The organism is Martinezella sp. CNPSo 3964 (genome assembly GCF_057784375.1).
Map to the genome: position 1 here is coordinate 966,213 of NZ_JBXSOW010000001.1, position 226,275 is coordinate 1,192,487.

Annotated in this window: 220 protein-coding genes, 2 tRNA genes and 1 riboswitch (2 of these 223 running past the window's edge); of the genes, 90 read left to right on the forward strand and 132 right to left on the reverse strand. The window is 60.7% G+C overall.

From position 1 onward, the window contains the following. Positions 1-287 carry the 3' portion of a MarR family winged helix-turn-helix transcriptional regulator gene (locus tag AC13Q5_RS04745; RefSeq protein ID WP_488500969.1) on the forward strand. Its footprint begins 178 nt before the window's first position, so the window shows 287 of its 465 coding nt (coding positions 179-465); the start codon falls outside the window, past its left edge; its stop codon occupies positions 285-287. Between the two features lie 87 nt (positions 288-374). Here AC13Q5_RS04745 and AC13Q5_RS04750 read toward each other — a convergent pair whose 3' ends face one another. Next, positions 375-1,106: a L,D-transpeptidase family protein gene (locus AC13Q5_RS04750; RefSeq protein WP_075851989.1), complete on the reverse strand. Its 732-nt coding sequence runs from the start codon at positions 1,104-1,106 to the stop codon at positions 375-377. Between the two features lie 161 nt (positions 1,107-1,267). Further along, the gene (locus AC13Q5_RS04755; protein WP_488501166.1) at positions 1,268-2,071 is read right to left on the reverse strand and encodes a L,D-transpeptidase; all 804 of its coding nucleotides are present in this window, start codon (positions 2,069-2,071) and stop codon (positions 1,268-1,270) included. Positions 2,072-2,242: 171 nt separating this feature from the next. Between AC13Q5_RS04755 and AC13Q5_RS04760 the strand changes: the two genes are divergently transcribed. Beyond that, complete coding sequence (locus AC13Q5_RS04760) at positions 2,243-3,589, forward strand: methylmalonyl-CoA mutase family protein (protein WP_488500970.1); 1,347 nt, start codon at positions 2,243-2,245, stop codon at positions 3,587-3,589. A gap of 253 nt (positions 3,590-3,842) precedes the next feature. Continuing rightward, the gene (gene scpA / locus AC13Q5_RS04765; protein ID WP_488500971.1) at positions 3,843-5,975 is read left to right on the forward strand and encodes a methylmalonyl-CoA mutase; all 2,133 of its coding nucleotides are present in this window, start codon (positions 3,843-3,845) and stop codon (positions 5,973-5,975) included. Positions 5,976-6,019: 44 nt separating this feature from the next. Here scpA and AC13Q5_RS04770 read toward each other — a convergent pair whose 3' ends face one another. The 4 genes from AC13Q5_RS04770 to AC13Q5_RS04785 form a co-directional block, all read right to left on the reverse strand. Next, positions 6,020-7,003, reverse strand: a complete 984-nt coding sequence (locus tag AC13Q5_RS04770; RefSeq protein ID WP_075851986.1) for an alpha/beta hydrolase family protein — start codon at positions 7,001-7,003, stop codon at positions 6,020-6,022. Positions 7,004-7,092: 89 nt separating this feature from the next. Continuing rightward, positions 7,093-8,730, reverse strand: a complete 1,638-nt coding sequence (locus AC13Q5_RS04775) for a cisplatin damage response ATP-dependent DNA ligase (protein WP_488500972.1) — start codon at positions 8,728-8,730, stop codon at positions 7,093-7,095. After that, complete coding sequence (locus tag AC13Q5_RS04780) at positions 8,730-9,740, reverse strand: ligase-associated DNA damage response exonuclease (RefSeq protein ID WP_488500973.1); 1,011 nt, start codon at positions 9,738-9,740, stop codon at positions 8,730-8,732. Before AC13Q5_RS04780 ends, AC13Q5_RS04775 begins: the two co-directional genes overlap by 1 nt. A gap of 29 nt (positions 9,741-9,769) precedes the next feature. Further along, the gene (locus tag AC13Q5_RS04785; RefSeq protein ID WP_488500974.1) at positions 9,770-10,540 is read right to left on the reverse strand and encodes a carbon-nitrogen hydrolase family protein; all 771 of its coding nucleotides are present in this window, start codon (positions 10,538-10,540) and stop codon (positions 9,770-9,772) included. A gap of 207 nt (positions 10,541-10,747) precedes the next feature. Here AC13Q5_RS04785 and AC13Q5_RS04790 point away from each other — a divergent pair, with 207 nt between their 5' ends. Continuing rightward, positions 10,748-12,118: a TIGR03808 family TAT-translocated repetitive protein gene (locus AC13Q5_RS04790; protein WP_488500975.1), complete on the forward strand. Its 1,371-nt coding sequence runs from the start codon at positions 10,748-10,750 to the stop codon at positions 12,116-12,118. 49 nt (positions 12,119-12,167) lie between these two features. Here the strand turns inward: AC13Q5_RS04790 and AC13Q5_RS04795 are convergent, their stop codons facing one another. The 7 genes from AC13Q5_RS04795 to AC13Q5_RS04825 all read right to left on the reverse strand — a co-directional run bounded on the left by AC13Q5_RS04795 (position 12,168) and on the right by AC13Q5_RS04825 (position 22,576). Beyond that, positions 12,168-12,956, reverse strand: coding sequence for a crotonase/enoyl-CoA hydratase family protein (locus AC13Q5_RS04795; RefSeq protein ID WP_488500976.1), 789 nt, complete (start codon positions 12,954-12,956; stop codon positions 12,168-12,170). Then, on the reverse strand, positions 12,953-13,822 hold the full coding sequence (locus AC13Q5_RS04800) for a hydroxymethylglutaryl-CoA lyase (RefSeq protein WP_488500977.1): 870 nt from the start codon (positions 13,820-13,822) through the stop codon (positions 12,953-12,955). Before AC13Q5_RS04800 ends, AC13Q5_RS04795 begins: the two co-directional genes overlap by 4 nt. After that, positions 13,819-15,807 (reverse strand): acetyl/propionyl/methylcrotonyl-CoA carboxylase subunit alpha, encoded by a 1,989-nt coding sequence (locus AC13Q5_RS04805; RefSeq protein WP_488500978.1) that lies wholly within the window; start codon positions 15,805-15,807, stop codon positions 13,819-13,821. The genes AC13Q5_RS04800 and AC13Q5_RS04805 overlap by 4 nt, the downstream gene beginning before the upstream one ends. A 9-nt stretch (positions 15,808-15,816) precedes the next feature. Then, on the reverse strand, positions 15,817-16,200 hold the full coding sequence (locus AC13Q5_RS04810; protein WP_037153079.1) for a RidA family protein: 384 nt from the start codon (positions 16,198-16,200) through the stop codon (positions 15,817-15,819). Positions 16,201-16,210: 10 nt separating this feature from the next. Continuing rightward, positions 16,211-17,818, reverse strand: coding sequence for a carboxyl transferase domain-containing protein (locus tag AC13Q5_RS04815; RefSeq protein WP_075851977.1), 1,608 nt, complete (start codon positions 17,816-17,818; stop codon positions 16,211-16,213). Between the two features lie 35 nt (positions 17,819-17,853). Continuing rightward, positions 17,854-19,017 carry an isovaleryl-CoA dehydrogenase gene (locus AC13Q5_RS04820; RefSeq protein WP_075851976.1) on the reverse strand — a complete coding sequence of 388 codons (1,164 nt, stop codon included), beginning with the start codon at positions 19,015-19,017 and terminating at the stop codon, positions 17,854-17,856. A gap of 85 nt (positions 19,018-19,102) precedes the next feature. Next, positions 19,103-22,576: an indolepyruvate ferredoxin oxidoreductase family protein gene (locus AC13Q5_RS04825; protein WP_488500979.1), complete on the reverse strand. Its 3,474-nt coding sequence runs from the start codon at positions 22,574-22,576 to the stop codon at positions 19,103-19,105. 506 nt (positions 22,577-23,082) lie between these two features. Between AC13Q5_RS04825 and AC13Q5_RS04830 the strand changes: the two genes are divergently transcribed. Beyond that, entirely contained in the window at positions 23,083-23,742 is a 660-nt protein-coding gene (locus AC13Q5_RS04830; RefSeq protein WP_488500980.1) for a glutathione S-transferase family protein, read from the forward strand. 6 nt (positions 23,743-23,748) lie between these two features. Here AC13Q5_RS04830 and AC13Q5_RS04835 read toward each other — a convergent pair whose 3' ends face one another. Continuing rightward, complete coding sequence (locus tag AC13Q5_RS04835) at positions 23,749-24,645, reverse strand: LysR substrate-binding domain-containing protein (RefSeq protein WP_075851973.1); 897 nt, start codon at positions 24,643-24,645, stop codon at positions 23,749-23,751. A 150-nt stretch (positions 24,646-24,795) separates the two neighbouring features. Between AC13Q5_RS04835 and AC13Q5_RS04840 the strand changes: the two genes are divergently transcribed. Together AC13Q5_RS04840 and AC13Q5_RS04845 are read left to right on the forward strand one after the other, a co-directional pair. Then, on the forward strand, positions 24,796-24,981 hold the full coding sequence (locus AC13Q5_RS04840; RefSeq protein ID WP_075851972.1) for a hypothetical protein: 186 nt from the start codon (positions 24,796-24,798) through the stop codon (positions 24,979-24,981). Between the two features lie 26 nt (positions 24,982-25,007). Beyond that, positions 25,008-25,364 (forward strand): MmcQ/YjbR family DNA-binding protein, encoded by a 357-nt coding sequence (locus AC13Q5_RS04845; RefSeq protein WP_488500981.1) that lies wholly within the window; start codon positions 25,008-25,010, stop codon positions 25,362-25,364. A 5-nt stretch (positions 25,365-25,369) separates the two neighbouring features. On the opposite strand, the gene AC13Q5_RS04850 is transcribed toward AC13Q5_RS04845, so the two are convergent. Together AC13Q5_RS04850 and AC13Q5_RS04855 are read right to left on the reverse strand one after the other, a co-directional pair. Continuing rightward, positions 25,370-25,990 (reverse strand): glutathione S-transferase family protein, encoded by a 621-nt coding sequence (locus tag AC13Q5_RS04850; RefSeq protein WP_457879776.1) that lies wholly within the window; start codon positions 25,988-25,990, stop codon positions 25,370-25,372. A 178-nt stretch (positions 25,991-26,168) separates the two neighbouring features. After that, a complete protein-coding gene (locus tag AC13Q5_RS04855) occupies positions 26,169-26,525 on the reverse strand; it encodes a DUF4406 domain-containing protein (RefSeq protein WP_488500982.1) in 357 nt (118 codons plus the stop codon). Positions 26,526-26,653: 128 nt separating this feature from the next. Here AC13Q5_RS04855 and AC13Q5_RS04860 point away from each other — a divergent pair, with 128 nt between their 5' ends. Further along, positions 26,654-27,409, forward strand: a complete 756-nt coding sequence (locus AC13Q5_RS04860; protein ID WP_457879775.1) for a DeoR/GlpR family DNA-binding transcription regulator — start codon at positions 26,654-26,656, stop codon at positions 27,407-27,409. A gap of 163 nt (positions 27,410-27,572) precedes the next feature. Further along, on the forward strand, positions 27,573-28,055 hold the full coding sequence (locus AC13Q5_RS04865) for a DUF2127 domain-containing protein (protein ID WP_488500983.1): 483 nt from the start codon (positions 27,573-27,575) through the stop codon (positions 28,053-28,055). A 20-nt stretch (positions 28,056-28,075) separates the two neighbouring features. Here AC13Q5_RS04865 and AC13Q5_RS04870 read toward each other — a convergent pair whose 3' ends face one another. Continuing rightward, positions 28,076-29,083 (reverse strand): asparaginase, encoded by a 1,008-nt coding sequence (locus AC13Q5_RS04870; RefSeq protein ID WP_488501167.1) that lies wholly within the window; start codon positions 29,081-29,083, stop codon positions 28,076-28,078. Between the two features lie 98 nt (positions 29,084-29,181). Next, positions 29,182-29,808 carry a helix-turn-helix transcriptional regulator gene (locus AC13Q5_RS04875; protein WP_488500984.1) on the reverse strand — a complete coding sequence of 209 codons (627 nt, stop codon included), beginning with the start codon at positions 29,806-29,808 and terminating at the stop codon, positions 29,182-29,184. Positions 29,809-29,909: 101 nt separating this feature from the next. Here AC13Q5_RS04875 and AC13Q5_RS04880 point away from each other — a divergent pair, with 101 nt between their 5' ends. Further along, on the forward strand, positions 29,910-31,334 hold the full coding sequence (locus AC13Q5_RS04880) for an MFS transporter (RefSeq protein ID WP_488500985.1): 1,425 nt from the start codon (positions 29,910-29,912) through the stop codon (positions 31,332-31,334). Here AC13Q5_RS04880 and AC13Q5_RS04885 read toward each other — a convergent pair. The 4 genes from AC13Q5_RS04885 to AC13Q5_RS04900 form a co-directional block, all read right to left on the reverse strand. Next, positions 31,315-32,313 (reverse strand): NAD(P)H-quinone oxidoreductase, encoded by a 999-nt coding sequence (locus tag AC13Q5_RS04885; RefSeq protein WP_488500986.1) that lies wholly within the window; start codon positions 32,311-32,313, stop codon positions 31,315-31,317. The genes AC13Q5_RS04880 and AC13Q5_RS04885 overlap by 20 nt on opposite strands. 79 nt (positions 32,314-32,392) lie before the next feature. After that, positions 32,393-34,198: a GGDEF domain-containing protein gene (locus tag AC13Q5_RS04890; RefSeq protein ID WP_075851963.1), complete on the reverse strand. Its 1,806-nt coding sequence runs from the start codon at positions 34,196-34,198 to the stop codon at positions 32,393-32,395. 211 nt (positions 34,199-34,409) lie between these two features. Then, on the reverse strand, positions 34,410-34,661 hold the full coding sequence (locus AC13Q5_RS04895; RefSeq protein WP_075851962.1) for a ribbon-helix-helix domain-containing protein: 252 nt from the start codon (positions 34,659-34,661) through the stop codon (positions 34,410-34,412). A gap of 228 nt (positions 34,662-34,889) precedes the next feature. Continuing rightward, positions 34,890-35,438, reverse strand: coding sequence for an HdeD family acid-resistance protein (locus AC13Q5_RS04900; RefSeq protein WP_488500987.1), 549 nt, complete (start codon positions 35,436-35,438; stop codon positions 34,890-34,892). Positions 35,439-35,591: 153 nt separating this feature from the next. Here AC13Q5_RS04900 and betI point away from each other — a divergent pair, with 153 nt between their 5' ends. The 4 genes from betI (at position 35,592) to betA (ending at position 40,109) form a co-directional block, all read left to right on the forward strand. Next, positions 35,592-36,179, forward strand: a complete 588-nt coding sequence (gene betI / locus AC13Q5_RS04905; protein WP_488500988.1) for a transcriptional regulator BetI — start codon at positions 35,592-35,594, stop codon at positions 36,177-36,179. 5 nt (positions 36,180-36,184) lie between these two features. Beyond that, on the forward strand, positions 36,185-36,826 hold the full coding sequence (locus AC13Q5_RS04910; protein ID WP_488500989.1) for a glutathione S-transferase family protein: 642 nt from the start codon (positions 36,185-36,187) through the stop codon (positions 36,824-36,826). Next, entirely contained in the window at positions 36,826-38,289 is a 1,464-nt protein-coding gene (gene betB, locus AC13Q5_RS04915; RefSeq protein WP_488500990.1) for a betaine-aldehyde dehydrogenase, read from the forward strand. The genes AC13Q5_RS04910 and betB overlap by 1 nt, the downstream gene beginning before the upstream one ends. A 170-nt stretch (positions 38,290-38,459) precedes the next feature. Then, positions 38,460-40,109 carry a choline dehydrogenase gene (gene betA, locus AC13Q5_RS04920; protein WP_488500991.1) on the forward strand — a complete coding sequence of 550 codons (1,650 nt, stop codon included), beginning with the start codon at positions 38,460-38,462 and terminating at the stop codon, positions 40,107-40,109. A 14-nt stretch (positions 40,110-40,123) separates the two neighbouring features. Here the strand turns inward: betA and AC13Q5_RS04925 are convergent, their stop codons facing one another. Further along, positions 40,124-40,423: a type II toxin-antitoxin system RelE/ParE family toxin gene (locus tag AC13Q5_RS04925; protein WP_488500992.1), complete on the reverse strand. Its 300-nt coding sequence runs from the start codon at positions 40,421-40,423 to the stop codon at positions 40,124-40,126. Then, entirely contained in the window at positions 40,420-40,692 is a 273-nt protein-coding gene (locus tag AC13Q5_RS04930) for a YlcI/YnfO family protein (RefSeq protein ID WP_488500993.1), read from the reverse strand. Before AC13Q5_RS04930 ends, AC13Q5_RS04925 begins: the two co-directional genes overlap by 4 nt. A 193-nt stretch (positions 40,693-40,885) precedes the next feature. On the opposite strand from AC13Q5_RS04930, the gene AC13Q5_RS04935 reads away from it, so the two are divergent. Next, positions 40,886-42,247: a chloride channel protein gene (locus AC13Q5_RS04935; protein WP_488500994.1), complete on the forward strand. Its 1,362-nt coding sequence runs from the start codon at positions 40,886-40,888 to the stop codon at positions 42,245-42,247. A gap of 60 nt (positions 42,248-42,307) precedes the next feature. On the opposite strand, the gene AC13Q5_RS04940 is transcribed toward AC13Q5_RS04935, so the two are convergent. After that, on the reverse strand, positions 42,308-42,754 hold the full coding sequence (locus AC13Q5_RS04940; protein ID WP_075852604.1) for an RrF2 family transcriptional regulator: 447 nt from the start codon (positions 42,752-42,754) through the stop codon (positions 42,308-42,310). Positions 42,755-43,244: 490 nt separating this feature from the next. Between AC13Q5_RS04940 and AC13Q5_RS04945 the strand changes: the two genes are divergently transcribed. From AC13Q5_RS04945 to cysN, 3 genes are all read left to right on the forward strand, one after another. Continuing rightward, positions 43,245-43,982, forward strand: coding sequence for a phosphoadenylyl-sulfate reductase (locus tag AC13Q5_RS04945; RefSeq protein ID WP_075851956.1), 738 nt, complete (start codon positions 43,245-43,247; stop codon positions 43,980-43,982). Between the two features lie 125 nt (positions 43,983-44,107). Continuing rightward, positions 44,108-45,061, forward strand: coding sequence for a sulfate adenylyltransferase subunit CysD (gene cysD, locus AC13Q5_RS04950; protein ID WP_488500995.1), 954 nt, complete (start codon positions 44,108-44,110; stop codon positions 45,059-45,061). A 1-nt stretch (position 45,062) separates the two neighbouring features. Then, positions 45,063-46,553: a sulfate adenylyltransferase subunit CysN gene (gene cysN / locus AC13Q5_RS04955; protein ID WP_075851954.1), complete on the forward strand. Its 1,491-nt coding sequence runs from the start codon at positions 45,063-45,065 to the stop codon at positions 46,551-46,553. 175 nt (positions 46,554-46,728) lie between these two features. Here cysN and AC13Q5_RS04960 read toward each other — a convergent pair whose 3' ends face one another. Next, the gene (locus AC13Q5_RS04960; protein ID WP_075851953.1) at positions 46,729-47,028 is read right to left on the reverse strand and encodes an ArsR/SmtB family transcription factor; all 300 of its coding nucleotides are present in this window, start codon (positions 47,026-47,028) and stop codon (positions 46,729-46,731) included. 55 nt (positions 47,029-47,083) lie between these two features. On the opposite strand from AC13Q5_RS04960, the gene AC13Q5_RS04965 reads away from it, so the two are divergent. After that, positions 47,084-48,028, forward strand: a complete 945-nt coding sequence (locus AC13Q5_RS04965) for a threonine/serine dehydratase (protein ID WP_488500996.1) — start codon at positions 47,084-47,086, stop codon at positions 48,026-48,028. A gap of 54 nt (positions 48,029-48,082) precedes the next feature. Here AC13Q5_RS04965 and hisC read toward each other — a convergent pair whose 3' ends face one another. The 3 genes from hisC to AC13Q5_RS04980 form a co-directional block, all read right to left on the reverse strand. Further along, entirely contained in the window at positions 48,083-49,141 is a 1,059-nt protein-coding gene (hisC, locus tag AC13Q5_RS04970) for a histidinol-phosphate transaminase (RefSeq protein ID WP_488500997.1), read from the reverse strand. A 129-nt stretch (positions 49,142-49,270) separates the two neighbouring features. After that, positions 49,271-49,720 carry an NUDIX domain-containing protein gene (locus tag AC13Q5_RS04975; protein WP_488500998.1) on the reverse strand — a complete coding sequence of 150 codons (450 nt, stop codon included), beginning with the start codon at positions 49,718-49,720 and terminating at the stop codon, positions 49,271-49,273. 113 nt (positions 49,721-49,833) lie between these two features. After that, a complete protein-coding gene (locus AC13Q5_RS04980) occupies positions 49,834-50,757 on the reverse strand; it encodes a LysR family transcriptional regulator (protein WP_488500999.1) in 924 nt (307 codons plus the stop codon). A 180-nt stretch (positions 50,758-50,937) separates the two neighbouring features. Here AC13Q5_RS04980 and AC13Q5_RS04985 point away from each other — a divergent pair, with 180 nt between their 5' ends. From AC13Q5_RS04985 to AC13Q5_RS05000, 4 genes are all read left to right on the forward strand, one after another. After that, a complete protein-coding gene (locus AC13Q5_RS04985; RefSeq protein WP_488501000.1) occupies positions 50,938-52,500 on the forward strand; it encodes an MFS transporter in 1,563 nt (520 codons plus the stop codon). A 239-nt stretch (positions 52,501-52,739) separates the two neighbouring features. Continuing rightward, on the forward strand, positions 52,740-53,087 hold the full coding sequence (locus tag AC13Q5_RS04990) for a hypothetical protein (RefSeq protein WP_075851947.1): 348 nt from the start codon (positions 52,740-52,742) through the stop codon (positions 53,085-53,087). 421 nt (positions 53,088-53,508) lie between these two features. After that, complete coding sequence (locus AC13Q5_RS04995) at positions 53,509-54,570, forward strand: porin (RefSeq protein ID WP_075851946.1); 1,062 nt, start codon at positions 53,509-53,511, stop codon at positions 54,568-54,570. Between the two features lie 432 nt (positions 54,571-55,002). Beyond that, entirely contained in the window at positions 55,003-56,085 is a 1,083-nt protein-coding gene (locus AC13Q5_RS05000; RefSeq protein WP_167459815.1) for a 3-deoxy-7-phosphoheptulonate synthase, read from the forward strand. A gap of 31 nt (positions 56,086-56,116) precedes the next feature. Here the strand turns inward: AC13Q5_RS05000 and AC13Q5_RS05005 are convergent, their stop codons facing one another. From AC13Q5_RS05005 to AC13Q5_RS05030, 6 genes are all read right to left on the reverse strand, one after another. Next, a complete protein-coding gene (locus AC13Q5_RS05005) occupies positions 56,117-56,530 on the reverse strand; it encodes a DUF6314 family protein (RefSeq protein ID WP_488501001.1) in 414 nt (137 codons plus the stop codon). Continuing rightward, complete coding sequence (gene msrA, locus AC13Q5_RS05010; protein ID WP_112335537.1) at positions 56,530-57,057, reverse strand: peptide-methionine (S)-S-oxide reductase MsrA; 528 nt, start codon at positions 57,055-57,057, stop codon at positions 56,530-56,532. Before msrA ends, AC13Q5_RS05005 begins: the two co-directional genes overlap by 1 nt. After that, positions 57,054-57,503, reverse strand: a complete 450-nt coding sequence (gene msrB, locus AC13Q5_RS05015; protein ID WP_047627622.1) for a peptide-methionine (R)-S-oxide reductase MsrB — start codon at positions 57,501-57,503, stop codon at positions 57,054-57,056. Before msrB ends, msrA begins: the two co-directional genes overlap by 4 nt. A 181-nt stretch (positions 57,504-57,684) precedes the next feature. Beyond that, positions 57,685-58,182 carry a GAF domain-containing protein gene (locus tag AC13Q5_RS05020; RefSeq protein ID WP_488501002.1) on the reverse strand — a complete coding sequence of 166 codons (498 nt, stop codon included), beginning with the start codon at positions 58,180-58,182 and terminating at the stop codon, positions 57,685-57,687. Positions 58,183-58,220: 38 nt separating this feature from the next. Continuing rightward, positions 58,221-58,907 (reverse strand): pentapeptide repeat-containing protein, encoded by a 687-nt coding sequence (locus tag AC13Q5_RS05025; RefSeq protein WP_488501168.1) that lies wholly within the window; start codon positions 58,905-58,907, stop codon positions 58,221-58,223. 458 nt (positions 58,908-59,365) lie between these two features. Then, positions 59,366-59,442, reverse strand: a tRNA-Pro gene (locus tag AC13Q5_RS05030). 305 nt (positions 59,443-59,747) lie between these two features. On the opposite strand from AC13Q5_RS05030, the gene AC13Q5_RS05035 reads away from it, so the two are divergent. Then, on the forward strand, positions 59,748-60,155 hold the full coding sequence (locus AC13Q5_RS05035; RefSeq protein ID WP_075851941.1) for a hypothetical protein: 408 nt from the start codon (positions 59,748-59,750) through the stop codon (positions 60,153-60,155). Between the two features lie 69 nt (positions 60,156-60,224). Here the strand turns inward: AC13Q5_RS05035 and AC13Q5_RS05040 are convergent, their stop codons facing one another. The 3 genes from AC13Q5_RS05040 to AC13Q5_RS05050 all read right to left on the reverse strand — a co-directional run bounded on the left by AC13Q5_RS05040 (position 60,225) and on the right by AC13Q5_RS05050 (position 63,260). Beyond that, on the reverse strand, positions 60,225-61,937 hold the full coding sequence (locus AC13Q5_RS05040) for a hypothetical protein (RefSeq protein WP_488501003.1): 1,713 nt from the start codon (positions 61,935-61,937) through the stop codon (positions 60,225-60,227). Between the two features lie 14 nt (positions 61,938-61,951). Further along, on the reverse strand, positions 61,952-63,025 hold the full coding sequence (locus tag AC13Q5_RS05045) for a glycosyltransferase family 2 protein (protein ID WP_488501004.1): 1,074 nt from the start codon (positions 63,023-63,025) through the stop codon (positions 61,952-61,954). 160 nt (positions 63,026-63,185) lie between these two features. Next, positions 63,186-63,260 (reverse strand) — tRNA-Gln (locus AC13Q5_RS05050). Between the two features lie 158 nt (positions 63,261-63,418). On the opposite strand from AC13Q5_RS05050, the gene AC13Q5_RS05055 reads away from it, so the two are divergent. Together AC13Q5_RS05055 and AC13Q5_RS05060 are read left to right on the forward strand one after the other, a co-directional pair. Next, the gene (locus AC13Q5_RS05055) at positions 63,419-63,721 is read left to right on the forward strand and encodes a cupin domain-containing protein (protein WP_075851939.1); all 303 of its coding nucleotides are present in this window, start codon (positions 63,419-63,421) and stop codon (positions 63,719-63,721) included. Further along, a complete protein-coding gene (locus tag AC13Q5_RS05060) occupies positions 63,718-64,626 on the forward strand; it encodes an MBL fold metallo-hydrolase (protein WP_075851938.1) in 909 nt (302 codons plus the stop codon). Before AC13Q5_RS05055 ends, AC13Q5_RS05060 begins: the two co-directional genes overlap by 4 nt. 6 nt (positions 64,627-64,632) lie before the next feature. Here the strand turns inward: AC13Q5_RS05060 and AC13Q5_RS05065 are convergent, their stop codons facing one another. Next, a complete protein-coding gene (locus tag AC13Q5_RS05065; RefSeq protein WP_457879754.1) occupies positions 64,633-65,565 on the reverse strand; it encodes a DUF1499 domain-containing protein in 933 nt (310 codons plus the stop codon). A 343-nt stretch (positions 65,566-65,908) separates the two neighbouring features. Here AC13Q5_RS05065 and AC13Q5_RS05070 point away from each other — a divergent pair, with 343 nt between their 5' ends. Together AC13Q5_RS05070 and AC13Q5_RS05075 are read left to right on the forward strand one after the other, a co-directional pair. Next, positions 65,909-66,325, forward strand: a complete 417-nt coding sequence (locus AC13Q5_RS05070; protein WP_488501005.1) for a hypothetical protein — start codon at positions 65,909-65,911, stop codon at positions 66,323-66,325. A gap of 92 nt (positions 66,326-66,417) precedes the next feature. Then, the gene (locus AC13Q5_RS05075; protein WP_075851936.1) at positions 66,418-66,699 is read left to right on the forward strand and encodes a hypothetical protein; all 282 of its coding nucleotides are present in this window, start codon (positions 66,418-66,420) and stop codon (positions 66,697-66,699) included. A gap of 23 nt (positions 66,700-66,722) precedes the next feature. Here AC13Q5_RS05075 and ppdK read toward each other — a convergent pair whose 3' ends face one another. From ppdK to AC13Q5_RS05100, 5 genes are all read right to left on the reverse strand, one after another. Next, positions 66,723-69,389: a pyruvate, phosphate dikinase gene (gene ppdK, locus AC13Q5_RS05080; protein ID WP_488501006.1), complete on the reverse strand. Its 2,667-nt coding sequence runs from the start codon at positions 69,387-69,389 to the stop codon at positions 66,723-66,725. 271 nt (positions 69,390-69,660) lie between these two features. Then, a complete protein-coding gene (locus tag AC13Q5_RS05085; RefSeq protein ID WP_075851934.1) occupies positions 69,661-70,986 on the reverse strand; it encodes a hemolysin family protein in 1,326 nt (441 codons plus the stop codon). A 137-nt stretch (positions 70,987-71,123) separates the two neighbouring features. Beyond that, positions 71,124-74,585, reverse strand: a complete 3,462-nt coding sequence (locus AC13Q5_RS05090) for a chromosome segregation SMC family protein (RefSeq protein WP_488501007.1) — start codon at positions 74,583-74,585, stop codon at positions 71,124-71,126. 144 nt (positions 74,586-74,729) lie between these two features. Then, positions 74,730-75,419 carry a DsbA family protein gene (locus AC13Q5_RS05095; RefSeq protein ID WP_075855500.1) on the reverse strand — a complete coding sequence of 230 codons (690 nt, stop codon included), beginning with the start codon at positions 75,417-75,419 and terminating at the stop codon, positions 74,730-74,732. A gap of 168 nt (positions 75,420-75,587) precedes the next feature. Beyond that, the gene (locus tag AC13Q5_RS05100) at positions 75,588-76,082 is read right to left on the reverse strand and encodes a DUF721 domain-containing protein (RefSeq protein ID WP_095434185.1); all 495 of its coding nucleotides are present in this window, start codon (positions 76,080-76,082) and stop codon (positions 75,588-75,590) included. A 95-nt stretch (positions 76,083-76,177) separates the two neighbouring features. Here AC13Q5_RS05100 and mutY point away from each other — a divergent pair, with 95 nt between their 5' ends. Genes mutY through AC13Q5_RS05115 form a run of 3 tightly spaced genes read left to right on the forward strand, consistent with a single transcriptional unit; the run spans position 76,178 to position 78,274 of the window. Next, positions 76,178-77,293: an A/G-specific adenine glycosylase gene (mutY, locus tag AC13Q5_RS05105; protein ID WP_457879847.1), complete on the forward strand. Its 1,116-nt coding sequence runs from the start codon at positions 76,178-76,180 to the stop codon at positions 77,291-77,293. After that, on the forward strand, positions 77,290-77,904 hold the full coding sequence (locus tag AC13Q5_RS05110) for an HAD family hydrolase (RefSeq protein ID WP_075855502.1): 615 nt from the start codon (positions 77,290-77,292) through the stop codon (positions 77,902-77,904). The genes mutY and AC13Q5_RS05110 overlap by 4 nt, the downstream gene beginning before the upstream one ends. A gap of 4 nt (positions 77,905-77,908) precedes the next feature. Beyond that, positions 77,909-78,274: a nuclear transport factor 2 family protein gene (locus AC13Q5_RS05115; RefSeq protein WP_457879750.1), complete on the forward strand. Its 366-nt coding sequence runs from the start codon at positions 77,909-77,911 to the stop codon at positions 78,272-78,274. 175 nt (positions 78,275-78,449) lie between these two features. Here AC13Q5_RS05115 and AC13Q5_RS05120 read toward each other — a convergent pair whose 3' ends face one another. The 3 genes from AC13Q5_RS05120 to AC13Q5_RS05130 all read right to left on the reverse strand — a co-directional run bounded on the left by AC13Q5_RS05120 (position 78,450) and on the right by AC13Q5_RS05130 (position 80,366). Continuing rightward, positions 78,450-79,580, reverse strand: coding sequence for a site-specific DNA-methyltransferase (locus AC13Q5_RS05120; protein ID WP_075855504.1), 1,131 nt, complete (start codon positions 79,578-79,580; stop codon positions 78,450-78,452). Between the two features lie 112 nt (positions 79,581-79,692). Further along, positions 79,693-80,040 carry an antibiotic biosynthesis monooxygenase family protein gene (locus AC13Q5_RS05125; RefSeq protein ID WP_075855505.1) on the reverse strand — a complete coding sequence of 116 codons (348 nt, stop codon included), beginning with the start codon at positions 80,038-80,040 and terminating at the stop codon, positions 79,693-79,695. Further along, entirely contained in the window at positions 80,037-80,366 is a 330-nt protein-coding gene (locus AC13Q5_RS05130; protein ID WP_488501008.1) for an NIPSNAP family protein, read from the reverse strand. The genes AC13Q5_RS05125 and AC13Q5_RS05130 overlap by 4 nt, the downstream gene beginning before the upstream one ends. A 72-nt stretch (positions 80,367-80,438) precedes the next feature. On the opposite strand from AC13Q5_RS05130, the gene AC13Q5_RS05135 reads away from it, so the two are divergent. Then, positions 80,439-81,164 carry an ArsR/SmtB family transcription factor gene (locus tag AC13Q5_RS05135; protein WP_488501009.1) on the forward strand — a complete coding sequence of 242 codons (726 nt, stop codon included), beginning with the start codon at positions 80,439-80,441 and terminating at the stop codon, positions 81,162-81,164. 98 nt (positions 81,165-81,262) lie between these two features. Here the strand turns inward: AC13Q5_RS05135 and AC13Q5_RS05140 are convergent, their stop codons facing one another. The 3 genes from AC13Q5_RS05140 to AC13Q5_RS05150 form a co-directional block, all read right to left on the reverse strand. Continuing rightward, a complete protein-coding gene (locus tag AC13Q5_RS05140; protein ID WP_488501010.1) occupies positions 81,263-81,688 on the reverse strand; it encodes a DUF1284 domain-containing protein in 426 nt (141 codons plus the stop codon). Next, positions 81,685-82,275: a biotin transporter BioY gene (locus AC13Q5_RS05145; protein WP_457879747.1), complete on the reverse strand. Its 591-nt coding sequence runs from the start codon at positions 82,273-82,275 to the stop codon at positions 81,685-81,687. Before AC13Q5_RS05145 ends, AC13Q5_RS05140 begins: the two co-directional genes overlap by 4 nt. Positions 82,276-82,538: 263 nt before the next feature. Next, positions 82,539-83,207 carry a GntR family transcriptional regulator gene (locus AC13Q5_RS05150; protein WP_488501011.1) on the reverse strand — a complete coding sequence of 223 codons (669 nt, stop codon included), beginning with the start codon at positions 83,205-83,207 and terminating at the stop codon, positions 82,539-82,541. A 243-nt stretch (positions 83,208-83,450) separates the two neighbouring features. Between AC13Q5_RS05150 and AC13Q5_RS05155 the strand changes: the two genes are divergently transcribed. Continuing rightward, the gene (locus AC13Q5_RS05155) at positions 83,451-84,143 is read left to right on the forward strand and encodes an HAD family hydrolase (protein WP_488501169.1); all 693 of its coding nucleotides are present in this window, start codon (positions 83,451-83,453) and stop codon (positions 84,141-84,143) included. Positions 84,144-84,252: 109 nt separating this feature from the next. On the opposite strand, the gene AC13Q5_RS05160 is transcribed toward AC13Q5_RS05155, so the two are convergent. Next, on the reverse strand, positions 84,253-84,873 hold the full coding sequence (locus AC13Q5_RS05160; protein ID WP_075855511.1) for a hypothetical protein: 621 nt from the start codon (positions 84,871-84,873) through the stop codon (positions 84,253-84,255). A 313-nt stretch (positions 84,874-85,186) separates the two neighbouring features. Between AC13Q5_RS05160 and thrC the strand changes: the two genes are divergently transcribed. From thrC to AC13Q5_RS05180, 4 genes are read left to right on the forward strand one after another with little or no spacing between them, the layout of a single operon-like run. Continuing rightward, on the forward strand, positions 85,187-86,584 hold the full coding sequence (gene thrC, locus AC13Q5_RS05165) for a threonine synthase (RefSeq protein ID WP_488501012.1): 1,398 nt from the start codon (positions 85,187-85,189) through the stop codon (positions 86,582-86,584). 20 nt (positions 86,585-86,604) lie between these two features. Then, entirely contained in the window at positions 86,605-87,903 is a 1,299-nt protein-coding gene (locus tag AC13Q5_RS05170; protein WP_075855513.1) for a M16 family metallopeptidase, read from the forward strand. A 50-nt stretch (positions 87,904-87,953) separates the two neighbouring features. Continuing rightward, the gene (locus AC13Q5_RS05175) at positions 87,954-88,568 is read left to right on the forward strand and encodes a GNAT family N-acetyltransferase (protein WP_075855514.1); all 615 of its coding nucleotides are present in this window, start codon (positions 87,954-87,956) and stop codon (positions 88,566-88,568) included. Then, positions 88,565-91,477: an EAL domain-containing protein gene (locus tag AC13Q5_RS05180; protein ID WP_075855515.1), complete on the forward strand. Its 2,913-nt coding sequence runs from the start codon at positions 88,565-88,567 to the stop codon at positions 91,475-91,477. Before AC13Q5_RS05175 ends, AC13Q5_RS05180 begins: the two co-directional genes overlap by 4 nt. 108 nt (positions 91,478-91,585) lie before the next feature. Here the strand turns inward: AC13Q5_RS05180 and AC13Q5_RS05185 are convergent, their stop codons facing one another. From AC13Q5_RS05185 to AC13Q5_RS05195, 3 genes are all read right to left on the reverse strand, one after another. After that, complete coding sequence (locus AC13Q5_RS05185) at positions 91,586-92,659, reverse strand: zinc-binding metallopeptidase family protein (protein ID WP_488501013.1); 1,074 nt, start codon at positions 92,657-92,659, stop codon at positions 91,586-91,588. A 142-nt stretch (positions 92,660-92,801) separates the two neighbouring features. Continuing rightward, positions 92,802-92,993, reverse strand: coding sequence for a CsbD family protein (locus AC13Q5_RS05190; protein WP_457879744.1), 192 nt, complete (start codon positions 92,991-92,993; stop codon positions 92,802-92,804). Positions 92,994-93,088: 95 nt separating this feature from the next. Continuing rightward, positions 93,089-93,694: a YqgE/AlgH family protein gene (locus tag AC13Q5_RS05195; RefSeq protein WP_075855518.1), complete on the reverse strand. Its 606-nt coding sequence runs from the start codon at positions 93,692-93,694 to the stop codon at positions 93,089-93,091. A 140-nt stretch (positions 93,695-93,834) separates the two neighbouring features. Between AC13Q5_RS05195 and AC13Q5_RS05200 the strand changes: the two genes are divergently transcribed. After that, positions 93,835-94,662 (forward strand): protein-disulfide reductase DsbD domain-containing protein, encoded by an 828-nt coding sequence (locus tag AC13Q5_RS05200; RefSeq protein WP_488501014.1) that lies wholly within the window; start codon positions 93,835-93,837, stop codon positions 94,660-94,662. An 84-nt stretch (positions 94,663-94,746) separates the two neighbouring features. Next, positions 94,747-95,232 carry a peroxiredoxin gene (locus AC13Q5_RS05205; RefSeq protein ID WP_075855520.1) on the forward strand — a complete coding sequence of 162 codons (486 nt, stop codon included), beginning with the start codon at positions 94,747-94,749 and terminating at the stop codon, positions 95,230-95,232. Positions 95,233-95,314: 82 nt separating this feature from the next. Here the strand turns inward: AC13Q5_RS05205 and AC13Q5_RS05210 are convergent, their stop codons facing one another. Continuing rightward, positions 95,315-95,692 carry a VOC family protein gene (locus tag AC13Q5_RS05210; protein WP_488501015.1) on the reverse strand — a complete coding sequence of 126 codons (378 nt, stop codon included), beginning with the start codon at positions 95,690-95,692 and terminating at the stop codon, positions 95,315-95,317. Positions 95,693-95,908: 216 nt separating this feature from the next. Between AC13Q5_RS05210 and AC13Q5_RS05215 the strand changes: the two genes are divergently transcribed. The 4 genes from AC13Q5_RS05215 to AC13Q5_RS05230 are packed head-to-tail and all read left to right on the forward strand — an operon-like array spanning position 95,909 to position 98,607. Then, positions 95,909-96,037 carry a hypothetical protein gene (locus AC13Q5_RS05215; protein ID WP_488501016.1) on the forward strand — a complete coding sequence of 43 codons (129 nt, stop codon included), beginning with the start codon at positions 95,909-95,911 and terminating at the stop codon, positions 96,035-96,037. Then, positions 96,034-96,816: a metal ABC transporter ATP-binding protein gene (locus AC13Q5_RS05220; protein WP_488501017.1), complete on the forward strand. Its 783-nt coding sequence runs from the start codon at positions 96,034-96,036 to the stop codon at positions 96,814-96,816. The genes AC13Q5_RS05215 and AC13Q5_RS05220 overlap by 4 nt, the downstream gene beginning before the upstream one ends. Beyond that, the gene (locus tag AC13Q5_RS05225) at positions 96,813-97,685 is read left to right on the forward strand and encodes a metal ABC transporter permease (protein ID WP_488501018.1); all 873 of its coding nucleotides are present in this window, start codon (positions 96,813-96,815) and stop codon (positions 97,683-97,685) included. Before AC13Q5_RS05220 ends, AC13Q5_RS05225 begins: the two co-directional genes overlap by 4 nt. A gap of 19 nt (positions 97,686-97,704) precedes the next feature. Then, positions 97,705-98,607 (forward strand): metal ABC transporter solute-binding protein, Zn/Mn family, encoded by a 903-nt coding sequence (locus tag AC13Q5_RS05230; RefSeq protein WP_488501019.1) that lies wholly within the window; start codon positions 97,705-97,707, stop codon positions 98,605-98,607. 154 nt (positions 98,608-98,761) lie between these two features. Here AC13Q5_RS05230 and AC13Q5_RS05235 read toward each other — a convergent pair whose 3' ends face one another. Both AC13Q5_RS05235 and AC13Q5_RS05240 read right to left on the reverse strand, forming a co-directional pair. Beyond that, on the reverse strand, positions 98,762-99,070 hold the full coding sequence (locus AC13Q5_RS05235; RefSeq protein ID WP_075855525.1) for a Dabb family protein: 309 nt from the start codon (positions 99,068-99,070) through the stop codon (positions 98,762-98,764). 125 nt (positions 99,071-99,195) lie between these two features. Beyond that, a complete protein-coding gene (locus AC13Q5_RS05240; RefSeq protein WP_488501020.1) occupies positions 99,196-100,095 on the reverse strand; it encodes a LysR family transcriptional regulator ArgP in 900 nt (299 codons plus the stop codon). 100 nt (positions 100,096-100,195) lie between these two features. Between AC13Q5_RS05240 and AC13Q5_RS05245 the strand changes: the two genes are divergently transcribed. After that, positions 100,196-100,804: a LysE/ArgO family amino acid transporter gene (locus tag AC13Q5_RS05245; RefSeq protein ID WP_488501021.1), complete on the forward strand. Its 609-nt coding sequence runs from the start codon at positions 100,196-100,198 to the stop codon at positions 100,802-100,804. Positions 100,805-100,997: 193 nt separating this feature from the next. Beyond that, the gene (locus AC13Q5_RS05250; RefSeq protein WP_457879845.1) at positions 100,998-101,888 is read left to right on the forward strand and encodes a dihydrodipicolinate synthase family protein; all 891 of its coding nucleotides are present in this window, start codon (positions 100,998-101,000) and stop codon (positions 101,886-101,888) included. 46 nt (positions 101,889-101,934) lie between these two features. Here AC13Q5_RS05250 and rnhA read toward each other — a convergent pair whose 3' ends face one another. The 5 genes from rnhA to AC13Q5_RS05275 all read right to left on the reverse strand — a co-directional run bounded on the left by rnhA (position 101,935) and on the right by AC13Q5_RS05275 (position 105,887). Further along, entirely contained in the window at positions 101,935-102,375 is a 441-nt protein-coding gene (rnhA, locus tag AC13Q5_RS05255) for a ribonuclease HI (RefSeq protein ID WP_047627706.1), read from the reverse strand. After that, entirely contained in the window at positions 102,372-103,337 is a 966-nt protein-coding gene (locus AC13Q5_RS05260) for a homoserine kinase (RefSeq protein WP_488501022.1), read from the reverse strand. The genes rnhA and AC13Q5_RS05260 overlap by 4 nt, the downstream gene beginning before the upstream one ends. Before the next feature lie 206 nt (positions 103,338-103,543). Next, positions 103,544-104,551 (reverse strand): 4-hydroxy-3-methylbut-2-enyl diphosphate reductase, encoded by a 1,008-nt coding sequence (gene ispH, locus AC13Q5_RS05265; RefSeq protein WP_075855533.1) that lies wholly within the window; start codon positions 104,549-104,551, stop codon positions 103,544-103,546. Between the two features lie 162 nt (positions 104,552-104,713). Further along, positions 104,714-105,475 (reverse strand): SURF1 family protein, encoded by a 762-nt coding sequence (locus tag AC13Q5_RS05270; protein WP_488501023.1) that lies wholly within the window; start codon positions 105,473-105,475, stop codon positions 104,714-104,716. Beyond that, the gene (locus AC13Q5_RS05275; protein WP_075855535.1) at positions 105,468-105,887 is read right to left on the reverse strand and encodes a DUF983 domain-containing protein; all 420 of its coding nucleotides are present in this window, start codon (positions 105,885-105,887) and stop codon (positions 105,468-105,470) included. The genes AC13Q5_RS05270 and AC13Q5_RS05275 overlap by 8 nt, the downstream gene beginning before the upstream one ends. A gap of 151 nt (positions 105,888-106,038) precedes the next feature. On the opposite strand from AC13Q5_RS05275, the gene AC13Q5_RS05280 reads away from it, so the two are divergent. After that, positions 106,039-106,689, forward strand: coding sequence for a chloramphenicol phosphotransferase CPT family protein (locus AC13Q5_RS05280; RefSeq protein ID WP_075855739.1), 651 nt, complete (start codon positions 106,039-106,041; stop codon positions 106,687-106,689). Between the two features lie 62 nt (positions 106,690-106,751). Here AC13Q5_RS05280 and AC13Q5_RS05285 read toward each other — a convergent pair whose 3' ends face one another. From AC13Q5_RS05285 to coxB, 6 genes are all read right to left on the reverse strand, one after another. After that, entirely contained in the window at positions 106,752-107,630 is an 879-nt protein-coding gene (locus tag AC13Q5_RS05285) for a cytochrome c oxidase subunit 3 (RefSeq protein ID WP_457879733.1), read from the reverse strand. Positions 107,631-107,692: 62 nt separating this feature from the next. Further along, complete coding sequence (locus AC13Q5_RS05290) at positions 107,693-108,304, reverse strand: cytochrome c oxidase assembly protein (protein ID WP_457879732.1); 612 nt, start codon at positions 108,302-108,304, stop codon at positions 107,693-107,695. A gap of 9 nt (positions 108,305-108,313) precedes the next feature. Then, a complete protein-coding gene (locus AC13Q5_RS05295) occupies positions 108,314-108,451 on the reverse strand; it encodes a hypothetical protein (RefSeq protein WP_085999192.1) in 138 nt (45 codons plus the stop codon). After that, positions 108,451-109,410 carry a heme o synthase gene (locus AC13Q5_RS05300; protein WP_457879731.1) on the reverse strand — a complete coding sequence of 320 codons (960 nt, stop codon included), beginning with the start codon at positions 109,408-109,410 and terminating at the stop codon, positions 108,451-108,453. Before AC13Q5_RS05300 ends, AC13Q5_RS05295 begins: the two co-directional genes overlap by 1 nt. A 59-nt stretch (positions 109,411-109,469) precedes the next feature. Next, positions 109,470-111,164 carry a cytochrome c oxidase subunit I gene (ctaD, locus tag AC13Q5_RS05305; RefSeq protein WP_457879730.1) on the reverse strand — a complete coding sequence of 565 codons (1,695 nt, stop codon included), beginning with the start codon at positions 111,162-111,164 and terminating at the stop codon, positions 109,470-109,472. A gap of 15 nt (positions 111,165-111,179) precedes the next feature. Beyond that, a complete protein-coding gene (coxB, locus tag AC13Q5_RS05310) occupies positions 111,180-112,067 on the reverse strand; it encodes a cytochrome c oxidase subunit II (protein ID WP_457879729.1) in 888 nt (295 codons plus the stop codon). A gap of 340 nt (positions 112,068-112,407) precedes the next feature. Between coxB and AC13Q5_RS05315 the strand changes: the two genes are divergently transcribed. Next, positions 112,408-113,031, forward strand: a complete 624-nt coding sequence (locus AC13Q5_RS05315) for an invasion associated locus B family protein (RefSeq protein ID WP_075855741.1) — start codon at positions 112,408-112,410, stop codon at positions 113,029-113,031. A 64-nt stretch (positions 113,032-113,095) separates the two neighbouring features. After that, positions 113,096-114,511: a metalloprotease TldD gene (tldD, locus tag AC13Q5_RS05320; protein WP_488501024.1), complete on the forward strand. Its 1,416-nt coding sequence runs from the start codon at positions 113,096-113,098 to the stop codon at positions 114,509-114,511. Positions 114,512-114,547: 36 nt separating this feature from the next. On the opposite strand, the gene AC13Q5_RS05325 is transcribed toward tldD, so the two are convergent. Next, on the reverse strand, positions 114,548-114,853 hold the full coding sequence (locus AC13Q5_RS05325; RefSeq protein WP_075855541.1) for a nucleoside triphosphate pyrophosphohydrolase family protein: 306 nt from the start codon (positions 114,851-114,853) through the stop codon (positions 114,548-114,550). Between the two features lie 122 nt (positions 114,854-114,975). Then, positions 114,976-116,274: a D-alanyl-D-alanine carboxypeptidase family protein gene (locus AC13Q5_RS05330; protein WP_075855542.1), complete on the reverse strand. Its 1,299-nt coding sequence runs from the start codon at positions 116,272-116,274 to the stop codon at positions 114,976-114,978. A 227-nt stretch (positions 116,275-116,501) separates the two neighbouring features. Here AC13Q5_RS05330 and AC13Q5_RS05335 point away from each other — a divergent pair, with 227 nt between their 5' ends. Next, positions 116,502-117,560 (forward strand): polysaccharide deacetylase family protein, encoded by a 1,059-nt coding sequence (locus tag AC13Q5_RS05335; protein WP_488501025.1) that lies wholly within the window; start codon positions 116,502-116,504, stop codon positions 117,558-117,560. Positions 117,561-117,563: 3 nt separating this feature from the next. Here AC13Q5_RS05335 and pdxH read toward each other — a convergent pair whose 3' ends face one another. After that, complete coding sequence (gene pdxH, locus AC13Q5_RS05340; RefSeq protein WP_457878634.1) at positions 117,564-118,184, reverse strand: pyridoxamine 5'-phosphate oxidase; 621 nt, start codon at positions 118,182-118,184, stop codon at positions 117,564-117,566. A 64-nt stretch (positions 118,185-118,248) separates the two neighbouring features. Here pdxH and AC13Q5_RS05345 point away from each other — a divergent pair, with 64 nt between their 5' ends. The 4 genes from AC13Q5_RS05345 (at position 118,249) to AC13Q5_RS05360 (ending at position 121,731) form a co-directional block, all read left to right on the forward strand. Next, a complete protein-coding gene (locus AC13Q5_RS05345; protein WP_075855545.1) occupies positions 118,249-118,707 on the forward strand; it encodes an RT0821/Lpp0805 family surface protein in 459 nt (152 codons plus the stop codon). Positions 118,708-119,018: 311 nt separating this feature from the next. Further along, a complete protein-coding gene (locus tag AC13Q5_RS05350) occupies positions 119,019-120,176 on the forward strand; it encodes a DnaJ domain-containing protein (RefSeq protein WP_488501026.1) in 1,158 nt (385 codons plus the stop codon). Positions 120,177-120,298: 122 nt separating this feature from the next. Then, on the forward strand, positions 120,299-121,117 hold the full coding sequence (gene fabI, locus AC13Q5_RS05355) for an enoyl-ACP reductase FabI (RefSeq protein WP_075855547.1): 819 nt from the start codon (positions 120,299-120,301) through the stop codon (positions 121,115-121,117). A 17-nt stretch (positions 121,118-121,134) separates the two neighbouring features. Continuing rightward, entirely contained in the window at positions 121,135-121,731 is a 597-nt protein-coding gene (locus AC13Q5_RS05360; protein ID WP_488501027.1) for a histidine phosphatase family protein, read from the forward strand. 116 nt (positions 121,732-121,847) lie between these two features. Here AC13Q5_RS05360 and AC13Q5_RS05365 read toward each other — a convergent pair whose 3' ends face one another. Beyond that, entirely contained in the window at positions 121,848-122,108 is a 261-nt protein-coding gene (locus tag AC13Q5_RS05365) for a DUF1344 domain-containing protein (RefSeq protein WP_075855549.1), read from the reverse strand. Positions 122,109-122,483: 375 nt separating this feature from the next. Between AC13Q5_RS05365 and aroC the strand changes: the two genes are divergently transcribed. Next, positions 122,484-123,581: a chorismate synthase gene (gene aroC / locus AC13Q5_RS05370; protein ID WP_457878638.1), complete on the forward strand. Its 1,098-nt coding sequence runs from the start codon at positions 122,484-122,486 to the stop codon at positions 123,579-123,581. Between the two features lie 10 nt (positions 123,582-123,591). Continuing rightward, positions 123,592-124,695 (forward strand): 3,4-dihydroxy-2-butanone-4-phosphate synthase, encoded by a 1,104-nt coding sequence (gene ribB, locus AC13Q5_RS05375; RefSeq protein ID WP_075855551.1) that lies wholly within the window; start codon positions 123,592-123,594, stop codon positions 124,693-124,695. 159 nt (positions 124,696-124,854) lie between these two features. On the opposite strand, the gene AC13Q5_RS05380 is transcribed toward ribB, so the two are convergent. From AC13Q5_RS05380 to AC13Q5_RS05390, 3 genes are all read right to left on the reverse strand, one after another. Continuing rightward, on the reverse strand, positions 124,855-125,400 hold the full coding sequence (locus AC13Q5_RS05380; RefSeq protein ID WP_488501170.1) for a GNAT family N-acetyltransferase: 546 nt from the start codon (positions 125,398-125,400) through the stop codon (positions 124,855-124,857). 301 nt (positions 125,401-125,701) lie between these two features. Then, a complete protein-coding gene (locus AC13Q5_RS05385; protein ID WP_488501028.1) occupies positions 125,702-126,781 on the reverse strand; it encodes a dipeptidase in 1,080 nt (359 codons plus the stop codon). 86 nt (positions 126,782-126,867) lie between these two features. Further along, positions 126,868-128,058 carry a winged helix-turn-helix domain-containing protein gene (locus tag AC13Q5_RS05390; RefSeq protein WP_488501029.1) on the reverse strand — a complete coding sequence of 397 codons (1,191 nt, stop codon included), beginning with the start codon at positions 128,056-128,058 and terminating at the stop codon, positions 126,868-126,870. Between the two features lie 107 nt (positions 128,059-128,165). Between AC13Q5_RS05390 and AC13Q5_RS05395 the strand changes: the two genes are divergently transcribed. Genes AC13Q5_RS05395 through AC13Q5_RS05405 form a run of 3 tightly spaced genes read left to right on the forward strand, consistent with a single transcriptional unit; the run spans position 128,166 to position 130,031 of the window. Then, complete coding sequence (locus tag AC13Q5_RS05395; protein ID WP_488501030.1) at positions 128,166-128,843, forward strand: energy-coupling factor ABC transporter ATP-binding protein; 678 nt, start codon at positions 128,166-128,168, stop codon at positions 128,841-128,843. Then, complete coding sequence (locus AC13Q5_RS05400; RefSeq protein WP_457878642.1) at positions 128,843-129,445, forward strand: energy-coupling factor transporter transmembrane component T family protein; 603 nt, start codon at positions 128,843-128,845, stop codon at positions 129,443-129,445. The genes AC13Q5_RS05395 and AC13Q5_RS05400 overlap by 1 nt, the downstream gene beginning before the upstream one ends. A gap of 28 nt (positions 129,446-129,473) precedes the next feature. Next, positions 129,474-130,031 carry a biotin transporter BioY gene (locus AC13Q5_RS05405; RefSeq protein WP_488501031.1) on the forward strand — a complete coding sequence of 186 codons (558 nt, stop codon included), beginning with the start codon at positions 129,474-129,476 and terminating at the stop codon, positions 130,029-130,031. 39 nt (positions 130,032-130,070) lie between these two features. Here AC13Q5_RS05405 and AC13Q5_RS05410 read toward each other — a convergent pair whose 3' ends face one another. Next, positions 130,071-130,472, reverse strand: a complete 402-nt coding sequence (locus AC13Q5_RS05410) for an acyl-CoA thioesterase (RefSeq protein ID WP_488501032.1) — start codon at positions 130,470-130,472, stop codon at positions 130,071-130,073. Positions 130,473-130,640: 168 nt separating this feature from the next. Here AC13Q5_RS05410 and AC13Q5_RS05415 point away from each other — a divergent pair, with 168 nt between their 5' ends. The 4 genes from AC13Q5_RS05415 to dxs all read left to right on the forward strand — a co-directional run bounded on the left by AC13Q5_RS05415 (position 130,641) and on the right by dxs (position 134,873). After that, complete coding sequence (locus AC13Q5_RS05415; protein ID WP_488501033.1) at positions 130,641-131,582, forward strand: histone deacetylase family protein; 942 nt, start codon at positions 130,641-130,643, stop codon at positions 131,580-131,582. A 2-nt stretch (positions 131,583-131,584) separates the two neighbouring features. After that, complete coding sequence (locus AC13Q5_RS05420; protein WP_075855559.1) at positions 131,585-131,836, forward strand: exodeoxyribonuclease VII small subunit; 252 nt, start codon at positions 131,585-131,587, stop codon at positions 131,834-131,836. A gap of 71 nt (positions 131,837-131,907) precedes the next feature. Further along, positions 131,908-132,831, forward strand: coding sequence for a pirin family protein (locus AC13Q5_RS05425; RefSeq protein ID WP_075855560.1), 924 nt, complete (start codon positions 131,908-131,910; stop codon positions 132,829-132,831). 125 nt (positions 132,832-132,956) lie between these two features. Continuing rightward, positions 132,957-134,873 carry a 1-deoxy-D-xylulose-5-phosphate synthase gene (gene dxs, locus AC13Q5_RS05430; protein ID WP_488501034.1) on the forward strand — a complete coding sequence of 639 codons (1,917 nt, stop codon included), beginning with the start codon at positions 132,957-132,959 and terminating at the stop codon, positions 134,871-134,873. A gap of 54 nt (positions 134,874-134,927) precedes the next feature. Here dxs and AC13Q5_RS05435 read toward each other — a convergent pair whose 3' ends face one another. The 3 genes from AC13Q5_RS05435 to AC13Q5_RS05445 form a co-directional block, all read right to left on the reverse strand. Next, positions 134,928-135,965 carry a diguanylate cyclase domain-containing protein gene (locus tag AC13Q5_RS05435; RefSeq protein ID WP_457878645.1) on the reverse strand — a complete coding sequence of 346 codons (1,038 nt, stop codon included), beginning with the start codon at positions 135,963-135,965 and terminating at the stop codon, positions 134,928-134,930. 333 nt (positions 135,966-136,298) lie between these two features. Beyond that, positions 136,299-138,245 (reverse strand): methyl-accepting chemotaxis protein, encoded by a 1,947-nt coding sequence (locus tag AC13Q5_RS05440; protein ID WP_075855563.1) that lies wholly within the window; start codon positions 138,243-138,245, stop codon positions 136,299-136,301. A gap of 225 nt (positions 138,246-138,470) precedes the next feature. Continuing rightward, positions 138,471-139,478: a DUF4424 domain-containing protein gene (locus AC13Q5_RS05445; protein WP_488501035.1), complete on the reverse strand. Its 1,008-nt coding sequence runs from the start codon at positions 139,476-139,478 to the stop codon at positions 138,471-138,473. Positions 139,479-139,589: 111 nt separating this feature from the next. On the opposite strand from AC13Q5_RS05445, the gene AC13Q5_RS05450 reads away from it, so the two are divergent. Beyond that, a complete protein-coding gene (locus AC13Q5_RS05450) occupies positions 139,590-140,330 on the forward strand; it encodes a TlyA family RNA methyltransferase (protein ID WP_488501036.1) in 741 nt (246 codons plus the stop codon). Then, complete coding sequence (locus AC13Q5_RS05455) at positions 140,327-141,577, forward strand: class I SAM-dependent RNA methyltransferase (RefSeq protein WP_488501037.1); 1,251 nt, start codon at positions 140,327-140,329, stop codon at positions 141,575-141,577. The genes AC13Q5_RS05450 and AC13Q5_RS05455 overlap by 4 nt, the downstream gene beginning before the upstream one ends. A gap of 95 nt (positions 141,578-141,672) precedes the next feature. On the opposite strand, the gene AC13Q5_RS05460 is transcribed toward AC13Q5_RS05455, so the two are convergent. Both AC13Q5_RS05460 and AC13Q5_RS05465 read right to left on the reverse strand, forming a co-directional pair. After that, on the reverse strand, positions 141,673-142,425 hold the full coding sequence (locus AC13Q5_RS05460) for a crotonase/enoyl-CoA hydratase family protein (protein ID WP_488501038.1): 753 nt from the start codon (positions 142,423-142,425) through the stop codon (positions 141,673-141,675). A 9-nt stretch (positions 142,426-142,434) separates the two neighbouring features. Continuing rightward, complete coding sequence (locus AC13Q5_RS05465) at positions 142,435-144,213, reverse strand: acyl-CoA dehydrogenase family protein (protein WP_488501039.1); 1,779 nt, start codon at positions 144,211-144,213, stop codon at positions 142,435-142,437. 288 nt (positions 144,214-144,501) lie between these two features. Between AC13Q5_RS05465 and AC13Q5_RS05470 the strand changes: the two genes are divergently transcribed. Next, positions 144,502-145,503 (forward strand): transporter, encoded by a 1,002-nt coding sequence (locus tag AC13Q5_RS05470; protein WP_488501040.1) that lies wholly within the window; start codon positions 144,502-144,504, stop codon positions 145,501-145,503. Positions 145,504-145,571: 68 nt separating this feature from the next. On the opposite strand, the gene AC13Q5_RS05475 is transcribed toward AC13Q5_RS05470, so the two are convergent. Further along, positions 145,572-146,042 (reverse strand): BA14K family protein, encoded by a 471-nt coding sequence (locus tag AC13Q5_RS05475; protein WP_488501041.1) that lies wholly within the window; start codon positions 146,040-146,042, stop codon positions 145,572-145,574. A 307-nt stretch (positions 146,043-146,349) separates the two neighbouring features. On the opposite strand from AC13Q5_RS05475, the gene AC13Q5_RS05480 reads away from it, so the two are divergent. Then, on the forward strand, positions 146,350-147,300 hold the full coding sequence (locus tag AC13Q5_RS05480; protein ID WP_488501042.1) for a glycoside hydrolase family 25 protein: 951 nt from the start codon (positions 146,350-146,352) through the stop codon (positions 147,298-147,300). Positions 147,301-147,426: 126 nt separating this feature from the next. On the opposite strand, the gene AC13Q5_RS05485 is transcribed toward AC13Q5_RS05480, so the two are convergent. The 3 genes from AC13Q5_RS05485 to AC13Q5_RS05495 form a co-directional block, all read right to left on the reverse strand. Next, positions 147,427-148,515, reverse strand: a complete 1,089-nt coding sequence (locus AC13Q5_RS05485; RefSeq protein WP_488501043.1) for an FAD-binding oxidoreductase — start codon at positions 148,513-148,515, stop codon at positions 147,427-147,429. Positions 148,516-148,517: 2 nt separating this feature from the next. After that, the gene (locus AC13Q5_RS05490) at positions 148,518-149,762 is read right to left on the reverse strand and encodes an aromatic ring-hydroxylating oxygenase subunit alpha (protein WP_488501044.1); all 1,245 of its coding nucleotides are present in this window, start codon (positions 149,760-149,762) and stop codon (positions 148,518-148,520) included. 97 nt (positions 149,763-149,859) lie between these two features. Continuing rightward, positions 149,860-150,063, reverse strand: a riboswitch (cobalamin riboswitch). 203 nt (positions 150,064-150,266) lie between these two features. Then, positions 150,267-150,683 (reverse strand): ACT domain-containing protein, encoded by a 417-nt coding sequence (locus AC13Q5_RS05495; protein ID WP_488501045.1) that lies wholly within the window; start codon positions 150,681-150,683, stop codon positions 150,267-150,269. Between the two features lie 102 nt (positions 150,684-150,785). On the opposite strand from AC13Q5_RS05495, the gene AC13Q5_RS05500 reads away from it, so the two are divergent. The 3 genes from AC13Q5_RS05500 to AC13Q5_RS05510 are packed head-to-tail and all read left to right on the forward strand — an operon-like array spanning position 150,786 to position 153,899. Beyond that, complete coding sequence (locus AC13Q5_RS05500) at positions 150,786-151,403, forward strand: DUF6656 family protein (RefSeq protein WP_075855575.1); 618 nt, start codon at positions 150,786-150,788, stop codon at positions 151,401-151,403. Positions 151,404-151,461: 58 nt separating this feature from the next. Beyond that, entirely contained in the window at positions 151,462-152,436 is a 975-nt protein-coding gene (locus AC13Q5_RS05505) for an L-threonylcarbamoyladenylate synthase (protein ID WP_488501046.1), read from the forward strand. 32 nt (positions 152,437-152,468) lie between these two features. Beyond that, positions 152,469-153,899: an FAD-binding oxidoreductase gene (locus AC13Q5_RS05510; protein ID WP_075855577.1), complete on the forward strand. Its 1,431-nt coding sequence runs from the start codon at positions 152,469-152,471 to the stop codon at positions 153,897-153,899. 4 nt (positions 153,900-153,903) lie between these two features. Here AC13Q5_RS05510 and phnF read toward each other — a convergent pair whose 3' ends face one another. Then, positions 153,904-154,638, reverse strand: a complete 735-nt coding sequence (phnF, locus tag AC13Q5_RS05515; RefSeq protein WP_488501047.1) for a phosphonate metabolism transcriptional regulator PhnF — start codon at positions 154,636-154,638, stop codon at positions 153,904-153,906. A 72-nt stretch (positions 154,639-154,710) separates the two neighbouring features. On the opposite strand from phnF, the gene AC13Q5_RS05520 reads away from it, so the two are divergent. Further along, complete coding sequence (locus AC13Q5_RS05520; protein ID WP_488501048.1) at positions 154,711-155,262, forward strand: MOSC domain-containing protein; 552 nt, start codon at positions 154,711-154,713, stop codon at positions 155,260-155,262. A gap of 76 nt (positions 155,263-155,338) precedes the next feature. Here AC13Q5_RS05520 and AC13Q5_RS05525 read toward each other — a convergent pair whose 3' ends face one another. Together AC13Q5_RS05525 and AC13Q5_RS05530 are read right to left on the reverse strand one after the other, a co-directional pair. After that, the gene (locus tag AC13Q5_RS05525; RefSeq protein WP_488501049.1) at positions 155,339-158,323 is read right to left on the reverse strand and encodes a DNA translocase FtsK; all 2,985 of its coding nucleotides are present in this window, start codon (positions 158,321-158,323) and stop codon (positions 155,339-155,341) included. A 219-nt stretch (positions 158,324-158,542) separates the two neighbouring features. After that, positions 158,543-161,059: a DUF1217 domain-containing protein gene (locus AC13Q5_RS05530; RefSeq protein WP_488501050.1), complete on the reverse strand. Its 2,517-nt coding sequence runs from the start codon at positions 161,057-161,059 to the stop codon at positions 158,543-158,545. A gap of 318 nt (positions 161,060-161,377) precedes the next feature. Between AC13Q5_RS05530 and AC13Q5_RS05535 the strand changes: the two genes are divergently transcribed. Continuing rightward, complete coding sequence (locus AC13Q5_RS05535) at positions 161,378-161,944, forward strand: DUF6101 family protein (protein ID WP_075855582.1); 567 nt, start codon at positions 161,378-161,380, stop codon at positions 161,942-161,944. Between the two features lie 70 nt (positions 161,945-162,014). On the opposite strand, the gene AC13Q5_RS05540 is transcribed toward AC13Q5_RS05535, so the two are convergent. From AC13Q5_RS05540 to AC13Q5_RS05550, 3 genes are all read right to left on the reverse strand, one after another. Next, a complete protein-coding gene (locus AC13Q5_RS05540) occupies positions 162,015-162,470 on the reverse strand; it encodes a GNAT family N-acetyltransferase (RefSeq protein ID WP_075855583.1) in 456 nt (151 codons plus the stop codon). Between the two features lie 40 nt (positions 162,471-162,510). Beyond that, a complete protein-coding gene (gene ubiA / locus AC13Q5_RS05545; protein ID WP_457878152.1) occupies positions 162,511-163,473 on the reverse strand; it encodes a 4-hydroxybenzoate octaprenyltransferase in 963 nt (320 codons plus the stop codon). Positions 163,474-163,537: 64 nt separating this feature from the next. Next, entirely contained in the window at positions 163,538-164,347 is an 810-nt protein-coding gene (locus tag AC13Q5_RS05550) for a MipA/OmpV family protein (RefSeq protein WP_488501051.1), read from the reverse strand. A 267-nt stretch (positions 164,348-164,614) separates the two neighbouring features. Here AC13Q5_RS05550 and AC13Q5_RS05555 point away from each other — a divergent pair, with 267 nt between their 5' ends. Continuing rightward, entirely contained in the window at positions 164,615-165,049 is a 435-nt protein-coding gene (locus AC13Q5_RS05555; RefSeq protein ID WP_488501052.1) for a hypothetical protein, read from the forward strand. 91 nt (positions 165,050-165,140) lie between these two features. Here AC13Q5_RS05555 and AC13Q5_RS05560 read toward each other — a convergent pair whose 3' ends face one another. After that, a complete protein-coding gene (locus tag AC13Q5_RS05560) occupies positions 165,141-166,400 on the reverse strand; it encodes a cyclopropane fatty acid synthase (RefSeq protein ID WP_488501053.1) in 1,260 nt (419 codons plus the stop codon). A 144-nt stretch (positions 166,401-166,544) separates the two neighbouring features. Further along, positions 166,545-168,854: a Tex family protein gene (locus tag AC13Q5_RS05565; RefSeq protein WP_488501054.1), complete on the reverse strand. Its 2,310-nt coding sequence runs from the start codon at positions 168,852-168,854 to the stop codon at positions 166,545-166,547. Between the two features lie 248 nt (positions 168,855-169,102). Here AC13Q5_RS05565 and purD point away from each other — a divergent pair, with 248 nt between their 5' ends. The 3 genes from purD (at position 169,103) to AC13Q5_RS05580 (ending at position 173,094) form a co-directional block, all read left to right on the forward strand. Further along, a complete protein-coding gene (gene purD / locus AC13Q5_RS05570) occupies positions 169,103-170,371 on the forward strand; it encodes a phosphoribosylamine--glycine ligase (RefSeq protein ID WP_488501055.1) in 1,269 nt (422 codons plus the stop codon). Between the two features lie 112 nt (positions 170,372-170,483). Continuing rightward, positions 170,484-170,912, forward strand: a complete 429-nt coding sequence (locus AC13Q5_RS05575) for a plant virulence effector HPE1-like domain-containing protein (protein WP_075855590.1) — start codon at positions 170,484-170,486, stop codon at positions 170,910-170,912. 364 nt (positions 170,913-171,276) lie between these two features. Next, positions 171,277-173,094: a methyl-accepting chemotaxis protein gene (locus AC13Q5_RS05580; RefSeq protein ID WP_488501056.1), complete on the forward strand. Its 1,818-nt coding sequence runs from the start codon at positions 171,277-171,279 to the stop codon at positions 173,092-173,094. A 73-nt stretch (positions 173,095-173,167) separates the two neighbouring features. Here AC13Q5_RS05580 and AC13Q5_RS05585 read toward each other — a convergent pair whose 3' ends face one another. The 13 genes from AC13Q5_RS05585 to AC13Q5_RS05645 form a co-directional block, all read right to left on the reverse strand. Continuing rightward, on the reverse strand, positions 173,168-173,662 hold the full coding sequence (locus tag AC13Q5_RS05585; RefSeq protein WP_075855592.1) for a 2-thiouracil desulfurase family protein: 495 nt from the start codon (positions 173,660-173,662) through the stop codon (positions 173,168-173,170). Positions 173,663-173,676: 14 nt separating this feature from the next. Further along, positions 173,677-175,905 carry a glycine--tRNA ligase subunit beta gene (glyS, locus tag AC13Q5_RS05590; RefSeq protein ID WP_488501057.1) on the reverse strand — a complete coding sequence of 743 codons (2,229 nt, stop codon included), beginning with the start codon at positions 175,903-175,905 and terminating at the stop codon, positions 173,677-173,679. A gap of 1 nt (position 175,906) precedes the next feature. Next, a complete protein-coding gene (locus tag AC13Q5_RS05595; protein ID WP_457878161.1) occupies positions 175,907-176,362 on the reverse strand; it encodes an endonuclease domain-containing protein in 456 nt (151 codons plus the stop codon). A 180-nt stretch (positions 176,363-176,542) separates the two neighbouring features. Next, positions 176,543-178,483, reverse strand: a complete 1,941-nt coding sequence (locus tag AC13Q5_RS05600; RefSeq protein WP_488501058.1) for a DUF2207 domain-containing protein — start codon at positions 178,481-178,483, stop codon at positions 176,543-176,545. 89 nt (positions 178,484-178,572) lie between these two features. Beyond that, on the reverse strand, positions 178,573-179,829 hold the full coding sequence (locus AC13Q5_RS05605) for a 3-phosphoshikimate 1-carboxyvinyltransferase (protein WP_488501171.1): 1,257 nt from the start codon (positions 179,827-179,829) through the stop codon (positions 178,573-178,575). Positions 179,830-179,916: 87 nt separating this feature from the next. Then, the gene (locus tag AC13Q5_RS05610; RefSeq protein ID WP_488501059.1) at positions 179,917-180,468 is read right to left on the reverse strand and encodes a LemA family protein; all 552 of its coding nucleotides are present in this window, start codon (positions 180,466-180,468) and stop codon (positions 179,917-179,919) included. A 206-nt stretch (positions 180,469-180,674) separates the two neighbouring features. After that, positions 180,675-181,634: a glycine--tRNA ligase subunit alpha gene (locus tag AC13Q5_RS05615; RefSeq protein WP_015338989.1), complete on the reverse strand. Its 960-nt coding sequence runs from the start codon at positions 181,632-181,634 to the stop codon at positions 180,675-180,677. Positions 181,635-181,753: 119 nt separating this feature from the next. Then, positions 181,754-182,158, reverse strand: a complete 405-nt coding sequence (locus AC13Q5_RS05620; protein ID WP_075855598.1) for a PIN domain-containing protein — start codon at positions 182,156-182,158, stop codon at positions 181,754-181,756. Continuing rightward, positions 182,158-182,388: an AbrB/MazE/SpoVT family DNA-binding domain-containing protein gene (locus AC13Q5_RS05625; RefSeq protein ID WP_075855599.1), complete on the reverse strand. Its 231-nt coding sequence runs from the start codon at positions 182,386-182,388 to the stop codon at positions 182,158-182,160. The genes AC13Q5_RS05620 and AC13Q5_RS05625 overlap by 1 nt, the downstream gene beginning before the upstream one ends. Before the next feature lie 64 nt (positions 182,389-182,452). Continuing rightward, entirely contained in the window at positions 182,453-182,644 is a 192-nt protein-coding gene (locus AC13Q5_RS05630; RefSeq protein WP_075855600.1) for a hypothetical protein, read from the reverse strand. A gap of 16 nt (positions 182,645-182,660) precedes the next feature. Beyond that, complete coding sequence (locus tag AC13Q5_RS05635; RefSeq protein ID WP_488501060.1) at positions 182,661-183,521, reverse strand: S49 family peptidase; 861 nt, start codon at positions 183,519-183,521, stop codon at positions 182,661-182,663. Between the two features lie 107 nt (positions 183,522-183,628). Then, a complete protein-coding gene (locus AC13Q5_RS05640; protein ID WP_488501061.1) occupies positions 183,629-184,405 on the reverse strand; it encodes a tRNA1(Val) (adenine(37)-N6)-methyltransferase in 777 nt (258 codons plus the stop codon). A gap of 8 nt (positions 184,406-184,413) precedes the next feature. Continuing rightward, positions 184,414-184,644 (reverse strand): putative signal transducing protein, encoded by a 231-nt coding sequence (locus AC13Q5_RS05645; protein ID WP_075855603.1) that lies wholly within the window; start codon positions 184,642-184,644, stop codon positions 184,414-184,416. Positions 184,645-184,752: 108 nt separating this feature from the next. Here AC13Q5_RS05645 and AC13Q5_RS05650 point away from each other — a divergent pair, with 108 nt between their 5' ends. From AC13Q5_RS05650 to moaB, 4 genes are all read left to right on the forward strand, one after another. Next, positions 184,753-185,769 carry a polyprenyl synthetase family protein gene (locus AC13Q5_RS05650; protein WP_457878166.1) on the forward strand — a complete coding sequence of 339 codons (1,017 nt, stop codon included), beginning with the start codon at positions 184,753-184,755 and terminating at the stop codon, positions 185,767-185,769. A 124-nt stretch (positions 185,770-185,893) separates the two neighbouring features. Beyond that, positions 185,894-187,750, forward strand: a complete 1,857-nt coding sequence (locus tag AC13Q5_RS05655; RefSeq protein WP_488501062.1) for a tetratricopeptide repeat protein — start codon at positions 185,894-185,896, stop codon at positions 187,748-187,750. A gap of 6 nt (positions 187,751-187,756) precedes the next feature. After that, positions 187,757-188,671: a 4-(cytidine 5'-diphospho)-2-C-methyl-D-erythritol kinase gene (locus AC13Q5_RS05660; protein ID WP_075855606.1), complete on the forward strand. Its 915-nt coding sequence runs from the start codon at positions 187,757-187,759 to the stop codon at positions 188,669-188,671. Next, complete coding sequence (gene moaB, locus AC13Q5_RS05665; RefSeq protein WP_075855607.1) at positions 188,671-189,225, forward strand: molybdenum cofactor biosynthesis protein B; 555 nt, start codon at positions 188,671-188,673, stop codon at positions 189,223-189,225. The genes AC13Q5_RS05660 and moaB overlap by 1 nt, the downstream gene beginning before the upstream one ends. Positions 189,226-189,257: 32 nt before the next feature. Here the strand turns inward: moaB and AC13Q5_RS05670 are convergent, their stop codons facing one another. Further along, complete coding sequence (locus AC13Q5_RS05670) at positions 189,258-189,572, reverse strand: hypothetical protein (protein WP_075855608.1); 315 nt, start codon at positions 189,570-189,572, stop codon at positions 189,258-189,260. A gap of 180 nt (positions 189,573-189,752) precedes the next feature. After that, positions 189,753-190,271, reverse strand: coding sequence for a glycosyltransferase family 2 protein (locus AC13Q5_RS05675; RefSeq protein WP_075855609.1), 519 nt, complete (start codon positions 190,269-190,271; stop codon positions 189,753-189,755). Between the two features lie 240 nt (positions 190,272-190,511). Between AC13Q5_RS05675 and AC13Q5_RS05680 the strand changes: the two genes are divergently transcribed. Both AC13Q5_RS05680 and rnhB read left to right on the forward strand, forming a co-directional pair. Next, positions 190,512-191,669, forward strand: coding sequence for a PA0069 family radical SAM protein (locus AC13Q5_RS05680; protein WP_075855610.1), 1,158 nt, complete (start codon positions 190,512-190,514; stop codon positions 191,667-191,669). Positions 191,670-191,787: 118 nt separating this feature from the next. Next, positions 191,788-192,447, forward strand: a complete 660-nt coding sequence (gene rnhB, locus AC13Q5_RS05685) for a ribonuclease HII (protein ID WP_488501172.1) — start codon at positions 191,788-191,790, stop codon at positions 192,445-192,447. A 4-nt stretch (positions 192,448-192,451) separates the two neighbouring features. Here the strand turns inward: rnhB and AC13Q5_RS05690 are convergent, their stop codons facing one another. The 11 genes from AC13Q5_RS05690 to apbC form a co-directional block, all read right to left on the reverse strand. Further along, a complete protein-coding gene (locus tag AC13Q5_RS05690) occupies positions 192,452-193,216 on the reverse strand; it encodes an aminoglycoside phosphotransferase family protein (protein WP_488501063.1) in 765 nt (254 codons plus the stop codon). A 120-nt stretch (positions 193,217-193,336) separates the two neighbouring features. Further along, positions 193,337-193,828 (reverse strand): F0F1 ATP synthase subunit B, encoded by a 492-nt coding sequence (locus AC13Q5_RS05695; protein WP_075855613.1) that lies wholly within the window; start codon positions 193,826-193,828, stop codon positions 193,337-193,339. 3 nt (positions 193,829-193,831) lie between these two features. Then, a complete protein-coding gene (locus AC13Q5_RS05700) occupies positions 193,832-194,425 on the reverse strand; it encodes a F0F1 ATP synthase subunit B (protein ID WP_075855614.1) in 594 nt (197 codons plus the stop codon). Between the two features lie 78 nt (positions 194,426-194,503). Then, positions 194,504-194,731 carry a F0F1 ATP synthase subunit C gene (locus AC13Q5_RS05705; protein WP_015338972.1) on the reverse strand — a complete coding sequence of 76 codons (228 nt, stop codon included), beginning with the start codon at positions 194,729-194,731 and terminating at the stop codon, positions 194,504-194,506. Between the two features lie 66 nt (positions 194,732-194,797). Next, the gene (locus tag AC13Q5_RS05710) at positions 194,798-195,550 is read right to left on the reverse strand and encodes a F0F1 ATP synthase subunit A (RefSeq protein WP_069612427.1); all 753 of its coding nucleotides are present in this window, start codon (positions 195,548-195,550) and stop codon (positions 194,798-194,800) included. Positions 195,551-195,628: 78 nt separating this feature from the next. After that, positions 195,629-195,973, reverse strand: a complete 345-nt coding sequence (locus AC13Q5_RS05715; protein ID WP_075855615.1) for an AtpZ/AtpI family protein — start codon at positions 195,971-195,973, stop codon at positions 195,629-195,631. A gap of 312 nt (positions 195,974-196,285) precedes the next feature. After that, positions 196,286-197,467 carry a cell wall hydrolase gene (locus tag AC13Q5_RS05720; protein WP_425298711.1) on the reverse strand — a complete coding sequence of 394 codons (1,182 nt, stop codon included), beginning with the start codon at positions 197,465-197,467 and terminating at the stop codon, positions 196,286-196,288. Positions 197,468-197,584: 117 nt separating this feature from the next. Further along, on the reverse strand, positions 197,585-198,316 hold the full coding sequence (locus AC13Q5_RS05725) for a hypothetical protein (protein WP_457877718.1): 732 nt from the start codon (positions 198,314-198,316) through the stop codon (positions 197,585-197,587). 140 nt (positions 198,317-198,456) lie between these two features. Continuing rightward, complete coding sequence (locus AC13Q5_RS05730; protein WP_425298712.1) at positions 198,457-200,322, reverse strand: potassium transporter Kup; 1,866 nt, start codon at positions 200,320-200,322, stop codon at positions 198,457-198,459. A 53-nt stretch (positions 200,323-200,375) separates the two neighbouring features. Beyond that, on the reverse strand, positions 200,376-201,353 hold the full coding sequence (locus AC13Q5_RS05735) for a magnesium transporter CorA family protein (RefSeq protein ID WP_075855619.1): 978 nt from the start codon (positions 201,351-201,353) through the stop codon (positions 200,376-200,378). A 414-nt stretch (positions 201,354-201,767) separates the two neighbouring features. Further along, a complete protein-coding gene (gene apbC / locus AC13Q5_RS05740) occupies positions 201,768-202,922 on the reverse strand; it encodes an iron-sulfur cluster carrier protein ApbC (RefSeq protein WP_488501064.1) in 1,155 nt (384 codons plus the stop codon). Between the two features lie 345 nt (positions 202,923-203,267). On the opposite strand from apbC, the gene AC13Q5_RS05745 reads away from it, so the two are divergent. Beyond that, positions 203,268-203,417: a hypothetical protein gene (locus tag AC13Q5_RS05745; RefSeq protein WP_488501065.1), complete on the forward strand. Its 150-nt coding sequence runs from the start codon at positions 203,268-203,270 to the stop codon at positions 203,415-203,417. A 126-nt stretch (positions 203,418-203,543) separates the two neighbouring features. Here the strand turns inward: AC13Q5_RS05745 and AC13Q5_RS05750 are convergent, their stop codons facing one another. Next, the gene (locus AC13Q5_RS05750) at positions 203,544-204,284 is read right to left on the reverse strand and encodes a helix-turn-helix transcriptional regulator (protein ID WP_488501066.1); all 741 of its coding nucleotides are present in this window, start codon (positions 204,282-204,284) and stop codon (positions 203,544-203,546) included. Between the two features lie 321 nt (positions 204,285-204,605). Continuing rightward, positions 204,606-205,415 carry an IclR family transcriptional regulator gene (locus tag AC13Q5_RS05755; RefSeq protein ID WP_488501173.1) on the reverse strand — a complete coding sequence of 270 codons (810 nt, stop codon included), beginning with the start codon at positions 205,413-205,415 and terminating at the stop codon, positions 204,606-204,608. A 120-nt stretch (positions 205,416-205,535) separates the two neighbouring features. On the opposite strand from AC13Q5_RS05755, the gene AC13Q5_RS05760 reads away from it, so the two are divergent. The 5 genes from AC13Q5_RS05760 to AC13Q5_RS05780 all read left to right on the forward strand — a co-directional run bounded on the left by AC13Q5_RS05760 (position 205,536) and on the right by AC13Q5_RS05780 (position 209,787). Beyond that, positions 205,536-206,309, forward strand: a complete 774-nt coding sequence (locus tag AC13Q5_RS05760) for an SDR family NAD(P)-dependent oxidoreductase (RefSeq protein WP_075855622.1) — start codon at positions 205,536-205,538, stop codon at positions 206,307-206,309. A gap of 36 nt (positions 206,310-206,345) precedes the next feature. Next, complete coding sequence (locus AC13Q5_RS05765; protein ID WP_488501067.1) at positions 206,346-207,278, forward strand: 2-dehydro-3-deoxygalactonokinase; 933 nt, start codon at positions 206,346-206,348, stop codon at positions 207,276-207,278. Next, on the forward strand, positions 207,278-207,913 hold the full coding sequence (locus AC13Q5_RS05770; protein ID WP_488501068.1) for a 2-dehydro-3-deoxy-6-phosphogalactonate aldolase: 636 nt from the start codon (positions 207,278-207,280) through the stop codon (positions 207,911-207,913). Before AC13Q5_RS05765 ends, AC13Q5_RS05770 begins: the two co-directional genes overlap by 1 nt. 3 nt (positions 207,914-207,916) lie before the next feature. Then, positions 207,917-208,804 carry an SMP-30/gluconolactonase/LRE family protein gene (locus AC13Q5_RS05775; protein WP_075855625.1) on the forward strand — a complete coding sequence of 296 codons (888 nt, stop codon included), beginning with the start codon at positions 207,917-207,919 and terminating at the stop codon, positions 208,802-208,804. A 356-nt stretch (positions 208,805-209,160) separates the two neighbouring features. Further along, the gene (locus tag AC13Q5_RS05780; RefSeq protein WP_488501069.1) at positions 209,161-209,787 is read left to right on the forward strand and encodes a PRC-barrel domain-containing protein; all 627 of its coding nucleotides are present in this window, start codon (positions 209,161-209,163) and stop codon (positions 209,785-209,787) included. A 101-nt stretch (positions 209,788-209,888) separates the two neighbouring features. Here AC13Q5_RS05780 and AC13Q5_RS05785 read toward each other — a convergent pair whose 3' ends face one another. Further along, the gene (locus AC13Q5_RS05785; protein WP_075855627.1) at positions 209,889-211,244 is read right to left on the reverse strand and encodes a putative bifunctional diguanylate cyclase/phosphodiesterase; all 1,356 of its coding nucleotides are present in this window, start codon (positions 211,242-211,244) and stop codon (positions 209,889-209,891) included. A 127-nt stretch (positions 211,245-211,371) separates the two neighbouring features. After that, positions 211,372-213,105, reverse strand: a complete 1,734-nt coding sequence (locus tag AC13Q5_RS05790) for a response regulator (RefSeq protein ID WP_488501070.1) — start codon at positions 213,103-213,105, stop codon at positions 211,372-211,374. Positions 213,106-213,449: 344 nt separating this feature from the next. Here AC13Q5_RS05790 and mutL point away from each other — a divergent pair, with 344 nt between their 5' ends. Further along, positions 213,450-215,282: a DNA mismatch repair endonuclease MutL gene (mutL, locus tag AC13Q5_RS05795; protein ID WP_488501071.1), complete on the forward strand. Its 1,833-nt coding sequence runs from the start codon at positions 213,450-213,452 to the stop codon at positions 215,280-215,282. A 155-nt stretch (positions 215,283-215,437) separates the two neighbouring features. Further along, complete coding sequence (locus AC13Q5_RS05800) at positions 215,438-215,668, forward strand: DUF2093 domain-containing protein (RefSeq protein WP_075855629.1); 231 nt, start codon at positions 215,438-215,440, stop codon at positions 215,666-215,668. Positions 215,669-215,697: 29 nt separating this feature from the next. Here AC13Q5_RS05800 and lpxK read toward each other — a convergent pair whose 3' ends face one another. The 6 genes from lpxK to AC13Q5_RS05830 form a co-directional block, all read right to left on the reverse strand. After that, positions 215,698-216,747: a tetraacyldisaccharide 4'-kinase gene (lpxK, locus tag AC13Q5_RS05805; RefSeq protein WP_488501072.1), complete on the reverse strand. Its 1,050-nt coding sequence runs from the start codon at positions 216,745-216,747 to the stop codon at positions 215,698-215,700. An 84-nt stretch (positions 216,748-216,831) separates the two neighbouring features. Further along, positions 216,832-217,563 carry an HAD family hydrolase gene (locus AC13Q5_RS05810; RefSeq protein WP_488501073.1) on the reverse strand — a complete coding sequence of 244 codons (732 nt, stop codon included), beginning with the start codon at positions 217,561-217,563 and terminating at the stop codon, positions 216,832-216,834. Positions 217,564-217,575: 12 nt separating this feature from the next. Further along, entirely contained in the window at positions 217,576-218,895 is a 1,320-nt protein-coding gene (gene waaA / locus AC13Q5_RS05815; RefSeq protein WP_075855632.1) for a lipid IV(A) 3-deoxy-D-manno-octulosonic acid transferase, read from the reverse strand. Between the two features lie 180 nt (positions 218,896-219,075). Next, complete coding sequence (locus tag AC13Q5_RS05820) at positions 219,076-219,321, reverse strand: DUF4170 domain-containing protein (RefSeq protein ID WP_034508466.1); 246 nt, start codon at positions 219,319-219,321, stop codon at positions 219,076-219,078. A 61-nt stretch (positions 219,322-219,382) separates the two neighbouring features. Continuing rightward, the gene (locus AC13Q5_RS05825; protein ID WP_075855633.1) at positions 219,383-220,192 is read right to left on the reverse strand and encodes a 3'(2'),5'-bisphosphate nucleotidase CysQ; all 810 of its coding nucleotides are present in this window, start codon (positions 220,190-220,192) and stop codon (positions 219,383-219,385) included. 27 nt (positions 220,193-220,219) lie between these two features. Further along, positions 220,220-221,572 carry a TldD/PmbA family protein gene (locus AC13Q5_RS05830; RefSeq protein WP_075855634.1) on the reverse strand — a complete coding sequence of 451 codons (1,353 nt, stop codon included), beginning with the start codon at positions 221,570-221,572 and terminating at the stop codon, positions 220,220-220,222. Positions 221,573-221,723: 151 nt separating this feature from the next. Here AC13Q5_RS05830 and AC13Q5_RS05835 point away from each other — a divergent pair, with 151 nt between their 5' ends. Beyond that, entirely contained in the window at positions 221,724-223,544 is a 1,821-nt protein-coding gene (locus tag AC13Q5_RS05835) for a monovalent cation:proton antiporter-2 (CPA2) family protein (protein ID WP_488501074.1), read from the forward strand. Positions 223,545-223,596: 52 nt separating this feature from the next. On the opposite strand, the gene AC13Q5_RS05840 is transcribed toward AC13Q5_RS05835, so the two are convergent. The 3 genes in view from AC13Q5_RS05840 to AC13Q5_RS05850 are tightly spaced (at most 18 nt apart) and all read right to left on the reverse strand, a layout consistent with a single transcriptional unit that may run on beyond the window. Next, positions 223,597-224,463 carry a patatin-like phospholipase family protein gene (locus AC13Q5_RS05840; RefSeq protein WP_075855636.1) on the reverse strand — a complete coding sequence of 289 codons (867 nt, stop codon included), beginning with the start codon at positions 224,461-224,463 and terminating at the stop codon, positions 223,597-223,599. 18 nt (positions 224,464-224,481) lie between these two features. After that, positions 224,482-225,048 carry a 16S rRNA (guanine(966)-N(2))-methyltransferase RsmD gene (gene rsmD, locus AC13Q5_RS05845; protein ID WP_075855637.1) on the reverse strand — a complete coding sequence of 189 codons (567 nt, stop codon included), beginning with the start codon at positions 225,046-225,048 and terminating at the stop codon, positions 224,482-224,484. Between the two features lie 6 nt (positions 225,049-225,054). Continuing rightward, positions 225,055-226,275 carry the 3' portion of a pseudouridine synthase gene (locus AC13Q5_RS05850; RefSeq protein ID WP_488501075.1) on the reverse strand. Its footprint extends 795 nt past the window's final position, so the window shows 1,221 of its 2,016 coding nt (coding positions 796-2,016); its start codon lies beyond the right edge, outside the window; the stop codon is at positions 225,055-225,057.

Consider the following 226,275-nt stretch of genomic DNA (forward strand, 5'->3'; position numbering starts at 1 on the left):
AGGGCGACCTGCCGGTCAAGACCATCGGCGAGAAGCTCGATCTGGATTCCGGCACGCTGTCGCCTCTTCTGAAGCGGCTCGAACAGACCGGCCTGATCAGCCGCGCCCGCGATCCGAAAGACGAGCGCCAGGTCATCATTTCGCTGACGGAGAAGGGCACCGGCATGAAATGTCAGCTCGGCACGATCATGGATGCCATTGGTCAGGCGACGGGCTGCGACATGACGGAAATAGCCAATCTGCGCGACCGGTTGCAGCAGCTGAAGGTTAATTTGACAACGGCTTGAAACCGGCTTCAGGACATCGGACACTCCCGGCCAGAACTACAAACAAAAAGGGCGCCGTCGGCGCCCTCTTTTTGCGATGGTGCGATATCAGGCCGTAACCAGGATAGGCGCACGCTCCGGCACGCGATCGTAGAGGTCGATGACGTCCTGGTTCAGCAGGCGGACGCAGCCAGAGGATACGGCCTTGCCGATGGAGCGCCAGTCGGGATTGCCGTGCAGGCGATAGAGCGAGTCCTGCTTGTCCTCGAAAATGTAAAGCGCGCGCGCACCGAGCGGATTCTTCAGACCCGGATCCATACCGCCGTTGGCGATGGAAAATTTGACGAGCTCCGGCTGGCGGGCGACCATTTCATCCGGCGGGTTCCAGCGTGGCCATTTCTTGCGCCACTGGATGACGCCGCGGCCCTGCCAGGCAAATCCTTCGCGGCCGACACCGATGCCATAGCGCATGGCAGTGCCGCCCTGCTCGGTCACATAGAGCATGCGCTGGGTGGTGTTGACGATTACGCTGCCGGGTGCCTCGCCCGTCGGGTCGACCACCCGCTGACGATAGAAGCGCGGGTCGATCTGCTTATAGGGAACCGCCGGAATGACGAAACCGCCGTCTTCGACAGAAGCATAGATTTCGGCCGGGTCGGGTTGCTCGCCATCATAGCTGGAGAACCAAGTACGGAACGGCCGCGGCGAACCGGTATATTGAACCGGGCTGACAACGGGGCCGTTGTCGATGGTGGAGGCGCAGCTGGCAAGGGTCGAAACAGCACCGAGACCAGCTAGAGCGAGGAAATTACGTCGGGATAGGGATGAAGGAAGGCTCATGTCGACAGCATAGTTCCTTTTGTGGAGGAAGCGAAAACCCGCAGCAACAGGCTGATTCGGCTCCCCGAGAGGTTCGCAGAGACAGACGCAAAACTAAAGAGCGCAAACCACCCCGACTATCGCACTTATGCAACATCACGAAAATTTGTGGTAAAATACTGCTACAGAACGACGATTTCCGCCTTATCAGGCACCCGGTTGTAAAGATCTATCACGTCCTGGTTGAGCATACGTACACAGCCGGAAGACGCGGCCTTGCCGATCGACTGCCAATCCGGCGTGCCGTGCACCCGGTAAAGCGTATCCCGGCCACCCTGATAGATATAGAGCGCGCGTGCGCCGAGCGGGTTCGTCGGCCCCGGGTTCATGCCGCCACGCTCGGCCGATAGCGGCTTGATCTGCGGGTCGCGCGCGACCATTTCGGCGGGCGGCGTCCAGCGCGGCCATTTCTGCTTCCATTGGATCAGGCCTCGGCCGTGCCAGGCATATCCTGCCGCACCGAGACCGACGCCATAGCGCATGGCCTTGCCGCCCGGCTCGATGAAATAGAGGAAGTGGTCGCGCGTATCGACGACGATGGTGCCGGGGCGCTCCTTGGTCTGATAATCCACCTCCTGCCGCAGGAAGCGCGGATCGATGCGCTTGTAGGGAATAGCCGGCAAAGTGAAGTCGTCTTCGCTGCGCTGCGCATACATGGCCTGATGCACTGGATTGAAGGTCGGCAAACCATAGGTCTGATGGAATTGTGTCTGGAAGAGATCGCGCGCCTGCGGCACGGGCTGCACCGGCAGGCGCTTTACCCGGTTCGGCTCGATACCTTCCGGACGATAGAAAACCGGCGTGGTCTCCTGCACAAACCGGTCCGGATCGGTGGCGCCCGTATCAGGAATGATGCTGCAGGCGGACAATGTCGCCAGCGCAGCAGCGGCAAGCAGGTGGCGGGAAGCAGGCATCAGGTCGGCCATCATCGGAAACCAGTTGGAAGAGATCGGATCGGCCACATAATGACTACCGCGGCTGGAGCGAGGCTGGCGTCGATCGCCAGACAGCTCCAACGAAGATATTGCACCGATTGGCCAAACTCCTGTTTTCCCGTGTCGCATCATGGGCTAGACCAGTACGGTACGGAGGAGCGCATGAATATCGACAGTCTCGACCCGGGCATCTTCGGCCAGAGCGACCACAAGACTTGGCTGAAGCTTGTCGAGCGGGCGTTGAAAGGCAAGGATTTCCAGGAAACGCTGGTGTCGCGAACCGATGATGGCATCGCGATAGAGCCGCTTTACGAACGGCGCCACGATTGTGCACCGCTTTCCCGCCAGCGGGCCGACCTTCCCTGGACCTTGACCCAGCGCATGGACGATCCGGACCTTGAGCGGGCAATGGCGCAGCTCGGCGACGATCTTGCCAATGGGGCAAGCGGCATCTCGCTCGTCTCCATCGATTCCGGTTCGGCTTTTGGCATCGGCATGGATGCGCCGCACCCGCCACTTTTCGAAGCGCTGGCAGCCACAGCGAGTAAGACTGCGACATTGCGCCTGGACGGCTTTTCACCCGGTGTTGCTAAAACGGTAGCAGCCTTAATCGCGGATGACGGTGCCCGAAGATTACACCTTGGCCTCGACGCTTTCTTGTCAGCTGTACATTTTTCGAATTTTTCTATCGATATCAAATACTTCAAAGAATTGAAACCGGTTGGCACGATCGTCAATGCAGACGGTCGTGTGGTGCATAACGCCGGCGGAACCGAAGCCCAGGAACTTGCAGTGATGGCGGCAAGTCTCGTCGGCCATTTGCGATTGCTTGAAGGGGCCGGCCTTTCGCCGGAAGCAGCGCTTGCGGCAACCAGCCTCTGCCTTTCAGCCGATCAGAACCAGTTCACGACGATCGCTAAGATGCGCGCGGCACGGCTGATCTTTACCCGGATCGCCGAAGCTTGCGGCGTCGCCGATCCGCAGCCGGCGCATCTTTTTGTCGAGACGAGCTATCGCATGCTGACCCGCCTCGATCCCGAGACGAATGTTCTCCGCAACACCATTGCGGTCTTTTCAGCCGGCGTCGGCGGCGCCGACGAGATCTGCGTTCTGCCGCACAGCCTGACGCATGGCATTCCCGATCCGCTGGCGCGGCGGCTGGCGCGCAACACGCAGACGGTCCTGATCGCCGAAAGCCACCTCGATCACGTCACCGATCCCGCCGCCGGCTCCGGCGGCATCGAGGCGCTGACCGACGCGCTGGCCGGGCGGGCATGGGATATCTTTGTCGAGATCGAAGACAAGGGCGGACTGGCAAAGGTGATCGGAAGCGGTGAGCTGGCTATGATGATCGCGGAGGCGCGCGCAAAGCGTGTCGCAAAACCGATCGTCGGAACGACCCTGTTTGCGATGAAAGCGGAGCGGCCGGTGGCTGTCTTGGGACCTTTGGGCTCGCTTGCTGGCGGGATGGGACTGATGCCGGTGCGGTTGGATGAGGTGACGTCATGATCGTGATTGCTGAATTCGCTGACAGTGCGCACCCCCCTCTGTCGCTTTCGCGACATCTACCCCACAAGGGGGGAGATTGGAGCTCCGTGGCACACTTCACCCTCGAATGGATATCAAACTCGCACCGGCCTCGCGTTTCACTTCCGTTACGTGACGCAGCGGGCTCAAAACGATCTCCCCCCCTGTGGGGGAGATGTCACGAAGTGACAGAGGGGGGTATCGCACGTCCCGTATCCACGGAGGTATCGGCTCGATGACCCGCATCCCGAACTTCAGCAATACTTCCTGGACAAGACCACAAGCATCATCATCAGCGACCAATGCCGCTGCCTGGGAAACCCCCGAAGGCATTGCGGTCAAGCGTGCCTACAGCGAAAGCGATCTCGCCGGACTGAACTTTTTGGACACCTATCCCGGCGCAGCGCCGTTCGTGCGCGGCCCCTACCCGACAATGTATGTCCAGCAGCCGTGGACTATCCGCCAATATGCCGGCTTCTCGACAGCCGAAGAATCCAATGCCTTCTATCGACGCAACCTTGCGGCCGGGCAGAAGGGTCTTTCCGTCGCCTTCGATCTTGCCACCCACCGCGGCTACGACAGCGATCATCCGCGCGTTGCGGGCGATGTCGGCATGGCGGGTGTAGCGATCGATTCCATTCTCGACATGCGCCAGCTCTTCGACGGTATACCGCTCGACGAGATGAGCGTGTCGATGACCATGAACGGCGCGGTGCTGCCGGTCATGGCGCTCTATATCGTCGCAGCGGAGGAACAGGGCGTCTCCGAGGACAAGCTGTCGGGCACGATCCAGAACGACATCCTCAAGGAGTTCATGGTTCGCAACACCTATATCTATCCGCCGCAACCGTCGATGCGGATCGTTTCGGACATTTTCAGCTATACCAGCCAGAGGATGCCGAAATTCAACTCCATCTCGATCTCCGGCTACCACATGCAGGAAGCCGGCGCCACGGCGGATCTGGAGCTCGCCTACACGATCGCCGACGGCATCGAATATGCGCGGGCGGGCGTCGCCGCAGGGCTCGATATCGACAGCTTTGCGCCTCGCCTTTCCTTCTTCTGGGCCGTCGGCATGAACTTCTTCATGGAAGTCGCCAAGATGCGCGCGGGACGGCTGATCTGGGCGGCGCTGATGCAGAAGAATTTCGCGCCGAAGGACCAGAAATCCCTGGCACTCAGGACCCACAGCCAGACCTCCGGCTGGTCGCTGACGGCGCAAGACCCGATGAACAACATCATCCGCACCATGGTCGAGGCGATGGCGGCGACGCAGGGGCATACGCAGTCACTCCACACCAATTCTTTCGACGAGGCGCTGGCGCTGCCGACTGACCATTCGGCCCGTATTGCCCGCAACACGCAGATCCTGCTGCAGAAGGAATCCGGCACGACTGATATCATCGATCCGTGGGGCGGCTCGGCCTATGTCGAGCGGCTAACCCATGATCTTGCCGCGCGCGCGATGGCCCATATCGAGGAGGTCGAGGCGCTCGGCGGCATGGCGAAGGCGATCGAGAAAGGTATCCCCAAGCTTCGCATCGAGGAAGCAGCCGCCCGCACGCAAGCGCGTATCGACAGCGGCCATCAGACCCTCGTCGGCATCAATTTCTCCAAGCCCGAAAAAGACATCGAAGTCGACGTCTTGAAGGTCGACAATTCAGAAGTGCGGGCACGCCAGCTTTCCAAGCTACAGCAGTTGAAGGGCACGCGCGAAACCACAGCAGTGGAAAGCGCGCTGGATGCGCTGACGGATGCTGCACGCAACGGCACCGGCAATCTGCTCGATTTTGCCGTGAAGGCAGCGAGAGCAAGAGCCACGGTCGGTGAAATTTCGTTAGCTCTGGAAAAAGCCTATGGCCGGCACGTTGCAGAGATCCGCACCATCTCCGGCGTCTATCGTCGGGAAGTGGGCGACGCCGATCCCATCTTCAACAGGGCGGTCGCCAAGGTCGAAGCTTTCCGCAATGCACGCGGCGAAAAACCCCGCATCCTCGTTGCCAAGATGGGTCAGGATGGTCACGACCGCGGCCAGAAGGTCATCGCAACGGCTTTCGCCGATCTCGGTTTCGATGTCGTCGTCGGCGCCATGTTTCAGACACCAGAGGAAGTGGCCGATGTCGCCGTTCGCGAAGGCGTCGATATCCTCGGCGCCTCGTCTCTTGCTGCGGGCCATCTGACGCTCGTGCCGGAATTGAAGGCGGCGCTCACCCGCCGCCATGCCCGTAATATTCTGATCGCGGTCGGCGGCGTCATCCCACCGCAGGATTTCGCAGCGCTCGAGGCAGCTGGCGCCGATGCGATCTTCCCGCCTGGAACCGTGATCGCCGAAGCGGCGACGGCGTTGATAGAGAAGCTGATGGCGTAAGCATCGGCAGGTAAGGCGGTCCGAACCGCGCTTACCCGGACGGTCTAGACAGCAACGCTCCTGAAGAATTCGATGCTCTGCGCGATCTCGCCCGGCAGCGCCGAATTATGGCTGCCCGTTACAGTCGCCATTTCCATCTTCACGCCTGCGGCCGTCGCCCGCTTTGTGAGCAGGGCCAGCCGGGAGTCGAAATGCGCTTCCTCGGTGCCGTGGAACAGCTTGACCGGGCTTTTGAAGCTGTGCGCATAGCAGAGCGGCGACCGCATCTGGTATTCGCGCGGGTTCCTGGTGTTGAAGCGGATATCCTGCGGATAGCGGCCGAAGAAGGCATAGGCGTCCGGATTGCCTGATATCGGCGCAACCGCCCGGAAGCGCCGGGTCGACATGGCAGCCAGCATCGCAAGCGTGCCGCCGATGCTGTGTCCGGCCAGGAACATGCGGTGCGGATCGACACCCGGCAGATGCCGCAGCCGGTTGGATGCGGCCAGCACATCGGCAACTTCATCATAAAAGCCCGAGAAATTGCCCTTCTGGCCATTTTCCCCGCGCATCGAGGGAATCATGACGACATAACCGGCCTCGACATAGGGCTTCATCAGCTGCCAATGTCCCTGGCCGATGGCGTTGCCGCCATGCAGGAACAGCACCGCCGGCTTCGGCTTGTCGGAGCGAGTATAGCGGGAAACCCACGCAACAAGCTCCAGCTCTTCGCCAACGCCGCTGCGATAGAACAGCCGCTCTGCCGTCGACGGCGTCACCAGAGGTTCATAGATATCGGGAGCCGGCCCCTTGCTCAGGAGATCGGTGCGAAAAAGATGGCGCTCCTTGGCATAGTCGCCAGCGAGCTGCGGTGGCGCGTCTTCGGCCTTCTCCTCATTCCGGGCGGCGGCCTTGTTATCGGCAGGCTTGGTTCCGGTCGTACTGTCGTCGGCAGCTCTGACGATGTTGGGGGCAAAAAGCGTGAAGGCGATACCAGCTAGAAGGCTGCGGCGATTGGGACGAAATGCTTGGTCGTCGGACATGGTCATGTGCTCTGTCGAAATATCCCGGCGCAGCTCAAATCTGCACGGGTTGAAAGGCAAGGCCAACTCACATTGTGGTGAGGAATCGCCCTCACCTATTCATCGACAACAGGAGCCTTGGCGTCAATCATCGCGATCAAAGTTTCCAGCCTGTCGGCTTCGTAAGGCGGCTTGTCCGGCCGCAGCCGGGCGATGCGCGGGAAACGCATGGCAACACCCGACTTATGACGGGTGGAGCGGTTGATACCCTCGAAGGCCACCTCGAGCACGAAACCGAAATCGCGATCGGCGCGCACGGCCCGCACGGGGCCGAAGCGATCGACCGTATTGTTACGCACGAACTTGTCGAGCACTTCCAACTCTGCATCGGTGAAGCCGAAATAGGCCTTGCCGACGGGCACGAGCTGTTCGCCCTCCGGCGTCATCGCCCAGACGCCGAAGGTGAAATCGGAATAGTAGCTGGATCGCTTGCCGTGGCCGCGCTGTGCATACATCAGCACCGCATCGACATTGTAGGGATCGCGCTTCCACTTGAACCATGGACCCTTGGCCCGGCCGGCAAGATAGGCGCTATCACGGCGCTTGATCATCACCCCTTCGATCACCGGATCGGGCGGCGAAGAGCGCAGCCGATCGAGTTCTTCCCATGAGGAAAAGTCGACCAGCGGCGAAAGGTCGAACCGGTCGTGCGGCGCTGCCTCGACAATCTCCGTCAGCCGCTCGCGCCGATCGAGGAATCCACGGGCACGGACATCTTCCGCGCCATCGAAGAGAAGATCATAGGCGCGGATGAAGGCGGGGAATTCGTCCAGCATCTTCGAGGTGACAGTCTTGCGGTTGAGGCGCTGCTGCAGATCGGAAAAGCTGCGCGTCGGGCTGTTGGAGCGAACGGTGCCGCCAACCAGCAGCTCGCCATCCATGACGCCTTCGAAGCTCATCGCGTCGACGATATCGGGGAAGGCGCCTGAAATATCGTCGCCGGAACGCGAATAGAGCTTGCTCGTCGAGCCCGAACGCGAGAGCTGCACGCGAATGCCGTCCCATTTCCATTCGGCCGCGAAATCACTGGGATTGAGCCCATCAAGATCGCCCGGCTCGACGGGATTTGCGAGCATGACGGAATGGAAGATCGCCGGCGTCGCCAATATCGGCCGTTCGCCCTTGCCCTCCAGCCAGCGGAACAGGCTTTCATAGGGTGGCTGCAGGCCATGCCACAGCGTTTCGATTTCAGTCACGTCCTTGCCGCTCAGCTCCGCCAGCGCCTGCTTGGCAAGCCGCGCCGAGACGCCGATGCGCATCGCGCCGGTCGCAAGCTTCAGGAAGGCGAAACGGCCCGACGTATCCAACCGGTCGAGGAGATCACGGACGAAGCTGCGCACCTCGGTCCGCCCGAGCGCATTCATGCTGCGAACGACTTCGCCAAGCTTCGGCTGCTCCCCGGCGGGACGTTCGATGTCGCTCTCCTTGTCCCAGACCAGCGAGATCGTTTCGGCGAGATCGCCGACATAATCATAGGAATAGCGGAACAGCACCTCGTCCATGCGCTCGAGAACAAGTTCGCGCAGCATGGCGGGCTTGACGTTGCGCACTTCAAGCGTGGCGGCGATGGCGGCCAGGCCATAGCCGCGGTCGGGATCGGGCGTATCGCGGAAATAATCGGTCAGCAGCTTCAGCTTGCCGTTGCGGCTCGGCGTCAGCACCAGGCGGTCGAGAAGGTCGGCAAAGGCTTTCATCAATCGCCCTCGTCTTCATAGCCGATGAGATGCAGCGGCTTGGCGGCGATGCCCTGCAGCTCGCACCAGCGTACCAGGGCCTCCTCGCGTCCATGCGTGACCCAGACCTCGCTCGGCTTGAGATCGGAGATCGTCTCGGTGAGTTCCGGCCAGTCGCAGTGATCCGAAATGACCAGCGGCAGCTCGACGCCGAGCTGCTTGGCGCGCTGGCGCACCATCATCCAGCCGGAGGCGAAAGCCGGCAGCGGATCGTGAAAGCGCCTTGCCCAGCGATCCTGGAATGCCGAGGGCGGGCCGACGACGACGGCACCGTGGAAGATCGACTGATCGCGGTTTTCGATGGTGGCCGGCTTGAGCTCGCCAAGCGCGATGCCCTGGCTGACATAATAGTCGCACAGGGTCTCGAGCGCGCCGTGAATGTAGATCGGCTTGTCATAGCCGGCATCGCGCAAGAGCCGAATGACGCGCTGCGCCTTGCCGAGCGCGTAGGCGCCGACCAGATGCGTTCGCTCCGGAAACTGGCGAAGCGAAGCCAGCAGCTTGCGTGTCTCGGCCATGGGATCGGGATGGTGAAAGACCGGCAGACCGAAGGTAGCCTCGGTGATGAAGACATCGCAGGGAACCGGCACATAGGCTTCACAGGTCGGGTCCGGCCGGCGTTTGTAATCGCCGGAAACGACGATCCGCAGCCCATCCTTTTCCACGGCGATCTGCGCCGAGCCGAGGACATGGCCCGCCGGATGGAACTGCACCCTGACGCCGTTGATCGTCACCTCCTCGCCGAAGGCAACCGCCTGCTCCGAACCGGCAAAATCATCGCCGTAGCGGATGCGCATGATATCGAGCGTCTGGCGCGTGGCGAGCACATGGGCGTGGCCGGAGCGGGCATGGTCGGAATGGCCATGTGTGACGAGCGCGCGCTCTACCGGCTGTACGGGATCGATATAAAAGCCGCCGATCGGGCAGAACAATCCCTGAGGCGCTGGATAGAGCAGTTGTTCCGGTCTCATGATTCAGGAGGATAGCGCGATTTGCACGATTAGGTAGCGATGACAGCAGCTTTTTGAACGAATCCGCGTTCGGGTTGCCGATCCGGCAGGTCGAAGACGAGAACATCTTCGCAATAGGGCTTGGCCTTGGCGACGACGACGCCGTTTGGATCGACGATCGCGCTGCTGCCATAGCTGACCCAGCCATCACCGTTGCTGCCAACGACATCCGATGCCATGACCCAACAGCCTGTATGCCTTGCGCAAATCTGCAGCCCCGAAATGCCGGGCCTATGCCACATCTCGGCCTTGTGCGGACGCAGCATGAGATTGACGGGATTGCAGATGAGGCCTGCTCCCTTTCGGGCCAGACGGTGCGCGGTATAGGGATATCTGAGATCGGCGCAGATATTGATGCCGAAGCGCCAATCGCTCTCTTCCCAAACGGGGAAATCCCTTCCGGGCATGCAACCCTTCTCAAGCGGATGAGCCTTGGCATAGACTCCGTTAATCCGGCTCGATTTGGCAACAATGGCGCTGTTGTAGAGCTCATCGCCCCTCTTCTCGAAAAGACCGACGATAGCGGTCGTTCTCCCCGCTGCGAAGCGAGCGATAAGCGCGTTCAGACCCGGGTCGTCGAGGGAAAGCGCACGGCGTCTGGCGATGGCTTCGTTGTAGCTATGTCCCTGCAGATAGCACTCGGGGAAGAGGGCAAGGTCGATGCCTTGCGCTTCCGCCCAGGCCAGATCGCGCGCCAAAACCTCGGCCGCCTGCTCGACGGCGTCGAAAAGTGCCAGACGTTGAAAAGCCGCGATCCGCATGTGGCAGGGGTAACATGCGCTGTGAGTCGCCCCTAGGACAGATCGATCGTTGGCTGAGCTTCCTATGGATCAGACTGGTAAATGAAATGGCAGGGTGTCCGCGCTTTCTGCAGTCCGAACGCCTTTCGAGACCCACTTCTGTATCAAAACGACACAGATGGTCTTGGCATGATTTCTGCTTCGTAGGCGTCATCTACGGAGTTCACAATGATCCAGCGCCGCGCTCTCATCGCTTCTCTTGCCGCTTCGGCAGCGGCCGGCCTGCTTGCGCCCCGCGTTTTCGCCGCGCCGCTTGCCAAGATGGCAGGCGCCGAGCTGCGGGGGCCAATCGATGCCGTTGCGCTGAAAACCACGCCGGGAGCGAGCGATTTCAAGAGCGGCAAGCTGCAGGCGATGATCGACAATGCGGCGCGCACCAACATGCCGCTGTTCCTGCCGCCGGGCACATACGACATCTCCAACCTGACATTGCCCGATAATACGCGCATCACCGGCGTTCCCGGCGCTTCGCGGCTGGTCTATAGCGGCGACGGCCATCTGATGAATTCGGATAGGGCAAAGCGCATCGAGCTTTCCGGCCTCGTGCTCGACGGCGGCAATCGCTGGCTTGCCGATTATGCCGGCGGCCTCCTGCAATTTACCGGCGTCGACGAAGTTCTGATCGACAATTGCGAGATATCGGGCAGCCGCAAGCATGCGCTTCAACTGGAGCGCTGCGGCGGCCGGATCGAACGCAGCCGCATCTCCGGCGCCGCCGAGGCCGGTATCTACTCAGTCCAGTCGACGGGATTGGCGGTTGCCAGCAACCGCGTCGAGGATTGCGGCAATGGCGGCATCCTCATCCATCGCTGGGACAAAGCCGAAGATGGCAGCACCGTCACCAACAACCGCATTGCCCGCATCCGCGCCAATGGCGGCGGCACCGGCCAGAACGGCAACGGCATCAATGTCTTCCGCGCCGATGGCGTCACGGTTTCGGGCAACCAGGTTACCGATTGCGCCTTCACCGCCATCCGCGCCAACTCAGCATCGAATGTGCAGATCTCGAACAATCAGTGCCTGCGCTCGGGCGAAACCGCCATCTATTGCGAATTCGAGTTCGTCGGCGCCGCGATCAACAACAATCTGGTCGACGGAGCCGCGAACGGCATCTCGGTCACTAATTTCGACAGGGGCGGCAGGCTCGCCTCGGTGACGGGCAATGTCATCCGCAACCTGTCGCTGACGGCACCCTACGCGCAGGATGGCGGCTTTGGCATCGGCATCTCCGCGGAAGCCGATACGCTTGTTGCCGATAATGTCATCGAGAATGCGCCACTCTGGGGCATGCGGCTCGGCTGGGGGCAATATCTCCGCAACGTCGTCGCGACCGGCAATATCGTCAGGCACGCCGGCATCGGCTGCGTCGTTTCGGTCGCCGACGGGGCCGGCTCGGCCGTGATTGCGGGCAATCTCTTCCAGGAGATGCAGCAAGCCGCGATCGTGGGCTTTCGCTGGGACAAGCCGGCATCCGGCGATCTCATCAAGGGAAGCACGCAGTTCCCGCAGCTGACGATCGAAAACAACAGATCGGCTTAACGCATGCCGCGCAAAGGTGCGCAGCGGTTTTGCGATAACGGCATGCGCTTCAAACCGGTCGCCAGCTTGGCTGCCGCTTTTCGAAGAAGGCGGTAATGCCCTCTCTCGCCTCCTCGGTCTCCCACGCATCCGCCAATTGCTTGACGACATGATCGATCATGTCGTCGGTGATCGGCCTGCCGACGGAGCGTGCCAGGGCCTTGGCGCGGGCAGCCGCCTGTGGAGACGCCACCAGGAAATGGCGGACCTCGGCCTCCACGGCCTCATCCAGCGCCTCTTCCGCCACGACACGGGACAGGAGACCTGTGGCATGTGCCTGCCACGCATCGATGATCTTGCCGGAGAGGAAAAGCGGGCGGGCATTCGTTTCGCCGATGCGGGCGACGACGTAAGGGCTGATGGTGGCGGGAATGATACCGAGGCGTACCTCCGTCAGGCCAAAGCGGGCTGTCGATGCCGAGATCACCATGTCGCAAACGCTGAGGATGCCGATACCACCGCCAAAAGCGTTACCCTGGACGCGGGCGATCAGAGGCTTCGGCAACTCGTTCAACGCCTTGAAGAGCATGGCAAGCCGTCGCGCCTCGGCCATGCGCCCGTCCCGCGTGGCGTCGAACTGGGCACGCATCCAGCCGAGATCGCCGCCCGCGCAGAAGCTGGCGCCCTCGCCGCTCAGCACGACGACCCGGACCGACCCGTCGTGAGCAACATCGTCCGTTGCCGCGGTCAAATCATCGATCATCTCCGCCGACAGCGCATTGTGCTTTTCCGGGCGTGCCAGCGTCAGACGGGCAACACCGCGCTCATCGGTGGCGATGCGGATCGTTTGCGATATCATGAGGCACTCCTGAGGCTGCGGGCAAAGGCGGCGGCGCGGGTAAGCTTGTCCTTGTCGAGACCGGTTTCGTAATCCCTCGCCGTCAGATAGTCGTCGACCGAGACAGTATCGACATTGCCCTTGGCACCGGGAGCGAAGGGGCAACCGCCAAGGCCACCCGCTGCCGCATCGAAGACCCGAAGGCCACGCTCCAGGGCGACGCCGATATTCTCGAGCGCCCGTCCGGACGTATCATGAAAATGGCCTGCCAGCGCGGCGGCGGGCAGCTCGCCCAGAACCGCGGCGAGCATCCGGTCGACGGCCTCTGGCGAACCCTTGCCGATCGTGTCGCCGAGGCTGATCTCATAGCAGCCCAGCGCCCGGAGCTGCCAGGCAACGCTGACGACATTCTGCGGCGGCACCGCGCCTTCGTAAGGGCATTCGACGACGCAGCTGACATAGCCGCGCAATGGAACGCCACGATCCCTGCTGGCAGCGGCCACCGGCCGGAAGCGCTCGATGCTCTCGGCGATCGAGCAATTGATGTTGCGCATCGAAAAAGTTTCGGACGCGGAAGCAAAGATCGCCACCTCATCGGCGCCGGCAGCAAGCGCTGCCTCGAAACCCTGCATGTTGGGTGCGAGCGCCGCGTAGCTGACACCGGGACGCCGATTTATTCCAGCCATGACAGCGGCGGCATCGGCAAGCTGCGGCACCCATTTCGGGCTGACGAAGCTCGTGACTTCGATGCGCTCGAAGCCGCAATCCGACAGCAGGTCGACCAGCTCGATCTTGCGTGCGGTATCGACCGGCTGTTTCTCATTCTGCAGGCCGTCGCGCGGCGCCATTTCGACGATGGTGACGTGGTTGGAAGGCTGGTCGGTCATGCCGCATCCTCCGGTCGAAGCGACAGAAGCACAGCGCTTTCGCTGGTTTGATCGCCCTCGCCGACATGCAGACTTTCGACGATGCCGTCGCGCGCCGCCGTCAGCGTCAGCTCCATCTTCATGGCCTCCATGACGATCAGCGCCTGCCCCTTCGCCACTGTGTCGCCCTCGCGCACGCGGACGATCTTCACGAGGCCCGGCATCGGCGCGATCACGCGATCGCCGCCGGCCACGGTCTCCTCGCCACCATCGAGCGGATCGAGGCGATGGAAATGATACGCATGCCCGTCGAGGAACAACGTCATGCCTGATGTCGTCTCGAAGATATCGACATGGGATTGCCGGCCGTCGATCTCGGCGCGCCGGGCAAGGCCCTTCCCATCGAAGAGGCGAACGAGGACGGTGCGATCATCAAAGGCAACGCCAAAAAGCGTCCGGCCCTTTGCGGTCACGCGGCAAGTCCGATGACCACCGGCAAAATGCAGCGTGACGGGACGGCTCGCTTCGCCCCAAAGCTGCCAGGCGCCGAGCGAATGCGAGAGGTCGTTGCCAGCAGCCTGAACAAACCCGCCCGCCTCGACAATGGCGGCTAGGGCAATGGCCGCATCGTCGGGCTGCTGGGCTGAGGTCAGCGCCTCCGTGTCCCGGTCGATCAATCCCGTATCCGGATGGCCGGCGGCGAAATCCGGCTGGCGGCTAAGACGAATGAGGAAATCGAGATTGGTCGTGGTTCCAGCAACCTGCATCTGCTCCAACCCGCGCGTGACCTTGGCAAGAGCGGCCGCGCGATCCGGCGCATGCACCGTCAGTTTGGCGATCAGCGGATCGTAATGCGGGGTGACGGTATCGCCCTCCCGCACGCCAGCATCGATGCGAACATCGCCTTCGGGAAAGCCTAAGCGCGAAAGCGTGCCGGTTGCCGGCAGGAAGCCCCGCGAGGGGTCTTCGGCGTAGATGCGGGCTTCGAAAGCCCAGCCGGTTATGGTGAGTTCGTCCTGGGATTTCGGCAGCGGTTCGCCGCTCGCGACCCGCAACTGCCACTCCACCAGATCGACGCCGGCAATCGCCTCGGTGACGGGATGCTCGACCTGCAAGCGGGTGTTCATTTCCATGAAGAAGAAGCGATCCGGCGACAGGCCGTCGGAGACATCGGCGATGAATTCGACGGTGCCGGCGCCACGATAGTCGATGGCACGGGCGGCGCGAACGGCCGCTTCGCCCATGGCGCTGCGCATTTCCGCAGTCATGCCCGGTGCGGGCGCCTCCTCGATCACCTTCTGGTGCCGGCGCTGCAGCGAGCAATCGCGCTCGAAGAGATGCACGGCGTTGCCAAAGCTGTCGCCGAAGACCTGGATCTCGATATGCCGCGGCTTGATCAGATATTTTTCGATCAGCACGGCATCGTCGCCGAAAGCCGATTTCGCCTCGCGCTTTGCCGCTTCCAGCGAGGCCTCGAACTCCTCCGGCCTGTCGACGCGGCGCATGCCCTTGCCGCCGCCGCCGGCCCGCGCCTTGATGAGAACGGGAAAGCCGATGCCATCGGCCTGCTCGGCAAGAAAGTCGGGCTCCTGACGATCGCCGTGATAGCCGGGTACGACAGGCACCCCTGCCCGCTCCATCAGCGCCTTGGCGGCGTCCTTGAGCCCCATGGCACGGATCGAGGCCGGAGACGGGCCGATGAAGATGAGGCCTGCAACCTCGACGGCTTCGGCAAAGTCCGCGTTTTCCGAAAGAAAGCCGTAGCCGGGATGGATGGCTTCAGCTTGGGTGTGCTGAGCCGCGCCAATGATCTTCTCTTTCGAAAGATAGCTTTCGCTCGCCGCCGCCGGGCCGATATGAACGGCCTCGTCGGCCAGCGCCACATGCAGGGCATCCCGATCGGCGTCGGAATAGACGGCGACCGTGCGGATGCCCAGGCGCCTTGCCGTGCGGATGACACGGCAGGCGATTTCGCCGCGATTGGCGATCAGTATCTTCGAAAACATCGGCAGACCCTATTGCGCGGCAATGACTTCGACTTCGAGCAGCCAGGCGGTATCGAAAATGCCAGCGATTACGACAGTCATCGCCGGCGTGAGGGGGCCTAGATATTCGGCGCGGATCTCGCGGTTCTCCATCGTATGGTGTCGATCAGCAAGAAAAGTGGTGACCTTGACGATATCGTCCTTGGTCATGCCTGCCGCCTTCAGCTGCGCATCGACATTCAGCCAGGCCTGGCGAGCCTGCGCCTTGAACCCCTCTGGAAGCGTATCGTCCGACGTCATCGGGATCTGGCCGCTGACGAAAAGCAATCGCTCGAAGTTCTCGAGTTTTACGGCCTGCGCATAACCGCCGCGGGGCTGCGGCGCATTCTTGGCATTGATGGCATCGCGTTTCATCTCCGTCTCCTCACATCCTGAACAGACCGAAGCGTGTGTCTTCGATCGGCGCGTTGAGTGCTGCTGAAAGCGAGAGAGCCAGCACATCGCGGCTCTTGCGCGGGTCGATAATACCATCGTCCCAGAGGCGGGCCGAGGCATAGAGGGGATGGCTCTGGGTTTCGAACATCTTGAGCGTCGGCGCCTTGAAGGCGGCCTCTTCTTCTGTCGTCCAGGGCTTGCCGGCACGCGCCAGCGCCTCGCCGCGCACCGTGGCGAGCACACCGGCCGCCTGCTCCCCGCCCATCACCGAAATGCGGCTGTTGGGCCAGGTCCAGAGGAACCGCGGCGAATAGGCCCGGCCGGCCATGCCGTAATTGCCGGCACCAAAGGAGCCGCCGATCAACATGGTGACCTTAGGGACCTTGGTGGTGGCCACAGCTGTCACCAGCTTGGCGCCGTTCTTGGCGATGCCCTCGGTCTCGTATTTGCGACCGACCATGAAGCCGGTGATATTCTGCAGGAAGACCAGCGGGATCTTGCGCTGCGAGCAAAGCTCGACGAAATGCGTGCCCTTCAGCGCCGATTCCGAGAAGAGCACGCCGTTGTTGGCGATAATCCCAACGGGGATACCGTGAATATGGGCGAAGCCGCAGACCAGCGTCGTACCATAGCGCGCCTTGAACTCATCGAGGCGAGAGCCATCCACCATGCGGGCGATGACCTCGCGCACATCATAGGGCGTGCGCAGATCCGAGGGGACGATGCCCAGGATCTCTTCGGGATCGTAGAGCGGCGCTTCCGGCGTGCGAAGCTCGACACCCTCGGGCTTGCGGCGATTGAGGTTGGCGACTGCCTGCCGGGCAAGCGCAAGCGCATGCGCATCGTCGCGCGCCAGATGATCGGCAACGCCGGAAAGGCGCGTGTGAACGTCACCGCCGCCGAGATCCTCGGCAGAGACCACCTCCCCCGTCGCTGCCTTGACCAACGGCGGGCCGGCGAGAAAGATCGTTCCCTGCTTCTCGACGATGATCGTTTCGTCCGACATGGCCGGCACATAGGCGCCACCCGCCGTGCAGGAACCCATGACGACGGCGATCTGCGGAATGCCGGCGGCCGACATATTGGCCTGATTGTAAAAGATGCGGCCGAAGTGATCGCGATCCGGAAACACCTCGTCCTGGTTCGGCAGGTTGGCGCCGCCGGAATCGACGAGATAGATGCAGGGGAGATTGTTCTCCGCTGCAATCTCCTGCGCCCGCAGATGCTTCTTCACCGTAATCGGATAGTAGGTGCCACCTTTGACCGTGGCATCGTTGCAGACGATCATGCAATCGCGGCCGGAAACGCGGCCGATACCGGCGATCAGACCGGCACCCGGCGCATCGCCGCCATAGAGACCATGCGCGGCTGTCGTCCCGATCTCCAGAAAGGGCGTGGCGGGATCGATCAGGCCGGCAACGCGATCGCGCGGCAGCATCTTGCCGCGGCTGACGTGACGCTCGCGCGCCTGGGCGCCGCCGCCTTCCGCCGCCTGCGTCGCAGCCGCCTCAGCGACACCGATCGCCTCCAGCATGGCGGCGCGATTATCGCGGAAGCGATCGCTATGCGTGGATATCTCTGATTTCAGGACGGTCATGCGGCCTCACCAGTCAAGTAAGATGGAATTCAAAATCAACCCGTTTCGCCGAACAGCTCGCGACCGATCAGCATGCGTCGGATTTCGGATGTGCCGGCGCCGATCTCGTAGAGCTTGGCGTCGCGCAGCAGCCTTCCGGCGGGATAATCATTGGTATAGCCATTGCCGCCGAGCGCCTGGATGCATTCGAGCGCCAGCGCCGTCGCCTTCTCGGCGGAATAGAGAATACAGCCGGCGGCATCCTTGCGGGTCGTCTCGCCGCGATCGCAGGCGGCGGCCACCGCATAGACATAGGCGCGCGACGCATTCATCGTCACATACATGTCGGCAAGCTTGCCCTGCATCAGCTGGAATTCGCCGATCGACTGGCCGAACTGCTTGCGCTCATGCATGTAAGGCAGCACCACGTCCATGCAGGCGGCCATGATGCCGACGGGGCCACCGGAGAGCACGACGCGCTCATAGTCGAGACCCGACATCAGCACGCGGACGCCGCCATCGACCTGACCCAGAACATTCTCCTCGGGGACCTCGCAATCCATGAAGATCAGTTCGGAGGTGTTCGAGCCGCGCATGCCGAGCTTGTCGAGCTTCTGTCCGACGGAAAACCCTTTGAAGCCCTTTTCGACGAGGAAGGCAGTGATCCCGCGCGGGCCGGCATCCGGCGAGGTCTTCGCGTAGACGACGAGGACATCTGCATCGGGACCGTTTGTGATCCACATCTTGCTGCCGTTGAGTACATAGTGCGAGCCGCGTTTTGTGGCATGCAGTTTCATGGAGACAACATCGGAACCGGCTCCGGGTTCCGACATGGCCAGAGCGCCGACATGCTCGCCTGAAATCAGCTTCGGCAGGTAGCGCTCCTTCTGCGCCGTCGTGCCGTTGCGATGGATCTGGTTGACGCAGAGATTGGAATGAGCGCCGTAGCTGAGGCCGACAGAAGCCGAAGCGCGGCTGATTTCTTCCATGGCAACGGTGTGGGCGAGATAGCCAAGCCCGGCGCCGCCGAAATCCTCGGCAACGGTGATCCCGAGCAGGCCTAGATCGCCCATCTCCCGCCACAGATGCATCGGGAAGCTGTTGTTGCGATCGATCTCGTCGGCAAATGGCGCAATGCGGTTGGTGGCAAAACGGCGCACCTGCTCACGCAGCGCGTCGATGTCCTCTCCGAGCGCGAAGTTCAATCCCCCTTCAAACATCCAGCTTCTCCTCCCGGCCTTCCCGATCAACCGATCCTTGTGAATTATATCTCTTTATACTCGCTTCAAGCATCCGCCGCAGCCGTTATGCGGCGTTGGCCGGCACATGCTGCTTTACCTGCGCTGCCTCATACGTCTTGAGCTTGTCTGCGATCCTCGCCATGATTTTCCGGGCAGCCTCCTCCTTGACCGGGCCGAAGCCTCTTATCTCATCAAACAGCGAGAGGATGGCAAGAGCTTCAGCCTCGTTGTCGTGGCGCAGGCCGGCAAGCACGCGCTTGGCGATCCCTTCGTAGTCGGCAATCAGGCGGCGTTCCATCCGGCGTTCCGCCATATAGCCGAAGGGATCGAGGGCGGTGCCGCGCAGCCGCTTCATCGACGCAAGAATGCGCAGCAGCGGCAGAATCCAGGCGCCGAATTCGCGCTTCTTCGGCCGGCCATTCGGGTCCTTGCCGCCGAGTACGGGCGGAGCGAGATTGAAGGCCAGCTTGAAGTCGCCTTCCATCTCCTCGCGCAGTTGCGCCTCGAAGGCGGGATCGGTCAGAAGACGAGCGACCTCATATTCATCCTTGTAGGCCAGAACCCGCGCATAGGTGACGGCGACGGCAAAAGGCACCTTGTCCGAAAGCCGCTCCCTTGTCACCAAGGCGTTGGCATGGGCGACGAAGGCGGCATAGCGCTCGGCAAGAGCCGGATTCTGGTAGGCTGTCAGATGCGCCTTGCGGTGCCTGACAAGCTCCTCAAGGCTCATCTCCGCCAACGTCTTGCCCGCTTCCGGCTCAGCCATCATGGCGTAGACGGCCCGCGGATCATGCGCCAGAAGCCTGCCCCAATGGAAGGCGGAGAGGCTTGGCTTGACGGCGACGCCGTTGAGTTCGATCGCCCTTTCGATCGCCTCCAGCGACAGCGGTAGCAGGCCGCGTTGCCAGGCAAAGCCGGTCAGCAGAATATTGGTCGATATGGCATCGCCGGTTACTTCGGTCGCGACATGGCCGAAATCGAGGAAGACGGAGCTGTGGCTCACGGTCTTGGCGATCGTGTGCTGGATCGATCCGGTCTTGAAATCGAAATCGCGGTTGCGGACAAAATCGGCAACCGGCATCAGACCGGTATTGACGATGGCTGTCGTGCGCGCCGACGAGCAGAGCGTGATCGCATCCTTGGAGGCACCGACCACTTCGTCTGCCGCAAACAAGAGATCGGCGCCGCCATTGACGATGCGCGAGGAGGTGACGTCGGCTTGTTCGAGACCGATGCGCAAGTGGCTCATGACCGCGCCGCCCTTCTGCGCGAGGCCGGCCATATCGAGGATCATCGGCACCTTGCCATCGAGATGCGCGGCCATGCCGAGGATGGCGCCGATGGTCAGGATGCCGGTGCCGCCGACGCCAGCAATGGCGATATTCCAAGGCCGTTCACCGATGACGGGGATTTCGGGCATGGGCACTTCTATATCCGCATAATCCAAAGCCTTACGCTTGCGGCGCTTGCCGCCATGAACGGTCACGAAGGATGGGCAGAAGCCTTTGACGCAGGAAAAGTCCTTGTTGCAGCTCGACTGGTTGATCTGGCGCTTGCGGCCAAATTCCGTCTCCAGTGGCTCGATGGAGATGCAGTTGGATTGCACCGAGCAATCGCCGCAGCCCTCGCAGACAGCCTTGTTGATGAAGACTCGCTTGGCCGGATCTTCCATCAGGCCACGGCTGCGGCGACGGCGTTTCTCGGCCGCACAGGTCTGGACATAGACGATCGCCGAACAGCCTTCGGTTTCGCGCAGCGTCAGCATCACCTGATCGATGTGGTCGCGATGCAGAACCTTGACACCAGGCACCAGTTCGGATGCGCGATAGGCATCGGGATTGTCAGACAGAAGATAGATCGGCCTGACGCCCTCATCATGCAGTTGCTTCGTCACCAACTGCGGCGTGAGATGGCCGTCGATCTGCTGGCCGCCGGTCATGGCCACCGCATCGTTGTAGAGCAGCTTGTAGGTGACATTGACCTTGGCGGCGACGGACTGACGGACGGCGAGAATGCCGGAATGGAAATAGGTGCCGTCGCCGAGGTTGACGAACATGTGCTTCTCGTCGGTGTAACGGGCGATCGCCGTCCAAGGTACGCCTTCCCCACCCATCTGCGTGAAGGTCTCCGTGCTGCGGTCCATCCAGGTGGCCATATAGTGGCAGCCGATGCCGGCGCTGGCGCGGCTGCCTTCCGGAACGCGGGTAGAGGTATTGTGCGGACAGCCGGAACAGAAGAAGGGCGTGCGGTTCAGCGGCGCCACATGGCTTCGGCTGATCTGGCCGCGCTCGGCGAGATAGGCGAGCTTGGCGGCGATGCGATCATGCAAGCCCTGATCGAGGTCGAGCTTGACGATGCGTCCCGCAATCGCTCTCGCGACCGCGCCGACGGTCAATGCCGAAGACAGGCTGAGATAGGGCTTGTCGTGCTCGTCGAACTTGCCGACGATGCGCGGGCGAACATCGGCGCGCCAGTTGAACAGCTGCTGCTTGATCTGGTTTTCGATGATCTCGCGCCGTTCTTCGACGACAAGCACCTCGTCCAGTCCTTCGGAGAAATGCCGCACGGCTTCCGGCTCCAGCGGCCAGGGCATGCGCACCTTCAGGATGCGCAGGCCGATCGCGGCCATTTCCCTAGGTCCGATCTCGAGCTCGCGCAGCGCCTGCAACACATCCTCATAGGCCTTGCCCGAGGAGATGATACCGAAGCGGGCATTGGGCACGTCGTGGGTGATTTCATCGACACGATTGGCGCGGGCAAAGGCGATGGCGGCATAGGCCTTGTAATTCTGCAGGCGATCGTCCTGCATCAGCGGCGGATCGGGCCAGCGCAGGTTGAGACCACCGGGAGGCATCTCGAAATCACCTGGCAGGACGAATTGACGCCCTTCCCCCGAGAGGTCGACGGCCGCCGTCGTCTCGACCGTATCGGCGATGAATTTCATGCCGACCCAGCAGCCGGAGTAGCGCGACATGGCAATGCCGAGCAGGCCGTATTCGAGGAATTCATGGATGGATGAGGGATAGATGACCGGCATGACCGCCGACATGAATTCGTGGTCGGTCTGATGCGGCATGGTCGAGGATTTGGCGGAGTGATCGTCGCCGGCAAAGCAGAGGACGCCACCATGCTTGGAGGTGCCGGCGGCATTGCCGTGCTTCAGCACGTCGCCGGAGCGATCGACGCCGGGGCCTTTGCCGTACCAGATGCCGAGCACGCCATCCTTACGGGCGCCCGGGGAAAGGCCGACCTGCTGCGAGCCCCAGACGGCCGTTGCGGCAAGATCTTCATTGGTACCGGGCTGGAAGGTGACGTCATGCGCGTCGAGGTAAGTCCGCGCTTTCAGAAGCTGCTGGTCGTAGCCACCCAGCGGCGAACCGCGATAACCGGAAATGAAGGCTGCCGTGTTGAGCCCCGCTGCGCGGTCGCGGCGCATCTGCGTCATGGGCAGCCGTACCAGCGCCTGCAGGCCGGTCATGAAAACGCGGCCTTCTTCAGCGGTGTATTTGTCGTCCAGCGATACACTGGTTGCAAGCATCTGCTCTCCTCCCGAGATCGCAGTCACCGATTGCGCATGTATCTTCGCCGGATGTCTCCTACCGCATCCGATGAAAACCGTGATCGAACCCTAACATGCGGCCACGCTAATTTCCGAACGAAGGCTGGGCATCGGCCGCATGTTTTGCAAAAAATTCGGGAGGTGCCCGATATTTTCGTGCTTGCAACGTGCCTATCATCCGCCCTCGTGGTTCGAGGCTCCGGCTCCTTCGACAAGCTCAGGAGTCTGCGCACCTCACCATGAGGGCTGACCTTTCGCGCCCAGCCGCCGCAACGTCGACATTTCGCGGCAAATCGCGTGGCCTGCTCCGCCTCATCCTGAGAAGCGTAGCGCCCTGAGCTTGCCGAAGGGTCGAAGCCTCGAAGGACGAGGCGGCCCGGATGCCCGCATCCATCACAAGCTTTCATCAATATATCAGCGGCAGGGCCTTTGACTCCTGTCGTGAGCCTCATAATGTCGCGCCGACCCGAATATAGGAGGCATTCATGCTGACGATCTATGGCGTCTATCGCTCGCGCGCTTCGCGCAATTACTGGATGGCGAAGGAGCTCGGCATCGAGTTCGAATCCGTGCCGGTGATCCAGGCGAGCCGGCTTGCCAATCCACTCGCCGCCGATGCGCCGATCAACACCCTGTCGCCGGAGTTTCTGGCCGTCAATCCGATGGGCATGATCCCCTGTATCAAGGACGGCGATCTCGCCATGCACGAGTCGCTTGCCATCAATCTCTACCTCGCGCGCAAATATGGCGGGCCGCTGGCCGGCAAGACCGCCGAGGAGGAAGGGCTGATGGCGATGTGGACCATGTGGGCCGCGACCGAAGTCGAGCCCTACAGCGTCGCACTCGTCCGCATCTATGACAATGCCCAGGAAAACAGTGAGCAGGGCAAGGCCGGAATTGCGGTCGCCTGCCGATCGCTGAAGAAGCCGCTCGACGTACTGGAGAAGCACCTGCAAAATCAGGATTATCTCATCGGCAATCGCTTCACCGTCGCTGACTTGAATCTCGCTGAAGTGATGCGCTACGCCCAGACCGAACAGGAGTTGTTCGATATCCGCCCGAAGATGAAAGCCTGGATCGAGCGCTGCCAGTCACGCGACGCCTACAAGGCCATGCAGGCGACCCGCGGCAAGGAGCCGGCGTGACAGATCCTATTGGAAGAGACGCATGCTCTCTTCCATCTCCTCGCGTATCCAGGCCTTGAAGGCGGAAACCTTCTTCGGCTCGCGCACACCTGCGGCCGTGACGAAATAATGGCCGAAGCCCGTTTTTGCGCGGATGCCGAAGGGATCGACCAGACATTTCTGCTGAAGGGCATAGGCCGCCAGCGTCTGCCAGGCGAGCATCACCCCCTGCCCGGCTATGGCCGCATCCAGACAGAGCGACGCATCGTTGAAGATGTGCCGCTCTTCCATGCAATGGCCCGAGATCCCAGCCTTGCGCAGCCAGACTTCCCAACCGAACATCGCATGCCCGTCGATGACCGCAGGAACTTTCAGGAGATCGGCGGGCTCCCGGAGCGTGGCGGCGATCCTCGGCGTGACGACCGGGAACACCTCCTGCGCCAGTAGCAGCTCGGACTTGACGCCTGGCCACTGCCCGCCGCCGACCCGAATGCCGATATCAACATCCGAGCTCGCCGGGTTGACCAGCCGTGTGGTGGCATCGATGCGCAGGCGAATATCCGGATGACGGCTGGCAAAGCGATCGAGCCGATACACCAGCCAGCGGGCCGCAAAGACCGGTGCAACCGAAATGGTGAGGATATTCTCATCCTCGTGCTGGGCAAGTGCGATTGCCGCCGAAAGCGCCTGAAAACCTTCGCCAAGCCTCGTCAACACCGTCAGTCCCGATGCCGTCACCATCATGCCCTTGGGCGTGCGTTCGAACAGCGGGCGCCCGAGCTGCGCCTCCGCCTTGATGACCTGCTGGCTGACCGCTCCAACCGTTACACCAAGTTCGTCGGCTGCCGCCTGCAGCGAGCCGAGCCGGCCAACAGCCTCAACGGCGCGAAGACCGTTCAGATGAACATTGTTGAGGTTTCTCATTATAGAATATCTATATCAGTATCCCGTCATTCTCAATTGCATAAAAGGAGGATACGCGCGATTATTGCAGCATGGAATTGAAAGACGCCGCCACTCTGCCGGCTGATGCCCCTATGGTTGCATCAATGCGGAGATCCAAGGAGGCATCACATGTCGATCCTGAAGCTTTTCTTTAGTCATCTGCTGGAAGACGATCGCGAACGGGAAAGCGATCCGCTGCAGCACCCTACGCTCGCCGCGATGTCGCTTGAAGAACTGGCCGACCTGCCGCTGATGCCGGAAAATCTGGGGCGGCCCATGGACAAACGGACCGTTCAGCCGGAAGAATGCGCGTAAGAGAGACATGCTCCACACGCGCAAACATGACACCGACCATCGATATGGACGTCATCGCCGAACGATTGAAGCGGCTTATAGCTCAAGCTCGGCTGCCGGCGATTGAACCTGGCCTGCATTACGGCCTGCCCGCCTTCAAGGTCGGCGGCAAAGCCTTTGTTACAGTAAAGAACAACGAAACCATCGTGCTGTCGCTGCCGATCGATCGCAAGGAGCAGCTGATGGAAATGGCGCCAGAAATCTATTTCCAGACGGATCACTATGTCGGCTGGCCTTCGCTACCCCTGCGCATCGCTGCGATCAGCGACGAGGAGTTGGAGCGGCGCTTGATCGAGGCGTGGCGATACCGCGCCCCGAAAAAGCTTCTGCCAACCTTTGGCTGATTCGATCAGCCTTCTGCGACGGCAAGCGCCTTATTGACGGCGGGGCGCTCGAGCATGCGCGCATAGTGGGCACTCACCTTCGCGAACTGGTCGCGATCGACGCCGTCTCCCGGCAGCCACTTCGCGATGGTGAAGAGATAACCGTCTGCAACCGTATACTGATCGCCCATCACCCAAGGTCCCTTTAGCATATTGTCTTCGATAAGCGCGAAGCTCTCGGTCATGGTCTGCGGCACCTTGGCTTTCATCGTCTCGATGGCCGCGGCATCGTCGGTCCAGCGATAGCCGCGTCCCTTGTGCGAATGGTTTACATGAACTGTCGATGACAGATAGCTGTTGAAGGCCTGCATCTGGGCAAATTCGAAGGGATCATCGAGCGGCGCCAGCTTTGCGGCTGGCGCGATCTGGGCGATGTAGGCGAGAATAGCGACATTCTCGGTAACGACGCCCTTGTCGGTGACCAATGTCGGCACGCGACCCTTCGGGTTGATTGCAAGATAATCCGGCTGGCGCTGATCGCCATTGGCGAGGTTGAGGCGTCGGTGTTCGTAAGCAAGACCCGACTCTTCCAGGGCGATGAGACTGGCGAGCGCGCAGCTTCCGGGCGCAAAATAGAATGTCAGCATGTTCCGTTCCTCGATTGAATTCCCCCAGGAAGCTAAAGCGAACCCAGCCAATACGGAAGTGGCTGATGCTGATGGGCGCTACAAAAGGTTTTGATCGGTCGCGCCGATATGCCCATCCCCCGATGCCGCATGCTCCTTCCACGAGGGGAGAAGGAGCATGCGGCAACGATCTGCGCGTCTAGGCGCAGCCGGGCACGTCTTCCAGTCTGTACCAGACCGGAATGCCGCGCTCGCGGGCGATGCGGACATCATTGTCGGCGCCCTTGGAATCGCCAGGCAATCTCAGGACACCTTCGCAAAGCTGCAGCAAACGGCCGGCCGTCGGATGAAAGATCTCCTCATAGAGATCATCGCCGATGCTCCTGCCGCCGGCGGCGTGCCAGACCGGCAAGGCAACCCATTCGCCGATCATTGGAAGATGCCCGGCCTTGAACAGTGCGTAGGACGGCTCTTCGAGGCGCTTGAGGTTCTCGGCCATCTTCTTCGGATCATCGCCGGTGCCGGAGCGATAGGGTCCGGCAATCAGGATCAACATGTCATGTCTCCATTTTTCTAACTCCTGCTTCCTGCAGGAATTTGCACAAATATGCGCATATTTTCTTGAATGTCGAATCTATTCTGATAAATTCGTGATTATTCGTGAGATATCGTGCAGAGATCGACATGCTGACCAGTCAACGCAAAGCCCTCATCCTCGACAGATTGCGCCGAGACGGCCAGGTGATCGCCAAGGCACTGGCCGACGATCTCGGCCTTTCCGAAGACACGATCCGCAGGGATCTGCGGGAGATGGCGGCAGAGAAACTGCTGAAGCGCGTGCATGGCGGCGCGCTGCCGCTTTCGCCGGAGCTGCCGGATTTTACGGCACGGCAGGCGGTTTCATCCGATGCGAAACGGCGGCTAGGCGCCTATGCGGCCAACATGATCCGGCCAGGCCAGACCGTGTTCCTCGACGGCGGCACGACGAATGCGGAGATCGCCCGCCAGCTGCCGAAGGATCTCGCCGTCACCATCGTCACCCACAGCCCGACGATAGCCGGCGAACTGGAACATCATCCCCTGGCCGAGGTGATCCTGATCGGCGGCAAGCTCTACAAGCATTCGATGGTGGCGACTGGTGCCGTCGCCATGGCGGCTATCGCTTCCATAAGGGCCGATATCTTCTTTCTGGGCGTCACGGCCATCCATCCGGCTCGCGGCTTTTCGACCGGCGATTTCGAGGAGGCGGCCATCAAGCGGCATATCGCGCAGTGTTCAGCCGAAACCTACGTATTGACGACAGCTGAGAAGCTCGATGCTGCCTCGCCATGCCAGATCCTGCCTTTGGGGAGCATTTCCGGTCTGATCGTGCCGTCGGATGTTCCGGACGAAAGTCTGGCCCCTTACCGGGACACCGACATGCCGATCTTCCTGGCCTAAGGCCGCCAGGCACCAACAGACAAAACAAGATCCATACCGCGATCTGCAGCGTCGTCATCATGATGCGGTCGAAGATTGATCCTATGCCGGCACCATATCGGCCTGCCTTGTTGTCATCGCCGATCAGGCCTACCTCAATATGTCCAAGAGGTCATGATCGACCATGAACGAACGCCGCATCCACCAGCTTTTCGAAATCAGCGTCTTGTTGAAGGGCGCGCATGCCCTGATCGAATGTCTTGGCGGCCTTGTGCTGGCGCTGATCAGCACGGACTCCATCCTGCGTCTTGCAAACAGGATTGCGCAGCCCGAGCTGCTCAACGATCCGCATGATTTCATCGCGACGCATCTGCTGACATGGGCGCAGGATTTCTCCGTCGGCACCAAGAACTTCTATGCCTACTACCTGCTGAGCCATGGGCTGGTGAAGGTGCTGCTGGTTATCGGCCTGCTCCGGGGCAAGATGTGGGCCTATCCGGCATCGCTGATGGCGCTGGGGCTTTTCGTCGTCTACCAGCTCTATCGCTTCACCGACACGCACGGCATCGGGCTCATCATCCTCACCATATTCGATCTCGTGGTCATGATCCTGATCTGGCAGGAATATAAGGTCGTTCGGCAACATCTGCCTGCGCGACAGGTCTGAGGCTGAAGCAAGAAGCGGCGTTATGCCGTCAGGACGGCCGTCGGCCTGATATCGCCGACATGGATGCCGTTCCAGTTCTTGAACGATCTGTCGGCTATCGCCATGAGGCCGGTATGAACCGCGCTCTCCTTCTCGAAGAAACGGGCCAGCGTTGCCGCTACCATGACCTCCGCCGCGCGAGTGGTGCCATCGTCGCATTTGAGTGCGATGGCGATGCCCTGTTCGGGGATGGCGGCGCAGAACACGCCTTCGGCGCCGGTCTTGGCGAATATACGGCCGGGAGCGATCTGCATGAGTTTGGTGCAGGCGCGATCGGTGCCGGCAACGTAAAAGGGTTCGGCCATGCAGGCCTCGAACAGCCGGCGCGATGCCTTGGCGCGCAGCGGCTCCAGCCCAGTGCCGGTCGCCATTTTGGCAAAGCCATGCGCCAATCCCTTGAGCGGCACGGCATAGGTCGGGATCGAGCAACCGTCCGTGCCGCAATTGTCATGGGCAAGAACAGCGCCGGTCAGGCTCTGCATGGTGTCGCGGATCTGCTGCTGAAGCGGATGATCGTAGCCGACATAGCCCTTGGGATCGATATCCTGATGGCAGCAAGCGCAGACGAAGCCGGCATGTTTGCCGGAGCAATTGTTATGCAGCGCCGTCGGCATCTCGATGGTACGGGCCTGATGGATTGTTGTCTTCTGATCGAAGGACCAATGCGCGCCGCATTCGAGCGTACCGACATCGCGGCCGGCGCGCGCCAGCATCGAAGCGGCCAGCGCAACATGCTCATCCTCGCCATTGTGGGAGGAACAGGCGAGCGCCAATTCCTTGTTGCCGAAGCCATAAGCGTCCGCAGCACCGCTTTCGACCAACGGCAAAGCCTGCATCGCCTTGCAGGCCGAGCGCGGAAAGACACCGCTTTCGATATCGCCGAGCGAGAAGACCAGCTTGCCATCGCCATCGACCACGACGACAGAACCGCGATGGCGGCTTTCGACCAGATTGCCACGGGTGACTTCGACGCAGACGGGATTGGACATGACGGGATGCAGCCTTTGATTTGTGGGAGGCCAGTGATAGCCGCTGCGCCTGCGATTGCCAATCGCCGGAATGCCCGCTGTCATCAAAAGCTTATCGCTCAGGCGGCCGCCCGAATCCGGTAGGCGCAGCGCCTCGCGCCGAGAAGGATATGTTCCTCCCGCTCCACCCGCGCGCCGAGCACCGCGCGGAAGGTTTCCAGCTCCGAACGGCAGAAGCCGGAGCAAGCGCATGCGGCAGCGCAGATGGGGCAGTGATTTTCGACCAGCATGAGCGAGCCATCATCGTCCTGCCAGTGATCGGCCATGTAGCCTTCCTGCGTGCGGATGGCGGCGAGACTTGCGACGCGCGACGGCAGATCCGCCGTGAGGTCGAGCTCGCTGCGATAGCGCTGAAGCGTATCCGTCTCGCGAGCAGAAATAACGGTATCGAGGGCGCCCTGCCCCAGCTGGCTGACCATGGTCGCAAGCAGCGTCGCGGTCAGGTCCGCATGGCCATCCGGAAATTGCCGGTTGCCGGCAGCCGTCAAGTGCCAGAATTGGCGCGGTCTGCCCCGGCCGGCTGCAGCCTCGGCCACCGGCTCGACCAGTCCCTCCTCCGCCATCTTCGTCAACTGCTGACGGGCCGCCTCGGAGGATATGCCGAGCGCTTCGCCGATGGCTGCCGCCAGTTGCGGCCCGTCGGTTTTCAACAGGATCAGGATTCGATTGGCGGGTGACTGACGCATTTTTCCAAGTTTTCTCTTGTTTTAATCCGATGGCCATGTAATTTTCCAAATTATAACTTGGAAAATAATCAACCGCTAGGGAAAATACCGAGGATCGTCCGATGTCCAGCATCGAAACCACCGCTCCCACTCAGTCCTCCTCCGTCTTCACATTGTTCTCGCCGAAACTCCTGCCCGCGACGCTGATGCTTGGCGGCGGCGTCACGCTTTATGCCGTCGAATCCTACATCACGGCGACGATCGCGCCTTCGATCGTCCGGGACATCGGCGGCCTCGAACTGTTCTCATGGATGACGACGCTCTTCGTCGCCGCTGGTGTGCTTGGATCGATTACCGTTGCAACCCGGCCAAAAGGCATGGGCCTGCGTGTCGTCTACGTCGTGGCGGCGCTCACTTTCGGCGCCGGCAGCCTGGTATGCGCCATCGCGCCGACCATGCCGGTGTTGCTCGTCGGGCGTGCGGTTCAGGGTTACGGCTCCGGCATGCTGTCCGGCCTTGCCTATGCGTTCATCCGCTTCATCTATCCCCAGCCCCTGTGGCGCAGGGCGTCCACACTCTACGCCGCCATATGGGGTGTGGCGACGGTACTTGGACCGACCCTCGGCGGCCTCTTCGCCGCCGGAGGCGCCTGGCGGGAGGCCTTCGTCATTCTGGTGCCACTGGCTGTCATCATGGCGTTTTCGGCCCGCCGGTTGCTGCCCGATGTCGCGGATGATCGGATCGACACCAGAACACCGCTGCTCCAGATCATATTGCTGCTCGCCGCAGTCCTCTTCGTCAGCATTGCCGGCACGATCGAACAAGGGGCCTACAAGGCCGTGCTGATCGCGGTTTCGGTCGCTCTCGTTGCAACGATGGTGCTGATCGAGCGCAGGAGCGAGGTGCGCCTCCTCCCCTATGGGGCCGTCATGCTCGGCAATCCGATCGCGCGGCTCTACCTGACGATATTCACGATGATGCTTGTGCTGACGAGCGACATCTACATTCCCTATTTCCTGCAGACGCTCCACGGCGTGACGCCACTGATCTCGGGCTATCTCGTCGCGCTTGTCGCGCTCGGCTGGACCACCGCGGCCTTCTTCAGCGCTTCGTTCACGGGCCGGCAGGCAGCCATCGCCATCGTGACCGGCTGCATTCTTGAAACCGCAGCCACGGCATCGCTGATCCCGTTCCTGGCGACCGCGACGCCCTTCACCGCACTCGCAGAATTTGCGCCGGCTGTTATTGCCATGTTCCTGATGGGCTTCGGCGTCGGCCTGGGATGGGCTCACCTCGTAACCAGGATCATCGGCATCGCCAGGAAAGCCGATGAGGACAAGGCCTCGGCCGCCATTTCGATGACGCAGTCGCTTGGCGGCGCATTCGGCGCGGCCCTTGCCGGCGTCATCGTCAACAGCGCGGGCCTCACCCATCCAGGCGGCATTGCCGGCAGCCTTTCGGCTGCAAATTGGCTCTACACGCTGATGGCGATACCAGGCCTGCTCGCCATCATCCTGTCCTTCACGATCAAGCCAGCGTCAGCATGATCTTGCCGATGTGGTCGCTGGTTTCCATCAACCGATGCGCTTCGACCACATCGTCAAAGGAGAAGGTCCGATAAATGACCGGGGCGACGGTGCCCTGGTCGAGCAACGGCCAGACCTGGGAAAGAAGATCGTCGCGGATGGCCCGCTTTTCCTCCGCCGTGCGTGGACGCATCGTCGATCCGGTTACCGTCAGGCGTTTGACCATGATCGGCAACAGATTGGCGTTGTCTACCGTCGCGCCGCCGAGGAAAGCGATGATCGAGAGGCATCCGTCGCGGGCAAGCGAGGCCAGGTTCTTTTCGAAATAGGCTGCGCCGATCATGTCGAGGACGACATCGACGCCATGCTCCGTGTCCGACTTGATGACCTCGGCGAAATCTTCTTCCTTGTAGTTTATGGCCCGCTTGGCACCCAGTTTTTCGCAGGCTTCGCATTTTTCCTTCGATCCGGCTGTTGCATAGACCGTAGCGCCGAAGGCGCGGGCGAGCTGGATCGCCGTCGTGCCAATGCCGCTGGAACCACCATGGATCAGCACGCTTTCACCCTCGGTGAGGCCGGCCATCTGAAAGAGATTGGCCCAGACCGTGAAGAAAGTCTCGGGGACGGCGGCGGCCCGCACGGCGTCATAGCCATTCGGGAAGCGGAGGGCCTGACCGGCTGGAAGGACGCAATATTCGGCATAGCCGCCGCCGTTGGCGAGGCCGCAGACCTTGTTGCCGATCGCAAACTCCGTCACGCCGGGCGCGACGTCGACCACTTCGCCTGATATCTCCAACCCCAGGATCGGGCTTGCATCCTTCGGCGGTGGATAGGTGCCCTGGCGTTGCGCCACATCCGGCCGATTGACGCCGGCGGCCTCGACGCGGACCAGGATCTCACCCGGCTTCAAGACCGGCAAGGGCCTGTGGGCGATGGTCATGACCTCAGGTCCGCCAAAGGACGGCAAATCCACGAAACGCATTTCAGACGGCAAGGGCATGGCGCTATCTCCTCTCCCAGCAAAGCAGTGGAGATAGTTTAGCGCAGGGCGCTTGAAAAGGAGCGAGTGCTGGAGGGCGTCAATTCGTCTCGGCCAAGCCGAGGAATGCGACGCCAATGGCGCTTTCCTTTGCCTTCGCCTTGATGCCGGCAATGGAGGTGCTGACGCGGTTGATGTTGTCGATCACCAGCCCCTCCGGCAGCTGCAGGATGCCGATCGAGCAGCGCATCAGCGGAAACTCTGCCTCGGCACCGCCGCGGTCATGACCACGAATGCGGCCGGCTGCGCGATCTTCCGCCGAGTAGAATTCGAGGACATCGGCATGGAAATCGGCCAGCAGCCGGTCCAGAACCTCGCGAAGCTCCTGCATGCTCCATCCGGTGACGCCGATGAAGAAATCGTCGCCGCCGACATGGCCGAGGAAATGGCCTTCGGCGAAGAAATAGCGGCGCATCAGAGCCGCAAACAGCGAGATGGCATGGTCGCCGAGATGGAAGCCATAGGCATCGTTGAACGGCTTGAAATTGTCGAAGTCGCAATAGCAGAAATGCCTGATCTCATCGCCATCGCGGCCGGCGCTCTGCATGAAATCGTGGATCGCCCTGTTGCCGGGAAGACCGGTCAGCGGGTTCTGGTCCTGGGCGATCTTGAGCTGCTTCTCGTTGATGACCTTGATGAGCGAGGCGGCCGAGACGATGCCGGCATAATGCGTGCCTTCGGTCACGATCAGGCAATCGCTGCTTTCCATATTGGCAAAGATCGTCATCAGCGTGTCGGCATCGGAATCGAGGCCGACGATCGGCGCCATCTCGACGAAATGCGAGATCGAACGCTCATAGACCTTGTTTTTCAACAGGTCGCGGCCGAAGGGCTGATAGATATATTCCTTGAGCTGATACTCGTGGATGATCCCGCGCGGCTCGTCATTGGCGTTGACGACCGGGAAATAGGCGCGGCGCGGATTGCGGCGGAAGAGTTCGAAGACGCTGTCGATGCTGTCGCTTTCGCGGATGGTCGGCAGGACTTCGATCTGCTTGCGGATGAGAATTTCGTCGAGCGACTGGCTGTTGCGCACCGTCTTGCCGAGATCCTGCAGATGCGGAAAGCTCTGCTTCAGCTCGTTGACCAAAACAGTCGGGCGAGCAATGAACCAGCCCTGGACAAGATCGACGCCGAATTCGCGGCAGGTCAGGAACTCCGCCTCCGTCTCGATACCCTCGGCGATGACGCGCGTGCCGAGGACATGGGCGATATTGACGAGATTTCTGAGAATATGCCGCTTGCGGGCGCTGCGGTCGATATCGACGATGAAATGCCGGTCGATCTTGAGATAGTCGACCGGATAATCGGACAGCAGCTTCATTTCCCCGTGACCGACCCCGAAATCGTCGATCGCCAACTTGAAACCGGCATTGCGCATCTTGGCGACCAGCGCCGAGAACTCGGGCACGATGGTATTGTCGAAGCGTTCGGAAAACTCGAAACAGACGGAGGACGGGGCGATACCGGCCTTCCTCATATGCTGCAGCAGGCCGTCAACCAAGGCGGCGCCTTGCGCAATCAGCCGAACATCCAGATTGAGGAAAAGAGTTGTAGCGGCGATGTTGGGCAGAGTAGCAAACTTCGCAAGCGCGCGACTCGTGACCATCTGCTCCAGCCCGAAAAGCTGGCCGCTTCGCTCGGCTTCGTCGAGTATCTCGACAGGGCTGCCGAAGCCGATGCGTTCCTGACCGCGCATCAGGGATTCATAGCCGAAAACCGCGCCGGTGCCGGCCTCCACGATCGGCTGAAATGCGTTTTCTATGACGAGCTTGGCGAGGGTGACGATCTGGTCGCTGGCATATCGGCGCAATACGCCCGGTTCGACTGCGGCAGTCACGGACATGCCCATCTCCACTTGCGGATTCTAATCTAATTTATTTAAGTAAAACTTTGGATTTACCGCGTTTACAACCCAAGATGCGCCATAAAGCGTCAACGAAACCTTTCCCCTATGTGAAAGTTTGATGAATGGTAAAGCAATATTAACCATTCGCCGGAGCGCAAAACCAACACACGGCGGCCGAGCGGCTGCCGTGATAAGTGGGGGTTCTGTGCTAATTACTCGAGTGCCGCTCTGCCTCGTAGTCGGCAAACATATCGGCGACACAGCGGCCGCTCTTTGCCGTCTCGCCGCCGTCGTTGGCGGCACGCGGCACTTCGCAGATGTCACCGCGCTTGCGCGCCGCATCCCACATGCGAAGAGCTTCCCGCACGACTTCGCTGCTCGAGGCATAGGTGCCGGTGTCGACCGCTGCGCGGATGCCGGCAGCCTGAAGCGGAGAGATGGAAACCGTTACCATCGGCATGATATTCCTCCCTTGACGTCGTTACGCGGAAATTTCTCTGGAAGCATGTTCCGCGGCTTCAACCAGTTTCTTCGGGCATGTCCCTGGACATGCGTACTTCCAGACGAAGATACTGTCGTTACATCAACGCAACGCCGTTCTGCCTGACACGGCAGAAGCCAGAAGATTAACGCCGCTCACGCTCCTTGTCAAAAAGTAGCAGTCCGTTACCCCTTTTTGGGAGAACTCCTACCGCCTGAGCACGAGGCCGAAGACCACCAGCGTCCAGCCCTGGAAGATCAGATCGAAGGCCAGGAAAAGTCCCAGAATCCAAAGGCTATTGACCGGCCAGCCGAGAGCGATGGCGATACCGGCGACGGCAGTGGCAAGACCGCTGATGACGATCCACACCCAGCCGCGCTCCGGCTTCAACTTGCGGCCGACCCAGACACGGAACGTGCCGGCGACGAGGAGTGCGATGGCGAGGAAGAGGGTCAATGCCTCGGAGGCCAGCAAAGGATTGGCGAAGGCCAGGATACCGGCGACCGTATAGAGCAGGCCGCTGAGCACCCAGAACAGGATATGTTCCCAGCCCCTTACCTGGAAGGCATGGGCCAGATGCACGATGCCGCCGATCAGCATCAGCATGCCAACATAATAGACCGAAGCCACCGTGGCGATGAACAGATTGCCGAGGGCGATGCCGCCGCAAATCAGCAGCAATATGCCGAGCGCAACAAACCAGCCCCATTTGTCACGCATCGCAGATAGGGGAACTTCATCAAGAATATCAACCATGACTGCACCTCCTCCTATCAGGAAGTATGGCACAGAAATGCCTTGCGGAAAGAGGTTGCGGTTTTTTCGCCGCCGAACACCCGGCGCGTGATTTTTTTATTGATTGATCAGTCAATCAAAAATACACTCAGGCCCAGCCTTGGGGATTGATGCATGCCGAAAGTCGGAATGGAACCGGTGCGCCGCAAGGCGCTGGTGGATGCTGCAATGCGCGTGATCGGCGATCACGGCTCGCTGACCGTCACCATGTCCGAAATCGCCAAGCAGGCCGGCGTTTCCCCTGCCCTTGCGCATCACTATTTCGGCAGCAAGGAACAGCTGCTGATCGAAACCGTCCGTGTGCATCTACAGCGGCTGCGCGACAGCGTCGTGACGGCGCTACGCAAGGCGAAAACGCCGCGCGAAAAGCTCTCGGCCGTCATCCGCGTCAGCTTCCAGGCCGACCAGTTCGCGCCGGAGACGATTGCCGCCTGGCTCGCTTTCTATGCCGAAGCGCAGCGCTCGGAAGAGACGCGCCGCTTTCTCGTCATCTATGCCCGCCGGCTGCATTCGAACCTCGTTGCCAACCTCAAGGCTTTGTGCTCGGCAAGCGATGCGGCTCGGATCGCCGAGGGAGCAGCTGCCATGATCGACGGGCTCTATATCCGCCAGAGCCTCGGATCCGCGCCGATCAGCACAGAAGCGTCGATCGCGCTGACCGAGGACTATCTGACGACCAACCTCAACGCGTTGAAAGGCTGAAGATCATGCTGACCGTCTGGGGCCGCAAATCATCATCCAACGTGCAGGCGCTGATGTGGTGCATCGGCGAGCTCGGCCTTGCCTATGAGCGCATCGATGCCGGCTTCACTTACGGCGTCAACGACACGCCGGAATTCCTGGCGATGAACCCGAACGGCACAGTTCCAGTGCTGCGCGACGGCGATGGCGACCCCTTGTGGGAAACCGGCGCTATCCTGCGCTATCTCGCCACGGAATATGGCGAGGATGCCTTCTGGCCGAAGGACGCCCGGCATCGTGCCCAGATCGACAAATGGGCGGAATGGGCCAAGATCAATATCGCCCAGGGTTTCACCGGTCCGGTGTTCTGGCGCGTGGTACGCACGGCCCCTGCTCTCAAGGACGAGAAGGTGATTATTGCGGCCGTTGCCGCGCTCGCTACGAAGCTTGACATCGCCGAGTCGCAGTTCGGACGGCATCGCTTCCTCACCAGCGATAATCTGACGCTTGCCGACATCCAGTTCGGGCACGTTCTCTATCGCTATTTCGACATCGACATCCAGCGCCCTCTCCATCCGCGGCTTGAGCGCTACTACGAAAACCTGACCGAGCGGCCTGCTTTTCAAGAGCATGTCATGGTGTCCTACGAAGAATTGAGGGTTCTATAATGCGCGCACAACCGAAAGCCTCGCATTTCATCGACGGAGAATATGTCGAGGACACCGACGGCACCGTTATCGAAAGCATCTATCCGGCGACCGGCGAGGTGATCGCGCGGCTGCACGCGGCAACGCCGGCCATTGTCGAAAGGGCGATTGCCGCTGCCAAGCGGGCGCAGCCGGAATGGGCGGCCATGAGCCCGACGGCGCGCGGCCGTATCCTGAAGCGGGCGGCCGACATTATGCGCGAGCGTAACCGCGAGCTTTCCGAGCTGGAGACCTTGGATACGGGCAAGCCGATCCAGGAAACCATCGTTGCCGACCCGACGTCTGGCGCCGACAGCTTCGAATTCTTCGGCGGCATCGCGGCCGCCGGCCTCAACGGCTCCTATATCCCGCTCGGCGGCGACTTCGCCTATACCAAGCGCGTGCCGCTCGGCGTCTGCGTCGGCATCGGCGCGTGGAACTACCCGCAGCAGATCGCCTGCTGGAAGGGCGCGCCGGCGCTGGTCGCCGGCAACGCCATGGTGTTCAAGCCTTCGGAAAACACGCCGCTCGGCGCGCTGAAGATCGCCGAAATCCTTATCGAGGCCGGCCTGCCCAAGGGTCTCTACAACGTGATCCAAGGCGACCGCGAAACCGGGCCGCTCCTCATCAACCATCCCGACGTTGCCAAGGTATCGCTAACCGGTTCGGTGCCGACCGGCCGCAAGGTGGCGGCTTCTGCTGCGGGCAACCTCAAGCATGTCACCATGGAGCTCGGCGGCAAGTCGCCGCTGATCGTCTTCGACGATGCCGATATCGACAGCGCCATTGGCGGCGCGATGCTCGGCAATTTCTATTCGACGGGCCAGGTCTGCTCCAACGGCACTCGCGTTTTCGTCAACCGTAAGATCAAGCCCGAATTCCTGAAGCGCCTGAAAGTCCGCACCGACGCTATGCTCATTGGCGACCCGATGGACGAGGCAACGCAGATCGGTCCGATGGTCTCCTGGGCGCAGCGCGAAAAGGTGCTCGCCTATATCGAAAAGGGCAAGGCCGAGGGCGCGACGCTTTTGACCGGCGGCGGCATTCCGAACAATGTCTCCGGCGAAGGCTATTACATTCAGCCGACGGTGTTTGCCGACGTCACCGACGACATGACGATCGCGCGCGAAGAGATCTTCGGGCCGGTCATGTGCGTTCTCGATTTCGATGACGAGGCCGAGGTGATCGCCCGTGCCAATGCCACCGAGTTCGGCCTTTCCGGCGGCGTCTTCACCGCCGACCTCACCCGCGCCCACCGCGTCGTCGACCAGCTCGAGGCCGGCACGCTCTGGATCAACACCTACAATCTCTGCCCGGTCGAAATCCCCTTCGGCGGCTCCAAGCAATCCGGCTTCGGCCGCGAGAACTCGCTGGCGGCGCTGGAGCATTATTCGGAACTGAAGACCGTCTATGTCGGCATGGGGCCGGTACAGGCGCCTTATTGATCCACCTCCCTCTTGAGGGGGGAGGTCGCCGCTTAGCGGCGGGTGGGGGTGACCAGCCGCAGCACGTATAGCAGCAATCACCCCACCCCGGCTTTCGGCCGACCCTCCCCTTAAGGGGAGGGTGAAGAACCGCCTCGATTTACGCCCCTATCCGTTTGGAGCACATGGTCATGCAAGCAGATTTCGTCATCGTCGGCTCGGGCTCGGCCGGCTCCGCCATGACTGCGCGCCTGTCGGAGGACGGCAAGCATTCGGTTATCGTCCTGGAGTTCGGCGGCAGCGACTTCGGCCCCTTCATCCAGATGCCGGCAGCACTTGCCTGGCCGATGAGCATGGACCGCTACAATTGGGGCTATCTCTCCGAGCCCGAACCGCAGCTCAACAACCGCCGCATCACTGCGCCGCGCGGCAAGGTGATCGGCGGGTCCTCCTCGATCAACGGCATGGTCTACGTGCGCGGCCATGCGGAAGACTTCAATCGCTGGGAAGCGCTCGGCGCGCAGGGCTGGGCCTATGCCGACGTTCTGCCCTACTTCAAGCGGATGGAGCACTCGCACGGCGGCGAAGAGGGCTGGCGCGGCACGAACGGCCCGCTGCATGTGCGCCGGGGCGATGCGCGCAATCCTCTCTTCCACGCCTTCATCGAGGCCGGCAAGCAGGCGGGCTTCGAAGCAACGGAGGATTATAACGGCAGCAAGCAGGAAGGCTTCGGCCTGATGGAGCAGACGACCTGGATGGGCCGGCGCTGGTCTGCGGCGACTGCCTATCTCAAGCCCGCCCTGAAGCGGCCGAACGTGAATCTCATCCGCTGCTTTGCCCGCAAGATCATCATCGAAAACGGCCGTGCAACCGGCGTCGAAGTCGAGCGGGACGGCAAGATCGAGGTGATCAAGGCAAACCGCGAGGTGATCGTTTCCGCCTCGTCGTTCAATTCGCCGAAGCTGCTGATGCTTTCGGGCATCGGGCCGGGTCAGCATCTGCGCGACATGGGGATCGAGGTGAAGGTCGACCGTCCCGGCGTCGGCGCGAACCTGCAGGACCACATGGAATTCTATTTCCAGCAGACGAGCCTGAAGCCGGTGTCGCTCTATTCCTGGCTGCCCTGGTACATGCAAGGCATCGCCGGCGCGCAATGGCTGTTCTTCAAGAAGGGGCTCGGCACCTCCAATCAGTTCGAAGCCTGCGCCTTCCTGCGCTCGGCGCCGGGCGTCAAGCAGCCGGATATCCAATATCACTTCTTGCCAGTCGCCATCAGCTATGACGGCAAGGCGGCGGCGAAAAGCCACGGCTTCCAGGTGCATGTCGGCTATAACCTGTCGAAATCACGCGGCAACGTGACGCTGCGCTCTTCCGACCCGAAGGCCGATCCGGTCATCCGCTTCAACTATATGAGCCATCCGGAGGACTGGAAAAAGTTCCGGCACTGCGTGCGCCTCACCCGCGAAATCTTCGGGCAGAAGGCCTTCGACGACTATCGCGGCGCGGAAATCCAGCCGGGCACGAACGTTCAGACCGATGACCAAATCGACGCTTTCCTGCGCGAGCATCTGGAAAGCGCCTATCACCCTTGCGGCACCTGCAAGATGGGTTCGAAGGACGATCCGATGGCGGTCGTCGATCCCGATACCCGCGTCATCGGCGTCGACGGCCTGCGTGTCGCCGACAGCTCGATCTTCCCGCATGTCACCTACGGCAATCTGAACGGTCCTTCCATCATGACCGGCGAAAAGGCGGCCGACCATATTCTCGGCAAACCGAGGCTGGCACGCTCGAACCAGGAGCCCTGGATCAATCCACGCTGGGAGACGAGCGATCGGTAGGGAGAGTCAGGGTGTCAGTGATAATCTTCTTCGCGCTGATGCCTGATCGCCAGTATCGTGACCGTCTCGCTGTCTTCGATCTCGAATAGAGCGACATAACCAGAAGACCCGAAAGGGATGATAAGTTCGCGGAGAAATGCGCTGTCAGCCGAGGCCTTGCGGCAACTGAACGGAAAATTTTCCAGAAACTCCGTTGCCTTGGCGATCGCCTGATAGGCCTTCTCCGCAAGCTCGACGTCTCGCAGAAGCAGATCATCATAGAGCCGCTCGAGATCCTCGAGCGCGCCTTGGGAATAGCGGACCGCAAACGTCATTTCTGACGGGCCGCTTTTGCGGCTTCGAGTTTGCCCTTCAGCATACCAAGCACGTCGTCAGCGCGATGATATACTCCGCTTTGCTTCGCCTCCTCGCGCGCGGCGAGGCCGCGAGCGATGAATTCAGCCTTCGTTCGCCGATGTTCGATCTGGGCACGTAGCGAGCTCTCTACAAACGCGGACAAGCTCTCGCCCTCGCGCAGCACGCTTTCTGCTGCGGCGCGCAAAGCAGGATCGACCCTCAAGGGGGGAATGGAGGCGGATTTCATTCATCGGCTCCTTTGCATTGCAATTGCGATGCATTCTATTCGATCACCCGCAATCGTCAACACGCGGATTAAGTCTTGGCCGCAAAGGGAAATTCTGTAAGAAAGATCAATATCGCAATTCACCACCTGTGGTGAGCCGCCCGGGAAAATGCCTCCAAGAGACATGCGGGCCAGCCTATCGGTCACACGTCAAATGCCCCCCATCTACCGCAAGTCCAAGCTGCTCCGCCGTTCCCGTGTCATCTGGGGCTCTTTCAATCTCTGGCGGCCGCGCCTGGTATTCTGGACGGGGGCTTTGGCGATCGGCGTGATCAGTGTCGGCTTTGCCAAGCTGGCCGATTTGGCACAGCGGACTTTTACCGGCGTCACGCAATCGGGCGAGTGGATGTGGCTGCTGCCGCTGGTGCTGACGCCGCTCGGCTTCGTGCTGTCAGCCTACCTCGCCGCGACATTGTTTCCGAATTCGCAAGGAAGCGGCATTCCGCAGGCGATCGCCGCACGGCATCTCCATCATGACGAGGATCGCACCAAGCTGCTCTCCCTCAGGCTGGCCTTCGGCAAGATCGTGCTGACCATATTGGGACTGCTGAGCGGCGCCTCGATCGGCCGCGAGGGACCAACCGTGCAGGTCGGCGCCTCCTTCATGCTGGCCGTCGCCCGCTTCGGCGGCATGGCGCAGGCGAAGGGGCTGATTCTTGCCGGCTCGGCCGCCGGCATCGCTGCGGCCTTCAACACGCCGCTTGCCGGTATCGTCTTTGCCATCGAAGAGATGAGCCGCACCTATGAATCTCGCGCCAACGGCCTCGTCCTGACCGCCGTCATTCTTTCGGGCCTTGCCGCACTCGGGCTTTCCGGCAGCTACAATTATTTCGGCACGGCAGATGCCGCGCCGACCATATTTCGGGACTGGATCGTCATGCTGATCTGCGGCGTCGGCGGCGGTGCGCTTGGCGCCACCTTCAGCGGATTGGCGCTCTATGCCGGCATCCGCATCCGTCGCTGGGCGCAACCGCAGCCACTGAAACGCATGCTGATCCTTGCCGGCTTCTGTGGTCTTATCGTTGCCACCGTCGGCGTCATTTCCGGCGGCCAAACCTTCGGCACCGGTTACGAACAGGCGCGCGGCGCGGTGGAGGGACATGCGCTGCCCCTGCTGTTCTTCGCCGAGAAGCTGCTTGCGAGTTTCCTGTCGATGATCTCGGGCATTCCCGGCGGCATATTTGCGCCATCGCTTGCCGTCGGCGCGGGCTTCGGCAGCGCTGTCGGCACGCTTGTCGGCGGCAGCATCGCGCTTGCGGCAATCCTCGGCATGGCCGGCTATTTCGCCGGCGTCGTCCAGGCGCCGATGACTGCCTTCGTCATCATTCTGGAAATGACCGGCGACCATCAGGCCGTCATCCCAATCATGGCGGTATCGATGATCGGCTATGTGACCTCGCGGCTGCTATCGCGCGAGCCGCTTTATCACGGCCTGTCGCGCGTCTTCATTGCCGCAGCGATCCGCGCCCGACGTGCCATGGAAAAGGAAGGCGGCGAGGAACACGCCGCGCATTGAGTACAAAACGCTGCAACGCCCGCAGGGAGGATCTTACGCAGCTTCCTTGGACCTGGTCAGTTAAGCCATCAGCCTGGCGACTTCCGCACCCTCGGGCTGAGCGATCGCATCGGCGATGGTCGTCGAGAACAGCACCTTGCGGGTCGCATCCGCCACCCGCGCAAAGACATGGCGGATTTCGCAGGTCTGCTCACCGTCGCAATCGTCGCAGCGACGATAGGCTGTCAGTGACAGACAGGGCAGCGGCGCCAGCGGTCCGTCGATGACACGAAGGATCTCGCCGAAGGTGATCTCCTTCGCCGGCTTGCGCAGCAGGTAACCACCCTGCTTGCCGCGACGGCTGATGACGATGCCCTGATGCTTCAGGTCGAGTAGGATCTGTTCCAGGAATTTCTTCGGGATCTTTTGCTGGGCCGCAATGTCTGAAATCATCATCGGCTCGCCCGCCTCGGATTGAGCCAAGGCAGAGAGCGCCCGCAGCGCATATTTTGCTTTCTGAGTAATCATTTCGAACCGCTTCACACACACATGCGATACGTTCGGCCGATCGATTCGGCCGGTCCGCAATAGAACTCCTCAGCCCTCGTCCCCGGGGCAATTTCGAAGCACTCACACCCTTGGCGCAATGCCAGGAAACGCTAGCAACCCAGACTTGTTATCATTCTTCGTCGCTATGCCCATAGTTTAGCGCAAAATCCACCGCAGCGCATCATTTTGGGCATCACTTCCGATTTCCATTTGACAAGCTATGTGTAACTCTACTATTTCTATAGACATTAAAGCAAGCACTTAAACATGGTCAGCCATCTTGAGTGCTCCCGAAGGGTCGCTTCCGGCGACAAAACGCCTTGGTTAATAGCCGAGGCGGTCGCTTTTCCCTATCAGCGCTGCTTCATGGAGATATTTACTCTCCATCTGCGTGCTTTCGAAATCTATTTTTCTGTCCGCTGTCGTTGCGAACTGCGATACTCTCGGCAACATCAGGACAGGATCCCCCATGACTGCCATTACCCTTATTGAAGATGCCGCGACGCTCAACAGCCAGCTTGCATCGCTCGATCTTGCCGGCCGTCTGTCTCTCGTGGCCGGCCTCGGTGGCCGCGCCGTGTTCACGACCTCGCTCGGGATCGAGGATCAGGTAATCACTGCGGAGATCGGCAATCACCGCCTGCCGATCGAAGTGGCGACCCTGCAGACCGGCCGCCTCTTTCCCGAAACGCTCGCCCTCATCGACGAGACGGAGAGCCAATACGATATCAACATCGTCCGCTACGAGCCGGAACAGGCCGATATCGATGCTTACGCAGAAAAATACGGTCTGAACGGTTTCTACGAGAGTGTTGAAGCCAGGCATGCCTGTTGTGGCGTGCGCAAGCTGAAGCCGCTTGCGCGTGCCCTCTCCGGCGCCAGCATCTGGATCACCGGTCTGCGTCGCGGCCAGTCCGCCAACCGCGCCGATACGCCCTTTGCCGAATTCGACCCCGAGCGCAACCTGATCAAGATCAATCCGCTTGCCGACTGGGACATCGATGTCATCCGCGCTTACGTCGCCGACAACAGCGTGCCAGTGAACCCGCTGCACGCCCGCGGCTATCCTTCGATCGGCTGCGAGCCCTGCACCCGGGCCATCAAACCCGGCGAGCCGGAGCGTGCCGGTCGCTGGTGGTGGGAAAACGACGAAAAGCGCGAATGCGGCCTGCATGTCCACGAAGAGGGCGCTCCCGCAGCACAATGAAACACCCGCCGGATCCCGGCATCGATCACAAGCGCGTCCCGCACGCCGCCGATATCTAGGGAACCAACGCATCCATTCTTTCCGGCCAAATTCGGTCGGGACATTTGAAAGTTCTGGAGTCATCAATGCCCGATAGCCGTCCGGATACGGAAATCTCCAATCCGCAAAGCGTCAAGCCGCCACTCGATCCGCATCTGAAAGCGCTGGAAAACGAAGCGATCCATATTTTCCGCGAGGTTGCGGCCGAATTCGAGCGTCCTGTGATGCTCTATTCGATCGGCAAGGACTCGTCGGTGCTGCTGCATCTGGCGCGCAAGGCCTTCTACCCCGGCCGCGTACCCTTCCCGTTGCTGCATGTGAACACCGGCTGGAAATTCGCCGAGATGATCACCTTCCGCGACGAGATCGTGAAGAAGTACGATCTCGACCTGATCGAGCATATCAACCCGCGCGGCAAGGCTGAGAACATCACGCCCTTCACCTATGGCTCGGCCCGCTACACCGACATCATGAAGACCGAAGCGCTGCGCCATGCGCTCGATGCCGGCCAGTTCGACGCCGCTTTCGGCGGTGCCCGCCGCGACGAGGAGGCATCGCGCGCCAAGGAGCGCATCTACTCTTTCCGCACGCCGGACCATCGCTGGGATCCGCGCAATCAGCGCCCGGAACTCTGGAACGTCTATAACGGCCAGATCCGCAAGGGCGAAAGCGTTCGCGTCTTCCCCCTTTCCAACTGGACCGAGGTCGATATCTGGCGCTACATTCAGGCCGAGGAAATCCCGATCGTGCCGCTCTATTTCGCCGCGAAGCGCCCGATTGTCGAGCGCGATGGCATGATGATCATGGCCGCCGATCCGCGGCTCGAGCTGCTGCCGGGCGAAGCCAAGCGCGAGGAGCTGATCCGTTTCCGCACGCTCGGCTGCTTCCCGCTGACCGGAGCCATCCGGTCCACCGCCACGACCCTTGAAGAGATCATTGCAGAGCTGGAAATCGCCACGGTTTCCGAACGGCAGGGCCGCGCCATCGACCGCGACCAATCCGGCTCCATGGAAAAGAAGAAGCGCGAAGGATATTTCTGAGATGACCGTCAACGCAAACGTCGTCACAATACCCGCTATTGGGGCCGCCGCCGAACCGGCCAAGACCCTCCGCGATTCGCGCCCCCTTCGCCTGATTACCTGCGGCAGCGTCGATGACGGCAAGTCCACCCTGATCGGCCGTCTTCTCTGGGACACCAAGGCGGTCAAGGAAGACCAGGCCGCCACGCTACGGCGCGATTCCACCGGCAAGCAGAACGACCTCGGGCTGCCCGACTTCGCGCTGCTGCTCGACGGCCTGCAGGCCGAGCGCGAACAGGGCATCACCATCGATGTCGCCTATCGCTATTTCTCGACCGACAAGCGCTCCTTCATCGTCGCCGACACGCCCGGCCACGAGCAGTACACGCGCAACATGGCAACCGGCGCCTCCACCGCCGATCTCGCCGTGCTGCTGATCGACGCGCGCATGGGCATCCTCGAGCAGACGCGCCGCCACGCGACGATCGCCTCGCTGCTCGGCATCAAGCAGTTCGTGCTGGCCGTCAACAAGATCGACCTGACGAACTACGACCGCGCCGGCTTTGAAAAGATTTCCCACGACTTCCGCGAGTTTGCGCTGTCGCTCGGCGTCAAGCAGATCACGGCCATCCCGATGTCCGCTCTGAAGGGTGAAAATGTCGTCTATTCCGGCCAGGCCGTCATGCCCTGGTACAACGGCCCGACGCTGGTCGAAGCGCTGGAATTGGCGACCGTGCGCTCAGCGCAGACGGTCGGTTTCCGCCTTTCGGTACAGCGCGTCTCGCGCCCCGGCGAAAGCTTCCGCGGCTATCAGGGCACGGTTGCCGGCGGCTCGGTGAAGCCGGGCGACAGCGTCATGATCCTGCCGTCGGGCATGGTCGCCAATGTCTCGAAGATCGTCACCTTCGACCTCGTGCGCAACGCGGCTGTTGCCGGCGATGCCATCACCCTCGTTCTCGACCGACAGGTTGACGTATCGCGCGGCGACATGATCGTCGCGATCGACAGCCAGCCGCAGACTGGCCTCTCCTTCGACGCACAGATCGTTGCGCTTCAGCCCGAAGGCATCGAGCCGGGCAAGCGCTACTGGCTGAAGAGCGGCAGCCGCCGCCAGCGCGTCCAGGTGCAGCCAATCGCCCAGCTTGAGCTGAAGACCGGCGCTTGGGCACCGGCACAGGCGCTGTGGATGAACGCGATCGGCAAGGTTCGCCTGACCTTCGACGAAAGCGCCATCTTCGATCCCTACGAGCAGAACCGCTCGACCGGTTCCTTCATCCTGATCGACCCGGAAAGCAACAACACGGTTGCCGGCGGCATGATCACCGGCAGGCGCTCCGATGTCGGCGGCATCCACAAGGAAGGCCAGCGCGTTCTCCTGTCCCTGCCCGCCGATCTAGCCGAGCAGATCATGGCAAGCGAGCTCTTCGCCAGCCGCCGCGACGAAACGGATGTGCGGCGGGTGACCGCCGCGCAGGCCGCGGAAATCTGGGCGAATGCTGCCAGCGATATCTGATCGCTATCGCATCTGAAAAGGAAGGCGGTGGGCTCGGCTCCGCCGCCTTTTTCGTGCGGACGTAAAAGCCCCCTCTCCCCGCTCGCGGGGAGAGGGGCTATCCTGCGGGGCCTTCCAAGCAAATCTTCAAAAGACGGGGTAAGCTCGGCAAATTCGCTCTTGCGTCGCGGTAGAGCTAGAGGCTCGCGACAACGGCAGCCAGCGTTGCCATGCGAGCTTCATCGCGCTTATAGAAAATCCACTGCTTGATGCGCTTCGGCCGCACCAGCCCCGCCTGCACCAAAATGCGCATGTGCTCGCTCAGCGTTGCCTGGGATATTTGCAGCTTCTCGGCAATGAGGAGCGCACAGACGCCATCCTCCACAAGATCGCCATCGAGCTGCGGCGCAAAATGGGCGCAGGGATCTTTCAGCCATCGCAGAATGATGAGACGGCGTTCGTTAGCCAAAGCCTTGATGAGATCGAGTTCTTGCATTTCGTCACTTTGCTAAGTAACAAAGTCATTGTCAACTTCTGTCTGCGAGATGCCGATGCTTCCCGACACAACGATCACACCCGACCGCATTGCAGAAACCGAAAAGCGGATCCGCCCGCATATCCGCCACACGCCGGTTCTGCATGCAGACATGGCGGACTTTGGCCTTACTCCAGGTTGTCTCGACTTCAAACTTGAATTTCTGCAGCATTCCGGCTCGTTCAAGGCGCGTGGCGCCTTTTCCAGTCTGCTCGGCAGAGATGTGCCGGCAGCCGGTGTCGTTGCGGCATCCGGCGGCAATCATGGCGCGGCAGTCGCTTATGCAGCGATGCGGCTTGGCGTTCCCGCGACGATCTTCGTGCCGAGCGTGACCTCGCCGGCCAAGGCAGAGCGCATCCGTGGCTACGGTGCCGATCTCGTCATCGGCGGAGAGCGCTATGCCGATGCGCTTGCCGCCAGCCAGCAATGGGTCGAGGAACAGGGTGCCATGGCCATCCATGCTTATGACCAGCCGGAGACCTTGCTTGGGCAAGGAACCATCGGGCTCGAGATCGAGGCAGATATACCGGATATCGACACGCTGCTTGTCGCGGTCGGTGGCGGTGGACTGATTGGTGGGATCGCTGCCTGGTTTCAGGGCCGTGTCCGGGTCGTTGCCGTCGAGCCCGAAGGCGCACCGACACTCTGGCAAGCTTTCGAGGCAGGGCACCCGGTCGATGCTCCTGCCGGCAGCATCGCCGCCGATTCACTGGCACCAAAACGCGTCGGCGCGCTCATGTTTCCGATCGCCCGAGTCTACGTACAACGTCCTGTGCTGGTCACCGATGATGAGATCCGCCAAGCGCAGCAGGTTTTGTGGGATCGGCTGAGGATCGTTGCCGAACCCGGCGGCGCAACGGCCTTTGCCGCGCTGTTTGCCGGCAAATATGCCCCTGCCTCAGGTGAGCGCGTGGCCGTGCTGCTTTGCGGCGCCAACACGACCGCGGTTCGATTTGATTGAAACCGCTCCCGATTCGCTAGAACTTGCCTCGAAACAATTGTCCGGGTCTGCCAGTCAATGCAATATCTCGCCAAGGGCCGCCACCAGCCGATCGCATTCCTCATCCGTGCCGATGCTGATGCGCAGGAAGTCGTCGATACGCTCCGCCGAAAACCGTCTTACCAGAATGTTCCTGCTCCGCAGCTCCGCCGCCAGTTCCGCACCTGGCCGGCTCGGATGCCGCGCGAACAAGAAATTGGCAGATGATGGAAGAACGTGAAAACCCAGTTCCGCGAGCGCGGCGGCCAGACGTTCCCGGCTGGCGATGATCATGGCGCAATGGCGTTCGAACCAGTCGCGATCTTTCCAGGCCGCGACGGCACCTGCTTGCGCGAGCCGGTCGAGAGGGTAGGAATTGAAGCTGTCCTTGACCCTTTCCAGAGCCTCGATGAGCGGCCGTTGCCCGACAGCGAAACCGACACGCAAGCCGGCAAGCCCGCGTGACTTCGACAGAGTCTGGATCACCAGGAGGTTCGGATAGCTTCGGACAAGCGAAACGGCACTCTCGCCGCCGAAATCGACATAGGCCTCATCGATAACCACAACCTGATCGGGATGAGCCTTGAGAAGGTTTTCGATGTCAGCCAGAGGCAGGCCGATCCCCGTGGGCGCATTGGGATTAGGCAGGATGATCGCGCCGCAAGGCTGGCGATAGTCATCGAGGCGGACACGCATCTCGGCATCGACCGGAACCTGCCGGAACGTGATCCCGTAGAGGCGGCAATAGGTCGGATAAAAGCTGTAGGTGATATCGGGGAAAAGCAGAGGCTCTTCGTGGTTCAGCAGCGCCTGGAATGTGTGAGCCAACACCTCGTCCGATCCATTGCCGACGAAGACCTCATCCTTGTCGAGCCCGAAGCTCTCGGCGATTGCCATGCGCAGCTCCCGTGCGGTCGGATCGGGATAGAGCCGAAGCGTATCGGACGCGGCCTTCGAGATCGCCTCCAGGGCCAGCGGCGAAGGACCATAAGGGCTCTCATTGGTGTTGAGCTTGGTTATTCCACCCGTGGTCGGCTGCTCGCCGGCGACATAGGGGGTCAGGGAATGAACAATCGGGCTCCAGAAACGGCTCATCGTGAGTTCCAGATTTGGCGGTTGCAGGCGGATTTAATATCGTATGTTTCAATTTTACGGACTGCTGTCGCGGACGCCACCGTCGAACGGCATCTTTTGGCTCCATGCGGATTATTGCGTTGACCCGCTTTAAGTCATGGTCGGAAACAAAAGCTCCATCGGATAAGGAAGAGCGAGCTTAGGCATCTCATCGAAGGCCGTGTATTTCAAGCGAGCCGTCTCGCTGTCGGTAAATCCGCCAGGCTCCCCACTTGTCGTGCATTTGAACAGGACGACCAGATACTCAACCTGATCTCCATTTGGATAGGTGTGTTGAAACTCACGGCCGCCAAACACCGCCAGAATTTCTGACTGGATGACCCGCAGGCCAGTTTCTTCAAGAACCTCACGTTCTACTGCCTGCTGCGGCGTTTCACCCAATTCAATTGCGCCGGCGGGCAGGCTCCAGCCTTCGCCCGACGACTTCTCTTGCAGAAGCAATCGTCCCGCTTCATCTGAAATGACCGCTGCAACACCTGGCAAGATGATAAGTTGAGAACCTACTTTTGAGCGTAGTGACTTTATATAATCCGACGACATGAAAGCTTAGTAGATAATTGAAGAAGCCACCACTTTAAGGACCTCACACCTGACGTCAATGACTGCAATTGACGCGTGCTTACCTTCGAAGAACGGCCAACATGGGCCTTGATTCATGATTTGATAGCAGCCGGCAAGACATCACAGCTCTTCGCAAAGAGCCGCTCGCTCAGAAAATCGACGAAAACGCGGACCTTGGGCGACATATGGCGGTTGGATGGCCAGAGCAGATGGAAGTGGCCGGGCTCATCGATAAAATCATCGAGAACGGTTCTCAGCTTTCCTTCCGCAAGCGTGCTGCGCACGAGGAAATCCGGCATGCAGCCGATACCGAGACCCGCGACCGTCGCGCCGCGCACCGCCTCCATGTTATTGCAGGAGAAGGCCGTCCGCATCCGCAGATCCAGCTCTCCCTCCGGCATTTTCAATGGCCAATCCTGCAGCTTGCCGCTGTTTGGAAACCGAAAGCGGATTGCCTGGTGCTCATCGAGCGCGCGCGGACAATCTGGAATGCCGAAGCGGTCGAGATAGCCGGGAGCTGCACAGAGCAGCATCTGAAACGGCCGCAAGGTGCGTGATATCAACCGCGAATCCGGCAGATCGCCGCTGCGGATCGCGACATCGACACCCTCCTCGATCATATCGACGATGCGGTCGTTGAAATCGATGTCGAGTTCGACCTCGGGATAGCGGGAGACGAATTCCGGCACGACAGGCAGGAGGAAGTGATAGCTGACAATGGGCACGCTGACACGCAACCGCCCACGTGGCACGGCGACTGCCTGCGCAAGCGAGGCCTGCGCGTCCTCGAGATCGTCGAGCACCCGCCGGCAACGCTCGTGAAAGAGACGCCCCTCCTCGGTCAGCCGGATGCTGCGGGTGGAACGCTGCAGCAGTCGCACGCCAAGCTGATGCTCCAGATTGCTGACCGCCTTGCCGACGGCAGATGGCGAAAGGCCGAGCACGCGACCGGCGGCCGCAAAGCTGCCGAGATCCGCCGTGCGAACGAAGGCCGTCAAGCCGCTCAAGCGATCCATAGGCATGCTCCATTCGAGAGTTTTATTCCGGTATATATGGAAAAATAGCGCTGTTATCATCTGATTGCAGCAAATATATCTTGCTCAGGTCATTTGAAGCGCGCGGGCGACGGCCGTTTGGCCAGCATACTCCCAGGATCGTCCGCTACTTCCTCCTTGCTCAAACCTCACGGTAATTCGATGACCTCTCCTCAGACAAAGGTCGCAAGTCCGACCGAGAAATTCTTCGTCCTTGTCGCCGTCTGTTGTGCGGCGGCGGCGATGCCGCTCACGTTCACCGGCCCGGCCGTTGCCCTGCCGGCCATCAGCCGCACGCTCGGCGGCAGCCCGATCGCGCTCAACTGGGTCACCAACGCCTTCATGCTGACCTTCGGCAGCTGCCTGATGGCCTCGGGCGCTCTGGCGGACAGCTTCGGCCGGCGGCGCATTTTTCTGACCGGCGTTGGCTGCTTTGCGCTATTTTCGGCCGGATTGGCGCTGGCCAGCAACATCGTCTGGTTCGATATATTGAGAGCCATCCAGGGCCTCGGCGCGGCAGCCGCCTTTTCCGGCGGCATGGCCTCGCTGGCTCAGGAGTTCGACGGCACGGCGCGAATGCGGGCCTTCAGCATCGTCGGCTCCAGTTTCGGCATCGGCCTCGCCTTCGGGCCGATCGCATCCGGTCTGATGATCGATGCTTTCGGCTGGCCGTCTATCTTCATCCTCGTTGTTGCGCTGGCGTTGCTCGCGCTTGGCCTCGGCGCCTGCTTTTTGCGCGAATCCCGTGATCCTGATGCGGCGGGGCTGGATTGGCCGGGCGCACTGAGCTTCACGTCTGCCCTGACGCTCTTCACATATGGCGTCTTGCGCGCGCCGGAAACCGGCTGGAGCGATCCGCTCGTCATCGCCCTTCTAGTCGGCGCTGCATTGCTCTTTCTCGCCTTCGGCATCATCGAACGTGTCGTGAAGCGGCCCATGCTGGATCTCAGCCTGTTTCGCTATCCGCGTTTCGTCGGCGTACAGCTTCTGGCGGCAGCGCCCGCCTATGCCTTCGTCGTACTGCTGATCCTGCTGCCTGTACGTTTCGTCGGCATCGAAGGCATGAGCGAGATCGCAGCCGGGCGCATGATGGTCGCGCTTTCGGCGCCGCTGCTCATCCTGCCGATCGTTGCCGGGCTTCTGACCCGCTGGTTCAGCCCCGCAACGATCTGCGGCACCGGCCTCATCATCTCGGCGACAGGCCTTTTCTGGCTCAGCCACTTTGCCGCCGGCTCGGCCCCATCCGCTCTCATCGGTTCGTTGCTGACGATCGGCGTCGGCATCAGCCTGCCCTGGGGCCTGATGGATGGGCTTGCCGTCAGCGTCGTTCCCAAGGAGCGGGCGGGCATGGCAACCGGTATCTTCAGCACCACCCGCGTCGCCGGTGAAGGTGTCGCGCTTGCAATCGTCAGTGCCATCCTCTCCGCCTTCATCCAGACGAACCTTGGCACATCGTCAGGTGAGCACACCGCGATGGCTGCGCAGCAGCTCGTGACAGGCAATCTGACCGCCGCTGCGTCGAATGTGCCAGCGATCGGGCATGACGCTCTCATTCAGGGTTATGGTAATGCCTTCAGCGCGCTCCTCTGGCTCCTCACCGCCATCACCGTCCTGACAGCCATCGTCGTCTTTTCCTTCCTCGGCCGCACATCGCCGACGGTTGCCGCAGAAGATGCGGAGCAGTTGCAAGAGGACGAGGATGCGCTTTGCGTATCGAAAGCTTAAGCAGTATTGATGACTGGCCGGAACGTTGCCCGGCCAGTCCGACCACCGCCCGCGGCATAGCAAGAAGGCGAATCGAAGGCCGCGCACGGCCGAAAATCCCACCGCGCCGCAACAGAATATTTCGAAACCACATAAAATGTGCGCGCCAGATCCATGCGCGAACGATCTTCGCCGCGGCGTCAGGCTGGCGTTTATGATCGTCGCTGCTATATCATATCCCCATGATATCAGACCGGTTTTTGAAGATTATTGCCTGGACGTACATTGCGGCGCTTATCGGCGTAACGCTTGCGCATTTCAATTGGCAGGCGACCTTCGGCAATCCGTTCGATATCTTTCGCGCCGCCGCACTCTGTATAGCAGGAATGCTCGCCCGGCTCGCCTACCCGCAATCTCCCTCCTTCACCTGCCTGTTGATGATCGGCAGCGTGCTGGCACTTTCCGTTTCGCATCTCCTGGCAAACGGCAATTATGGCTCGACGCTCGACATCATCGTCGGCATGACCAGCGGGCTCTGGGGCATCATGATCGGCTCGATGCTGAGCAAGCTCATCATCGCGACTTCCAAACGACCGGCGTCATATTAAGAGCCGTCGATCGCCCGGACACGCTCCTGGCTGTCGCGCGGGTGCGACAATTGCTGCATCAACGTTCAAGTGCACAATCGCGCCCGATTGACCACGCAGCGACAAATATTATCGAATAATATTCGAATAGAATAAAACGTCGCATTGTACCTCAAAATGACTATTACGCTGCCAATATTATGCAGAACTTATCATCTTTGTTTGCGGATGTGGCTTTCCTGCAACTAAAACTTAAATTTCACGAAAAAGTCATCTCGAGAAAAATATATCATATAACTTTGCAGGAATTCGTCTCTAATAAGGACCAGAAGCGGGTGGGGCCCGTTTCTCCCGAGTCGGGGTTTTAAACAGGGATAGGGTGAGGCACGTCGACTTTTCGGCGCGATAGCCTATGCCCAATCTATATTGGATTGGAGTTTTTATGAACATCAAGAGCCTTCTTCTCGGCTCCGCTGCTGCTCTGGCAGTAGTTTCTGGCGCTCACGCGGCCGACGCTATCGTTGCTGCTGAGCCGGAACCGCTCGAATACGTCCGCATCTGCGACGCTTACGGCGCTGGCTACTTCTTCATCCCAGGCACGGAAACCTGCCTCAAGATCGGCGGTATGGTTCGTACCGAAGGTAAGTGGTACAACGCTTACAACCCGGCCGACCGTTACGGCACGCTGTGGCACACCCGCGCTCAGCTGAGCATCGACACCGCAAGCGACACCGAATACGGCGCGCTGAAGACCAACACCATCTACCGTTTCGACTGGCAGGATGGCGGCTCGACCACAACGAAGCTGCTCTGGGCTAACATCAGCCTCGCTGGCTTCACCGTCGGTAAGCTCGACTCGCAGTACAACCTGTACACCGGCTACGCCGGCAACGTCATCAACGACGACGTGGTCTATGACGGTCCGTACGAACTGAACCAGTTGACCTACAACTATGACGCAGGCAACGGCTTCACGGCTGTTATCTCGCTCGAAGACAGCAACTCCGGTTCGGGCGCCAAGGGCGTCAACGGCGAAGACAGCTCTAACCACTACGCTCCGGACGTTGTTGCCGGTGCTGGTTATAAGGCTGGCAACTTCGGCTTCAAGATCGTCGGCGGTTATGACTCCATCGTCGAAGAAGGCGCTGTCAAGGCTCGCGTCGATGCCGACTTCGGCGTCCTCAAGGCCTTCTTGATGGGTGGCTGGAACACCGATGGCGACAAGCTCAACAAGTACGCCAGCGCGAACGGCGCCGGCCCGGCCAAGGGCATCGGCTGGGGCGACTGGGCTGTTTGGGGCGGCGTGACCGTTCCGATCAACGAGAAGTTGCAGGCCAACGCTCAGGTTGCCTACACCGACTCCAAGATCTTCGCAGCAACCGCAAACGTCCGTTGGAACCCGGTCAAGAGCCTCCTGGTTCAGCCGGAAGTTTCCTACACCAACTGGGACTCCATCAACCAGGACCAGTGGGCTGGCATTCTGCGCTTCCAGCGTAGCTTCTAAGACCTCTTTACCGAGATCTGATCTGACTTGACCCCTGATCGGATGGGGACCGGTCCAGCTTCCAGCGAAGTTGGACCGGTCTTTCCGAGAAGGGGTCGATTCATTTTATGGATGCCGTTCGATTGCATGTTTCAGCCACCGAACTTGCGTGCTCATGCCGGCGGGAACGTCAGCCAGCCAGCGACTGCATCAATTGTCGAGCAAATAAACGCGCGGCCGCGAATTGCCTGAATTTCCCTATCATCAACGCATCGACATCCCGCTTCTTTTGTCGTAGAGAGAGCCCATGTCTTTCGCTCACGCATATTCCGCACGATTTTATTCGTACCGCTGCTCTCAGCGGAGGCGGGCCTGTGCGTAGTTAGAAAAGACACGACAGCAAAGACCCGAACAGCCGCTAGTTCTACCTGGCGGCTTTTTTGTCGCCACGGTATGACCCCTAAAGGAACCGATACCGTGTTGAATTCCACCGATGACCTGCGCATTGTCGAGATCACGGCGCTGACGCCGCCCTCTCGCATCATTGACGAAATCCCCCGCGACGAGGCCGTGACGGCGACCGTTACCGGCGCCCGCAATGCCGTTCACAACATCCTGCACGGCGAGGATGACCGGCTGATCGTCGTGATCGGCCCCTGTTCCATCCATGATCCGGCTGCAGCCCACGAATACGCGGCCCTTCTCAAGGAACAGCGCGACCGCTTCGCCGACGATCTAGAAATCATCATGCGCGTCTATTTCGAGAAGCCACGTACGACCGTGGGATGGAAGGGCCTGATTAACGACCCGCATCTCGACGGCAGCTACCGCATCGAGGAAGGACTACGCATCGCCCGCAAGCTGCTGTTCGATGTCAATGAGATCGGCCTGCCGGCGGGCTGCGAATATCTCGATACGATCACGCCGCAATATATTTCGGATCTGGTGAGCTGGGGCGCGATCGGCGCCAGGACGACCGAGAGCCAGGTGCATCGCCAGCTGGCATCCGGCCTCTCCTGCCCCGTCGGCTTCAAGAACGGCACGAATGGCGACGTGCGCATCGCGCTCGACGCGATCGTCGCGGCATCGCAGCCGCATCATTTCCCGGCCGTGACCAAGGAAGGCCTCGCAGCGATCGCCTCGACGCGTGGCAATGAGGACTGCCACATCATCCTGCGCGGCGGCAAACAACCGAATTATGATGCTGCAAGCGTGCAGTCGACCGCGGAACAATCCCTCAAGGCCGGGCTCGAGCCGCGCATCATCATCGATGCCAGCCATGCCAACAGCAGCAAGAATCCGGAAAACCAGCCGCTCGTCGTCACGTCAGTCGCAGAGCAGGTTGCAGCCGGCGATCGGCGGATCAAGGGCATGATGATGGAGAGCAATCTCGTGGCCGGCCGCCAGGATCTCGTGCCGGGCAAGCCACTGGTCTATGGCCAGAGCATCACCGACGGCTGCATCGACTGGCCGACCTCGGTTCGCACGCTGGAAGATCTGGCAAAGGCTGTCCGGGCACGACGGCAGGCGCGCTAACACCGTCTCCCATCCGGGAGACAGGCTCGGGTTAAATGCGTCGATAGCGCGCGAGGCTCAGATAGTTTTTTCTCGGCCCGCGCACATGCCACATCTCAGCCCAGTCATCGGGCGAGCGAAAGAACAAGCGGCCCCGGTAGAGATCGGGACCGCAATGATGGGTGACGCGCTGCGAGGCATCTTCACCGATGCGAATGAATTGCGAAAGATTAGGGAAGCGCACGACGAGATCGTCATCCGCGTCATCGAGCCGATAGGTGCGGCTGCTTCTCAGCGTCGCGTGGCCGCTTCGCGTATCGCCGTGTTCCTCGAACTGGACAGGCGTCACGAACGCCTGCCCCTCGAATGTGATCAGGGAACGGTTGAAGCGATCGATGATCCGCCGCTTCACCTCCCATGTGCCGAGGAAAAGACTCAGCCGACCGATGCCGGCCGATCCTTTCATCAGGAGGCCGCGCGCTGCGCTGCGTCGGCCTGTCGGCGAGGTAGCTTCCAGCCCGGCCTGACGAAGTGGCAGGTATAGCCGTTCGGATAGCGTTCCAGATAATCCTGGTGCTCCGGCTCGGCTTGCCAGAAGTCGCCGACCGGCGCGACCTCGGTGACGACCTTACCGGGCCACAGGCCGGAAGCGTCGACATCGGCGATCGTATCCAAGGCGACCTGCTTCTGCTCTTCGCTGGTGTAGAAGATCGCCGAGCGGTAGCTCAAGCCGACATCGTTACCCTGGCGGTTGCGTGTGCTCGGATCGTGGATCTGGAAGAAGAATTCCAGCAGATCGCGATAGCTGATCTTCTGCGGATCGAAAATGATCTCGATCGCCTCGGCATGGGTGCCGTGGTTGCGATAGGTGGCGTTGCGGACATCGCCGCCGCTGTAGCCAACACGCGTCGAGATGACGCCGTTATAGCGACGGATGAGATCCTGCATGCCCCAGAAGCAACCGCCGGCGAGAACTGCACGTTCCGTTGTCATCTTACATCCTCCACTTGATCGATGTAGGCACCATAGCCCTCTGCTTCCATGCGGTCACGCGGCACGAAGCGAAGCGAGGCGGAATTGATGCAATAACGCAGGCCGCCGCGATCGATCGGGCCGTCCGGGAACACATGGCCCAGATGGCTGTCGCCACCGGCCGAGCGCACTTCGACGCGCACCATGCCGTGCGACATGTCGGTCAATTCGCTGACATTGGCGGGCTCGATCGGCTTGGTGAAGCTCGGCCAGCCGCAGCCGGAATCGAACTTGTCGGCAGAAGCAAAGAGCGGCTCGCCGGAGACGATGTCGACATAGATGCCGGACTGCTTGTTATAGAGATATTCACCGGAACCGGGACGTTCGGTGCCGCTCTGCTGCGTCACGCGATACTGCTCAGGGGTAAGCTTGGCTACTGCCTCTGCCGTCTTGCTGTATTTGCCCATTGTTGTTCTCCTTGCCCCTTGGCACGAATTTCAAGCTTGGCCGAATGTCCTGGACAGGACCCGAGAGGGCCGGATGAAGCTCGATCAGCGCTAAGGGAGTGGTTGCAGGGCCAATATAGGTATCACACGATCGATTTGCCATATCGATCACGACTGCGTGACGCACTGCCCTTCCCGCGCCTCACCCATCCCTCTCGCATGACGCCGCGTAAATCGCGCCAAGCGCCTCGATGCCGGCCTGATCATCGCTGTCGAAGCGGCCAGGTAGCGGGCTGTCAAGATCGATCACGCCGAAAACCTTTCCGGCGCGGAAGAGCGGCACGACCAGCTCCGAGCGTGAAGCAGCATCGCAGGCGATGTGTCCGGGAAAGGCATGCACATCCTCTACGAGGACCGACTGCGCCCTTTCGACCGCCGTCCCACAGACGCCGCGGCCAACGGCAATGCGCACGCAAGCCGGTTTGCCCTGGAACGGCCCGAGCACAAGCTCTTCTGGCTGCCGCAGAAAATAGAAGCCGGCCCAGTTGAGGTCGGACAGCATCTGATAGATCAACGCGGAGGTATTGGCCGCGTTGGCAATCGGATCGTGCTCACCGTCCAGCAAAGCTTTCAGCTGATCCGCAAGCTCGCGATAGAATTCGGGCTTGCTGTCGTGTCGGATCGCTTTTTCAACGAACATGGGTCTACTCTTTCGAAGTTCCGGTCTCGAAGAGACTATCAGTCCTTGTCATCAGGCGGGCAAGGCCAGCTGGACGGCGCCTTCAACCAAGAGGGTAATATGGTCGTGTTGTCCCCGCAGGCCAGGTTGATCTGCGCCTGCTGCAGGCCGCTTGCCTTCGACAGATCAAGGCCCTCGATGCGCGTCAGATACATGAAAGCGCCACTGAAGGAAGTTGCCCCATCCATCACCGCGCCGTTCAAGGTCGCCCGCGAGAGATTGGCGAAGGAAAAATTCGCGCCCGTCAGCACGGCCTTGTCAAAATCGGCACGGCCGAGCTCCGCCTTCTGAAAATCGGCGTTCTTCAGCTGCGCACCGGCAAATTCGGCCCGCTGCAATTCGGCATTGGCAAAGGATGTGCCGTTGGCGGTGGCATTGCTGAAATCGGAGCGATAGGCCTCGATCTTGGCAAAATTCGCGCCATCCGCCTTGGCATTTTTCAGCCAGGCCCGCACCAGGGTTGCCTTTTCGAGGTTGGCGGAGGTCAGGTTGGCATCGCTCAGATCGGTGCTGTCGAAATGGGCGCCCGCAAGATTGGCACCATGCAGATCGCTTGTCTGCAGCATGATGTTGGTCTTGCTGCAGCCGCTCCAATCGAGGCCTGGACCGGCGACATTGCCGCAATCGGCAGCACGCAGGGCATTGCTGCTGGAACCCAGGAGGAATACGGCGCTCAGCGCCAGCATGCCAAAGCCGGTGGCGATCCCAAATCTCTTCCCCACGGCACCACCGCGCAAAGCGCCGCGACGCCGTCGCCCCATGATCGTTTCCCCGGCCAATCTGGCCACCCCGTCAACAAGATCCATTCCGTTACTCCGCTCCAGCACCTGCCAGCCGAACTCTCGCCTGAGTCGGATGCACGTCCCTCTTCCTTGTATATGGTGCTTCGGGCGACAAAAAGAGCCGGTTTTGTAAAAGCATATTTGAGACGCGATTTGGATGTGAGCCGTTGAAGTGGGAAATAAGCCCAGGCACCAGAACAATTGCGGTAGGCCTCATACGCCCGGCCTCGAGGAGAAGGACAGCCCGATCGAAATGCCGACATCGGGCATTGACAAGACACCGCCCGGCCTTGCGCAAGGCAAGCAGGTAACATTCTTAATTAAGTGAGAGATTTTTCGGGAACAAGATCAGTATTTTAAGCTGGTCGGAGTGGAGTGATTCGAACACTCGACCCCCACGTCCCGAACGTGGTGCGCTACCAGACTGCGCTACACTCCGTGACCAGCGGCGCTTCTATAGACCAGCCATTTTTGATGCACAAGCACCAATTTCAAAAAAAGCATCGGATTTTTGACGAAAAGATTACAGCCGCATCTGCCTAGAAAATCGGCAGGAAACAGCGGCCGAAAATGCCAGCGTGCAAAAGACGCAACAGATCAAGTAAAATCCCGTTTGTACACGCGGATGGGAATTTTCTTTTGCCGGCTTTGGCGCTAAAGCCCTAAGCGGGACAGGTGGAAATGTCGTGGGACAGCGCGGCTTTTCCGCGACCTTATGCGTGACAGAAGCTCAAGGACGACACGATGAATATCCGCATGATCACCGCGGCTGGACTGTTGCTGGCACTGGCCGGTTGCAGCACCACGACGACAACCACGACAGCAGCCCTGCCGCTGCTTGCGAAGAACCCGGTTCAGGATCGCTGGCAGGGCCAGTCCGCAGGCCGCTTCTTCGCCGCCTACGGCCCGCCGATCTCCGACCGCGACGAAAGCGGCAATCGCGTCTATACTTGGCGCGGCGGCTACAAGAACGTCACCATCGTCACCAAGGACGGCAAGAAGAGCGGCAAGCGCTCGCTCAGCTGCAAGGCCGACATCGTTACCAACCAGAGCTACGAGATTCGCTCGGTTAAAATCCTCGGCGACCAGCCTGGTGTCAGCGGCCCGTCCTACTGCGCCGAGCTTCTGGCTCCGCCGGAAAAGGCGAGCTGAGGCCAAAGCTTCATCACGGAACAATGCCAGCGGGCGGCCTGCAAAGGCCGCCTGTTGCGTTTGCGGGCGTCAGCCGTTTGCCGCAGCGATGTCGGCACAGCTTTTCGGGTACGGCGCATTTGCAGCGGGTACGAAGGCTTTATCGACGGCATATAGCTTGGTAAACGGCGTTTCGGCGGCAAGTTTCACGCCTTGCGGAACCACGCCGCCGAAACGGTCCTCAACATCGGCATTGACGAGCAGAACGAAGTCGAAGCGATGCCGCCAATCCTTTAGATAAGGCGCAATGCCGCTGAAGACCGAAATCTCGTCGGGGCAATCCAGCAGGCCTATGGGGAATAGATTGCCTTCCGGCACGGCGATGTCGCTCCAGGGCGGCAACACAGTCAGCGGCTGCTTACCCCTGGCGGTGAAGATCGTCGGCACGAAGGCATGGGCGTAAGGGACCGCAAGCGTGGGCAAATGCCGAAAGGTGTCCTGGTTCCAGGCGAAGTAGCGATGATCGGCGATGCCGCGTCCGTTCTGCTGCCGCATGACCGGCAGGACGGTTGCACCTTCCGGTACAGCCGTCAGAACAGTGCTGACGTCAGCGACATCGGACTGTCCCTGCCACCAATTGACACCGATCCAGACCGTTCTGCCCAAGACGACCGTCGAGAGCACGAGCATGACCAGAAAGGCTTGGCGGCGTGGCACGCGAGGCAAAGGAGAGATCATCACCATGGCAGCGAGCGCCATCATGATCGGAAAGCGCCAGCTGATCCAGCCCGTCCCAAGCATATGACGCGGCACGACGCAGGACAGAAGCAGCAGGCCGGCGGCCGTCACCGCCATGCCGGCATGCACGCTCAGACGGCGCGTGAGAACCGCATAGATTCCGACGAATATCAACGGGACCAGGAACAGCATGTCCACCGGCAGCGCATAGCTCCAGAATGCCGACATCAGATTAGCCAGCAGCAGCACGATGGAATTGTTCCAGGATGCATCCAGACTGCCTCCGCCATCGGGCAAGACAGGCTGATAGAGGAAAAGGCAGATCGCCGGCAGGGCGCAGGCCAGCATCGCAAGTACAAGCCTGCCGCACAAGCGCAGGAAATCGCGAGGTGACCTCACTGCCGCCGTCGTCGGCGAGAATTCAAGGCCGCAGACGAGTGCCATATAGAAGCCAAGCGAAAAGAGATGCATGACGGTGAGCAGCAGGCCCGCGAGCAGACGCCAGCCGAACAGTGCGACCGGATTGCGGGACTGCAAGACGTGGTCGGCGGTCGCGAAGAACAGCGCCATGCCGAGCCCGATCTGAAAATTGATGAAGCCGCCGATCAGCGTCGCGCACCAGGCGAAATACAATATGCCGATCTGCCAGTAATAGCCGCCGCCATGCAGGCGCCGGTGCAGGGCGATCGCCCCGAGAGGCGGCAGAACGATCGCCAGGAAAAGAAGGCTGCGCGCCAATAGCGAAACGCCAACAAGCGGCCCCAGCCAGTATGCGGCGAGATCGATGCCGACATTGGTGAACGTCCTGTTCCAGTCGATCGCATAGATCTCCCGAAAGGGCGGCGTGTTGATGCCGCCGGCGAGCAGCCACATGCGCGCATAATGGTTGGGATAGTCGAGGATTGGCGGAAACTTGAAGACGGCAACGAAAACGGCGACCAGGATCAGGAAGATAGCGATGGCAATACCCGGCCTCTGCCTGACGATGGCGGTGTCCGCATCAACCGCTTGGCGCGCGGATACAGTATCGGAAACAGCGCCGCCACCGGTCGACGGCGAAGTCACGGAACCTCGCGGCATCAGCGAACTGCCCTCGCCTGCTCCGCGCTGGCAGCCGCTTCGCCGGAATTATTCAAGGCGTCATCAAGCGTGCGGCGTTTACCTGCTGCGTCCATGTCGGAAAAGCCGCCGGGAATATCGAGCGATCGGCCACCCTGCAACAGGCTTTCGATCATGAACATCGGCCGCCGCTTGTTCTCCTGCACCAAGCGGCCGACATATTCGCCGATGATGCCGATGCAGATGAGCTGGATGGCGCTGAAAGCAGTGATGGCGGCCATGATGCTCGACCAGCCGACGATCGTCTCCCCGGCAAACCAGCGGACGAACGTATAGAGCAGCAGCAAGGCGGCGCAGCCGGCGCTTGCAAGGCCGAGCCATGTGCTGATGCGCAGCGGCACGGTTGAAAAGCTGGTAATGGCGTCGATCGCGAAATTGATCATCTTGCGCAGCGGATATTTGGTCGTGCCGGCAAAACGTCCATCGCGCTCATAGGGCAGTGCCACCTGCCTGCCACCGATCCAGCTCACCATGCCGCGGATGAAACGATCCCGCTCCGGCATCGCCAGCAGAATATCGACGACGCGCCGCCGCATCAGCCTGAAATCGCCGACATCGCGCGGGATCGCAACCGAGGCGAGCCGCGACAGCAGCCGATAGAAGAGAGAAGCGGAGGCGAGCTTGAACCAGCTTTCCCCCTGCCGGCGCACGCGCTGGCCATAGACGACATCCGCACCGCGATCCATGATCGGCATCATCATCAGCAACAGTTCCGGCGGGTCTTGAAGATCGGCATCGATCAACAACACCCGCTCGCCGCGCGAGGCGGCAAGACCGGCGGTAGCGGCCAGCTGGTGACCGTGATTGCGCATGAGGCGCACGCCAAGCACATGCGGCACCTTCGCAGCAAGCGCGGCAATGACCTCCCAGGTGCCGTCGGTAGACCCATCATCCACCAGCACGATCTCGAAGGCTTCGCCGGCGATGCCCCGCGCCGTCGTTTCCGCACGCCGGCAGAATTCGCCAAGCCCCTCCTCCTCATTGTGGCAGGGGGCAACGATGGAAAGCAGCAGTTCCTGGGGAGCGTGGTTCATGATCGCCTGTATCGAGATGACGGCGACTACAGTGGAGGAAAATGGTCAAACAATATTTAAGTGGTGGAATAACGACGCTTACGACGGAAATTTTCTCAGACAATATCTCTGACACTGCAAAGTCTATCGCTGTAGTCCGTTTAGGATATTGGGAAACATATGGCTGGGGCGCCAGGATTCGAACCTGGGAATGCCGGTACCAAAAACCGGTGCCTTACCGCTTGGCGACGCCCCAACAGAGGAAATGGCGGCTGTACCAGCCAAATCGGCGTCTGATTAGCAAAGGTCGCATCCCGCTACAATGACTAAGTGATGCGCGGATGCATATTTCTGTGTGCTTTCCAGGCGGCTATGATAGGTCTTGCTGCAGTGCATTTGAAATAAGGAGGTCCGATGAGCCCGTTTCGCGCCCGCCCGCCGGCCGTGCCCACCGTGCTTCTCGATGATGCCGTCTGCCGCATCACGCGCTGGGATTTCGAGCCCGGCGCCGATACCGGACACCATGTCCACGGCCTTGGCTATGTCGTGGTGCCGATGACCGACTGCCAGTTTCTGCTGGAGGAGCCCGGCGGCAGCCGACGTGTCGACATTGCCAGGGGCGCCGCCTATCGGCGCGAGGCCGGCGTCGAGCATAATGTCGTCAATGCCGGCACAGAGCCTATGTCCTTTATCGAAATCGAATACAAGCAATCATGAACACGCCTGACTTCGACCTTGCCTTCGACCCCGCCTATGGCCGCGCCGTTTCCGTCGCGCCCGGCATCGAACGGATGACGGTCAACAATCCCAGTGCCTTTACCTTTCACGGCACCAACAGCTATATCGTCGGCACCTCCTCCGTCGCCGTCATCGATCCCGGCCCGGAGAACGAGGAACATTTCGCCGCCCTGATGGCGGCGCTGAAGGGGCGCGAGGTCACGCATATCTTCGTCAGCCACACCCATCGCGATCACTCGCCGCTGGCGAAGCGGCTGAAGGAGGCAACGGGGGCACTGACCGTCGGCGAAGGGCCGCATCGGGCCGCTCGGCCGCTCCATCAGGGCGAAATCAATCCCTTCGCCGAAAGCTCCGACATGGAGTTTCAGCCTGACATTGTGGTTGCCGATGGTCAAAGCGTCTCGGGAGACGGATGGCAGATGACGGCGCTGCTGACGCCTGGCCATACGGCAAACCACGCATGCTTCGCGCTCGATGGCACCGGCATTGTCTTCTCCGCCGATCATGTCATGGCCTGGGCGACCTCGATCGTCGCACCGCCGGATGGTTCCATGGCGGATTATATGGCCTCGCTGGAAAGGCTTCTTGCCCGCGAAGACCGGCTGTTCCTGCCGGGTCATGGCGGCCCGGTGAAGGAGCCCGCTTCCTTCATGCGCGGCCTCAGAACCCATCGCCGCATGCGCGAGCGCGCCGTGCTGGAACGCATCAAGGCCGGCGACCGGCTGATCCCTGACATGGTGAAAGCCATCTATCGCGATACGGACCCGCGCCTGCATGGAGCGGCCGCGCTTTCGGTGCTGGCACATCTGGAAGATCTGGTCGAGAAGGGCCAGGTGAAAACCGATGGCCCGCCGGCGCTCTTCGGAGCCTATCGCCCGGCGTGAGCCACCTCAGCTTCCGGCGATGCCGAGCAATTCCGCATCCAGTGCTTTCAGATAGCCATCGGCCAGATCGGCGCTGACGCCAAGATCGTCCTGGCCATAGCGGGACGCGACACGGATATCGACAAGCGTCGTTTCCGCCTCTTCGCGAATACGGATCAGTATGTCACATGGCAGGCCAAAAATGCGGGTGCGGGTTTCGCCCTGCAGGATGACATCGGTATTCTGGCGGATGAGTTCCGCCACTCCGTCACGGAAGGGACGCGGCGTCGGCACCGGAACGATGGCGGGCACATCGCCGCCGGCGCTGTCATCCTGTGTGGGATTGATCGTCGGCGGGCGTGTGCGGCGTTTCGGCTTCACGTTGCCGTTGGGATCGGCGACATCGGCGCCCTCGGCCTTGACGACTGTGATGTGATAATCATGCGCGACCTTGCGCACCGCCTCCAGAACGCGGTCGGCAGCCCCCTCGTAGCGGCGGCTGATCAAAGCAGGATAGGCATCGAACTGCGCCTCGCGTTCCTGCTGCGTCACGAGATGGCGCGATGGCAACCACAGTTGCCGCGCATCCGGTGTTGCCAGCCATTCCGGCGGATCGTTGAGATCGGTCGAAATCTCGTAGATATGCGGCCGGGTCCAATAGCGCTCGGCGCCGAAGCCGAAAATGGCGAGCGGCAGGGCGGCATAGACGAGCGCCTTGACGGCGGAGACGCCGCCAATGGCAGCGCTCTGCCAGAGCTGGGCAAGGCCGACCAGTGCAAGCAGCACCGCCAGGATGGCACAGCCGGCAGAAATCAGGAGCAGCAGCACGAAATAAGGCGTTTCCAGCGGCGCGAAGCGGTGACCGATCAATGTCACTCCGCAGAGCACCAATGCAAACGAAGCGATCAAACGCGCGGCGCGGGCGGCATGTGAAACGGGACGGTCGAAGCGAATGGTCATCAAGAGCTCGTCGGCACGTCGGATCGGAAGCCGGATGCACCGAATCCCAGAAAACGACTTATTTTTAGATCAAGAAACGGCGAAAATAAATCGAATGTCACGGCACCAACATGCAATGTTCTCTCAAGGTCCAAACGAGTAACGCCTAAAGCGCGTCGCGATCTCAAAGATTCGCTCCTTGCGCTTTCGGTCTCGTTTCTTCGCATGTCGTTACCGCAAAACCGCTGCGCACTTTTGCGCGCCATGCCTAGACCAAAAACGTGAGCGCTTGCTTAAATTCCTAAAAAAGGCCATTCTTTAGCGTTTTATCGAGGCTTTGAAAGGACTTGATGAGATGGAACCGATGCTTTCTCAAGACGTCGCTGCCAAGGCGCTGCCGGGCGCGGCGATTGCCGGAGCTGATACAGGCGATCCTATTCTGCCGATGGAGCTCTTGGAGCTAGAGCTTTCGCTCGAAGGTTTTTCCGGCGGGGAACCGGGTTTTTGCGAGGCCGTGCGGCACGCCGCCTCAGCAGTGCACGGCGACTTCCTCTTCGATCTGCCCGCGGCAGGACTGATCTCCGATTGCCGCAGGCTGGCTGTCATCCGGATTCCCGAAAGCGATGCGACGATGCGCACACTCTTTGCCGCGCTGGACGAAGATGGCGCAGAAATTCGTTTGCTGCAGCCGGATGAGGAGACCAAGCACCTGTTGCGCTTCGCCGATGCCTTCGTCGATCTCTTGCAGAGGCTGCCGGCAAAGCCGAAGGAAGCAGCGTAAGCAACCTGGCCTACGGCGGTAATACGCCTTTCGCGCCATCGCGCGCGGCGCTATAATTCGTGCCTGCACATCTGCATTCAGGACACCAAGTCATGCGTATCGCTGCTTCCGCCCTATCTCTTCTCGCCATTACGCTTGTGCTCTCCTCCTGCCAGACGGCGGAGGAAATCCGCGCCGCGGACGCATCCAGATGCAGCGGCTACGGCTTCAAACCGGGCACTCAGAACTTCGCCAATTGCCTGATGAACCAGGATCTTAGCCGGCGTGCGGACCAGCGGGCTTTCATGGAAAGCAACGATGATTTCTTCTGGGGACCGACGATCGTCGTTGGCGGCCCGGGATATTACTATCATCGCGGCTACTGGCGCCGCTGACCGGCATGCCCCAGCTTAGATAATCAGGCTCGTCCCCTGATCGCCGCCTGCGCTGCGGCAAGCCGCGCAATCGGCACGCGGAAGGGGGAACAGGACACGTAGTCCAACCCAATATCCTCGCAGAAATGGATCGAAGCGGGATCGCCACCATGCTCGCCGCAGATGCCGAGTTTCATGTCGTTACGGGTGCGGCGACCGCGTTCGGAGGCAATGCGAATGAGTTCGCCTACTCCGTCGAAATCGAGCGATATGAAGGGGTCATGCTCGATGATGCCCTTGCGCTGATAGGTCGGGATGAAGGCGGCGGCATCGTCGCGCGACATGCCGAATGTCGTCTGCGTCAGGTCGTTCGTGCCGAAGGAGAAGAATTCGGCAGCCTCGGCGATGATATGGGCGCGCAATGCCGCGCGCGGCAGCTCGATCATCGTGCCGACGAGATAGTCGATCTTCATCTTCGCTTCGGTCATGACGGCGCGCGCCACCTCGTCGATGCGAGCCTTGACGTAATCCAGCTCCGAGCGCAGCCCGACGAGCGGCACCATGATTTCGGGCACAACGGCCGCGCCTGTTTCGCGTGCGGCCAGAACCGCGGCCTCGAAAATCGCGCGGGCCTGCATCTCGACGATCTCCGGATAGGAAATCGCCAGGCGACAGCCGCGATGGCCGAGCATGGGATTGAATTCGTGCAGCGCATCGACGCGCTGGCGCAGGCCGGCAGGCTCCATGCCCATGATCCCCGCCACTTCGGCGATCTCTTCATCCGTCTTCGGCAGGAATTCGTGCAGCGGCGGATCGAGCAGGCGGATGGTGACAGGCAGGCCGTGCATGATGGTGAACAGGCCGGTAAAATCGAGCCGCTGCATCGGCATGAGCTTGGCAAGGGCGGCGCGACGCCCCGCCTCGTCTTCGGCGAGGATCATCTCACGCATCACATGGATGCGATCGCCCTCAAAGAACATGTGCTCGGTACGGCATAGGCCGATGCCCTCGGCGCCGAAAGAACGGGCTGCACGGGCATCGGCGGGTGTGTCGGCATTGGTACGCACCGTCATGCGGCGCGAGCGATCGGCCCAGGCCATGATGCGCCCAAAATCGCCCGACAGCTCCGGCTGGATCATCGGCACTTCGCCTTTCAGCACCTGGCCGGTGGAGCCATCGATCGTGACGATATCGCCTTTCTTCAAGATGACGCCGATGCCGATCAGCTTCTCGTTGCGCATGTCGATGCGCATGGTGCCGGCGCCGACGACGCAGGGAATGCCCATGCCGCGGGCAACGACGGCCGCATGACTGGTCATGCCACCGCGCGTCGTCAGGATCGCTTCGGCAGCATGCATGCCGTGAATGTCTTCCGGGCTCGTCTCGATGCGCACGAGGATGGCCTTGCGGCCCTCTTCCTCGGCAATGATCGCCTCTTCGGCCGTGAAGACGATCTCGCCGGTGGCGGCACCCGGCGATGCGGGCAGGCCGGAGCCAATGAGTTCGCGGCGGGCGCGCGGATCGATCGTCGGATGCAGGAGCTGATCCAGCGTCGACGGCTCGATGCGGGAGACAGCTTCGTCCTCGGTAATCAGCCCCTCGTCGACCATATCGACGGCAATCTTCATCGCTGCCTTGGTCGTTCGTTTGGCATTGCGGGTCTGTAGCATCCAGAGCTTGCCGCGCTCGATGGTGAATTCCAGATCCTGAACATCGCGATAATGCGCTTCCAGCTGCGCGCAGATGCCCCGGAACTCGGCAAAGGCCTCGGGCATCAGCTTTTCCATCGACGGCTTGTCATAACCGGAGGCTATGCGAGCGACTTCGGTGATGCTTTGCGGCGTGCGGATGCCGGCAACGACATCCTCGCCTTGCGCATTCACAAGGAATTCGCCGTAAAGCTCCTTTTCGCCGGTCGACGGATTGCGCGTGAAAGCGACGCCGGTCGCCGACGAATTGCCGAGGTTACCGAACACCATTGCCTGAATGTTGACCGCAGTTCCCCAGGCCTCGGGAATGTTGTGCAATTGCCGATAGGTAACCGCGCGAGCGTTCATCCAGCTCGCGAAAACGGCGCTGACGGCGCCCCAGAGCTGAACCTCCGGCTCTTGCGGAAAGGCTTGGCCTAACTCCTCTTCGATGACGGTCTTGTAGATCGAAACGACGTGCTGCCATTCGACGGCGGTGAGATCGGTATCGAACTCATGCCCGAAGCGCGCCTTCTCATCCTCCAGGATCTCTTCGAAGACCTCATTGTCGAGGCCCATGACGACATCGGCATACATCTGGATGAAGCGGCGGTAGCTGTCCCAGGCGAAGCGGGCGTCGCCGGCATCATGGCCGAGCGCCTGCACCGTGGCATCATTGAGACCGAGATTGAGAACGGTATCCATCATGCCCGGCATCGAGGCGCGGCCGCCGGAACGCACGGACACCAGCAGCGGCCGTTCTGTATCGCCAAACTTGCGGCCGGTGATCGCCTCCATCCGCTGCAGACCTCGCATGACCTGCGGCTTCAACTCGTCGGGGATCTTGCGGCCATTCTTGTAATAGAAGGTGCAGACGTCGCTGACGATCGTCAGGCCCGGCGGAACCGGCAGGCCGAGATTGCACATTTCGGCAAGGTTTGCGCCCTTGCCGCCGAGCCGTTCAAAATCGCCGGCGCCCCCCTCGGCCTTGCCGTCGCCGAATGTGTAAACCCAATTCGTCATTGTCTCCGTCCAACTCCTCCGGTTGAACTTAATTCACTGCAGCACAAATGAAAATCGACAAATATGGCAAAATGTTGCACTGCACAATAAATATGCCCCGGAAGCTCCCGATTTCAATCGATTGATCGAAATCGGGAGCTTCCGGGGCAATTCAGAGTGGCTTAACGGCTAGAGCGGTTCAGCTCTTCACGGAACCTCTGAACCGCTCCAGTTCCTTGTTTTCACGCAATTCCGTACGGAAAGCGGCTCACGCACTTTTCCTGGAATTGCTCTAAGCTTGCGGCTCGCGCTGGGCCAGGATCTTGTCGATCCGCATGCCGTCGAGATCGACGATCTCGAAATGCCAGCCGCCGAAGGAGAAGCTTTCGCCCACCTCGGGCAGATGGCCAAGCTGGTAGAGGGCAAAGCCTGCGAGCGTGTGGAAGGTGACGTCTTCCTCGCCCTCGCGCAGACCAAGCCGCGCGAAGGCGTCATAGACCGGCATCATGCCCTCCATCAGCAGCGACCCGTCGGCGCGTTCGACGACATCAGGCGTGTCGTTTTCCATGTCGGGCAGATCGCCGGCGATTGCTTCCAGCAAATCCGTCTGGGTGACGATACCTTCCAGGCTACCATATTCGTCGATGACCATGGCAAGGCGCACGGGTGCGCGCTTGAAACTTTCGAGCACCTTGAAGACCGCCGTCGCCTCATGCACGACCAGTGGTTGACGGATGACGGCCATCGGGTTCAACGGCTCGCCGTTCAGCAGTTGATCGAGGAGATCCTTTTTCAGGATCATGCCGATCGGCTCGTCGATCGATCCGCGCGCGACCAGAAGCTGCTCGAAACGGCTTTCGCGAATGGTCTTCTGCATCTCCGTCGGCGTATCGTCGGCATCGATCCATTCGACCTCTAGCCGCGGCGTCATGATATTGGAAACGTCGCGATTGCCGATATTGAAGACGCGTTCGACCAGATCCTGCTGTGCCTGCTCCAGCAGGCCAGCTTCCTGGCTTTCCGCGATCAGAAGCTTGATCTCGGCCGGCGAATGCAGCGAGCCCTCGCCTGCACCGGGACGCAGCCCGAAAAGGCGGAGCACGAGATTGCCGAGGCCATTGAGGACGGTGATTGCCGGGCGCAATAGAAAGAGAAACAGTCCAAGCGGCCGCACGACGCCGAGCGCAGTACCTTCGCTACGCTGCAAGGCCAAGCTCTTCGGCGCGAGTTCGCCGAGGACGATGTGGAGCGCGGTGATGATGATGAAGGAAATGACGACGGCGATCGCATGCGAACTAGCCGCAGCCCATGTTCCGGGCAGGAAATCGAGCAGCGGTTCCAGCAAATGAGCAAGGGCGGGTTCACCGACCCAGCCAAGCGCCAGCGAAGAAATGGTGATGCCGAGCTGCGTGGCCGCCAGATTGGCATCGAGATTATCGACCGCCTTCTGCAGTGCCTTGGAATTCATCCGCCCTTCGGCGACGAGTTCCGTTACGCGGCTGCGGCGGACGGATACCAGAGAGAACTCGGCCGCAACGAAAAAGCCGTTGGCGGCAACGAGCAGCAATACGGCAAGTATTCCGAGGAAATCGAAAATACCGCCAGTCGAGTCAGACATACTTCCCTTCCGGGCAGATCAGCGCCCATGTTGTTGATTTAGAGACGACGCTAGCACGCTTTAGGGCTGTGCGGCAGACGACAGAGCAATTTCTTGTCGAAACGGGAACAGTTTTATCATCGTACGCAGTGACGCCCTCAGGCGATTTCGCGCAGCCGTTCGGCGGTCTGCAGGTCGACAGAGACAAGCTGCGAAACGCCCTGCTCCGCCATGGTCACGCCGAAGAGGCGATTCATGCGGGCCATGGTGATCGGATTGTGAGTGATGACCACGAAGCGGGTTTCGGTGGAAGCCGCCATCTCGTCCATCAGATTGCAGTAGCGCTCGACATTGTGGTCATCGAGCGGTGCGTCCACTTCGTCCAGAACGCAGATCGGGGCGGGATTGGTGAGGAACACGGCAAAGATCAGCGCCATGGCCGTCAGCGCCTGCTCGCCGCCGGACAGCAGCGTCATGGTCTGCGGCTTCTTGCCCGGCGGGCGGGCGAGAATTTCGAGGCCCGCCTCCAGCGGATCGTCCGACTCGATGAGCTGCAGTTCCGCCGTGCCCCCACCGAAAAGATGCGTGAACAGGCGCTGGAATTGCGCATTGACGATGTCGAAGGCGACGATCAGACGTTCGCGGCCCTCGCGATTGAGGCTCTGGATCGCGCCACGCAGCTTCCGGATGGCGTCGATGACGTCATCGCGCTCCTTGATCAGCGCCTGCAGCCGTTCCGTCAACTCCTTGCTCTCCTCCTCGGCGCGCAGGTTGACGGCACCGAGACGCTCGCGCTCGACCTTCAGCCGTTCCAGTTCGCGCTCGACCTCTCGGAGGTCAGGCACGTTTTGCACGGCTGACAGTCCGGTCAGGCGCATGGCCTCATGTGGCTCGACGTTGAGGGACTGGCGGATGCGCAGTTCGCTTTCCTGCCGGCGTTCGCGGGCAGACACCAGCCGCTCCTCGACACGGCCGCGCTTTTCGCGGCTTTCCGCCAGTTCGGAGAGTGCGGTTGCCGCATGACGATCGGCCTCGCGCTGCACGACTTCGGCCTCGGCAAGGCGGTCGGCGGCCTGGCGGCGGGCATCTTCGGCCTTCTGCAGCTCGCTCATCAAGGCGCGGCGCTTGTCGTCGAATTCGTCCGGGGCGAGATCGAGTTCGGCCGCTTCCTCGCGCGCTTCCTCTTCACGGTCGCGCAGCGTCTGAATGTGCTCCTCGGCGCTGGCCGCACGCTGGCGCCAGGTGTCGCGCTCCTGCCGGATCGCGAGGAGACGACGTTGACGCGCCTCGTTCTCACGGTTCAGACCCTCGTGGCGGGCACGGGCTTCGGCCAGAACGCCGCGATCCGTCGCGACTTCGGCCTGCTGGTCACGCAGCTTCAGATCGATGGCGTCGAGATTCGGTGCATCTTCCAGTTCGATACGGGCATTTTCATCCTGCATAGCCACATCTTCCAGCTGCTCCTGCAGCCGGCTGACGGCTTCGACGATCACGTCGCGGCGGCGGATGAGGTCGCCAGAAGCGCGCTCTGCGGCAGCGAGCGCTTCTCGCGCCTCGGCCAGATGCCTGGCGGCAAGGCGGCTGGCGTCGCGAGCAGTCGCCAAACGACCCTCTTCGCCCCGGATCGCATCGGCGGCGGCCGAAAGGCGCTCCTCAGCCTCGACAAGCACATCGCGAGCAAGCTCGGCTTCAGCCTCCAGCTCGGAAAGCCGGTTCTTCTGGGCAAGCCGCAGGGCGGCCGCACTCGGCGCATCAGCGCCGGTGACATGACCGTCCCAGCGGAACACGGCGCCATCTTTCGTCACCAGCCGCTGGCCCGGCTTCAGGTCCGGCATCAATCGCAAGGCGTCTTCGGCCGAAACGAGGCCGATCTGGCGAAGGCGCCGCGTCAATGCGGCCGGCGCACCGACATGGGTAATCAGAGGGGCGACACCCTCCGGCAGGGCCGGATCGTTGGCACCGCTGCCATTGTCGGACCAATAGACCGGCGCCTCGGAATTCAGCGAGGATTCCAGATCGTCGCCAAGGGCGGCACCGAGCGCCGTCTCGAAGCCACGGTCGACACGCAGCTCCTCGGCCACGGGCGAAAAGGCACCGGATGTATCACCCGCCGCCAGCATCTTCGAAATGGTGCGCGCTTCGGTTTCGAGCGCATTCAGGCGTGCCCGCGCCTGTTCGACCGGCCCGCGCGACAGCGCCTCGGTTTCGCGCGCCTTGGCGAGAACCACTTCAACACGCTGGATCTCGCCTTCTGCATCGGCAACGACATTCTCGGCCGCCTCGACCATCTCGCGCTTTTCGCTTGGGTCGGGCAAATCGGCCATCTTCTCATCGATGGCAGCAAGCTCGCCGTTCGCTTCGCTGGCCTGGCGCTCCAGCCGCATCTTGCGATCGGCGAGATCGCGGATGGCGCGCTCCAGCTGATTGCGGGCGGCAGCGGCTTCGGCGCGTTCTGCGGTCAGAGCCGTGAAAATCCGCTCGCTGTCGGCGAGCTTGGCAGCGGCCTCCTCGAAGGCGACGCGCGTCTCCTCGGCAAGCCTGCCGGAATCGGCGAGGATGTCTGCAAGATCAGCCTCTTCGGCATCCAGCTTGGCAAGGATGGAGGCATTGTCCGCGACAAGGCGCTGCTCGCGGCTGATGTCTTCGGCCAGCTGCGCCAAGCGGCGGATCAACTCATCGCGACGGCGCAGGATGCGGTTGACGTCTTCTTCCAGCTGCGAGCGGGCGATCTGCAGGCGCTGCAGGGCGGCAGCGGCCCTCGCCTCGTCGTCGCGCAGTTCCGGCAGCTTGAAGCTGGCAATGCCCTGGGCCTTTGCCGCCTCCATCTGGATCTGCGCCTTTTCGGCGACCAGCACGGTTGCCTGGTTGAGTGCGCTGTCGGCCTCGGCCTCAGCCTCCTTGGCCTGCACCCAGCGGATATGCAGCAGCATGGCCTCGCGGGCGCGGATATCGGCAGACAGCATCTTGAAACGGTTGGCCTGACGCGCCTGACGTTTCAGACTCTCGATCTGGCTTTCGAGCTGCGACGTCACATCGTCCAGCCGCTCGAGATTGCTTTCGGCGGCGCGCAGGCGCAGCTCGGCTTCATGCCGGCGCGAATGCAGGCCGGAAATGCCGGCGGCCTCTTCCAAGAGCTGGCGGCGCGCCTGGGGCTTTGCCTGGATCAGCTCACCGATACGCCCCTGCCCGACCATAGAGGGCGAGCGGGCGCCGGTGGAAGCATCGGCAAACAGCAGCTGCACATCCTTGGCACGCGCTTCCTTGCCATTGATGCGATAGACCGAGCCTTGTTCGCGCTCGATGCGGCGCGTGACCTGGATCTCGTCGCTATCATTGAAGGCTGCTGGTGCGGTGCGGTCACTATTATCGAGATAAAGGCCGACTTCGGCGGTGTTGCGCGCCGGGCGATTCCCCGATCCGGAGAAGATCACGTCGTCCATGCCGGAAGCACGCATGTTCTTATAGGAATTCTCGCCCATCACCCAGCGCAGCGCTTCGACAAGATTGGACTTGCCGCAGCCGTTCGGGCCGACCACACCGGTCAGGCCGCGCTCGATGACGAATTCCGCCGGTTCGACGAAGGATTTGAAGCCGACAAGTCTCAGTCTGTTGAATTTCATGGGCAATGCCCTCTTCTCCCCTGCGAGGAGAAGGTCGTCAACAATGCCGACATCGGAAGCGCGATCGCTCCAAACTCGAATTCAAAGAGGGCAATCACAGGCGCGCGACCTCGGCCGCCCGCCTGTGATCGAAAAAGGCGCGGATCAGAGCAGGCTGTCGATAAGCTTCGACATGGCGGCAACAGACATGTCCCCTGCATAGCGCTTGCCATTGATCAGGAAGGTCGGCGTGGCATTGACACCGAAATCCTTGGCTGCGCGTTCCCGTACAGAGTTGACATCATCCAGAAGCTTCTGGTTCGTCAAGCACTTCGTGAAGCTATCCTCAGTAAAACCAGCGAGTTTCGACATCTGGAGCAGCGCGGCACGGCCGTCGACGTCTGGCGAGGCCCAGGCGATCTGCTGCTTGAACAGCATTTCGACCATCGGCATGTACTGTTCCTGCGGGGCGCAACGGGCGAGCATGAAGGCTGCAGCCGCACGCGGATCGAACGGGAACTCACGGATGATGAAGAGAACCTTTCCGGTATCGACGTATTTCTGCTTGATCGTGTCGAAGGTCTTGACCGCAAAATTCGCGCAGTGCGGGCAGGTCAGCGACATGTATTCAACGATCTTGACGGGCGCATCCTGCTTGCCAAGCGCGATTTCCGGCAGCGGGCCGGGCTTCAGCACTTCGTTCATGTCGACGTTTCCGTCCGACGGCGGCACTTCATCTTCGGCGGTTGCAGCGGATGCGGTGTCGGCAAAGGCAGAGAACGCCACGGAAAGGGCTGCAACGGCAGAGCCGCCCAGCAGATGGCGTTTGGTCAAGAGCATGTCAGACATCGGCATAGAGTCACCCGTCGTTAAAAGAGGTCTTCGAATGTTTCATGCGATATAACGGCAGCTTGCCGCTAACAAGGCACGGTTGGCCAACTTTCTTCAAAGAATTGTGACCTGGCAAAGACAGACAACTTAAATTCTGCCCGCAATTCAAAAAACTGGCAGTTTGGTCCAGCCCTATCGCCTCTTCCAGGCCATGGCCGTGCCCAGGCGCTGGACGGCGGCCCTGATCTTCTCATCCTCGATGCCGTCCATCATGTCAGCCAGCTTGCGCGCCGCCTCGCCCTTCAGCGGCGGCGGCGTCCGCGAACGTTTGGACGCGACCGAGACCGGCTTCTGCACGATACGGATCTGATTGACGGCATAGAAGCCGAAGAAGCTGTTGATGCGCTGGATGAGCTCGCCCTGTGCGTGGGTCAGGAAGAGTGCGCGAGCACCCTCGCAGGCGATCGTCAACACGCCCGGCTGATAGCGGTCGTCCATGCCCGGGCCGGTTCGCTTGGCCCAGGCGATCTTTTCTGGCCGTGTGCAGTCGGCAAAGTCTTCGCCGGCGATTTCGTCCCAGCAGCCGAGCAACGTCGTATTGATGCCGGCGCGCTTTGCCAGCACGGGGTCAACGATACCGTTGGTCAGCTCGGATATCTGCTTCTCGCCTTTTCGGGGATAACTCATCGCAATGGGGTTCCGGCACACGCTTTGTACGTTCTGGACCTTGATCGCCCGACGCAGCTTGGCCAAGTATAGAGCACTTCCCCTCGACGCGGCAAATCATGACGACGACTTTACAATCCCCCACGGCCGCATCGCTGCTTGCCTGGTACGACAGACACCACCGCGACCTGCCTTGGCGCGTCTCGCCAGCGATGGCCGCACGCGGCATCAAGCCCGATCCCTATCGCATCTGGCTGTCGGAAGTGATGCTGCAGCAGACGACGGTGCCGGCGGTCAAATCCTATTTCGCAAAATTCCTGGAGCGCTGGCCGACGGTCGACGATCTCGCCGCGGCGGCAAATGACGATGTCATGGCCGCCTGGGCCGGACTGGGCTATTACGCACGCGCCCGCAATCTGAAAAAATGCGCCGAAGCGGTTTCAGTCGATCACGGCGGCCGCTTTCCGGACACCGAGGAAGGTCTGCGCGCGCTTCCGGGGATCGGCGATTATACATCCGCCGCCGTTGCCGCCATTGCGTTCAATCGCCAGGCCGCCGTGATGGACGGCAATGTCGAACGCGTCATTTCCCGCCTCTATGCGATTTCCGCGCCGTTGCCCGGCGCCAAGCCGCTGATGAAGCAGAAGGTCACTCTTCTGACGCCCGCCGAACGGCCGGGCGATTTCGCCCAGGCGATGATGGATCTCGGGGCAACGATCTGCACGCCGAAGCGTCCGGTCTGTTCGCTCTGTCCCTTCAACGGTGCCTGTCAGGCGCTCGCCACGCATGATCCCGAGCGTTTTCCGGTCAAGGCCGCCAAGAAGGAGAAGCCGGTGCGACATGGCGCGGCCTTCGTCGCCGTCAATGACGAGGGCGAAATCTTCCTGCGGCGTCGCATCGAAAGCGGATTGCTGGGCGGCATGACGGAAGTGCCGACGACGGGTTGGACGGCGCGTATCGATGGCGCAACAGGCAGCGAGGCGGCTCCCTTCCCGGCCGACTGGCAGCCGGCAGGCACGGTGACGCATGTCTTCACCCATTTCGAACTGCGGCTGTCGATCTGGCGCGCGAGATCCGTCTCACACGCGGACAACCATGACGGATGGTGGGCGCCGGTTACAAATCTTGAAGAGCAGGCGCTCCCGACAGTCATGAAAAAAGCGATCGCTCAGGCTATTCCGAATGCGTTCGCAAAAATGCCTTTAGAGCAAAAATCAGGAATTCATTCATGACGACGGAAATACGGCACATCGTTTTCGATATCGGCAGGGTTCTGCTTCACTACGATCCGAGCCTCCCCTACAGCCGCATCATTCCCGACGGTGCCGAGCGCGATTGGTTTTTCACCAATGTGTGCACCAGCGAATGGAACATCGAACAGGATCGCGGCCGCACCTGGGAAGATGCCGAAGCATTGCTGATCGCCGACCATCCGGAGCGTGAAGAGCAGATTCGCGCCTTCCGCAAATATTGGCACGAGATGGTGCCGCACGCCTATGACGACAGCGTCGCCATTCTGGAACAGCTGATCGCCGAAGGTCGCGACGTCACCATGCTGACCAACTTCGCCTCCGACACGTTTCGCGAGGCGCAGGAACGCTACCCCTTTCTCAAGAAGCCGCGCGGCGTAACAGTTTCCGGCGATATCGGCCTGATCAAGCCGGATGTCGCGATCTACGACACCCACGCCAAAAGCTTCGATCTCGATCCCGCCACGACGATCTTCATCGACGATTCCTATCCGAACGTCGAAGGCGCGCGCGCTGCCGGCTGGCATGCAGTTCACTTCACCGGTGCCGAGAAGCTGCGTAGCGATCTCGCCGCCTATGGTATAAAGGTTTGAGCCGATGATCTTCGACCCCGCAGAGCGTATCGACCTGTTCCACGATGCGATAAATCGCCTCGACTATGTGGCGATTGAGAACTTCTTCGCCGAAGACGCAACTTATGTCTCGAACGGTGTCGGCAGCCTTGCCGGCCGCGCGGCGATCATGGAAGCTTTCCGCGGCTATTTCGATACCTATCCGGATCAGACCGCGTCCAATTCGCTGGTGGAGACACTGACGCCGCTTTCCGGCCGTGCCATCTGGTCGGTTCGTGCCACCAACAGCAAGACGGGCAAGCCGCTGATCCGCGAGGGCGAGGAAACCATCACCTTTAACGAGGATGGCCGCGTCGTGCGCGTCGACGTTACCGATTACCAAGACTTCTGAGATCCGAAACTGAAAACACCCAGGGCCTTACCGCTCAATATGTCCGGTAAGGCCCTGGGTGTCTCGCCTTCTTCCCAACTGGAGGTACACGACGGAAGAAGACGGATATATCGATCTGAGAGGTGTCCGGCAGCCGTGGGGCGGCTTTGAAACCGAACCCGTTTAGCAGCTGAGACTACTCAACCTTTGCCAGATCGCTGCGGATGATGGCTCTGAGTTCGTCGATCGGACGCAGGGAACGGCCGTCGTCGATATGCCAGAACATCCATCCGTTGCAGGCATCAAGGCCCTGGACCTTAGCGCCAAGGCGATGAATGGAGCCAGCCTCGCCGCCGGAGGCGACCGTGCCGTCTGCGCGGACGATGGCGCTATAGCGGCGCTTGGCATCCGTCAGCACCTGGCCGGGCTTGATGAGGCCGCTTTCGATGAGCGTATTGAAGGCGACGCGCACTTCGGCCTTCTTGCCGGTCATGACGGTCAGCTCCGCCTTGCCGAGCGGCTCGACGGCAGCGATGCGGGCGCTTGCGGCGTCAATATAATCCTGCTCGCGCTCGATGCCGACGAAGTGGCGGCCGAGACGCTTGGCAACGGCGCCCGTCGTGCCCGATCCGAAGAAGGGATCGAGAATGATGTCGCCGGGCTTGGACGAGGCCATGATCACGCGGGCCAGCAGCGCTTCCGGCTTCTGCGTCGGATGCACCTTCTTGCCGTCGTCGCCCTTCAGCCGCTCATTGCCGTTGCAGATCGGGAACAGCCAGTCGGAGCGCATCTGCACGTCGTCGTTGGCAGCCTTCATGGCATCGTAATTGAAGGTATAGCCCTTGGCCTTGGCGTTCGGGCTTGCCCAGATCATCGTCTCATGCGCGTTCTGAAAGCGGCGGCCCTTGAAATTCGGCATCGGGTTGGTCTTGCGCCAGACGATGTCATTCAGGATCCAGAAGTTCAAATCCTGCAGGGTCGCGCCGACGCGGAAGATGTTGTGATAGGAGCCGATGACCCAGATCGTGCCCGTCGGCTTCAGGACGCGGCGGCAGGCGAGCAGCCAGGCGCGGGTGAAGGCATCATAGGCTTCGAAGGAGGCGAACTGATCCCACTCGTCATCGACGGCGTCAACCAGCGACTGGTCCGGACGATGCAGCGTGCCGCCAAGCTGGAGATTGTACGGCGGGTCGGCGAAGATGACGTCGACGGATTGATTGGGCAGTGCCTCAAGAGCGGCCACGCAATCGCCCTTGATGATCGTGTCGATCCAGGACCCCGGAACTGCTGATGTCCTGAGGTCGGCAAGCGGGAAAACTGACGCCATTTGATACTCGCTGTTACACTTACTCGGTGCTCTTAACTGAGTGTTATGGTTACCTAACTTGGTTACCAAAGGCTAAAGCGGCGTCATATTTTCCGCATTCGCGTTGAAAGCGCTAGATATCGTGTACGGCGTGGCTGTCATTTGGCGCTTCGGCACGCTCCGTCATGCCGTAATCGCGAAGCACCTGTGCGACACGCAAGCGATAGTCAGCAAAGACCGTCTTCCGCCCCGCTTTCTGCGCGGCACGGTGCGCTTCGCGGTTTCGCCATTCACGAACGGCTGCCTCGTCGCGCCAGAAGGATAGAGAGAGAATCTTGCCCGGTTGGCTAAGGCTCTCGAAACGCTCGATGGAGACGAAGCCGTCGATCGTTTCGAGTTCGGAACGCAGCCTTGCGGCGATGTCGAGATAGTGCTGACGTTCATCGGGATGCGGGACGACTTCGAAAATAACTGCGATCACGGCGAGATCCTCGGAGCATGCGGCAGAGAGACATTTTTCAGGAAAATACGATCCTCCTGCAAGATGAAACGCTCTCTTCTGGCAAAATCGAGGTTGGCCCGCGCCTCTGGATCGGCCGCGAGGCTCTTGCGGTAGTCCTCATAGGCGGCGAGGTTGTCGATGTTGTAAATGCCATAGGCGGTCGTCAGCGAACCCTCGTGCGGAGCGAAATAGCCGATCAGATCGGCGCCGTTGCGCGGGATGATCTGGCCCCAGGCCTTGCCGTATTCCGCGAAGGCTTCCTGCTTGAACGGGTCGATCTGATAGCGGATGAAACAGGTGATCATTGGCTTTCTCCTTTGCTGATGCAGACGTTTTCGCACATTGCAGGACGGAGATGGTTCGGTTACGATCGAAGTATGAAGGAAGGTCCTGATATTGCACAGATCGGCTCGCTGATCGGCGATCCCGCGCGAGCGAATATTTTGACGGCGCTTATGGGTGGCCGGGCGTTGACGGCAACGGAACTGGCGGCGGCGGCCGGCGTGACGCTGCAGACCGCCAGTGCTCATCTTTCCAAGCTCGAATCGGGCGGCCTGCTGGCGCAACGCAAGCAGGGCCGCCATCGCTATTTCACGCTGGCAGACGATCGCGTCGGCAAGCTGCTTGAGGGCATCATGGGTTTTGCCGCAAGCCGCGGCCATCTGCGTCATCGCCCCGGCCCGAAGGAGCCGGCGCTGCGCAAGGCGCGCATCTGCTACGACCATCTCGCCGGCGATTACGGCGTGCGCATGCTCGACAGCCTGATAGAGACCGGTTCGATCTCTGTCATGGGAGAAGGCTTGAGCCTGACGGCCGACGGCGAGAAGCACTTGGGATCGATCGGCATCGATGTCTCCGGATTGCGTTCGAGCCGTCGCCCACTTTGCCGCTCGTGCCTGGACTGGAGCGAAAGACGCGCGCATCTCGCCGGCAGTCTTGGCAAGGCGCTGCTTTCGAATTTTCTCGACAAGGGATGGGCGCGACGCACCGAAAACAGCCGCTCGATCTTCTTCACGCCCGAAGGCGAGCGCCGGTTTCTGGCGCTTTTTCCGCTCGAGTTGAGTGACGATATCACACAACCCGAACCGGATGTCGGACCCTAGAGTGGTTCAGCTTTTCGCGGAATCCATGAACCGCTCTATCTCTTTGTTTTCACGCAATTCCGGACGGAAAACCGCGGCGCACTTTTCCTGGAATTGCCCTAAGCTGCCTTGATCAGGACACCGCCGAAATTGCTGTCAGCAATGCGGCTGCAAAGATCGCCCCATTCGCAGCCGAGGCAGGCGTGACGGATTTCACCGCTGGCGAAATTCCGACGGAGCTTGGAAAGCAGCCTGGCATCCGGCACCAATACGGTTCCGGGGCCGATCTCCTCGCCCAACAATGCCGCGATATCGGCAAGGGCAGCCGCATCCCGCTCGATGACCGAAGCCTTGAAGCAATGCGGCTCCTCCCCGTTCAGGAGCGGCGCGCAGATGTCGTCGGGGCCGGAGACCAGTTTGATCTCCTCCCCTTCCGACAGCCGCTCGGCGATGCGGCGATAATTGTCGGTGAAGGCCGAGGTATAGCCTTCACCGACGAAAGTCAGCATGCAGAGCAGATGATGGGCGCGAAGCCTGACGGTCAATTCAGACGCGCCTTGCCGCTATAGACCTGGATGGTCTTCAGCACCGCAGCTGCAAGCGCCGACTTGAGCACGGCACCGAGGATGAATGGCGCAACGCCAAGCAGCCAGCCCTTTTCCGCACCGATAAGCGCCGCAAGCCATGCGCCACCGATCGCAAGGCAGAGAATGTTGGCCGAGAGATGGGCAAGGAAACTGCGCACGACGCGATTGCCGCTCCAGCCGCGCTCGGCAAGCCAGCCGACAAGGGCAGCGATGATCGGGAAGGATGCCAGATAACCCGCCGTCGGACCCATGAACGGCGCAATGCCACCTGCTCCGCCGGCCAGCACCGGAAAGCCGATCGCGGCTTCGCCCAGCCAGGCGAGAACAGTGACCGCGCCCAGACGCCAGCCGTAAAGCGCACCGATCATGGTGATCGCAAAAGTCTGCATGGTGATCGGCACCGGCACCATCGGCACCGCGATTTGCGAAGCCAGCGCCAGGATCAGCGTTCCCGCAAGAACGAACACAGCCTTGGTAACAAACGAACGCTGCCCGAGGCGGAGCGGATCGAAAGCGACTTCATCATGATGCTGCAACAGGGACATAGGCTCTCCTTTCAAAATTATAGATAATTTTTCAGTCTCATCTATTTTATGAGAGAGATCGCGAAATCAGACAAGTGGCAAGCGCTCGATATTTCGACCAAATGCGAAATAGCGTTGAAAAATAAGGGCAATAAAATCCAGGAGGCGCAGTGAGCTGCAGCTGCGCGCCAACCAAGACGCCGCGACGACAGACCGTCAGAAGCTCCGACAGAGCACCGCCCTCAAGGCATGCTCAGTCACTCATCTTAAAATTATCTATAATTTCAGCCGACGATTGCGAAGGCTTCGCGCGTCGATCCGGAAGGTGTGCGAACCGGGGCACGGCCGATCCACTGCACATGCTTCTGCAGGATCACGGCTGCCTCATCGGCCCGGCCCTGACGTAAGGCCGCCAGAATGGCGCGGTGGTCGTGATCCGTGCGCTTCTCCCAACCGGATTGCCAGGCAGAGAAGAGAAAGCGTGCGCTGGCGGCATGCAGATCATCGATGGCGGCAAGCAGCCGCGCCATGCCGCAAGGCGCCAGAATCAGGCGGTGGAAACGTCGATTCGCTTCCTCCCAGGCATGAACGTCGCCGGCGGCATCGCCGTCGCGCGTTGCTTGTTCGGCCTCGTCCAGAATGGCTGAGGTCAGGTGCGGGGCCGCGTGCTTGAGCGCCAGGCCTTCGAGGGCTGCGCGCATTTCAGCGACCTCACGGACTTCCTTGAGATCGAAGGAGGCGACGCGTACGCCGCGGCGCGGCAGGCTGATTGCCAGCCCCTGCGCTTCCAGCCGCCGGAACGCCTCGCGTACGGGCACATGGCTGGTACCGAACTCCTCGGCGATGTGATCCTGCCGCAGGCGCGCATCGGGCGCGAGCTCGCCGCGGATGATGCGGTCGGCAAGCACCCGGCTGATGCGGCTGGCAATGGTATCGTCGCGCTCCTTGGCCATGGCCGATCCTTAAAGGCGGGCCTATCCGATGTCGAGGCCCGATGTCGAGCGACAGGCAACGGTCATCACCTCTTTTGCACATTTCGACCCTTTCGCTCACTGCAGCGCAGCCATGCCCGCCAATTGGTTGAGCTTTGTCGACATATCGTGTAAAGCCCGGCGGTCATTTTTCAGAGCATGTCCCGAAACACCAATGGTTTCCTGGAGCGTGCCGAACCCAGCCACATCAAAGGCAGCAATTTCATGAGCAATGGCTTCGACCTCATCATCTTCGACTGCGACGGCGTTCTGGTCGATTCGGAAATCATAGCGGCCGAAGTCGAATCGAAGCTGCTGACCGATGCAGGCTACCCAATCAGTGTCGAGGAAATGGGCGAGCGTTTCGCCGGCATGACCTGGCGCAACATCCTGTTCGAAGTCGAGCGCGAGGCAAGCATCCCGCTTTCCGCATCGCTGCTCGACAAATCCGAGAAGCTGCTCGACCTGAAGCTTGCCAGTGATGTCCAGGCTATATCAGGCGTTCCGCAGGCACTGTCGCGACTGCCTATGCCGCGCTGCATCTGCTCGAATTCCAGCTCCGCCCGTCTCGACATGATGCTGACGAAGGTCGGCTACATCAAGCTGTTTGCGCCGCATATCTACTCCGCCAAGGATCTCGGCGCCGACCGCGTGAAGCCAAAGCCGGATATCTTCCTGCACGGCGCCAAGCAGATGAATGTGAGCCCGGCCAATGCGATCGTCGTCGAGGATTCGGTTCACGGCGTCCAGGCGGCACGCGCTGCCGGCATGCGCGTCATCGGCTTCACCGGCGCATCGCACAGCTATCCTTCGCATGCCGACAGGCTGACCGATGCCGGTGCCGAAACCGTCGTCAGCCGTATGGCTGATCTCCCCGGCGTCGTGATGGCGCTCGCCGAATGGGATGGCGTCCTCTAGGACGGATTGAATCCAGACAAAAAGAAAAGGCCCGGCCAATCGGCGGGGCCTTTTCTTTTCAACCCATCGCTGACCCTCGCATCGCTACGCGAGGGTCGCGGTCAAAAGCTTAGTGACGCTTCTTGCGCACCGGCTTCGCGCCCTTAACGGGCTTCTGCGGACCTTGGTCGAAGCCGATCTGGACGATCGTGAAGCCACCGGAACCGCCGGCAACCTGAATGTCGTCATCGGTGAAAAGGAACTGAGTCGTGGTCTCGCCCGGCGGGATTTCCGCCGTATACATGATGGTCTTGCTATAGAGCGCGTTGTCATTGTCCATGACGGCAACATGGATCGGCAGGGTTACTTTGCCCGCGCTGCCCATCGGGCCTGCGACCAGACGTCCCTGCGCCACGACGTGAATGCCGAGGCTGGTGCCGTCCGTGGTGCACTGACGGGTCGCCTGGGCCAGAGAAGCCTGATAGATCAGCTGGTTAGCATCATCCTTGGCACCCTTGGCGTAGGTGCGATAGACCGAATCTTCATCGCGGATGACAGCCTGCGGGCACTTTCCGGCGACATAGGTCTGACCGCCAGTCGGTGCGGCGGTCGCAGCTCCGGCTTGTGGTGCAACGGTCACATCCGTTGCCGGCTGTTTTTCACTGTTGCCGCCAATGCCAAGAGTGCTGCAGCTCGTCAGCAATGCCAGAAGCGAAGCGGAGAAAAGACGACGCGAAACCTTGCCAAACACTATAATTCCACCCTCTCCATATATTTCACATTATCGACCCGCAGCCTGTCAAACGGGCCTTTTATGACACTTGGCGATGGTCTATACCAGCGACGCAGCGAAAAATCGATTGGGTAGACACCGTTTTGGCTCACTTTTCGAGATCGACAGATTGCCACAAACAGCCTCCGCCCGGCGCTGATCCGACGCGCCTTGCGCAAACGCGAAAACCACGCGGCTGATCCGACGCAAAAAGACCGGCCGCCGTCGCTTCGTTCCACTACCCTCTCAATCGATCACTCAGGCAATTTTGCGACCAAAGGAATTCTAGACCGTGGACTACATTTCAACGCGGGGAGAAGCCCCTGCCCTTGGCTTCTGCGACGCCCTCCTGGCCGGCCTTGCTCGTGATGGCGGGCTTTATGTTCCCCGTGAATGGCCTGTCCTGACGAAAAAGGAAATCCGCGGCTTTCGCGGCAAGAGCTATCAGGATGTCGCTTTCGCCGTGCTTTCGCCCTTCACCAATGGCGAGATCCCAGCCGATGTCTTCCGCGGCATGATTGACGATGCCTATGCCACCTTCCGGCATCCGGCGGTCGCGCCGCTCGTCCAGACCGGGCCGAACAGCTTCGTCACGGAGCTTTTTCACGGCACGACGCTCGCCTTCAAGGATGTCGCCATGCAGCTGCTGGCGAGACTGATGGACTATGCGCTGGAAAAGCGCGGCCAGCGCGCCACCATCGTCGGCGCCACCTCAGGCGATACCGGCGGCGCAGCTATCGACGCCTTTGCCGGCCGCGAACGCACCGACATCTTCATCCTCTTTCCGCATGAAAAGGTCTCGCCGGTGCAGCAGCGGCAGATGACCACGTCGACGGCGGCGAACGTTCATGCGCTGGCGATCAAGGGCAATTTCGACGATTGTCAGAACCTCGTCAAAGCCATGTTCAACGACGCCGCCTTCCGCGACAAGGTCAAGCTTTCCGGCGTCAACTCCATCAATTGGGCGCGAATCATGGCGCAGGTGGTCTATTACTTCACCACCGCTGTCGCGCTCGGCGGCCCGGACCGGAAAATCTCCTTCACCGTACCGACAGGCAATTTCGGCGATATTTTCGCCGGCTACGTCGCCAAGCGCATGGGCCTGCCGATCGAGCGGCTCATCATCGCCACCAACGAAAACGATATCCTTGCGCGTATGCTGAAGACCGGCCGTTACGAGATGCGCTCGGTCAAGGCGACCACTTCGCCGTCGATGGATATCCAGATCTCCTCCAACTTCGAACGCCTGCTGTTCGAGGCCAATGGCCGCGATGCCTCCAAGGTGCGCGCCGCCATGGAAAGCCTGAAGCAGTCGAACGGGTTTTCGATCAGCGAAGAGGCCCTGAAGCTCATCAAGAAGGACTTCCGCGCCGGCCGCGCCAGCGAGAAGCAGGTGGCCGAAACAATCCGCAAAACCCTTGCCGATACGGGCTATCTGCTCGATCCGCATACGGCGATCGGCGTCTTCATTGCGGAAAAGAACGAGCGTCCGACGAGCCCGATGGTAACGCTTGCGACCGCACACCCGGCAAAATTCCCCGCCGCAGTAAAATCCGCATCCGGTATTGACCCGGCGCTTCCGACGTGGCTTGCTGGTCTGATGACCAGGGAGGAGCGTTTCGACATTCTCGATCCGGAACTTAAAGCCGTTGAAAGCTTTATCGGCAAGCATACCCGGACCGGCGAATAACAGACGCGGAAAGACAAGCGATGACAGTGGAGTGCACCCGGCTAGCGTCCGGGCTGACAGTAGCGACCCAATCGATGCCACACCTCGAAAGCGTGGCACTCGGCGTTTGGATCAAGTCGGGTTCGCGTAACGAAACTGAAGCAGAACACGGTATCGCGCATCTGCTCGAGCATATGGCATTCAAGGGCACGGCACGGCGCTCGGCCCGGCAGATCGCCGAGGAAATCGAGAATGTCGGCGGCGAAGTCAACGCGGCCACCTCGACTGAAACCACGTCCTACTATGCCCGCGTACTGAAGGACCACGTGCCGCTCGCCGTCGATATCCTGGCCGATATTCTGACGGAATCCGCTTTCGACGAGGAAGAACTGGCGCGCGAAAAGCAGGTCATCCTGCAGGAAATCAATGCCGCGAACGACACGCCCGACGATGTCGTCTTCGACAAGTTTTCCGAAGTCGCCTATCGCGGCCAGACGCTCGGGCGCGCCATTCTCGGCACGCCGGAGACCGTCGTCTCCTTCTCGCCGGAGCAGATCCGCCATTATCTCAGCCGCAACTACACGACCGACCGCATGTTCGTCGTGGCAGCCGGCGCAGTCGACCATGAAAGCTTCGTACGGCAGGTCGAGGAGCGCTTCTCCAGCCTGCCGACCAAACCGTCCGCACCGCCCGTTATCGAACCTGCCCGCTATATCGGCGGCAACATCCGGGAAACACGCGACCTGATGGACGCGCAGATCCTGCTCGGCTTCGAGGGTCGCGCCTATCACACCCGCGATTTCTACTGTTCGCAGATCCTCGCCAATATCCTCGGCGGAGGCATGTCCTCGCGCCTCTTCCAAGAAGTGCGCGAGTTCCGAGGTCTCTGTTATTCGGTCTACGCCTTCCATTGGGGCTTCTCCGATACCGGCATTTTCGGCATCCATGCCGCGACCGGCGGCGAGAACCTGCCGGAGCTGCTGCCCGTTATCGTGAACGAACTTCACAAGTCATCCCATGACATCCAGCAGCAGGAAATCGAGCGCGCCCGCGCCCAGATCCGCGCGCAGTTGCTGATGGGCCAGGAAAGCCCTGCCGCTCGCGCCGGCCAGGTCGCCCGACAGATGATGCTTTATGGCCGCCCCATTCCGAACCAGGAGATGCTGGAGCGCCTGGAAGGCATCACGATCGAACGCCTGACGGATCTTGCCGGCCGGCTGTTCTTCGATACAGTACCGACGCTTTCTGCGATCGGGCCGCTGGAGCAGCTCGCACCGATGGAGGACATCGTCACCTCGCTGTCGTCGCCGGCACCTGCCTCCAGAAGCGCAAGCGGCTAAGGGCACGCCGCGGGCCTATGGGTTCAATTCTCGGGGGAGTGCTTGGCGGCATGCAAAAATCTGTATTTCGGTTTCTCTCACGTCATCCGGACGCGGTTGAACTCGAAAACGACAATTATTTGCTGCGTCTGCCGCGCTATTCCGATTTCAATCAGTGGCACAAGCTTAGGGCGGAAAGCCGGCGCTTTCTCGAACCGTGGGAACCGACCTGGCGGCATGACGAGCTGACCGAGGGCGCTTATCGGGCGCGCATCATCCGCGGAAAGCAGGAGTACAGCTCCGGACAGGCGATACCGCTCTTCATTTTCCTCAGGGAAAACATGACGCTGGTTGGCGGCATCACGATCGGCTATATTCGCCGTGGTGCTGCGCAGAGCTGCATGATCGGATATTGGATGGGCGAGCGCTACTCCGGTCAGGGCCATATGTTCGCCGCACTTCAGTTGGTTATACCCTATATCTTTTCCGGACTTGAGTTGCACCGAATTGAAGCAGCCTGTATTCCGGATAACGAGCGTAGCATGCGGCTTTTGGAAAAAGCCGGTTTCCAGCGGGAAGGTCATTTGCGCGGTTATCTTAAAATCAACGGTCAGTGGCGCGACCATGTGATGTTTTCAAGGTTGGCATCCGATACCAACCCGAACCGAAGCTTCGACCAGCGATGATCGCCGGAGTGATGCAGACGTGGCCGATGGCCCGGCGGCTGTCCGCACTGATCGCAACGCTCGCGGCCGCAATGCTGTTCCTGATCGCCGGATTGGCGAACGCAGCCGAGCCCGTTAAGATTTCACGCGACGATACCGCCCTCGACCTGACGGCGACGACGGAAATCTACACCAACCAGGGCGAGGCCTTTCAGGTCTCAACGGCCGCCGGCGCCGATGGCATCCGCCGCCGCATCGAAGTCCGCTCCACCTCGCCGAACCATCAGGGCGACTGGGCAGTGTTCGCACTCGCCAACGTTTCCGAAGAGCAGCTTGAGCGTGTCATCGTCGCCCCGCATTTCCGCCTGGTGAATTCGAAGGTCTTCTGGCCCGATCTCGGCTCGCAGCGCATCGTCGCGATCACGCCGAGCGAAGGTTTCGCGCTCGATCGACAGCCGAGTGACGAGGCCGACGTTTTCCGCATCACGCTGAACCCCGGTGCCGTCGTCACCTTCGTTGCCGAGCTTTCGTCGCCGAACCTGCCGCAGCTCTATCTTTGGGAACCGAACGCCTACAAGGATACGGTCAACGCCTTCACGCTCTATCGTGGCATCGTGCTCGGCATTGCCGGCCTGCTGGCGGTGTTCCTGACGATCCTTTTCGTGGTCAAGGGAACCTCGATGCTGCCGGCGACGGCAGCGCTTGCCTGGGCGGTACTCGGCTATATCTGCGTCGACTTCGGCTTCCTCGGCAAGCTCATCAGCATAACATCAAGCGACCAGCGAATATGGCGCGCCTGTGCCGAGGTGGCGCTCGCGTCGAGCCTGGTGATCTTCCTGTTCACCTATCTCAACCTCAATCGCTGGCATGCGCATCTCGGCTATGTGACGCTTGCCTGGGTGCTCGGTCTCGCCCTGCTCTTCGGCGTTGCGATCTACGATCCGTCGATTGCAGCCGGCATTGCGCGACTATCGCTGGCGCTGACGGCAACGGCCGGCCTGCTGCTCATCATCTATCTCGGCTTCAGCCGGTATGACCGCGCGATCTTGCTCGTGCCCGCCTGGGCACTGATCCTCGTCTGGCTGTTCGGGGCCTGGATGACGGTCATGGGCAAGCTCGACAATGACATAATCCAGCCGGCGCTCGGCGGCGGCCTCGTGCTCATCGTCCTGCTGATCGGCTTCACCGTCATGCAGCACGCCTTTGCTGGCGGCGCTTTCCAGCAAGGTCTGTTCTCCGATCTGGAACGACAATCCCTGGCGCTGACAGGCTCCGGCGACACCGTCTGGGATTGGGACGTGGCGCGCGACCGTGTCGTGACGACGCCCGATATCTCGATGAAGCTCGGCCTTTCGCCCGGCACCATGCATGGAGCTGCGCGCAACTGGCTGCCGCGGCTGCATCCAGACGATCGCGACCGCTTCCGAGCGACGCTCGACGTGCTCTTGGAGCATCGACGCGGCCGGCTCAATCACGAATTCCGTATTCGTGCTGAAGATGGTCATTTCCACTGGCTGTCGATCCGCGCCCGACCGGTGCTCGGCTCCAACGGCGAGATCATTCGCTGCGTCGGCACGATCGTCGACATCACCGAGCAGAAGAATTCGGTCGAGCGGCTGCTACATGATGCCGTGCACGACAATCTGACAGGATTGCCGAACCGCCAGGTCTTCCTCGATCGTCTGCAGGCCGTTCTCACACTGGCTTCCGATGGAAATCAATTGCGGCCGACGGTGATGGTCATCGACATCGATCGCTACAAGCTCGTCAATGATACGCTCGGCTTCGCGGCGGGAGACAATATTCTCATCGCTTTGACGAGGCGTCTTCGTCGCCTGATGAAGCCGCAGGATACGCTCGCGCGTCTTTCGGGCGACCAGTTCGGCCTTATCCTCGTTTCCGAACGCGATCCCGCCAAGGTCGCGGACTTCGCCGATGCGATCAGCAAGGCGATCATGGTGCCGATCAATTTCGCCAACCGTGAGATCATCCTGACCGCGTCCGTAGGTCTGACATCCTGGGTCGACCAGCAGGAAAATGCTGCGGGTATGCTGAGCGATGCGGAGCTTGCCATGTACCGCGCCAAGCGCGCCGGCGGCAATCGCGTCGAGCCTTTCCAGCCCGCCTTCCGCAGCTTCGGCACCGACCGGCTGCAGCTCGAAACCGATCTGCGCCGTGCCGTCGAACGCAAGGAACTCTCGCTCGTCTATCAGCCGATCGTTCGGCTTGAGGACGCAGAGGTTGCAGGCTTCGAGGCGCTGATGCGGTGGGAGCACCCGAAGCGCGGCAATATTCCGCCATCGGAATTCATTCCGATCGCCGAAGCCTCCGACATCATCGGCCCGCTCGGCATGTTCGCACTGGAGCAGGCGACGAACGATCTGAAGGCGTGGCAACGACAGACCGGTGACCTGCCGCTGTTCGTCTCCATCAATCTTTCCAGCGTGCAGTTGCTCAACAACGAACTTTATGACGATATCCGCGCCCTGCTTGCCAAGACCCATTGCGATCCGCACCGCATCAAGCTGGAGCTGACGGAATCGCAGGTGATGGAGAATCCGGAACAGGCCCGCCTCGTGCTCGACAAGCTGCGAGATGCCGGCATCGGTTTGGCGCTGGACGATTTCGGTACAGGCTATTCTTCGCTCGCCTATCTCACCCGCTTCCCCTTCGATACGATCAAGCTCGACAAGGCTATGGTCCGCGACGATAGCGACAAGAAGGCGGTCCTGCTGCGCTCGGTCATTTCCATGGCGCGCGAACTCAACATGCGCGTCGTTGCCGAGGGCATCGAATCGGAAGAGGACGCGCTGGAGCTCGCCAAGATCGGCTGCAGCTACGGACAGAGCTTCATCTTCGGACCGCCGATGGGATCGGATTCGGTGATACGTCTGTTGAAGGAACGCTTTCCGCTGACGAAGCGCGCCTAACAACAAGATCCACCTCCCCTTGAGGGGGGAGGTCGCGCGGAACGCGCGGGTGGGGGTGACCCCGCTCGGAAATCACCCCACCCCGGAGCGTTGCTCCGACCCTCCCCTTCAAGGGGAGGGTAATGATCGCCGACCGTCAATCACTTCCCTTATGTAGTCGAGCTTCGCGACCACTGGCGGCGAGAGAATGAAAGGATAGGAATCCGGCTGCCCCATGCTGCGCTGGATGGAATTGATCGCCACGCTCAAAGGGATCCATGCGCTGACGAGCTGCTCGGCGCTTTCTGCCTTATAGGGATTGAAGTCCACCTCTGCAGCCATGTCGTGATAGCGAAGCGGATCGATTGCCAGGCCGAATGACCGGGCCGTTTCCAGCGTGTCGACAATGTGGAGATAGTGCGCGAAGCACTCGGCGAAATCCTCCCACGGATGCGCGCTGGCATAGGCGCTAATGAAGCTGTCCTGCCAGTTTGCAGCCGGGCCATTGTCGTAATGAGCCTGAAGTGCGGCGCCGTAGTCCACCCGCTCGTCGCCGAAGACGACGCGAAATGTATCGAACTGCCCACGATCGCGCACAAGCTTGTTCCAGATGAAATGGCCGGTCTCGTGGCGGAAGTGGCCGAGCAAAGTGCGATAGGGCTCGTTCATCGAGGTGCGCGCCTGTTCGCGCGTCACATCGTCGGCCTCGGCCGCGCGGATGGCGATCAGTCCCTCCTCGTGGCCGGTCATGGCCGGGACAACCCTGCCACCCTGCACTTCGTCCTCAAGGAAATCGAACACCAGCCCGCCTTGCGGGTCCTCCGCCCGGTCGGGATGCGGCAGGTTCCAGCGCAACAGAGAATAAAACAGATGCCGTTGCGCCTGTCCGATGCGGCGCCAACGATCTATGCCCTGCTCTGTATCGGTGTTCGGCACCATTCGATTATGGCGGCAGGCAACGCAATAAGATTGCTGATCATCCGCATCGATGAGCCAATTACAGATATCGAGTTCGGCATTGGCGCAGAAACGAACCTGCCGTGTCGGTTCGGAAACCGGATGCCAACTCGCATCATTTTCAGCTTCCAAGGCGTATATCACCAAGCGATCCGGGGCAAAGCCGAGCTGATGTCCGCAGCGGATACATTGCCTGTTGTCGAAATGCACTGGCTGGCCGCAATGGTCGCAGGTGAAAAGCCGCATACCCCCTCGCAAAGGATGATTGCCCCACGTTCAATATTAAAGAGCCTGCCACGTTTCCGTAACAGGCTCTTCCTCCCAACATCGCCACTTCGACGTCAATTCAGACGGAGCAGCGACCATGGACTGACAAAACAGCAGCCGTTCACATCCGGTCGACCGCGCCCTTGACCTTATCCTTGGCCTTGCCAACGGCGGTCTGTACCTTGCCCTTGGCTTCCTGGGCAGCGCCCTTTGCGCGCATTTCCTTGTCGTTGGTTGCCTTGCCGGCCATCTGCTTGGCCTTGCCGGCGATTTCGTTCACCTTGCCGGACACCTTGTCGGTCGTGCTGCTCATGTCTGACGCCTCCTTGGCTGCGACAGCGACATTGCCATCGCTCTGTCAGGACAACGTCATGCGCGCTATTTCGTTCCAAAATAACGCCTATCGGCTCAGCTATGGCCCGCTTGCAGCGACAGCATCGCGGGATTGATGCCCATCAGAGCCAGTGCACGATCATACTTGTTGTCGAGGCTGCGGTCGAAAATCAACTCCTCGTTTGCAGGGCAATTCAGCCAGCCATTATTGCCGATCTCCGCTTCGAGCTGGCCGGCGCCCCAGCCGGCATAGCCGAGCAGCATGGTCGCGCGCTTCGGACCGCTCCCTTTGGAAATGGCCCTGACGATGTCGAGCGTCGCCGTCAGGCTGATGTCATCGCTGACGGGGATGCTGCTGTCGCTGATGTAGTCATCGGAATGCAAAACGAAACCACGGCCGCTTTCGACAGGACCACCGGTCTGGATGGGGAAATCGCGCGCCATCTGCGGAAGCACGATGGCATCGTCGTCCTTGATCATTTCGAGATGTAGAAGGACGTCGGTGAATGTCAGCTTCTGAGCCCGGTTGATGACGAAGCCCATGGCACCGGCATCGGAATGAGCGCAGATATAAACCACAGTCCGATGAAAGTTCCGATCCTCCATACCAGGCATGGCGATCAGGAACTGACCGTCGAGAAAACCTCTTTCGCGTCTATTCTTCAGCGTCGATAGGGACATCGTGCCTCCTGACCGCAGTCCGCAACTGCACCGCCTCATATCAAGATGGGGCAATGTCATAAATCAATCAACTGAAAATGATCATTTACCTCTTAGGCCGTGCTGGCTCCCGGCGACCCAATCCGCTAAATCCTTGTTCCATGATCGAAATAAGTACGACTGCCCGCCTGTCGGCGCTTCTCGCCACCCTCTTTTTCAGCGCCGCAGCGGCCCATGCCGCAACGAGCGAGTGGATAGACAATCAGGGCGGCAGAATGCGTCTGATCGCACTGGCGCCGGACACAGAGGGGCATATCCGCGCCGCCTTGCAGATCGAACCGGAGCCGGGTTGGATCACCTATTGGCGCGAGCCAGGCCAGGGCGGAATTCCGCCGCAAATAACGCCGGCAGCTGGCAGCGGCATAACCGTGGAGAAAACCGGCTACCCGATACCGAAGCCGATCAGCGTCGGCCCCATCAGGGAAATCGGCTACGATGCGCCGGTCACGTTCCCGCTCGATCTTCGCGTCACCGGCAAGGCGCCCGCGAAGCTTGAACTGACGGCTTTCATTGGCCTCTGCAAGGATATCTGCATTCCCTTCCAGGCCGATCTTTCGCTGCCGCTGCCGGCAAACGAACAGCCGACTTCGCATGAGCTGGCTTTGCTCGATGCGGCGAAGGCCGTGCTACCGCAGCCTCCCTCCCCGGACTTCAACGTGCAGAGTCATAAAATCTCCTCCGACACCAAGAGCCTTTCGCTGCAGCTGACACTGCCGGAGCCGAGCGGGAACGTGCCAGACATCTACGTCACGGGTCCGTCGGGCTATGTGTTCTTTCAGCAAGCGAATGCAAAGCGGGACGGGACTACCTTCTCGACCGATATAGTGATCGGCAAACTGCCGAAGGATTATGATCCGAAGGGCAAGGACTGGAGCATTCTGATCGTCGATGGCGATCGGGCGATGGAAACCACCCTTGCGCTCGAATAGGCCGGATCTATAGTTCGCCAACCGTCTTCATCATGCCATCGGCCGCCGTTCGAGCGCCCGACACCACGACCCAAGGAGAGAGCCATGACTATCGCCATCGGTGACAAGCTGCCTGCCGCCACCTTCAAGGAAAAGACCGCCGACGGCCCGGTCGAGATCAGCACCGAGCAGCTGTTTGCCGGCAAGCGCGTCGTGCTCTTCGCCGTGCCCGGCGCGTTTACGCCCACCTGTTCGCTCAATCACCTGCCGGGCTTTCTCGAAAACCGCGACACCATTCTCGGCAAGGGCATCGATGACATCGCCGTCGTCTCCATCAACGACTGGCACGTCATGGGCGCCTGGGCACAATCATCGGGCGGCATGGGCAAGATCCATTTCCTCGCCGACTGGGACGGCGCCTTCACCAAGGCGCTCGGCCTCGATGTCGATCTCTCTGCCGGCGGCCTTGGTATCCGATCCAAGCGCTATTCCATGCTGGTGGAAGACGGCGTGGTGAAAACGCTCAATATCGAGGAAAGCCCAGGCCAGGCGACGGTTTCGGGTGCGGCTGCGATGATCGAGCAGCTTTAAGATTTGATAGATCATGAAAGGCTGGGCTCGCTTTGCACCCAGCCTTTCACCCGGTTGCGGAAGGCCCTCTCAAGCCCTCTCCTTATTCCCTTTGCCTGCTAGTTACGCGGATATAATAGCCATCCGGATCCGCGATACGGAAATCGCGTAGCCCCCATGGCTGCAGCGCAAGCTCCGATACCGGACGGCCGCAGCCTCTGGCGGCGTCATAGGAAGCTTCCAAGTCCTCAACGCTCAGCACGATTTCGACACCGAGGCCCGGTCGTTCGCTATTCGCAACTCGAAGTGGATGGTCAGGTCCGAGGACCTCCCGCTTGTTGACGGAGATGACAGCCTCGCCATTCGAGAGCATCGTGTATTGCTCACTTGTCTCGCCAACCACCTTGAAGTTTAGTGCCCGTCGATAGAATTCTATCGATGCCGTCACATCCGCGACAAACAGCTCAAGCCCTAGCTTCATGACGCACTCTCCTACCCCGTCCCGTAAACTTTGCGCTCGATGTTGCGTGAAGATAGAACTGTCGAGCGCACCATGGCGAGAAGGTGCCAGCGATGTTACCGCTAAATATTCCAGCCTTGTTCACCGCAAATTCCCGGCAACGCATTATCCGCCTCTTTTTCGCCGCATTTCATCGGCTACTACATGTAATGTTATTACATAATTGAAAGCCCCGGAATGCCCTTTGACCGTGATCCCTTTGCGTCGTCCCTCATGGGGCGCTCGGCTCTGATGCGCCTTGCCTATGTGGCCATTGGCATAGCGATACTCTGGGCGGCGATCGGCTGGGCGGTGGCGCTGGCATGAGCGATATCGTCCGCCTCAACAATCTCACCGTCACCTATGAGCGTCATCCGGCCGTGCATCATATCTCGGGCGGCTTTGCCGCCGGCAGTCTGACGGCAATTGCGGGGCCGAATGGTGCCGGCAAGTCCACGCTGCTCAAGGCGATCGTCGGCGAATTGCGGCCAGCCGAAGGATCGATCGATCGTGGCGTGCTGACGCGCAACGATTTCGGCTATCTGCCGCAAGCAGCCGATATCGTCAGACGCTTTCCGATTTCCGTCGCCGACACGGTCATGCTCGGCGTCTGGAAAAATGCCGGCGCCTTCGGCCGGTTTTCGCGCGAGGACGGCGAGCGGGCACGCGAGGCGCTTTCCATCGTCGGCCTCTCCGGCTTCGAGAACAGGCATATCGGCGCGCTTTCGGCCGGGCAGTTCCAGCGCGTGCTCTTCGCAAGGTTGCTACTGCAGGACGCCCGCGTCATCCTGCTCGACGAACCTTTCACCGCCATCGACCAGCGCACGACGCGCGACCTGCTTGACCTCGTGCTGCGATGGAACCGGGAGGGACGCACGGTCATCGCCGTCCTGCACGATTTCGAGCAAGTACGCAGCTATTTCCCCGAAACGCTGCTTGTCGCTCGCGAACTCGTGGGGTGGGGCAAGACGCAGGATATCATGAGCCCCGCCAATCTCATCAAAGCGCGCGCCATGGCCGAGCGCTGGGATGAGGAGGCCGAGACATGCCTGCCGGAAGAACAGCATGATGAAGACGGCCTCGCGAAGCGGGAGCCGGCCGAATGACCGTCTACGATATCTTCCTCGCGCCCTTTGCGGATTATGGTTTCATGCGGCGCGCGCTGATCGCCTGTGTCTGCCTCGGCCTCGGCTCGGGATCAATCGGCGTCTTCCTGATGCTCAGGCGCATGAGCCTGATGGGCGATGCCATGAGCCATGCAGTTCTGCCCGGCGCTGCCATTGGCTATCTTATCGCTGGTTCGCTGTCGCTGACCGCGATGGGGCTTGGCGGCCTCATTGCCGGCCTTTCGGTGGCGCTGCTTTCCGGCCTCGTCAGCCGCACGACCGTGCTGCAGGAGGATGCGAGCTTTGCCAGCTTCTACCTGACCTCGCTGGCGCTCGGCGTTCTCATCGTGTCGTTGCGCGGCTCCAACATCGATCTGCTGCATGTGCTCTTCGGCACCATTCTCGCAATCGATGCGCCTGCCCTCTACCAGATCGGTGCGATCACCACGGTGACGCTGCTTGCGCTCGCCATCATCTACCGGCCGCTCGTCATGGAATGCTTCGATCCGGGTTTCCTGCGCGCCGTCGGCGGGCGCGGGCCGCTCTATCACTTCCTGTTCCTGCTGCTCGTCGTACTCAATCTGGTGGCAAGCTTCCAGGCGCTTGGTACCTTGATGGCCGTCGGCCTGATGATGCTGCCGACGGCTGTGGCGCAGCTCTGGTCGCGCAGCCTGCCCGCCATGATGGCAATCGCCACCGGTACGGCGACGGCTTCAGGCTATATCGGTCTCATCGCCTCCTACCATCTCGAATTCGCCTCAGGCCCGACCATCATCATCACGGCCAGCCTGATCTACGGTTTCTCCATTCTTTTCGCACCCTCGGGCCTTGCCCGGCGGTTCTTCCCCCGTCCCCATCTCCGGGGCTAATCCGAACAAGGAGACTCGCATGAACAAAAAGAGACTGCTTCTCTCTGCGGCAGCAACGGCCTTCGTCGCCTTTGGCGTCGCTGCACCAGCCTCCGCCGAGACGCTCAACGTCGTCGCGTCCTTCACCGTGCTTGCCGATGTCGTCAAGCATGTCGGCGGCGATCATGTGAAGGTATCGAGCCTCGTCGGCCCGAACGGCGACCCCCATGAATTCGAGCCGTCCCCGGCAGATGCCAAGACGCTGAACGCCGCCAAGGTCGTCTTCGTCAGCGGCGAGGGTCTCGAAGGCTGGATGGACCGCCTCATCAGCGCCTCCGGCTACAAAGGAACGCCGATCGTCGCCTCCGAGGGTATCAATACCCGCACCATGGTCGACGATGGCAAGACGGTCACCGACCCGCATGTCTGGAACAGCCCGGTCAATGTGAAGATCTGGGTTGCCAACATCGAGAAAGCCCTGTCCGCTGCCGATCCGGCCGATGCCGCCGACTTCAAGGCCAATGCCGAACGCTATACGAAGGTCCTGACCGAACTCGACACCTATGCGCACAGCAAGTTCGACAAGATCCCGGATGATCGCCGCAAGGTGCTGACAAGCCACGACGCCTTCGGCTATTTCGGCCGCGAATACAAGGTCAGCTTCCTGTCACCACTCGGCGTCTCCACGGAAACGGAAGCATCGGCTGCCGATGTCGCCAAGCTGATCGAGCAGATCAAGACCGAGCATGTGAAGACCTATTTCTTCGAAAACTCGAACGATCCGCGCCTCGTCAAGCAGGTCGCGAAGGCAACCGGCGCCGAGCCCGGCGGCGAGCTCTATGTCGAGGCCCTCTCCAAGTCCAACGGACCGGCTTCGACTTACGAAAAAATGTTCCGTTATAACGTTGACCAGCTTTCCGCAGCTATGGCCAAGTCGAGCTAATCGACCGGAGCCGGTCGCGGATATACCCTCTGCGACCGGCTCCTGGCAGTCATTAGAGCGGTTCAGCTTTTCACAGAATCTCTGAACCGCTCTATCTCTTTGTTTTCACGCAATTCCGGACGGAAAACCGCTGCGCACTTTTCCTGGAATGGCTCTAGAGATTGAAGTCGAATACCATCAGGCCAGCCAGACCGCCGTCCGTGGAAGAAACGATCCGCTCGCCGACGGCAACATGATCTGGATGCACCAGATAGGCATCGCGCGCCTCAGCACTCTCGAAGGTGACGACAAATCCATCGGCGAAGCCACCATGCAGGCCCTCCGGCGAGACATTCGGCCCGTGTTTCACATCGACAATGCCGGGAATGACCTTCTGCAGTGCGACCACCGAGTCGAAGAGAGCTCTCTTCTCGTCCTGTGTCATGGCGGATTTGAGCCGAAGGAAAACGCAATGCAGGATCATAAGTTAGCCTCCCTGGAAATCGGGAGCAGCATAGAGGGAAAGGGCAGCGGGGCAAGGCACCGATTCGCGAACATTGCATTCCAGATTGCGGGGCGAATGGCAACGTGTTCGGCTCGAAGCATAGCTCACGTTGACAGATAGTATTTGGCTGTCGCGGTGATCTCGCGTGTCAATTCACCCAGTCGATCGGCCGCGAGACGGTTCACTTGCCAATATAATGGAATGTCCAACGGCGTACCGGGGATCAGCTCGACCAGGCGCCCGGTCTCCAGATGCTCCCGAACCAGCTGGATAGGGTTCATCCCCCACCCCATGCCTGAAAGGCTGGCATCGACAAACCCTTGTGTCGAAGGCAGCCAGTGGCTCGGATGGGCGAAGTCCTCTCCGAATGTCTGGCGTATCCACCGGCTTTGAAGCCTGTCCTTCTGATTGAAGGTCAAGGCCGGCGCATTCATGATCGCTTCCGGGGTCACGCCGTGTGCAAAATGCCGTGCGATGAAATCGGGGCTCGCCGTCGCATGGTAGCGAAGCGAGCCGAGAGATATGCGCCGGCAACCCTGGATCGGCTTTTCCAGGCCGGTGACGGCTGCAATCACCCGCCCACGCTGCAGCCATTCGGCGGTATGATCCTGGTCGTCGATGGCGATATTCAGCAGATAAGGAGAGCGCTTGGCAAAACCAGACATGGCATCCACGAACCATGTCCCGAGACTGTCGGCATTGGTGGCAATGTGAAGCGTGACCCTTTGCTTGGGCTCGCCGGGATCGACCAGCGCCGGCAGACGGCCGAACAGCTCGTCTTCGAGCATGCCGACATTCTCCATATGACGGCAGAGCCATTCACCCTTCTCCGTCGCGGTGCAGGGGCTGCCCCTGACGATCAGGACGATGCCGAGGCGTTCTTCGAGCTGCTTCACCCGCTGCGAGACGGCCGAGGGCGTGACGTTGAGAATGGCCGCCGCTTTTTCGAAGCTACCTGTCTGGACAACCGTAGAGACGGCACGGAGAGCGGAATAATCGAGCATGGATTAGTTTTTCTTAATCGAGATTAGCAACATTAATTAGCCTAAATCCGCTTATGTCGATACCAGAAATGCTCATTGGTTTTGGAGCATTCCGGCAAGCATGAATTTTTCGATCTATGTGACGGGCCTGATGATGGGGCTCAGCCTGATTGTCGCGATCGGTGCGCAAAACGCTTTCGTCTTGCGTCAGGGTCTTCGCAACGAGCATGTGTTCGCAGTCTGCCTTGCATGTGCGCTCTCGGATGCTGCGCTCATCGTCCTCGGGGTGACAAGCTTCCGCCAGATTTCCGCCCTGCTACCCTGGCTCGATCCGGTGATGCGCTATGCGGGAGCTGCCTTCCTCATCTGGTATGGGGCCAAGAGCCTCTATTCCGCCCTTCGTTCGTCCGCGGTGCTGGCTGCCGGAGAGGCGAAATCGTCGAGCTTTCGGCAGACGCTTGCCATGTGTCTGGCGCTCACCTGGCTCAACCCGCATGTCTATCTCGACACGGTCGCGCTGCTTGGCACGATCTCGACCCGGTTTCCGGGACACGAGGTCTCATTTGCAGCGGGTGCCATGACGGGCTCTTTCCTGTTCTTCTTTTCACTCGGCTTCGGTGCGAGGTGGCTGAGGCCGATCTTCGCGAAACCCTCCTCCTGGCGCATTCTGGAAACGCTTATCGCCCTTACCATGTGGATGATCGCCACCAAGCTGCTGAGTGGGGTATGATTTTTGCGGCATATTCCCGGGCGGGAATTGGCATGAATCACCTTGAAAACATCCGATGCTCGGATTGAAGGCATATGGCTATCATCGGCGGTCGCGCGATGTTAGCCATAGGCGAATTCGGCCCCTGCTTTTCGGGACAGCCGGCTTTCGATCCTCGCCATTATCCGGAGCCTAACAGAGAAGGAAGACAATCGTGACGCTCTTTACCGGTCTTTCGGCTTTTCCAATTACCCCGGCCGACGCTTCCGGGCACGTGGACATTGCAGCGCTCACGCGCCTGCTCGAGCGCATCCGTCATGCCGGCGCAGATTCCATCGGGTTGCTCGGCAGCACGGGCGGCTACGCTTTTCTTTCACGCGACGAGCGCCGACGTGCCGTCCAAGCGGCAACAGCCAGCGTCGGCGGCAAAATCCCGGTCATCGTCGGGGTTGGAGCGCTGCGAACCGACGAGGCACAGGCATTGGCGCGTGACGCCAAGGCGGCCGGTGCAGATGGACTACTGCTGGCTCCCATGTCCTATACGCCGCTCCTGGAGGAAGAGGTTTACCAGCACTTCGCTGCCGTCGCGGAGGCCGGCGACCTGCCGCTCTGCATCTACAACAATCCCGGCACGACGAAATTCACATTCAGCCACGCGCTGATTGCGCGGTTAGCGAGAGTGGCAAATATCGCGGCGGTGAAGATGCCTCTGCCGCAAGGAAGCGATTTCAAGGGGGAAATAGCACTTTTGCGCACGGAAACGCCTAAGGGCTTCTCCATTGGCTACAGCGGCGATTGGGGAGCGGCAGCCGGGTTGCTGGCCGGCTCCGACGCCTGGTACAGCGTCGTCGCGGGCCTGCTACCCGCCGAAGCGCTGGCGCTCACAAGGGCGGCCCAAGCCGGCGACACCGCCGAAGCCGAACGGCTCGATCAGAAGTTTCAGCCGCTCTGGAGCCTGTTCAAGGAGTTCGGCAGCTTCCGTGTGATGTATGCGATTGCGGAAGCGCTCGATCTTTGCAGGGTCGATCCACCTCGCCCGATCTTGCCATTGCCCGCAGCCGAAAGGCCGCGCGTGAAAAGCGCGCTTGATCACATTCTGATGTGATCGCGTCCCACGCGACGCAGCAACCTCTGCCTTGTCGCAAGCGAATCTACTTCTTCTTGAAAGGCTCCATGCCCTTGCGCGCCAGCTCATCGGCCCGCTCGTTCTCCGGATGGCCGGCATGGCCCTTCACCCAGTGCAGCGTCACCTTGTGCCTGTTATAGGCTTCGTCCAGCGCCTGCCACAGTTCGGCATTCTTCACCGGCTTCTTGTCCGCGGTCTTCCAGCCGTTTTTCTTCCAGCCAAAAATCCACTTGGTGATGCCGTCCTTGACGTAGACGCTGTCGGTGTAGAGATCGACTTCACACGGGCTCTTCAGGGCCGACAGCGCCGAGATCGCCGCCATCAGCTCCATGCGGTTGTTGGTCGTATCGGCCTCGCCGCCGGAGAGTTCCTTTTCCACCTCGCCGTAACGAAGCACCGCGCCCCAGCCGCCGGGACCGGGATTGCCGGAACAGGCGCCGTCGGTAAAGATATCGACGTGCTTCATACCTTCAGCCCGTATTCGGCAGCGGAGGCGATCTGGCGGTGGAAGCGCAGCTTGCGCAGATATTCGATCGGGTCCTTCTTGGTGACCATCGCGCCGGCCGGCGTCGTCAGCCAATCGTAGAGGCGGGTCAGGAAGAAGCGCAGCGCCGAGCCGCGCGCAAGCGTTGGCAATGCGGCGATTTCGGCTGCACTCAGCGGCCGCTCGCTCTGATAGCCTTCGAGCAGTGCCATGCCCTTGGTGATGTTGTAGGCGTGATCCTTCTCGAAACACCAGGCATTGAGGCAGATCGCGACGTCGTAGGCGAGCTGATCGTTGCAGGCGAAATAGAAGTCGATCAGGCCGGACAGCGTGTCACCCAAGAAGAAGACATTGTCCGGGAAAAGATCAGCATGGATGACACCCTCGGGCAGATCCTTCGGCCAATGTTTTCCGAGGAAATCGAGCTCGCTGCGGATCTCATCCTGCAGGCCAGCCTCGACTTCGTCGGCACGCGCCTCGGACTTTTCCCAAAGCGTCTGCCAGCCAGCAAGCGACAAGGCGTTCGGACGTCGGATGTCAAAACCCTCACCGGCGATGTGCATGGCGGCCAGAGCCTTGCCGACTTCGCGGCAATGATGCGCCTCCGGCTTGCGCAGCCACATGCCCTCGAGGAACGAGATCAGGGCGGCCGGACGGCCGGAGAGATGACCGAGCAAGGCGCCGTCGCGGCGCGGCAAGGGCAGCGGGCAGGACAAACCACGGCTTGCCAGATGCTGCATCAACCCCAGGAAGAACGGCAGATCGCCCTTGTCGACACGCTTTTCATAAAGCGTCAGGATCAGCGGATCGCGGCTCGTATGCAGCAGGAAGTTCGAATTCTCGACGCCTTCGGCAATGCCCTTGTAGGAGAGCAACTCGCCGACATCATATTCGGTCAGGAACCACTTCAAATCGTCTTCGGTAATATCGGTATAAACGGCCACGAATTATTCCCTTGATACATGCATGCGCCGTAACCACCCGCCCTCGTGGTTCGAGACGGCCCCCTTCGGCGAGCTCAGCGGGGCCTCCTCACCATGAGGGCTAATCTAGGCGTCTTGCGGCGAAACTCACTCCACCTCATCCTGAGGTGCTTTGCCGATGCAGCGTGAGCGCAGGCGGCAAGGCCTCGAAGGACGAGGTGGCCCTCTTATTCTCCGTTGACGAACGCCATATCCGCCGTCGTCAGCTCTATACTGCGAAGCTCGCGATTGACGAGGAAATTCTCGGTTTCCTTCACAGTTTCAGCGAGTTCCACCACGGCATTATAGCGGGCGCGGAACGCTTCGATGATCTCGTTGACGATGACTTCTGGCGCAGATGCACCTGCCGAGAGGCCGACCGTCTCGATATCGCCGATATTGTCCCAGTCGATCTCCGAGGCGCGCTGGACGAGAACGGATTTCTTCGCCCCTGCCCGGAGCGCTACTTCGACGAGGCGCTTGGAGTTGGACGAATTCGGAGCACCGACGACGATGAAAAGATCGCAGCCGGGAGCTGCTTCCTTCACCACTTCCTGGCGGTTGGTGGTGGCATAGCAGATCGAGTCAGCCGCCGGCGCCGTGAGATTGGGGAAGCGCTCCTGCAACCTTGCAATGACGCCGGCGGTATCGTCAACCGAGAGCGTCGTCTGCGTGACGAAACCGAGATTGTCGGGATCGACCGGCTCGTAGACGTCGGCATCCTCCACCGTCTCGATCAGCGACACGGTACCCTCGGGCAGCTGGCCCATGGTGCCGATCACTTCCGGGTGGCCGGCGTGGCCGATCAGGACGACATGGCGGCCGAGGCGATTGTGGCGCATGGCCTGCTTGTGCACCTTGGAGACCAGCGGACAGGTGGCGTCGAGATAGAAGAGATTGCGCGCATCGGCATCGGCCGGCACGGATTTCGGCACGCCGTGGGCGGAGAAGACGACGGGCTGGGCGCGATGTTCGGCCGGGATTTCATCCAGTTCCTCGACGAAGATGGCGCCCTTGGCCTCCAGCCCCTCGACGACATAGCGATTGTGCACGATTTCGTGGCGGACATAAACCGGCGCGCCATAGGCCTTCAGCGCCAAAACGACGATCTGGATGGCGCGGTCGACGCCGGCACAGAAGCCGCGCGGCCCGCAGAGCCGGATGGTCAGGTCAGGTTTGGAAACGGCTATGTTCATGTCTCTTCCGAAATGCGCGACAGTGGCTCAGCCATAGATAGGGCTGCGCTGCCGCCTGCTCCATTGAGTCCGCATGATTTTATCGAAAAACCACTGCGCACTTTTTGGGATCATGCTCTAGCCGAATATTCCATCGAAATGAAGCTATTCTATTGCATGTCTCTATTGTGAAGGCGCGTCCGGATGGCGTTTGCGCCACCAGGAGATCGCAACGATGGCAGCCAATGCCACCGCCAGCCCATACCAGGTCACCGCATATTGCAGGTGGTTGTTCGGCAGATCGATGATGGTGACACCGCCAATGGGAAGGCCCGCCGGATTGGGCGTCTTGTCGGCATCGATGAAGAAAGGCAGCACCTTGTCCTTCGGCAGGCCGACGCTGGACGCCATGACGTCCAGATCCTTCCAGAAGAAGATATTCTTGCCGAGATCGTTGTCCGGCATGCCGTCGGGCCTGTCGATTAGTTTGGCACGGGCAAGTCCGGTAACCGTCTGCTCCCCGGTCAATTCACCCTGCTGGCGCTTCTCGGGGTCCTTTGCCTCAGTGGGCACGAAGCCTCTGTTGACGAAGATGTAGCGGCCATCATCGAGCTGCAGCGGCGTGTAGATGTGATAGCCGGGATCGCCGTCATAGGTCGCAAGGAAATGCCGTTCCTTGTCATTGAGGTAATGGCCTTTGGCCGCGATAACGCGATATTCGATGTCGCCACCGGATGCCGCCATAGTCTCGATCGCCGACACCGGCACGGCCGGTGCATCCTTGCGGGCGGCGATGTCAGCCAGCAAGCCTTCCTTCCATTGAAGCCGCTCGACCTGCCAGGTGCCGAGCCCGACCAGGATAACGAACGCAACAAGCAGGAGCAGCGCCTTGCCGATCTGCCACAGAGGATTGGCGCGACGGACGGGCACCGCGGACTCAGTCACGATGGACGCGCCCTTCAGCGGCATTGTTGCGATATTGCAGAGCGATCAGGATGCCCTTGCACCAACGCAAGGACAGAAGCGAAAGGATGATCGTCAGCGGCGCAAACAGCACGATATAGACCCACACCGGCGGCGCATAATTGATCTGCATCCACAGAACCAGGCCGATGACGATGAAGCCGACGATCAGGATGACGAAAACAGCCGGGCCGTCGCCGGCGTCGGCGAAGTCATAATCCAGATTGCAGGCGGCACAGCGCGGCTTCAGCGACAATAATCCATTGAAGAGCTTGCCTTGGCCGCAACGGGGGCAACATCCCTGGATGCCGACCTTGAACGGATCGACTGGCGCAAAGAGAGCGCTGTCGCTATGGGATGCCTCGTCCGGCGTCTTGTCTTGCTCTGAGCTCAAAGTTCTGTCTCGATCGGTCTTGCCATTTGCGGGCGAACCTATTGATCTCGCCCCTGTCATTATCAGTAACCGCGATGTGCGCATCCGTCCAATCGAAAAGCTTGGATACCCATGTCGTTAGTCTGGAATGCATGCGGAAGGAATTGGATTCATGATCCTCAGCAAAGACCGGCCACTTGGCCAGATCGTCATTCTCAACGGTGCGCCGCGGTCCGGAAAGAGCAGCATCGTCGAGGCGATACAGGCTGATTTCGAGGGCGTGTGGGTCAATCTTGGTGTCGACGCCTATGTGCGACATATCACGCCTCCCCGTTACCGTCCGGGTATCGGCTTGCGCCCCGGCGGCGAGCGGCCCGATCTCGAACCGCTTGTTACGCGCTTTTATGCCGCACTCTATGCCTCGATCGCCGCACATAGCCGTATGGGGTTGAATGTGGTCGCCGAGTTTGGTCATCACGACAGCTATTCGCAATCGCTCGGCATCCTTGCCGATTGTGCCCAGCTGCTGACCGGGTTGCCGGTCTTGTTCGTCGGCGTGCGCTGCCCGCTCGATATCGTGATGCAGCGGCGGCTGGCGGAAGGGCCGGAGCGACGGGGCACCTATGTTGCTGTCGAACGCGACATGCCCATCCCTGCGCCTGTTATAGCCTGGCAGGATCATGTTCATCAGCCTGGCATCTACGATCTGGAAGTCGATACGTCGGTGAAAAGCCCCAAGGCTTGCGCCGAGGAAATCCGGCAATTGTTTGCCAGAGGCCCGGCCCATCCCACTGCGTTCGAGAGAATTATCTCAGGGGATTGAGCACACAAAACAAAAGGCGGACGCTGAGCGCCCGCCTTTTGTTTTCCAAAGATCGATACCGATCAGCCGGCCGCAACTGGCGCGCCCCAGCTGCCCCAGATGTAGATGCAGAAGAACAGGAACAGCCAGACGACGTCGACGAAGTGCCAGTACCAGGCCGCTGCCTCGAAGCCGAAATGCTGCTTCGGCGTGAAATCGCCCCGGATGGCGCGGACGAGGCAGACCAGCAGGAAGATCGTTCCGATCAGCACGTGGAAGCCATGGAAGCCTGTCGCCATGAAGAAGGTCGCACCATAAATCGAGTTTTTGAACGCGAAGGGTGCATGCGCATACTCATAGGCCTGAACGCAGGAGAACAGCGCACCGAGCAGCACTGTCAGGGTCAGGCCCTGAATCAGACCCTTGCGGTCGCCATGCAGCAACGCGTGGTGCGCCCAGGTGACCGTGGTTCCTGACAGAAGCAGGATGATGGTGTTGTAGATCGGCAGGTGCCAGGGATCGAGAACCTCAAGGCCCTTCGGCGGGAACTGGCCGCCAAGGAAGGCCGTGCGCGATGCCTGGATGGCCTCGTTCGGGAACAGGCTCACATCGAAATAGGCCCAGAACCAGGCGACGAAGAACATCACCTCGGAGGCGATGAACATGATCATGCCGTAGCGCAGATGCAGCGAGACGACGCGGGTATGCGCGCCCCCATGCGCTTCCTTGATCGTGTCTGCCCACCAGCCGTACATGACGTAGAGGATCACAGCGAGGCCGATGAAGAACAGCCAGGGCTGTGCGAAATTGAGCCCGAGCAGATGCAGCGTGCCGCCGTTCAGGTAGCGCATGAAGCAGACACCGCCGAAGGTGATCACGAAGGCCCCAAAGGCCGCAATGATCGGCCACGGGCTGGGATCGATAATGTGATAGTCGTGTTTTCTCTGATGCGCCTCGGCCATATCAGCAATCCCCGAATAATTTTTCCCATATTGCTTTCGGTCAAACCGAAAAGCACTCTCCATCAAAGTTTCTTTTCCACCGGCTGCACTGCGGCGTCGTTGGATGCCACGGGCTTTGCGCCTTCCCGTGGGTAGTATGTATAGGACAGTGTCAGCGCGTTGATCGTCTTGGTTTCCACAGCCTTGGTGATCTCGGGATCGACGTAGAAAACCACCGACATCTCGCGCTTTTCGCCGGGCGCGAGATCCGTCTCGTTGAAGCAGAAGCACTGGACCTTGTTGAAATAGACCCCGGCTTCCAGCGGCGTGACGTTGAAGATCGCCTGGCCGCGCTCCATCTTGTCCGACTTGTTCTCGATCTGGAACTTGACCTCGACCGTCTCGCCGATCTTCGGGCTCACCGATTTCTGCAGCGGCTTGAAATCCCATGGCAGGCCCGGCGCGACATTGGCGTCGAAGGAAACCTGGATCTGCTTGTCGAGGATGACGTTCGAGACCTGCTCGACGCGCTGCGTGGTGCCGTTATAGCCCGTCACCTGGCAGAACATGCGATAGAGCGGCACGGCGGCGGCGCACATGGCGCTCATGCCGACGACGAAGCTCAGGCACATGGCAACGATCATCCCGTTGTTGCGGGTGCCGCTTCTCGTGCCTTTTGTAACCTCCCCCTCCATGACGCCTCCTCAAACGTGTCCGGAACCGACCTTGATGATGGTGATCGCGTAGAACAGGACCACCAGACCGGCAAGTACAAGGCCAAGCGCAATGTTGCGCCCTCGCCGCGATTTCTTCTGCGCTTCGGTCAGCTTGACGAGTTCGATCATAGCCAGCCCCCAGCACCGCCGGATATCAGCACGGCAACAAGCCGGTCGATCAGCAGCGCGGAAAAGATCGCAAAGAGATAAAAAATGGAAAAGCCGAAGAGTTTCTTTGCCGGCACCATCTTCACGTCGCCATCGGCCATGCGCCAGACGGCGATGGAACAGTGCACGAAGATTGCGCCGAGCACGGCGGCGACGACGCCATAGCCGAGGCTCGCAAAGCCCATGAAGGCCGGGACGACGCCGACGATGGCTGTGAGCACTGCATAGACGACGATCTGATTCTTGGTCGTCGGAATGCCCGAGACATTCGGCAGCATCGGCACGTCGACGGCCTCGTAATCACCCATCTTGAAGAGCGCCAGCGCCCAGAAATGGGCCGGCGTCCAGAGGAAGATGATGAGGAACAGAACGATGCTTTCGACCGGCACAGTGCCGGTCACGCACGCCCAGCCGATGACGGGCGGAAATGCACCGGCTGCACCGCCGATGACGATGTTCTGCGGCGTCGAGCGCTTCAGCCACATCGTGTAGACGACGGCGTAGAAAAAGATGGTGAAGGCGAGAATGCCGGCGGAAAGCCAGTTGATCGCCAGGCCGAGGATCGTCACCGAGAAGCCCGACAGCACAAGGCCGAAGGCCAGGGCTTCCGACGGGCGGATGCGGCCAGACGGTATCGGCCGGCGCGCAGTGCGGCTCATGACGGCATCGATATCGGCGTCATACCACATGTTCAAGGCGCCGGATGCACCAGCACCGACGGCAATGCAGAGGATGGCGATGAAGCCAAGGACCGGATTGATGTGACCGGGCGCCAGCACGAGGCCGGTGAAGGCCGTGAAGACGACCAGCGACATCACGCGCGGCTTCAGAAGCTCGAAATAATCGCGCGCACTCGCTTCCGACAAGCCGGTTTCGGCTTGCTTCGCGAGCGCTTCGTGATTGTCGATGACCGTCATTCGTTCTTCCAATTATCCGTTGAGCCGGACGCCGCTTGGCGCGGCGTCCGGAAATGAGCCTACTTGATGCGCGGCAGCTCTTCCCACTGGTGGTGCGGCGGCGGCGACGACAGCTGCCATTCCAGCGTGGTCGCGCCCTCGCCCCAGGGATTATCGCCTGCAACGCGCTTCTTCATGAATGCATCTATAACGCCCCAGAAGAAGAAGCAAAGGCCTACGGCTGCGACATAGGAGCCGATGGAGGAAACGAAGTTCCAGCCGGCATAGGCATCCGGATAGTCGATGTAACGGCGCGGCATGCCCGCACGGCCTAGGAAGTGCTGCGGGAAGAACACCATGTTCACACCGATGAAGGTGATCCAGAAGTGCCAGTTGCCGATCCGCTCATTGTACATGTAGCCGGTCATCTTCGGGAACCAGTAGTACCAGGCGGCGAAGATGGCGAAGACGGCTCCGAGCGACAGAACGTAATGGAAGTGTGCCACCACGAAATAGGTCGCGTGCAATTCGCGGTCGAGACCGGCATTGGCAAGCTGGACGCCGGTGACACCACCGAGCGTGAACAGGAAGATGAAGCCGAGCGCCCAGATCATCGGCGTGCGGAACTCGATGGAGCCACCCCACATCGTCGCGATCCAGGAGAAGATTTTCACGCCTGTCGGGACAGCGATGACCATCGTCGCAAACACGAAGTAGCGCTGCGTATCGAGCGAGAGGCCGGTCACGTACATGTGGTGCGCCCAGACGACGAAGCCGACAGCGCCGATCGCGACCATGGCGTAGGCCATGCCGAGATAGCCGAAGATCGGCTTGCGCGAGAAGGTCGAGATGATGTGGCTGATCATGCCGAAGCCGGGCAGGATCAGGATGTAGACTTCCGGATGGCCGAAGAACCAGAAGAGGTGCTGGTAGAGCAGCGGATCGCCGCCGCCTTCCGGCGAGAAGAACGTCGTGCCGAAATTGCGGTCTGTCAGCAGCATGGTGATGGCGCCTGCCAGAACCGGCAGCGACAGCAGCAGCAGGAACGCGGTGATCAGAACCGACCAGGCAAAGAGCGGCATCTTGTGCAGCGTCATGCCAGGAGCGCGCATGTTCAGGATGGTCGTGATGAAGTTGATCGCGCCAAGGATCGACGACGCGCCTGCGATGTGCAGCGCGAAGATCACCAGATCGATCGCCGGGCCAGGATGGCCGACCGTGCCCGACAGGGGTGCATACATCGTCCAGCCGCCGCCCGCGCCATAGGCACCAGCAGGGCCTTCAACGAACATGGAGAGGATGAGCAGCAGGAAGGCCGGGACGAGAAGCCAGAACGAAATGTTGTTCAGGCGCGGGAAGGCCATATCAGGCGCACCGATCATGATCGGCACCATCCAGTTGGCAAAACCGCCGATCATCGCCGGCATGACCATGAAGAAGATCATGATCAGCGCGTGAGCGGTGACGAAGACGTTGTACATCTGCTTGCCGCCATCGATGGCGGCATCACCCGAAAAGCCGTAGACCATCGACGCCAGACCGCTGAAGATCTGGATGCCGGGCTCCTGCAATTCCATGCGGATGGCGACCGACAGGAGGAAGCCGATTACGCCCGCAAAGATCGCGAAGATCAGATAGAGCGTGCCGATGTCCTTGTGATTCGTCGAAAACAGCCAACGGTCGGCGAAAGATTGCTTATGAGCGTGATGATCGTCATGCGCGTGAGCGTCGTGAAGATCGTGCGAGTGATCGTCGTGTGCCGTAGATCCAGCCATTGTTCCTATCCCCTCTTACTTCGCCGTGTTTTCGGCGACCTTGACGGTCGTCGGTTGGTCGACGGCGGCCATCAGAGCCTTGTTCGCCTTGCCGACATCGGTTGCCGCAGCGGCCAGCCACTGCTTGTACTGATCATCGGAGACGACGCGGATGGCGATCGGCATGAAAGAGTGATCCTTGCCGCAGAGCTCGGAACACTGTCCGTAATAGAGACCTTCGCGGTCGGCATTGAACCAGGTTTCGTTCAGGCGGCCCGGAATGGCGTCGATCCTGACACCGAAGGCGGGCATGGCGAAGGAATGAATGACGTCGGTCGGCGCAGCGGTGACGAGGACACGCACATTCTTGCCGACAGGCACGACCAATTCATTGTCGACAGCGAGAAGCCGCGGATATTTCGACTTGTCGTCCTTACCGGCGGCAGTGCGGTCCTGCTCCTTCAGCATGAAGGAATCGAAGGCGACCGGCGTCGCGCCGCTGCCCTCATACTCATAATTCCACTGCCACTGCGTCGCCGTCGCCTTGACGGTGACGTCTATCTTCTCTGGGAACGTCAGCTGGTCGGTGAGAAGATTGAAGGAAGGAATAGCCAGGAAGAGAAGAATGAGGACCGGTCCGATGGTCCAGATGACCTCGATCAGCGTGTTATGGCTCGTCTTGGACGGAACCGGGTTCTTAGACGCCCGGAACTTGACCATGACCACCACAAGGAGGACCAGAACAAGCAGCGTGATCGGAATGATAAACCAAAGCGTGTATGCCTCAAACCAGCGGATTTGATGCATGTTGCCGGTTGCCGCCTGCTGCATACCGGTTTCCCAAGGTCTCGGCTGATCGGCGTAGCTACCTGTCGCAAAAAGCAGACAGATCATAGCCGCCAGAGCCGCGTAAGCTCTTTTCATCACGATGTCTCTCCCTCCAGCGTTTGATCCCAGATCTTCCTCAAACGCAGTATCCCTACAATCCATTGCGCTTCAAACCACAGTTTGGGGTGCTCCGCAACAACTCAAGACATTTGTTAGTGCGGCATTTTTGCGCGAATATCCCCCCATGCTTGTCCCGGACATGGCAAGCATTTCATCATCATACGAAAAATTGCATCGCGGTCCATGGCGCCGCCGGGACAAAATGGAGTAGACGTCGTATTTCCGCCGTAGTCGGTTGGAATCCAGCAGCCGGGGCTTTTCATTTGCCAGCGTGGGCTTCAACAATAGCGGCACTGATTCGAATCTAGAGGTTTCCATGGGTTTTCGTTCCCTCGCCCGGCTTTTGCTTGTTACCGGCAGCATCGCTGCCGCAGTCGCCACACCTGTATGGGCGCAACAGGCACAGCAGACTCAGCCGCCGGCGCAGCAGACCCAACAGTTGCAACCCCAGCAGCAAGGCCAGCCGCAGCCACATACGCAGCAGGTTCCGACAAGCCAGGTTCCGCAACCGCCGGGTACGGTCCGTTCCAGCCATGGCGCATGGTCCGTCGTCTGCGACAAGCCGGCCGGGGCTTCGGCCGAGCAATGCGCGCTGATGCAGAACGTGATCGCCGAGGATCGTCCGGAAATCGGTCTTTCCGTCGTCGTGCTGAAGACTGCCGACCGCAAGTCGAAAATCCTGCGCGTACTGGCGCCGCTCGGCGTACTGCTGCCGAACGGGCTCGGCCTCAATATCGACGGCAAGGATATCGGCCGCGCCTATTTCGTGCGCTGCTTCTCCGATGGCTGCTATGCCGAAGTCGTGCTCGAAGACGAATTGCTGAAGACGCTGCGCAGCGGCGCGACTGCAACCTTCATCGTCTTCCAGTCGCCGGAAGAAGGCATCGGCATCCCTGTGGACTTGAAGGGCTTTGCGGAAGGCTATGACGCCCTTCCCTGATCGGATGGGCCTTGCTCTTGCGCGATGCGAAGCCTACATCGGCTCTGAACGGAGCACCTGATCCATGAATACCGATCTCCTTACCCTTTTCGATGCCGATGAAGCCAAGCTGCGCGGCATCGTTGCCGAGGCACTCGCAGGCGCCGACGACGGCGAGCTCTTCGTCGAGCATGTCCAGGCCGAATCGCTGACATTCGACAATGGTCGGATGAAGGGCGGCAGCTTCAACACCGAACAGGGCTTCGGCCTTCGTGCCGTTGCCGGCGAAGCGGTGGGCTATGCTCATGCAGGTGATCTCTCCGAAGCCGCGCTGAAACGCGCCGCCGATGCGGTGCGCGCGGTGACGTCGGGCTATGCCGGCTCCTATGCAGCTGCGCCCCAGCGTACCAACAAGGTGCTCTATGGCGACGAGAACCCGATCGGCACGCCGAGCTTCGAGGAGAAGGCGAAGCTGCTGCAGCGGATCGACAGCTATCTGCGCGACAAGAATGACAAGGTCCGCCAAGTGACCGCATCCATCGCCGCGAGCTGGCAGGTGGTCGACATTCTTCGTGCCGACGGTCATCGCGTGCGCGATGTCAGGCCGATGACGCGTGTCAACATTTCCGTGATCGTCGGCGACGGCGACCGCCAAGAAGCCGGCTCCTTCGGCACCGGTGGGCGCATCGGCTTCGGCGATTTCGTGACGGAGGACAATTGGCACTATGGCGCCGACGAGGCCCTTCGGCAGGCTCTTGTCAATCTCGAGGCGATCGAGGCACCCGCCGGCACGATGGATGTCGTGCTCGGCTCCGGCTGGCCGGGCGTCATGCTGCATGAGGCCGTCGGCCACGGGCTGGAAGGCGATTTCAACCGCAAGAAGACCTCGGCCTTCGCCGGTCTTTTGGGTCAGATGGTGGCGGCACCCGGCGTCACCGTCGTCGATGACGGCACGATCGAGAACCGCCGCGGCTCCATCACCGTCGACGACGAAGGCACGCCTTCGGCCTACAACGTGCTGATCGAGAACGGCAAGCTGGTCGGCTATATGCAGGACCGGCAGAATGCGCGGCTGATGGGCATGAAGGCGACCGGCAATGGTCGCCGTCAAGGCTATGCCCATACGCCGATGCCACGCATGACCAACACCTACATGCTCGGCGGAGACAAGACGCCGGAAGAAATCATCGCGTCGGTGAAGAAGGGTATCTATGCCGTCTCCTTCGGCGGCGGCCAGGTGGACATCACCTCTGGCAAGTTCGTCTTCGGCTGCACCGAAGCCTATCTCATCGAGAACGGCAAGATCGGCGCGCCGATCAAGGGCGCCATGCTGATCGGCAATGGACCGGATGCGATGAAGCGCGTCACCATGATAGGCAACGACATGAAGCTCGATACCGGCATCGGCAATTGCGGCAAGGCGGGCCAATGGGTTCCGGTCGGCGTCGGCCAGCCACATCTGCGCATGGACCAGATCACGGTCGGGGGCACCAAGGCTTAAAGCCCCTGCCCTCATTATTATTCCTGCTGGCACCCATCATTCGTGGGGACGGAAGAGCCACTTGCGCTCGATGGCAGCGGGCAGATCGAGGCCGTTGCGATTCGCGAATAAAAGAATATGGCCGAGCACATCGGCCGTTTCATCGGCAAGCGCCGTTGCCAGATCCGCGTCGCTCATGCCCTTGCGGCGCCCGCGGCCGGTGACCCTGTTCCAGATCTGGATCAACTCGCCCAGCTCCTCCTGGAGTTTCAGGACGAACCAGTCGTCGTCGCGTTCCAGGCCGTTATCGGCGGCATAGGTCGCAGAAGCCGCTTCGAATTGCTTCATCAGATCTGGCAGCATCGATATCGTTCCCCTTATGTTCTTTTTATTAATGAACGATTCCCACGCAAAAGTCGATCCGGCAAAAAATAGGCCGGCGGAGTTTCGCTCCGCCGGCCCATACTGTGTGATTCGGATAATGCTCAGCCCTTGCTCGGCAGCAGCATGCAGTCAAAGTCCTTGCGCTTCAACGCCGAGCAGGCGGAGTTCGCATCATCCCGGCTGGCAAAGCCGACGAAGCGGGCGCGATAGACGGTGTTGCCACCCTTGCCGACAGCCTCGGTATAGGGTGAGGCGTTGGCGAGCGCATTGCCGGCCTTGGATTTCGCCTCGGAAAGCAAATCCTTGGCTGCCTGGGCCGTTGGGGTTGCGGCGATCTGCACCTGCCAGCTGCCGGTTGCGGCCGACTTGTTGGCAACGAGGATCTCGTCCATCGCGGCCGGGCGGTCCATCGGTACGGTAACGTTCGAGGCCGCAGCAAATGCCATCGGGACGACCTCGGTACGCTTGCGCGCCGGCGCCGGAGTGGTCGTTGCAGTGGTCTGGGCATCGACGTCGACGGCAGCGTCATCGGATGCGGAGGCCACTTCGACCGGCCTTGACGCCTTGCCGCCGCCGACGCTTGCAATCAGGCGCGATGCCGAAACGGCGCTTGCCTTCGGAATATAGCGATCGAGCAGCGAGGCCATCAACGCGTCGCGGCCACGCGCGGTCGCACCGCCCATGACGACGCCGATCACGCGGCGATTGCCCTGGCGCACGGCGCTGACGAGGTTAAAGCCGGAGGCATTGGTATAGCCGGTCTTGATGCCATCCATGCCTTCATAGCGATACATCAGATTGTTGTGACCGCGAACGCTGCGGCCACGATAGTTGAAACCGGCCTGCGAGAAGAGCCGGTATTCCTGGGGATAGTTGTTGATGAGCGCGACGGCGAGCGTCGACATATCGCGGGCTGTCGTCCACTGCTGCATGTTCGGAAGGCCGGACGCATTCAGGAAGGTGGTGCGGCGCATGCCGATTTCGCGGGCCTTCTGCGTCATCAGCCGGGCAAAGCCGCTTTCGCTTCCGCCGAGCGCTTCCGCCATGGCGGCTGCGGCATCGTTGGCGGACTTGATGATCATGCCGTCGACGGCTTCACGAACGGTCACCGTACCGCCGGGCTTGAGGCCCAGCTTGGTCGGGGGCTTGGCAGCGGCGAAACGCGATACCGGGATCCGGGTGTTCCAGCTCAGCTTGCCGCGGTGGATCGCCTCGAAGGTCATGTACAAGGTCATCATCTTAGTCAGCGATGCCGGATGGTTGAGGTCATCCGCATTGCTTGATGCCAGTACCTTGCCGGTCTTCGCATCCATGATGAAATATGCGCTGCCCGCGAAGCTCGCCGCAGGAGCGCCCAATAGCAAGACGGCCGCCGACAGAGCCATCAGAAGTCTTTTCATAATTGTCCCCAACCGAAAGAATGCCAACACACCGCATCAATCCCTGTATGATTTTGCGACAAAAAACCTGATACCGGTGCGATATTGAGGCAACAGCCTCGATAGTTCCTCAATTTTGCCTTTCCTGGTAAAATAAGCATTAACGCATTGGAAATTATGACAAAGATTCAGTAAGGTTTAACGGGCATGCGCTACAGCGTTGACATTGGTCAACCGGGTCGAGCCGCATGGAACAGGGCATCAAGGTCCGCATCAAGCGCACGATGATCTCCAGCGGACTGGAGGCTGCCGCAATCTTGAAGGGTGCGGGGCTTATGCGTGCCGTTGCGGGCCTCGGCACGATATTCACCCTTCATCACGTCCGCCCTCCTCTTCCCCGCAGGTTTGCGCCCAATGCGCATCTGGAGGTTTCGCCTGATTTTCTTGACCAGGCGATCGCCCGGCTGAAGCAGGACGGTTACGAGTTCGTCGCGCTCGACACCCTTCCTTCAAGAACAAAGAGCGCTGCCGGCAAACCGCCCTTCGTCGCCTTCACGCTCGACGACGGCAATCGCGACAATCTCGATCATGCTCTGCCGATCTTTGCGCGCCACAACGCACCCTTCACCGTCTTCGTCGCCCAAGGGCTTTCGGAACGGACCCATAGCATATGGTGGGAGACGCTGGCCGAGTTGCTCGGCCGGCTGGACCGGCTGACATTCGATTTCGGGTCGGGAGAAGAATTCCTGCCGCTCGGCAAGGACAGCCAGAAGCATACCGCGTTTGCACGCTTTGCCGCCTTCGTCCATAGCCATGAGGAAAGCGAAGCCGTCGGCCGGATCGATGAGCTTGCCCGGCGTCACGGCCTGGAACCGCTCGAGTTCGTCCACGCATCGGTTATGGGTCGGAGTGAATTACGGCAACTCGCCCGGCACCCGCTTGCTTCGCTCGGGGCACATACGGTGAGCCATCGGGCGCTGGCGAGGCTCCCGGAAGCGGAGGCCGCAGCCGAGATGGCGCTCTCGGCTGATTATGTCGCCGACATCACCGGAAAGCGGCCAGCCGCAATCGCCTATCCCTATGGCACGAACGAGGCCGTCTCGCCGCGCGAAGGACGGCTTGCGACGGAGCTCGGCTTTTCCGTCGGTGTCACCACGCGCCCCGGCACGATCACGGTAACAAATGGCAATGCACCGATGCTGCTGCCGCGACTATCGCTGAACGGGCATTATCAGAAGCCGCGTTATGCATCGGCGCTCGCTTCCGGCATCCCCATGCGGCTGATGGGGCGCCGGGAAACGGCATAGGACTTACGGATACATCCGCACCTTCTGCCAGGCACCTTCAGGCATCTCGCGGCGAAACTCGATGCGATCGTGCAGGCGGAACTGGCGGTCGTGCCAGAATTCGATCGAAAGCGGCCGGATGCGAAAGCCGGACCAGTAAGGCGGGCGCGGAATATCGCCGATCGCGTAACGCGCAGTATATTCGGCAACTGCCTTTTCCAGCGCAAAACGACCCTCAAGAGGACGCGACTGCTTCGAAGCCCAGGCGCCGATGCGGCTGCCGCGAGCCCTTGTCTTATAGTATTCGTCGGCTTCCTTGTCGCTCACCACTTCAACCAGACCGCGCAGGCGCACCTGGCGTCGCAGCGACTTCCAGTGGAAGCACATGGCCGCTTTCTTCTGGGAAAGAATTTCTTGACCTTTCTGGCTCTCGAAATTTGTATAGAATACGAATCCGTCGCTATCGAAACCCTTCAGAAGAACCATGCGAACGTTTGGCAAACCATCCTTATCCACCGTTGCCAGCGCTACCGCATTCGGATCGTTCGGTTCGGTGGTCTCCGCCTCGCGCAGCCAGGCCGCAAAAAGAGTGAAAGGTTCGTTCTGTTCGGTGAAGTCACCGCTTGTTAACTCGTTTTCCGACATATTAATTCAAAAGCTCCGCAATTCCCAATAACCGCTGGCCCCTCTGGCTGGCCAAAATGCTCGGGTGGAAGTCATAGCAAAGTCGATCGTTCATACAAAGCGCAAGCTTGCAAAAGGCGTGACGATGGCTGTCGCCCTAGTCTCCCTTTTCGCTCTTGGCGGCTGCGTCGGCGGCGGCATGGACTATCTGAGCTCCGCCAAGGTGGATCGCAGCGTCTCTACCGGCACGGTACCGACGGCTGCAGTGACGACCGACAGCATGTCCGACGAAACCACCGTGCGCAATGCCGTCACCTCGGCGGACCTCCATAAGCTCAACGGCCAGCCCATACCCTGGGCAAACACCTCTACCGGCAGTGCCGGCGTCATCGACGCCATCGTGGAAAGCAACGCCTCCGGCGTGGTCTGCCGTCAATTCCGCACCAGCCGACACTCCTATCAGGGCGTTGCCAACTTCTCTGGCAGGACTTGCCTCGTCGGCCTCGGCGAATGGCAGTTGCTCAGCTTTCAGCAGGCGGGCTGACCGCCCCTCTCCCCTTCCCGCGGCCTAAAATCAGTTCACGCTGATAAGCATTCTATTGTAATCGACGTTCCGTTTCCGACTACAAATCCCGAGCCCCCCGTTAGTGATCGGCTAACCATGCCTTGAAATGGAGGCCTTTGGCCCCCATCCGCCGTAACGCCTGATTAGCAACTTTTCCCGCAGGATCGGCACATCGGCGCATCAGCCTTGCCTCCCATGACGGGAAGCAGGATGGCGAAGCGCTATCAACTGGTTCTTTGCTTGGGGTGCTGCGATGGGGCTGAGCACATCCACGAATGATGGCGGGAAAGATGCGCGATCCGTATAAGGTGCTGGGCGTTAGGAAGGATGCGGGGGCGGACGAAATCAAGTCCGCCTGGCGCAGTCTGGCGAAGACCGCCCATCCCGATCACAATCTGGGCGATCCAACCGCGTCGGAGCGGTTTGCCGAAATCGGCCGTGCCTACGAGACGTTGAAGGATCCGCAGAAGCGCAGCCGTTACGATCAGATCGCGCGCATGGCCGAGGCGAAGGGCCAAAGCCACGAGCAGACGATCATGCAGCAGCGGCAGGCGGCCCGCGAAGCCGCCGAGCGAGCCAAGGCCGCGCGCGCCAATGCCGAAAAGATCATGGAAGAGCTTGCCAGGGCCAATGCCCGCAAGGCGGCAGCCACCGCCGCATCCGGCCAGCAGGGCAACGCCGCCGAATCCCCAGAGGATATGGTCGAACGCATTTTCGGAGTGAAAACCGTCCAGGCGCAGCAGGCACAAGCCACGGCGGCCGCCGGCGCACCACAGGCGGAAAAACCGCAAGAGCAACCCAATACCGCGGCACCGGAAGAGCCGCAGGTGGAAGAAGAGCAGTTGGCGGCAGCCTCAGCCGGCTCACGTTCGGCCTTCGGCATTCTCGGTTCGCTGGTGCGACGCATCACGGGCGGCAATGCGCCCGAAAAGCCCCCGGAAAAAACCCCGGAGGTCGCCGCCGAAGCAACGGTGACACTCGACGACATGCTGAAGAGCCGCTGGATTACCGTTCCGCTGCCCGACAGCCGCGAAGCGCGCTTCCAGGCGACGACGGACATCTCCAATGGCCAGGTGCTTCACCTGAAGGGCCAGGGACTGAAGCTGCAGGGCATGCTGCGCGGCGATGTCGCCGTTACCGTTCATCTGTCGACCGACGGACGCTTCACGCTCGACGGAAGCGATGTCCGCACAATATTGCCCGTGACCATCGAGAATGCGGTCCTCGGCTGCGAGACCACGATCGAAGGATTGAACGGGCCGGTCAGGATCACGGTGCCAGCCTGGTCCGGTTCGGATCAGGTCGTGCGCATTTCCGGTGAGGGTTTGCCCGACGGCAATGGCGGAAAGGGCGATCTCATCGTCGAATTGCGGCTGATGCTGTGGGAAAAACCCGACGATAAGGTCACGGATCTCATGCGCAGCATGCGCGAAGGCCTTTTCCTGTGAAATTTTGGTGACAACAGCACCCTTTGTTACGATCCCTAACAGTTGATGATCTTTACGATGCTTGAACAGGGGAACGGCCTATGCCATAGGCAGGGTCATTCGAAAGTTCAAGGGAGCAGAATATGGCTCAATCCACTGGCCTCATGGCAGGCAAGCGCGGCGTCATCCTCGGCGTAGCAAACAACCGTTCGATAGCGTGGGGTATTGCCAAGGCCTGTTCGGATGCCGGAGCCGAAATCGCATTGACGTGGCAGGGCGATGCCCTGAAGAAGCGCGTCGAGCCGCTTGCTCAGGAACTCGGCGCCTTCATGGCAGGCCATTGTGATGTGACCGAACCGGCAACGATCGATGCCGTCATCGACACGCTGGAAGCGAAATGGGGCAAGATCGATTTCGTCGTGCACGCCATTGCGTTTTCCGACAAGGACGAACTGACCGGCCGTTACCTCGATACCAGCCGCGACAACTTCACGAAGACAATGGACATCTCCGTCTATTCGTTCACGGCAGTTGCACAGCGCGCCGAGCGAATCATGAATGACGGCGGCTCGATGATCACCCTCACCTATTACGGTGCGGAAAAGGTCATGCCGCATTACAACGTCATGGGTGTCGCCAAGGCCGCTCTCGAAGCAAGCGTGCGTTATCTCGCCGTCGACCTCGGCAGCCGCGGCATCCGCGTCAACGCGATCTCGGCCGGCCCAATCAAGACGCTCGCAGCTTCCGGCATCGGTGATTTCCGCTACATACTGAAGTGGAACGAGTACAATGCGCCGCTGAAGCGGACTGTCACGATCGACGAAGTCGGCAATTCCGCCCTCTATCTGCTGTCCGACCTGTCGACGGCTGTCACCGGCGAAATCCACCACGTCGATTCCGGCTATCACACGGTCGGCATGAAGGCCGTGGACGCGCCCGACATTTCCGTCGCGAAGGACTGACCAACAGGAATCTGACCGTGTCGCCCATCCTCTATGTGATACGCCACGGTCAGACCGACTGGAATGCCGAGCGCCGCCTGCAAGGGCAGAAGGATATTGATCTGAACGCCATCGGCCGCGAGCAGGCCCGGCAGAACGGCATCGATCTCGCCGAAATCCTCGCCTTCGAAAACATAGCCTTCGATTTCGTCGCCAGCCCCTTGCGGCGCACGCGCGAAACCATGGAAATCGCGCGCGATGCCATGGGTCTGCCACCCAAGGATTATCGAACGGACGAAAGGCTCGTCGAGCTGTCGTTCGGCGCCTGGGAGGGCTTTACCCTCAGGGAATTGAAGGCGACGGCGCCCGACCGGCTTGCCGAGCGCAAGGCGAACAAATGGGACTTTATCCCGCCTGGCGATGACGCCGAAAGCTACGAAATCCTGTCATGGCGGGTCGGCTCATGGCTGGCATCGGTTGATCGTCACACCGTCTGCGTCACACATGGCGGCGTCATCCGCACGCTATTTCGTCTGATCGGCGATGTTGAAAAGGAAGAGGCGGCTGAAATCCCGATCCATCAGGACCAGATCCTGAAGGTCGATCCACAGATGAAGATCATCGGCTGGATGTAGACGGTTCCCAACCGAGCGCGAATGGCTGCACGGTCTGACAGCTACGGAAGAAGAGCAATCAGCTTGAAAGCGGGAAATTCGCCCGAGACGGCCGGTTTGCCCGGCGGCACCACCATTTACTGAACGATATCGAGATCGTTGACAACGCGCTTGCCGTCAACTTCCGTATAGAAGACCACGACCTTCACGCCAGCCTGCAGGCCACTGAAATCAAAATCCTCAGGCACTTGATAGCTCTTGCCATCATCCAGCGTGATATTGAAATTCTTGGTGTCGACCTTCTTGATGATGGCCTCGACATCCGCGCTTTCTGCAAAGCCCGCGACAGGAGCAAGCAGGCTTGCCGTGGCCAAAAGCGTCGCTACAAAGAAGCGCATCGTCGTCACCCTTCAGGTCAGTTTGCTTTTCATTTCTTATTGCGATGTAGAAAACACGTCGAATATGGCGGAAGTTGCCCCCAATAGTGGCTTCGTTCGCCCAATTGGTGAATGCATCGTCACAATCCACAGCGCAGATTAATCTTTGTTTACCATGATGTTGAAGCGGCAGACGGAAGCCGCGTCAGCCGTTTCCACGCAGCCGGAAAGAAAGATTTTGTCTTGCCGGCATCCGGCACTGGAATCAAATAGGTAGAGCATGATGTCGCCCGAAAACCGCTTACACTTTTCGGCATCATGCTCTATGAGTGGGCCGAAATTGCAAGAGACAAGACGCGGTCTGCCCGTCAGGCTGCACCAATCCGGTCGTTTTTCATGTCGCACAATACATTCGGTCACCTTTTCCGCGTCACCACCTGGGGCGAAAGCCATGGCCCGGCGCTCGGCTGCGTCGTCGACGGCTGCCCTCCCGGCCTCCGCTTCAAGCTGGAGGACATTCAGGCCTGGCTCGACAAGCGCAAGCCGGGGCAATCGCGCTTCGTGACCCAGCGGCGCGAGGACGATCTCGTCAAGGTTCTGTCGGGCGTGATGCTGGACGAAGACGGCGAGACGATGATCTCGACGGGCACGCCGATCTCGATGCTGATCGAGAATACCGACCAGCGTTCGAAGGATTATGGCGAGATCGCCCGGCGCTATCGCCCCGGCCACGCCGACTACACCTATGACGTCAAATACGGCATTCGCGATTATCGCGGCGGCGGTCGCTCGTCGGCCCGCGAAACGGCCGCACGCGTCGCTGCCGGCGGCATCGCCCGCCTCGTCGTGCCCGGCGTGACCATCCGCGGCGCGCTGGTGCAGATCGGCAAGCACAAGATCAACCGCGCCAACTGGGACTGGGCGCAGGTGGATCAGAACCCCTTCTTCGCTCCGGATCCGGAGATCGTGCCGGTCTGGGAAGAGTATCTCGACGGCATCCGCAAGGCCGGTTCCTCGATCGGCGCCGTGGTCGAAGTGGTGGCGGAGGGCGTGCCGGAAGGACTTGGCGCCCCGATCTACGGCAAGCTCGACCAGGATATTGCCTCGCTGTTGATGTCAATCAACGCCGTCAAGGGCGTCGAAATCGGTGAGGGCTTCGCCTCTGCCGAGTTGACCGGCGAAGAAAATGCCGATGCGATGCGCATGGGCAATGACGGCAAGCGCATCTTCCTGTCCAATCATGCCGGCGGCATCCTGGGCGGCATTTCCACGGGCGAGCCGATCGTCGCGCGCTTCGCCATCAAGCCGACCTCGTCTATCCTGACGGAACGCCAGTCGATCGATGCGGACGGCAACAATGTCGACGTGCGCACCAAGGGCCGCCACGATCCTTGCGTCGGCATTCGCGCCGTGCCGATCGGCGAGGCAATGGTCGCCTGCGCCGTTGCCGACCATTATCTGAGGGATCGCGGCCAGACCGGCCAGCAGAGGTAGGAATTTCGAGATGTCTTACGACCAGAAGCGCGTTGTCGATGCCATCCGGGCTTTCGAAGCCGGCGAGATCGTCGTCGTCATGGACGATAACGACCGCGAGAACGAAGGCGACCTGATCGTTGCCGCCGTTCATTGCACGCCTGAAAAGATGGCCTTCATTGTCCGGCACACCTCCGGCATCGTCTGCACGCCGATGCCGCGCGAGGAAGCCAAGCGGCTGAACCTCAACGCCATGGTCGCGGAAAACGATTCTGCCCATACGACGGCCTTCACCGTCTCGGTCGATTTCAAGCATGGCACCACGACAGGCATTTCCGCCGACGACCGGACCCTGACGGTTCGAAACCTCGCCAATCCGAATGTCGGCCCCACGGATTTCGTCCGTCCCGGCCATATCTTCCCGCTGGTTGCGCGCGAAGGCGGCGTGCTGATGCGTTCGGGCCATACGGAAGCCGCCGTCGACCTCTGCAAGCTTGCCGGCCTGCCGCCGATCGGCGTCATCAGCGAGCTTGTCAACGATGACGGCACGGTGACGCGCGGCCAGCAAGTGGTGGAATTCGCCGAACAGAACGGCCTGAAGCTCGTTTCCGTCGCCGATCTCATCGCCTATCGCCAGCGCAAGGAAACCCTGATCGAACTCGGTGCCAGCTTCGACATCGAGACGCCGTTCGGCAAGGCGCGGGCGCATACCTACTCGCTGCCCTGGGACCCGATGCAGCATCTCGCCGTGGTCTTCGGCGATATCCGCGATGGCGTCGATATCCCGGTGCGCCTGCATCCGGAAAACGTCGCCGAGGATCTGTTCGGCAAGCGCCGTCCCGTCGATTTCTACATGAAGAAGATCGCCGAGGAAGGCCGCGGCGTCATCGTCTATCTTCGCGAAGGCTCCGTCGGAGTCGGTCATTTCGACAATGGCCGCAAGGCGCGCCAGGCCGAGCGTGAAAGCCATGCCGAGGCACAGGCGCGAGACAGCGAATGGCTGGAAATCGGCCTCGGCGCGCAGATCCTGAAGGATCTCGGCGTCAGCTCGATCAAGCTGCTGACCAGTCGCGAACGGCACTATGTCGGCTTGGAAGGCTTCGGCATCAAGATCGCCACAACGGAAATCTGCTGATCTTTACCCTCCCCTTGAGCGGGAGGGTCGGAGCATAGCTCCGGGACGGGGTGATTGCGGCAAATTCTGCAGCCAGCCAATTGTCACCCCCACCCGCGCGTGCCGCGCGACCTCCCCCATCAAGGGGGAGGTGATTGATGCCGCCATCCCTTGGCAGCGTCAGCCTTGAGGTTGCAGCGCCGAAAACTCGCGATCCAGCAAGCCCATCATGATGTCATCGTGCCAGCTGCCGTTGACGTAGGCCGTCTCCCGCTCCCGTCCTTCAACGATGAAGCCGCATTTCTCATAGGCGCGGATGGCGCGCTTGTTGTAGGCGAGCACGCGTATTCCAATCCGATGCAACCCTATCTCGCCAAAGGCATGGCTCAGCAGAAGAGTGATCGCTTCGGTGCCAAACCCCTTCCCGAGCAAGGCCGGATTATAGATCCCGATCGCCATCGTCGCGCGCCTGTCCTGGCGATTGACGTTGTCCAATCTGATTATGCCGGCAAAGGCACCGTTGATTTCGATGACCCAGGCGTGGGGGTGATCGGCAAGACCCTGAACCCATAGCGCCGCCCCCTCCCGGGTGATGGGCTTGATGTCCTCTTTGTTGACGCCATACATTTCCGCGATCTCGGCATCCGTGCCCAGGGCGAAGCGCGTATCGGCGTCATCGGCGCATGGCGGACGGAGCCTGACATTCCGGCCCTCGAGAATTGGCAACGACAACAAATCCTCCCTTTTGATAGGCGCCTCTGCCTATGCGACAGCCTAAGTTATGACCTCGACCAGAAGCACAGGTTTGTAACGCCGCGCTGAAACCACTGGAAATGACTTTGCTATAAGTTACCAGCGGCAAGCAACGTCATCTCGGCCAGGAAGGTTTTGGTATCAAGATCGCCATGATGGAAATCTGCCGATCCTCACCCTCCCCTTGAGCGGGGCGGAGCTAAGCTTCGGGTGGGGTGATGTCACCCTGCACTCAGGTTCACCCCCACCCGCCGCTACGCGGCGACCTCCCCCCTCAAGGGGGAGGTGACAAAGCTCGTGATCGATCCAACCATGTGAGGCCGAATACGCGAAGCCAATTTTCATAGGCGAATTTTCGCAGAGTAGATTCGTCGAATCCGCTCTTGCGCATTGCATCGACGAGACGCGGCAAGCCGCTTGCGTCCCTGATTTCGCGGGGCATAACGGCGCCATCGAAATCCGATCCGAGCGCGACCCCATCCGCTCCAACGCGGGCGACGAGGTAATCGATTTGACGAACGACGGCATCGAGTGGGGTATCTTCTTCAAGATTGGCATCGGCGCGAATGTCGTTGACGGCCAAATTCAGCCCAACGACGCCGCAGGTGTCACGGATGGCGTCCAATTGCCGATCGGTCAGGTTTCGGCTCGACGGACATATGGCATGGGCGCAGGCATGTGTGGCCACGAGCGGAGCGGTGCTCAATGCCGCGACGTCCCAAAATCCACGCTCGTTCAGATGGGAAACATCAATCATGATGCCGAGTTCATTGCATCTTCTGACCAGGCTCTTGCCCAAATCCGTCAGCCCAGGCCCCGTATCGGGCGATCTCGGATAGGCGAACGGAACGCCATAGCCAAAGATATTCGGGCGGCTCCACACGATCCCTAGGGATCGAAGGCCGGCATCGCGGAGGCTGTCCAGATAGTCGAGATCGGGGCCGATAGCGTCGGCGCCTTCCATATGGAGCACGATGGCAAAGGCGCCGTCATATCCGGCCGCCTCGATCTCGTCGACGCTCGTTGCGAGACGTATTTTGTCGCCCGAGCGCCCGATCAGCTTCCTTATGGCCGAAAGCTGCCTATCGATCTGCAGCCGTGCATGGTCCGGATGCACCGCCTCGGCATAGCGAACCTCATACCCGTCATGGGTGATCGTCAGATCGTCCACCGGTTCGCGTTCCGGCGAGGCAAACATAGCAAACAATCCGCCGGCCAGACCTCCCTCAAGCGCTCGCGGGAGATCGAGATGCCCTGCCTCCGATCGAGCCAGAAAATCGCGACCCTCAGGCCTATAATCCAGCATGAACTGGACCGCATCATTATGCCCATCGAAAATCCGAACATCAGCCATGCGACCGTAGTCCCTAAAGGTCAGAGGCAATTTCGCTTACGCCACAACGCAATCCGCTGCCGATTTCCCGAAAAGGGAAAAATCGATCATCCCCGCCAACCGTCGAGAAACACAACCTTCTCGACGCCGATGAAACGGGCGACACGCTCCAGCTCCGCTTCAAGCTTCTCCAGCCGGCCGACGGATGTCTTGACGCCTGGTTCCAGCCACAGGCGTTTGACATCGAGAGTGCCGGCCTTGCGGTCGGCCTTCATGTCGATCCGGCCGATCAGACGGTCTCCCTCCAACAACGGGAAGACGTAATAGCCGTATTCGCGCTTCGGTTCCGGCACGAAAATCTCGATCCGGTAGAAGAAGCCAAAGAGGCGTTCGGTGCGATTGCGATCCCGCAAAGTCGGATCGAAGGGGCTGAGAACGCGGATGCGCGCCGGCGCTTCGGCATGATTGTCCAGCGTTTCGTGGAAATCGAGGAACGCGAAGGAAGGGCGCGGCTTGCCGCCGCCAGCGGGCTCGATCAGCACATCGGTCAGCTCGTCGCGATGCGTCTCGACCCACGTCTTGGCTTCCTGCGGCGACACGAGATCCCAAAAGGCTGCGATCTCGCCTGACGTCGCGAAGCCGAGACGCTGTAGCGCGCTGCGGCAGGCCCAGTCGACGAATTCGTCATGCTCGACTTCCGGCTCATGGAAATGGCTCGGCAGGACACGTTCGACAAGGTCATAGACCTTCTGGAAATTGGTGCGGCCGGCAATCGCGAATTTGCCGGTGCGCCAGAAATATTCGAGCGCCGTCTTGTTCGGGTGCCAGTTCCACCAGCCGCCGGAGACATGATCCTCCGCCTTGACCTCGCGGGCAGTGATGGCGCCATTCTTCAGCACGCGCTCGTAGGTTTCCTCGAAAGCCGCCTCGAACCCCTCCCCCCGCCATTTGCGCCAGCGTGCGATAATCGCCTCGTCCTCGCGGCGGAAGCGGTGCTTCCAGTAGACGAAGAAGGCGCTCGGCAAGATAGAGGCATCATGCGTCCAGTTCTCGAAGAGGGCGCCGTCCTTTTCCAGAAGCTCCGTCAGATGCTCGCGACGATAGGTCTGGTTGCGCGAAAACAGGATCTGATGATGGGCGCGCTCGACGGTCGCGATACTATCGACCTGCACGAAACCTATGTCGTGGATGAGCTGCAGCAGGCCCGCCTTGGTCAAGGCACGGTTCGGCGGATTGGCGAGCCCCTGCTTGGCAAGGAACACGCGGCGGGCATCACGATTCGAGAGCAGATTCGTCATGAGCAGATCATAGGCATAAATTCCCATGCTTTCAAAGAGGCCCTGATTTGATAAATCCACGCGATGCGCTATAGCTCCGCGACTGTGCCATGGAATAGGGAAGCGGCTTGGATATTCGGTTCGACAATGCCGGCGTCAATTACGGCACGCGTACTGCGCTGTCGCCGCTCAGCCTGACGCTTCAGGAGCGCCGCATCGGCGTGATCGGCCTCAACGGTTCCGGCAAAACGACTTTCGCGCGGCTGATCAACGGGCTCGTGAAGCCGACGATCGGGCGCGTCGTGGTCGACGGTCTCGATACCGTCGGCGATGCCACCAAAGTGCTTGGAAAGGTCGGCTACATCTTCCAGTCGCCGCAGAACCAGATCATCCTGCCCATCGTGCGCGACGACATTGCCTTCGGGCTGAAGGCGCGCGGATACGACAAGGCGCAAATCGAAGCTGCGGTCGACAGCATTCTGGGGCGCTTCGGCGTCGGCCATCTCGGTTCGCGGCGCGCGCATGAGCTTTCCGGCGGCGAGTTGCAGATGGCGGCCCTGTGTTCCGTGCTGGTAACTGGTCCGGACATCCTCATTCTGGACGAACCGACCAATCAGCTCGATCTCAAGAACCGGGCGCTGGTACAGAAGACCATCATGGGCCTGCCGGAAAGCGTCATCGTCATCAGCCACGATCTGCCGCTACTCGACGACTTCGAGCGAGTATTGCTGTTCGACCAGGGCCGGCTCGTTGCCGACGCGCCGGCGGCGGAGGCGATTGCGCGCTACAGGGAGCTGGCGGCCTGATGCAGACGCTGCATGTCGATGTCGATACCTGGCTGCATCGGCTCTCGCCGCGCCTGAAGCTGCTGGCGCTGACCGCATTCGGCGTGCTGCTCTTCCTTACTCAATCCATCACCGTGCTTGCCTGTGCAAATCTGATCGGCGCCGGCCTTTATTTCCGCAGCGGCCTGTCGATTGCAGAGGCACTAAAGCGGCTGTGGCCGATCCTGATCTCGATTGCGGTCCTCGCGATTTTTGCGGCCTTGGTCGGCCCGCTTCACGCGGCAATCGTCACCGCCCTGCGGCTGACGGCACTGGCGCTGTTTGCTGCCACGGTGACGGCGACGACATCGATGGCCGCTTTCATCGACGAGATCACGGCGCTTGCCATGCCGCTCGAAAAGCTGGGGCTGCTCAAAGCTGCCGATATCGGGCTTGCGATCGGCCTCGTCATCCGCTTCGTGCCCGAAATTCTCGATCGCTATCGCGCGATCCGCGAAGCACATCAGGCACGCGGGATCAAGATCCGCCTGGCAACCACGCTCGCGCCGTTGATCATCCTGACGCTGCGCGATGCGGACAATATCGCCGCTGCGATTGACGCGCGCGGCATTCGGCGTCAATGAACATAAATCTCTTTCGGAAGGAGCAGCCATGAACACCCGCGATCTCGTCCTCTCGGCGCTTTTTGCCGCCATCATCGTGGCGCTCGGCCTGTTACCGCCCATCCCGATCGGCATCATTCCCGTTCCGATCACGGCGCAATCGCTCGGCGTCATGCTCGCCGGCGTCGTGCTTGGCGCCAAGCGCGGCACGATCGCGGTGCTGCTGGTGGTCGTACTCGTTACCATCGGCCTGCCGGTCCTTTCCGGAGGACGCGGCGGCCTAGCCGTCTTTGCCGGTCCGACGGCCGGCTTCTTCGTCGGCTGGATCTTTGCAGCCTTCGTCACCGGCTATCTCTCGGAGAGATTGGTGAAGCCGGAGCAAAGCAGCCTCGCGCAGGGTGTCGGCTTTTTCGTCGCCGCCGCCATCGGCGGTGTCGTGGTGCTCTATGCTTTCGGCATTGCCTGGCTGACAATCAACGTTGGCTTCAGCAAGGCGTTCGTCGGCTCCATGGGCTTCGTGCCGGGAGACCTTATCAAGGCATTTGTCGCAGCTCTCGTCGGCCGCGCCGTCATGGCTGGCTACCCACTTCTGCCGCAGCGGAGCTGAAGCAGCCCACGCGGGCAGCGACATGCTGTCCTTGTCCGCTCAAGCCAGATATTTATAGAGCCAGTCGCGCGTATCTTCCGGCAATGGCACGGGATCATGCTCATCGCCGCGCACTGCGAGCCAGAGGATTTCCACCTCCGCCGCAAGTTCGTTGCCGGTTTCGATCGCGACGACGAAACCGATCGACTTGCCACCGATCTTGTTGACGCTGATCGAGTAGCGGGCGAGATCATCGAAATGCAGGCCACGATGCAGCGAGCAGGACGCCTTCTTGGCGATGTAGATGGGCTCATCATCGACCAGCGGCCGCGTACGCCAGAAATTCGAGAGTGCGGTCTCAGCCTGCGAGATATAAGAGGCGATAAACATCTGGCCGTGCCGGTCGACATCGCGCGGCGGCACCCTTACCTCAATGACATCGGATCGTTCTACTCTCGCCATCACGCAATAACCCTGGCCGGCGCCATACTGACCTTAATGAAAGCTTAACACTGCGCCTCGATAAGTAAACGGACGCCATCCCAAAGTGGTTAAGATGGATTGTTGACATTGTAGTGACATGGTCCATGTCCTGTAATAGGCGTCACGCCTCATTTATAGATTGGTCCCATGAGCACACGTCTTTACGAACACCCGATCTTTCTTGAACACATCGTTCCGCCCGGCCATCCGGAGCGGCCCGACCGGCTGCGCTCGCTGAACATTGCGCTGGAGCATCCGAATTTCGAGCGGCTGGACCGGCGAAAAGCTCCTGCGGCGCATGAGGATGCGATCCTGCTTGCCCATCCGGAAGAGCACCTGGATTTCGTTCTGCGCTCGATGCCGGACAGAGGCGATGATGGTGAGATCAACCAACTCGAAGCCGACACCTATGCCAGCCCGAAGACGCTGCAGGCGATCATGCACGGCGTTGGCGGCGCCATGGCGGCGGTCGACGATGTCTTCTCCGGCGCTGCCGACAATGTTTTCGTCGCGGCCCGTCCGCCCGGTCACCATGCCGAGAAGACCAAGGCCATGGGCTTCTGTTTCTTCAACAATGCGGCGATTGCCGCCCGCCATGCGCAAAGGGCCCATGGCGCCGAGCGCGTCGCCATCGTCGATTGGGACGTGCACCACGGCAACGGCACGCAGGACATTTTCTGGGACGATCCCTCCGTGCTCTTCTGTTCCACCCACCAGATGCCGCTCTATCCGGGCACGGGCAAGAAGGATGACGTTGGCGCACACAACACCATCGTCAACGCGCCGCTTTCGCCCAATACCGGCGGCGATCAATTCCGCGAGGCTTTCAAGTCGCGCGTGCTGCCGGCGCTGAATGATTTCCGCCCCGATCTCATCATCATCTCGGCCGGTTTCGACGCTCATCACCGCGATCCGCTGGCACAACTGAACCTCACCGGCGAGGATTTCGACTGGGCGACCGGCCGGCTGCTCGAGGTTGCCGATCGAAGCGCGAAGAACCGGGTCGTCAGCCTGCTCGAAGGCGGCTATGATCTGGAAGGTCTCGCCGAGTCGGCGGGAATGCATATTCTACGCATGATGAGAGGTTGACGATGAGCGAGAACGCCAAGGCAGATGTTTCGAGCTATTCCTTCGAGAAGGCCGTGGCGGAGCTTGAAAGCATTGTTGCCCGGCTCGAACGCGGCGATGTGGCGCTGGACGAATCCATCTCGATCTACGAGCGTGGCGAAGCGCTGAAGAAGCATTGCGAGGCGCTGCTGTCGGCTGCCGAGAACCGCATCGAGAAGATCAGGCTCGACCGTGCCGGCAAGCCGCAGGGCACCGAAGCGCTTGACGGCGCCTGAGATCGGATGGGAAAATTTGAGTTTGGCCGACATTCCCGTTAGGTTGAATTCCAGCCGAAAGGAAAGTCGATATGTCCTTCTTCCCAGGAAACGATCCGCAGGCCGGTGATGCCTTCGCCTGCGACGCGATCGAGAACCTCATCATTCCGCGCACCAGCGACCTCGGCGGCTTCTCCGTGCGGCGCGCGCTTCCGAGCAGCCGGCGGCGGTTGGTGGGGCCATTCATCTTCTTCGACCGCATGGGTCCTGCCATTTTGCGACCGGGCCAGGCGCTGGATGTCCGCCCGCATCCGCATATCGGGCTTTCCACCGTCACCTATCTGTTCGATGGCGAAATCCGCCATATGGACAGTCTCGGCACGGCGAAGGTGATCCGCCCCGGCGACGTCAACCTGATGACGGCGGGTCGCGGTATCGTGCATTCCGAGCGCACGCCGGAGAACCTACGCGATCACCCCTTCGCCATGTCCGGACTCCAGACGTGGCTGGCGCTGCCTGATGAAAAGGAAGAGATCGATCCGTCTTTCGCCCATACGGAGAAGGATGAGCTGCCCATCATCGCCGATGGCGGCGTGACCGGGCGCGTTGTGATCGGCGATTTCGAGGGCCTGAAATCGCCGGTGAAATCCTTCTCCGACACGCTCTACGTCGATCTGCAGCTGCAGCCGAACAAGACGTTTCCTTTTGGGGCAGCGCATGAGGAGCGTGCGGTCTACATTCTCTCCGGCTCGCTCATTGTCGCCGGCGACCGTTTCGAACAGGATCAGCTCCTCGTCTTCCGTCCAGGCGATGCGATAACGCTGGAGGCCGGCGAAAAAGGCTGTCATCTCATGCTTTTTGGCGGTGCAGCGCTCAATTCAAAGCGCTATATCTGGTGGAATTTCGTCTCGTCCTCAAAGGAGCGCATCGAAAAGGCCAAGGAAGAATGGCGCACAGGCCGCTTCGATATCGTGCCGGGCGACGAGGAAGAGTTCATTCCCCTGCCGGAAGGCTAACGGGTTCATAACAATCCCACATGTTTCTTGTTCGGGAGCACCTTGAATTCGGCGTCTTTTGTCGCAATCTGTTTTGACGTAAAGGCGGACAACCGCCCAAGAATAGCAAGAAAGAGGCTTCAGCCTTGACACAAATGCCAGAGACGCCACTGCTGGACCGGGTCCAATATCCCTCCGACCTGCGAAAGCTGGAGGACCGGGAATTGCCGCAGCTCGCCCGCGAAGTCCGCGACGAGATGATCGATGCGGTATCGCGCACCGGCGGACATCTCGGCGCCGGTCTCGGCGTCGTCGAATTGACCATCGCCATCCACAGCGTCTTCGACACGCCGAACGATCGCCTGATCTTCGATGTCGGCCATCAGTGTTATCCGCACAAGATCCTGACCGGGCGTCGCGATCGCATTCGCACGCTGCGCCAGGAAGGCGGTCTTTCCGGTTTCACGCGACGGGCCGAAAGCGAATATGATCCCTTCGGCGCGGCTCATTCGTCGACATCCATTTCCGCAGGTCTCGGCATGGCCGTGGCCGCCGAGCTTGACAATACCGATCGCCGCGTGATCGCCGTCATCGGCGACGGTGCCATGTCGGCCGGCATGGCCTATGAGGCCTTGAACAATGCCGGCGCGCTGGATGCGCGGCTGATCGTTATCCTCAACGACAACGACATGTCGATCGCTCCGCCGACGGGGGCAATGAGCGCCTATCTCGCCCGTCTTGCCTCCGGTCGCACCTATATGGGTTTTCGGGATTTCGGCAAGAAACTGACCGCCTATCTCGGCAAGAAGGTCGACCGCGCCATCACCCGGGCAGTCGAGCACGCACGGGGCTATGTGACCGGCGGCACCATGTTCGAGGAGATGGGTTTCTACCATATCGGCCCGATCGACGGCCATTCCTTCGAGCATCTGCTGCCCGTACTGCGCAATGTGCGCGACAATGCGCAAGGTCCGGTGTTGATCCATGTCGTGACGCAGAAGGGCAAGGGCTATCCACCGGCCGAGGCCGCTGCCGACAAATATCATGGCGTCAACAAGTTCGACGTCATCACCGGTGCGCAGACCAAGGTGAAGCCGAATGCGCCGAGCTATACCAGCGTCTTCGCCGAAGCACTGGTGCAGGAAGCAATGCTCGACGACAAGATTGTCGGCATCACCGCCGCCATGCCGAACGGCACCGGCCTCGACAAGCTGCAGGAAATTTTCCCCAAGCGCTGTTTCGACGTCGGCATCGCCGAGCAGCATGCCGTGACCTTCGCCGCAGGCCTCGCCGCCGAAGGCTACAAGCCCTTCGCCGCCCTCTATTCCACCTTCCTGCAGCGCGCTTACGATCAGGTGGTCCATGATGTGGCGATCCAGGGCCTTCCTGTCCGCTTCCCCATCGACCGCGCCGGCTTCGTCGGCGCCGATGGCCCGACGCATGCCGGCTCCTTCGATACTGCCTTTTTGACCACCCTGCCGGGCTTCGTCGTCATGGCCGCGGCCGACGAGGCAGAGCTCAAGCATATGGTGCGCACTGCCGCTGCCTATGATCTTGGTCCGATCTCCTTCCGCTATCCGCGTGGGGAAGGCGTCGGCATCGAAATGCCGGAACGCGGCCAGATCCTCGAAATCGGCAAGGGTCGTGTCATCAAGCAGGGCTCGAAGGTCGCGCTATTGTCCTTCGGCACGCGGCTGGCGGACAGCCTTGCCGCCGCCGAGGATCTCGATGCTGCCGGTCTGCCGACGACGGTCGCCGATGCGCGCTTTGCCAAGCCTCTCGACCATGATCTCATCCGCCAGCTTGCTGCCCATCACGAGATCCTTATCACTATCGAAGAGGGCTCGGCCGGCGGCTTCGGCAGCCAGGTCATGCAGTTCCTTGCCAATGAAGGCCTGCTCGACAACGGCCTGAAGATCCGCTCGCTCGTCATGCCCGATCTCTGGATGGAGCAGGCCAAGCCGGAGGCCATGAACGCCATGGCTGGCCTTGATCGCGCCGGCATCGTGCAGACGGTATTCCGCGCACTTGGCCGCGGCCGTATCGTCGAGGCAGCCGGATAAAGCGCAAAGATCAGGCGGCTCTACGGCTGCCTGACACCATCATACCCCGACATATCAGGAATGAAGCGAATTGAAGACCGCTACGCGATCGCGGCCGGCGGCCTTTGCCTGGTAAAGCGCGGAATCGACATTCCTCAACAGCAAGACGCGCGTTGCACCATCATGTGGCGCGAGGGCAGCGCCGATGCTGAGCCTTGCGAAAATCGACACACCATCCACCGCAAAAGGCGCCCTGAAGGCGGCAAGCAGCCGTTCGGACAGGGACATGAGCGCATTCTTGTCGGGCGAGTCCGGGACGAATATCGCAAACTCGTCACCCCCCATGCGCACGACGATATCGTCTGCTCGGACGACTGAGCGAATGCGCACCGCCGCCTCGCACAGAACTTCGTCGCCGACATTGTGACCGAAGCGGTCATTGATCGATTTGAAGCCGTCCATATCGAGATAGAGGACGCCGAAATTGCCGCCTGTCGCTATCGCCGCGCTCAGCGCGCCATCGACGACAGCTTCGAGCGCCGACCGATTGAAGAAACGAGTCAGCGGATCGGTCATGGCTGCCGCGCGCAGGCCATTCTCGGCTATTCCCATCAGCAAGTTCGTTTTCTGCAGCCGCAGGAGCGCACTTGCAATCTGGGCAAACCGCATGAGGCTTTGTTCCTCATTCGAGGAAAATTGCCTCGGCCTCTGATCGAGAATGCAGAAGGCTCCTACGGGCAGACCGTTCTCCAACCGCACCGGCGCACCCGCATAAAAACGAAAGTGGGGGTCGTCGAGCACGAAGGGGGCAGCCTTCAGTTCCGGCTCCTCCGTAAGATCCGGAAGGACCAGCAATTCATCATCGAAAACCACCCGCGTGCAGATCGACATATCGCGCGAGCATTCGGCGATCTTCAGCCCCGCCTGCCCTGCTATGCGCTGCCAGTCCTCATCGATAATGTTGATTGCTGCATAGGGTGTCTCGAACACACCTCTTGCCAATTCCGCAAGGGTCGCAAGCTCCGGCGTCGGGCTGCTGTGAATCGCATTCAGGGAGCGTACGGCCAAAAGTCTCTGTGCTTCATTGGCCGGAACTCGGACGAACTGTCCCATTCGAATCTCCCTGGGCGGTCATCATGCGTTTATAAGAATGGTGGTTCGCCGCTCAGGGCAACCCTGCCACCGATCAAATATTTAATAAATCTTGACCAAAGGATGGTCCGCCGAAAACAAGGCCATGGTCCGAAGAGCCTGTTCTTCAAGGGAAAGAACGCTCCAGCCGCGCCGTCGCTGCCCCAAAGTCGGACAGGCTGCGGCCAATGATGCTCTCATACAAACTGTGAAAAAACGAAGCGGCCCGCCGCAAAGCGACGGGCCGATGGGTCTTTGAAGGTGATTCGCCGTGAGTCGCCCAGCAGAGTACCCCACGAAGCCATCGTTGAACGATCAGAATTCTTCCCAATCGTCCCGCGCGGTGGCGGCAGCCGCTGCGGTTGCCTTTCCAGCGAAAGCCTTGGCGACGGTGCGGCCAAGAGCCCGAGCCGGCGATGCAGCCGGTTTCGAGCGTGCGGTTGCAACGGCCGGCCGGGCAGGTGCAGCCTGAGCGGAATTGCCGAGACGAAACTGCTGGAGCAGCTCGTTGAGCGCCGCAGCTTCGCGGGCGAGCGCATGGCTTGCCGCCGTCTGCTCCTCGACCATGGCAGCATTCTTCTGCGTGCCCTGATCCATGTTGTTGACGGCTGTGTTGATCTCCTGCAAGCCGGTGGACTGCTCGCGGGTCGCAGTCACGATCGCACCGACGTGGCGGTTGATTTCTTGCACTTCGGATACGATCAGCTCCAGCGCCTTGCCGGTTTCGCCGACCAGCGACACGCCGGTATTGACCTGATCACTCGACGTGGTGATGAGCGACTTGATCTCCTTGGCAGCATTGGCGGAGCGCTGGGCAAGCTCGCGCACTTCCTGGGCGACGACCGCAAAGCCCTTACCGGCATCCCCGGCACGGGCGGCCTCGACGCCGGCATTCAGCGCCAGAAGATTGGTCTGGAAGGCAATATCGTCGATAACGCTGATGATGTTGCTGATCTCGCCCGAGGACTTCTCGATCTGCTGCATGGCCGAGACGGCCTTGCGAACCACTTCGCCCGACCGCTCCGCGCCGAGGCGAGCGCGCTCGACGAGATGGCCGACATCTTCGGCCCGCTTGGCGGAGTCGCGAACCGTGGTCGTGACCTCTTCCAGTGCTGCGGCCGTCTCTTCGACCGCGGCGGCCTGCTGTTCGGTGCGGTGCGCCAGATCGTCGGCGGCCGAACGGATTTCGTCAGCACCGGCATTGATGGCGCGGGCATTGGAGCCGACGGACTGCAGGGCCGCTTCCAGCTTCTCGACCGCATTGTTGAAATCGGCGCGAACGCTGTCGAACTGCGGTGCAAAGCTGTTGTGAAGGCGGGTCGCAACATCGCCGGAAGACAGGGCCGAGAGGCCACCGGCAAGCGCTTCCATGGCGAAGCGAATTTCACCCTCTTCACGTGCCTTCTGCTCATCATTCATCAGGCGCTGGTGTTCGGCATCGCCACGCATACGCTCGGTCTCGCCGGCAAGACGCAGCTTCTCGATGCCGGCCTGCTTGAAGACAAGGACGGCATCCGCCATGCGGCCGATTTCGTCGCCGCGACCAACCGCCGGAACTTCGACGTCATGCTCGCCATTGGCCAGACGCCCCATTGCAGCCGTCATACCGACGATTGGACGCACGATGGCGCGCGACAGCAGCCATGCGAGAACAGCAGCGGCGAGCGAGGCGAAGATGCCGCCGACGATAAGCGTCAGGCGAAGATCGCCGTTGGCGTCATCCTGCATGGCTGCCAGGTTGCTCGCCTTGGTACGTGCGGCCTGCTTGATCTTAGCAGCGGCTTCGCGGAAGCCATCAAGCTGACCCTTGGTTTCGTTCTGACCGATCTTGACGATCTGGTCGAGCGGCATCTCGGTTTCCTTGCGGGCTTTGGCCTGCGGCTCCGCGAGTTGATGGAAATAGAGATCGGCAGCCTTTTGCATGTTGTCGATCGCCTGAAGCAGATCGGGGGAATCGGCCGCGACCTGTTTGGCCGCAGCGATGCTCTTCAGCATCCGCTCACGATTGTTGAAGATATCGCCGTAGGTGCTGTCGCTGCGCAGAAGCAGAAAACCGCGCAGATTGACGGCCTGCTCCAGCATGGCCTGCAGCGAATCATCGATCAGGCTGACGAGCTGCTGCGACTTTGTCTGCTCGACGGCGGCTCCGGCCGACACGTCCTGCTTTGCGTAGACGAAAGCGGAAACACAGGCAAAAATGGCGATCAGGGCCGTAAATGTAATGGCAAGCTTGCCATTCAAAGAGAGTTTTTTCGCAAACATGAGCGAGCGCCTCCTGAGCGCCGGTCCTGGCGAGCATCCTCCGGCCGTCACTGGGAGGGAGTACGGCCGACGCTCGAAGAATTCAGGGAGGGCATGATTGGGACGCAGACGCGCGAAGCCTTCATGGCAGGCGGCGACCTCAAAACAGATCACCGCAATCCCCGGCATCAGTAGAGGCTTCGGCTTTAAATTTATTTAATTCCGTGCGGGCCGATCGACCGCTCGTCAGTTTACGGGAGCAGCGGCAAGAATGAGGATGTCCAGATCGTGCTCGGGATAGAAATCCCGCGCCGTCATCTGGAAGGTGGCCGGGCCGGTCTTCTTCACATCCGTTCCGCAGAAGCTGATGTAGTTCTCCGGATTGCCCTTATCGACCGTCAGTTCGAAATGCTTGATCGGGCCGGACCAGTTGGCGCCGGTCGTCAGCACGTAGGAGATCCAGTTCTCGGTGTAGCTCCGACCGCCCTTGTCGGCCACGGCAGCGAGCTTTGTCGCAGTTTTCAGGAAGCTTTCGTCGAGACAATATCTGCCGCGATAGGCCTGTAACTGCTGCCTCTGATAGTCTTCGTCGCCGGCAAAGGTGATCGCGACGGTACCGCCGACGCTTGGCTTGTATTTGTGCTGAACGGCGATCCTGGCCTTGGCCGGGAATTTGGTGCGCCACCAATAGGTCGTGTGCAGCGTCCACATCGGGGTCGGATGGTGCTTCATGCCCTGGCCGTCATTGTCGTATTCGTCGTCGGCGATCAGGCCGCGGGCCGTCCAGTCTTCCAATACATCGACGGGAAGCTTTGCGACGGCATCCATGGCGACCTTGCTCAGCGGCAGCAGCGGCACATTGTGCGCCTTCAGCTCGTCGGTCATGTCGACATCGGCCACCGATACCCGCTGCTGCAGGGTCGGTGCTATGGCCTTGCCATCCTGGGTCACGGTGAAACCGAGGAAATTGTCTGAATCGACATTTCCGGCATCGACCATGCTGTCGATGTCACCCTTGATATCGGGCATCGGAAAGGCCACGACGCTTTCGACATCCTTGTCGGAGGTATTTTCGAACACATAGTCGACGCGCACTTCGGCCTGCGAAACGAACAGCTTCTCCTCAGCCATACTGATATCGCCGGTGCGAACATAGGCGAGCCCGCCCGTCCTCAGCTCGGCCATGGTGTCGTTCGCAAGAGCCGGAGCGGCAAACATCGCCACTAACGCCGCACAGCCACCGATCTTTCGCATGATGCCCTCGCCCGTTGATCCCGGCGATTATCGCCGGCCGCAATCCGCCGTCAATGTCGATATCAGCATAAAAGGCTTGCAACATAACGCATTGCCCGGCATGGACAGCCCATGTCCGATCCGCAACGCCTCGACCAGCTTCTCGTCACCCTCTCGCTCTTCGCCAGCCGCTCCCGCGCTCGTGATGCCATCCAGCGCGGCACGGTGACGGTGAATGGCAAGGTCGTGACGAAGCCGGGTTCGCTGTTCACTGAAGATGCCGAGATCAATATAGACGATCCGGCACAGGATTATGTCTCGCGCGCGGCTTTGAAGCTGGTGGCGGCGCTCGACCATTTCGGCCTCGATCCGAAGGGACAGCACTGCCTCGATGTCGGCGCGTCGACAGGCGGCTTCACCGAGGTGCTGCTGGAGCGCGGTGCCGCCCACGTGACGGCCATCGACGTCGGCCACGACCAGATGCACCCGCGCATATCGGCCGATCCGCGCGTGACCAATCTCGAGGGGCTGAACGCGCGCAACCTGACCGCCGACGATATCGGCGCGCCTTTCACCTTCATCGTCTCCGATGTCTCCTTCATCTCGTTGAAGCTGGCCCTCGCCCCGGCGCTCAAGCTTGCAGAACCCGGCACGCGGGCAGCCCTGCTGGTGAAGCCGCAATTCGAAGCCGGCCGCGATGCGATCGGCAAGGCCGGCCTCCTGAAGGACCCCTCCTCCGCTCCGGCGGTTGCGGCCGAACTTGAGCGCTGGTTCACCGAGGACATGGGCTGGCGAAGCCTCGGCCTCATCGCTTCGCCGATCGCGGGCGGCGACGGCAACCAGGAATTTCTTCTCGCAGGGATCAAGCCATGAGCACTGAAACCGTCACCATCCAGAAGCTCGGCGCCCAGGGCGACGGCATCGCGCAGGGCACAGATGGCCCGATCTACGTGCCCTTCACGCTGCCCGGCGAAAGCGTCGCCATCGCGCGGGTGAAGAGCCAGGGCACGCTAATGTCGATCACGACTGCCTCGCCGGACCGGCAGGAGCCGCACTGTCGGCACTTCGGCCCGCACGGCGTCAACGGCGCCTGCGGCGGCTGCACCCTGCAGCACTATGCCGATGCGCCCTATCGCGCCTTCAAACGCCAGCTCGTCGTCGATGCCCTGCGCTCGAAGGGCCTGACGCCGGAAGTGGACGATATCGTTGCCGCGCATCCGGGCGAACGGCGCAGGGTGGTCTTCGCCGCGCGCAAGACAGAAAAGGATATGCTGATCGGCTTCAACCAGGCCGAAAGCCACCACATCGTCGCCATCGAGGAATGTCCCATCGCCTCGGCCGGCATCATGGCTCGCCTGCCGGCGATCAAGACGATTGCCGCAGCGATGGCCATCAATGCCGAAGCCTTCCGCATCTCGGTGCTGGAGACACAGACCGGCCTCGATCTTGCCGTTGACGGCATCAAGTCGCTTTCGGACAAGCAGCGCCGCAGCACGATCGAAACCGTGCTGTCGCTTCGCGGCATCGCCCGCGTCTCGCTGAACGGCGAGATCCTGGTGGAGCCCGTAAAGCCGATGATCGATTTCGGCGGCGTTCAGGTCGCACCGCCACCAGGCGCCTTCACGCAGGCGACCAAGCAGGCCGAAGATGCTATGGCCGAGCTGGTTGCTGGCCATGTGGGCAAGGCAAAGCGCATCGCCGATCTCTTCGCCGGCAGCGGCACCTTCTCGCTTCGCCTGGCGCGGATCGGGCGCGTGCATGCGGTGGAAAGCGAAGACAAACCGCTCGCGGCATTGGATCATGCCGCCCGCAATACACAGGGGCTGAAGCCTGTCAGCGTCGAACGCCGTGACCTCTTCCGCCGGCCGCTGATGATGCAGGAACTGAAGGTCTACGACGCCGTCGTCTTCGACCCGCCGCGCGCCGGCGCGGAATTCCAGAGCAAGGAGCTTGCTCGCTCCCAGGTCAAAAAGATCGTTGCCGTCTCCTGCAACCCGCTGACGCTCGCCCGCGATCTGGCCCTGCTAGTCGAAGGCGGCTACCGCATCACGCGGGTGACCCCGATCGACCAGTTCCTGTGGACCTCGCATGTCGAGGTGGTCGCGGCACTGGAGAAGTAGTTCTGGCTTTGCGATCGCCAGTTCGCTGGCCGACCCTCGTGGTTCGAGGCTACGCCCTTCGAGCTTCGCATCTCACCACGAGGGTGGGTTGACGATCACCGCTTCATGAATGCCTCGAAGGCAGCACGGGCTTCGGCGCTTTTCAGCTGGGCGGCGAAATGCTCGGCCTCTTCCTGAATGCGTGCCAGAACGGCATCCGGTGAGCCGCGCATCAGGTCGCGTGCGATCCGAAGGGCTTCAGGCGGCTTGGCGGCCAGTTTGGCGGCCAGCGACAACGTTTCAGCCTCCACGGCTTGCGGCGCAGCCACTTTCCAGATCAGGCCGGCATCCCTGGCTTCGGTAGCAGAGAGGCCTTCTCCCAGCGCAAGCAGGGCGAAGGCGCGCTGGTGCCCCATGACGCGCGGAGCAAGCAAGCTTGAGGCAGCTTCGGGAACAAGGGCGAGATCGACGAAGGGCGTCTTGAACAGGCTGCGATCGGAGGCGATCGTCAGGTCGCAATGCAGGTGGATCGTGGTGCCGATGCCGATCGCCAGGCCATCGACGCCGGAGACGACGGGCTTCTTCGTGCGTGCCAGCGCAACGAGGAAATCAATCACTTCGCGTCCCATATTGCCGCTCATGGCGAAGGCGAGGAAATCGGCCAAATCATTGCCGGCGGAAAAGCAGCCTTCTGTTCCGAGGAAGACGTGGACGCGGACTTCTGGCGCTTCCTCTGCCGCCTTCAGCGCATCGGTCATGGTCTGGTACATGGCGCGCGTGATGGCATTCTTCTTTTCAGGCCGGTTGAACCGGATGACCTGGATATGTGGCGCAGTCTCGGGGCGTTCGATCAGGATGTGGTCGGTCATGGCTTTTCCTCAGGCTAGTACGGCGCGGGCGGCTTCGAGGCTGGATGCGCCGGCGATGACCCGATCAGAGAGGGCTGCAGTTTCGGCCAGAAGATTTTCGGCAGCGAAGCGGCAGAGTGCGATGCGCTTGGCTCCCTCGCCATCGCCCGCATCGGCCAGCCCCCCCCTGGCCAGATAGGAGCCCGTCAGCACGAGGCCGAAGAGCCGCTGGTAGGGAGTAGCGCCCGCCAGGGCTTCGGCAACGGCACCTTCCGCCTGTTTCGACAGGAGCCATTCGCTGGTCTTTTGCAGATCGGCAATGGCTGCCTGCAGCCGCAGTGCCGTTTCGCCGAAACCTTCGAGATTGGACTTCGCGACATTATCGGCGATCTCACGCAATTCGGCGATGAAACCGCGCACGTGATCGCCGTTTGCGATCGTCAGCTTGCGCGTCACCAGATCGATGGCCTGGATGCCGTTGGTGCCTTCATAGATCGGCGCGATGCGGGCATCGCGCAGCAGGCGTGCAGCCCCCGTTTCCTCGATGAAGCCCATGCCGCCGTGGACCTGGATACCGAGCGAGGCAACATCGACGCCGGCATCGGTGGAGAAGGACTTGGCAATCGGTGTCAGCAGCGCTGCACGTTCCTGCCAATACTTTGCCCTCTCGGGATCGCGATGCGACATGTCGATCGCCTGTGCGCAAGCGTAGCAGATCGCGCGCGAGCCTTGGGTCAGCGCCTTCATCGTCAGCAGCATGCGGGCGACATCGGGATGTTCGATGATCGGGCTCATGCCCGATGCGGCCGTGCCCGGCGCGCGGCCCTGTGTGCGCTCCCGGGCATAGGCGATGGCCTTCTGGGTCGCTGCTTCGGCAATCGCCACGCCCTGGATGCCGACGGCCAGGCGAGCGTTGTTCATCATCGTGAACATGCAGGCGAGGCCTTTGTTCTCTTCACCCACCAGCCAGCCGACGGCGCCCTTTTCCGCACCATATTTGCCGTCGCCGAAGATGAGCGTGCAGGTGGGTGAGCCGTGAATGCCGAGCTTGTGCTCCAGCGAATGGGCAAAATAATCGTTGCGGGCACCAAGAGAGCCATCGTCATTCACGAGGAATTTCGGCACGAGAAAGAGCGAAATGCCGCGCGTGCCGGCAGGCGCATCGGGAAGGCGGGCGAGAACGAGATGGATGATGTTCTCGGTCGCCTCATGATCGCCCCAGGTGATGAAGATCTTCTGGCCAAAGATGCGATAGGTGCCGTCATCGCGGCGTTCGGCGCGTGAGCGCAGGGCGCCGACATCGGAACCGGCATGCGGCTCGGTCAGGTTCATCGTGCCGGACCATTCGCCGGAAACGAGCTTTGCCAGATATGTCTTCTTGAGATCGTCGCTGCCGTGAGCATGCAGCGCCTCGATCGCGCCCATGGTCAGCGTCGGTGCAAGGCCGAAGGCCATCGAGGCGGAATTCCACATTTCCAGCGTCGCGATGTTCAGCATGTGCGGCAGGCCCTGGCCGCCGAACTCCTCCGGTGCGGTCAGGCCATTCCAGCCGCCGGCGATCCAGTCGCGATAGAGCTTCTCCCAGCCATCGGGAAGGACCACCTTGCCGTCCACCAGCCTTGCGCCTTGCTTGTCGCCGACGTCGGCAAGCGGCTCCACCTCCTCGCCGGCGAAACGCCCGGCTTCCGACAGGATGGCATCGACAAGATCGGTGCTGAGATCGCCAAGAGCGCCCTCTTCCATGGCGCGCTCCATGCCGGCGACATGTTTCAGCGTGAACGCGATTTCTTCGACAGGCGCCTTGTACATGATGCTTTCCTCCGGATCGGTGCTGGCAATGATCCGCCTCACCCGGACCATCGGCCATTTGTGGCTATAGCTAGTTTATTTTTACGTAAACGTCAATTTTCTCAAATTGCAGAGACGCCGATTTCCACCGTCTCGCGAACTCGAACCTGACATGCGTCTTACGCGCGCTGCGCGGCTGTGACATCGCCGCCTATATCCGCGATTATTCCGCGAAAGCACGGACTTGCATAAACAATCGTCATGAACGAAGACTAAGGCAACTGTTCAGACAATGCGAACGATGCCCCCATGAACACGCTCACGTCAGCCAATACCATACCCGGCTTTATCTGGGCATACCGTCTCCGTCCCGACGCGGCCAAGCCGGAGCGCCTGCCTGACGATACCGACCGTTCGACGCTCTTCAGCGACGACGGTTTTCTCTGGCTGCATCTCAATCTCGTGGATGCGCGGGTACCGGCCTTCCTTGAGGATGCGCCGGGACTGAACGAGGCTGCCCGCATAGCGCTGACCACGCATGAGACACATGCGACGATTACGGTCGACGAGCAGATGCTTTTCGGCACATTGGTCGACTTCCAGCGCGACTTCGCCCACAATACCCACGACATCGGCTGGCTGCATTTCGCGTTCACCGATCGCATGCTCATCACCAGCCGGCTGCAGCCGCTTCGCAGCCTCGACAGAACCCGCGTACTGATCGAAAAGAATGCAGCGCGGTTCACAGGCCCGGTGGATATTTTCGAGCTGATCGTCGTCGAATTCCAGCGGACCCTGATCTCTGTTGTCATTGAAATCAGCGAAGAGCTGAACGGCATCGAGGATTTCGTCCACGGGAACACGTCGCGCGATGAGCGCGCCAAGCTTCCGCCCATCCGCAGGACGATCGTGCGCCTGCATCGCCATCTGCGGACCGTTCTCTCGCTGATGCGCCATGCCGCTGCCTCGGACGACGAGGAAATGCCGCTCGGCTTCGAAGATGTCGCCGCCCGACTGACGGGACGACTGGAAGCGGTAGAGCATGATGTCTATGCCCTGCAGGAAAGGGCCAGGCTGCTGCACGAAGAGATCGACTCGAAGCTCGCTTCCGAAATCAATCGGCATCTCTATATCCTGTCGATCATGACCGCATTTCTGTTGCCGCCAACGCTGGTGACCGGCTTCTTCGGCATGAACACATCGGGGCTGCCGCTGGCGGGCGGTGCAAGCGGCACCGGATATGCCGTAGGGTTCATCGTCGCCTCCATGCTGCTGGCATGGTGGCTGCTCAGGCGGGTCAATATTCTCTGACATCGAAGCATAAAAAAACCGCCCGGCGGGAACCGGACGGCTGACATTTTTCATTCTGGGACCGCTGCTTAGAAATACGGCGAATAGCACTGGCGGCGCGGGCCGGAGTTCGGCTGGAACGTATTGTCGTAAGCGCGGTAGGAACGATAGCGTCCCTCGCACCATTCGACATGGCGCGGATTGATGCCGGCGCTCGGAGCCGGAGCGGGTTCGTAATAGCGCGGCTGGCTAGCGATTGCGCCGCCGATCAGCGCACCGGCGCCGAAGGCTGCCAGCGGGAACCAATAGCCGTCGTGATAGCGATAACCATGACGATAGCCGCCGCGATAACCGCGGTAGCCGCCATACCAGCCGCGGCGATAGTAACCACCATGGCGCCACTGCACCTGTTCGACATTGCCGGGTGCAGCCTGGGCAGGCGCGGATTGACTGACGATTGGTGCGGCGGGCATCTGCATGGCGAAAGACGGTGTGAAGCTCGTCAGGGCGACGGCAGCCGTTAAGGCGACTGTCGCGGTTTTTGCACGGAAACCAAGCATTTTTATCTCCATTCCCTGGTTCGACTTGATACTCAAGCCTGTAGGCGTTTCATGTCGGGAATGCATCCCGAGCAAGGTTTCACTGCCTGCTTCGTCGCATATGCGAGTAGACGACAAGAAACGCGGCAGCGCGTTATTTAGTTCCTCAAATCCCTACCGAATTAAGGAGTTATGCGGGGCTCCACCATGAATTTATAGTGATTTCATTCTTAACCCAAGATTAACCAGCAATCCTTACTATTATTTCATGAAAGGATACCGAAAGAGTAACCTCCTCATTTACAGCTTGTTGACGATCCTGACCCTGATGGGGTCGGTCTCCAAGCCTTCGGCCGGTGAAAGCCAGCCTTGGGGCGATCCAAAAAACGCCCTGATTGTCGATGCTTACGAGCTGAACACCATCGACTGGACCGCCTTTCTGCAGGACAAACGGATCGCCGGCTTCATCTCCAAGGCGTCGGATGGATTACCTGAAAGCTTCAGTTGCACCGGCGACCATGGCGGCGACACAGTGGCCCATTGCAGGACGATGTGGCGCAAGTACGCCGTCAGCCGCGAGCTGTTTCAAACGCGCCGCATGCTGGCAAAGACGAATGGCCTGCTATGGGGCGCCTATCATCTGGGCCGGCCCGGCAATCCGATCGACCAGGCCAATCATTTTCTCGACTATGCCGATCCGCAGCCGGACGAACTCATGGTCCTCGACATCGACGGCATGGATGCGACGCAATTCATGTCGCTCGATGATGCGCAGATCTTCGTCGCCCACATCAAGGTCAGGACCGGGCGCTATCCCATTCTCTACGTCAATCACAACACGGCGCGCTATATCGCCGATCATCGCGGCACCTATCCGCTGCTGTCGCGGCTGCCCCTGTGGTATGCGCGCTACAAGCCCGACGTGAAAGGCACCTTCCCGCTCGGCAACTGGGACAATTATGCCATCTGGCAGTTTGCGTCGTCGGACAATTGTTCCGAGAAGAGCTGCCCCTATCGGGTGCCGGGCACGCTCACCGATATCGACGTCAACGTCGTGCCGATGACGAAGGTTCAGCTCGCCAGGATCTGGCCGCAGGGCGATCTTCTGCCGGCCAAACCCCTGCCCGCACCGGACCTGACGATCGCGCTCACGCAGATGTGCAGCGGGCCGCGACAGACCCTCATTTCACTCATGGTCGATATCGACCCAGTCGTCACGGCCTCGACCCCACAATCGAAGCCGGTCGAAATCAACGAGCTGAACTATCAGGATTTCTAGAGCGTTTCCGCTTTTCTTTGGATCGCGAAACCGCTCTATCTCTTTGTTTTTAAGCAATTCCCGGAAAACTGTTGCGCACTTTTCCTGGAATTGCTCTAGCTTGGCGAGGCGGCTTTCAAGTCGATGCTATGCCTCGATCTGAACATCCGTCTTCGGGCGCGAGCAGCAGGCGAGGATATAGCCCTCGTCGATCTCGTCATCGAGGATGCCACCATTGTGGCTCATCTCGACCTCGCCCGAAAGCTTCATCACCCGGCATGTCCCGCAGAGGCCGGATTCGCAGGCCGCGCCGATGCGCACGCCCGCGCCGCGCGCCACCTGCAACACGGTCTGCCCCGCGGCACAGGCCACATCCTTGCCTGCCATGGTAAAGCGGATCGTCGTTGCAGCCTCACCGGAGGCATCGTCGGAAACTTCGGCAAGCGGCGTTGCCGCATTGGCGGGCTGAAAGCTTTCCTGATGGTAGCGCGACATGTCGAAGCCATGCGCTTCCAGCATGGAGCGGACGGCGTCCATGAAGACTTCCGGGCCGCAGCAGAAAATCGTCCGATCCATGAAATCGGGGGCCAGCAGGCCGATCTTCGCCTTGTCGATGCGTCCCTTCAGCCCCGACCACAGATCGGTGCGGCCGCAGCCTTCAACGATGAGACCAAGATTGAGGTTCGGCATGAAGCGGGCGAGATATTCGAGCTCGGAGCGGAAGATGATATCGGTCGGACTGCGCGAGCAATTGACGAAAGTAATGTCAGACAGCGGTGCGATATCGGACATGTAGCGCGTCATCGACATCATCGGTGTGATGCCGGAGCCGGCGGAGACGAAGAGGTATTTTTCACCGGGATGGCGGATATGGCTGAAATCGCCGAGCGGGCCGAAAGCCTTGATGCGCATGCCGGGCTTCAGGTTCTCGAACATCCAGCGCGTGCCGATACTGTCCTTCTGCGCCTTCACCGTCACGGCGACCGAGAAGGGCCGCGACGGCGTCGAGGAGAGCGTATAGGTGCGCATGACCGGCTCCGGAGCCGTCGGCAGCTCCAGCGTCACGAACTGGCCCGGCAGATAGCGGAACCAGTTGTCCTTGTCGGAGCCGAATGTGAAGGTCATCACATCGGGCGCCTCGGGCGTGACGGAGAGACATTCGAGCATATGCTGCCTGTCGCTCCAGGGCTGCATTTGGTCGAGGTGTCGATGCGAATGGGAGACGGCCATGTTCATGCTCAGGCAACCGCCGACAGCTTGGCCTGGTCGCCCTGCAGCCGGTTGATCATGAATGTCGTGTACCATTCGACGAACTGCATGACGCCGCCTTCATGGATTTCCGAATAAGGACCGGGCTCATAGGCCGGCGAGCGAATGCCAAAGGCATTTTCCTCGACGATGCGGCGGTCCTGATCGTTGGTTTCGGTCCAGACGTGGGTCAGTTCTTCGAGATTGTAGTCGACGCCTTCGACCGCATCCTTGTGAACGAGCCACTTGGTGGTGACGGCGGTTTCCTCAGCGCTGATCGGCAGGACGCGGAAGGAAATGGCGTGGTCGCCGAGCATGTGGTTCCATGTCGTCGGGTAATGGAACAATAGCATCGTGCCGATGCCGTTGATCGTTACGTCAGACGAGAGCGGCCGCTTGACGGCATTCTGGCCGGACATGGTGTAGCTTTCCGCACCTTCGATCAGCGGCATGCGAGCGGCGCGGAACTGTCCGTCAGGCGAAATCTTGAACTCGCTCGGCAGGCCGGCTGCTTCGCAGCGCTGCCAGTGCTCGGCGATGACGGGATCGTTCATTGCGCCCTGAACGCCGGTCACGGTCGGCGCTTCCGGGAAAGTACGGCAAAGTTCCGGGTGATTGGCGGCGCAATGGTAGCATTCGCGGTTGTTTTCCCAGACGAGCTTCCAGTTGCCCTTCTCGATGATGGTGCTCTGGAAGGCGACCTTGGCTTCGCTGATGCGGTGCGGCGCCATGTAGGGCTCGATCGCGGCGCGAACCGGCGCGAAATCGGGAGCGTTCTGCGCGAGGCAGATGAAGATGTAGCCACCGACGCTTTCGCAATGAACCGGCTTCAGCGAATGCTGGCTCTTGTCGAAATCCTCGGCCATCTGGCGGGCGAAGAGCAGCGAGCCGTCGAGCTCGTAGGTCCACTGGTGATAGGGGCAGACAAGCTTCGCCGAGGAGCCGCGCTCGGTCGAGCAGACGCGCGAGCCGCGATGGCGACAGCTGTTATGGAAGGCCCGGATGACCTGATCGCGGCCGCGGGCGATCACGACGGGATAGTCGCCGATCTGGACGGTGAAGTAATTGCCCGCGCGCGGCACTTCGCAATCATGGCCGATGAACAGCCAGTCGCGATAGTAGATCGTCTCCATATCGAGCTTGAAGTAATCCGGATCGGTATAGAAGGGTTGCTCCAGGCTCAAGCCCGTCCGGTGGTTCTTCAATTGCCGCAGAACTTTGCTGCTGATGTCCATTTGCCTATCCTTAGCAGTACCAGGAAGGGGGCAAAGGACATGCGCGGCCGATTGGGAGCGGCCAAAAGCAATGTCCCGACCACCCGCCGCGGTCAGTAAACCTTATGCGCCCAAGGCTGGTTTCCGGGCTCTGGAGCGGCCCTGTTTCCAGAACCCCATGGCACCTTCCCAGGTCGGCCGACCCAGTGGCTTTATTCGCCATGCCTCACTCCACCACCGTTGCGGGGGCAGCGCCGGATTTTGACCGGCTTCCCAATTCTCCGTCTCCCTAGCAGACGGCACCTTGAGATTGATGGCATCATAGCTCTCGGTTCCGTCAGCCGCTGCGCTGCAATGCGACATCGGCTCCGAAATTGACGACAGGCGAAACGGAACGCCGAGACGGTTCCACGAAAAGGCATTATAGGAAGATGATTCAATCGCTTATGCGACCATGCCAAAATGCGGATATGCAGCCCATCCGCACCCGAATGATGACGCTTTATTCTGAATGCGACAGAGCTGTTATCGACGGGCTGCCTGGGTGGCGGAAAGCGCCAGCAGCGCAGTCATGGCGCGCTCCGCATCGGCAGCCGGAACGAAGATGTGATCGTGGTAATAGGCAGCGACGACATTGGCACTAATGCCCTCATTTCCAAGGGCCGTGGCGAAGGCCGCAGTAAGCCCGACCGCCTCCAGGGACGAATGGACTTCGAGCGTGATCATGCGCATGGCGGGCATGACCGCAAGCGCTGCCATGTGGGCCGCCTCCTGCGGAAGGATCAACGTTATACCTTCTTTTTCTCGGAACAGCCCGATCGGCTCCAGATGCAAATGATCGGCCAGTGCCGATGCCGGGACGCTGCAATAGACGAATTCGCCTTCAACGAGATTCGGCTTCATGCCGGACAGAAGCTGCTTGAGATCGATAATTCCAGGCATGTTTGTCTGTCTCCTCAAGGTTCGGCGTCTCAAATTGGTTAAGCCCGGCTCAAGCTATTCCGTCTACCATGCCGTCCAGAGACGTCTAAAGCGAGATCCGGCATGGCCAAACTCAGATATTTCGACGCTGGGAAGCCCGCCGAGCCCGAGCCGGCGCCACCGGTATCAACAACGGGCTACAGCGAATTCCTGCGCACGGGCCGCATCAACCGCAACAGGTCGCACTGGCTTGCGGAAGAGCGGGAATATATCAGCCATGAGCAAGTAGCGGTGCGCACGGCGCAGAAGCTGAGAGATGCCGGTGAAAAGACACATGACCGGCTCAACAGCTTCCACAAATCAATCCGTTTCCCGAAGCTCATCTTCCATCACACGCTGAAGGACACGCCGCATCTCGGCTACTGCCACGTGACAGCCGCGCGGACGCAGTTCGCGCAATATGAGCAGGTGAACTGGGCTTTCTACATCGCCAACTTCTTTGCCCGGATCGGCCAGGAAGAGAATTTCTTCGAAGACATCAGTCTGAAATATTCGCGGATGTATTTCGCCGTCGCCATCCATCCGGACAAGCAAGCGGAAGACAAGAAGCTGACGATCAATCGCGACATTCGCGGCAACGGCGTGCTCTTCCACACGCACGATCCGCAGATCGCCATCCGTAATGTTCTTTTGCTCGGCGCCCGCAACGAGCAGCTTCGCGACATCATTCGCCAGCTTTGACGATTGATCCCAAAACTCGAAGAGCATAAGAACGGCCTGAACTGCAAGCAGGCAGGCCATGGCACGACACATAGACATTCTCGAACATCCGCAAACGGCAATAGAGGTCGCGACGGCAACCCTTGCCGAGGGTCTACCGATCGGTCTACCGACGGAGACGGTCTACGGGCTTGCCGCTGACGCCACCAATCCAGCCGCCATTACCCGCATCTATGAAACGAAGGGGCGGCCGCGCTTCAATCCGCTGATCTGCCATATGAGCGATCTCGCCATGGCCGAGCGCTATGCGATCTTCGATCCTACCTCTCGGAAGCTGGCGGAAGCCTTCTGGCCTGGCCCGTTGACATTGGTGCTGCCACTCAAGCCCGATAGCGGCATCCACCCGCTGGCGACAGCCGGGCTTGATACTGTCGGCATCCGCGTACCCAAAGGCTTTGCCGGCGATCTGATCCGCGCGTTCAACCGGCCGCTTGCAGCACCAAGCGCCAACACGTCAGGCAAGATCAGCGCCACCAGCGCCGATCATGTCCATGACGATCTCGGTGAACGCATTAGCCTCATTCTCGATGCCGGGGCTTCGGTCGTCGGCGTCGAGTCGACCATCGTGAAGGTCGAGGACGGCGAGATGCGCCTGCTGCGGCCAGGCGGTCTCGCGGCAAGCGAGATCGAGCGCGTGGCCGGCAAGGCGCTGAAGCGCAAGAAGAAAGCTTCGGCTGCAATCGAGGCTCCAGGCATGATGGCTTCGCATTATGCGCCGGGAGCGGCCGTGCGGCTGAATGCGACGGAGGTTTCCGAGAACGAGACGCTGATCCGCTTCGGGACGCCCGACATTGCCGGCATCGAAAAAGCCGTTGCCGTGCTGGATCTGAGCGCCGGAGGCGATCTCTCCGAAGCCGCAGCAAACCTTTTCGACTTCATGAAGCGCGCCGACGCCACCGGTGCAACGACAATTGCTTTCTCCCATATTCCCGACGAGGGCCTCGGCGAGGCCATCAACGACCGGCTGCGCCGCGCGGCCGCGCCCAGAGAATAATCAGCCCGACACCATCAGGCAAAGGACACGCCATGAGCAGCTCCGCCCCCTCTTCCGACCTTCTGGATCGCTTCGCCGCCATCGTCGGTGAAAAACATGCCGTGCGAGACCCTGCGGAAATCGCGCCGCATCTTGTTGAGAACCGAGGGCTCTATCATGGCGCTTCGCCCATACTGCTGAAACCCGGCTCCGTGGAAGAGGTTTCCGCGATCCTGAAACTTGCCAGCGAGACCGGCACGGCCATCGTGCCGCAGACCGGCAATACCGGCCTTGTCGGCGGGCAGACGCCGCGCGAGGGTGGCTCCGACATCATCCTGTCGCTGGAGCGCATGAACCGCGTTCGCGATATCGATCCGGTCGGCAACACCATGATCGTCGACGGCGGCTGTATTCTCGCCGATGTTCATAAAGCAGCGGCCGAACATGGCCGCATGTTCCCGCTTTCACTCGGCTCCGAAGGTTCGTGCCGCATTGCTGGCAATCTTTCCACCAATGCCGGGGGCACGGCCGTTCTTGCCTATGGCAATATGCGCCAGCTTTGCCTTGGCCTTGAAGTCGTGCTGCCGACGGGAGAGATCTGGAATGGGCTGCGCCGCCTGAAGAAGGACAATACCGGCTACGATCTGCGCGATCTATTCATCGGCGCGGAAGGCACGCTCGGCGTCATCACCGGCGCCGTGCTGAAGCTTTTCCCGCAGCCGCTCGGCCATCAGGTCGCCTTTGCCGGCCTGCAATCGGTCGACGACGCGCTGACCCTGTTCAAGAACGCCTCAAGCCTTTGCGGCACGGCGCTGACCGGTTTCGAGCTGATGCCGCGCATCGGCGTCGAGTTCACCACACGGCATATTCCGGGCGTGCGCGATCCGCTGGAGACGGCGCATCCCTGGTATGTGCTGATTGATATCTCCACCTCCGATTCGGCCGAGACGGCCGAGCGGATGATGACGGCGCTGCTCGAGCAGGGTTATGAGGCCGGCCTGATACAGGATGCGGCCATCGCCAGCTCGGAAACCCAACAGAAGGCTATCTGGCACATGCGCGAGAGCATGTCGGATGCGCAAAAGCCGGAAGGCGGCTCAATCAAGCACGATGTTTCCGTGCCGGTGGCGCAGATCCCGCAATTCATGGCGGAGGCCGAAAAGGCCGTCGTCGCTGCCATGCCGGGGGCGCGCGTCTGCGCTTTCGGGCATATGGGCGACGGCAATATCCACTATAACATCTCGCAGCCGGTCGGCGCCGACAAGGCTGGTTTCATCGGCCGCTGGCGCGAGATCAACAAGATCGTGCATGGGCTGGTGCTGCAGCATGGCGGCTCGATCTCGGCCGAGCATGGCATCGGCCAGCTGAAGCGCGACGAGCTTGCCTCGATCCGCTCCGATATCGAGATGGATCTGATGCGACGGATCAAGTCGGCCTTCGACCCAGCCGGGATCATGAATCCGGGAAAGGTTCTCAAGGTCTGAGATATCAAACCGTCACGACAACCCGCTCCGAGGCGAAGCAGCCGATCTGGCACGAGATGATCGTGCCGTCGGCATCGATGTCTTCGCCGGCATAGGCAAGCACGGGCGTCAGGCGCGACTGCTGCAGGAGGCGCGCCTCGGCTTCCGTCGGCATCCGCGCCGTGATGTCGGTGGAGCGGCGCCAATAGTCTGTCACGCCGTAATCCCTCAGCGCCGCCGTAAACGAGCCTGTTGCGACAAACTTCTCCGCCAAGCCGGAAAAACGTTTCGCCGAGCAGCTGCGCATGACGACGGAGACAGGAAGCGCATCGGCATAGGCGACCACGCATATTTCCAGCACCGTCTCGTCCGGCCGGAGATTTAGCCGCGTAGCGACATCGGCGGTTGCCGGGATTTCCCTTGCCGAGACAACCTTGCGCGTGAGGTTGGCATCCGTCGCGGTCAGATCCTTGCTGAAGCGTACCTTGTCGCCCAGCTGGAAGCGGACGGGCATGTCGGCGCGGACATAGGCACCGCTGCCGCGCGCAACACGTAGCAGCCCCTCCCCCTCCAGTTCGGCGATCGCACGCCGCATCGTCACCCTGGAGACGCCGAATTGTTCGGACAAGGCGCGCTCGCTCGGCAGGCGGCTTCCCGGAGCATGGTGACCGCCATCGATGGCGCGCCTGAGGTCCGCGGCAACGGTCGCCCAGCCTCCCGCAGTTTTTGCGCCTTCGTCCTGTCGAATTTTCTCTACCATCACAAATCTGTCGCCTTGAAATTGGTATATACCAATTTATAAAGATCTCGATCGTTTATGGAAGGGTTCGGCATGGGCGACAAGCGCATATATGTGACATCAGTCAGCAGCAGCGGCGTGCACGAGTTCAGGAAGCAGACCAAGGATCACATTCAGCTGCTGACGGGGCTTGGCGTCGAAGGCGACGCGCACATGGGAGTGACGGTGAAGCATCGTTCCCGCGTCGCGGTCGATCCGACCCAGCCCAATCTGCGCCAGGTGCATATCATCCATGAGGAGCTGTTCGACGAACTGACGGAGAAGGGATTTTCCGTTTCGCCGGGCGATATGGGCGAAAATATCGCGACCAGAGGGATCGACCTGCTTTCGCTGCCTCAAGGTACGCGCCTTCATATCGGCGCGGAAGCAATCGTCGAGGTGACGGGCCTGCGCAATCCCTGCAAGCAGATCGACAATTTTCAGAGAGGCTTGCTACATGCGGTGCTCGACAAGGATGCCGATGGAGGTCTGATCCGCAAGGCCGGCATCATGGGCATCGTCTCAAGAGGCGGCCGCGTGCAGCGAGATGATGCGATCCACGTCGAGCTCCCGCCGCTGCCGCATCTCAAGCTTGAGCGGGTTTGAAAAAAGAAGCGGCCCTCCAATGGAGAGCCGCTTCTCTTTTCATTCCGGTATCGAGTAGGCTTGGCTGCCTAAGTAATCAATCGAAGTCTTCCTGGCTCGCATTGCCGCCGCCATTGCGGTTGCCGGTGATGATTTCGCGCTTGCCGACATGGTTTGCGGGGCCGACCAGACCGTCCTTTTCCATGCGCTCGACGAGCGAGGCGGCCCGATTATAGCCGATGCCGAGGCGGCGCTGGATGTAGGAGGTCGAGCACTTCTTGTCGCGCATGACCACCTTGATCGCCTGTTCGTAGAGATCGTCGCCATCTTCCGAGGCAATCGCGCCCTTGTCGAAGACGGCCGTATCTTCTTCCTCGTCTTCCTCGTCCTCGTCGGCGGTGACCGTATCGAGATATTCCGGACGGCCCTGCAGCTTAAGATGAGCGACGACCTTTTCGACTTCCTCGTCGGACACGAAGGGTCCGTGGACGCGGGAGATGCGGCCGCCGCCGGCCATGTGCAGCATGTCGCCCTGGCCGAGGAGTTGTTCGGCACCCTGCTCACCGAGGATCGTACGGCTGTCGATCTTCGACGTCACCTGGAAGGAGATGCGCGTCGGGAAGTTCGCCTTGATCGTTCCGGTAATGACGTCGACCGAAGGACGCTGTGTTGCCATGATCAGGTGGATGCCGGCCGCACGCGCCATCTGCGCCAGACGCTGGATCGCGCCTTCGATTTCCTTGCCGGCGACCATCATCAGGTCGGCCATTTCGTCGACGATGACGACGATATAGGGCATCGGCGTCAGGTCCATTTCCTGTTGCTCTTCGATCGGGGCACCGGTGCCCTTGTCGAAGCCAGTCTGGACCATGACGTGAATCGTCTCGCCCTTTTCCTTGGCGGAAGCAACGCGGCTGTTGTAGCCGTCAATGTTGCGCACACCGAGGCGCGACATCTTCTTGTAGCGATCCTCCATTTCGCGCACCGCCCATTTCAGCGCCATGACGGCCTTCTTGGGATCGGTCACGACGGGAGTCAGAAGGTGTGGAATGCCGTCATAGACTGACAGCTCCAGCATCTTCGGATCGACCATGATCAGGCGGCACTGTTCCGGCGTCATGCGATAGAGCAGCGACAGGATCATCGTGTTGATCGCGACCGACTTGCCCGAACCGGTGGTGCCGGCAACGAGCAGATGCGGCATCTTCGCAAGCTCGGCGATGACAGGCTCGCCGCCGATCGTCTTGCCGAGGCCGAGCGCCAGCTTGTAGCCGCTCTTCTCGAAATCGGGCGAATCGATCATCTCACGGAAATAGACGGTCTCGCGGTTGACGTTCGGCAGTTCGATGCCGATGACGTTGCGGCCGGGAACGACGGCGACGCGAGCCGAGAGCGCCGACATCGAGCGGGCGATATCGTCCGCAAGGTTGATGACGCGCGAGGATTTGACGCCGGGTGCCGGCTCGAATTCATAGAGCGTCACGACAGGGCCTGGACGGACGTGGATGATCTCGCCCTTGACGCCGAAATCCTCGAGCACGCTTTCCAGCAGGCCAGCATTCTGCTCCAGCGTTTCCTGCGTCATGATCACGCCCGAACGGGCGACAGGCTCCTGCAGCAGTTCGCGCGGCGGCAGTTCGTATTCTCCGTCCGCGGTGCGGGCGATCGGGCGCCACTCGGGCGGCGTCAGGGAAACGGGCCGACGCGGCGAGATCGGCGACGGCGGTGCATCAATCAGGCGCTGCGCTGCGGCTTCGACGGCCGGCATGGTGGCTGCAGCCTTGGCGACCGGCTCGATAGAAACCGGGGCGGCAACCTTCTTCGGCATCGGTGCCACGACCATGACCGGTGCAGGACGAATCTCGACGGCCGGGGCGGCTTCAGCACCATAGACTGCAGTGACGAACGCAGGCGGCACGAATGCCTCGGCCGGTGCCTCCACCGCAGGCTGCTGCTCAGCCTGGGGCGCTTCTTCAGCGATGGGCGCAACTTCGATGGCCGGGGCTAGGACGGCGGCCTCCAGTGCTGCAAGCTCATCCATGGCCGGTGTACTGAGATCCGCCGTCGGCTGGTTGGAATTGGTTTCAACTGGCGTTGCGACTTCGACAGCCGGCGACGGCGCGACAACGGGCTGCGGCTCGACGGCGGCAGCCGGGCGACGGCACTCGACGACGCGGAATTTCGCAATAATCGATTCGGCATCAACTTCCGGCTTGGGCGGCGTCACAGCCTGCTTCGGCCCCCCCTTGAGGGCAGAAACGAATTCGCCATCGAACGGCATCGCATCCCAGAAGGCGAAATCGGAAAGATGGGCAAGACGCGACTCGACCACAGGCGCGGCTAGGGACTCGGAAACACTTGACTGAACAGGGGAAGCATCCAGCGCGATCGCGGGAGCTTTCAAGAATGCGGTAGCGATAACGGTCATCTCCAATGCGTCCGGCTCGGTTGCCGGAGAATTCTGAATTACTGTCGGAATGTAGCCATCCACCACCAGCGGCATGTCTTCGAGCGGTGGCAGATGGAATTCGTCCTGCCGCACGGGCGGGACGACAATGGCCGCAGCCGATGCCGCGGACGCTTCAACGACCGGCGGTTCCATGACCCGCATCGTCGCATGCGCCGACACGAGCGGCCGGATCTCGGGCTTCGGCTCGGTGGGCGGACGGCGGCTGATGATTTCGTTTTCGCGCGTACGGGTGAAGCGCACGTTCGGTCCCATCAGGAAGGCATTCTGCCAGCCGGGCGATGCGAGATCTTCCGCGGAGATTCCTTGCGGCAGAACCGGCATTTCCTGCTCGCTCGTGACGGCGGCGGACTGCAGCGCTTCCACGACCGGCGGCGGTGCTGCGGCGGTACGCTTCCTCACCTCTTCGGCGAGGCGCTTTTCCTCGGCGTGACGCTGCTCTTCAGCCTTGCGCTTGGCTTCGCGGGCATTGCGAATCTTCTCTTCCAGGAACGCGCGACGAGCGGCGATCTGCTCGGCGCGACGTGCCTCTTCGGCCGCCTGCTCGGCGTCGAGATCGCCCTCCGGCTGGACGCCTTGTGACGCATTGGAAAGTGTCGTTCGGGAAAGACGCATGAGACCTGCAACCCAGTCATTGATATTGCCGTTGGCTTCTCAAATCGAATAGGGCAAGGATGGTTAATAAGTTCCTTCCTGCCGTTGTGGAAAGCAGCCATTCCGCACCCATTAAACATTCCCGTGTATGTTCGAAAGCCCCGTAAAAACAAATGCATGACTCGACTCTGCCGAGCGGGAACGCGGCAGTGAGACAGGTTAAATTTTTTGCGGGATCTGTTACCGCGATGAGGACAGCTGTGCGATGGAAAGCAGAGTGTCGGCGCTGATGCCGGAGCTCGACGACGAGCCCGTGAGAATCGAGAGTGCTGGCGACGTCGAGGACGTCGTGTTGTTCTCCAGGTCGTACATCGCCGAGAACCGCTGCAGCAGCTGGTTGACCTTGTCCGGGTCCTGCAGGTCGCTCACATTGACGAACTTTTTCAGCATACTGGCCTGGGTATCGACATCCATGCTGGAGATCGAGCTCGGCAAATTGTAGGTCGTGGTGATGACTTCATAGAGAGCGGAATCGCCCATGATGTCATAGATCGAGTTGATATCGGGCGCCTTGCGCTGGAAGTAGAGCGCCAGACGCACGCCGGGATTGGTCTCGCCTTGCTGATCTTCCAGCGTTTGATGCAGATAGAGATCGTTGGTCGCCGCAAGAGCGCCTTGGTTTTGCGCTGTGCCGAGCTTCGTGTCGGTCAGGTTTCCGTCGGTGCCGAAATTGAACGCCTCAACGATGCTCTTGAATTTGGCACCGTCGGTCGTGTTGATGAAGCTCGTCGAGCTGGACGGATCGGAAGCGAAAGCCTTCTTCAACGTCGCCGTAGTAACGGTCTTCGGATCGATGCCGTTGGCTGTCAGGATGAAATTCGTAAGCTTGCTGTCGGCCAGCAGATCCGTGACGCTGGTCACTTTGACGATGTTGGTGGCGAAATAGGTGCCGGCGGTTTTGGCATCGCTGGTGGCTTTAGTCAGTTCGGCGCCCGACAGCCCTGCCGTGCTGCGGCTGGAGTATTCCGAGATATAGCTGTTGATCTGCGTCTCCGACAAAGACTGCACCGGCGCCTTCAGATTGCCTTTGCTGTCGAAATTGAATGCCTTGGCGAGCGCGGTGAAACGAGAATCCTTCAACGAGCTGACATAGCTCTTCGAATCGTAGGGATCGCTTTCGAGAATCTTGGTCAGCTGAGTCTTCGTGAGCTCGTTCTCGCCGATGCCATAGGCGCGCAGCGCCATCTGGTAGAGTTCCGGCGCGCTATCGTTGGCGGTACTGCTGTCGGACGTATTGCTCGCAAAGAAATCCTTGATGGTCTTCACGTCCGCAATGCGGTTCTTGTAGTTGTTGACCGCATCCGTGGTCAGGGTCGACTGCGATGACTGGTAATTGCTCATATAGGCCGTGGAGGCCGCGTCGATCTCATCCTGGGACTGCGCCGTCTGGCCGGAAGCAAGCGTCCCGTCCGACTGGAAATTGAACTGGGAGACGACATCGGTCAGGCCGAAGATGGAGGCAGTCGTCGAATCGGCGAAAGCGTTCTTGAAGACGACCGCGGGCGTCGTCGAATCGATGCCATAAGCCGTCTTGATGTAATCGAAAAGACGCGTGTCCGAGGTCAGCTGGTCGACTGACGTGATGGAGCCAATATGATTCTTGTAATAGAGATCATTGTCGGTTGCGCCAACGCTCGTCGTGAACGAGGGCACGGTGGAATTGTAGGCGCTCATCACATCGGCCTGCTGGCTGAGGGTCTGCGGGCCGCCCGGATAGTTCGTGGTATAGCCTGCCGTGGTGGCGCTTATCTGATCGGACGTCTGGGCCTGCGAGCCGGATGCGACCGTGCCGTCGCTCTGGAAGTTGAACTCAGCCATGACGGCGGTCAGCCCGTTCGAACTCGCGGTGCCGGCATCCTTGGCGGAAGCGTTGAACTGGTCCGCCGTGATGTAGGACGGGATATTGAATGCCGTTTTGACGTACTGGAACAGCTGCGGATTGGACGTCAGCTGGTCGACTGAGGTGACATTGCCGATATTGGCCTCGTAATAGGCCGTATCGCCATCCGGCGTCGATGTCTTGATGGTGCCGTCGGCATTGAAATTGAATTCCGCCACCAGAGCCTTGTCGGCGGTGCCGCCATTCTGATTGACGTAGCTGTTGGGGTCGCTGAGATCGCTCGTCAGCATCTGCTTCAGAGACGAATTCGACACATAGGTCGGGTCGATGCCGTAGGCCTGGAGCACGTAGTTGCGCAGGCGGGTATTGCCGAGGAGGTCGTCAACCGTCTTAACCGAGCTGATATTCTGGCTGTAATAGCTCGTTTCGGTCGCCGCCGACGTCTCCTCATTCGTAAACGACTGCTGGTAAAGCCCTATGAGGTCGTCTTCCTGCGTACTGGTTTGTGCCGTATTCGTCGTGCTTGACGAGCTCGTGCCGAAATTGAACGCCGCAGCGAACTCCTTATAGCGCGGATCCGTGAGCTTATTGGCGAAACTGCTGCTGTCGCTGAGGTCGCTTGTCAGGACCTGTTTCATAAAGGCCTTGGCATAGGTCATGTCCGAAAGCCCGTAGGCTTCCATTGCGTAACTGTATAGCTGATAGTCATTCAGGAAGTCATCGACGTTCGTTACTTTGCCGATATTGGCGTTGTAATAGTCGATCAAACGCTTGTTTTGCGACTGCTGCGCCACCTGATTGAGGGAGGTCGCCATATCTCTGGTTGCGATGGTATAACCAAGATAAGTGGAAATCATCAGCAGAATCCCAATAGATCTCTAATAAAGGGGGCGAATCTGGCTGTGATTATTGCATACAAACCTTACCTGAGACTTACACACGCTCGCCTTTTGCATGTACTATATTGACGCACCGCCCTGCCGTGTGTTCACCTTATGGAAACCCTGATGCATTCGACTTTGCTAACCATTTGACGACGCAAAGTTTTCTTAACCTCGATTTTTAAGCTGTCTGGAAGGGACGGCGCCTAATCTGCCCAACAACGAGAGGACAAAAGTTCTCCGAGAGAAGACCGGAACAACCGGCTCTCAGGTAAAGCAAGGGTAGAGAAATCGATGACTAATACCGTCCTGAAGCCCGATTGGGCTGGAACCACACTGCGGCTCGATCCGGCGCGCTTCCCGCAACAGGTCAGCTATGCCATGCGAGGTGCCGAGGGTGACGTCACCATTACGATCGACGAGCGCGGCGCCGTGCTGCGCAAGATCCTGCCGTCCAGCGGCCTGCCGCTGTCCGTCGCCTTGCCCAAGCGTGCATTCCAGGGTGTAGCCGCCCGCGCCATCGATCACGGCGACGGCGAAGTCACCGTCACGCTGGAACTGCATCACTCCGATCCGGATCTCTGCATCCCCCTTCTCGTCGCTCACGATCTGAGCGATATCGCCGCCGACTGGCGCTCCTGGTCGGAAGCCTTCCGTATTCCCATGCTGATGATCGAAGCTGACGGCATCGCCCGGCCGCTCGAAGAACATCTCGGTGGCGTCCGCTCGCAGGACAGCCAACCGCGTCGCCGCCACTCCTACTTCGCAAACCGCCGTCCCCGCTTCCTCGTGCGTCGCACGACCGGCAAGCTCGGCGTCAAGATGAAGATCCAAGGCCGCGAGATCATCGCCAGGCGTTGAGCTGATACGGCTCCCATACAGATTATCGCCAAAAGTCGGCCGTGGGAAAACCAATCCCGCGGCCGAAATCTTATGGCATCAGCGAGCGCTCCATGACGATCGTTCGTTCATCGCCATGGAAATTCTCGCCGACAGCATTGAACCCGAGCCTCTCGTAGAAACCCTGCGCGGTAATCGAAGAGGGGACGGACAGGACGGCGATGCCGCTTGCCTGCGCCGCCCGTTCGATTGCAGCCATCAGGCTCGCGCCAATGCCACGCCGCTGCGCAGAGGGAGAGACGAACACCGTGCGCACGACGGCACCATCAAGGCTTGCGGTGCCGACAAGGCTTCCGTCGTCGATCGCCACTAAGACCGTTCTGTTGCTCAAGAGCCTGCGCATGCCAGCAGGACTAAAGCTTTCGGCAACGCGCGCGATGATATCCGGCGCGTAGTCCGTCGCGTTGCTCTCACGAAGGGCTGCAAGGATTACGCCGCTGATCGCCTCGGCATCCGCCTCCGAGGCCGGACGGATTTCACATGTCATGACGCCCTTCCTCTAGAACCTGATGCGGCGATCCCTCCCCTCAGGGAACAAGAAACAGGAACGACAGGAAAAGGCCGGCAAAGATGATCAGCCCCACCCGATTGTTTGATTTGAACAAGGCCAGACATTGCTCGCCGTTGTTGATGTCAAGCACGGCGATCTGATAGGCGAACATGCCACCGGCAACGACGAGGCCGAGATAGGCCAGCCAGCTTGTACCAGCGAGCGCGAAGGACAACAGCATCAAAAGCAGCGCCGTCCCATAGAGCCCGGCCAGCCAGAGGCGCGTCCGATCGCCGAAAAGCCGGGCCGTCGACCGTACGCCGATCAGCTCGTCATCCTCCTTGTCCTGATGCGCGTAGATCGTGTCGTAGCCGATGGTCCAGAGGATGGCTGCAAGATAGAGCACGATCGAGGCAAAGGACAGACTGCCGAACAGACCTGCCCAACCCATCAGCGCTCCCCAGGAAAAGGCAAGACCGAGGAAGAACTGCGGCCAGTCCGTAAAGCGCTTGGCAAAGGGGTAGAGCGCGACGATACCAAGCGACAGCACGCCGAGCACGACGGCAAACCAATTGAATTGCAGCAGCACCAGCAGACCGACCAGGGCCTGCAGGGCGATGAACACCTTGGCCTGACGACGCGTCACGCGGCCCGATGGCAGCGGGCGCGAGCGCGTGCGTGCCACGGACATGTCGATCTCGTGGTCGACCAGATCATTATAGGTGCAGCCGGCGCCGCGCATGGCGACCGCGCCGATGAAGTAAAGAATGAGGTGATAGATCACCACGAAGCCGGGGGAGCCATGTCCCACGGCGACGGAGGCATTGGCCGCGAGTGCGACGGACCAGAAGCATGGCCACATGAGGAGCTGCCAGCCAATTGGCCTGTCCCAGCGTGCAAGCTGAGCATAGGGCCACAGCGTCGGGGGCAGAACGCGATAGACCCAGTTACCGGAAGGCGCGTCAGCGACGCGCCCGTTGATGTCGCCTGTGTTTTGCATAGGCGAGTAGTAGTGACATCCGGCATCCAAGGTCAAGCGGCGAGGCCACAGCCTCGCCGATCACTCAGTTCATCGTGAAATTGAACTTGTAGCTGGCGGAAACACCGATCAGCAGCTGGTTGCGGTCGCCGCGCTCGCGCACGAGGCTGCTGTCGGCGGCCGGGCCGGTGAGCCGGGTATATTCAAGGAAAGTGCTTGTGGTCCAGTTCTGCGAGGCCTTCCAGGTCAGGGCGCCGCCGAAACCGACGGATTTGACCCCGCCACCGGGCTTGTAACCGCTAAGGCCGGAGGCAGCCGATTCGCGCGCATTGACGCCGTAATAGGCGTCGAAATAGTCGCTGCTGGCGAGCGTCATGCGCGGACCGGCCGAGGCGCGCAGCTCCGGAGTGATGTCGGTAAAGGCATCGACCGCGGCATCGGCGACGACGCCGCTATGGGCGCGAATGCCCTGCCGGACTTCGACGCGGGCGCGCAGCCAGTCGGTGGGGTAGGCTTCGGCAAAACCGCCAGCCTCCGCTCCCCACTTGACCTTCTTCAATCCCCTCAGCTCGCGGCCATCGCTGCTGTCGCGGCTCGGCACGAATTTGCCGACGATGCCGATGCGAAACGCGTCGCTCTCGATCAGAGCAAAGGAGGGATTGTCGTTGCGCGAGGAAAAGCGTGGGCCTGGGCCTTGCCGACCGATGGAGACCAGCGGCGACCATTGCAGCTTGTTGTGCTTGCCGCCTTCGAACTTCGGCGCGGAGAAACCGGCCGCACCGACGCTTAGATACCAGTCACCCGACCAGAAATGCTGGCCGTCGCCAGCGTAAGCCACGCCTGTGGAGGCGCCAAAAAGGCTGAGGATGAGGAATGGGCGCAACTTTGTAAACAAACTGAAACTCCATGACACGCAATACAAAGGGCCATACCCAGCCCTAGAGTTGGCTCAAACTATGCGGATCGCGTTACCGCTCTCTTAACCACAAGACGCCGAATCCATTGAGGACATCAAATTCAGGTTGCTCCGGCGAATGCCCCGCTGCATGCGCCGATCTGTCGCGCTGATTTAATTCCTGTATAAGCTACTCAATCATGGGTAAGGGAAGAGACTTGCCCGATACCCATGAATTCGCAGCCCCCAATTTCAAGAAGAGAAGCAATGAAGACCATATCCCTGATCTCCCTAGGTCTGATCCTTGGCGCCGGCTTAGCGCTTTCCGGCTGCGTCGGCGCACCGATCGGCGGGGCCAAGCAAAGCCAGTTTTCGCGCCAAATCGCGCCGGGTAAAAAGACGAAGATAACGAGCGCATCTCTAGTGAAGCAGGACTGCACCTTTGCAGGGTTCCCCTACACCGGTGTCGTCAAGGCACCTGCGCATGGCAAGATCGACATCGAGCACGGTCCGGTCGCGGCCAAATTTCCGAAAGGCAGCCCCGTTTATCTGTGCTCGGGCAAGCCGGTCCAGGGGAACATCATCTACTACACGCCGAACTCCGGTTTTTCGGGCATCGATCAATTCACCATGCGACTGACGGGATTGAACACCGACGGCACGGTGCAAGACGGCACTTTCACCATCCACGTCGGCAAGTGACGCCTTTACAAGCTGAAAAGACAAGAACGGAGGCGCTGGCGGATGCTGCCATGCCGCCGGCGCAATAAGTGATTTAGGCCTCAGACCACCGCTAGAACGTCACCTTCTCCAAAGGTGCGCGTCCCGCCTCGAACTCCTTCAGCTTCGCTTCGCGTTCCGCGATGTAATTGCGGTTGTCGGGCACGGCGAACTGATTCTTGGTGATCTGGAGCTGCATGATGAAGAGTTCATCCCAGCGGAAGCCCATTTCGGAGCCAGCCAGATAGAACTCCCACATGCGGAAGAACTTCTCGTCGTAGAGCGCGACGGCATCGGCCTTGCGCGCCACGAAGCGGTTGCGCCAGTGCCTTAGCGTATAGGCATAGTGCATCGGCAGGGTCTCGGCATCCCGTGTGAGCAGACCGGCCTTTTCCAGCGGCGGCGTGGTTTCGCCGATGGACGGGATGTAGCCGCCGGGGAAGATGTACTTCTCGATGAAGGCGTTGGTGGCGAAGCTCGGCTTCGGGCGGGCAATGGAGTGCAACAGCATGACGCCGTTGTCATCCAGCAGCTCCGAAACCTTGCGGAAGAACTTGCCGTAATCGCCGATGCCGACATGCTCGAACATGCCGACCGAGACGATTCGGTCGAACTTCTTGCCGGTCATATAGCGATAGTCCTGCAGCTCGAAGCGGACGCGATCGGAGAGGCCACGCTTGGCTGCCCGCTCGCGCGATACTTTCAGCTGTTCCTCGCTGAGCGTGATGCCGGTTACGTCGAGGCCGGGATAGGCTTCGGCGAGATACATGGCCATGCCGCCCCAACCGGAGCCGATCTCCAGCACCTTCTGCCCCGGTTCGACCAGCAGCTTGGCAGCGATGTGACGCTTCTTGGCCACCTGCGCTTCATAGAGGCTGATACCAGGCGGATTGAAGTAGGCGCAGGAATATTGCCAGTCTTCATCGAGGAAGAGATCGAACAGCTTTGCCGACAGATCGTAGTGATGCGCAACATTGTACTTGTTGCGGTTGATCGGCGAGCGGCTCTTGATCTGCTGCCAGGCGATGCGGCCGATCAACAGCGCCGCCATACGGAAATCGAAGATCTCATTTGTGGTATTCTGCTTCACCATTGAGAGGAATTCGTAAATATCCCCCTGCTCGAGGATGAAGCGGCCTTCCATGTACATTTCGCCGAGCTTGAGCGTTGGATCGCGCGCGATGGCATCCTCTGCCTGTTGATCGGCAAACCGGACGGCAACCGTCTCTCCGGTTCCATCGCCGACCACATGGGTCTCGCCGGATGCGAGCGTAAGCCTGAGTGAACCTTTACGGATGATTTTCTGGACGAGAGAAAAAAGTGTGGACGCCATGGACGCCTCGAATGTTATGACATGACATTAAGGCAACTTTAACGCCTCACAGCATTGTGGCAAGCTCACCTTTCCACAGTCGTTGGCACTCCGGCAACAACGCTGCCAGAGTGTGACATTCTTGCACGAAGTTCCGCTAAGTCCTTATTTTCGTTTGAGTGCGTCGGCCAAGGCGGCCCCGAAACTACCCTGCTGTTCGGCCTTCGGATGGCCATTTCCCCTAACGCCAGCGTTGCGCACACCACCCTGCTCGCGCGTGTCCCGTCCGGATGGGGCCGCCACAGTGCTGCCATCTTTGCGCATGGAAAGGCCGATTCGCTTACGCTTCGCGTCGACTTCGACGACCCTGACCTTGACCACATCGCCGGCTTTCACGACCTCATGCGGGTCCTTGACGAAGCGGTCAGCCAGCTGCGAGACATGTACCAAACCGTCCTGATGGACGCCAATATCGACGAAGGCGCCGAAAGCAGCGACATTGGTTACCGTCCCCTCCAGCAGCATTCCAGGCTTGAGATCGCTGATCTCGTTGACGCCTTCGGCAAAGGTCGCGGTCTTGAAGCTCGGGCGCGGATCGCGGCCGGGCTTTTCCAGCTCGGCGATGATGTCGCGCACGGTCGGCAGACCGAACTTGTCGTCGATGAACTGCCTGGGATCGACGGCCTTCAGCGTTACTGTATCACCCATCAGCGTGCGCAGGTCGCGGCCGCAGGCGGCAACGATCTTCTTGGCGACACCGTAGGCTTCGGGGTGCACCGAGGAAGCATCGAGTGGTTCCTTGCCATTCGGGATGCGCAGGAAGCCGGCGCATTGCTCGAAGGTGCGCTGGCCGAGACGGGCGACCTTCAAAAGATCGCGCCGCGTCTCGAACGCGCCTTCGCCATCGCGATGCCTAACGATCGCCTCGGCGATCGACGGCCCGAGGCCGGAGACGCGGGCAAGCAGCGGTGCGGAGGCCGTGTTCAGGTCGACACCGACGGCATTCACCGCGTCTTCGACCACGGCATCCAGCGAGCGGGACAGCTTCTGCTGGTCGACATCGTGCTGGTACTGGCCGACGCCGATCGACTTCGGCTCGATCTTCACAAGTTCCGCCAGCGGATCCTGCAGGCGGCGGGCGATGGAAACGGCGCCGCGCAGCGAAACATCGAGGCCGGGGAATTCCAATGCGGCCGTTTCCGAGGCGGAATAGACCGATGCGCCGGCTTCGGAGACGATGACCTTGGTCGGCTTCGGCGCCGGCAGCTCGGCGAGCATGTCGGCCACCAGCTTTTCGGTTTCGCGGCTGCCCGTGCCGTTGCCGATCGCGATCAGCTCGACCTTGTGTTTGCGGATGAGTGCCGCCAGCGCCGCCTGCGTGCCGCGCACATCGTTCTTCGGCGGGAAGGGATAGACCGTGGTGGTTTCCAGGAGCTTGCCGGTGCCATCGACCACGGCAACCTTGACGCCGGTGCGGATGCCCGGGTCGAGGCCCATGGTGGCGCGCGAACCGGCGGGTGCGGCGAGCAGCAGATCCTTCAGATTGCGGGCGAAGACATGGATCGCTTCTTCCTCCGCCCTCTCCCGCAACTCGCGCATCAAATCGAGCGACAGCGACATCGAAAGCTTCACACGCCAGGTCCAGCTCGCGACCTCCGTCAGCCAGCGGTCACCCGGCCGGCTTGCGCCGATATCATAGGCCGCAGTGACCATGCGCTCGACCGGCTTGTTTGGCGAGACGGCATCGGTATCGACTTCGATATTCAGCGTCAGCACTTCTTCGTTCCAGCCGCGCAGCATAGCGAGCGCGCGATGCCCGGGAGCCGTCGCCCAGCGTTCCTGGTGCTCGAAATAGTCCGAGAACTTGGCGCCGGCCTCCTGCTTGCCGTCGACGACGGCGGCCTTCAGCGTGGCACTGGTCTTCATGTAATTGCGCAGCTTGCCGAGCAGATCGGCGTTTTCGGCAATACCTTCGGCGATGATATCGCGCGCGCCTTCCAGCGCCGTCTTCACGTCAGCAACATCGGCCGTGATGAAGCCTTCGGCAAGCACGGCGGGCTCCTTCGAACGATCGGCGAGGATGGTATCGGCCAAGGGTCCGAGGCCACGCTCCCTGGCGATCTCGGCACGCGTGCGGCGCTTCGGCTTATAGGGCAGATAGAGGTCTTCCAGCTCGGACTTGGTGGCAACGGTCGCGACCTTGGCCATCAGCTCATCGGTCATCTTGCCCTGGCCGGTGATGGATTCGATGATGGCGGCGCGGCGCGCTTCCAGCTCGCGCAGATAGACCAGACGCTCCGACAGCGTGCGAAGCTGCGTATCGTCGAGGCCGCCGGTTACTTCCTTGCGGTAGCGGGCGATGAAGGGCACGGTCGCGCCTTCGTCCAAGAGCTCGATGGCGGCCTTGGCCTGATCCGGGCGGGAGTTGATCTCGGCGGCAATGGTAGCGGCAAGGGAACGGATATCGGCGGCCATGTGTCTCTCTGAACTGGACAATCGTAAAGGGGACCATAAGCACGATCCCATGGACATAAGAAGCGGTTTTCGACGCGGATCATGTCGATCCGGCAGATGAGAGGCGACCTCGCGTCCAAACCGCATTCCGCTTTAGCGATAGAAAAAGGCGTTGCAATGTTGCCAGGCAAACCTCCACAGGATTTGACGCTTGACCTTTGGCCCAACCCCGCTTAACCGCGCAAAGGGACGCAACGAAAGGGCAAGCCATGAGAGTTCTGTTGATCGGATCGGGCGGACGCGAACACGCACTGGCCTGGAAACTGGCGCAATCGCCTCTCATGACGGAATTCTATGCGGCGCCCGGCAATCCCGGCATTGCCGAGCATGCGACGCTTGCGGCGATCGATATCGACAACCATGACGCCGTCGTCGCTTTCTGCAAGGAGAAGGCCATCGATTTCGTCGTGGTCGGCCCGGAAGCGCCGCTCGTCGCCGGTATTGCCGACAGGCTGCGCGCCGCCGGCATCGCCGTCTTCGGTCCTTCCGCCGCGGCCGCCCAACTCGAGGGGTCCAAGGGCTTTACCAAGGATATCTGCGCCCGCTACGATATTCCAACCGGCGCCTACCAGCGCTTCAACAATGCGCCGAAGGCGAAAGCCTATATCCGCGCTCAGGGCGCGCCGATCGTCGTCAAGGCGGATGGTCTTGCAGCCGGCAAGGGCGTCACCGTCGCGATGACGGTCGACGAGGCGCTGGCCGCAATCGACGATTGCTTCGAAGGCGCATTCGGCGAGGCCGGCGCGGAGGTGGTAATCGAAGCCTATCTCGACGGCGAAGAGGCAAGCTTCTTCTGCCTTAGCGATGGCAAGCATGCGCTGGCGCTGGCAACAGCGCAGGATCACAAGCGCGTCGGCGACGGCGATACCGGCCCGAACACCGGCGGCATGGGCGCTTATTCCCCTGCTCCCGTCATGACCCCGGACATGGTCGAGCGCACGATGAAGGAGATCATCGAGCCGACGATGCGCGGCATGGCGGAAAGCGGCCATGCCTTCAGCGGCGTGTTCTTTGCCGGACTGATGATTACCGCCAAGGGGCCGGAGCTCATCGAATACAATGTCCGCTTCGGCGATCCCGAATGCCAGGTGCTGATGATGCGGCTGAAGAGTGATCTGCTGCCGCTGCTCCTTGCCTGCGCCAACGGCACGCTGGATCAGGTGACGGCCGAATGGAGCGACGATCCCGCGCTGACCGTCGTCATGGCCTCGAAAGGCTATCCGGGCGCCTACGCCAAGAACACGCCGATCACGGCGCTGCCGGCCTGCGGCGAAGGCGAAAAAGTGTTCCATGCCGGCACAGGCCTGAAGGACGGCGCGCTGGTTGCGAACGGCGGACGCGTGTTGAACATCACGGCAACCGGCAAGTCGGTGGGCGAAGCAAAAGAAAGAGCTTACGCCCTGGCAGGCAAGGTAAAGTGGGATAACGGCTTCTATCGCAATGATATCGGCTGGCGTGCGGTGGAGCGCGAAAAGTAAACATCACTGCGGCTCTACAATCGCAAGTCCATTAAATTTTTACCTAATCTCCTGACGGGATGGAAATAAAGCTACACTAATGTCTTCGTCACTATAGGCGGAGTTCCTGGTTATGCGTTCCTTCTTTCTGACCTTGGCATGCGTACTGGCCGGCGGCTCCGCCATGGCCTCGTCGATCCAGCCGATCGACGGCACGATGATCGGCGGCAGGGGCAGCATTGTCGACAAGAGCTGCGCCGACTGCCCTCCCCTCAAGCCGCCGGTTACGGAAAAGGAATATACCGTACCCACACTGAAGGCAGGCACTCAATCGATCGTCGTGCGCAACGTTGACGGCGAGAAGAAAGTATTGCGTACCGAGGCATGGATGGGCGGCTCACCCGTGGTGTTCGTGAGCAAACCGACGCCGGAGGCTCTTGCCGCGGCGGGTGAACCAGCCGACGGCATCGACATGGCGGCGAAGACGGCAGCCCTGCCGGATGGCGCGGCAGCACATCAGCCAACTCCCCTCGACCTCTCGGGCTTTCAACTTCGCCAGTAATCGGCATCCATCATGCTTTCCCTCTACTTGCTTCGGGGGATCATGAAGGCTTAAGCACGCCTCTACATATCAATAATATTCGAAAATTCTAAATATTGATCGGTATAACTCCATATAAACTCAAGTTATTCGTGAGTTTAAATAAATATTATTTATAATCGCAAAGCATATCGCCGGTTACATATCTAGCACATATGCAACCAACCCACTAAAATTAAAGATTTTTTAGACATAAGCGGTGATTTTATTGCTCACCGGACAGCAGCATGTCATTCGAGCGGCGGCAAGCGTATTGAGGATCTCTCAGGCGATCGCACAGGCGGTAGGATACCGCACCGGTATTCATTTACCTGTGGGGGATACCATGAAGAATCTCAAGATTGCGCATCAATTATTTGCCCTGCTCGGCGTCCTGATGGCTGCCTTTGCGGTGGCGACCTATTTCCAGATACGGTCCCAGGCCGATTCCATTTACGACGATCGCTTCGACATGCTGCGTACGCAGGTCGAATCCGGCATCTCCGTTTTAAACCAATATTATCAGCGCGAAAAATCCGGCGAGATGACGCATGAGGCCGCCCAGGCCGAGGCCTTCAAGGTCTTGTCGCATGTAAGCTTCACGCCGTCAGGCTATTTCTTCGGCTTCGACTACAACGTCATCCAGCGCATTCACCCGAGCCCGGTCAACATCGGCAAGGACATGTCGGGCCAAGTCGACAAGAACGGCACCCATTTCAGCAAGGAAATGGTGGAAAAGGCCATCAAGGGCGGCGGCCGCACCATCTATTACTGGAACAAGCCCGGTCACCCCGACAGCGACTTCTTCCTGAAGGGCAGCTATTCGGCCGCCTTCGCACCCTGGCAGCTCGTTCTGGGATGCGGTGTCTATATGGATGACCTGCAGGAGCAGATCAATGCCACCATGTGGCGCGCCCTGCTGATCTGCGGCATCGTCTTTCTGGTCGGTATCGGTGCCGCCTTCTACTTCATCCGCGGCATCACGAAGCCGCTCAGCGATGTCCATGCTGCCTTGAAGGCCGTGGCCGATGAAGACGTGAAGACCGCCATCCCTCATACCGAGATGCACAACGAAATCGGCCTGATGGCCAAGGCGACCCAGTCGCTGCAGGAAAAGATCCGCGAACGCCACGCCCTTTCGGATCGCCAGGCAGCACAGGAACTCGAAATCAGCAACGAGCGTGAGCAGAACCTGCGCCAGCAGCAGGACGAGGCGCGCGAACAGGCCCGCGTCGTCTCCGTCATCGGCAAATCGCTTGAGGATCTCGCCAGCGGCGACCTCACGGTGCGTTGCGGCGATCTCGGCGCCGGCTATGCCGGCCTTCGCAACAACTTCAACGAGGCGCTGTCGCATCTCGAAGCCGCTATGGGTCGCGTCAATGCCAAGGGCAATGACATCGGCCTCAGCAAGGAAGAGATCCGCCGCGCCTCCAACGAGCTGTCGCAGCGCACCGAGCGCCAGGCCGCCAGCCTGGAAGAAACCTCGGCAGCGCTCGACGAGCTCACCGTCGCCGTTCGCCAGACGGCGGAAGGTGCCGACGAAGCCAGCAAGCGCGTTCATGCCGTCAGCGCCGAAGCATCGCGCAGCGATGCGGTGGTTGCCCAGGCAATCGAAGCGATGAGCGGCATCGAGAAATCATCGTCGGAGATCGGCAAGATCATCGGCGTCATCGACGAGATCGCCTTCCAGACCAACCTCCTGGCGCTCAATGCCGGCGTCGAAGCAGCGCGAGCCGGCGAATCCGGAAAGGGCTTTGCCGTCGTCGCCCAGGAAGTGCGCGAACTGGCTCAGCGTTCCGCGGCAGCCGCCAAGGAGATCAAGGACCAGATCGCCCGCTCCTCCGGCCAGGTCGACCAAGGCGTCCGCCTCGTCGGCGAGGCAGGCGAAGCGCTGAAGCGCATCTCCGACCAGATCAAGGCCGCCAACGAAATCGTCTCGAAGATCGCCCACAGCGCCTCCGAGCAGGATACGACGCTGCGCTCGATCTCGTCCTCGATGAACCAGCTCGACGCCGCCACGCAGCAGAACGCCGCCATGGCCGAAGAGACCACCGCATCGGCCGAGACGCTCGCCGCCGACACGGAAGATCTTCTCGCGCTGATCCGCGGCTTCCGCGTCAACGACGGCCATCCAGCGGTGGATCACCGTCGTCGCGCCGCCTGAGCGGCATAGGATAGAAACAGGAAACCGCCGGGCTCGCGTCCGGCGGTTTTCTTTTGAGCTGCGATTGCCTGCTTCAGTCTGCCGATTTCAGACGCTCGACCAGCCTGTCGATCTCGCGGTCGGAGTAAACCTCGATACCCGCCTGCTTGAGCAGCGCCGCTGTGACGCCTCGGCCATTCTGTCGGCGGCCGGAAAATGAGCCATCATAGATGAAGCCGGAGCCGCAGGACGGGCTACCGTCGATCAGGAGCGCATAGCGACAGCCGGTCTCCCTTGCCAGCGCCAGCGCGTTTTCCGCCGCCTGACGAAATTCCGCCGTAACGTCGCCGCCGGTGATCTCCATCACCCTTGCGGTGCCGGCAAGCACGTCCTCTCCGGTGGCATCGCCAGCAATCTCGGCCGGCGGCCTGGGAACAACCATGCCCGCAGACATTTCCGGACAGATCGTCACCAACCGCCCCTCCTCGCGCCAGCGGTCGATCGCCGGATGGACAAGCGGCTTGGAACGGCCGTCGTAGCGGACGGCATGGCCCATGAGGCAGGCGCTGACGAGGATCTTTCCGGTCATCGCGCCTCCATGTCTTATCCCGCAATCTTCGAGAAGTCGGCAACGGTGCCGGTTGCCTCGCGGATCAGGCGCAGCAGCGCCAGACGATTGGCGCGGATGGCGGCGTCCTCATCATTGACGAGCACATCCTCGAAGAAGCGGTCGACCGGCGCGCGCAGCTTGGAAAGTGCTGCCATGGCCGAGCGGAAGTCTTCCTTGGCGATCGCATCGGAAGCTTCGGCGGAGGCAGCCTTGACGGCGGTGAAGAGATCCTTTTCCGCATCGAGCTTGAGAAGAGCTTCCGAAACGCCGTCGGCGACGACGGTGCCCTTCTTCTCTTCGGCTGCCAGAAGCTGGGTGGCGCGCTTGGTGCCGGCAAGCAGATTCTTGCCGTCTTCGGAGGTGATGAAAGCCGTCAGCGCCTCGACGCGGCGGGCGACCATCAGCAGGTCGTCTGCCTCCGGCGTCAGCACGGCGTCGATCAGGTCATGGCGGGCGCCGAGATCGCGCAGATAGACCTTGAGGCGATCGTGGAAGAAGGCGAGCAGATCGGCATCCCTCGTGGTCGCAAGCAGCGGCAGGCGCACGCCGCGCTCCAGGAGAATGCGGACGACGCCAAGCGCGGCACGGCGCAGCGCATAAGGATCCTTCGAGCCTGTCGGCTTTTCGTCGATCGCCCAGAAGCCGACGAGCGTGTCCAGCTTGTCGGCGAGCGCGACCGTGATCGCAACCTTGTCCTCGGGAACGCGGTCGGAAGGCCCCTGCGGCTTGTAGTGATCTTCGATCGCGGTTGCGACGGAGGCGTTCTCGCCCTGCAACGATGCGTATTTGCGGCCCATCACGCCCTGCAGCTCTGGGAATTCGCCAACGGCTTCGGTGCGTAGGTCGGCCTTCGCGAGCACGACGGCACGGTCGACCAAAGCGGCATCGGCGCCAGTGATCTTGGCGAGGTCGGCGGCAAGCGCCCGGATGCGGGCGACACGCTCGCCCTGGCTGCCGAGCTTGGCATGGAAGGTGACGTTCAACGCGTCGAGCTTGGCCATGCGCTGATCGAGCGGCTTCTTCAGATCGAGGCCAAACTTTTTGGCGGAGGTTTCCAGCGTTTCGAGATCGGGCAGATCGCCCTGGTCGCGCTTCCAGAAGTGCAGCGCGTCGGACAGGCGGGCGCGCACGACCTTGCCGTTACCGTGGATGATTTCCTTGCCGCCATCCGTCGCCTGGATGTTGGCGACGAGAATGAAGCGGTTGGACAAGGCACCCTCCCCTTGAGGGGGAGGGTCGGCACGCAGTGCCGGGGTGGGGTGATTTTGTTGAGACGTGAGATCACCCCCACCCGCAGCTTCGCTACGACCTCCCCCCTCAAGGGGGAGGTGCGAGCCTTGCGGGCGCGTGACGAAACACTTCTGATTGGTCTTGATGGTCAGGCGGATGATTTCCGACGGGATCGACAGATAGTCTTCCTCGAAGGAGCCCATCAGCACTTGCGGCCACTCGACGAGTCCGGAGACTTCCTCCAGCAGGCCTTCGTCCTCGACCAGTTCCAGGCCGTTGGCGAAAGCGACATCGCGGGCATCGTGCAGAATGATGTCCTTGCGGCGCTCCGCGTCCAGAACGACATAGGCCTTTTCCAGGCTCGAGGCATAGTCCTCGAAGCGCTTGACCGTGATGGCTTCGGGCGCATGGAAGCGATGACCGTAGGTCACGTTCGAGGCGACGATGCCGTCGATCTCGAAGGGGATCACGGCGGTCTCTTCATGCTCGGTGCCGAAGGTGCAGACGATCGACTGCAGGGGGCGCACCCAGCGCAGCGAGCCGGGCTTCACCGATGCCTTGCCCCAGCGCATGGATTTCGCCCAGGGGAAGTTTCTTATGATATCGGGCATGACCGCAGCGACAATTTCCTCCGCGGCGCGGCCGGGCTTGGAAATGATCGCAACATAGAAATCACCCTTCTTGGGGTCGCTTTGCACCTGCGCCTCGGAAATGGAGGAGAGGCCGGCGCCACGCAGGAAGCCTTCGATCGCCTTCTCGTTGGCATCGGTGCGCGGCCCTTTGCGTTCCTCGCGCACATCGGCCGAGCGCGCCGTCAGGCCGCGAATATCGAGCGTGAGGCGCCGCGGCGTCCAATATTCCCTGGCCCCCTCATAGGAAAGACCCGCTTCGACCAGGGCATCGGTCACCAGCTTCTTCAGATCGCCGGCAGCCTTGCGCTGCATACGGGCGGGAATTTCCTCGGAGCGGAGTTCGAGAAGGAGATCGGGCATGTCAAGGTTCCTCACCCTCCCCTTGAGAGAGAGGGTCGGCACGGTGTGCCGGAGTGGGGTGAAAACGGTCGGCCTCTGCTAGCAAAATTTGCCGCTGCTGCACAATGGCAAATATCGTATCCAGAACAGCCTCGATCTCATCCATGACCTCCGCATTCCAGAATCGGGCAACATGGTAGCCTTGGCTTTGAAGATAGGCCGTTCTCTCGGCATCGTAACGCCTCGCCGCGTTTTCCGCATGCTGGCTGCCGTCGAGCTCGATAATCAGGCCGATCTGATGACAGGCGAAATCAGCGAAATAGCGCCCGATTGGGACTTGGCGTCGAAAATGCGTCCCTTCGATCGGGATGCGCCATAAATGCTTCCAGAGCTTGGCTTCCGCATCAGTCGCATCGGCGCGCAGACGCCGGCTGTTGGCGATTTTGAAGCGATCGAGCTTGGAGGGAGTTTTGGGCACAAGAATCTCCGTGTTGCTGAAACGGCGAAATCAATAAACCGCGATATACACCCTCCCCTTGAGGGGGAGGGTCGGCCAAAGGCCGGGGTGGGGTGACCGCCGCAACCTCCGCAGCCAGACAACAGTCACCCCCACCCGCCGCTCCGCGGCGACCTCCCCCCTCAAAGGGGAGGTGTTTGACTACCAGCCGCCGCCGCCGCCTCCGCCTCCTCCGCCGCCGGAGGAACCGCCACCGCCGCCGCCTCCACCGCCGAAGGCGGAGGAGGAACTCGATACGGGCGCGGGAATGGTCGAGGCGATGGTGGATGCCATGGAGGAGGAGAAGTCGCCGATGGTGCCGCCGATATTGCCCGGACGGAAATCGCCGGAATACCAGATCGGCGCGTAAGCCGCGGCGGCGGCACCCGCGGCCGTAGCGAGCCAGGTCTCGAAGGCGGTAGACCAAGGCTTTTCCACGCCGAGCGCCACCGCATAGGGCAACAGCTTCTCGAAATGCTGCGGCGACATCTGCGGCGCGCCCTGCATGTTCATCCGGTCGCGTTCGGCGAGCGTCAGATATTGCCTGAGGCCGGCGATGCCATCCATCATCTTGCGCCCGAGCGGCGTCGGGGCGCCCATGATGAAAAAGAAGACGACGTTGAGCGCGAAAATGCCGACAATGCCGGCCACCAGCGGCAGCAGACCCGCCTCCCATAGCGGCACGACGGCGGCGGCAAAGCCGTTGACGATGGCGGATACCAGGACGAAGCCGAAGAATGCACAGATCAGAACGGAAATAATGCGCTGGCCGAGACCGGCATTATGGCGCCGGAACCTCCGGCCGATGATGCTGGTAAAGATCGTCACGAAGATCGACAGGAAGCCGGGCATGAGGATCAGCGGCACCACATTTTCATGCAGGCGGCCGAAGATGATGATGGAAGCCAGGATCAGGATGGACAACGCGATGCCGCCGATGACGTAAAGCGAATTGGCCTTGTAATATTCGCCGCGATGGTCGCGCTCGATCGCGCTGCGGAACTTCGCACCCAGCCGCTGCACCGCCTCGCCGTTTTCCTTGTCGATGACGAGCGGAGAGAATGGTCCGACGGCTTGCATGAGCACCTTGTCGCCGCCACCGAGATCGCTTCCCGCCTTGCCCGAGGGGCGGATGACCACTTTTCCCTTCAGGTCGTCCAGAATGACATAGCCGCGCACGGCAAGATCGATCGCCGTTGCGGAGAATGCTGTCCAGCTGGAACTGGCGAAGCCCTTGTTGTCGATATAGTTGACCAGCGCGGGCGAAATGCCTTCGGGCGGATCCCAGCGCGGGACCATGACGCCCGCCGGAGGATCGCGGCCGACGGCGATCCAGCTGCGCATGTAATAGGCAAACAGCAGGATCAGCCCGCCGATGGCAATGATCGTATCGAGATGATCCCGGAGGAACCAGCCCCATTGCTGGCTGCCACTCGGCGGTGTGATTGCGCCCTTCGCGAGCTTGATGGCGATCGTCAGGCCCTCGCCCGGTGCGAGCGACCTGGTCGTGACGAAGATTGCGGTATTGCCCTGCGCGATAGCGCTCGCATTCTTGCCGGTGGCGCCGAGCGGCCCGGTGAAGAAGGCAAGCTGCTGCGGCTGCACGCCATCCGGCAGCGTGACCGTCGCCTTGGCACTGACGATCGGGAACAGCCAACCATTGCCCGTCACGTTCCAATAGAGCTCGTCGTGATCGCCAAAATAGCGCATCTGGCGATTGGTGTCGTAGGTGAGACGGAAGGTATGCAGGCCAGGACTGAGGCTTCTGTCGGCGTTGCCGATATAGATGCGCTCGCCGCCCTTGATGCGCTCGCTGTGCCAATCCTCCGGCTGCCCGTCGCGCTCGACGGACACGACCTTGAAGTCCACCTCGATCTCGCGACCGCTGGCATCGGTCATCGTCAGCGGGAAATCCCGGAAGATGCCGCGGCGGATGTTTTGGCCCTCTGCATTGACGGAGATCGTCTCGACGACCCGCATGGAGCCGTCACGATTGAGGTCGATCGCCTGATCGAAGCTGGTGATGAGCTCGGCCGCCGTGACAGCCGTTGCGCAAAGCAGCAGGCACAGAGCCAGGAAGAACCCGCAAAGCCGTGTCATCACTCCCCCAAAGGATAACCGCGGCGCCGATGCCGGCGCCGCTTCACGTCAGGAATAGTTCCGCGCTCAGCCTCCCTTGAGATGGAGGAGCGTCAGTCTTCGTAGGCAACCCCCAACGAAGCCAGCACGTTCCAGTAGGACGGGAATGTCTTGGCGACGCAATCGGGGTCGAGAATGGTGATGCCGCCGATCTTGAGGCCGGCAAGGGCAAAGCTCATGGCGATGCGGTGATCGGCGAAGCTGTCGATCTCCGCCGGCAGCACCTTGCCGGCGAGGCTCGGATCAGATGCCACGATCAGATCGTCACCCTCTTCCGTGCCGAGGTTCGGAACGATGCGCGACAGGCCGCTCGACAGGGCGCGGATACGGTCGCATTCCTTGACGCGCAGGTTCTCGATGCCAACGAACCGAACAGGCGTCTCATTGAAGGCGGCAAGGACGGCGAGCGTTGGGATGGCGTCCTGCATCTGCGAACCGTCGATGACGGCGGGCAGGTGCGGGAACTGCGAAATCAGGTCATAGGCTTTCGCATCCGGCTGCGAGAACTGTTCCGCCGGCGTGCCGAGATCGATCTTGCCACCGCTCAGCACTTCGGCTGCCCAGAGATAGGTCGCGGCGGAGGCATCCGGCTCGATCAGGAAATCGGCCGCATGATAGCCTGTCGGCTCCACCCGCCAGGCAACCGGGCTCACGCGCTCCACTTTTGCGCCGAACGCGCGCATGGCTGCAACCGTCAGATCGATGTAGCCGAGAGCGCCGATATGCTCGCCGAGCAATTCGATATCGACAGCGCGGTCGCCGCCTGCCGCCATCATCAGTAGCGCCGAAACATATTGGCTCGACAGGCCGCCATCGATCTGTATGCGGCTTGCCTCGAAGCGACCGGTGCCGTTGATCGTCACAGGCGGGCAGCCGGTTTCGGTGGAAGCATCGATGCCGAGCGAACGGAGCGCGTCGACCAGGGGGCCGATCGGCCGCTTGCGCATATGCGCGTCGCCATCGACAATGACCTTGCCGTCGACGAGTGCAGCAGCAGCCGTCAGGAAGCGCGTCGCCGTGCCGGCATTGCCGAGAAAAAGCGGAGCTGCCGGCGCCTGCAGCTTGCCGCTGCCGGTCACGATGAACGTGGTGTCGTCTGGCTCGTCGATGACAACGCCCATGGCGCGCAGCGCTTCGGCCATATAACGGGTGTCGTCGCTCTTCAGCGCGCCGGTCAGCCGGCTCGTGCCCTTGGCAAGGCCTGCAAGCAGCAGCGCGCGGTTGGTGATCGACTTCGATCCCGGCGGCATGGCGCGTCCAGTCAAAGGCTTGCCGGGCGGGATAATCGTAAGTTTGGCTCTACCCATCATCATTCTCTTTGGTCAGTCAGGAAGGCGGCCGATGGCCTGCGGTCGGCATCCTTTACCGCCTCGCATGAAAAACCGATAGCGGAAATCTCAGAACTTTACCGTCGGAACGGCACGATCCGCTTCGTTGGTGATCTCAAAATAGGCCTTCTTGGCAAAGCCGAAAGGACCGGCGATGAGGTTATTCGGGAAGCTCTCGACCTTGACGTTCAGATCGCGCGCAGCGCCATTGTAATAGCGACGGGACATCTGAATTTCACCTTCCACGCCTTCCAGCGAGCGCTGCAATTCGAGGAAGTTGGTATTGGCCTTGAGATCGGGATAGGCTTCGGCAAGCGCGATCACGCGGCCCAGCGCCTGCGACAACAAGCCCTCCGCCTGGCCGCGGGCCGCGACGTCCCCCGCCGGCACCGCCTGCGCCTTGTTGCGCAGCTCCACAACCTCTTCCAAGGTCTGGCGCTCATGGCCGGCATAGCCTTTGACCGTTTCGACCAGATTGGGAATGAGATCGGCGCGGCGCTTCAACTGCACGTCGATGCCGGACCACGCCTCTTCCGCGACTTGTCGCGCGCGAACAAGCCCGTTGTAGATGAAGACGACATAGAGTGCGGCCAGCACTATGATCGCTAGAAGAATAAACATCTCGAATCCCCTGGGCGACTGCAACCGCAAGGACACTAGGCAGATTTGCCGGCAATGTCACCCGGCTTTAGCGATGACGCCAGCCCGAGACTGCACCGATGCAGCCCAATCCCGGAGATCGCCGCTCAAAGTTGCGCGGAAATATATGGCACAAGCTGTGATCCACGGCGGAGCGCATACGTAATGCGCTCCGGGACATTTCCGCCTCAAGCGGCCTGCTGGTTCCAGTTGATGCCGCCGGCATCGGTCAGCAGGAAAGCCTCGCCGCAGGCTTTGGCCAGCGTGCGCACGCGCAGGATGTAGCTCTGGCGTTCCGTCACCGAGATGACGCCGCGGGCATCGAGCAGGTTGAAGACGTGGCTCGCCTTGATGCACTGGTCGTAGGCCGGGAAGACGCACTTGTGCAGGCGCTGGTTTTCGCTGTCGCCGGGCGCACCGGCTGCCAGCAATGCCTGGCATTCCTTCTCGGCATCGATGAAATGGCGATGCAGCATCTCGGTATTGGCATATTCGAAATTATGCCGGGAATATTCCTGCTCGGCCTGGAGGAAGACGTCGCCATAGGTGATCTTGTCTTCGCCTTCGAGGCCGTTGAAATTCAAGTCATAGACGCTATCGACGCCCTGTACATAGGTGGCAAGGCGCTCGAGACCATAGGTCAGCTCGCCGGCAACAGGCGCGCATTCGATGCCGCAGACCTGTTGGAAATAGGTGAACTGCGAGACTTCCATGCCGTCGCACCAGCATTCCCAGCCGAGACCCCATGCGCCGAGCGTCGGGCTTTCCCAATCGTCCTCGACGAAACGGATATCATGCAGAAGCGGATCGAGGCCGATCGCCTTCAGCGAGCCGAGATAGAGTTCCTGCAGGTTCGGCGGATTGGGCTTCAGGATGACCTGATACTGATAATAGTGCTGCAAGCGGTTCGGGTTCTCGCCGTAGCGACCGTCGGACGGGCGGCGGGACGGTTGGACATAGGCAGCCCGCCAAGGCTTCGGACCCAGCGAACGCAGCGTGGTCGCCGGATGGAATGTGCCGGCGCCGACTTCCATGTCGTAAGGCTGCAGAACCGCGCAACCCTTGTCGGCCCAGTAATTGTGCAGCGTCAGGATCAGCGCCTGAAAGGAGCGCTTCGGGTTCATGTGGTCGGGCACGTTGGCAGTCATGGGAACTGATTTCTTCCGCTAGCGAATGGACTGGCGGACAGGTGCCACGGCGAGGCGAATGGGTCAAGTTTTTACTCTGCCGAGTTTGAGCGCATCGCCCGTACGCAAGCCCACAGTCTTTAGACGAATGGATTGATAATCATCAATTGCTTCTCAACCACCAAGCCGTTGTGCAAATCTTCCGAATAAAACCGCTCGCAACCCGCCTCAATCGCCGCTGCAACCATCGTCGCATCATAGAAAGAAAGCTGGTAGCGTTGAGCAAGGCGCAGTCCCGTCAACGTGATCTTCTCATTTACCGGAACTATGATTGCGGCGACTGCCACTATAGCCTCGATTGCCTCATGGATGTCCTCCCATGGCATTCTCAACTTCTTGCGCCCGACATTGGCGAACTCGTTCAGCGCTTGCGCGCTGATAGCGAATGGCTGCGCCAGCAGCGATTGTGCCTTTTCGGCCTGTTCTTCCGCCGTAAGAGCATAGAGAAGAACATTCGTGTCGAGAAAATCCAAAACAGGCGGCATCAGCGGGAATTTGCGTCTTCGCGGTCAAACTTCCAATCTTCAGGGAGTTTGAGCTTGAACGATCTGATCTTTTCCAAGGCTTTCTGTCGCCTGTCGTCGCGCTCGATCTCGAAGGCGTTTCCAGTGCCGACACGCACGACGATATCGTCGCCCTCCTTCAGATCGAGCGCATCCACAACCGCAGAAGGAATGCGGATGGCTAAACTGTTCCCCCACTTTGCAACCTGCATGAAACGCTCCAATGATATACACTAGATAAAGTATATCAAAAACCCGCGAACGCAGCAATTCGACCTATTCATCCTCGCGTTTCACATGATACTCGCCGGTCTTCGGATCCTTGACCAAGGTTCCCATGGCGCCGGTGCGGCGTTCCGTTTCGGCACGGCGAGACTTTTCGGCGAGCTTCTGGGCATCGCGCACGAAGCGTCGATAAAGCAACCAGATGCCGCCGACAGCGATGATGAAGAAGATGGTCTGGGGCATTACCCAGCACTCCCGATTACAATCCGTACCGGCTCCACAATGCCCTTTCCTCTGCCGCCTCCGCAAGCCCGGATGCAAGCCCAGCGCCAAGACCGTCCATGCCGCCAAGCGAAATGCCCGGAGCCTTGCGGCCGAAAAGGCTGCGCGGTGCAGTAATCAACATCGGCTTGACCTTATCGCCGAAGCGCTTCCTCAATTCCTGACGCATGTCGCCGAGGCCATCGATCAAACCAAGCTCCAGCCCGCGACTGCCGGTCCAGAAGAGGCCGGAGAACACTGTTTCATCCGCCGAGAGCTTTCCTGTGCGACGCTCGAGCACCATGTCGATGAAGACCTTGTGGATCTCGAGCTGCAGACTTTTCAGATATTCGATGTCCTTTTCCTTCTCCGGCTTGAAGGGATCGAGGATCACCTTGTTATCGCCGGCGGTATAGACGCGGCGCTCGACGCCGATCTTCTTCAACAGTTCCGGGAAACCGAAGCCGCCCGAGACGACTCCAATGGAACCGACAATGGAGGTGGCGTCGGCGATGATCTCATCGCCTGCCAGTGCGATCATATAGCCACCGGATGCTGCGACATCCTCGACGAAGACCAGGACCTTCTTGTTTTTCTCGACGGCCAAATCGCGGATACGATTGTAGATCATCCGCGATTGCACCGGAGAGCCACCCGGCGAATTGACGATAATGGCGACAGCAGGCACCGTCTTCATGCCGAAGGCTTTTTCAAGCGCCTGGGATGAGCCTGCAAGGTTCAGCGATTGCCGCAGGGGACCACCACCGGACGAGATGACGCCGCTCAAACGGACGACGGGGACGATCACCTCCTCCTTGCGGAAGCGCTTCGGAAGCATGCGTCTCAAGAACCCAACCATTCGTCATCCCTGAATCATGATGTTTGCTGCCCCGTGATGTATGCACGGAAACGGCAAACGCAACATTGCGGGCAGTATTTCGCGAAGAGATTCATCGAAGCGATGCGCTATCGGCGCGGATAAGCGGCGCGGCCATTGTTCAGATCGTCGACGAAATCGGAGAATTTATGCGTTCCCTCGCCGTGCATGATGAGCGGCGCACGCAGCGCCAGCCTCGCCCTTGATCCCTTTATTCCCGTCACCAGAATGCGCACCGCACTCTCGCCTTCACGCGGATGGATCGGCGTGATCTCGATACCGCCGAAACGCCGGCCACAGGCGGCGATGATCTCGCCGACGGATTCGGGTCGGGCTATGAGCGACAGCTGACCGCCGGGGATCATGATCGCGCCTGCCGTGCGGATCCATTTCTCGAACAGTCCGTCCGTCATGGCATGCGCCTCCGCCTTCAAGGCATCGGGCGTCAGCCGGTCGCTGGCATCGTTGAAGGGCGGGTTCATGATGACGTGGTGGAAGCTATCGTCGATAAGGCCTGCCTCGTTGCGATCCTTGCCGGTCAGCGTCACATCGGCGTCGATAACGGAGACGCGGTTAGCAAACCGCGCATTTTCCGGCAACACAAGGCTCTTGCGCGCGAACTCGGCCATGTCGAACGAGCGCTCGAACAGCACGACTACCGCGCGGTCGAGCCTCGACGCCACGGCCATTCCGGCTGCGCCTGCGCCTGCGCCGAGATCCGCCACCCGGATCGCGCGCTCATCTGCGACGAGTGCCGCCAGCAGCATGGCATCCATGCCGGAGCGGTGCCCCCTGCCCTTCGGCTGCACGACATGGAAGGCGCCGCGGTGGAAGGCATCGACGGTTTCGGAGGGTTTGCCGGTCATGGGCAACCTCAGCCGCGTGCCGGGCGCAGCTCGTCGCCGAGACCGGCATCGACGAGGATCCGCCGTGCCTGATCGGCGCGCTCTTCCTCGACCAGAAACCGGCGCGGCAACATGCCGAGCGAGCCTTCCAGAATGCTCATCGCCTGATCCGCGACAAAGCAATGAATCCCCGCATCCTTCATCAGGCTCTCGGCAAAAGAGAGAAGGACGGGATCATTTGTGCGGATCAGCTCGTGCATAAGCCCTAGAATTCCTGTCAAATTTACGCGACGAGACAATTCGCCTCTTGCCGCCTCTTTCGCCCCTTCTTATTGTGCTTTGCAGAAAATGAACAGGAGTCCGGATCGTTGGGCGTCGTGATACCGCTGGAAGAAAGCAAGAATAAACTGGCATCCATCAAGCCACTGGTGGATCTGACCAAGGCGGACATGGAACGCGTCAATCAGCTCATCCTGTCCAAGGCCGGTTCCGATGTGCAGATGATCCCCGAGGTTGCGGAGCATCTCATCTCGTCTGGCGGCAAGCGTTTGCGGCCGATGCTGACCATCGCGTCTGCCGCGCTCTACGGCTATCAGGGCGACAATCACATCAAGCTCGCGACCTCGGTCGAATTCCTGCATACGGCCACGCTGCTGCATGACGACGTGGTCGATGAAAGCGATCTGCGTCGCGGCAAGTCTACGGCCCGCATGATCTGGGGCAACCAGGCGAGCGTGCTGGTCGGCGACTTCCTGCTCGGTCAGGCCTTTCGCATGATGGTGGAAGTCGGCTCGATCGAGGCGCTCGACGTGCTCTCTTCGGCCGCCTGCGTCATCGCCGAAGGCGAAGTCCTGCAGCTCTCCGTTTCCAAGAACATGGAGACGACGGAAGACGATTATCTCTCGGTCATCCGCGCCAAGACCGCCGCGCTTTTCGCCGCTGCGGCCGAAGTCGGCCCGATCGTCGCCAATGCCGGCAAGGCGGAGCGCAATGCGCTGAAATCCTACGGCACCAATCTCGGCCTCGCCTTCCAGCTTGTCGATGATGCGCTCGACTATGGCGGCAAGGCTGCCGATCTCGGCAAGAATGTCGGCGACGATTTCCGCGAGGGCAAGATCACGCTTCCGGTAATCCTCGCCTATCGCCGTGGCACCGAAAAGGAACGCGCCTTCTGGCGTGACGCCATCGAAACCGGCAACAACAGCGACGAAAATCTCGAAAAGGCTCTTGGCCTGATCACGAAATATGGCGCGCTGGCCGACACAATTGCCCGTGCCGTGCACTACGGCACCATCGCGCGCGACGCTCTGGCGCCCCTGCCGGAAACGCCCTGGAAATCGGCACTTCTCGAAGTGATCGATTTCTGCATCGAACGCGTTAATTGATAGCGGCGACCCGAATTTGTTGCAGGGCCGCTTCAAAAAAGCCATCCTGTTGTGAATCAGTTGACACGAATGCGTTGTGCCGTCGGCGACCTCGCCGGCCATTCCCTTGATGAGAGGCTTTCTAATGCGGCAGAGACTTGCCATCCGTTTCCTTTCGGGCGTAGCCTTGGCGGCAATCCTTTCGATGTCCGCCCTGACTGGCGCGCGCGCAGAGGATAAGCCGGCAGCGCCGGAGGCCAGTGCTCCGGTCACTTCTTTCGATCCGGATAGCGTCGATACTTTCGCAGGCGCTTTCCTGGCCGCCCGTACTGCCGATGTCGATCACGACTACGACACTGCCGTCGCGCTCTACAAAAAGGCGCTGATGATCGACCCGAGCAATCCGGAGATACGCCAGCGGCTGATGATCTCGCTGCTGCTGAACGGCAATCTGGAAGAAGGCGTCAAATACGCCAACGAGCTGAAGAGCGATCCTTCCGTCGAGCGCGTCACCACGATCGTGCGTGGCATGGATGCCATCCGCCGCCACGAATACCGCACGGCACAGGAAATCCTCAAATATAACGGTCCGAACGATCTGGACCGTATGATGACCAACCTGCTCGCCGCCTGGGCACGCGCCGGTTCCGGCCGCGGCAAGGAAGCGATCTCGATGATCGACAAGATGAAGGGACCGGACTGGTTCAACATCTTCAAGAACTATCATGCCGGCGCCATCGCCCTGACGATGGGTGACCTGAAGTCGGCGCGTTCGCATCTCAACGATGCCATCCTCGACAAGACGGGCGGCGCGACGGCTCCGGATACGTTCATGCGCGCCGTCATGGCACTCGCACGCCTCGAAGCCAAGGCCGGCGACAAGCAGAAGGCTCTCGATGCGATTTCCGTCGGCGACAATCTCGTCAGCAATTATGCGCCGCTGAATGCGCTGCGCGACAGCATCAGCAAGGGCGATACGCCGGACCAGCAGGTGGCCAATGCCAGCGAAGGTGCCGCCGCCGTGCTCTTCACCATCGGCGCCGCACTGAACCGTGACGGCGCCGAGGATGTCGTCTCGCTTTACCTGCAGATCGCCAACTCCCTCGACCCGAAAGCAGCCGATACGCTCGTTCTTCTCGGCGGGCTGGCTGAGAAGCAGGAACAGACCGACCGCGCCATTTCCTTCTACAAGAAAGTGCCTGATAACTCGCCGATGGCCCGCATTTCCGAGCTGCAGCTCGGTCTTGCGCTCGCGCAGTCCGGTAAGGTCGACGACGCGCGCAAGCATCTGAAGGCGCTGATCGATTCCGATCCCAACGATGTCCGCAGCTATCTCGCCTATGGCAGCGTCCTTTCGGATGCCAAGGACTTCCAGGCCATGGCCGACAATTACGACAAGGCCGTGCAGATCATTGGTCCCGTGCCGAAGCGCAGCGACTGGGCGGTATTCTTCCAGCGCGGCATTGCCTATGAGCGGCTGAAGAAATGGCCGGATGCCGAGCCGAACTTCAAGAAGGCCCTCGAACTGAACCCGGATCAACCGCAAGTACTGAACTATCTCGGCTATTCCTGGGTCGATATGAACATGAACCTCGACCAGGGCCTGGACATGATCAAGAAGGCCGTCGATCTGAGACCGGATGACGGCTACATCGTCGATTCCCTCGGCTGGGCCTATTTCCGCCTCAACCGTTTCGACGATGCAGTCAACGAGCTGGAGCGGGCAGCGCAGCTCAAGGCTGGCGATCCGACGATCAACGACCATCTGGGTGACGCCTACTGGCGCGTCAACCGCAAGCTCGAAGCCGTCTATCAGTGGAATCGTGCGCTCGCCTCCAAACCGGAAGAGGCCGATATTCCGAAGATCAAGGAGAAGGTCGAGAAGGGCTTGCCGCCGCTCGACAACGATCCGAAGACCGTCGACAAAAGCAAGCAGCCCGACCCAGCACCGGCACCCTCGCCCGATACGAACGCTCCGGCGCCGGTCGACAAGAAGTCCTAAGTTTCCATGGGCACGATCTTGGCAGCGGGCGCTTTCGACCTCACGGAAGAAGCGCCCGCAAAGATCAATCTCGCATTGCATGTCACGGGTCGCCGCTCCGATGGCTATCACCTGCTCGACATGCTTGTCAGTTTCGCCCGCCACGGCGATCGGCTCGGCTTTCGTGCCGGCGAGCAAGATGAGTTCAGCCTTTCCGGGCGCTTCGGACCACTGCTGTCCGCCGATGCCGAGGCTGGCGACAATCTCGTGCTCAAGGCGCGCGATCTCTTGCGGCAGGCAGCCAGCTCGGCCGGCTTCGATGCACCCGCTGCCCATATCCATCTGGAAAAGAACCTGCCGATCGCATCGGGAATCGGTGGCGGCTCGGCGGACGCGGCTGCGACATTGCGTGGGCTGATGCGGCTATGGCACCTTAAGCTGCCGGAGGACATGCTCAAGACGATCGCCTTGAAACTCGGCGCCGATGTGCCGATGTGCCTTGCGAGCCAGCCGCTGGTGGCGCGCGGGATCGGAGAAGCGATAGACTTGCTGCCGTCCTTTCCTTCCTTTCCGATGGTTCTCGGCAACCCGCTTGTCGGCGTCTCCACGGCGGATGTGTTTCGCCGTCTCTCCCGCAAGGACAATCCACCATTGCTGTTTCCATCGCAGATGCCGCAGGGATACGGCGAATGGATCGACACGATCAGGAACCTGCGCAACGATCTCGAACCGCCGGCGCGCTCGATCTGCGGGGAGATTGCGATACTTTCCAGCCTGATCGAAAGTAAGTCTCCGATCATGACGCGCATGTCCGGTTCCGGCGCAACATGCTTCGGCATCTTCGCGGATATCGAACAGGCAACGGAAGCGGCCGCTTCGCTTCACAGACAGAAGCCGGACTGGTATTTCCAGGTGACGGAGACGATCGCGGGAGAGGCATGATGGCAGGCTCAGTCAACGAAAGATCCTTCATTCCCGTCGGCATCGCGGTGCTGACCGTTTCCGATACCCGCACGCTCGCCGACGACAAATCGGGCGATACGCTGGTTGCCCGCATTGCGGATGCCGGACATAGGCTTGCCGCCCGCGCCATCGTTCCCGACGACAAGGAGCGCATCCGCGCGCAGGTGGAAGCCTGGACGAAGGACGATACAGTCGATGTGGTAATTACCACCGGCGGCACCGGCTTTACCGGCCGCGATGTGACGCCCGAGGCGCTCGAACCTCTGTTCGAAAAGCGGATGGACGGCTTTTCCGAGGTCTTCCATCGTATCTCCTATGACAAAATCGGCACGGCGACCATTCAGTCGCGGGCGACCGGCGGTGTGGCCAACGCCACCTTCATCTTCGTGCTGCCGGGTTCGCCTGGCGCCTGCAAGGATGCCTGGGACGGCATCTTGAAGGCGCAGCTCGACTACCGCCACATGCCCTGCAATTTCGTTGAAATCATGCCGCGCCTCGACGAGCATCTGAAGCGCGGCGCAAGCTCCAAGTAGGTCCTAAGCGCCTGTAGGGCGTTATGCGACTGCTACGCCTTCTGCCCCGGCAAAACAGGAATTGATTCCCATTTGTCGCCACTGAGAATGATGCAGCTGCGGCCGGAAGCGTCGCTCATCAACAGTGTCCAATTGCCGCTCTCGGCCGCATAGATCTCCATGACCGTATTGGAATCGAGCTTGCCGACAGCGGAAAGCTTTTCCGAAAGATGATCGCCGAGAAAGGCGACGATATCGACGCGCTGGGCGCAGGCGAGCGTTACCTGGGAGGCGGCGACGCCAGGATAGAGGATCGATGTTGCCACGAGGGCCGTTGCCGTGAGGCGGGTGAGCATCGTGCGTTTCATGACGCACCTCCTTTCGCCGGTATCCCGGCGGACAAGGAGTGCTCCGCTAACCTGTTCCGCCGCGTATCGGCATCTTCATGGTCGGCCCGACGCGACACGCGAGAGGTGCCGCCATGAGAGAATTATCGCAGCTATTTGCGGCTTTTCAAATGGAATCTCGGTTCAGGTGGATAACGGAGCCTATCGTGCCGCCCGCGCCACCCAGGATGGGATGAGCTCGCTTGAAAGCCGTCGGCCCTTCTGTCCCTTGGCGAATTCGGCCAGCCGCATACCCGATCGGGCAACAGCTATGGCCTGGTGCTTGGAAAGCAGCAAACCCAGCTCCAGCGGCTCCGTGCGACGGCCGATTCGCTTCAGAAACGGGCGGCGATAGCCGCGCGATGCGGTAAAGCGCGCAGGCACCTTGTTCAGCGAGACATATTCGGCAATCTCATCGATCCAGCCCGCTTGCGGCCGCGCACCGGGCTCGACCAGCAACAGCCATTCGCCCCTCGCAGACCGCAATATGTCCTTGATATCCCATTGCGAATAAAAGCGGCAGCCAGCAGCATCCGCCACCTTCGATGTGCCATCCCTGGACCCGTGATCAAGCACGACCACGTCGCTGACCAGCCCTTCGACCGCGCCTGCCACCAATGCCGCCAATGTCTGCGCCAGCTCGGGTTCGTGATCCTGGCATTCGATGATGACCGTCAACATTGCCCATTTATAGAGCGGCGCACAATTTATTGCCAGCACCTAACCTCAAGTCCGAGCGTTTAAGACAAACATCATACGCTGACGAAATTTCTCCCAGCCGGCATCGCCAGATGCCTCTCCCGAATGCGGTGGAAAGTGACCATCCCGGATTTTTGTTCTTGCAATGTTCTCGTTTGTCGGATAGGAATTTAATCATCTTAGACGCGGCATGCGATGGCATGAGCCGCCCTGGAGCTACCGATGAACGAGCAGTCCCTTGCAGGGCAGGCCGCTTTCGCGCCTGCCAATACGGCAGACGTTGCCAACGCTTTGATCGCCGATTCTGGTCTCAGGGTCGACGTCGAGCGCCGGCGCGGACGCGGCGCGGGGTTGAACCCGAGCGGCCGGTTCGAGCCACAACAGCGCGAGACCTTCGACGATGGTTGGCAAAGTTGGGAAGAGCTGCCGCCCTTCAAGACCGAGGTGCAGGTGGAAAAGCCACGCACCGCCATCACCCGCAACGAATCGCCCGACATTCCCTTCGATCGATCGATCAACCCTTATCGCGGCTGCGAGCATGGTTGCATCTACTGCTTCGCGCGGCCGACACACGCCTATATGGGCCTGTCGGCGGGACTGGATTTCGAATCGAAGCTGTTTGCCAAGCCGGATGCTGCCAAGCTTTTGGAACGCGAATTGGCAAAGCCCGGCTACAAGCCGCGCGTCATCGCCATCGGTACCAATACCGACCCCTATCAGCCGATCGAGAAGGAATGGCGGATCATGCGCCAGATCCTCGAAGTGCTGAACCGGGCAAACCATCCGGTTGCCATCGTCACCAAATCGGCGCTGGTCATGCGCGATATCGATATTCTGAAAGAGATGGCCGCCAAGAACCTTGTGCGGGTGGGCCTGTCGGTGACGACACTCGACCGGAAGCTGGCGCGTGCGATGGAGCCGCGTGCCGCAACGCCGCCGCGGCGGCTGGAGGCGATCCAGGCCTTGAGCGAAGCCGGCATCCGCACCTCGATCATGGTGGCACCGATCATCCCTGCGCTTAACGATCACGAGATCGAACGTATCCTCGATGCCGGCAAGGCCGCCGGCGCGCAGGAGGCAAGCTATGTGATCCTACGGCTGCCGCTGGAGGTGAGCCCGCTCTTTCGCGACTGGCTGCTGCAGCATTATCCGGACCGCTATCGCCACGTCATGTCGCTGATCCGCTCGATGCGCGGTGGCAAGGATTACGATGCGGAATTCGGCAAGCGCATGAAGGGCGCCGGCCCTTATGCCTGGCAGATCAGCCGCCGCTTCGAAATGGCGACGCGCCGGCTCGAGCTTACGCGCCGCAATATCGCCTTGCGCGACGACCTGTTCGTGCCGCCCGACGGCAGCGGCGTGCAACTGTCGTTGCTCTGATTTTTCTATTCTACCTTCCTTGCGTGGGTTCCCTGTACCCGCTGGAAAAGCCCCCCGGTTCGCCGCCATGATCCACCGGGGGCTTGCAGGAGATCGGGTGGTGTGCGAGCTTCGCCGCATGTCACGCCGTGCACCACCCGATTCTCCAATGCTGTTCGAGGACGTTCCGCTTGTCCCCACTTTCGAGCTGGAATTGATCGCACGGCGCGCCGGGCATTGGCCTGTTGCCGGAGCTGACGAGGTCGGCCGAGGACCACTTGCGGGGCCTGTCGTTGCTGCCGCCGTCATTCTCGATCCGGAGCGCATCCCGAATGGACTGAATGATTCCAAGCAGTTGAGTGCGGCTAGGCGAGAAGAACTGTTCGTCGAGATCCTGGCGACAGCAACGGTCTCCATCGCTTCCTCGAGTGCAACCCGTATCGACACGACCGATATCCGCAAGGCGAGCCTGGATGCCATGCGCCGCGCCATATGCGGGCTGGCAATGCCGGCGAGCTATGTACTGACCGACGGGCTCGATGTGCCAACCGGTCTTGCCTGCCCCGGCAAGGCCGTGGTCAAGGGCGATGCGCGCTCGTTCTCCATCGCCGCCGCATCGATCGTGGCCAAAGTGACCCGCGACCGGATGATGACACGCGCCGGCGTCGTCTTCCCCGCCTATGGCTTTGCGGCCCATGCGGGCTATGGCACCGCGCAGCATCGTGCCGGCATTGAGGAGCACGGTCCCTGCTCTCTGCATCGCATGAGCTTTCGCCCCTTGCGCAAAGAGGCCGTCTGAGCGCTCAGCTCGTCAACCCTGCGACGATCTCCGCCGACCATTTTCCGATATAGGCGATGTCTTCCCCGTAGATACGGTCATGGCCTTCCTGCAGATTTCGGCGATATCTCTCGATGCCGCGGGCCGCTTCTCGCTCCATGAAGGCCAACAGAGCCTCAAGCCGACCGACGATGACGTCAGGCAATGAAAGACGCTCGGCAGCGGACAAGCCATAGACATCGACGAAGATGCGGGCACGGTTGATCTGGCCAGCAAGTCTGTCCAATCCATCCACAGCGACACCGGAGGATAAAGGCGCCCAGCGATAGACAGCGTAGGCCAGATCCCATATTCGCGGACCAGGATGCGCCGCCTCGAAATCGATGATGCCGGTTACTTCGCCATCATTCAGAACGACATTGTAGGGGGCAAAATCCCCATGGCAGATGACCTCGCAGGGCGAACGAGCCGGCAGTTGCCATGCATAATCGGCCTCAAGGTTCCGCGCGAACAAGGCACAGCAATCATGATAGCGCCGCAGCAGCGATGCTGCCGATCGCAGCGCCGTCTCGCTGCGCATGTGAGCACTGCCATCGAGGTCGCCGGTATCTCCGGGCAAATAGGACACCTTTTCCCAGACCTCGTCATATCCGACCGCCAGAGGGGCTGCCGCAAAGCCATGCCGATGAAGGGCAGCCAGCAAGGCATGCACGCCCGCTGTCCATGGCTGCGACGGCCTCACGATAAGATCGCCTTGACGAAACGGCTCATCGCCTGTTGGTGCCTGCATCTGCCTCCCCCCCAATCTCGTGATTTTGCTGTCGGTCGTGGCGATGATCAACCTGCCTGGGCAGAAAACAGAAAAGCCCCACCGAAGCGGGGCTCTTTCGAATTTCGATGTTCCGCGGGCTTAGTTCAACCGCGTCTTCACTTCCTTGACCGCATCGCTAAAGAGGCCGGACTGGACGCTGCCGTCGGCCTTCTTCGCCAGAACCGATTCCGCAGCGGCAATCGCCAAGTCGACGGCGGCGGAACGGACCGCCTTCATCGCATCGGCTTCCGCCTGCTTGATCTTCTGCTCGGACAAAGCCGTGCGGTTGGCGACGAACTCCTCGGTCTTCTTGCGAGCCTCGGTCGTCAGCATTTCGGCTTCGCGCTCGGCTGCAGCGACGATGTGCGCTGCTTCAGCCTCGGCTTCCTTGCGCTTGCGCTGATACTCGGCCAGCAAGTGCTGGGCCTCTTCGCGCAGGCGCTTGGCTTCTGCCAGCTCGTTGCGGATCTGATCGGCGCGGTCGTCAAGCGACTTTGCCATCATGCCCGGAACCTTCAGGTAAACGATCAGGCCGAGGAAGATGAGAAGGCTGACGAACGCGAAGAAGGTGTTGTCGAAAGCGAATTCCATGGATCACCCCTCCTGCTTGGCGGCAGCAGCCGCAACCGCAGAGGCGACATCGGCCTTACCGGCGACATTGCCAACCAACTGCTCGACGACGGCACCAGCCGTCTCCTCGGCAATCGCACCGACATCGCCGAAGGCTTTCGCCTTGATTTCAGCGATCCGGCCTTCTGCGGCCTTGAGCTTCTCAGCCAGGCTTGCCTCGATCGCCTTGCGATCTTCTTCGGCCTTGGCCTTGGCGGCATCGCGGGCAGTGGCGCCGATGGAATTCGCCTTGGCGCGCGCAGCGGCCAATTCGCTTTCATAGGTCGCGACGGCAGCGTCGGCTTCAGCCTTCAGACGCGAGGCTTCTTGGATATCCTGGGCGATCCGGTCGTGCCGGCTTTCCAGAATGCTGCCGACGCGCGGAATAACGATCTTCTGCATGGCCACGTAGAAGATAACGAAGGTGATCACCAGCCAAAGCAGCTGTGACGGATACGTCGTATGGTCAAACGGCGGGAATACGCCGCCGTGATGGCCTTCATTCGGCGCACCCGTTTCCGTGTGCACCGCTCCGGCGGCCGGCGGTGCTTCTTCAGCATATGCCGGGGTCACAAACATGCTCACCTCCAGGTGGTCTGCAAATACAAAGAATCACGGCTCGCTGCTCGCGAACCGTGATCTATGACGCCGCTGATATCAGACAGCGAAGAGCAGGAGGAGAGCGACGAGCAGCGAGAAGATGCCCAGAGCTTCCGTAACGGCGAAGCCGAATACCAGACGGCCGAACTGGCTGTCAGCAGCCGACGGGTTGCGCAGTGCGCCGGACAGGTAGCTGCCGAAGATATTGCCGAGGCCGAGAGCCGTGCCGGCCATACCAAAGCAAGCCAAACCTGCGCCGATGAACTTTGCTGCTTCCGCGTCCATGTTGAACTCCTTTGAAATGGTTGTGCGGTGAATGACTGACGCCGTTAGACGCCAATGTCTTTATCCTTAGTGGCCACCCGGGTGGATTGCGTCGTTGAGGTACATGCAAGTCAGCACCGCAAAGACGTAAGCCTGAAGGAAGGCGACAAGGAACTCGAGACCGGTGAGGGCGACGGTCATGATAAGAGGAAGAACAGCTCCGCCGATACCAAGCGCGCCGAGTGCTCCGAGCGAGGCGACGAAGCCCGCGAACACCTTGAGCGTGATATGACCGGCCAGCATGTTGGCGAAAAGACGAACGGAGAGCGAAACCGGGCGGGACAGGAAGGAGATGATTTCGATCGCCACCACCAGCGGCAGAAGAACCCCCGGAACACCCTGCGGCACGAAGATCTTGAAGAAGCCGAAGCCATGCTTGATCAAACCGTAGAAAATAACGGTGAAGATGACGAGCAGCGCGAGCGCAAGCGTCACGATGATCTGGCTGGTGACGGTGTAGAAGTAAGGAACGAGGCCTAGCAGGTTCGCCGTCAGGACGAACATGAAGAGAGAGAAGACCAGCGGGAAGAACTTCATTCCCTTCGTCCCCGCCCCCTCTTTCAGCATCGAGGCGATGAACTCATAGGCCATTTCCGCCACCGACTGCGAGCGCGTCGGGATGACGCCGCGCGGCGCGCTGGCAAAATAAAGGAAGCCCGCGGAAATCACTGCGGAGGCAACCATGAACAGCGAGGCGTTGGTGAACGAAAAATCAATTCCGCCGATATCGATCGGGATAATCTTGAAGATCAGGAACTGATGGGTAGGATCGTTTGCCACCGCTTGTTCTCTTTCATTTTTCCGCTCCACCGAGCGGATGCTTCTCATCTGGAAACAGCGCCGCAGCGTTGCTTCCGCTCATTTCTTATCAGGACCACGCTCTTGCGGCACCGGTGTCGCCACCTTGCCCGCAGAGCGCAGCACATTCAGCACGCCGGCACAAAATCCGAGAAGCAGCAGAATAATCATGCCCCACGGCGTCGTACCGAGAAAACGGTCCAGGACATAGCCCAGAACAGCGCCAACGATGATTGCGGCTATGAACTCACTGGAAAGCTTCATCGCCTGAGCGTAGCCTTTACGGCTCTCCTCGGCGCGAACCTCCCCGCGTTCACCCTCTCTCACCGCAGCGCGTTTGCTCGCCAATTCGGCTCCCAGCTGCGCTCGCCGCTGTTCCAGACCTTCGTCGCGGTCGTCCGTCATGGTGGCATCCTCCCATTTTCGTTGCGCGCAATCCCTGTACCCCGGTCAACGCGTAAACGAACAGCAGGTTTCGCCACCTTTCGGCCCGTTTTGAAGTCGCGCGCAACATAGTTTTAGGAAAAAGCATAGTCAAGGCGTAGACGTCATCTGTCCAGCCATAAATTAGCCCAATTAAATCATGATCTTAGGCCGAAAGAGCCATATTGATCGAAAACTGAGCCGAAGAATCCTCTTCAGCCCCTGCTTTCCTGTGGCTTTTTTGCCAGGGGCAGCGCGTCCGCGCGCCGCGTCAATCTGCCAGAACCGACTGCCTCAGCTCCAGCCGCCGCCATAGGTCCTGTAGAAGATGTGCATGCCTATGCGGCCGACCTTCACCATTTCAGCAGCCCATTTCGGCCGGACATAGACAGCATGATAATGGGTGGCGGAACCGACTTCCGGCAACCAGATCTTGCCGGCGGTCACGGCCATGGCGACCTGACGGGCGATACGCCAGTGTTCGGGGGAATTGACGCGCTCCTTGACGTTGTCGCAGGCAAAGGAGAACTGGCAAGCGTTGGTCCAATCCTCATTCTGATAGACGACGCCACAGATGGTCTTGGGATAGGCGGGATTGCGGACGCGATTGAGGATGACCTGGGCGACGGCTGCCTGCCCTTTCACGGACTCGCCGCGTGCCTCGAAATAGATGCCGGTCGCAAGGCATTGCTGCTCATCCGAGGAGAAGACCGAGGGTGGCAGGACATTGGCGGCCCATAGGTGATCCTTGGGGCCTATCTGCGGCACGAAGCGGCCCTCGCCGTCCTGATCCTTGGCGAGAATGGAATCGAAGGGCGAGACACGGGCATAGTCCGGCGCCGGCGAGGCATAGGCGGCCGCCAGAACATCAGCATTCTGATTGGTGACCAGATTGGCAATATAGGCCGGCACGCTATCATCCGGCTTCGGCGGCTGCTTCTTATAGAAAGCAGTAGCAATCTGGATTTCCTTGCCGCCGAGTTTCGGCTTCAGGAACGCGGTGCGCTCGCCGGTCGCCGATTCCGGCCGAAGAAGCAAGCTCTGGCGCTGCAGCACGGAGCCCGCGGAAAAATCCTTCGGCGGCTGCATCGGCGCGACAGCCACCACTCTGCCCTTCTTGTCCTGCCGATTGATACGGTCCTCATCGGGCCGGGGATCGCTGCCCTTCTGTTCGGACTGGAACGCGACCCGGCGCCCGTCCGGCAACACGAGACCGCCATCTCCAATGGCAGCAGAGGCCTTGACGTCACCGAAAGCCAGTTCCGCCTGATGGGTGGAGCCGGCTGGCGAATTGGTCATCACCATGCGCCAGTTCGCCCCTTCCCGGTCGATCCCGGCAAGCAGGCCGGCAAGATCGCCATAGGCTGCCGTCGATGGGAAAATAAGCCAGGCGCAAAGCCCGAAGACGGCTGGAGAGGTCCAGTTTTGTGGCAAGAACCGCAATTTGCGGCTGGCATAACGCGAGCGAGACAACACCGGACTCCAAACGGCACTCGAAACTAGGAGCCGGAATAATCTCCCATTAACCTTGATGGATGGTTAATTCGGGCAATTCTATGGTTAGGAATGAAAGATTCGGAGTGTGTGGCGAACTCATGTAAGGGCTGTGAGCAGCTCAGTGCTAGGCGGAGGCTCGATATGCTCCGCCACCATGTACCGGCGCGCTAGGAGCACTGATACATAAGTCCAACCAATCATCTGTAACGCATTGGATACCAAAGACGCCACAACGACAGGGATATTCAACTGACCATTCACGATCAGATCCGTCCCCCTGACGGAACTCGCAAGAATCCCCACAATCACGCCGGCAACGAGTGGAATGGCTAAGCCCAGGAATATCAGGGACGCCGTCGAGGGAAACCGCTTCAGACCTCGTCGCAGTGCATCTCCTATACTCGCATTGGTGCCATGGAGGCGCGCCGGTAACCACGTGCCAAACAGAGAAAAGACGATGGTAAGCGTTACCAAGAATGCCAGCGTTGCCCACAGCCCGACGTAAGCCTTTCCAAGGTCATTCAATTTCAGAAGAATGACAAGGATCGGCAGCATTATCATGAACCCTCCCAGCGTTAGCGCCACACTCCTGAACATATATCCAGCGAACGGAAGTTTTCTGCCCTTGGCCGCGGCGGTGAAATTCTGATCTCGTAGAACTGAGTTCTGAACATTCATCGACAATATGCTCATTAAAATAAAAGTGGCACCTGCCGAAGCGGACCCTCCAGAATACTCATCGAAAATCGAAGCGCCAACGGAGCACAGGATAAACGTCGCGTAAAATGCCATATTGCGACGTGCGATGGACAAGGTCTGTTTAAACATCCGCGATCGCCTCCTCCAAGACCATAGCAGTACTTACGTCTTTAGATTGAATAGGCCAACGCCTCACTTACGCAATGGAAAAGTCAAAAGGCCCGGGGATATCCACCAGGCCTTTTGAACGGACAGCAAGAATATCTGCGTCAGATGATGACGTGCGAGCCTAGTTCCACTACGCGGTTGGCCGGCAGACGGAAGTAGTCCGAGGGGTCAGTCGCGGCATTGGCGAGCGCGATATAGAGCCGGTCCTGCCAATGCGGCATCCCCGACTTCGCATCCGGCACCAGCTTGCGCCGGCCAAGATAGAAGGAGGTCGACATGATGTCGAACTTCAGGCCCGTCTTGCGCAGAGTCGCGAGCGCCTGCGAGACATTCTGCGATTCCATGAAGCCAAAGCGCAACTCGACACGCGAGAAGCGCTCGGAAACCTTCTCGACCGAATAGCGGTCCTCCTGGGCGACGCGCGGCTTGTTGATGGTGCGGATCGTCAAAATGACGTTCTTGTCGTGCAGGACGTGATTGTGCTTCAGATTATGCAACAGTGCGGCGGGCGCGGATTCCGGATCGCTGGTCAGGAAGATCGCCGTGCCGGGCACATGCGCGGGCGAATGATCGCTCTTGCGCTCGATGGAGCTGACGAAGGAGGACAACGGGATATCGGTGTGCCGCGTCTTTTCCATCAGGATCGACGTGCCGCGGCGCCAGGTCCACATGATGACGGTAAAGGCCGTCGCGATCATGACCGGAACATAGCCGCCGTCATGGATCTTCAAGAGGTTGGCGCCGAGGAAGACGAACTCCAGCAGCAAGAGCGGCGTAAGCACGGCAACCGCCATCGGCAGCGACCAGTTCCAGCGGACTCGCACGAATTCGAACGCCATGATCGAGGTGACGACCATCGCGCCGGTCACCGAGATACCATAGGCCGTCGCCAGCGCATCCGAGGTCTTGAAGGCCAGCACCAGGAAGATGACGCCGAAGAACAGGACGGTATTGACCGACGGCAGGAAGATCTGCCCGGTATTGGTCTCGGACGTGAAGAGGATTTCCATGCGCGGCAGGAAGCCGAGGTGAATCGCCTGACGCGTGAGCGAGAAAGCACCCGTGATCACGGCCTGGCTGGCGATGATCGTCGCCATCGTGGCAAGAATGACCACCGGCAGGATCGCCCAGTGCGGATACATCAGGAAGAACGGATCCGACATGGCCATTGGGTCGCGCAGGACTAGAGCGCCCTGACCGAAGTAGTTCAAAGTCAGCGACGGAAACACCAGCACGAACCAGGCCCATTGGATCGGACGGCGGCCGAAATGGCCAAGGTCGGCATAAAGGGCTTCCGCACCTGTCACCGTCAGAAACACGGCACCGAGAACGACGACGCCGAGAAAGCCCTCGCGCATCAGGAAGCTCACCGCATACCAGGGATTGAGCGCTGCCAGAATGCTGTAGTCATCGGAAATGTGCATGATGCCGGCAAGGCCCATGACGATGAACCACAGCGCCGTGATCGGGCCGAAGAAGCGAGCGACCGCACCGGTGCCATGCGACTGGATCGCAAAAAGCAGCGCCAGGATCGCCACCGATATGGGGACGATATAATCCGACAATTGCGGCGTGACGAGCTTCAGACCTTCGACGGCGGAAAGAACCGAAAGCGCCGGGGTAATCATCGCGTCGCCGAGAAAGAGTGCCGCGCCCAAAAGGCCCAGCAGCATCAAGATGGCGGTGTGGCCGTTCGCCGTCTTCATCAACAGCGCCAGCAGCGACAGAGTGCCGCCTTCGCCATCGTTGTCCGCACGGAGCAGAAAAAGGACATATTTGATCGTGACGATGATCGTCAGCGTCCAGAACATCAACGATACGACGCTGATGACTTCGCCGCGCGTCAGACCGTCAGCGGCCACCGGCTTCAATGCTTCGCGAAAGGCATAGAGCGGGCTCGTACCGATGTCGCCATAAACAACGCCGATCGAGCCGAGGGCGAGGTATGCGAGCTTACGAGAGTTCATTTTCCCGTCGGGAGAATGATCGGTTTGGTTAGACATTCAGGATCACTAGACTCTCAGAGCCAGCCTTTCCAGCGAAAAAAGAAAAACGGAACGATGGCGGAAACCACCATCAACAACAACGATGTCGGGTAACCGTAGGCAAAATGCAGTTCGGGCATATGCTCGAAATTCATGCCATAGACGGACGCCACGAGCGTCGGCGGCAGGAACACCACGGAAGCGATCGAAAAGATCTTGATGATGGCGTTCTGCTCGATATTGATCAGCCCGAGCGATGCATCCAGCAGGAAGGTAATGTTTCCCGCGACGAAAGACGCATGCTCCGACAGTGACTGTACATCCCGCGAGACATTGCGACACAGTTCCCTGGCCTCGTGGTCCTGCTGCATGGCGGGGATGGCATGAAGAAAGGTCAGCAGTCGGGACAGCGAACTCAGGCTGTCACGTACCTTGCTGAGCGTACGGTGATAGCCTGCGATGTCCTTGAGCTTTTCTTCCAGATAGTTGCCCGGGCGGCGGATCTTCTTTACGCGATCGCCAAATACGTGCACCGACAATATATCGACACCCGCAACGGTCTGTTCAAGGACCTCGGCGGTACGGTCGACGATGGTTTCGAGAAGCTTGGCAAGAAGCGCGACACCCGTGCGCCGCTCCTGCGGAATGCGCTGCAGCGCCGCAATGAAGAGCGCGAAGGACTTCGGCTGCGCATAGCGAATAGTAACCAGCCGGTGTCCTGTCAGGATGAAGGCAACATCGGTGAGCATCGGCAGATTGGTGTCGGCCTTCCACAACAGCGAGGCCGTGAGAAAGACGGAGCCGTTTTCGACATAGAGCCGGCTCGACGGCTCGATGTCCTTCATGTCCTCGCGGGTCGGCACCTCGAGCCCGAGCAGGCGCTCGATGCTGGCTTCTTCCTCGCGGGTGGGCTCGACCATGTCGATCCAGACGGCATTGTCTGGCAGCCGGGTGGCAGCTGAAAGATCGGGAAGCTCAAGCGGCTTCTGGTCTGAGCAATAGGCAGTTATCAACTGCTTGCTCCCGCAGCAGCGGCGACGAGGCAACAATCAAGGCGCTCAGCACGCACTTGCCGCGACCCCACCAATGGCCAATGAAAAAAGCTCATAAAACCCCGGTCGTATCCCGCCGGTCCGGCCGGGAATCCGTGTTCACGTTCCATTGCGCTGCTGTACCAATCCTTCGTCCGTCCCGGCAAAGACACCTGCTCGGACGAAATAAAACCACCACGCGGCGGAGAGCGGTCATCGGAAACGACCGGCCAGTTCCACGCAGGCGGCGCATATGCAGCAAAGCTCGCAAAGAATCAAGTCACAACCTCTTCATCGCGCGCTTTCACCGCAGTTTGGCTAAACTTGCGAAGTCATAGCACAGGATGCCGACAAGACAATCCGTCACTATACGGAAAGCTCAGATGTCTTTGTGAATTATTCAAATACGATCGACGGCGCCGTACGCTGCGGCGCGCCTGCCACTTGCTTCCAGACATTGGCGGCGATCTCACGATAAATATTCGCAACCACCCCGTTCGGCTCAGCGGCAACGAGTGGCGTGCCAGCATCCGAGGTTTCGCGGATGCCCATGGTCAGTGGCACTTCACCGAGGAAGGGCACGCCGATGCGTTCTGCTTCCTTGCGGGCGCCGCCATGGCCGAAAATATCATAGCGGGCGCCGGTATCCGGCGCGATGAAATAGCTCATGTTCTCAACGATACCGAGAACGGGAACCTCGACTTTGCGGAACATGTTCAGGCCCTTGCGCGCATCGATCAAAGCCAGATCCTGCGGCGTCGAAACGATGACGGCGCCGGCAAGCGGCACCTGCTGCGCCATGGTCAGCTGCACGTCGCCGGTGCCGGGCGGCATATCCACGACCAGCACGTCGAGCTCGCCCCATGCGACCTCGCGCAGCATCTGCAGCAGCGCCGATTGCACCATCGGCCCACGCCAGATCATCGCCGTTTCCTCTTCCACGAGGAAACCCATCGACATGACCTTGAGCCCGTAATTCTCCATGGGGTTGATGATGCGACCGTCGATCTGGGTCGGGCGTCCGGAAATCTTCAGGAGGCGCGGCATCGAAGGGCCATAGATGTCTGCATCCAGAATGCCGACGCGCAGGCCGTTGGCCAGGAGGCCCAGCGCGAGATTAACTGCGGTGGTCGATTTGCCGACACCACCCTTGCCCGAGGCGACCGCGATGATAGCCTTGACGCCCGGAACGCCGATCTTGGCGGCGCGGGGCGGCTGTTGCGGCGCGTGCGGATGAGGATGCGAATGGCCGTGCGGGGCAGCTTGTGCAGGCGCAGGCCGTGGCACCGGAGCGCCGGCCTTCTTGTCAGCCGTCAGCGCGACCAGGGCGCCCTTGACGCCGGGCATATCCTTGATGACCCGCTCGGCCGCAAGACGCATCGGCTCCAGATCCTTGGCCCGCTCGGCGGGAACGGTGATGGAGAAATAGACCTTGCCATCGGAGATGAAGACATCCGACACCATGCCGAGCTCGACGATGTTGTGCTCCAGGTCCGGGCCGCGAACCGTCTTTAACGTTTCCAGCACCTGTTCCTTGGTGATGTCTGCCATTTCATCCTCACTGCAGAAGCCTTTTCGGCAGCGCCGCATCGGGCGGGCGCTTTCCGAAATCATTATGGCTTAGATAGTAGAGAGGCGGGACTTCGCCAAACGAATTCGGGACGCCGTCGATAAAATGCGTCTTCGTTGCGGCCGGCAGGTCCGCCGGGTCCATGAAAAACCCTTACCAGCCGCAACGCGCTCCCAATTCGGGAAGACATAATCGCGGGCCGACATAGAGCACCCATCTGTAAGGAATAGGGCAAAGGCGCGAAAATCATCCCACGAATACGCCCGAACTTGCTAAGCGTGTTAAATAAGCAACAACCGCCGCCGATGCCTTCGCCGGGAGAAGCTGTGGCGACGGGCATCGGCGACGGTTGTTTGATCCGCGCACGTTTCATCGGCGCTGTTATCAAAGCCCCCTCTGGACCTCTGTCTTTTCAGAAGCAGGAAGTGTGCCAGTTTTCAGAAAATCCGGAAAACAACGAGATTTCAACCTGTTAATTGCCTCCACGCCCGAATCGGCAGGGTGGAGCATCGCCACAGGCTTCATCATATTTCATTCGTAACGCACAAAATTCATTCACATGCTGCTCGAATCTCGATCATCGCATCGAGACGGCGATGCCGTTATTTGATCAATCCGACGCGTAAAGCCTTGGCGACGGCCTGCGTACGGTTGACGGTGTCGAGCTTCTTGGTGGCGCGGTTGAGGTAATGATTGACCGTATGTTCCGACAGAGACAGGATTTCAGCGATTTCGGCGCTGGTCTTTCCGGCCGCCGTCCAATTCAGGCAATCGATCTCCCGGTCGGTCAGTGCATCGACGACGCGAACATCGAGATTGCGGATTTCGGCAAGCCGATCGAAAACGTGAACTGCAATATAGAAAAGGTCCTTGACCTCTTCCACGGAAAAGAGCTCGCGATCGCCGGCCAAACAAACAGCGCCGCGAAGACCGGAGGCATCGTGGGTCGGGAAATAGACGAAACGCGTCATGCGGAAACGTTCGAACAGAGCCACCACGAGCTGCGACTTGCTCTCTTCGCGGTTAGGGCTTGTCGTCACTTCATAAAGAAAGGGCAGCGTAGAACCGCGCAGACGTTGCAGCGCAGGGCTGGTCGACAACAGGTTTTCCTGATCGTAGATCGACAGCAGTTCCGCCGGCCAGTTGTTGATAACTGAATTGCTCTGCAGGTCCGAGGACGTGATAGGCGGCAGATTGAGCACCATGAAGGCTCGGCAACGATAGGCCTCCGTCAACCCCTTCATGAAACGGAACACATCGAACTGGGTCTTAAGCCTGCTGATTTCCTCGATAAAATCCTCGCCGCGAGGGGGCATGCCCGCCTGTATCAATGCCGTCATCATCAGTCTTCTTTATGTAAAAGAGGGAAAAAATACGAAACTTCCGTCTCTTGCCCCTCACGATTATCGTACGGCAGCCGATATCAGCCGCTCGGCAAAATATAAGTTTTCCAAAATCGTGACTGCATCAACGCCCGTTACTATTATGTCCGCTCAACACCTCGCCAAATCCTGTATGATTCCAATAATCATTTGGGGATAATGGCAGTTCTTCCGCATATCTCAACAGTAAAATTCAAGGTAAACGAGCAATTTCGCTAAGATCAGGCGCTGACAGGATTAAATCCGCAAGTTTCGGACAGCCACAGCGCGAGATTTATGGAGTCAGCGCTTAGGCCCCATGCGGTTGCGCATGTCCATCATGATCGAATCAGCAGCGGCAACTACCAAAGGGGCCCATGCTTGCAACTTTTCCAGCGTAACACGATAGGCTGGCCCGGTCACCGAGACGCCGGCCAGCATATGACCATCGTCGGAGTGGATCGGCGCGGCAACGCAGCAAATGCCGCTTTCATGCTCCTCGAGATCGAAGGCATAGCCACGCCCCCTGACTGCCGAAACGTCAGAGAGAAGTTTCGAAGCATTGCGAATCGTATGCTCGGTATAAGGGCGATATTCGAGGCTTGAGATTCTCGCTTCAAGCTCGGCATCGTCGAGCGCGGAAAGTGCCGCCTTGCCGACGCCGGTGCAATAGGCTGGCGAGGCGTTGCCGATCTGCGAATACATGCGTACGGATTGCCGACCCTCGACCTTGTCGAGGTAGATGACCTCCGTGCCGCGCAGGACGCCAAGATGGACGGTTTCACCGGTCACTTCCTGCAAACGATGCAGATGCGGCTCGGCGATGGCGCGAAACTCGTTGCGCGCCCAACTGCGCGAGGCAAGCTTCAACAGCCGCAATCCGATGTGATAGCGCCCGTCACGATCGACCTCCAAAAGCCCCTCCTCGACGAGGTGCGACAATTGGCGATGCAGCGTGCCGCGCGGCTGATCGGAAAGCGAGAGGATATCGGTGAAGCGCATCGGACCATCTGCGAGCGCAACGAGATCGAGCAGAAAGACAAGCTTCCCCAGCGTTCCGGTTTCCCGGTCGCCTCGGCTTTTATTTTCTTTGCCCTCTGAACCCAGATCCATGCTCATTCATTTATCTCTGGCGCAGCCGCACTATCCTTGACACGATGACAGGGTAGTCGGATAATTCCACATAGTCAAATTATGTTCCGAATAATGGAACTTTGTTATCCGGGAGGAGACATGTCGGTGGGTACCCAGGCGCAATTTCCCGATCTGAAAGATCGTACCGTCCTCGTCACCGGTGGCGGTTCCGGCATCGGCGCGAGCCTCGTGGAAGCCTTCGCGAAACAGGGTGCAAAGGTCGCCTTCATCGATATCGCCGAGGAACCCAGCAAGGCGCTGGCGGCTAAGCTTTCAAGCCAATCGACCCATCCCGTTACCTTCTACCATGCCGATCTGCGTGACGTCGGCGCGATCAAAAGCACGGTTGCAGCCGTCGAGTCCGATCTCGGCGCGATCCGCGTGCTCGTCAACAACGCGGCATGGGACGACCGGCACGACATCGACACCATGACCGAGGACTATTGGGACAACAGCCAGGCGATCAATTTGAAGCAGGTCTTCTTCGTCTCGCAAGCAGCCGCCCCCGGGATGCGCGCCGCCGGCGGCGGCGCGATTATCAATTTCTCCTCGATCGTCTTCAAGATGAACCCGCCGATGCTGTCCTCCTACGCGACCGCGAAGTCCGGTATTATCGGGCTCACCAAGAGCTTTGCCGGCCGCTTCGGCCCCGAAAATATCCGCGTCAACGCCGTGCTGCCCGGCATGATCGTCACTCAGCGGCAGCTCGACCTCTGGCTGACCGACGACGGCATGGCCAAGACGGTCGAGCGGCAATGCCTGAAGCGCGTGCTCAACGCCGACGATCTGGTCGGGCCGGTGCTTTTCCTGGCATCGGACTGCTCGGGCGCCATGACCGGACAGGCCATCACCGTCGATGGCGGCATTTTCTAACATCAGATTTCTGACGCAAGACTTGGAGCATTTCTCATGACGAAGCCCGCATATGTCGCGGTGGACTGGGGCACCAGCAGTTTCCGGCTGTGGCTGATCTGCGAAGACGGCAGCATTCTCGCAGAGCGCCGCAGCGGCGAAGGCATGACCACGGCGGCCCAAACCGGCTTTGCCAAGGTCCTGCAGGCTCATCTGGACGCCATCTCAGCCCCTGACGATATCCCCGTCATCGTCTGCGGCATGGCCGGAGCGCGCCAGGGCTGGATGGAAGCCGGATATATCGACACGCCGACATCGCTCGCCGCCATCCTGACCGGTGCTGTTTCCGTGCCCGGCCAATCCCGCGATATCCGCATCCTACCGGGCCTGGCGCAGCGCAGCCAGCAGGTGCCTGACGTCATGCGCGGCGAGGAAACGCAACTGCTCGGCGCGATTGCCGCCGACGCCAAGGGCGAACAGCTGGTCTGCATGCCGGGAACGCATTCGAAATGGGTGCGCGTGCTGGACGGCCAGGTGACGGGCTTCTCCACCTTCATGACCGGCGAGCTCTTCGACATCATTACCAAGCACAGCATCTTGTCGCATGCCGTTGCCGGCGCGTCGGATCAGCCTGCCGATACCAAAGCATTCGAGGCAGCCCTTAAGGCAGTCCTGGACAGGCCCGCGCTTGCCACCAACCTGCTGTTTACGGCCCGCTCCGGCCAGCTCCTGAACGGGCTGACTTCCGCCGGCGCGCAGGCGCTGATCTCGGGCACATTGATCGGTGCTGAGATCGCTGGCGCGCTCACGTCGGCTGGTGAGAATGCGGCCATCACGCTCGTTGCCTCCGGCCGCCTCCAGGCTCTTTATGAAGATGCCTTCCGCAGCCTCTCTCTCAATTACAAGACCATCGACGCCGATGCCGCCGTCCGTCGCGGACTGTCCGCCGCGGCCGTAGCAATCTGGTTCAAGAAAGAAAGCAAAAGCTGATGACGACCCGCATCCCCTTCCCGCCCATGAAGCGCCTGCTCATTGCCATTCTTCGCGGCATCAAGCCGGAGGAAACGGCCGATATCGTCGGCGCGCTGATCGAGACAGGCTTTACGGCCATCGAAATTCCGCTGAACTCGCCGGAACCGTTTCGCTCTATCGAAATCGCCGCCAAGATGGCGCCGGCCGACTGCCTGATCGGCGCCGGCACGGTGCTGACGGTGGAAGACGTCGACAGACTTGATGGTGCCGGCGGCAAGCTGCTGGTGACGCCGAATGTCGAGCCTGCGGTGATCAGCCGCGCCCGTGACAAGGGTATGGTGACGATGCCGGGCGTCTTCACTGCAACAGAAGCGCTTTCGGCCGCCCGCGCCGGCGCCACGGGCCTGAAATTCTTCCCCGCTGGCGTGCTCGGCGCCTCCGGCATTACCGCCATCCGCGCGGTCCTGCCGCCGGAACTCGTTATTGCAGCAGTCGGTGGCGTTTCGGACAAGAATTTCGCCGATTACACCAAGGCAGGCATCCTGGCTTTCGGCCTCGGTACCAGCCTTTACAAGCCGGGAATGACCGCAGCAGAGGTTGCCGAACGCGCCAAAGCCACCATTTATGCCTATGATGCAGCCATAGGAGCCTGATCTATGACCGATATTCATGATTTTCAGGGCAATATTCTCTGCAACACCTCTTCCGTCCTGGGAGAAGGCCCGACTTACGACCCCGATACGGACACCGTCTGGTGGTTCAACATCCTCGGCAAGGAACTGCATGAACTGCACCTGCCGACGGGTGAGAAAAAGGTTCACGAGCTGCCGATGATGGCGAGCGTGCTGGCCCGCGTCGATGCGGAACGGCAGATGATCGCCACGGAACAGGGCCTCTTCCTTCGCGACATCGCGACTGGCGAGCTGAGCTTCTATACCGCCATCGAGGCCGACAAGCCCGAAAATCGCTCCAATGACGGGCGCACGCATATTTCCGGCTCCCTCTGGATCGGCACCATGGGCAAGCGCGCCGAGATGCAGGCGGGCGCGATCTACCATGTCGCCGGCGGCAAGGTCACCAAGATCTTCGATCAGATCAGCATCCCGAATTCCATCTGCTTCTCGCCTGATGGCACCATCGGCTATTTCACCGATACGCGCGTCAGCCAGCTCATGCGCGTGCTCGTCGATCCCGAGACCGGGCTTCCGACGGGTGAGCCGATCGTTATGGTCGACAGCATGGAAGATCCGGGCGGTCTCGACGGCTCGGTCTGCGATGCGGACGGCTATATCTGGAATGCGCGCTGGGGCTCCGGCTTTGTCGACAAATACAGCCCGGACGGCCTGCGCATCGAGCGCTATCGCGTGCCTGCCATGCAGCCCTCCTGCCCGGCCTTCATCGGCAAGAATGCGGACCGGCTTGCCGTGACGACCGCCTGGGAAGGGCTGGATGAGGAAGCCCGCTCCATGCAGCCGCAGGCCGGCGCGCTTCTGGAGCTCGGCCCGACCGTCAGAGGCATTTTCGACCCTCCATACAAGCTTTGATTGAGATCCGCCTTCAGCTGATCGGCGCTGAGGGCGGCATTGTTTTCGACCGGCGATGCAGAACCGGAAGGCGGTCCTGACGTGCGCAAGATTGAAATCTGCGTTGAACCGTTCTGTTATCCCATCAATCTTTCTGGTTGTCCTACGACGTGATAATTTACTGATTTTGCAGCATATTCCTTTTCTTTCCGAGCTGCATGACGCGATTTTCTGCAACTTTTGACGGAACCAAAACCTACCTGAGCCATTGCCTATAAGACCGGTAAGATAACGGTCGGCACCACAAAGGTTCCACTCGCGCTGGTAAGCATGCGCGTTGATTAAGCATGCCCATCAGAATGAAAGGTAGGTTCACGATGACTGGGAAACTCTTCACTTCTGTCGCCGCAGGCGCAATCTTTGCTACGGCGTCCGTGCTTTCACCCATGGCTTTCGCCCAGGCGCAACAGCCATCGAACGGAGGTACCGGCAATAGTGCACCGGTGACACAGCCCGCACCGGCGACGCCGGATGCCACCAAGCCGGACAGCTCGATGACACAGAAAAGCGCTCAGGCCCCTGCCCCGGCAACGGGGACAGATCAGGCTGGTGGCTATCTGACCGTGCAGTCCGCAGATCAGATCAGCGCCAGGACCTATATGGGCCAGTCTGTCTATAATGGTCAGAACGAAAGCATCGGCAGCATCAACGACCTGATCCTGCAGAAGCAGGGCGGTGTCGTCGCCGCAATCGTCGGCGTCGGCGGTTTCCTTGGCATGGGCCAGAAAAACGTCGCCGTTCCGTTCGATAAGATCAGCGCCACCCAGAATGTCCAGGATGGCAGCATCAAGCTGACGACGACCGAAACGGCCGAGGCTCTGAAGGCCGCGCCGGAATTCAAGACGCTTTCGATGCAGGCCTCCGAAAAGGCCGCCAGCTCGGCCGGCACATCAACCATGCCGGGAACGGACAGCACGACCACTTCGTCGACCACCAACAAGTAAATATCGACAACGAATAAATATAGGTCAGACGAAATGCAGAAGCGGCGGCCTTATCGGCCGCCGCTTTCTTTGACTGACTTTCCAGAATTGCTTTTCCGGATCTAGGCGATTTCACGCTCGCTGCTGAGATCGAAATAATGGGTCTGCAGATAACGAAGCGTCGAAGCGCTGTCTGTCGGCTTTCCAAAATAATAGCCTTGCCCCATGGCGCAGCCGAGCGCCTTCAGCTTTGCCGCTTCCGCATGTTCTTCTATGCCCTCTGCGACCACGCGCAATTCAAGCCCTTCGCACATGGCAAGAACGGCCTTGATGATATGTTCCGATGCCCGGTCCGAATTCATGCGCGAGACGAAAGCCCGATCGATCTTGACCTTGTCGAAGATGAATTCGCGCAAGCGCCCGAGGCTGGACTGGCCGGTGCCGAAATCATCGAGCGAGATACGCACGCCGACCGCGCGAAGATCGGCGATGATGCGATGGGCAGTATCGGCCGAGCTCATGACCGCGGTTTCGGTGATTTCAAGTTCGAGACGATGCGGGTCCAGACCGGCGCGCGTCAGGATGGCGAGAATGCTGCTGCTCGTGCCTGGGTCCATCAGCTGTGCCGAAGAGAGATTGAAGGACAGGAACAGTTCGCGTGGCCACGCGAGTGCTGCCTCCGCCGCCTTTCGCAGCAGCGTTTCGGATAGGGCGTCGATAAAGCCTCGCTCCTCGGCAAGCGGCACGAAGACGGCGGGCGAGACGAAGCCGAGATCCGGATCGTTCCAGCGTGCCAGGGCCTCGAAGCCGAGAACCATGTTGTTGGCAAGCGAGACGATCGGCTGGAAATGCACGTCGATGGAGTCGGAAATGATAGCATTGCGCAGCGCCTGCTCGAGCTGCGTCGCACGCTTCATCTCCTGTGCAATCTCTCTGGAATAAACAGTAATCTGGCCGCGGCCGCGACGCTTGGAACGATAGAGCGCCGTATCCGCATTTTTCAGGAGATCGTCGAACTCTTCTCCGGCGAAAGGGTGGATGGCGAAGCCGAAGGAGGCGGAAAGGCGGACATTGCGGTCGCCGAGATCATAGGGCGCCGACAGCACTTCGCGGATCATCTGCCCGAATTTCTCGGCACCGACGCGCTCGAAGACAAGCGGCAGCACAAAGGCGAACTCGTCGCCATCATGACGCGTGACCATCGCGCCGTCGGGTATGCAGGCCTTGAGACGATGGGCAACCTGGCAGAGGATCTCATCCCCCGCCTCGACGCCGAACAGGTCGTTGATCGGCTTGAAGGCATCGAGATTGACAATCCCGATCGTGAAGGGTGCCGGATCGCCGGCACGCTCGAGCGAAAGCGCACGCGCACGCTCGCGCATGCGATGGCGATTGCCCAATCCGGTGAGCGGATCGGTATAAGCGATTACCTGCGGCTCCTGACTGACTGGTCCCGGCAGCATCTCAGTCGATTTCATATTTGGTTCCGACCTTTTCTCCACCCGGGGGAAAAGCATGCCGAGGAAGTCTTAATAAAGGATGCCAAGACGACAGTCATTCGACGCCGGCGATAAGTTGCCGTCGGAGGTGATATCATTGTAGCATTTATCTATTTTGCGCCTTCAGGGCACCGCGCATATGCTTCTGGAATACAGTCTCGATGATATCGGGACTGACCGGCTTCAGGATGACGTCGTCCATGCCGACCTCGGCGCATTCCTTGCGATCACGCTCGAAAGCCTGCGTCAGCACGCCGATAATCGGCGTATGGGAGCCACTGCCCTTTTCCGCGCCACGGATCAGCCGGGTGGATTCAAAGCCATTCAGCCCCGGCAGCGAAATGTCCATCAGGATCAGTTCCGGACGATGTTCCTGCCACAAGCGCACCGCCTCGTCGCCGCTTGCGGCAATCACATAGCTATATCCCAATCCCTCAAGAATCTGCGAGAAGACGATCTGATTGATGTCATTATCCTCGGCGACCAGAATCTGCGCTCGGCGCTCCTCGCCGGGCACACGCCGCCATTCGGGCGCAAGCCCTGACTCCGCGATCTCGCCAAGCTCGCCACGGATGTTGCGATTGAAATGACGCGCGATCAGGAAGGCAAGCTCGGTTGCGAGCTGCGATCCGTTCAACGACAGCGCGGCGAGGTTCTGCCGCTCGGCCAGCTCAATCCCGCGCTTGCCGAGCTGGTTGTCGACGATGACCAGATCGATCTTGACGCCGTGCTCGCTCGCCACGTCCAGAAATGCCGCCTCTTCGTTCTCGTTGTGGACGACGCAAGCTTCGAAGCCATATTTCTCGAGCGCCTTCAGAGCCGCGGTTTCAGCAGCGAAATCAGACGTGACCACGAGTACCTTGCGGCCGCTGAAATTCTCCGGAACGAAGGTCTCCATGGCGGCCGGGCGGCGCGAAATGGTCTGCAGCGCAACCATCGGCACATAAGCGCGGCGGTAGGAGCGATCGCTGTTTTCCCGGATGCTCGATGCCAGCGCGAACTCGTCGAAATCGCCGCCATCCTTGGGCAGGTCCTGCATGGTGCAGACCAGAAAATAGCGCCCCGGCTTGCCGATGCGCTGCTTGCGGGTGACGATATCGCGTTCGACGCCGTCGCGGGCGATCTGGCGCTGCCGCGAGATCGACATTTCGCCGGTCTCGATCACATGCCGGTCGCTCTCATGGAAACGATTGGCAAGGTCGGTGGAGAAGATGTCGATGCTCTTGCGACCGCGCACTTCGTCCGCCGCCGTCTGATATTTGTCGCAGAACGCCCGGTTGACCGCGACGTAGACGAGGTTCTGGTCCTTGACGAAAACCGGAAACGGCAGATTGTCGAGAATATCCTCGGTCAGCTGCACGCGTTCCATGTCGATGCGCCACTGCTCTTCGCGCTTCTTGACTTCGGAAACGTCTGACATGATGCAAAAGCCGATGCCCGACGATAGCCGCCGATTGAGGATGCGCACCCAGCGGTCGTCGGTGAAATGCTCGGTCGTCTCGAAGCGTTCACGCCAATGCGAGGCTATGCGCTGCGATACCCAATCGTCGCGATTGGCGGCCGTTTTGGTCTGGTGGCGCTGATAGCGCACGCCCGTATCGAAGACGGCGCTCAGAAAGTCGCGCAGCCGCGTGGACGGTTGCAGGAATTCCGGCTCTATCGGGAAAAAGTTCAGAATCTGACGGCTGGCGAACAGCAACTGGTCGTTCTTGTCATAGGCGAAAAAGGCGCTGGAAAGACCATCGCAAAAGGCATCGAAGAACATCGTCTGCAGACTGCCGCCGAAAGGCGCATCAGCCGTCGTCATTGCCAAAGCTGCCTTTTCAATCTCGGCAGTCATTCGTCGGATTCCTACACTCAATCAGTTTCACAACACGGCAAATCGACAGGGCGGTGTTCGCTCTGCAAGGCAAGTTCGTGGAAATTGCATGCTGGCCTTGACACTTGAAGCAGATGGCACCTGGCTCATGAAAGTTGACGGCCACCAACCTGCCATCAAGAGCCGTCAGCATGCACGAAACGCGCCACCTGCGGTCATTTCAAGTTCTGTCTCGGCAACCTGTCATCATTCCCTTAAACATTGATTAAATTTCTTAACAAAGCCTCGGATGGAAACGGGTGGATCATGACCAGACAATCGCCTTTCCTCTTTCCACACCGCCGCGAATCCACGACAATGACGCCATGGCCATCAAGCAACTCTCCGAAACACTGATCAACCAGATCGCAGCCGGCGAAGTCATCGAGCGCCCGGCAAGTGCGGCCAAGGAGCTGATCGAAAACGCGCTCGATGCCGGCGCGACACGCATCGAAATCGCGACCGCAGGCGGCGGCAAGGCGTTACTCAGGGTGACCGACAACGGCTCCGGCATGGAAGAGGCGGATCTCGAGCTTGCGGTCCGGCGACACTGCACCTCGAAGATTTCCGACACGCTGGAAGATATCCGCACCCTCGGCTTTCGCGGCGAGGCCCTGCCCTCCATCGGCTCGGTGGCGAAGCTCTCGATCGCAAGCCGCAGGGTGGGCGCGGCCGATGGTGCCGAAATTGCGGTTGCCGGCGGCAAGGTTCTGCATCTGCGCCCGGCGGCTGCCAATCCCGGCACGATCGTCGAGGTGCGCGACCTGTTCTTCGCCACGCCCGCGCGCCTGAAGTTCCTGAAGACCGAGAAGGCGGAGGCGGCCGCGATCACCGAAGTCGTCAAACGTATGGCGATCGCCTTTCCGCGCGTGCGCTTCGTTTTGTCGGGCAGCGACCGCTCGACGCTGGAATTTCCCGCGACCGGCGACGACCATCTTGCCCGCATGGCGCAGATCCTCGGAGCCGATTTCAAGGACAACGCCATTGCTCTCGATGCGGAGCGCGAGGATGTGAGCCTCACCGGCTTTGCCGGCGTGCCGACCTTCAATCGCGGCAACTCCGCGCATCAATATGCGTTCGTCAACGGCCGGCCGGTGCAGGACAAGTTGATCCTGTCGGCGATCCGCGGCGCTTATGCCGAAACGATTCCCGCTGGACGCTATCCCATCGCCGTTCTTTCGCTGACCCTCGATCCCGCTCTGGTCGACGTCAATGTGCATCCGGCAAAATCCGATGTGCGCTTCCGCGATCCGGGGCTGGTGCGCGGCCTGATCGTCGGCGCGGTGCGTGAAGCCCTGGCGCGCGAGGGCGACCGTGCCGCCACGACCGGCGCCGACGGCATGCTGCGCGCATTTACCGCCGGACGCTCCGGTTTCCAGCCGGGTTGGCGCCCTTCGCCCTCAACGACTGCGTGGACAGCCGAAACTTCACCATCCCGCCCCTATGAGCGACCAGCCGCAACGGCAGGCTACAGCTTTGCCGAGAGGCCGCAGGCGGCGTTTGACGGACTGGTGATGCCGACAGCGCGTGCCGAAGTCGCGCCGCCAACAGAGCCGGCGCGGGCCGAAGAGCCGGCACGCTTCCCGCTGGGCGCTGCGCGCGCGCAGCTGCACGAAAACTACATCGTCGCCCAGACGGAGAACGGCCTCGTCATCGTCGACCAGCACGCCGCGCATGAACGGCTGGTGTTCGAGACGATGCGCAAGGCCCTGCATTCGAAGCGCCTACCCTCGCAGGTGCTGCTCATTCCAGAGATCATCGACCTGCCGGAAGAGGATTGCGACCGGCTGATGGCATTTGCCGAGGAACTCGGCGAGCTCGGGCTGGCGATCGAACGCTTCGGTCCCGGCGCTGTCGCCGTTCGCGAAACGCCGGCCATGCTGGGCGAGGTCGACGCGCAGGGTCTGGTCCGTCAGTTGGCCGACGAAATCGCCGAGTGGGACACCGCCTCCGGCCTTGCCGCCAAGCTGGAATATGTCGCGGCAACCATGGCATGCCATGGCTCGGTGCGCTCGGGCCGGCGCCTGCGCCCGGAAGAGATGAATGCGCTTTTGCGTCAGATGGAGGCAACACCCGGCTCCGGACAATGCAATCACGGCAGGCCGACCTATATAGAGCTGAAGCTTACGGACATCGAAAGGCTGTTCGGACGCAGCTGATACCTGCCGTCTTCGAAGGGAACTTTCCCTGAAAATAGTCCGGAAAATTATGCAGCAGCTTTAAAGTGCTACAGCTGCCTTTGCGCGTCGTATTTGACGCGCGGCGCTGTAGTGCGGTATGGCAAACGGATGACAGAGATCAAGGACGGCGTCAGATGAATCTTTTTGAAGGACATGGAAACCGCGAGGCGAAAATTCGCTATCTCGACGGCGATTTCCAGATCCTGATGCCGGGCTCCTATGTCGTCTGCGCCATGACCGGCAAGCATATCGCTCTTGATGAGCTGCGCTACTGGAGCGTCGCCCGCCAGGAGCCCTATGCCGACGTCATCACCTCGTTCGAGGCCGAAAAGCGCGCAGGCGCCCTTCCCAATCAGAAGCGCTGATTTTCAACGCTGGATAACCGGACCTGGCTCTAAGCTGCTTTGCTATTGCGCTTTTCCCGCAAGCGGCGCTCACGCGCGGCTGCGATCGCCCTGTCGAGAATCAGCGCTGGAGCCTGAGGATCATCAAAGACCATATCGATCTCGATGACCCTGCAGCGCTGCAGCAATTCGTCGGCACGGCCATGGTGACCGATCAGGCGCACGTAGTCCTTCGACGTGGTGACGATTTCCAGCCCTTCGCGCGAGGCTATATCGAGCATGTCGGAGACCTCGTCGTCGCCGGGATGTTCGTGATCCCCGAAGCTGCGCCGCACGGCGATATCAGCCCCCAGCGTCTCGACCGTTCGGAAAAATTTCGCCGGATCGGCAATGCCCGCAAAGGCAAGGACCTTGCGGCCGCGTAGATCCTCCTGCCCGCGTACCTTGACGCTCGCGGCGAAGAAAGGCTTCCCCGCCCTTGCCGCAAGGCGAACGACGCGATCGGCGGCGTTGCCCTCCCCGACCTTCAAGAGAGCGGATGCATAAAGAAGCTGGGTGCGCAACGGCGCACGCACGGGACCGCCTGGTACGAGGTGGCCGTTGCCGATGCCTCTGCCGGCATCGATCACCACAAGAGCGTAGTCGATGGCGAGCTGTGCGCTCTGGAAACCGTCATCCATGATGATGAGGTCGGCGCCCTCGCGCACGAGCCTTTCGGCACCGTCGGCCCGGCGACGGGCAATGACCGTCAGTGCCTCGCGAGCCAGCAATAGCGGCTCATCGCCGACAGCCGTGGCATGGTGATGGGCGGGATCGACGACCGTCGTGACATCGAGCGAGCCGCCATAACCCCGGCTCAGGAAACCGGGCTTTAGCCCCTTAGCCTTGGCAGCCTGGGCGAGCGCCAGCGCCGTCGGCGTCTTGCCCGCGCCGCCGACCGTGAAATTGCCGACGCAAATGACCGGCACTGGCACGGAGGCGCGCTTGCCATTGACCATGCGATGTCCGGCGATACGGCCATACAGGAAGGAAAAGGGTGAGAGCCCCCAAGCACGCCAATCCGGCTTTCGCCACCAGAAAGGTGGGGCTTCCGATACCATTTCGCTAATCCAGCCCTATTCTTGCGCCTGCGACGAACCGGCAAGAAAGGGCAGATTGCGTGAAAAAGCAAGCCATTGCCGGGATCAGGCCGATTGCGCCACAGGCATGAGCAGGCCCTCCAGCTCGGTAATGTCATTGAGGCAATAGTCGGATGCGGCCGTCAGCGTCTCTCGCGAACCCGTTCCCGTCAGCACGCCGACAGTCAGACCGACGCCGGCATTGCGACCCATATGGAGGTCGTGATTGTTGTCACCGACGACGGCGACCTGCGCGGGCGAAAGGCCCGTCGCCGCATAGAAGCCGAGCACCATGCCAGGCTCTGGCTTGGTGCCGAAGCCGCTGTCGTAGCCGGCGATATAATCGAGATAATCGATGAAGCCGAAGCGGCGCGCCGTCTGGCGGATGGAGCGCTCATTGTCGCTGGAGGCAACGCCGAGCTTGTAGCCACGCGCATGCAGGCGCTGGAAGAAGGCTGCGAGATCGGTGACCGGCGAGGAAAAATCGGCTGCATGCGCAAAGAGCGCGTCAAGCTTTTCCACCAATTCCGCGACACTCACTTTCGAGCCGGCGGCCACCAGTCCCTCGGAAATCTGCCTGGTATTGCCGGCGGCGAGCAGGCTGTCGGGGACGATATGGCCGGAGATAGGGTCCATGCCGCAGGCCGACAAAAGGTGATCCGCCAAGATGGGATCATCCTGAGCCGCGATCCTGGCAAGCTCGCGATTGACCGGCAGCCAGCTCTGGTCATAGTCGAGCAGCGTGCCGTCCTTGTCGAAAAGAATGCCCGCAATCGCTCCCGTCTTGACCGCCGTCATGCCATTACCTTCTTATCCGTTCGCCATCGTCTTCGGCATCAGCCGCGCCTTCACCGAAAGCGGATTGATATAGGGCTCCAGGCCCTTGACCGTTGCGGCCAACGCGCCGCGCATTTCATGCACGGCTGCGAAGCCGGCATCGATCATGCCGCGCCGCGCCGTGTCGTTGGTCAGCAAATAATGCACACCGCGCGCCAGCATCTCGGTATCACGCACCATGCGGGCGCTGCCGCGGCGAGCGAGCAGCTGATAGGAATCGCGGAAATTCTGGACATGGCCGCCCGTCAGGATCGCGCAGCCGAGCATCGCCGGCTCCAGCGGATTCTGGCCGCCTTCGTTGAACAGCGATTTGCCCATGAAGGCGACTTCGGTCATCCGCAGATAAAGCCCCATCTCGCCGATCGTATCACCGAGGAAGACATCGACATCGGGCGAAAGGATGTCGTTGCGGGTGCGGCGCGCCACTTTCAGGCCCTGTTCGACGAGCATCGCTTCGATCGCGTCGCCGCGCTCGGGATGGCGCGGCACGATGATGGTAAGCTGGCCGTTGTGCTCCTTCAGCATCGAGTGGACAGAGGCTGCAGCACCCTCCTCACCTTCGAAAGTGGAGACCGCAGCCCAGGTCTTGCGGTCGCCAATCTGCTTCATGTAGCTGGCAAGTATCGGCGCATCGTAGGACGGTGCGTCCGTATCCACCTTGAGATTGCCTGATTTCAAGACCTGCAAGGCGCCGAGATCGCGGAAGCGTTCGGCATCGAGGTCGGACTGGGCCACGACCAGCGCCAGATTTTCAAACAGCGCCTCGGCAAGCGAGAGGTGCCGGCTCCAGCGTTCAAAGGATCGATCCGACATGCGGGCATTGACGAGAATCTGCGGGATACGCCTGCGGCCAAGCTCCATGATCGTCGTCGGCCAGATCTCGGATTCGGCGAAAATGGCGCAATCGGGCTGCCAATATTCGAGGAAGCGCTTGATGGCGGGCTTGAGATCGAGCGGCACGTATTGATGGATGACCTCTTCGCCAAGGCGCTGATGCGCTACCTTCGCCGAGGTCATCGTGCCCGTCGTCAGGATGACGTGAATATCGCGACGACGGATTTCGCGGATCAACGGAATGACGGCCGAGGTTTCACCCACGCTTGCCGCGTGAAACCAGATCAACGGCCCTTGCGGACGATTGGCGCTCGCATAGCCCGAGCGCTCCAGCTTGCGGGAACTGTCTTCCTTGCCCTTGGCCGCGCGAACGGTGAGATAAGGCCCGATGAACGGATAGACGGCGATCCCGCCAAAACGATAGGCGCTCAAGGCAAGACGCGCCCTGAGGCTACTCATTTCGTTCGCCTCCTATCCCAGCTGATCACCATCAATGCCAAATCCCGATTATCAACCGGCCGAATAAACAGCCGAATTTTCGTTCTTATTGTGTCAAAGATACTGCTTCATGGCCGGATTTAAAGCGATAACGCCTCACCGGACGGAGATATCAAATGCAAAATTCGGTGCGAGGCGACCTCAGGATGCCGCTTTTTCCTGCGGATCGAGCAAGCGATGCAGGTGGACGATGAAATAACGCATGTGGGCGTTGTCAACGGTCTGCTGCGCCTTGGACTTCCACGCCGTCAGCGCGCTCGCATAATCGGGATACATGCCGACGATATCGAGCTCGTTGAGATTGCGGAACTGGACCTCTTCGAGGTTTTCCAATTCGCCGCCGAAGACAAGGTGCAGGAGCTGCTTTTTGCCGCTGGTATCAGTCATTTTCGTCTCTTTCTGCTATCGTCCCCCTCCGCCCTTCATCTGCGGGATTTTGACCGAAAGGTCAACCGTCTCGTCGATGTGAAAGCTGGCGGAGAAACTCCGGTAATTGCGATGCCGATGCACCGCAAAGTTCGTCATGCGATACTTCGGCGCGATTGTAGCGCAGCGCATTGCCCGAAAGGTCCACGAGCGCGCCGCCGGCGCGTTCCAGAATGAGATCGGCCGCGGCCAGATCCCAGTCATGGGAGTTGCGCTTGACGATGGTCCCTTCGAGGCGCCCGTCCGCCACCATAGCGAGGCGATAGGCAAGCGAGGGCACGTGCTTGACCCGCTCGACCGTCTTGCGGAAATCCGGATCGAAGCCCTTCAGCATCTCCTCGCCGGTTGCCAGCCGATGAATATCGTCGCCAACCCTTTGCGAAACGCTGATCGGCTGGCCGTTCTTCAGCGCCTGCCCGTCGGCGGTCGCCACGAAGAGTTCGTCCAGCGCCGGCGCATAGAGGACACCCACCACGGGCCTGCCATCGGTGACGATGGCGACGCTGACGCACCACAGATCCAGACCCGAGAGAAAGCCTCTTGTGCCATCGATCGGATCGACGACGAAGACGGTCTCGTGCTTCAGCCGCTCGGCATCATCATCGGTTTCCTCGGAGAGCCAGCCATAATCGGGTCTGGCCGTACGCAGGGTAGCGGCAAGGCTTTCATTGGCGGCAAAATCGGCGGCACTGACCGGGGACTGGCCGTTGTTCTTCCACCAGACTTCAGGCGATTGCCGGAAGAAACCGAGAGCGATCTTGCCCGCCTGGAGCGCGGCACCGACAATCAGGTCCACATCGCTCAATTGGCCGGCCTTCTGGCTATCGATCATTCACTAATTCCAATCTCCGCTCTGTTCTCAGCGGCCCGCCAGCGTCATGCCTTCGATCGCAAGTGTCGGAGCAGCGATGCCGAAATCGCGATCGATATCGTTTGCCGGCGTGACGCGCATGAACATGTCCTTCAGGTTGGAAGCGATGGTCACCTCCGAAACAGGGAAGGTCAACTCACCATTTTCGATCCAGAAGCCGGTGGCGCCACGGCTATATTCGCCGGTGATCATGTTCACTCCCTGGCCTATCAGCTCGGTGACGTAGAAGCCCGTTCCGACATTGCGGATCAGCTCCTCGGGCGAGATATCGCCCGGCTCCAGCGCCAGGTTGGTGGAAGCGGGTGATACGGACGTGCCGCCGCGGACGCCGCGGCCATTGGTCTTCAGGCCGCCGCCGATTTCCCGCGCCGTCGCAGTCGACAGGAACCAGGATTTCAGCACGCCGTCCTCGATCATGACGAGCCGCTTGCCGGAGATACCCTCGCCGTCGAAGGGGCGAGAAGACGGGCCGCGCACGATCAGCGGATCATCCGTGATCGAGAGACCTGCCTTCAGCACTTGCTGGCCCATCTTGTCGCGCAGGAAGCTGGTCTTGCGGGCGACGGAGGCGCCGTTGATGGCGCCGGCAATATGACCGACGAAGCCACGTGCCACGCGCGGATCGAACACGACGGTGACGTTCTTGTCCGTCGGAACCTGACGCGGATTGACGCGCTTGACCACGCGCTCGCCGGCGCGGCGGCCAATCTCCTCGGCAGCGTCGAGGTCGGCGAAATAGAGGCGGCTGTCGAAATCATAATCGCGCTCCATGCCTGTACCTTCGCCGGCAATGACGCTGACGGAGCGCCCGAAGCGCGAGCCCATATAATGGCCGGCGAAGCCATGCGACGTCACAAGCACGAGGCCGCCCATGCCGGCGGAAGCGCCGGCGCCGGAAGAATTGGTGACGCCGGGAACAGCGAGCGCGGCAGCCTCGGTCGCAAGCGCCGCTTCGCGCAGCTGCTGTGTAGAAACCTCGGTCGGGTCGAACAATTCGAGATCGGGATAGCTCTTGGCGAGATCCGCCTCGTCGGCGAGGCAGGCAAAGGGATCTTCGGGAGAAACCTTGGCCATGGCCACGGCACGCTCGGCAAGCGCGGTCAGATCAAAGCCGGGATTGGCCGAGACGCTGGCGACACGATTGCCGACGAAGACCCTGAGCGAGAAGTCGTCGCTCTCGGAGGATTCGGTGCCTTCGACCTTGCCGAGACGCACGCTGACGGAATGAGCCCTCGACCGCACCACGACGGCATCGGCCGCATCCGCACCGGCTTTCCGGGCGAGGTCGATCAACTGGCTGGCACGGGAAAGCAGAGTGGCGGAATCGATTTCTGAGGTCATGACTTGGCCTTTCCTTCGCGTTCCATTTATTGTGCACTACATAAAGCATCAAGGGGCGGCAAAGCCGATTCTTGTTCTAATCTCTTCACGCATGGTTGTTTATCATGGCCGCGCGTCGCAACACCGCCTGCCCCACGGAAAGAAACAGACGATGTCCGCCCCCAATACGCTTTTCACCGAAACCCTGCTGCTGCTCGGAGGTGCCGTCGTCACGGCGCCGATCTTCAAGAAACTCGGGCTCGGCACGGTGCTCGGCTATCTCGCCGCCGGCGTGGTGATCGGCCCGATCCTGCATAGCATCGGTGATAGCGAGGCCGTGCTGGCCGTCGCCGAACTCGGCGTCGTCTTCCTGCTCTTCATCATCGGTCTGGAATTGAAGCCCTCCCGCCTATGGCAGATGCGGCGCGATATTTTCGGCCTTGGCACGGCGCAGGTGGTCTTCAGCGGGCTTGCGCTGATGGCCGCATCCTATCTCGGTGGTATTGCCGGCTGGAAGGGCAGCATCATCATCGGCTTCGGCCTGGCGCTGTCCTCGACCGCCTTTGCGATGCAGATCCTCGAGCAGCAGGGCGACGTCAACACGAAATACGGCCAGCGCTCCTTCTCGGTGCTGCTTCTGCAGGATCTCGCCATCGTGCCGTTGCTGGCGCTGATCACCGTGCTCGACGGAGCGAAAGAGACCGCCAATCCGCTGCCAAGCCTTGCAATCGCCGTCGGCGCCGTGGCGGCGATGATTATCGCCGGCCGCTATCTGCTGACGCCGCTGTTCCAGGTGATCGCACGCACCGGCGCGCGTGAGGCGATGATTGCCGCCGCCCTCTTCGTCGTCATGGGGTCTGCGACGCTGATGCAGCTTGCCGGGCTTTCTATGGCGATGGGCGCCTTTCTCTCCGGCGTGATGCTGGCGGAATCCTCCTATCGCCATGAGCTGGAGGCCGACATCGAGCCCTTCCGCGGCGTGCTGCTCGCCATTTTCTTCATCGCCGTTGGCCTGTCGCTGAAACTCGACGTCATCCTCGACAATTGGCTCATGATCCTGCTTGCCGTTCCCGTCATGATGGTGATCAAGGCGGTGGTGATCTATACGCTTTGTCGCGTGGCGGGTTCCGCGCACAACGATGCCATTCGCATTGCCGGATTGCTCCCGCAAGGCGGCGAATTCGGCTTCGTGCTCTTCAGCGCGGCCAGCGCCAGCGGCGGCCTCTTCTCGGCCAACACTGCCTCGATGCTGATTGCCATGGTGACGCTGTCGATGGCGTTGACGCCGCTCAGCTCCGCGCTTGCGAAGCGCCTCGTCAAGGGCGATGCACAAGAGGAGCTGGAAGAGGATTTCGAGGGCGCCGGCTCCGATGTCCTGATGATCGGCTTCTCCCGTTTCGGCCAGATCGCCGCGCAGATCCTGCTTGCGAGCGGCCGCGACGTGACCGTGATCGATTTCTCCGCCGACCGCATCCGCCAGGCATCGAGCTTCGGCTTCCGCATTTATTTCGGTGACGGCACCCGCAAGGACGTGCTGCGCTCCGCCGGCATCGACCGCGCCAAGATCGTCGTCGTGAGCACGCATCTGCGCGATGTGACCGATAAGATCGTCGAGCTCGTGCAGACGGACTATCCGCATGCGCGCATCTTCGTGCGCTCCTACGACCGCGTTCACTCGATCGAGCTGCGCCACAAGGGCGTGGACTACGAGCTGCGCGAGACGCTGGAATCCGGCCTGCTCTTCGGCCGTCGCACCTTGGAAGCGCTCGGCGTCAGCGAAGTGGAAGCCTATGAGATCGGGGAGGATATCCGCAAGCGCGACGAGCAACGGCTCGTTCTGCAGGTCAGCGAAGGCCTGCAAGCCGGAACCGATATGCTCTATTCGCGCCCTGTCAAGCCTGAGCCGCTGGTCAAGCCGAAGCGGGCGGCGGAGACATACAGCGACGCCGACGATCTTGTGGCACTGCCGCAGGAAGAGCCGGAGCGGGTTTAGCCGCCTTCATTTGCTTTTGGCACAAGACTCGCCCAGCGGCTTTTGCTGAATACTAGTTCTTCGCCGTGATAACCCGATCAAGGGCGAATTTCAGTTCATCCTTGACGCCGGCCGACATGGCGAGAATGTCGCGCGCCTTCAGGAAATCGAGGACGCCGGTGCGGCCGACGGCGGGACGCAGGAAGATTTGCGGCGCCTGCAGGCGCAGCTTCAAGGCAATATTGGACTGCATGGTGAGCTGGCCGGCACCGAACAGGCTCTCGATGCGGTTCGGAATATGCCTGCCGCCGCCCTCCGGGCCACCGACGACGTCGATACCGATGATGATATCGGCAAGCCCGGCCAAATGCTCGTAGGGAACCGGGTTCATGATGCCGCCGTCGATCATCACGCGATCTCCGAGCCTGACCGGCATGAAGACGGCGGGAATGGCAGCAGAGGCGGCAAGCACCGGAAAGAGCTCGCCCTTCTCGATCACCACTTCGGCCTGCTGATAGTAATCGGTCGCCACCACCTTGAGCGGTATATGCAATTCCGAAAAATTTTCGGGGAAGGCCGCCGGCAAAAACGTCCGGAGAATGCGTTCGAGATTGAACTGGCCGAAGCGGATGCTGCGCATGCTGACCGGCCGCAGGCTCCAGATCTTGTTGAGCACCGCAGGGCGATTGCCGACCGTTGCAAGCGTATGGTCACGGATTTCGGCACCGCTCATGCCAACCGCCATGGCCGCACCCATGATGGAGCCGATAGAGGCACCGGCGATCGCAACCGGGCGGATGCCGAGCTCGTCCAGCGCCTCTATGATATGAATATGGGCGAGACCGCGCGCACCGCCACAGCCGAAGGCAACTGCGACGCTCGGCGTGCCGGAAGCGGCGAGCGTATAGTCGCTGCCGACGAAATCAGCATAATCGCCCATGTCCTTCTCCTTCCCCCGTCAGGTCACCAGCGGCTGGTAACGGAAGAAATGCATCTTGCTGTCGCCGAAGGTCCGCTCCTCCAGAAACAGAAAATCGGGCGGCGCGGCAACGATCACGTCGGCACGCTCCTCGAGGATCGCCAAAGCGCCCGGCACCAGCCAGCCACCGGCGGCGGCGGCCGCAAAAGCCTTCTCGCCGAGCCCCTTGCCATAGGGTGGATCGGCGAAGAGAAAATCGAAAGGCTCGAGATTGCCAACGCTGCCGAGATCCGTCGCGTCACGCCGCAGCATGCGCGTGCGGCCATGCAGGCCGAGCGCATCGATGTTTTCCCAGAGAAGCCCTCTGCCCTCGACGCTGCTTTCGACGAAGAGCACGTGACGGCAGCCGCGCGAGGCTGCCTCCAGCCCGACTGCGCCGGTGCCGGCAAACACATCCATCATCCGGGTGCCGTCCATGGCTTCCGGATAGGCATGGCTCAGAATATTGAACAGGCTTTCGCGCGTGCGATCCGCCGTCGGACGAATGTCGTTCGACTTCGGCGTTGCAAGCGAGCGACCGCGAAACTCACCGCCGACGATCCTCACCGCGCGTCAGCCCCTGCCGCCCTTGGGGCCGCCTCTGCCGGGGCCACCCCGACCGGAGCCGCCGCGTGGTCCGCCCGAGGGACGACCAGCGCCACCCGGTTTGCCGCCGAAGCCGCGCGAACCACCGGGCTTTCCACCCGGCTTGCCGCCGAAGGATTTACCGCCGCCCGGCTTCTTGCCAAAGGGCTTGCCGGCCGGGCGATCACCGAAGGACCGCTCGCCCTGCGGACGGTCTCCAAACGGACGATCGCCGCGGGGACGGTCGGACCGCTGTTCGCCGCCGAAAGACCTGCCGCGCGGACGCTCCTCACCCTCGGCGCGGGGCCGGCGGTCGTCACGGGGACGATCGCTGAATGGCCTGTCGCCACGGGATTTGTCGCCATAGGGACGATCGCCGCGAGGCTTGTCGCCGAAAGGCCTATCACCGCGCGCCGGACGATCACCATAGGGGCGTTCGCCACGGGGACGCTCCGAGCGTGTCTCACCCTGGAAAGACTTCGCGCGGGGACGGTCGCCGCCCTCCGGCCGCGAGCCGCGTTCGCCGCGGGGGCGATCGCTGAATGGTCTATCTCCGCGAGGCTTGTCACCAAAAGGACGGTCGCCACGCGGAGGACGATCGCCGAATGAGCGGTCGCCACGGGGACGGTCGGAACGCTTGCGGTCAAAGCCCTCGTCATCGCCACGCGACCGGCGCGGAGCTTCCTCGCTCGAACGAATCCATTCGCCATCGCCCTCGTCGACGCGATTGATACGAACGCGCGGGCCTTCATCCGGACGGTCGAAGCCGCCACGCTGCGGGCGTTCAGGCTCGCCACGCCGGGAGGCGGTCTTTGCATTTTTCGCAGCCTTTGCGGCCGCCTTTTCGCCGAGCGGACGGGCACCAGGCGCCATCCAGACATTGGCGCTGCGACGCGGGCCGAGCGGCTGGCGCTTCGCCTTATCGTCGTCCTTGAGACCACCATCGCGGCCGCCTTCACGGCGATCGTCGCGCTTGGCATCGCGCTTCGTATCGAGGCGGCTCAAGGCCCGTTCGCGCTTGTCTTCGGGGCGCTCCCGACGCGGGCGCTCTTCCTTGGCCGTCCGAGCCGGCTTGGCGTCCGCCTCTTCGGGCTCGGCAACGGCCGGAGCGTTATAGAGCGGCGCATCGAAATTCGCCTTGGCGTCTTCGACCAGACGCGGGCCGAGCTGGTCACGCAGCGTGCGGCCGCGCACCTCGAGCACATGGCC

Bases quoted from the DNA above. Each gene is read 5' to 3' on its own strand.
- AC13Q5_RS05455 (WP_488501037.1), top strand. From the start codon at position 140,327: ATGAGCACTGAAACCGTCACCATCCAGAAGCTCGGCGCCCAGGGCGAC.
- AC13Q5_RS04940 (WP_075852604.1), bottom strand. From the start codon at position 42,754: ATGATTACTCAGAAAGCAAAATATGCGCTGCGGGCGCTCTCTGCCTTG.
- AC13Q5_RS05505 (WP_488501046.1), top strand. From the start codon at position 151,462: ATGGCACGACACATAGACATTCTCGAACATCCGCAAACGGCAATAGAG.
- AC13Q5_RS05155 (WP_488501169.1), top strand. From the start codon at position 83,451: ATGAGCAATGGCTTCGACCTCATCATCTTCGACTGCGACGGCGTTCTG.
- betI (WP_488500988.1), top strand. From the start codon at position 35,592: ATGCCGAAAGTCGGAATGGAACCGGTGCGCCGCAAGGCGCTGGTGGAT.
- AC13Q5_RS05610 (WP_488501059.1), bottom strand. From the start codon at position 180,468: ATGTTTATTCTTCTAGCGATCATAGTGCTGGCCGCACTCTATGTCGTC.
- AC13Q5_RS05785 (WP_075855627.1), bottom strand. From the start codon at position 211,244: ATGAAATCGACTGAGATGCTGCCGGGACCAGTCAGTCAGGAGCCGCAG.
- AC13Q5_RS05575 (WP_075855590.1), top strand. From the start codon at position 170,484: ATGCGTTCCTTCTTTCTGACCTTGGCATGCGTACTGGCCGGCGGCTCC.
- AC13Q5_RS05325 (WP_075855541.1), bottom strand. From the start codon at position 114,853: ATGCTGCCAGATCTGATGAAGCAATTCGAAGCGGCTTCTGCGACCTAT.
- AC13Q5_RS05025 (WP_488501168.1), bottom strand. From the start codon at position 58,907: ATGCTGGCGCTGAGCGCCGTATTCCTCCTGGGTTCCAGCAGCAATGCC.
- AC13Q5_RS05635 (WP_488501060.1), bottom strand. From the start codon at position 183,521: ATGGTTGGGTTCTTGAGACGCATGCTTCCGAAGCGCTTCCGCAAGGAG.
- AC13Q5_RS04980 (WP_488500999.1), bottom strand. From the start codon at position 50,757: ATGGATCGCTTGAGCGGCTTGACGGCCTTCGTTCGCACGGCGGATCTC.
- AC13Q5_RS05210 (WP_488501015.1), bottom strand. From the start codon at position 95,692: ATGAAGCTAGGGCTTGAGCTGTTTGTCGCGGATGTGACGGCATCGATA.
- pdxH (WP_457878634.1), bottom strand. From the start codon at position 118,184: ATGTCGGAAAACGAGTTAACAAGCGGTGACTTCACCGAACAGAACGAA.
- AC13Q5_RS05315 (WP_075855741.1), top strand. From the start codon at position 112,408: ATGGGTTTTCGTTCCCTCGCCCGGCTTTTGCTTGTTACCGGCAGCATC.
- AC13Q5_RS04770 (WP_075851986.1), bottom strand. From the start codon at position 7,003: ATGACCATGTCCGACGACCAAGCATTTCGTCCCAATCGCCGCAGCCTT.
- AC13Q5_RS05525 (WP_488501049.1), bottom strand. From the start codon at position 158,323: ATGCGTCTTTCCCGAACGACACTTTCCAATGCGTCACAAGGCGTCCAG.
- AC13Q5_RS05245 (WP_488501021.1), top strand. From the start codon at position 100,196: ATGAATTTTTCGATCTATGTGACGGGCCTGATGATGGGGCTCAGCCTG.
- AC13Q5_RS05440 (WP_075855563.1), bottom strand. From the start codon at position 138,245: ATGTTTGCGAAAAAACTCTCTTTGAATGGCAAGCTTGCCATTACATTT.
- AC13Q5_RS05645 (WP_075855603.1), bottom strand. From the start codon at position 184,644: ATGCACGAGCTGATCCGCACAAATGATCCCGTCCTTCTCTCTTTTGCC.
- rnhB (WP_488501172.1), top strand. From the start codon at position 191,788: ATGTCACGCCGTGCACCACCCGATTCTCCAATGCTGTTCGAGGACGTT.
- mutL (WP_488501071.1), top strand. From the start codon at position 213,450: ATGGCCATCAAGCAACTCTCCGAAACACTGATCAACCAGATCGCAGCC.
- AC13Q5_RS05835 (WP_488501074.1), top strand. From the start codon at position 221,724: ATGTCCGCCCCCAATACGCTTTTCACCGAAACCCTGCTGCTGCTCGGA.
- scpA (WP_488500971.1), top strand. From the start codon at position 3,843: ATGACCCGCATCCCGAACTTCAGCAATACTTCCTGGACAAGACCACAA.
- AC13Q5_RS05215 (WP_488501016.1), top strand. From the start codon at position 95,909: ATGCCCTTTGACCGTGATCCCTTTGCGTCGTCCCTCATGGGGCGCTCG.
- AC13Q5_RS04780 (WP_488500973.1), bottom strand. From the start codon at position 9,740: ATGAGACCGGAACAACTGCTCTATCCAGCGCCTCAGGGATTGTTCTGC.
- AC13Q5_RS04935 (WP_488500994.1), top strand. From the start codon at position 40,886: ATGCCCCCCATCTACCGCAAGTCCAAGCTGCTCCGCCGTTCCCGTGTC.
- cysD (WP_488500995.1), top strand. From the start codon at position 44,108: ATGCCCGATAGCCGTCCGGATACGGAAATCTCCAATCCGCAAAGCGTC.
- AC13Q5_RS05230 (WP_488501019.1), top strand. From the start codon at position 97,705: ATGAACAAAAAGAGACTGCTTCTCTCTGCGGCAGCAACGGCCTTCGTC.
- AC13Q5_RS05630 (WP_075855600.1), bottom strand. From the start codon at position 182,644: ATGCCCCAGACCATCTTCTTCATCATCGCTGTCGGCGGCATCTGGTTG.
- rnhA (WP_047627706.1), bottom strand. From the start codon at position 102,375: ATGAAGCACGTCGATATCTTTACCGACGGCGCCTGTTCCGGCAATCCC.
- AC13Q5_RS05135 (WP_488501009.1), top strand. From the start codon at position 80,439: ATGAAGGAAGGTCCTGATATTGCACAGATCGGCTCGCTGATCGGCGAT.
- lpxK (WP_488501072.1), bottom strand. From the start codon at position 216,747: ATGGTATCGGAAGCCCCACCTTTCTGGTGGCGAAAGCCGGATTGGCGT.
- AC13Q5_RS05690 (WP_488501063.1), bottom strand. From the start codon at position 193,216: ATGCAGGCACCAACAGGCGATGAGCCGTTTCGTCAAGGCGATCTTATC.
- AC13Q5_RS04800 (WP_488500977.1), bottom strand. From the start codon at position 13,822: ATGACCGACCAGCCTTCCAACCACGTCACCATCGTCGAAATGGCGCCG.
- AC13Q5_RS04830 (WP_488500980.1), top strand. From the start codon at position 23,083: ATGCTGACGATCTATGGCGTCTATCGCTCGCGCGCTTCGCGCAATTAC.
- AC13Q5_RS05000 (WP_167459815.1), top strand. From the start codon at position 55,003: ATGACCCCTAAAGGAACCGATACCGTGTTGAATTCCACCGATGACCTG.
- AC13Q5_RS05780 (WP_488501069.1), top strand. From the start codon at position 209,161: ATGACTGGGAAACTCTTCACTTCTGTCGCCGCAGGCGCAATCTTTGCT.
- AC13Q5_RS05425 (WP_075855560.1), top strand. From the start codon at position 131,908: ATGTCCTTCTTCCCAGGAAACGATCCGCAGGCCGGTGATGCCTTCGCC.
- AC13Q5_RS05695 (WP_075855613.1), bottom strand. From the start codon at position 193,828: ATGGAATTCGCTTTCGACAACACCTTCTTCGCGTTCGTCAGCCTTCTC.
- AC13Q5_RS05035 (WP_075851941.1), top strand. From the start codon at position 59,748: ATGAATATCCGCATGATCACCGCGGCTGGACTGTTGCTGGCACTGGCC.
- AC13Q5_RS04880 (WP_488500985.1), top strand. From the start codon at position 29,910: ATGTCCAGCATCGAAACCACCGCTCCCACTCAGTCCTCCTCCGTCTTC.
- AC13Q5_RS05190 (WP_457879744.1), bottom strand. From the start codon at position 92,993: ATGAGCAGCACGACCGACAAGGTGTCCGGCAAGGTGAACGAAATCGCC.
- AC13Q5_RS05060 (WP_075851938.1), top strand. From the start codon at position 63,718: ATGAACACGCCTGACTTCGACCTTGCCTTCGACCCCGCCTATGGCCGC.
- AC13Q5_RS05065 (WP_457879754.1), bottom strand. From the start codon at position 65,565: ATGACCATTCGCTTCGACCGTCCCGTTTCACATGCCGCCCGCGCCGCG.
- AC13Q5_RS05475 (WP_488501041.1), bottom strand. From the start codon at position 146,042: ATGCTTGGTTTCCGTGCAAAAACCGCGACAGTCGCCTTAACGGCTGCC.
- AC13Q5_RS04960 (WP_075851953.1), bottom strand. From the start codon at position 47,028: ATGCAAGAACTCGATCTCATCAAGGCTTTGGCTAACGAACGCCGTCTC.
- AC13Q5_RS05750 (WP_488501066.1), bottom strand. From the start codon at position 204,284: ATGATGACGGCATTGATACAGGCGGGCATGCCCCCTCGCGGCGAGGAT.
- AC13Q5_RS05800 (WP_075855629.1), top strand. From the start codon at position 215,438: ATGAATCTTTTTGAAGGACATGGAAACCGCGAGGCGAAAATTCGCTAT.
- AC13Q5_RS05445 (WP_488501035.1), bottom strand. From the start codon at position 139,478: ATGCGAAAGATCGGTGGCTGTGCGGCGTTAGTGGCGATGTTTGCCGCT.
- AC13Q5_RS05820 (WP_034508466.1), bottom strand. From the start codon at position 219,321: ATGACTGATACCAGCGGCAAAAAGCAGCTCCTGCACCTTGTCTTCGGC.
- AC13Q5_RS05235 (WP_075855525.1), bottom strand. From the start codon at position 99,070: ATGATCCTGCATTGCGTTTTCCTTCGGCTCAAATCCGCCATGACACAG.
- aroC (WP_457878638.1), top strand. From the start codon at position 122,484: ATGTCGCACAATACATTCGGTCACCTTTTCCGCGTCACCACCTGGGGC.
- AC13Q5_RS05225 (WP_488501018.1), top strand. From the start codon at position 96,813: ATGACCGTCTACGATATCTTCCTCGCGCCCTTTGCGGATTATGGTTTC.
- AC13Q5_RS05655 (WP_488501062.1), top strand. From the start codon at position 185,894: ATGCGGCAGAGACTTGCCATCCGTTTCCTTTCGGGCGTAGCCTTGGCG.
- AC13Q5_RS04790 (WP_488500975.1), top strand. From the start codon at position 10,748: ATGATCCAGCGCCGCGCTCTCATCGCTTCTCTTGCCGCTTCGGCAGCG.
- AC13Q5_RS05020 (WP_488501002.1), bottom strand. From the start codon at position 58,182: ATGTTCGTTGAAAAAGCGATCCGACACGACAGCAAGCCCGAATTCTAT.
- cysN (WP_075851954.1), top strand. From the start codon at position 45,063: ATGACCGTCAACGCAAACGTCGTCACAATACCCGCTATTGGGGCCGCC.
- AC13Q5_RS04985 (WP_488501000.1), top strand. From the start codon at position 50,938: ATGACCTCTCCTCAGACAAAGGTCGCAAGTCCGACCGAGAAATTCTTC.
- AC13Q5_RS04895 (WP_075851962.1), bottom strand. From the start codon at position 34,661: ATGCCGATGGTAACGGTTTCCATCTCTCCGCTTCAGGCTGCCGGCATC.
- AC13Q5_RS05390 (WP_488501029.1), bottom strand. From the start codon at position 128,058: ATGACGAATCTGCTCTCGAATCGTGATGCCCGCCGCGTGTTCCTTGCC.
- AC13Q5_RS05150 (WP_488501011.1), bottom strand. From the start codon at position 83,207: ATGGCCAAGGAGCGCGACGATACCATTGCCAGCCGCATCAGCCGGGTG.
- purD (WP_488501055.1), top strand. From the start codon at position 169,103: ATGAGAGTTCTGTTGATCGGATCGGGCGGACGCGAACACGCACTGGCC.
- AC13Q5_RS05715 (WP_075855615.1), bottom strand. From the start codon at position 195,973: ATGACGGACGACCGCGACGAAGGTCTGGAACAGCGGCGAGCGCAGCTG.
- AC13Q5_RS05055 (WP_075851939.1), top strand. From the start codon at position 63,419: ATGAGCCCGTTTCGCGCCCGCCCGCCGGCCGTGCCCACCGTGCTTCTC.
- AC13Q5_RS05085 (WP_075851934.1), bottom strand. From the start codon at position 70,986: ATGTCTGACTCGACTGGCGGTATTTTCGATTTCCTCGGAATACTTGCC.
- AC13Q5_RS05075 (WP_075851936.1), top strand. From the start codon at position 66,418: ATGCGTATCGCTGCTTCCGCCCTATCTCTTCTCGCCATTACGCTTGTG.
- betB (WP_488500990.1), top strand. From the start codon at position 36,826: ATGCGCGCACAACCGAAAGCCTCGCATTTCATCGACGGAGAATATGTC.
- ispH (WP_075855533.1), bottom strand. From the start codon at position 104,551: ATGAACATAGCCGTTTCCAAACCTGACCTGACCATCCGGCTCTGCGGG.
- AC13Q5_RS04845 (WP_488500981.1), top strand. From the start codon at position 25,008: ATGACACCGACCATCGATATGGACGTCATCGCCGAACGATTGAAGCGG.
- msrA (WP_112335537.1), bottom strand. From the start codon at position 57,057: ATGACAACGGAACGTGCAGTTCTCGCCGGCGGTTGCTTCTGGGGCATG.
- AC13Q5_RS05760 (WP_075855622.1), top strand. From the start codon at position 205,536: ATGTCGGTGGGTACCCAGGCGCAATTTCCCGATCTGAAAGATCGTACC.
- AC13Q5_RS05810 (WP_488501073.1), bottom strand. From the start codon at position 217,563: ATGACGGCGGTCAAGACGGGAGCGATTGCGGGCATTCTTTTCGACAAG.
- AC13Q5_RS05755 (WP_488501173.1), bottom strand. From the start codon at position 205,415: ATGGATCTGGGTTCAGAGGGCAAAGAAAATAAAAGCCGAGGCGACCGG.
- AC13Q5_RS05435 (WP_457878645.1), bottom strand. From the start codon at position 135,965: ATGGGACAGTTCGTCCGAGTTCCGGCCAATGAAGCACAGAGACTTTTG.
- AC13Q5_RS04945 (WP_075851956.1), top strand. From the start codon at position 43,245: ATGACTGCCATTACCCTTATTGAAGATGCCGCGACGCTCAACAGCCAG.
- AC13Q5_RS05415 (WP_488501033.1), top strand. From the start codon at position 130,641: ATGAGCACACGTCTTTACGAACACCCGATCTTTCTTGAACACATCGTT.
- AC13Q5_RS05170 (WP_075855513.1), top strand. From the start codon at position 86,605: ATGACAGTGGAGTGCACCCGGCTAGCGTCCGGGCTGACAGTAGCGACC.
- AC13Q5_RS04840 (WP_075851972.1), top strand. From the start codon at position 24,796: ATGTCGATCCTGAAGCTTTTCTTTAGTCATCTGCTGGAAGACGATCGC.
- AC13Q5_RS05670 (WP_075855608.1), bottom strand. From the start codon at position 189,572: ATGAAACGCACGATGCTCACCCGCCTCACGGCAACGGCCCTCGTGGCA.
- AC13Q5_RS05120 (WP_075855504.1), bottom strand. From the start codon at position 79,580: ATGGCGTCAGTTTTCCCGCTTGCCGACCTCAGGACATCAGCAGTTCCG.
- AC13Q5_RS04855 (WP_488500982.1), bottom strand. From the start codon at position 26,525: ATGTTGATCCTGATTGCCGGACCCTATCGCTCCGGCACCGGCGATGAT.
- fabI (WP_075855547.1), top strand. From the start codon at position 120,299: ATGGCTCAATCCACTGGCCTCATGGCAGGCAAGCGCGGCGTCATCCTC.
- AC13Q5_RS05385 (WP_488501028.1), bottom strand. From the start codon at position 126,781: ATGGCTGATGTTCGGATTTTCGATGGGCATAATGATGCGGTCCAGTTC.
- AC13Q5_RS05495 (WP_488501045.1), bottom strand. From the start codon at position 150,683: ATGCCTGGAATTATCGATCTCAAGCAGCTTCTGTCCGGCATGAAGCCG.
- ubiA (WP_457878152.1), bottom strand. From the start codon at position 163,473: ATGCAAAACACAGGCGACATCAACGGGCGCGTCGCTGACGCGCCTTCC.
- AC13Q5_RS05070 (WP_488501005.1), top strand. From the start codon at position 65,909: ATGCTTTCTCAAGACGTCGCTGCCAAGGCGCTGCCGGGCGCGGCGATT.
- AC13Q5_RS05100 (WP_095434185.1), bottom strand. From the start codon at position 76,082: ATGAGTTATCCCCGAAAAGGCGAGAAGCAGATATCCGAGCTGACCAAC.
- AC13Q5_RS05535 (WP_075855582.1), top strand. From the start codon at position 161,378: ATGACTAATACCGTCCTGAAGCCCGATTGGGCTGGAACCACACTGCGG.
- AC13Q5_RS05840 (WP_075855636.1), bottom strand. From the start codon at position 224,463: ATGGGCGATTATGCTGATTTCGTCGGCAGCGACTATACGCTCGCCGCT.
- apbC (WP_488501064.1), bottom strand. From the start codon at position 202,922: ATGGCAGACATCACCAAGGAACAGGTGCTGGAAACGTTAAAGACGGTT.
- AC13Q5_RS05765 (WP_488501067.1), top strand. From the start codon at position 206,346: ATGACGAAGCCCGCATATGTCGCGGTGGACTGGGGCACCAGCAGTTTC.
- AC13Q5_RS05335 (WP_488501025.1), top strand. From the start codon at position 116,502: ATGGAACAGGGCATCAAGGTCCGCATCAAGCGCACGATGATCTCCAGC.
- AC13Q5_RS05460 (WP_488501038.1), bottom strand. From the start codon at position 142,425: ATGACCGACCACATCCTGATCGAACGCCCCGAGACTGCGCCACATATC.
- AC13Q5_RS05540 (WP_075855583.1), bottom strand. From the start codon at position 162,470: ATGACATGTGAAATCCGTCCGGCCTCGGAGGCGGATGCCGAGGCGATC.
- AC13Q5_RS05625 (WP_075855599.1), bottom strand. From the start codon at position 182,388: ATGCAGGTTGCAAAGTGGGGGAACAGTTTAGCCATCCGCATTCCTTCT.
- AC13Q5_RS04785 (WP_488500974.1), bottom strand. From the start codon at position 10,540: ATGCGGATCGCGGCTTTTCAACGTCTGGCACTTTTCGACGCCGTCGAG.
- AC13Q5_RS04825 (WP_488500979.1), bottom strand. From the start codon at position 22,576: ATGCTTGCAACCAGTGTATCGCTGGACGACAAATACACCGCTGAAGAA.
- AC13Q5_RS05680 (WP_075855610.1), top strand. From the start codon at position 190,512: ATGAACGAGCAGTCCCTTGCAGGGCAGGCCGCTTTCGCGCCTGCCAAT.
- AC13Q5_RS05145 (WP_457879747.1), bottom strand. From the start codon at position 82,275: ATGTCCCTGTTGCAGCATCATGATGAAGTCGCTTTCGATCCGCTCCGC.
- AC13Q5_RS04860 (WP_457879775.1), top strand. From the start codon at position 26,654: ATGCTGACCAGTCAACGCAAAGCCCTCATCCTCGACAGATTGCGCCGA.
- msrB (WP_047627622.1), bottom strand. From the start codon at position 57,503: ATGGGCAAATACAGCAAGACGGCAGAGGCAGTAGCCAAGCTTACCCCT.
- AC13Q5_RS05365 (WP_075855549.1), bottom strand. From the start codon at position 122,108: ATGCGCTTCTTTGTAGCGACGCTTTTGGCCACGGCAAGCCTGCTTGCT.
- AC13Q5_RS04900 (WP_488500987.1), bottom strand. From the start codon at position 35,438: ATGGTTGATATTCTTGATGAAGTTCCCCTATCTGCGATGCGTGACAAA.
- AC13Q5_RS05825 (WP_075855633.1), bottom strand. From the start codon at position 220,192: ATGATCGATAGCCAGAAGGCCGGCCAATTGAGCGATGTGGACCTGATT.
- AC13Q5_RS04755 (WP_488501166.1), bottom strand. From the start codon at position 2,071: ATGGCCGACCTGATGCCTGCTTCCCGCCACCTGCTTGCCGCTGCTGCG.
- AC13Q5_RS05195 (WP_075855518.1), bottom strand. From the start codon at position 93,694: ATGTCCCTATCGACGCTGAAGAATAGACGCGAAAGAGGTTTTCTCGAC.
- AC13Q5_RS05400 (WP_457878642.1), top strand. From the start codon at position 128,843: ATGCAGACGCTGCATGTCGATGTCGATACCTGGCTGCATCGGCTCTCG.
- AC13Q5_RS05470 (WP_488501040.1), top strand. From the start codon at position 144,502: ATGAACACGCTCACGTCAGCCAATACCATACCCGGCTTTATCTGGGCA.
- AC13Q5_RS04910 (WP_488500989.1), top strand. From the start codon at position 36,185: ATGCTGACCGTCTGGGGCCGCAAATCATCATCCAACGTGCAGGCGCTG.
- AC13Q5_RS04820 (WP_075851976.1), bottom strand. From the start codon at position 19,017: ATGTTTGAAGGGGGATTGAACTTCGCGCTCGGAGAGGACATCGACGCG.
- AC13Q5_RS04965 (WP_488500996.1), top strand. From the start codon at position 47,084: ATGCTTCCCGACACAACGATCACACCCGACCGCATTGCAGAAACCGAA.
- AC13Q5_RS05700 (WP_075855614.1), bottom strand. From the start codon at position 194,425: ATGTTTGTGACCCCGGCATATGCTGAAGAAGCACCGCCGGCCGCCGGA.
- AC13Q5_RS04815 (WP_075851977.1), bottom strand. From the start codon at position 17,818: ATGACCGTCCTGAAATCAGAGATATCCACGCATAGCGATCGCTTCCGC.
- AC13Q5_RS05605 (WP_488501171.1), bottom strand. From the start codon at position 179,829: ATGATGGGTAGAGCCAAACTTACGATTATCCCGCCCGGCAAGCCTTTG.
- waaA (WP_075855632.1), bottom strand. From the start codon at position 218,895: ATGAGTAGCCTCAGGGCGCGTCTTGCCTTGAGCGCCTATCGTTTTGGC.
- AC13Q5_RS04875 (WP_488500984.1), bottom strand. From the start codon at position 29,808: ATGCGTCAGTCACCCGCCAATCGAATCCTGATCCTGTTGAAAACCGAC.
- moaB (WP_075855607.1), top strand. From the start codon at position 188,671: ATGGCAGGCTCAGTCAACGAAAGATCCTTCATTCCCGTCGGCATCGCG.
- AC13Q5_RS04805 (WP_488500978.1), bottom strand. From the start codon at position 15,807: ATGTTTTCGAAGATACTGATCGCCAATCGCGGCGAAATCGCCTGCCGT.
- AC13Q5_RS05090 (WP_488501007.1), bottom strand. From the start codon at position 74,585: ATGAAATTCAACAGACTGAGACTTGTCGGCTTCAAATCCTTCGTCGAA.
- AC13Q5_RS04760 (WP_488500970.1), top strand. From the start codon at position 2,243: ATGAATATCGACAGTCTCGACCCGGGCATCTTCGGCCAGAGCGACCAC.
- AC13Q5_RS05580 (WP_488501056.1), top strand. From the start codon at position 171,277: ATGAAGAATCTCAAGATTGCGCATCAATTATTTGCCCTGCTCGGCGTC.
- coxB (WP_457879729.1), bottom strand. From the start codon at position 112,067: ATGAAAAGAGCTTACGCGGCTCTGGCGGCTATGATCTGTCTGCTTTTT.
- AC13Q5_RS05095 (WP_075855500.1), bottom strand. From the start codon at position 75,419: ATGCCGATGTCTGACATGCTCTTGACCAAACGCCATCTGCTGGGCGGC.
- AC13Q5_RS04750 (WP_075851989.1), bottom strand. From the start codon at position 1,106: ATGAGCCTTCCTTCATCCCTATCCCGACGTAATTTCCTCGCTCTAGCT.
- AC13Q5_RS05185 (WP_488501013.1), bottom strand. From the start codon at position 92,659: ATGCGGCTTTTCACCTGCGACCATTGCGGCCAGCCAGTGCATTTCGAC.
- AC13Q5_RS05560 (WP_488501053.1), bottom strand. From the start codon at position 166,400: ATGGCGTCCACACTTTTTTCTCTCGTCCAGAAAATCATCCGTAAAGGT.
- AC13Q5_RS05180 (WP_075855515.1), top strand. From the start codon at position 88,565: ATGATCGCCGGAGTGATGCAGACGTGGCCGATGGCCCGGCGGCTGTCC.
- AC13Q5_RS05730 (WP_425298712.1), bottom strand. From the start codon at position 200,322: ATGAACTCTCGTAAGCTCGCATACCTCGCCCTCGGCTCGATCGGCGTT.
- AC13Q5_RS05480 (WP_488501042.1), top strand. From the start codon at position 146,350: ATGGGGTCGGTCTCCAAGCCTTCGGCCGGTGAAAGCCAGCCTTGGGGC.
- AC13Q5_RS05045 (WP_488501004.1), bottom strand. From the start codon at position 63,025: ATGAACCACGCTCCCCAGGAACTGCTGCTTTCCATCGTTGCCCCCTGC.
- AC13Q5_RS05565 (WP_488501054.1), bottom strand. From the start codon at position 168,854: ATGGCCGCCGATATCCGTTCCCTTGCCGCTACCATTGCCGCCGAGATC.
- hisC (WP_488500997.1), bottom strand. From the start codon at position 49,141: ATGAGCCGTTTCTGGAGCCCGATTGTTCATTCCCTGACCCCCTATGTC.
- AC13Q5_RS05200 (WP_488501014.1), top strand. From the start codon at position 93,835: ATGATCGAAATAAGTACGACTGCCCGCCTGTCGGCGCTTCTCGCCACC.
- AC13Q5_RS05280 (WP_075855739.1), top strand. From the start codon at position 106,039: ATGATCCTCAGCAAAGACCGGCCACTTGGCCAGATCGTCATTCTCAAC.
- phnF (WP_488501047.1), bottom strand. From the start codon at position 154,638: ATGGTAGAGAAAATTCGACAGGACGAAGGCGCAAAAACTGCGGGAGGC.
- AC13Q5_RS05725 (WP_457877718.1), bottom strand. From the start codon at position 198,316: ATGTTTAAACAGACCTTGTCCATCGCACGTCGCAATATGGCATTTTAC.
- AC13Q5_RS04870 (WP_488501167.1), bottom strand. From the start codon at position 29,083: ATGTCCAATCCCGTCTGCGTCGAAGTCACCCGTGGCAATCTGGTCGAA.
- AC13Q5_RS05465 (WP_488501039.1), bottom strand. From the start codon at position 144,213: ATGTACAAGGCGCCTGTCGAAGAAATCGCGTTCACGCTGAAACATGTC.
- AC13Q5_RS05130 (WP_488501008.1), bottom strand. From the start codon at position 80,366: ATGATCACCTGTTTCATCCGCTATCAGATCGACCCGTTCAAGCAGGAA.
- AC13Q5_RS04975 (WP_488500998.1), bottom strand. From the start codon at position 49,720: ATGTCGTCGGATTATATAAAGTCACTACGCTCAAAAGTAGGTTCTCAA.
- AC13Q5_RS05330 (WP_075855542.1), bottom strand. From the start codon at position 116,274: ATGAAAAGACTTCTGATGGCTCTGTCGGCGGCCGTCTTGCTATTGGGC.
- AC13Q5_RS05490 (WP_488501044.1), bottom strand. From the start codon at position 149,762: ATGGACATCAGCAGCAAAGTTCTGCGGCAATTGAAGAACCACCGGACG.
- AC13Q5_RS05485 (WP_488501043.1), bottom strand. From the start codon at position 148,515: ATGAACATGGCCGTCTCCCATTCGCATCGACACCTCGACCAAATGCAG.
- ctaD (WP_457879730.1), bottom strand. From the start codon at position 111,164: ATGGCTGGATCTACGGCACACGACGATCACTCGCACGATCTTCACGAC.
- AC13Q5_RS05615 (WP_015338989.1), bottom strand. From the start codon at position 181,634: ATGACTGCCAACGTGCCCGACCACATGAACCCGAAGCGCTCCTTTCAG.
- AC13Q5_RS05205 (WP_075855520.1), top strand. From the start codon at position 94,747: ATGACTATCGCCATCGGTGACAAGCTGCCTGCCGCCACCTTCAAGGAA.
- AC13Q5_RS05420 (WP_075855559.1), top strand. From the start codon at position 131,585: ATGAGCGAGAACGCCAAGGCAGATGTTTCGAGCTATTCCTTCGAGAAG.
- AC13Q5_RS05705 (WP_015338972.1), bottom strand. From the start codon at position 194,731: ATGGACGCGGAAGCAGCAAAGTTCATCGGCGCAGGTTTGGCTTGCTTT.
- AC13Q5_RS05300 (WP_457879731.1), bottom strand. From the start codon at position 109,410: ATGACGGTCATCGACAATCACGAAGCGCTCGCGAAGCAAGCCGAAACC.
- AC13Q5_RS05290 (WP_457879732.1), bottom strand. From the start codon at position 108,304: ATGGAGGGGGAGGTTACAAAAGGCACGAGAAGCGGCACCCGCAACAAC.
- betA (WP_488500991.1), top strand. From the start codon at position 38,460: ATGCAAGCAGATTTCGTCATCGTCGGCTCGGGCTCGGCCGGCTCCGCC.
- glyS (WP_488501057.1), bottom strand. From the start codon at position 175,905: ATGCCCGATCTCCTTCTCGAACTCCGCTCCGAGGAAATTCCCGCCCGT.
- AC13Q5_RS05790 (WP_488501070.1), bottom strand. From the start codon at position 213,105: ATGACTGCCGAGATTGAAAAGGCAGCTTTGGCAATGACGACGGCTGAT.
- AC13Q5_RS05770 (WP_488501068.1), top strand. From the start codon at position 207,278: ATGACGACCCGCATCCCCTTCCCGCCCATGAAGCGCCTGCTCATTGCC.
- AC13Q5_RS05830 (WP_075855634.1), bottom strand. From the start codon at position 221,572: ATGACCTCAGAAATCGATTCCGCCACTCTGCTTTCCCGTGCCAGCCAG.
- AC13Q5_RS04810 (WP_037153079.1), bottom strand. From the start codon at position 16,200: ATGAAACGCGATGCCATCAATGCCAAGAATGCGCCGCAGCCCCGCGGC.
- AC13Q5_RS04930 (WP_488500993.1), bottom strand. From the start codon at position 40,692: ATGAAATCCGCCTCCATTCCCCCCTTGAGGGTCGATCCTGCTTTGCGC.
- AC13Q5_RS04995 (WP_075851946.1), top strand. From the start codon at position 53,509: ATGAACATCAAGAGCCTTCTTCTCGGCTCCGCTGCTGCTCTGGCAGTA.
- AC13Q5_RS04775 (WP_488500972.1), bottom strand. From the start codon at position 8,730: ATGAAAGCCTTTGCCGACCTTCTCGACCGCCTGGTGCTGACGCCGAGC.
- AC13Q5_RS05530 (WP_488501050.1), bottom strand. From the start codon at position 161,059: ATGATTTCCACTTATCTTGGTTATACCATCGCAACCAGAGATATGGCG.
- AC13Q5_RS05675 (WP_075855609.1), bottom strand. From the start codon at position 190,271: ATGTTGACGGTCATCATCGAATGCCAGGATCACGAACCCGAGCTGGCG.
- AC13Q5_RS05285 (WP_457879733.1), bottom strand. From the start codon at position 107,630: ATGGCCGAGGCGCATCAGAGAAAACACGACTATCACATTATCGATCCC.
- AC13Q5_RS04865 (WP_488500983.1), top strand. From the start codon at position 27,573: ATGAACGAACGCCGCATCCACCAGCTTTTCGAAATCAGCGTCTTGTTG.
- AC13Q5_RS05775 (WP_075855625.1), top strand. From the start codon at position 207,917: ATGACCGATATTCATGATTTTCAGGGCAATATTCTCTGCAACACCTCT.
- AC13Q5_RS05585 (WP_075855592.1), bottom strand. From the start codon at position 173,662: ATGACCGGAAAGATCCTCGTCAGCGCCTGCCTCATGGGCCATGCCGTC.
- AC13Q5_RS05520 (WP_488501048.1), top strand. From the start codon at position 154,711: ATGGGCGACAAGCGCATATATGTGACATCAGTCAGCAGCAGCGGCGTG.
- AC13Q5_RS05500 (WP_075855575.1), top strand. From the start codon at position 150,786: ATGGCCAAACTCAGATATTTCGACGCTGGGAAGCCCGCCGAGCCCGAG.
- AC13Q5_RS05005 (WP_488501001.1), bottom strand. From the start codon at position 56,530: ATGAAAGGATCGGCCGGCATCGGTCGGCTGAGTCTTTTCCTCGGCACA.
- AC13Q5_RS05220 (WP_488501017.1), top strand. From the start codon at position 96,034: ATGAGCGATATCGTCCGCCTCAACAATCTCACCGTCACCTATGAGCGT.
- AC13Q5_RS05510 (WP_075855577.1), top strand. From the start codon at position 152,469: ATGAGCAGCTCCGCCCCCTCTTCCGACCTTCTGGATCGCTTCGCCGCC.
- AC13Q5_RS04850 (WP_457879776.1), bottom strand. From the start codon at position 25,990: ATGCTGACATTCTATTTTGCGCCCGGAAGCTGCGCGCTCGCCAGTCTC.
- AC13Q5_RS04885 (WP_488500986.1), bottom strand. From the start codon at position 32,313: ATGCCCTTGCCGTCTGAAATGCGTTTCGTGGATTTGCCGTCCTTTGGC.
- AC13Q5_RS05410 (WP_488501032.1), bottom strand. From the start codon at position 130,472: ATGGCGAGAGTAGAACGATCCGATGTCATTGAGGTAAGGGTGCCGCCG.
- AC13Q5_RS05450 (WP_488501036.1), top strand. From the start codon at position 139,590: ATGTCCGATCCGCAACGCCTCGACCAGCTTCTCGTCACCCTCTCGCTC.
- AC13Q5_RS04890 (WP_075851963.1), bottom strand. From the start codon at position 34,198: ATGTCCGTGACTGCCGCAGTCGAACCGGGCGTATTGCGCCGATATGCC.
- AC13Q5_RS04835 (WP_075851973.1), bottom strand. From the start codon at position 24,645: ATGAGAAACCTCAACAATGTTCATCTGAACGGTCTTCGCGCCGTTGAG.
- AC13Q5_RS05555 (WP_488501052.1), top strand. From the start codon at position 164,615: ATGAAGACCATATCCCTGATCTCCCTAGGTCTGATCCTTGGCGCCGGC.
- AC13Q5_RS05175 (WP_075855514.1), top strand. From the start codon at position 87,954: ATGCAAAAATCTGTATTTCGGTTTCTCTCACGTCATCCGGACGCGGTT.
- AC13Q5_RS05350 (WP_488501026.1), top strand. From the start codon at position 119,019: ATGCGCGATCCGTATAAGGTGCTGGGCGTTAGGAAGGATGCGGGGGCG.
- tldD (WP_488501024.1), top strand. From the start codon at position 113,096: ATGAATACCGATCTCCTTACCCTTTTCGATGCCGATGAAGCCAAGCTG.
- AC13Q5_RS05620 (WP_075855598.1), bottom strand. From the start codon at position 182,158: ATGCCGCCTGTTTTGGATTTTCTCGACACGAATGTTCTTCTCTATGCT.
- AC13Q5_RS04925 (WP_488500992.1), bottom strand. From the start codon at position 40,423: ATGACGTTTGCGGTCCGCTATTCCCAAGGCGCGCTCGAGGATCTCGAG.
- ppdK (WP_488501006.1), bottom strand. From the start codon at position 69,389: ATGACGAATTGGGTTTACACATTCGGCGACGGCAAGGCCGAGGGGGGC.
- AC13Q5_RS05640 (WP_488501061.1), bottom strand. From the start codon at position 184,405: ATGACCGGCAAACCCTCCGAAACCGTCGATGCCTTCCACCGCGGCGCC.
- AC13Q5_RS05405 (WP_488501031.1), top strand. From the start codon at position 129,474: ATGAACACCCGCGATCTCGTCCTCTCGGCGCTTTTTGCCGCCATCATC.
- ribB (WP_075855551.1), top strand. From the start codon at position 123,592: ATGTCTTACGACCAGAAGCGCGTTGTCGATGCCATCCGGGCTTTCGAA.
- AC13Q5_RS05115 (WP_457879750.1), top strand. From the start codon at position 77,909: ATGATCTTCGACCCCGCAGAGCGTATCGACCTGTTCCACGATGCGATA.
- AC13Q5_RS05110 (WP_075855502.1), top strand. From the start codon at position 77,290: ATGACGACGGAAATACGGCACATCGTTTTCGATATCGGCAGGGTTCTG.
- AC13Q5_RS05240 (WP_488501020.1), bottom strand. From the start codon at position 100,095: ATGCTCGATTATTCCGCTCTCCGTGCCGTCTCTACGGTTGTCCAGACA.
- AC13Q5_RS05660 (WP_075855606.1), top strand. From the start codon at position 187,757: ATGGGCACGATCTTGGCAGCGGGCGCTTTCGACCTCACGGAAGAAGCG.
- AC13Q5_RS04795 (WP_488500976.1), bottom strand. From the start codon at position 12,956: ATGATATCGCAAACGATCCGCATCGCCACCGATGAGCGCGGTGTTGCC.